The organism is Staphylococcus sp. aM, from assembly GCF_052975125.1.
In genome coordinates, this window is the sequence record NZ_CP121447.1 from 230,686 (window position 1) to 461,371 (window position 230,686).

Below are 230,686 nucleotides of genomic sequence, written 5' to 3' on the forward strand. Positions count from 1 at the left end.
TGAATCAGGTGTCAATGAAATAACAGTTTTGTCACTCTAATCATCAATCATGTAATAACACTTAATATTATCTAACAATGTAAGTACTTTTGATAAGGCTTTATATTATGTAGAATACATATAAAGAGGTGAGAACGATGGAAGTAGTATATGTAGCTGGCGGTTGTTTGTGGGGCGTTCAAGCTTTTTTTAAAACTATACCAGGTATCGTATCAACTGAAGCTGGAAGGGCTAATGGAACAACATCAAATTTGAGTGGTGAATACGATGGTTATGCCGAATGTGTAAAGCTAACATTTGATTCGGATAGTTTAACTATTCGTAATATTATGGCATATCTTTTTGAAGTGATTGATCCTTATAGTTTAAATCAACAAGGTCAAGATATAGGTAAGAAATATAGAACAGGATTATATAGTGAAAATACGCAACATTTGAAGGAAGCACAAACTTTTATTAATGAGCGTGAAGATAGTGATCATATTGTAGTGGAAGTCTTACCTCTGTCTAACTATGTAAAAAGTGCGCACGAACATCAAGATAGATTGGAAAATTATCCTGAAGATCATCATTTGTGTCATATACCCATGCATATGTTAAATAAATATAAATAAAAGAGGTCACTTAATGTGACCTCCGTGTTAATTATTTGCGTTTACCGTCAAAAGTATCGAATAAGCTTAATGTTGCTAAGCCTAATAAGTCTAATGCATGTTGAGCACCTTTTTTACCATGTCCAGCTTCGAAGTGTTTGTAAGCTGCTACACTTAGTACTGAAATTGTAGCTAATGAGCCTAAACGTGAAGCAGTTTTACTTAAGAAGCTTACTGCGAATAAGCCTGCAGCAGCTGCTTCAATCGTACCAGCTAATTTAACTGATTTTTCAGGCATACCGAAGACATTTGTGAATGTATCTGACATACCTTGGTCACCTTGTAATTTTGGTTTTGATGCATCGTAAAGTTCTTTAGCAAGTTTTAAATTTGTAGCATAACGTAAAATCATAAAAATATTTCCTCCTATTTATCTTCAAAATATTTATCTACTATAGGTTTAACCTTTTCCCCGAAAAGACGGATGGAATGCATTGTTTTTTCATGAGGCATTGATCCAACTGGTGTATGAATCATAAAACGATTAAGACCTAGAGTTTCTACAGTTTCAATAATTTTTTGTGCGACCGTTTCAGGGCTACCTAAGTATATCGCACCTTCACTTCCAATTTCTCTTTCAAAGGCTTGTTCATCGAAAGGTGGCCAACCACGTTCTCTACCAAGTACATCTTGATGGGCTTTTAATGAAGGGAAGAATTCGCGTTTAGCTTGCTCATCAGTGTCAGCAATATATCCCCAAGAATGTACAGATATTGGTAATTGAGATGGATCATGTCCATATGATTCAGCAACAGATTTGTAAATTTCTATATTACGTGCGAACCGTTTAGGATTACCACCAATAATAGCATAAGTGATTGGTAAACCAAATGCACCTGCTCGTAATGATGATTCAGGTGTACCACCTGTAGCGATAGAAATCGGTAATTCGCCATGTTCTATTCTAGGATAAACACCTGTGTTTTCAACGCTAGGACGTAATTTACCTTCCCAATTGATGATTTCATGCTTATTAATTTTTAATAGCATTTGAAGTTTTTCATTAAATAAATCTTCATAGTCATTTAAGTTGTAACCAAATAATGGGAAAGATTCAATAAATGATCCTCTACCTATCATTACTTCAGCTCGACCATTAGATACAGCATCTAATGTAGAGAAGCGCTCATATACTCTGACTGGGTCATCAGATGATAAAACAGTAACAGCTGATGATAGTTTGATATGTGAAGTACGTGCAGCTGCAGCAGCTAACACAGTTACTGGATCTGACACAGCGTAATCTTTACGATGATGTTCGCCTAAGCCATAGATATCTAAGCCTAGTTGATCAGCCAATTCTATTTCTTCTACGATATTTCTAATTCGTTGTGCATTTGAGATAGGAAGTTCTGATCCTTCCGGCATATGAATCGCACTATTATCGGCAAATGAAGTTAATCCTAATTCAATTTTCATTATTGCCACCTCCAATATATTTTTTATACTGGGTATATTATATATCGTTGGTTTTTGAAAGTCAATACTATTTATTCGTCTTATTATTGAGGCTATTTTCGGGGATAAAAAGCATATTTGTGATAGCAATTTAATTTTCGGTAAATTTAAAACTTTTTGAAAATTAAATAGGTTCTTTAGTTTTGTTGATGAAAGTGTAATAATAGTTAACGTTATTATTAATAGGAAGGGAGCATCGGTATCATTGGAGGAACAACGTCATTATAATCTTATCACTACGATTCTATTTTTCTCAGGAATTATCGTTATGGGTAGTTTATATACTGCACTTCCACTTACAGCAGCATTTGCACATTCCTTTCATATACCCCAATCGGTAGCCACATTAAATGGTGTCATTTTTTCAATTATGTATTCAATAAGTTGTTTGTTTTATGGAACGATTTCCGACAAATATGGAAGAATTAAAACCATTTTAATAGGTTTGAGTGGATTGACCATCATTTGTTTTATTATCGGATTTGTACAATCATTTTCACTATTACTCATTATGCGGGCATTACAAGGTATATTCGCCGCAACATTTTCTCCAGTAGCAATCACGTATACGACGGAAACATATCCAGCTAAAAAAAGAGTTACTGCAATTAGTTTTATTAGTACTAGTTTCATGTTATCGGGGGTATTAGGACAGAACTTAAGCGAACTCATTGTTCATCATCTTAACTGGCATTGGGTATATTTCACTTTAACTGTATTATATTTGTGCTTAATATTTGTTATTTACCGCTATGTACCAGAAAGCCCACGTCGAAATTCAGATGTACAACTAGTAAAATTCTTTGATAACTTTAAAGATTTCCGCGATAATCTAAAAGTTTTATATTGTTTATTCATCTCATTTACATTATTAATTATGTTTATCAGTATGTATGCCATTTTAAATTTATACATTTTATCAGATAAAGTAAATGGAGATATGTCTACAGCATCATTAGTGAAATTATTTGGTGTGATAGGAATGCTAGTATCGTTGTTAGGAGGCCGTTTAAGTGGCAGAATAGGTATTAAGCGTGTGATCTCACTTGCCTTACTTACAAGTACGTTATCACTTATATTGATGGGAATCACGACAAATATTATTTGTATCACATTATTTAGTGTTACATTTGTTGCTGGTATTGCATTTGCGATTCCATCAGTCATATCGAAGGTAGGTATGACTGTTAAACATAATCAAGGATTCTTTTTATCAGTCAATACTGTCATATTATTCATGGGAACAGCAATTGCACCCATTTTAATGATTTATATCGCTAAGTTACCGCAATATTTCTTAATGTTTGTTTCAATCGCATGTATTGGTTTTGTTTCATTTATTGTATCGTTATTAATGCCTAAAGATGAAAGTGTATATTAAATAAAAAGCAAAACGAATGATTTAGTTAATAGATATGATATATATTTAAACGATTTATTTATAGTGTATAGCTATAAGTAAATCGTTTTTTAGTATTAGAATTATGCAAATAGCTATTATATGATTGAAGAAATACAAATATTTAATAGGGGTGAGAAACGATGAATTATTCACCAAAGCAAGGCACTAAATCTCATGGATTGCCACATGATCCATTTAAAAGTAGTACAGTACCAAGACCTATCGGTTGGATATCTACAGTTTCGAAAGATGGTAAAGATAATCTAGCACCTTATAGCCAATACCAAAATTTAACTTGGGACCCACCTATGGTTATGTTTGCGGCGAATCAGTCAGTATTAGGTGATCACGAACGTAAAGATACTGTGAAAAATGCTGAAGAGACGGGTTGGTTTGTATGGAATATGGCGACATATGATTTAAGAGAAGCGGTTAATTTATCATCAAAAGCATTAGCACCCGACGAAGATGAATTTGACTACGCTGGGGTTACTAAAGAATCATGTATTGAAGCACCTGGCTACAGAGTGAAAGAGTCTCCAGTGCATTTCGAATGTGAGTATGTTCAAACAATTCGTATACCAACTGGTGATCCTGTATCTACAGTTGATATTGTGATTGGACGTGTTGCCCAAGTGCATATCGATGATAAAGTCATCACTGAAGATGGAAAATTAGATATTCCATCTATTCGTCCAATTGCACGTTTAGGATATTATGATTATACAGTTGTTGATCAAGTATTCGAAATGAAAGCACCTCATGCTTCTAAAGAAGAATTAGCAGGATTAGAAGGTAGAAATTTCGATAATAAAAATGATGACTAAGGTTTAAAACACTTTAGTCATCAACCATTTAATGTAGAATAATAGCCAGTTAAAGCGGTGTTAGAACCCCATTGACTGGCTATTTTAATTTTGATATTTAATATCGGATTTTGAAATCCTTATATCTATAGTAAATCTTTATTTACTTTTTGTAGTTCTGTATAGTCGCCATCAATGTTTACTTTTGGAGGTTGTACATCAACTTTTGGAAATAGTATTAAAGCGACTAAACCAATTAAACCATATATAATAAAGGTCATTGTATAACCTAAATCTTCTATAAATGGTCCTGCTACCATAGATCCTAGCACTTGCCCAACAGCTAACATTAAAAATGGTATTCCGATTCCTAATGAGGCGTTCTTCACAAATATCTTCACACCCCAAACGAGTAGTACACCTGTAATAAAAATATAACTCACACCAAAGATTAATGATGAAAGGAAAGGCACTATCCACACGATAGGTGTTAAGGCTAAGAGAATAGAAGCAACTGACATTAAGATAACGCCAAAAAAGTAGGCAAATTGAATACCATATTGATCAATGATATGGCCAGAAATCCCACCAAAAATACCAGCTACACCGATTAGAATCCAAAAAATAGATAAGGCGATTGGAGAATAATGGTCTGTTTGTTGAACATATGATTTTGAGAAAGTCCAAAATGGTGCAGTTGAAAAACCTAATATTGTGGAAGCCATAATGATTCTTTTACTTGCACTAATATCTAAAATATTTAAAGAACCTGGATAGATTTTTAAACTATGTTTTAAAGATGGAATAACGAAAAAATTCCAAACAGTAATGAGTATGGCGATCACACCATAGATTAAATATGTTGTTCGCCAATCAATAAATACTAACATCGCAGTGATACCAGTGAATACTAAGCCTAAACTCGTACCAGAATTAATCCAAGTATTGGCCTTACCTTGTTGTTCCCATTTAATCCATAAGGAAATGGCGTAACCATAAGGTGGAGAGATTAATCCAGAACTTGCGCCAGCGAGTAAGACACCTAATGACAGTGTTAAGGCATTAGGTGAAATGCTTATCATAAATAAACCTAATATGACTAACATACTAGCTAACATAATCATGTATTTTGGCCCTGTTTTAGCAGTTCTCAATGTTGCATAGACGATAGTAAAACAATATGACAAATAGAATAAAGATGAAATGAGTCCTGCACTAGAAGCACTAAGTTTTAAATCATTAGATATATCAGGAAGAAATAGCCCAAAGCTAAATCGACCTAATCCATAAATGGTGGCAATCATGGCAATGCCAGGAAAAACTAATTTATAGAAATTCATATAGTAACAACTCCTTTTTTATATAGAACGTTCATTCTATTTTAGTTTAAAAATGAGAGAGATTGATTTAATTATCAATCTCATCGTTGGATTAATTATATTTAGTTGCTTCATCGATAAATAGGTGGGCAACGTAGCGTGCATGTTTGGTTGCTTCATCGACACCTAAAAGGGTAGTCATAGAGGTTGTACCTTCCATTAGCAAGGTATATCTAATAGCTAAATCGCGTCCATTTTTAAAATTAGAACGGTTGGCTAAATTTTCAAGATAAGTTAATAATCGTTCTTTATGTCCACGTGCGATAGCTTCGATATTATTATCGGTATCGCTATAGTCTTCAATCGCACGAATAAACATATCACCAGTGTACGAATAATCTTTCAACCACTTACAGTGTGCATCTACTGCAGCAATGAATGGTTGTTGTGGGGATTGATGAACACCGTCTTCTAAGTATTGCCAGTAACGCATTTCTCGTTGTTGAAGCACGGCTTCGACTAGTTTTTCTTTAGAGTCAAAGTGGTTATAGAGTGTCATAGTAGCTACATTGGCTTCTTGAATAATTTGCTTTAATCCGACACCACGAAAGCCATGTTCGTAAAATAAGCGTTCTGCTACTTCTAATAAATCTTGCTTTTTCTTGGACATTATCATCACTCATTTAAAAATAGAATAGTCATTCTAGTTAAAATTAACAGTTTTACTACTAGCTGTCAAAGTGTTGATTTGCGATTGATGGCAATGGGTGTCGATTATCGCATTTCTAGATTTAGTTGGTAGAAATATGATCGACAGGGCGAGAAAAATCAAGTGTATCGTGTAATGCTGATAAAATTTCTTCTTCTGAGTAACTGTAATTATTCTCAACCCATCTTCTTATAATTTCAATGAGTCCACTACTATAAAAATCAGCAATTAATTGTGGATGATCGCTGTTCATAATTTTATGTGCTAATAAATCGTTATTACACTCAGCACCTTCTAATATTTTCTCACTACAGAATTGAGTCAAACTACGAAAGACATCGTCTTGTCTTGATGCGACAAGTAAATGTTTAAATACAGGTTTATGTGTATTGATGAATGAGATAAATGATTCTAATGCATCTGTTGAGCCGTGCTGATGTAAAGAATCTAAATCGAGTGCTTCCTTCATATATTCTGTTAATGAGTATAGTAAGTCATATTTATCTTGGAAATATCGATAAAATGTACTGCGATTAATTTCAGCAGCATCACATATTTTCTGTACAGTGATTTCATCAAAGTAATAGTCATTTAATAATTCAAAAACTGTTTGATTAATATGTTTTATCATACGTTTTTGTGTAGATGTCGTCATAAGCAGGACTCCCCGAATAGTCATTTTATTAAGATAATATTGATTGATAATTTATCATAGACGTTGTTATTTTACCAAATATAAATGCTTTTTACATGAAATACACATTACTGGATTGTGAAGACAACACAAAAAAGCAGGACTTGAGCTGTATATTCTCAAGTCCTGCATACATGATTGTTACTCGGAGTTATTAGATTTTACTAGAAGAATTAATGATCAATACCTTCTAACCATTCATCTACTTTATTATCGTTGTCATCAACATAGTCTTTGGCAACTTGTTCTGGATTTTTCTGGTCTTTGAAGATTTTCTTAGCTAATTGATCTTCATCTTTTTTGCTCCAGTCGTCTGACATACGTGTTGCAATTGTGTATGCTGCTGGATGATTAGCTTTGAATTCTTTATTAAATACTAAGTTAATATGTTGATCTTCTTTACCATAAATTTTGTCAGGATCTTTTAACATTTTAACGCCTAATTCTTTAGAGAACCAACTAGAATCCATTGCTGTAAATAGGATTGGTTGTTGTTGTTTATAAGCTTTTTGTACTGCTTTAAATTGATCTTGGTCAGAAGATTCTTTAAGGCTATAACCGTCTAGATTATCTTCATCAAGTTCACTTTTAGTTTGTTTCATGACACCATTTCTAGCGTCTGTACCTTGTATTTCTTTATCGAATTTCTTATTATCTTTTAAGTCTGCAATTGAGTCGATATTTTGTTCATATTTTGGTACGGCTAAGCCTACTTTAACATCATCGACAAGGTTCTTTTTGTCGTAAACGGATAATTTACTTTTGTATTTATTATAGTAACTTTTATCTGTAGATGGGAAAATACCTGACGCATGGAATGAATCTGGATTTTCAGATACAGATGCATATAATGGACCGCTTGCTTGTACAGGTGTAGTTGTAACGTCATAACCAGCTTTTTTAAGTACTTCAGCTATGACTAATGTACGTGGCGCTGAGTTATCACTAGCAATATATGGTAATTCGATTTCTTTATTGCCTAGGGAAGTATTGTCATCTTTTGATGAACTTCCGCCACCGTTACCACATGCACTTAGCACGATGGCTAAGGCAATAGTGGCAAACAGGCCTAACAGTTTGAAACCTCTTGTTTTAAACATTCAGCATATCCTCCTTTTTAAAATTAATATCTGTCATCGTCATGATTGAAATCGGTACGATGTTTGTTGTCAGTATGATTTGAATATTGATCGTATACATCTTTACTATTTTCTCTTGCATATAACATTAATGCATTAAATAGCATGTCTTGATCATTCGTTTGATTTGATAACTGTTTGAATAAATCAGTTGTACGTGCTTCGTTACTTTGTGGACGAGATTGAGAGCGACGTGCGTATGAATGACTACGCTCAGAATGGTCGTCTAATCTGTCGTCACGTCTTGGATAATTGTCGTGACCATTACCTTGTTTATTATATAAAGATTCATAATCTACATCGTCGTTTGGTTCATTGGATGCAAATCGTGATACGTGTGATTCGCTTGTGTAAGTTGAACGATGTGTATCATCTTGATAACGTCGTTCATCTTCATCGCGATGATATTGACGATCTAAACGTGAAGGGTGTTCACTTTCAAAGTCTCTGTCATCTCTTTCACGACGATCAGTAGCGTAAGCACCATGACGATCTTCATTGGTAGATGCATGAGATTCAGTTTGATGTGAATCTTGTTCTAATGCTTTACCTTCGATATCTAATTCTGGGAGGATACTGCCTAACCATTTAGGTAAGTACCATGATCCTTTACCAAATAATTTCGTTAATGCTGGAATTAATGTCATACGTACGACAAAGGCATCAAATAGTACACCAAATGCTAGAGAGATACCCATTGATTTGATTTGCATATCGTCTTGGAATACAAAGGCGATAAACACACTGAACATAATCAATGCAGCTGCTACAATAACAGGGCCACTTTCTTTAATACCTACTCTAATAGAGTGATCATTGTCACCAGTTTTACTATATTCTTCATGTACACGCGTCATTAAGAATAGTTCATAGTCAATAGCTAAACCGAATAGTAAACCGATTGTAATAACTGGTAAGAATGCTAATAGTGGACCAGTGTTTTCTACACCGAATAGACCACCAAGGAAGCCATCTTGCATGACTAAGGTTGTGAATCCGAGTGTAGCCATTAATGATAATACGAAACCGAGAACGGCTTTTAATGGAACAAGGATTGAACGGAATACAAATACTAATAATACAAATGCTAATAATACGATAACACCAGCAAATACTGGAATAGCATTATTTAATTTTTCAGCCATATCGATGTTGATTACGCTTTGGCCTGTTACTTCTGTATTAAAGTCGTATTTTTCTTTGGCTTGTTTATTGTAATCACGTAAATCATAAACTAAATTGCTTGTTGATTGCGCATTAGGTCCATCTTCAGGAATGATAGAGATTAATGCATAATGATTATTATCATTTAATTGAGGTTTTTCGACAGTATCGACATTATCCATATCTTTAAGATCTTTTCTCATACTATTTAAATCAGATTCAATGTCTTTTTTACTGCCACCATCTTTAGTATTTACAAGCATCGCAATTTGACCGTTATATCCGGCACCAAAGTTGTCAGTAACTAAATTATACGCTTTATGTGCGGATGAATCGTTAGGTTTTAAGCTATCATCTGGCATACCTAAACGCATTCCAGAAATGGGTATGATAGCTGCGATTAAAATAATTAAACTAATAATAATAGCTAGTACTGGCTTACCAACTACAAATTTAGCCCATGGATGATTTTTAGGGTCTTTACTTTTTTCTGGTTTGTCTTTGATTTTAATACGTTTATGGAAAACACTGATCAATGCAGGTAATAATGTTAAAGCGGCAAGTACCGCGAATAAAACACTAATTGCAGAAGCGAATCCCATAACGGCTAAGAAATCAATACCTACTAATGAAAGACCGCAAACAGCAATCATAACTGTTAAGCCGGCGAATATAACTGCGCTTCCTGCTGTACCAACAGCTAAGGCAATTGATTCAACAGGTGGGGTACCTTTTTTCCTAATTTCTTTATATCTAAATAAGATGAATAGAGAATAGTCGATACCAACTGCTAATCCAATCATTACGGCTAGTGTTAATGTGAAGTTTGGAATATCGAATACGTTTGTTAATAATGCAATGATACCAATACTTGAACCAAGTCCCATGAGGGCACTGACAATTGGCATACCTGCTGCAATTAATGAACCAAATGTAATTAATAAGATGATAAATGCAGTGACAATACCTACTAATTCTGAGTTGCCTCCTGGTTCAGAACCACCGCTACCACCTTGTGCTTGTTCGATTTGAACATTGTGGTTATCTTTCACATCTTTCATTTCACGATCGATAATTTTCTTAGAAGAATCTTTTAATGATGTTTGGTTAACTACATAATTGACTGTCGCAATTGCAGTATCTTTATCATCATTGACTTGATTTGTTTCATATGGATTACTTACGTTTTGTACGTAATCATCATCTTGTTTAATATTATCAAGTGCTTTTTCAATATCTTTCTTAGTGTCTTTATCTGTAATACCATCCTTTTTATCAGAATGTATTACAATTTTCATCGATGCCTTTTCACTATCTTGATGGAACTCTTTTGACATCTTGTCATTTGTATCTAATGATTTAAGACCATTCATTGTAATATTGCTATCAAATTTAGGTGCGCTAATTAATAATGGTGTAATGATAACGCCTAGAATCAAAAGCCACGCAATGATACTGACCCATTTGTGCTCAGCAATGAATTTGCCTAATTTGTATAAAAGTTTTGCCAAGACATTTCCTCCTATTTGTTTTTTATTCGTTAACTTGTGACGGAACTATGAAGTTGGACTCAATTTAATTGAGAAAAATCTATGGTGTTTTAAAGTTACAGTTATTAATTTAACAAGATTCAACTGCTTGAAACACCATTAATTTTATTGAGTCGTTGAAAAATGAAACAGATTGTAAGAATTGTTGGACATTTTATTGAAAAGATAGCTCAGAAGTGTGCTTTATGAGCAGTGATAGCAACTGTTAACTTGTGACAAAATGTCCAATGAGAATTAAAATACCTATCAATACTAAGCATAAACCGGGTAAATAAAATTTCTCTTTTAATTCATGGCGTTTTTCATCAGCATACATCACGATTTTGGAAATAATGATTAAAATAGCGCCTAATATTATAAGTATGATAGATAAAGCCATGTGGATGCCTCCTTACAGTTGTGGTACGGCTAAACTAAGATGAAAAGAAATAATTAAAAAATGCTTTATATAAGTTATATTCCCTTTATTCAGTTAAATATGAAACCGATGCGCAAGTTTAATAAAAAACATCAAAATAGGGATGACTATGGCATGAAGCCCCATTGATGTATCGATACATAAAAATTTATAAAAAAAGTGGGGAGAGTTAGATACTCACCACCACTTAGTAGGTATTTAGGAGTTGTTCATTAATCAAACGCGAGGGTTCAATAATTGAATTTCATTATTGAGCGTTGGCTTTTAAGTTAACGTCAATATTACCACGTGTTGCTTTAGAATATGGACAGAATTGATGCGCTTGTTCTACATACTGTTCAGCCTCTTCTTGAGATACATTTTCTAACGTAACGTCAATGTCTGCTGCTAATTTGAAACCATTATCGGTAGTATCTTTCACTAACTCAATAGTGATTTCAACTTCAGGGTTTGCGTCATTAACTTTATGTCGAGATAAAATTAATGATAATGCACTGTTGAAGCATGCACTATAACCTGCTGCAAATAATTGTTCAGGGTTAGTATCGTTACCACCTTGACCACCCATTTCTTTTGGTGTTGCTAAATTTTGAACAAACGTGTTATCTGGACTAAATACGCGACCATCACGGCCACCATTACTAATCATTGTAGTTGAATAAATTGATTCTGCCATTTTAAAAACTCCTTTTAATATAAAATTAAGTTAAATCATATTTCGAATTTAACTAATTTAACTTGATTGAATTATAAAGGTATATACATATAGTTACAAATTATTTGTTTATTTCATTTTACTGATAGATTAAATAGCTTCTATTTAAAATGCAAAGTGTAATTTTAAAGTGCTTTGTTATATAATGGAGATGAATTTTAAAACGGCAATTGATAAAAGGAGATTGAAAACATGAAAGATAAACAATTCGACAAAGTCAGCATGTGTTTGAAATTATCTTGTTCAGCGCTTTTAATCAGTGGATCAATGATAGGTTATGGTTCTGCTAGTGATATGACAGTACAAGCTAAAGAAACTTCAACTTCACATCATACATCTGAATCTAAAGATGAGTCATTGCAAGATAAAATCGATGACGCTAAAGATGATATTGATCAACTTACACATTTAAAAGAAGATTCAAGACAGGATTACCACAAACAACTAGATGATGTATCTGATAATGCAACATTGGATAAGATAATTGAAGATGCTAAAAAAGAAGATCGCAAATTGAAATCATTAGACAAAGAAACGCAGCATTCAACAGATTCAGCTAAAGAAACGTCTAGTGAAAAGAATGCTGAAAATGTGAAAGATAAAGATGATGTTACTAAAGACTTAGACAAAATTTTAGCTGATTTGGATTTATCTTCAGAAAATGTTGATAACCATCAACAAAAAGATGGTGAAACGAGTCAGGCACAGGAACAAGCTCAGCCACATGATAAGCAACAAACGTTAAATCATAAACAAACGTCAGTGTTGGATGATTTAGATAAAATAAAGCAAGATACATCATTAGATGAAGATGCCGATACGACACAAAAACAAAAGCGTTCCGATTCATCATCTAATCAACGTCAAGACGCACAACAAGATTCTAAAAATCAATCAAAAGCTGCTACTAGAGAACTGCCACAATCTAACGCCAAAGAACAACAAACATTAGATGATTTAAAACACATTGCTGACGAAGCAGATGTGAAACAATCAGATCAAAAACAAGATGGACACGTTGGAAAGATTACAAAAGAGTTAGAGGGTAGTGACAAAATAAATCAAGCGATTTCTAGTCAATTATCTTCTAATAACATGAACGGCAATCACTACATTAATGATAAAAGAGATACACTTAAGGCATTAGAACAGGATGTCAATCAACAAAGCGATTTTGACAATCAACGTAAACAAGCTTTAAAACAAGACATTCGTCAAACGGAACAACGTATGAATCAACAACATGATTTAATACTTAATCAGTTGCAACAATCCAAAGATAAAAATAAAGCGGCTCAATCCATTTTGGATACAGTGATGAGTCAACATGAAGCGAAACAAGCAATGAAACACGTAAAGACGAAAGGAAAGACAGATCAACAAATTGCCAATCAAATCGATAAACAGCTAGATGGTCTTACACATACTTCATCAGATAATATTTTAAAATCAATGTTAGATCAATCTGCAGATAAGCAACAATTAATTAAACAACTCCTTGCTACACGATTAGGGGATAAGGAAGCGCAACGTATTGCGAAACAATTAGCTAATGGACAATTATCAAACCAACAAATTGTAGAGCAACTCAAACGACACATTGATAAACAAGGACATGTGAGCGCGGATGACATTTTAAATGATGTATTAAATAATGCAAAAGATAAACGACAAGCGATTGAAACTATATTAGCAACGAGAATTGAACAAGGAAAAGCAAAAGTTCTAGCAGATATCATTAATCGTATGCAAAGTGATAAAGCAAGTGCTTTAGATTTAATCAAGTCTGCCATTAACGGTAAGGCTAATGATTTATTGCAATTGCAACATAAGATGGACAGTGCTAAGAAAGATTTAGACTATATTGTTTCTCCGATCAAAAATAGACCGAGCATTTTTGATAGAATTAATCAACAATCCAATCAAGGCTCTCGTTTATTAGATCAACTTAATTCTGGTGGTAGTCTATTGGATAGTATTCCTGATATTCCAACGCCAACACCTGAAAAAGGCCTAACGCTTGGTTCTAATGATGGATTCCTAGATGGATTGTTTAATGATGATGGTAATCTATCATTACCTGATGCAGGTCAGGCAGTTAAGCAACATTGGATGCCTATAGCATTAGTTATAGCCATTATCGGTGGTAGTATAATCTGGTATAATCAACGTAAAAGATCAAAATAAATTAAAACAAGCGAGACAAAGTTAACTTTGTCTCGCTCTTTTTAATGGTGTAATCCGAGTGATTTATTTACCCGTTATATAATCCAATTGTGATGCATCATCAGCATCAATCGTTCTATATGAGATAACGCCTAATCCTTTCACATTTGATTCTCAAATGATAATTGAACCATCAGCGTTAACTTTTTCTACGAATGCAACATGACCATATTGTGTATCCGCACCTAATTGACCAGCTTCAAAAACGACTGCTGTATGTTTTTTAGGTGTTGAAGATACTTGATAACCTTCCCGTGCTGCACGATTATTCCAATGATGTGCGTCGCCTAAATTACTATGAATATATTGACCAAATTGTTTCATACGCTGATCCACATACCATGTACATTGTCCTTGTGGATAGCTTGAACTTCCTTGGTTTTCTTCGAATGGTTTGAAACTTGATTGTGATTGATCATCGCTATGAATCGTATGATTATATTTATCCAAACTTGGCATTTCTTTCTTATCAAAATCAGTTAAATGATAATGTTTTATAATACTATTTAATTTCTTAGCATAATTAGGATCAGTCGCATAAGTACGTGATAAATGAGAAGTTGCTGACTGGTAAGTAGACGCTTCACTCTTCCATGTTGGACGGTAAATGTTAGGGTTACCATCTATACCTTTTTTAATTAAACGTGCGTAATCTTCGAGTGATGCTTTTGTATCAGGATATTTACGGAAACCAGCTGTAATATTAAACATGTTATTTGTACTATCAGCTTCTAAAGTATTAAATGAAACAGACTGTCCTTGATAAGTTCCTTTAATGCCAAATAGATTAAAATTAGGTTTTTGTGCTAAAGCGCTATTACCAGAATCAGATTCTAAAATAGCTTGTGCCATCATTACTGAGGCATAGAGGTCTTCTTTTTGACCTATTTGATGTGCATCTTTGGCAATCGATTTAATAAAATCTCTCGTGCTTTTACTATCAACGATATTGATATCGCCATCTGTTAAAGCACCATCTTCTATTTTAGGTAATTGTTGAAACAATCCAGTGGCACGTGTATTCGATTGTTTAAAATCACCTTCAAATGATTGTGCGGGCTTTGTTTTATGTTTTAATTCATCCGGTGTTGGAAGTTGAGGATTGACGTCTTGCTTTTTTGTATTGTTTTGCTTTGTATCTTGTTGTTTATCATCTTGAGTGTGTTTATCTTTAGATGTTTGATATTGCTTTTGCGTCTTCGTTGCATCCTCACTATACTCATCTAAAATGGAATCGATGGCTGAGTCGGAAATGCTTTGATTAGATGATGATTTGCCATTCTTGTTCGAACCATTCGATTGATTTGAAGAATGATCTTGTTGATTGTTGTCACTTTGTTGATGATCTTGAGTTTCATCACTTTGTGAATGATTGTCTTGGTTTGATAGGTCACTATTTTCCTTATCGTGACGATTAATAGATTGATCACCTTTATTAGTCTCGTCTTGTTGTGGATACTTTTCAGAATGACCACTATTGTCTGCATTTTGATCATTGTCAGTTATCTTATCATTATCATCAGACTGGTTATTTTTAGAGTTTGTATTTGTATCATCTTCTTCATGAGAAGGTTGTTCATAGTCTGAAATATCGGAGTCAAAATGAAATAGGTTTTGAATTAACGTCGTTAAACTAAAGCTATCATCATATTGGTCTGGAGACCATAATCGATTAAAGTCAGATTGATGCGTGGATAATCCATCATAAAATTGATTAATTAAATTAGTTGATTGATGTGACTGTTTATAATTATCATCTGTTACAGATGTTTGTGTTCCATGATGGTTTTGTTGGTGCGCTTTGTCTTGTTTTTCCTTTTTAGTGTTTTGGTGTGATGATTGCTTCGTTTTTTCATGTTTGTGTTCTGATGTGTTAATCTCATCATCTTCTTGCGTGATTTTAGTACTTTTATCATCACTGTTTGTTGAATCATTGTTATTTTGCGTATCACGCTGTTGTGATGAAGATGGTGTTGTTGAGTGGTCATCTGCAGCATTAGCTATGGGTGCTGTTGAGAAAGATGGCACAATTAATGTAGTTGTAAGTAAATATGTTAAGAATTTTTCTTTAGACATCTATGATTAGCTCCCTTAAAAATTTGAAAAATGATTGAGATATTTATTGGACATTTGTTATAATTTAACTTATGACATTTATAGTTGATACATATCAACGAATTGAATCAATCTAGTAAATTTAATTATACTAACCTTTATCAGAAAAATAAATTGTTTTTGAAAAATGTAATCTAACATTTGGTAAAATAGGTATAAATATGATGGCGATATAAATATAGATAGGAAAGTTAATCAATCGTTTTTAGGAGTGTGACAATGAAAAACGCACTAAAGCTGTTTAAAACAGATTTAAAGAAAATTGCTAAAACGCCAGCAGTTTGGATCATATTAGCGGGATTAGCCATATTACCCTCATTCTATGCATGGTTTAACTTATGGGCAATGTGGGATCCATATGGAAATACGGGCCATATTAAAGTAGCGATTGTCAATGAAGATAAAGGTGACAAAGTTAGAGGGAAAGAGATTAATGTAGGTAATAAGATGGTGCAAACCCTAAAGAAAAATGATAGCTTTGATTGGCAATTTGTTAGCCGTGAAAAAGCAGATCATGAAATTAAAATGGGGAAATATTATGCAGGCATATACATACCGAGCAAGTTTACACATCAAATTACAGGAACATTAAGGAAGCACCCTGAAAAGGCGGATGTCGATTTCAAAGTCAATCAGAAAATTAATGCTGTTGCTGCGAAATTAACGGATACAGGTTCTTCATTAGTGGTAGAAAAAGCTAACGAACAATTTAATCAAACCGTGACGAAAGCATTACTTTCAGAGGCGAATAAAGTAGGTCTGAAAATTGAAGATGAAGTGCCAACAATTAATAAAATCAAAAATGCGGTCTATGCAGCAAATAATTCTCTGCCAGAAATTAATAAGTTTAAAAATAAAATCATCTATTTAAATGAACACCAAGATGACCTTGATCGCTATGCGAATCAATTTAGAAATTTAGGTAATTATAAAGGTGATATTTTAGATGCACAAGAAAGATTAAATCAAGTTAATTCATCAATACCTGCATTAAATGAAAAGGCTAAATTAATAATTGCGCTGAATAATTATATGCCTAATATTGAAAGAGTACTAAATGTAGCAGCTAATGATGTACCGGCACAATTTCCTAAAATCAATAGAGGTGTCTCTATAGCGGGGCAAGGTATTGATGCTGCGAATGACCAACTCACAGATGCTAAAGGATTTTTAACACAAGTTCAAAATCGAGTTGGTGATTATCAAGATGCAGCAGGACGTGCCCAAAATGTAAATAATGATGTTAACCAAGATTTACGTCAACAATCAGGTACGAGTCAACAAAGTGCTCATAGTAAGAAACGTGATGAAGGACATAGTTATCAAACTGGGATTAAGACGCAATCTTTAAGTACTTCAGGTAATAAAGATAATAACCAGTCAAATGAGCTAGTAAGTTCAAATGATGTTAAATCAATGAATACAGCATTGACTGAATCATTATTATCGCTTTCAAATTTAAGTGATGTTCAGGCCAAGGCATCTCAAAAAGATATGGATGCATTGAAACATATCTCATACGGTATATTGGCATCAGACAAACCGACTGAGTTTAAAGAACCGTTAGAAAATGTATCATCTCGTTTAGAAAATGCTACGAAATATAATCAACAATTTATTGATATATTATCAGAGCTTGAAAAAAATGAAGATGTTGATTTATCAAAAGAAATTAAGCAAATAAAAGCAGCTAATAATCAACTCAATGGTCAGTTAAAAACAACCAACCAATTAATTGATGCTTTATCAAACGGTAGTTCTGGTAAATCAGAAGCGATTAACGTATTGAACAAAATCAATGACACGAATAAGACGTTAAGTCAATTCCGTACGTATGTTAAGAAAGAATTAAATCAAAGTTTATTAAACATTTCGAATGATATTACGTCGCAATTGGCATCAGGTCAACAAGCATTATCAACTGTTCAATCTAAATTAAATTCAATTAATCAAGTGATTCAGTCAGGACAAAGTATATTAGATAGTGGTAAAAAGCGTATTGATCGTATTCAAACAGCATTGCCAGGTATAGAACAAACGTATATGAATGCAATGAAAACAGCACAAGATTATTTCCCAACTGTGAAGAAAGATGTAGCCAAAGCGACAGATTTTGTGCGTAATGATTTACCTGGCTTAGAACAACGCCTAGCAAATGCTACTCAAGCAGTCAATGATAATTTACCATCGTTATTTAGTAAATATGATAATGCGGTGAATTTATTAGATGAGAACCAACCAAGAGCTAAAGAAGCCCTGTCTAATTTAGCGGATTTCTCAGAAAATAAATTACCAGGTGTTGAGAAAGATCTGAAGAAAGCCAATAAAATATTTAAACAATTAGATAAAGACGATGCCGTAGATAATTTAATCGATGTATTGAAAAATGATTTGAAAAAGCAAGCTGATGTCATCGCACATCCAATAAATAAAAAGACCACCGATGTGTTCCCAGTTAAAGATTATGGTTCTGGAATGACGCCGTTTTATACAGCCTTATCTATATGGGTCGGCGGATTGTTAATGGTTAGTTTATTATCCGTAGATAACAAACATCAGTCATTAAAACCAATTCTTAGTCCTAGAGAAATCTTCCTGGGTAAAGCAGGCTTCTTCTTCCTATTAGGTATAGTACAATCATTAATTGTATCAATTGGAGACTTAGTTATATTAAAGGCAGCCGTCGAGTCGCCAGTATTATTTGTGACGATAGCAGTATTCTGCTCACTAGTATTTAACTCAATTATTTATACTTGTGTATCATTATTAGGAAACCCTGGTAAAGCCATTGCGATTATTTTCTTAGTATTACAAATCGCAGGTGGTGGCGGTACTTTCCCAATTCAAACGACGCCTAAGTTTTTCCAAACGATATCGCCGTATTTACCATTTACGTATGCGATTGATGCTTTACGTGAAACGGTAGGGGGTATTGTTCCGGAAATATTAATTACGAAAGTGATTATCTTAGCATTATTTGGATTAGGATTTATCATAGTTGGTGTTATTTTGAAACCAATCACAGATCCATTGATGAGAAAAGTTTCATCTAAAGTTGATGAAAGTAATGTAACTGAATAAAGTGAATGAGTTTCTAGCACTTAGGGCATAACATGTATCCCTCAAGTGCTAGAATTTTTTATGTAAGGTACATTAAGACACGAGTTCTACACAAAAAATATATTCTTGAGTGATATTATAATAAGTGAATATATTTAAGGAGCGTGTGTAGAATGACACATCAAAATAAAGTGGCTATAGTAAAAGGAGCAGCACAAGGTATTGGTTTTGAAATAGCCAAACGATTATTTAATGATGGCTTTAATGTTGCATTAGTGGATTATAATGAACAAGGTGCGAAAGAAGCGGCTGCCACATTAAAGGGTAATGGCCAAGAAGCTATCGCATTTAAAGCTGATGTCGCTAATCGTGATGAAGTCTTTCACGTTTTTAGTCAAGTAGTTAAACACTTTGGAGAATTAAATGTAGTAGTGAATAATGCTGGGTTAGGCCCAATGACACCTATAGATACTGTAACAACTGAGCAATTCAATCAAGTTATTGGTGTAAATGTTGGTGGTGTATTTTGGGGTATTCAAGCAGCACTCGAACAATTTGAAGCGTTAGGTCACGGTGGAAAGATTATAAATGCAACGTCTCAAGCAGGTGTAGAAGGTAATAAAGGATTATCACTATACTGTAGTTCAAAATTTGCAGTTAGAGGTTTAACACAAGTAGCTGCACGTGATTTAGCTGATAAAGGTATAACAGTAAATGCATTTGCACCAGGTATTGTTGAAACGCCAATGATGGAAGGTATCGCTATTAAATTAGCTAAAGAAAATAATCAACCTGAAGAATGGGGTTGGAAACAATTTACAGATCAAATTACATTAAAACGTTTATCTAAACCAGAAGACGTTGCTAATGTTGTTAGTTTCTTAGCTGGTAGTGATTCAGATTATATTACAGGACAAACAATTATCGTTGATGGTGGTATGAGATTCCATTAGATTAGTGAAATAGTTTTAGAAGAAATTTGAAAAATTGATTCAAATCAGACTCATGAATCATTGAGTGTTAAATAAAAAAGACAGGATACGACATTCAGCTCAAGTGAGAGCCAATGAGAATGACTTAATCCTGTCTTTTTATTATTCTGATTTGTTTTGTTTATTTGAAGTGCTATTGTTCTGAGTTGAACGATTCGCATTATTATTGTTATTAGAGCTTTGACCACCTTGACCGCCTTGACCGCCTTGACCTTGTGATGATTCAGTACTTGCCTTTGGTTTATTGGCTGGTTCCGATTGTTGTGAACGCGCAGGTTGATTATTACTTTTTTGTGCTGGTTGGTTGGACGGTTTAGCTTGAGTTGATTGACTTGGTGATGTCTGATGAGTAGCTTGAGATGATTTTTGAGTTGGTTGTTGATTAGCTGAATGATTGGATTTGTTTACATTATTTTGTTGTGAATTCGTAGGTTCAGCTTGAACAGTTTCTTGATCTGTTGTATTATTTTTCGCTTTCTCTTTTGACGTTTTCTTTTTATCTTTTTCTTCAGTTTTGTGATGAGATGTTTTGTTTTGGTGTGTTAAAGCTGCAAAAACAGAAAATCCTAAAGCTAATACAAGTGCAAAAATAACAATACTTGCTAATAATTTCTTCAAAAGTGTGTCCTCCATTAACTACGATAATTATTAACTATATTATAATCAAATTTTTGAATAAGAACACAATATTTAATGATATTTTAAAATAATAGGAAAGTAAGTGAAATATATGGGTGTATTAACTAATGAACAAAAGGTAAAAATTTTATCAGAAATAGTGGCTATACCTTCAGTCAATGACAATGAATTAGCAGTAGCACAATATTTAGAGCAATGGCTTAATCGATATGATATTGACACACACATCGATTACATTTCAGGAGAACGTGCAAATCTAATTGCTACCATAGGGTCTGGTAAACCAGTCGTTGCAGTTTCAGGACATATGGATGTAGTAAATGAAGGGAACCATGATGATTGGACATCTCCTCCATTTGAATTGACTGAACGAAATGGTCATTTATATGGAAGAGGTGCTGCTGATATGAAATCGGGATTAGCTGCACTGGTGATTGCAATGATTGAAATTAAAGCGAGCGGACAGTTAAAACACGGTACCATTAGATTATTAGCAACCGCTGGAGAGGAAATGGAACAAGCAGGATCAGAACAATTATATCGTAAAGGTTATATGGCTGATGTTGACGCCCTAGTCATCGCAGAACCATCTTATCCAAGCATTGTATATGCTCACAAAGGATCAATGGATATTAAAATCACATCTCAGGGGCGTTCAAGTCACAGTTCTACACCTTTTATGGGAGAAAATGCAATTACACCACTTATTGAATTGGTTCAAAATATCAATCAAGCATATGAAGAAATAACGCAAAGAATAAAAGGAAAGGCTTTAGATTATGGCAATATGGTCAATCAAATGGCTGATCAATTGCCTAGTTTTGTTAGTAAAGATGAAGTTCAAACTAGAATTCAAGGACTTGTGATGACCAATAGTATGATTAATGGTGGTTCTCAAGTCAATTCTGTTCCTGATTACGCAACTGCAACGTTTAATGTTCGCACGATTCCAGAATATGATAATACAAAAGTTAAAGCACTATTTAATAAATATATCGATGAAGCGAATCAAAGAGGAGCACATTTGACTCATGACATATATTTAGATCTTGATCCAGTTGTCACAACGGGTGACAATCACTTATTTAAATTAGGCCATCAACTAGCTCAAACATATTTTGATCCTTCGGCATTGATAGATACACCAACAGTGGCCGTTACGGATGCATCTAATTTATTAAAAGGTAAAAGCGAAGACTTTCCATTCTTAATGATAGGGCCAGGTCAAGGACCTCATCAAGTTGATGAATGTGTTAATAAAAATCATTACTTAAAATTTATCGATTACTATATTGAATTATTGCTAACATATTTAAATGAAAAATGATAAGACGTGTAATATAAAATATTAAATTTAAGCATAAATTAGATATGACAAAACTGTAAGGGCTATTACTTTTAATTGTATGTCTTTAGTTGATGACGTATAATTTAGAAGACCTATTAAGCAAAGAAGCTATGGGTAAAGAAAGAGAGGATACGTTATGAATAAAAAGACAAAATCAATCATTGCGTCTACATTAGCTTTCGGTACATTATTAGGTGCATCAGCGAGTGTAGCGCCAGTAATCAATCATACGGCACATGCAGCAACAACCCAAGAACATCAATCTGCTTATTATACTTATAAAGGTAACGCAGGTTATGATGCGAAGTTTGTTTTAGATAAAAATTTCAAAAATGCAATCAAAGCTGGCAACGTTACATTTAATGGTATTAAAATTGCGCCAACTCAATCAACTCAAACAGTAATCAAATCAGATCAATTATTCCGTCAGTATGATAAAAAATCTAAAAAAGCTTCATTAGTCGATATTCCATTGAAAAAGCAATTGAAGCTAACAGATTTACAAAAATCTTATGGTAAAGATTTGAAAAAAGTAGATAATGGTAAAAATAATACAACAGGAATTTATTACTACCAACCTAAGAAAAATGGTGAAGCGGTTTGGTTCGATGCATCAAAAGGTAAAATCGACCGCGTTGTCATTGGTTATGAAAAAACTAAAGTAGCAATTCAAAAAGATAAAACATTAAATAAAATTAAATAAGTTAGAACGACATGAACAGACGTCCGTATAGAGGATGTCTGTTTTTTGATAGGTTCAATTATGAATAGTCTAATTGGAGATGAAATAACAGATAACGATATGATAGGTCTTTGTGGAAATTCAGGTAATTCGTCAAAGCCTCATGTTCATTTTCAAGTTAGTAATCAACCTAGTTTAATAGAAGGACAATCACTCAAAATAAATTTTAAAAATAATAGGATGCCCGTTAAAGGTGAAAAGATTTGTCGATAAAATAGTTTAATAAAATTTATATATTATATTATAATACACAACGTATATTTATTGAATTTTATGTAATTTTCATTTACTTTCTATAAAAATATAAATAGTATGAAGGGAGATTAAAATTTATACTTATACGGAGGATTAACATGAATCGATTGTCTAAAACTATCATTTCCGGTATTTCAGTAATAACTATAAGTAGTACATTTTATAGTGAAGAAGTGGATGCGAAGAATGATCATTCAGCAAATCAAAACAAATTAGAAGTTAAGGATAAGAATAAAGCATTTCAGGCATTAAAATTATTACCCAATGATAAAAATGCTAAAAAGCAATTTAAGCACTATAAAACAGTCGACGTCAATACAGATCAATTAGGCTACACGCACTATACACTACAACCAAAGTTTAAAAATGTATATGTTCCTGATAGAGAAGTTAAAATACATACTAATCCTCAAGGTAAGGTTGTTCTTATCAATGGTGACACAGGTGGTAGTGAAATAAAACCTAGTAATACTGTCCAAATCCATAAAAAAGAGGCCATCAATAAAGCTTTTGAAGCTATTTCAATGTCTTCAGATAAAGCTAAAAACTTTAAAAATGATGTCATTAAAAAGAATCAAATTCAAATTAGCGGCCAACATAACAAATATGTTTATCAGGTAGAAATTGTAACGACGTCTCCTAAAATATCGTATTGGAACATTCAAGTTGATGCTGAAACTGGGGAAGTCATTGATAAGATAAATAATATCCAACATGCGCATACTGAAGGTACGGGAAAAAGCGTATTAAACAAAACGAAAAAAATTAATATTAATAGTAAGGATAAAGGATATGAGTTGAAGGATGTGACGCATAAAGGTAATATTTCAGCTTATGACTATAATGATGAGGATGGCAGTTCGAAACTGATGACAGATAAAGATAAAGAATTTGTAGACAAGTCGCAACATGCTGCTGTTGATGCGAACGATTATGCTAAAGATGTGTATGATTATTATAAAAATAAATTTGGTCGAGAATCATACGATGATAAGGGAAGTCCTATCGATTCATTAACTCATGTGAATCAATTTGAAAATGAAGATAATCGTAACAATGCTGCTTGGATTGGTGACAAAATGATTTATGGAGATGGAGATAATGACAATTATTTACCATTCTCTGGTGCTAAAGATGTGGTAGCACATGAAATTACACATGGTATAACTCAGGAAACAGCCAATTTAGTATACGAAAATCAACCCGGTGCATTGAATGAAAGTTTCTCAGATGTCTTTGCCTATTTTATTGATAGTGATAATTTCTTAATTGGTGAGGATATATATACACCCAACGTTAAAGGTGATGCATTAAGAAGTATGTCTAATCCTGAAAAATATGATCAACCTGCACATATGAAACATTACTCTAAAACACAAGAGGATAATGGTGGTGTACATACCAATTCTGGTATCCCTAATAAAGCTGCCTATTTAACAATCAAACGTATTGGTAAAGATAAAGCTGAACAAATTTATTATAGAACGTTAACACATTATCTATCTTCTAATTCAGATTTCGAAGATGCTAAAAAATCATTACACCAAGCTGTGCTTGATTTATATGATAAATCTACAGCAGATCAAGTTAATCAATCATGGGAAGATGTTGGCGTTTAATCTATCTAGCCTTTCACTGAGATAAGCACAGTGAAAGGCTTGTTTTATGTGGGAACACTTAGGGTTGTCTAACGTTAGACAACGAGCAGGCTAATTTAAAAAAGTTAAGAGTGTACGATTTAAATTGACTCATCATATTTTATTTTGAAAAACAATAATTTACATAATTTTAAAATAAAATATATTGTTTTTGTGTGTGAATATAGTAATGTTGTATGTATATTGTATATAAGGAGATACAACATTGAAAAAGTATTATTTAATATCGATTTTGTCTTTTATTTTATTTTTGATAGTTAGCATGTTGGCATATCGGATGGATTTAAAGCAAGAGGCACAAGTTTTAGCAGTAGGCGATAATTTAATACACCCTAACATATATAGGGATGCACTTGAATCAGATGGTGATACATACAATTTTAATCCTATGTACCAAAATATAAAAAAAGATATTCAATCTGCAGATATTGCATTCATCAATCAAGAATCTCCAATAGGTGGTGATCATCGTCCTTATCATGGGTTTAAAAGATTTAACACACCTAGTGATATTTCAGATAGTTTAGTGCAAACCGGATTTAATTTTATTAATGGATCTAATAATCATGCATTAGATCAAGGTGATGAAGGACTTAAATATCATATTCAACAATGGAATAAATATAAAAATAAAGTGTTGTTTACAGGTACTTACGATTCGCAAAAGTCTCATGATCAAGTGGCAGTCAAAAAGATAAATGGTATCAATATAGCTATGTTGAGTTATACATTTGGTACGAATGGAATTAAACCTAAACATCAATACGAAATCAACTATTTTGATGACAAACAAATTAAGAAGGATATTCAACAAGCTAAAGAAGTGGCAGATGTCATATTTGTATCGGCACACTGGGGAAATGAAGGATCTCATCAACCTAATCCAATACAACGAAAATATGCAAAGTTATTTGCTGATGAAGGGGTGGATGTAGTATTAGGTACACATCCTCATGTTATACAACCAGTTGAATGGATTAAAGGTAAGGATCATCATCGTACCTTAGTCGCTTATTCCCTAGGAAATTTCTTGAATGGACAAGAAACTGGAAATGAAAGTAATGACCTACTCGGTAGAATAGAATTTAAAATAATGAAAACGCCTAAAGCAGTAAAAATCGAAAACGTTAAATGGCGAAGTATGGTTAATTATTATGAATTAAGTGATGTATATAATAAAAACAGTAAAGAAAACTTTAAAATTTATCCATTAAAGGATATGGATGAACGCTTAATTCGTAAACATGGCCGATATTATGACCCGAATTCTGATATGAGTCAATTACGATTAAAACAAATAACTAAAGAAGTCATTAACGAAACGTTTTTAGATGATGATAGTTTCTAAAATGATTAGAAGTTATATATGTTCTACTAGTATTCCCCAACATAATCATTAAATGTTTCATGAGAAACATCGTAAATGATATTTACCATTTTAAGAATGTATACAATACTGAATGATTTGTATCACTATGATGTCGATAAAACAAGTAAAAAATGCAGGAGAGTTATTTTATATAATGCATAAATAAACGATATATTGAATTTATATTTACTATGTTGTAAGATGTTATCAAGGAGTTGATGACATGAGCAAGTTTAACTTTGAAGGTAAATGTTTATTAAAGTCGACCGATTATTCTAAAGATGAATTGAATTACATCATAGATAAGGCACAACAATTAAAAGCAGAAAAGAAAAATAACCAATCACATCAATTATTAACAAATAAAAATATAGCTATTATATTTGAAAAACCATCTACACGTACACGAGCAGCATTTAGTGTTGCAGCACATGATTTAGGTGTTCAAGTAGATTACTTTGGACAGGGAGAAATTCATTTAGGTAAAAAAGAGAGCATCTATGACACGGCGAAAGTTCTAGGAAGTATGTATGATGGTATCGAATTTAGAGGACATGATCATAACGATGTTGAAACACTAGCACAACATGCTAATGTACCTGTCTGGAATGGTTTAACTAATGAATGGCACCCTACACAAATGTTAGCGGACTTTATGACACTCAAAGAAGAGTGGGGGACGTTAAAAGGTAAGACTTTAACATATATTGGAGACGCTCGAAATAATGTAGCGAATGACTTATTAGTTACAGGGGCGTTATTAGGCGTCAATATGAATATTGTGGCACCAGAATCTCGCTTGCCGGAATCGCATGTGGTAGCGATGGCTAAAGACTATGCGGAACAAACAGGCGCAACGATTCAAATCAGTAGTGATATTGAAAAGACTGTTTATCAAACGGATGCTATTTATACAGATGTTTGGTTTTCAATGGGAGAACCGACAGATGTTATAGAAGAAAGAGTTAAGGCATTACAACCTTATCAAATCAATATGTCATTAATTCAAAAGATACAAAATCCTGATGTGAAAGTACTGCATTGTTTACCAGCTTTCCATAATACACAAACGCAAGTAGGCAAAGATGTCTACGAAAAATATGGATTATCAGAAATGGAGATCACAGATGAGGTCTTTCATAGTCCTTATTCTATTGTTTTTAAACAAGCAGAAAATCGTTTACATTCTATTAAAGCCATAATGGCATTAACTTTAGGTGGCATAAAATAAGAGATTACAAATGAGGTGTTATGCATGATTATAGAAGTCTCTAAAGCATTAAAGTCATTTCTTTATGAAAACTATGAAATAGAAATAGGCGAAATAGCGAGTAAGCAAATTATTGATCATATCTATCCTATGATAGAAAATGAAATACACGAAGATATGAAGGCAGAGATTCAAAACCAAACGATTAATGATGTTATAGCAAAGTTAGAATCTGAAAAGATAATTAATCATAGATAAATGAAGAGGTCGAGACAAAAGAGTTTAGGATTTGAGCAGAACCGAACGATACACAAAATTGTTTTCCAATTTTAGTCTAATCGTGAGAGTCCCATGCCCAGCTTGCACTGCCGGTAGGTTTTCAAAATGAAAACCTCTCTGCTGGGGCCAGAAGAAGATAATCCTGTTTTGGGACGTTGTTAATCGGTTTCCCAGAGTACTAAAACTTTATGTCTTAACCTCTTTTTATGATTTATTATTTATTTTGTGAAGCAAATGCTTTAGCGATATCACTTAATTTAGCTGGTGCATCTTCAATTGCCATTTTTACTTCAACAAAGTGCATGCAATCACTATGTGCATTGATCTTTTCAAATGTTTCTTTAAGTTCATGTGATGTATTAACATCATGGACGACTACATTATCTCCGCCAAATACTGCAGGGAGCGTTTTGTAATCCCACATATGAATATCATTATACGGTTCTTTCATACCATGAATTAAACGTTCCACTGTATAACCATCGTTGTTAACTACAAATATAATCGGTTTCAATTGTTGTCTAATCATTGTTGATAACGATTGAACTGTCAGTTGGAGTGAACCGTCTCCGATAAGTAAGACATTACGTCTATGCGGTGCAGCGATTTGTGTACCTAATGTTGCAGGTAAAGTGTAACCGATAGACCCCCATAATGGCTGACCAATAAAGGTATTATCTTTATATAAAGCTAAATCATAAGCGCCAAAGAATGAAGAACCTTGTTCAGCGATTAAAATATCGTCTAGTTGTAAGAAATCTTGCATCATCTTGAAATACGTTGCTTGAGTTAATGGTTCATGATCAACTTGATAGTCATGTTCTTTTGGTCGTTGATACATTGGAAATTCTGATTTATTTTTATAAGAAATTGACATTAAACCTTTTATAAGATGAGGTAGTGCAACTTGTTCAGAGATGGTTTCATTCATTTTAAAATAGTTATGATTAATCATAACAACATCATCGATATCAAATTCAAATGAGAAACCAGCTGTCGCTGAGTCAGTTAACTTCGCACCAATATTTAAAATAGCATCACTTTGATTGACATAGTTTTTAACATTTTCTTCAGCGATACTACCATCAAAGATACCAAGATAATGTTCGTTTTCTTCATTAAAAGCTCCTTTACCAAGAGAAAGTTGAGCGACAGGTATATGCGTTTGATTTACAAATTGTTCTAATTCAGAATGAAGACCAAAACTATTAATTTCATGTCCAGTAATAATCACAGGTTGTTTAGCAGAATTTAATTTATCTTCAATCATTTGAATATAGTGAGATACATCTTGATCATCACGTGCTTCAGGTTGGAAAGATTTAGATACGTCGATTTCAGTCATTGCAACATCGATTGGCAAATGTAGATGAACTGGACGACGTTCGTTGATCGCTGCTTGTATAAGTCTAGGAATTTCAGTCGTTGCATTCTCTGGCGTAATATATCCTTGGGCGGTTGTTATAGGTTCAAACATTTTTCTATAATCATCAAATGTACCTTCACCTAAAGAATGATGAACATATTTTCCAGCTGACTCAACAGCACGAGTAGGTGCACCAGTAATCGCAATGACTGGTACACGTTCAGCATAAGAACCGGCAATGCCGTTAACAGCACTTAATTCTCCAACACCAAACGTAGTAACTAATGCACCTAATCCATTAATTCGAGCATAGCCATCAGCGGCATAGCTAGCATTTAATTCGTTAGTATTACCAATCCACTCTACTTGGTCATGAGAAATAATATCGTCTAAAAAGGCTAAATTGAAATCGCCAGGAACACCGAATATTTTATCTACCCCAGCAGCATTAACTGCATCCATTAAATATTGTCCTACACGTTGTTTCATTATGCATTCCACCTTTGTTTATGTATTTGCATTTTACAATTAAAAGATAACTTTTTGTAAAAAGAAAGTCAATTAACTTGACCTTTTAAAGAAAGTTTAACATGACGAAAAAAGGAAACTTTATTATAATGAACCTTAAATATTAGAAAAGGAAAGAAAGTACATGTCGACAAATAAAAACGATTATGAGCATATGCTATTTTACTTTGCATATAAAACCTTTGTAACGACAGCGGATGACATTATTGAGCAATACGGTATGAGTCGCCAACATCACCGTTTTTTATTTTTTATCAATAAATTACCTGGAATTACAATAAAAGAGTTACTTCAAACATTGGAAATATCAAAGCAAGGTTCTCATGCCACACTGAGAACGCTAAAAGAAAAAGAACTTATCATTGAGCAAACATCAGAAAAAGATAGACGTGTTAAGCAGTTATTTGCTACGGATAAAGGCAATGCGTTAATTAATGAGCTCAATTACGCACAAGATCACTTGTTACAAACGATTCAACAAAAAGTAGGAAACAATTGGTACGATATAATGGAAGCGTTAGCCAACCAAAGAGATGGCTTCAAACATATTGAACATTTAAAAGGACAAGAGTAACTAATACTTTTGAGAGGCCCTTGTTGCATATGATGTAACAGGGGATTTTTATGATATTAAAGAAGTAATGGTGAATGTTAAGTAATGATGTTAAAAATATTAAACTCCTACATAGTATTTTTAAAATTTTTGTTAATAATGTAATAAATAGATGATATATTAAATAAAAATATTGCTATTTCCAATGGATAAGTTAACATAGGATAAAAGTATTTTATTTTAAGGAGTTTATGAATGAAAAGATATGTAACTAAAAAAACTAAACCAATTGTTAAAATAACGTTAGGTTTAATCACTGCGTCAATTAGTTTAGGAACGATAAGTGTCGTGACTCAACAAGCCACTGCCCATGCCTCTACTGTACAAACGACTCACAACCACACGAGCACTCATAATCAAACACGAACACCATCGATAGCACCTCATATATCCCAAACGAAGACACCTGTGAAACATGTCACAACGACAGTTAAGGCTCCAACTACAGTGAAAACGACGACGAAAGTAGCAACTATTAAGCAACCAACTCAAACAGTGAAAACGGTATCTGTTTCAGCTCCTAAAACAAGTCGAACATCTACAATTAAGACAAGCACGAGTCATACACAAAAACCAACATCTGCTAAGGCACCTACATCTACACACCATAAAAGCAGTACAACAATGACTAAGACATCGACAAACCATACCACAACAACAAAAGCACCTATAACAAAAGCAACGGTATCTAAGACATCAACAACTAAACCAACGAATGCGACACAACATACGACTACAACACCATCAAAATCAACAACATCGACGAAAACATCTACAACGACGCGTCCACCGAGCCAGACATCGAAGACGGTATCCAAGACATCAACTAGTACTGCCAAAGCACCTTCGTCATCAACGTCACTGCCAAGTACTAAACCATCAACGACGACTGCTTCTTCAACGAAACCAGTAACACCGACAACTTCAACTACAACCCAAACGAGCGCAAGTTCGAAAGACACTAACCTACCATCAACAGGTGCTCATTCAGATGCTAAACCAATCATACCGGTTGAAAGTACGCATAAAGATTATTACACTTCAATGACCCAACTTGAACGAGAAACTAAAGAAGGCATAGATTGGAAGAAGGAAACTCGTGACCAAGGCAACCAAGTGCTGATCGTTGCGCCTCATGGAGGTAATATAGAACAAGGTACGTCTGAGTTAACAAAGTTACTTGCACAACAAGGCGGTTATGATTATTTTTCATTTGAAGCCACTAGACCATCTAACAATACACAATTGCATGTGACGTCTACACATTATGATGATCCAACTTTACATCAAATGATTGAAGGACGTGCGGCTACCATTTCTATTCATGGAGCTAAAGGAGACGACCAAATTGTATTCTTAGGCGGCGCTAAGTCTGACCTAAGAGATGCGATTCAATCACAATTGGAAAGTAGAGGCTTTGCTGTACAAGTGCCGCCTGAATATTTAGGCGGATTAAATGAGGATAATTTTATTAATAAAAATGAAAATAGCACTGGTGTGCAATTAGAGTTAACAACTGCATTACGAAAAGCATTATTTATTAATCAAGATATGAGTACAACATCACGAAAAAATGAAAATAATTGGTCTCCATTAATGTATCAATTTGTAGATGCATTGCATATAGCAATATCACAAACAACGGAGACATCAACACATTAAAATCGACGTGTTGTGTGTTATTGAAAAAAAGAATGTCGATGAAGTATATTAAAATTAATTTATGTTTTTTCAACACATTGATAATAAGGTTTTTAAAATTGTTGAAAAAAAGTGTATAATTATGTCATAAGAATTTCAAAGCGATAGTTGAAATGAATAATCGAAGAAGGAGTTTTTATGATGAAAAAATTCGCTATATTATTAACTTTAGTTGGTGCAGGTTACTATGCATTTAAAAAATATCAAAACCATGTAAACCAAGCGCCTAATATTGAATATTAATATGTATCATAAGTAATTAGATGAATACATTAAAATAATCCGGGATGAGTCACGCTCATCTCGGATTATTTAATATCAAAGTTTATTTTATGTCATTAGCAAAGAAATCAAAGATATTTTTTGCACTATCTGTATTTTCTTTATTTCCTTTGAATTGATTAGATCCAGGACCATATGCATACGTATTTACATCTTCACCAGTATGACCGTAAGTCGTCCAACCTGTATGTGACGCATCATTGATTGGTTTTTGAATTGCATCTTGAAGACGTGTAGTTTGTTCGACAACTTTTGGATCTTTTTCATCTTTGCCTGATTTTGTTAATTTCTTCAGCTTTTTAGCTTCTTTTTTAACTTTATCAAGTTGTTCTTTAGGGAAGTCAATACCATAACCATCGTTGATTACTTTTTCAGGGTCTTTACCAGCAGCAATTTCTTTTGTCATATACATGCCAGAATGTTTCATTTGATGGATTGATTGAGGATTCCATTTGTAATCTTTGCCTTTACCAATGGTCATACCACCTGTAGAATGATCTGCTGTTGCTACAACAAGTGTATCTTTATGTTGTTTAGCATAGTTAATCGCATTTGAGAAAGCTTTATCAAACCCTTGCATTTCAGACATTACACCCGTAACATCATTTGGATGTGCAGCTTTGTCAATAGACGCACCTTCTACCATTAAGAAGAAACCTTTATCATTCTTTTCAAGTTTACTTAAAGCACTGTTTTCCATATCTACTAATAATGGGTTGCTTTCTGGCGCATCAATTTGAAGTGGCATATCTTTCTCAGAGAATAAACCTAATACCTGATTGCTAGTCGATTGATTCAGTTCATTTTTATTAGAAACCACATCGTAACCATCTTTTTTGAATTTTTGATCTAAATTTCCATTATCTTTACCAAAATATTTAGAACCGCCACCTAAAATGACATCTACTTTATGTTTGCCGTTAATTTTATCATTATAAAACTGTTTCGCAATTTCATTTTTTTATCACGAGAATCGACATGTGAGGCATAGGCTGCTGGAGTTGCATCAGTGATTTCTGCTGTAGATACAAGACCCGTAGATTTACCTTTTTCTTTTGCACTTTCTAACACAGTTTTAACATTTTTCTTATTAGCATCGACACCAATGGCACCATTATACGTTTTATGACCTGAACTAAATGCTGTAGCGCCTGCCGCAGAATCTGTAATATTTTCCTTAGGATCATTAGGATAAGTACGGTTAGTACCCTTTAAATATTTATCAAATGTAGTGGGTTTCATCGATTTAGCTGAAGGATCATTTTGATAATAACGATAAGCAGTATTGAAAGAAGGACCCATTCCATCGCCAACTAAGAAAATGACATTTTTAGGGTTTTTAGTATTACCGAAAGCAATAGCTTCATCATTACTTGGTTTTTTGTTGTCCTCTGTATTTGTCCCAGAAGCTAAAGATACATTCGTACTACTTAATAATGTTGCAGCAATGATACTACCTGACAATAAGTATTTAGTATATTGATTAAATAATTTCATTTAAAATGGCCCCCTAATATATGTATAAATGCATTACAATTTAAGTATAAGCAAGGCATTTTGATTAGATGTGTGGTTCTTGTAAATAGATTGTAAACATGGATAAAAGGGGATTTTATGAACGGAGGATTCTTAACAAATGTACTTTCAATAATAAACATGTAAAATAGATATTAAATAGAGTATAGCAAGAGAGAAATTGGAAGCCATTTTGCCACCATGGAAACTCATGCTTAAAATAAACGAGGTGAAAAAAATGATATTTGTTATGTTATCTCCATTATTCATCATAGGTTTTATTGCATTAAGTATTTATGAAGAAAAAAGAAGAAAGAAAAATGAAGCTGCTAAAAAGGCATCAAATGACACTCAAACTGATGAAAATCAAGTCGAACATCAAGATAAATCAATGTAACGCAACGAAAGGTGTATCTCAATGAAGATTTTGATAGTAGAAGATGACTTAGTCATTGCAGAAAGTTTAGCGAATGAACTTAAGAAATGGAACTATGACGTTAAGATGGCAAAAAAGTTTTCACATGTTTTAGATGATTTCAAAGACTATCTACCTGACTTAGTACTACTAGATATTAATTTACCAACTTTAAATGGCTTCCATTGGTGCCAAGAAATGAGAAAAATCTCAAACGTACCTATTATATTTATTAGTTCAAGGACAGATAATATGGATCAAATAATGGCGATACAAATGGGTGGCGATGATTTTATTGAGAAACCATTTAATTTATCGTTAACAGTTGCTAAAGTACAAGCTTTATTACGACGAACTTATGATTTAGCTGTATCTAATAACGAATTAAATGTTAAAGGGTGTAAACTGATTGTTGATGAGGCTAAGTTAATGTTTCAAGATGATGTGACACAACTGTCTTTAACAGAACTTCAAATCGTTAAACTGTTGTTTCAAAATGAAGGTAAATTTGTAAATCGAACAGCTTTAATTGAAAAATGTTGGGAATCAGAGAATTATATTGATGATAATACTTTGGCTGTAAATATGACACGATTGCGAAAAAAATTAAGTCAAATTGGCTTAACAGATTTTATTGAAACGAAGAAAAATGTGGGATATAGGGTGTAAATAAGATGTTACTAACGTTTATTAAATCAATTAAAAATGAAATAGCGATTGTTACGTTTATATCCTTACTGTTTGTACTCATTTTCTTTGTGTTTTCACTCCCCCAAAGTGCGCTAATGCTTGGTGTAGCAATTATTTTATTTATTATGTGCATTTATTGGTGGATCAGTTATTTAGGTTTTCAAAAACAAGAAGAACTTAAAGAAAAAGTAGTATCACTCGAAGAAGAACTATTTGAAATGAAAAACAAACAAATTGAATATCGTAAAGATGTTGAAAGTTATTTCTTAACATGGGTACATCAAATCAAAACGCCAATCACTGCATCGCAACTATTGCTAGAACGTAATGAACCTAATGTTGCCAATCAAGTGAGACAAGAAATTGTACAAATTGATAACTATACTCGTTTAGCACTAAGTTACTTAAAATTACTTAATGAAGCCTCGGATATGACAATCACAGAGGTGAACATAGATGATTTAATTAAACCTTTAATTATGAAATATCGAATTCACTTTATTGAACAACATACTAAAATTCATTATCAATCTAATGATGATAGTATCTTAACAGATGCACAATGGACTTCAATATTGATAGAACAGATACTGAATAACGCATTAAAATATGCACGTGGAAAAGATATTTGGATTGACTTTGACTCAACGTCTCAACAATTATCTATTAAAGATAACGGGATTGGTATTAGTCAAGCAGACTTGCCGAAAATCTTTGACAAAGGATATTCTGGTTACAATGGTAGCCTTAATGAATCCTCAAGCGGCATTGGATTGTTTATCGTTAAACATATTGCGCAACATCTGAATTTAAATGTTGAAGTAACATCAGAATTGAATAAAGGTACACAATTTACAATTAGCTTTCCAACGCAAAGCTAACTTTCAAAATTGTAAGATGGCCAACAAGATTTGTAAGAAATTATAAATGTTGTTGGTCCTTTTTTAATATAAAATAGAGTTGGTATTAGAAAGGAGCGTCCATATGTTACTAGAAGTCAAACATGTCAAAAAGGTATTTGGAAAGGGTTTAAATAGAACTGAAGCCTTAAGCGATATGAATTTATTAGTTGATACTGGTGAGTTTGTAGCCATTATGGGTGAATCAGGATCTGGTAAATCTACATTATTACAACTGATTGCTACATTTGATCAATATACGGAAGGTACCATTCAATTGAATGGTCAATCCTTATCGTCATTGAAAAAAAGAGATATTGCTCAGTTTCGACGAGAACAACTAGGATTTGTCTTTCAAGAATTTAATATTTTAGAATCAATGACAAATAAAGATAATATTTTAATGCCACTTGTCTTAAGTAATCAATCTGTTCATACGATGCAAGAACGTCTAGACAAAGTGAGTCGACAACTTAATATTAGTGACATCTTAAATCAATTTCCAAATCAAATTTCTGGTGGACAAAAACAACGCGTTGCTATAGCACGTGCGCTTATTACGCATCCTCAACTATTATTAGCAGACGAACCAACGGGGGCGCTTGATTCAAAAAGTTCGAAACAGTTAATGCAATTATTTCAACACCTCAATCAACAACAACAAACGATTTTAATGGTTACGCACTCTACTATTGATGCTTCGTATGCTAATCGTGTTGTTTTTATTAAAGATGGTCGTTTATATCATGAGATATATCGTGGAGAAGAAAACCGGATAGCATATCAAAAGCGCATTGCTGATAGTTTAGCAATTATAAATGGAAGGGAGTAGTTAACGTGCCCCTAACAATGATTTGGACAATTGTTAAACGCCATTTTGTAACGCAACGGCATATCATCATACCATTTATTTTGTCTTCAAGTACGATATTTGCGATTGAATACATACTATTATCATTAACCACTAATACATATATTCAACAACATCATCAATTACTAGGTGTTTTTGCAATAATTGGAAATGTATTCATGTCATTATTAGCTATCATTTTTATCATTTATGCTAATCAATTTGTCTTAAAACAACAACAAAAGACCTATTCACTTTATATTATTTTAGGTATGGAAAAACGTCATCTTAGCATCATAATATTAATAGAATCCATAGTAAAATATTGTATTATCGCATTATTGAGTATCGTTGGAGGATATTTATTCGGTGCACTCTTATTTATGTTTATTCGTAAAGTAACGACAGGACGGGAAGGTTACCTAAGTGCCTATCCATTTGATTTTAAAGCCATGTGGATAACATTGCTATTATTATCAATCGTCATGATATTATTATTAATGATTAATGTATTTAAAATCACTATGCAAAATCCTATGCAATTAATGAATAAGAAAGCGTATCGTAATTATCGATTTCAAAAGGTATTCAATTATAGTTTGTTAATTATCGGGATGTTATGTGTTGGTAATGGTTATCGTATAGCTTTACAAAATAATACGCCAGCAGAGTCGATTTTGGCATTATTTGTTGCTATATTCTTTGTATTTATAGGTACATATTTATTATTTATATCATTGAGTGTTTTACTCATTGAAAGGTTACAAAAGTTGTCTAAGTTTTACTATCGACCTAAACGTTTCTTTTTGATATCAGGATTAAGAGCACGTATGAAATCGAATGCAGTAGGGTTAGCAAGTATCGCGATATTATGTACGTTCTTGATTGTTACTTTAGGGATGACCGTCACGACATACAGAAGTATGGGTGAGAATGTTCGCAATATGTGGAAAAATCAATATCTTACCAGTATTGAAGGTGATTTTCATCAGGATAAAAAGGTAGCTCAAAAGGTTAAAGCAGTAACCGAAGATATTAAACAAAATATACATTCAGATACACCGAAAATATATACCCAATCCATGTTTAATGTACTTTTAGACAATCGTTCAGATTATCGACGTTTACTCAAACCAAGTGATTCACCAAACGAGTTCAATATTGATCCTTGGAGTACTAAAAATGTATTTATTACGATTATGACATTGAATGATTATAACCAATTTAATCGCCCGCTACATTTAAAATCAAATGAAATCGGTGTGAACACGAGCATGCAAATGCTAGATTTGAATGACAGTTTAGTACTAAGAGGAAAATCCTTTAATATTAAACCTGTTGAAGAAACCAATGTGAATTCTATAAGATTCAGCGAAAACATTAATTTAATTGTTAAAAATGACAAAGAACGTGACCAAATCATCCAATATTATACTAAAAATTCATCCAAAGCTGACGATCAAGTCACACACACGATGATTGAATTTAATGCGTACGATTTAAAAGGGAAAGACACGCCCGATATTCATAAACTTGAACAAAAACATCATATCAATATTACTAGCTATGAATCATTTATTAAGATGTTTTATAACTTCAATGGCGGTTTAATATTTGTGGGAAGTTTAGTTTCTTTCGTTTTAGTGATTGGAATATTCTTGATCATTTACTATAAGCAAGTATCAGAGGCGCAAGAAGATGTTGATCATTATGTTACGATGGCACATCTAGGACTAGATAATGATGATATCAAACATATATTAGATCAACAGTTAATTTGGTTATTTAGCGTTCCGTTTATTGTGAGTATATTCCATACAGTGGTTGCCTCTAAAATAATATATAATGTACTCGGATTATTTGGAGAAGTTAGCAAAGGTATATTTATAACTAGTTTTATAAGTGTGATAATAATGGTAAGTGTTCTTTACCTCTTGACGTATAAAATGACGTCCTATTTATACTCAAAATATGTAAATCAATTAAAAAAATAAAACTAATAAACCACTGATATAATAGTAAAAATAAAATTATTACCAATTTAATTTTATAATTTAAGCATACATGGTATTTCAATTGGGTAATGATAAAGAAACAAAGAAAGAGGTGTCATTTAATGAAAAGGACAATTGAACGGATTCTTGCTTGGTTAGGGATCATTACTCAATTATTTATATTATTAGGTTTAGGCATTGGTGCCATGTTTGGTGGTACGAGTGAAGTACAAAAAGAAATTAAAAGACAAGCTAAAGAACAGGCTGCTTCAAATCCAGCCGTAGACTCATCATCACATATGTCTGAGTTATTACCATCTATTTTTAAAGTTGGACTTATTTATGGTTTAGTTATTTTAGTAATTGCACTAATTGCGACATTATTAATTAAGAAAAAGGCTAAATTAGCAGGTGTTTTACTCATCATTGCTGGTGTACTTTCATTAGTAATGAACTGGATTGCTGCTTTATTCTGGATTATTGCAGGTATTATGTTATTAGTTAGAAAAAATAAAGATAAGCATGATATCAAGGATAAAGACGGTGTCCATAACAAACATTCAAAGGATAAGCATCATGATAAAGCAGAACATTTAAATGATGACAATCGTAAACATCATCACGATGTAGAAGATAGACATGATCGTGATGTAGAAGGAAGAGACGCACGTAACGGATTCGATGCAGATCGCAGAGAAGACGACCGCCATAGAGCAGACCATCATGATGTAGACCATCGTGATGCCAATCACCAAGATACAGACCGTCGATTCGAAGATACAGAAAGCAGACATGATAATCGTAACGTAGAAGGAAGAGACGCACGTAACGGATTCGATGCAGATCGTAGAGAAGACGACCGCCACAGAGAAGATCATCATGATGTAGACCGTCATGAAGCTAATCGCCAAGACACAGATCGTCGATTTGAAGATACAGAAAGCAGACATGATGATCGTAACGTAGAAGGAAGAGACGCACGTAACGGATTCGATGTAGATCGCAGAGAAGACAACCGTCACAGAGAAGATCATCATGATGTAGACCGTCATGATACAGAACATTCTCAAAGCCAATTTGAAAATGAAACACATAACAAAGATAACTTTGTCGATAAAGTAACACGTCGATTCAAGAATGATGATAAGAAATAATAATATAAAATAGAATTGGTGTTTTACCTTGAAAGGAGCAATAATCCGTTCCTTTCAAGGTTTTTTATTTGAGGAATAAACCTATATACACAATTAATTATTTATAAAAAGTAATTATGGATACATGTTATTTGTCAAATATAATCAATATCGTTATTATGGATTGATATTGATTTTTTTATTGAAAAGGTTTGAAATTTCTCTATGAGTCTATAATATAATTTGCGTGCAAATTATTTTGAATATATCGAAGATAGATGACATGATGTGATCCATTGTAAAATTAGAACATTGTATTGCTATTTTAATTATATTAAAGAAAGGAGGTTTCACCGATGTATACAGTAGGATTAGTACCATCACCTGGCGTTGCACATGAACATGTGACGAAGATTATTCCCAAAATCAAGCAATTGCTGACACAAAGGATTAATGATGATAGTCAATGGAACTTTGAAGTTAAAGAGGATTTAATTATTGGTTCTGCCGAAGATGTACATGAGAGTGTTGATAAAGCAGAACAAATCAAAAATGAAAAACATTGGGATTTCGCAATATGTGTCACAGACCTTCCTAGTATTTCTGGCAAAAAGGTTGTCGTTAGTGATTTCAATAATGAAAAGCAAGTTGCAATGTTATCATTACCTTCCTTGGGTGCGATTGATTTAAAAAGAAAGTTAATTAGTAGTATTACTACGATGATTGAACAACTATATTATAACGAACCACTATCAAAGACCAGCACCCATCCATTCATCCATTTAAAATCGGTAGAACCTGAAGAAGACGAATCCCCCAAAAGACGATATATTAATCCATTTATGATTATAGGTTGGATTCAGTTAATTTGTGGTTTAACGCGTGCTAATAAACCATGGAAAAATATTTTTAACTTCAAAAAAATTATTTCTGTTGCCTTTGCTACAGGGACATATGTGTCTATTTTTTCTATGCCGTGGGAGCTTAGTGTCATTTACTCACCGATCAGATTTATTATATTAATGATTATTTCTATTGTTGGTATGGCATGTTGGTTATTATATGCACATAAATTAATCGAAAGAAAAACAGCCAAATCACAAAGAACGTATAGATGGATATACAATGCCACAACAATGTTGACACTGATAGTGATTACGCTAATCAATTATTTCATATTGTATCTATTATTAATTGTGAGTATTACATTGTTTGTGCCAGTAAGTTTATTTAATAGTTGGACCAGTGCACAAGCAGAATTTACGTTTATGAATTACGTCAAATTAATTTGGTTTGTATCATCACTAGGCTTATTAGCGGGAGCAATGGGATCTACAGTAGAAGATGAAGAGAAAATAAGAAAGATTACGTATTCATATCGTCAATACCATCGTTACAAGGAAGCACAAGAAGAAAAAGAAGAACAAGAACAACATGAGCCATCACAACAAGAGGTTGAAAGACAGTCTACTAGTGATGATAGTGATGACGATGAATATGAAGAGAAAAAACAAGATCATAGAGAGGAGGGTTATTAATGTCTGAAAGAAAAGTCATAGGATTAGTTGTAGCACCTGGTGTTACTGAAAAGTTAGCAGAGAATTTAATGGAAGATATACCTGACATTTTATCAGAACAACATGATAATCAAGTCGAATGGGAAATTGATTTAGTTGTTGACCCTCTAACTGGCTATGCGGAGAGAGTAGAAGAAATATTTACAAAGGTTCAAGAGTATCATGATGAACGTAAATGGGATTATGTATTAGCTATTACAGATTTACCGATATTTCACCATAGACGTGTGATGGCACTGGATATCAATATGAGAAATGGTGCAGCAATCTTTTCATACCCTGCGTTTGGTTGGAGACCGGTTAAAAAACGATTTAAAAACGCGATTGTGACAATCATTAATGAAGTTCATCATGCAGAGCAAGACCACCGTAATTATGATAATAATGATCATATCGAACAAAGTGTTAAACAACAGTTCCCACTTTCTAAAATAGACAAGACACATGTGTATTTAGATGACACAGAGTCAAAACATATACGCTATTTATCTAGTTCTAGATCAAGAGGCATGTTCAGATTAGTCAGTGGGATGACATTTGCCAACAATCCATTAAATATGATGGCGAGTTTAAGTAACATTGTTGCCATTGCTTTTACTACTGGTGCCTTTGGTTTAATATTTACAACCATGTGGCAAATGGCTAATAATTTCTCGATGTGGCGGTTATTTGGCATCTCTATTATAGCGATACTAGGTATGTTGCTATGGATTATGATGTCACATGATTTATGGGAGTCCACAAAGCAAAGTAGTAATAAAAGGATTACACTATTATATAATTTAACCACGGTGATGACGTTATTTATTGCAGTTATCATTTATTATATTATCCTGTACTTAATGTTTTTATTTGCAGAATTAGTGCTTTTACCAGCCGATTTCTTAGGCCAACAAATTAGTCTTAAAGGACCAGCCGGCCCTGATTTATATCTAAGTATTCCTTGGTTTGCAGCATCAATTTCAACTGTAGCAGGTGCCATTGGTGCAGGTTTACTTGATGAGGAACTAATCAAAGAAAGTACGTATGGATATCGACAGCGAATTCGATATGAAGATACACATCAAAATCAATAATCTTTAATGATATATCAACCTGGGACAATTGGTACGTCCTAGGTTATTTTTGTATTGAAAATAATAATCTAGTAATTCATAAGCAATTATTCCGAGCCAGTTCCTATTTATTTCCTTAAATATTAAAAAAATCAATTTTAGAAATTGTTTAGAAAAGATAGTCTTTTTATAAAAAGTAATTTAAAATATTGGTTAACAATATTTTTAGAATCTGAAAAATATGAAACAATCATTATGAAGGGAATGATGGAAAATGAAATATTGTCCCAATTGTGGCAATGAAGTAAGACCAGGACAAGCATTTTGTAACAAGTGTGGTAATACATTAAAAAAAGAAATCAAACAAGCGGAACCGTCATCACAAGGAAAACAAGAGACTCAAGCAACTCAATCAAAGCAAACATACCCAGATCGTAATCGATATACCCCTCAACCAAATAAAAAAGATAAGAAACCGATTTGGATTATAATACTTTCAATTATCTTTATTTTATTAATTGGTGCATTACTTTATGGTGCTTACTACTATTACAATAATGTAATTAAAGACAATGATAGTGATAACCAAACTACTGAAACACAAAAGAAATCTAAAGATGATAGTCAGTCAAAAGAGTCATCGTCTAGTGAGGCTAACTCATCAGAGAAAGCACCAACGATTGATGTGTTTAGTAGTAACTTTGATCAAGGGTATATGAAATCTGCATCAACTGAAGGCTATAAAGGCATTTATAAGGATATGACAAGAAAAGAAGTCGAAGCTAAATTTGGTAAATCCTCAGGCAAGGTTGATGGTGGTCAAACATATTATGAAAAATATGGTGATTTAGCGGTACTTTATTCTGGAGATAAAGTAGATCGTGTAGGTGTAGCACCTTCTAATGTGACTGAAGATGAATTTTTAGATCACTACTATGAACCTGACGAACGTAAAAGTGATGAGTTGATTTATGATAGCAACAAAGATAATGACTTCTCAGTTATAGCTCACAGTAAAAAAGGTAAGATTACTTTAATTGAAAATATAGACCAATTATAAAGAGAAGAAACGATCAGTTAATACTGGTCGTTTTTTTATTTAAAATATTAATTTTCTGACAACTTTTATAAAATGGGTTGACTTTAAAATTAAAAAAAGTTAATGTATTAACATATTATTCTGACAATTCAGATAGGTTTTAAAGAGAATGGATAAAAATTGATAGGGGGATGATAGAGATGTCAGTCAAAGCGATGACATACGATAATTTTACGGGCGACCCTTTTATACACTCCCTCAACATTGATAACGACACTAAGGGCGCATATCAAATATTAAAATGGGCATATGATCAATATGAAGATGAATTAGTTTATTCATGTAGTTTTGGTGCAGAAAGTATGGTGCTGATTGATTTAATTTATCAAATCAAACCGAATGCCAAAATTGTCTTTTTGGATACTGACTTGCATTTTCAAGAAACATATAACTTAATTGATGAAGTAAAAACAACATATCCTGAATTACGTATCGAAATGAAGAAACCTGATTTAACATTGGAAGAACAAGCTGATCAATATAATCCTGCGTTATGGAAAAATAATCCTAACCAATGTTGTTATATCAGAAAGATTAAACCACTAGAAGAGGTCTTATCTGGGGCGAAAGCTTGGGTATCAGGACTGAGACGTGCACAATCTCCAACAAGAGCGCATACTAACTTTATTAATAAAGATGAACGGTTTCATTCAATCAAAGTTTGCCCACTAATATACTGGTCAGAAGACGATGTATGGCAATATATCAAACAACATCAATTACCATATAACGAGTTACATGATCATCATTATCCTAGTATAGGTTGTATTCCTTGTACATCACCAGTATTAGACTCTGAAGATTCCAGAGCAGGACGTTGGTCAAATTTTGACAAAACTGAATGCGGATTACATGTTCCTGACAAACCTTAAATAGGGTTAAAATTTTTACGTATAAAACCTAGTATTCCGATAAGGATTGAACAGAGGCTAATGACATCATATTTCGTTTACTCATTTAACAGTTTGGTACATAATTAAAGTAATCGGATCTGGGTGCAAGCGTCATGAATGAAGCTAATAGAATATAAATAGCGCATCGTTAAAATGATGACTGGATTGAACAAGTATGATGAGGTCAAAATCTAGGATAGATGACAGCATACGATACCCAGACTTTCAAAATCTAGGATTGAAGACAAGAGGTGGAAATTAGTGAATATTAACATCACAAATAGTCCTTTCAATGAGGAACAAGCAAAACAACTTAATGAATTACTACCAACTTTAACACCTGAACAAAAGCTTTGGTTAAGTGGTTATTTAACAGCGAGTCAACAAGCTGAGACCAATGAATCAGTGACGTCGAATCAAATAGCACAACAAGACCAACAAACTGAAACAATGCTTGCTGATAAAGAACCTGAAGTTACACCAGAATCTCGTGCCATTACAATTTTATATGGTTCAGAGACAGGAAATGCCCAAAGTTTAGCAGAAATCTTTGAAGAACGTCTTGTAGATATGGGTAACAATGTGACCTTGAAATCTATGGAAGACATTAAACCTAAAGATATTAAAAAAGTTGAAGATTTATTTATAATCACATCGACACATGGCGAAGGTGATCCACCTGATAATGCTATTGAATTACATGAATACTTACATGGGCGTAAAGCACCGAAACTAGAAGGTGTGAGATTTTCAGTACTTGCTTTAGGTGATCAATCATACGAATATTTCTGTCAAGCTGGTAAAGATTTCGACTTTAAATTAGCCGAATTAGGCGCTGAGCGATTATATGACCGTGTAGATTGTGATATCGATTACGAAGAAGATGCCGAAAAATGGATGGCCAACGTCATTAATGCTATAGGCTCCAAACCCAAAGATACTGATAGTGAGCAAGTTGTAAGCGAATCGATTAAATCAGCAAAGGAGCGTAAATATTCTAAATCCAATCCATATGAAGCAGAAGTATTAGAAAACATTAATTTAAATGGTAGAGGATCTAATAAAGAAACAAGACATGTTGAATTACTATTAGATAATTTTGGAGAGGAATACGAACCAGGCGATTGTATTGTGGTATTACCACAAAATGATCCATCTATTGTTGAATTATTAATCAGCACATTAGGATGGGATTATGAAGAACAAGTGCTTATCAATGAAGATGGCGATACATTAAACCTTGAAGAGGCATTAACATCGCATTTTGAAATTACTAAACTAACGAAACCATTATTAGAGAATGCATCAGCACTATTTGATAACGATGAATTAAAAGGAAAAGTTCAAGATAAAGAATGGGTTCAAAATTATATTGAAGGACGAGACCTTATCGATTTATTAAACGATTTTAATACGACTGAACTTCAACCCGATAACCTATATCAACTATTGAGAAAGTTACCACCTAGAGAATATTCTATTTCAAGTAGTTATAAAGCAACGCCTGATGAAGTACATATTACAGTTGGTGCGGTAAGATACCATTCTCATGGTCGAGATCGAACAGGTGTCTGCTCAGTTCAATTTGCAGAACGTGTGCAACCCGGCGATACGGTACCGATTTATTTAAAACGTAATCCAAACTTTAAATTTCCACAAGAAAGCGAAGTACCTGTCATCATGATTGGACCTGGTACAGGCGTCGCACCTTTCAGAAGTTATATGCAGGAAAGAGAAGAATTAGGATTTAAAGGAAATACTTGGTTGTTCTTCGGTGAACAACATTTCACAACCGATTTTCTTTATCAAACAGATTGGCAAGAATGGTTAGACAATGGTTATTTATCGAAACTAGATGTTGCGTTTTCTAGAGATACTGAGCATAAAGTGTATGTGCAACACCGTATATTAGAAAATAGTAAACAGTTTAATGAATGGATACAAAATGGAGCAGCTATCTTCGTATGTGGGGACGAAAAGCAAATGGCTAAAGATGTACACCAAACGATTAAGGAAGTATTGATGAATGAACAAAGTTTATCCGAAGAAGATGCTGAAGCGTATCTTAAGCAGATGAAGAGAGAGAAAAGATATCAAAGAGACGTCTATTAACGGGAAAGGGTGTCAAACATGGTTAAATCAAATCAAAAACTGTCAGATGAATTAGATGATCATTTAGATCAAATGGAATATTTGAAGGCAGATAGCCAGTATTTGAGAGGTACCATCGAACAAGGATTAGCTAATCCTATCACTGGTGCGATTTCTCAAGATGATGCGAAGTTATTAAAGTTTCATGGTAGTTATATGCAAGATGATAGAGATTTAAGAGATGAACGACGTAAACAGAAATTAGAACCTGCTTATAGTTTTATGATTCGTGTACGTGTACCAGGTGGCAAAGCTACGCCAGAACAATGGATAGCCATGGATGATATTTCGAATCAATATGCTAACCAGACCATCAAATTGACAACGCGTCAAGCATTCCAATTTCATGGTATTTTAAAACGAAATTTAAAACAATCTATGAAAGATATTAATCAATCTGTACTTGATTCGATAGCAGCCTGTGGAGACGTTAACCGAAATACAATGTGTAACCCCAATCCATATCAATCTAAAGTACATGCCGAAGTAAATGATTATGCTACAGCTATCAGTAATCATTTACTTCCTAGTACTGGAGCATATCACGAAATATGGTTAGACGGTGAAAAAGTATTAGATTCAAGTGAAGAATCAGAACCCATTTATGGAAGTACCTATTTACCTCGTAAGTTTAAAATTGGTATTGCAGTACCACCGTCTAATGATATTGACGTTTATTCTCAAGACATTGGTTTGATTGCCATCATTGAGCAAGGTGAATTAATTGGCTTTAACATTACTATTGGTGGTGGTATGGGTATGACGCATGGTAATAAAGAGACATACCCGCAGTTAGGTCGATTAATTGGTTTCATTCCTAAAGACAAAGCAGTTGATGTGTGTGAAAAACTATTAACGATTCAACGAGATTATGGTAATAGAGAAAATCGTAAAAATGCACGTTTTAAATATACAGTTGATCGTTTAGGTGAAACTTGGGTGACTGAAGAGCTAAATCGACGCTTAGGTTGGGAGATTGAACCTGCAAAAGATTATGAGTTTGACCATAATGGCGATCGTCTTGGATGGATAGAGGGTGAGAATAACTGGAACTATACGCTATTTATTCAAAACGGACGTGTAAAAGATACTGAAGATTATCAACTTAAAACAGCACTTCGTGAAATTGCAGAGACACATACTGGAGATTTCAGGTTGTCACCTAATCAAAATTTGGTCATTGCTAACATTTCTCCAGAAAAGAAAAACGACATACAACAAATTATAGATAAATATCAACTTACAGATGGTACTTATTATACTGGATTAAGACGTAATTCAATGGCTTGTGTAGCATTTCCAACATGCGGTCTTGCTATGGCAGAATCAGAACGTTATTTACCTTCACTCATTTCAAAAATTGAAAATTTACTTGATGAAGCGGGGGTTCAAGAAGAAGACATTACGATTCGAATGACAGGATGCCCAAATGGGTGTGCTCGCCCAGCCTTAGCAGAAATCGCATTTATTGGTAAAGCGCCAGGAAAATACAATATGTATTTAGGTGGTGGATTTAAAGGAGAAAGACTCAATAAATTATATAAAGAAAATATTGATGAAAACGAAATTTTACAAACGTTAAGACCGCTACTCATACAGTACGGAAAAGAAAAATTACCGGATGAACATTTTGGTGATTTTATGATACGCACTGGGGTGGTAGCAAAAGTGAATGATGGAAGAGATTTCCATAATTAAAAGAAAAATGGCGTTAGGGGTTGAGTATCTATGGGCAAAGTTTATTTAGTAGGTGCAGGACCTGGAGATCCAGAATTATTAACGATCAAAGGGCTTAGAGCAATTAAAGAAGCAGATGTCATTTTGTATGACAGGTTAATTAATAAAGACATATTAGACTATGCTGAGCCAAACACTAAGTTTTTCTATTGTGGCAAGGACCCATACAGACATTCGTTACCTCAAGAAGAAACAAATCGTATGATGATACAGTTGGCTAAAAAAGGACATACAGTCACACGGTTAAAAGGTGGAGATCCATTTGTATTTGGTCGTGGCGGAGAAGAAGCGGAGCAATTGGCGACACATCATATTCCATTTGAAATTGTTCCGGGAATTACATCAGGGATAGCGGCACCAGCATATGCAGGTATCCCAGTAACACATCGAGATTATAGTTCATCTGTAGCGTTTATCACTGCTGTAAATAAACCTGGTATGGATAAGGAAGCGTATTGGCAACATTTAGCGCAAGGCCCTGAAACCTTATGTATTTATATGGGCGTCAAACGATTACCGGAGATTTGTGAATTACTAGTGAAATTTGGTAAGAATCCTCAAACACCAGTGGCACTTGTACATATGGGTACAGCTACATCACAACATACAGTAACGGGTACATTGCAAGATATCACAAATAAGGCAAAGGAAATTACTAATCCGGCGATGATTATAGTTGGAGACGTTGTGAATATGAGAGAAAAAATCAGTTGGTTTGAAGAACAAGCATTTAAAGAAAATGTCAACTTGGCTAAGTAAGATACACTTAATTATTAGAATATTAAAATAATTATTTTGGATAGGAAAGGTGACGAGGCACATGCAAATGCCAATCATGATTAATTTATCACAAATGAATGTTGTGGTTATCGGAGGTGGTCGAATAGCCACACGACGTGTCGAATTGCTACTTGAGTATGCTAGCCACATTCGCGTAGTAAGCCCTCATATAACAGAATATTTAAATGGGCTTATCCAACAACAACAGGTAACATGGCATCAAAAAGAATTTGACCCCTCAGATGTGGCAAATGCAGACTTAGTCATTGCTGCTACAAATAATGACCAAGTGAATGATGAGATTAAACATCACCTAGGGCCACATACATTATTTAATCATGTAGGTAATGCAAAAGAGGGTAATATCACATTTCCTAATCAACTTAGAAGAGGCAAACTCACAATAAGTGTATCAACAGATGGAGCAAGTCCTAAACTAGCTAAGCAAATCATACAAAATTTGGCACAAACTTATGATGAATCTTATGAAGACTACATTGACTTTTTATATGAATCTAGACAACTTATTAAAGAAAAGGCACTCACATCATCTGAAAAGCAAAGCTTACTTCAAGATATTTTAACTGAAAAATATAAACATCCCAACGCACAGCAGTCTTTTATAAACTGGTTGAAAACACTGGATTCATCCAGATAGGGGGCAAGGTGAAATATGCGGAAATTATTTATTTTTGCGCTAGCAGGCTTTTTAGCACAATTAGTAGATGGATCACTTGGAATGGGGTTTGGGGCGTCATCATCCTCCATTCTATTAACCTTTGGCGTGGCACCCGCTATTGTCTCAGCTACAGTTCATTTTTCAGAAATAGCGACTACCGCAGCATCAGGGACCTCACATTGGAAGTTTGAAAATGTCCATTATCCAACGATGTTGAAATTAGCTATTCCAGGTGCTATCAGTGCATTTTTAGGTGCAGCAGTATTAACAAGCATTAATGCTAATGCAATTAAGCCACTGATTGCTTTATTTCTATTGTCGATGGGCGTTTATATATTATATCAATTTATATTTAAGCATATGAACGATGAACATCATTATTCAGGTCAATTTGGCCGGATAAGAATGGTGACACAAGGTGCTATCGCAGGTTTTTTAGATGCTATAGGCGGTGGCGGATGGGGACCTGTTAATACACCGTTACTTTTATCTAGTAAAAAGATGGAACCACGATACGTGATTGGTACAGTCTCAGCAAGCGAGTTTTTCGTTACACTATCAGCGTCGTTAAGTTTTATCATTTTCTTAGGTATGACACATATCAATTGGTTAGCTGTAATAGCACTTAGTGCAGGTGGACTGATTGCAGCACCTATTTCCGCATATCTAGTTAAAATCTTACCGATTAATATTTTAGCAATATGTGTTGGGGGATTAATTATTTTTACTAATAGTAATGCATTGCTTAGTTACTTTGTTAAGGATGAGGTGCTATCTAACATTGTGAGAGTCATCATTATCGTTGTTGTTTTAAGTCTACTTGTTATCCAGGTCATTAGAAATAGAATGCTAAGTTTTTCTTACAAGAAAAACCGAGTAAACAAATATAATTAATTGGAAAAGGGGATTTAAATATGTCAGAGCATAAAACATTTACAAATGATACTATTCGCCCACATGGTGGAACATTGGTCAATCGTATTGTAGAAGGTACAGAAAGAGAACAACTGATTGAAAATGCGAAGTCTTTACATTCAATTATATTAAATCAATGGAGCTTATCGGATCTAGAATTAATAGGCATTGGTGGGTTCAGTCCATTAACTGGTTTTATGAATCAAGCTGATTATGAAAGTGTCGTAGAACATGTTCATCTAAAAAATGGTCATGTTTGGAGTGTGCCAATTACATTGCCAGTAAGTCAAACAGAGGCTAACAATTTAGAGATTGGCGAACAGGTAGCACTATATGGAGAAGATGGTACATTGTATGGTGTGTTAGATTTAGAAGAAAAATATACTTATGATAAAGAAAAGGAAGCACAACATGTTTATGGTACAACAGATAATGCACATCCAGGGGTGAAAAAGGTTTACGAAAAAGGTGAGTATTACTTAGCGGGGCCAATACAATTGATTAATCGTCCACAACATGATGCATTTGTAGATTACCATCTTGACCCATTAGAAACGAGACAGCTATTTAATAAAGTGAATTGGAAGACTGTTGTAGGATTTCAAACTAGAAACCCAGTTCATCGTGCCCATGAATATATTCAGAAATCAGCATTAGAAATTGTAGATGGATTACTATTAAATCCATTAGTAGGTGAAACTAAATCTGATGATATTCCAGCAGAGGTAAGAATGGAAAGTTATCAAGCCATACTTAAAAACTATTTCCCAGAAAATCGAGCACGTTTAGTCATTTATCCGGCTGCGATGAGATATGCAGGTCCAAGAGAAGCCATTTTACATGCGCTAGTAAGACAAAACTATGGTTGCACACACTTTATTGTTGGTAGAGACCATGCAGGTGTTGGTGACTATTATGGCACTTATGAAGCACAGGAATTTATTTCTCAATTTGAAAATGAATTAGATATACAAATTTTAAAATTTGAGCATGCCTTTTACTGTGAGGCATGTGGCAATATGGCTACAGCTAAAACTTGTCCACACGATGCTTCGAATCATTTACATTTAAGTGGTACAAAAGTAAGAGAAAAATTACGCAACGGAGAATCATTACCAGAAAAATTTTCAAGACCAGAAGTGGCAAATGTGCTGATCAAAGGATTAAAAGAGAAATGACAAAGGGTGATGTTAAATGAGTGAAACAAAACATATTACATGGCACGAATCTGAAGTCACAAAAGCACAACGACAAACGCGTAATGGTCATCAAAGTGTATTAATTTGGTTTACTGGTTTATCAGGATCAGGTAAATCTACGGTATCGGTTGCTTTAGAAAAGGCATTATTTGAAGATGGCAAACAAACGTATCGTTTAGATGGAGATAATGTCAGACACGGTTTAAATAAAAATTTGGGATTTTCTCCTGAAGATAGACAAGAGAATATTCGACGCATCGGTGAAGTAGGTAAGCTAATGGTAGATTCAGGTGCAATTACAGTTACAGCTTTTATATCACCGTACAAACAAGATAGGGATAATGTTAGACAATTATTTGAGGAACAAGAATTTATCGAAGTTTATACAGAATGCAGTATTGAGACTTGTGAGCAACGTGATCCTAAAGGCTTATATAAGAAGGCACGTACAGGTGAAATACCTGAATTCACAGGTATTAGTGCGCCATATGAACCACCAGAAGAACCAGAAATCATCATTAATACTGAAGATAATAGTGTTGAGTCATCGGTTAATCAAATATTAAGCTATTTAAAAGAACATCGTTATATTTAAAAATACGAGGTAAAGCGTGTAATGGAACTGATTCATTTTCATACACGCTTTATTTTTTGGAAATAAGATAGTTATCAATATGAATTAAAAATTAAATTAATGTTTGAACATCTACTGATTGTGAAATAATAAATAAGAAATAAGTAATTATACACATAAAATGAAGGTGATAACATGAGTGTCTTTTCTAAAGAGGATAAAATTCAAATATTGTCAGATATGGTTGAGATAAATACTGAAAATGATAATGAACTTGAAGTATGTAAATATCTTAAATCATTATTGAGCAAATATGATATAGACTCTAAGATTCAGGAAGTTGACGATAATCGAGCGAATTTAATTGCCGAAATTGGTGAAGGGTCACCGAAACTAGGTATCTCAGGGCATATGGATGTTGTTGATGCTGGGGATCATAATGAATGGAAGCATGATCCATTTAAATTAACAGAAGAAGATGGTAAATTGTACGGTCGAGGTACGACTGATATGAAGGGCGGTTTAGCAGCATTAGTTATTGCTATGATTGAAATTAAAGCGTCAGGTCATCTACAACAAGGTTCAATTAGATTAATGGCTACTACAGCAGAAGAAAGAGAAATGTCAGGGGCAGAGAAACTTAAAGAACAAGGCTATGTTGATGATTTAGATGGTTTAATTATTGCCGAACCGTCAGATGGCTTTGTATTTTACGCCTCAAAAGGCTCCATGGGATTAAAAGTAACATCTAAAGGCGTGCCCGCACATAGCTCATTACCATCACTGGGACATAATGCGATTAATACCCTCATTGAATTTATTCAAAAAATTAAAGAAAAGTATGATGACATCAAGAAAAACGAAGGTACATATGCACTTGATGTGCACCCATTTATTGATGAATTCTTTGGCGACCAAGTTGACGATAAGACGGAAGAAAAAGTTGAAGACGTAGCTGCAGGACTTGTTATTGTGAATTCGATTATACGAGGTGGAGAACAATTTAATACTGTTCCGGAAGAAGCGTATGCTGAATTTAATGTGAGAACCGTACCAGAATATGATAATCGAGCGATTGAAAAATTATTTAAAGATACGATAGAAGAAGTTGATAGTGACAGACTTTCTTTAGAAGTAACTGTCGATCATCAAACAGTATATTCTCAAAAAGATAGCACGTTAGTACAAAGCTTTTTAGATTATAATAATGAATTTAAAGTATCTGGTTTAGTTGGGGCGACTGATGCAGCAGAATTATTAGTAGATAAAGATGAAGACTTTGATTTAGCTATTATTGGCCCAGGTCATATGACTATGGCACACAAAACAGATGAATATGTTTATAAATCAAGATATTTAGACTATACAGATATGTATCAACAAGTAATGTTGAATTATTTAAACAAAACCAAATAAAACCAAATGAAATGGACTAAGATTATTGCGTGGATAATGCAATAATCTTAGTTTTTTTATGTAGAAAATTGTCAGATAAATTACATACATAGTAATAATTGTTATTAACAAAATGATTAAGTTGCGTAGCTATCCTTTTGAAAGCCATTACAACCGTAATCCAACAATTTTACAAAAAATGTTGGATTATTATGATTCATTTACAAAATCTTAACATCGCCCACAAAAGCTTGTTTGTTTGTTAGAGTGTGTCTTGTCGTTAATTAACGAAGAAGAAACTTATATGTTTATAGAAAATTGAAGGTAGCCACGAGATAGTAAACAAAAAAGCTTTATCATTCTTAGGAGGATATTTAAAATGAAAAAAATCGCTACAGCTACAATTGCAACAGCAGGTTTCGCAACATTTGGTTTAATGCAACATGATGCAGATGCAGCAGAAAACAATAACGGATATAATCCTAACGATCCTTATTCATATGAATACACATATACAATTGACCAACAAGGTAACTACCACTATGATTGGAAAGGTAATTGGAGTCCTAACCAACAACAAGGTAATAACAATAGTTATTCATATGGTAACCAAACTACTCAAAACTACAATTCAAATAATGCTACAAACAATAATCAAAATACACAATCTTATACTACTGATAATACAAATAATCAAGGTGGCGGATTAGGTGCTGATTATTCAACATCAGATAAAAATATCAAAGTGACTACACAAAACGCGCCATCTTCAAATAATTCAACTGCATTTTCTGGACAATCAAGCTCTGGTTCAAATGCGTATACTGCTGGTCAATGTACTTATTATGTATATGACAAAGTTGGCGGCAAAATCGGTTCTAATTGGGGTAACGCAAGTAACTGGGCAAACGCTGCAGCACAAGATGGTTATAATGTAAGTAATTCACCTAAACAAGGTGCAATTATGCAAACATCACAAGGTGCATTTGGTCACGTTGCATATGTTGAAAATGTAAATAGTGATGGTTCAATCAAAGTTTCAGAAATGAACTATAATGGTGGACCAGGTAACGTTTCAACACGTACTATTTCAGCTAGCCAAGCTGGTTCATACAACTACATTTCATAATGATTTATATTCAAATAAGAACTCGAAATAATATTAAATATTATTTTGAGTTCTTTTTTTGTTTTGGATTAAATTTTGAATGGGTGTGACATATTTGTCAGGGTTGTGATTAAATTCGTGCCTCCATGGGAGTTTATTATTATTTGACATCATTCAATTTTCAAAACAATGATTTCAAAAATTGAATGATTATTTTTATAGTTGTTCATGAATTAGTAATAAACTTATGACAGTTTAGTTAAGTCATCGATTATACATTGTAATACTATATATTGTGTTTTAAATTTTAAATAAACACTATATATAGAAAAGAGTGGTAAGATGAATCAACTAGAACAATCATTAACTGGTTTGATTGAGAAGGATCCAACTATCGTAAATGAGAATGCTAATAAAGATAGCAATACCTTTTCGACTATGCGTGATTTAACGGCAGGTATTGTTTCAAAATCATATGCTTTAAATTATTTATTGCCTAAACATATTGCTGAGGCGCATCAAAATGGTGATATTCACTTTCATGATTTAGATTATCACCCATTTCAACCATTAACAAATTGTTGTTTAATTGATGCAAAAAGCATGCTGAAAAATGGCTTTGAAATAGGTAATGCCAATGTTACATCTCCAAAATCAATTCAGACAGCATCAGCACAACTTGTACAAATTATTGCGAACGTCTCTAGTAGTCAATACGGTGGATGTACAGTGGATCGTGTAGATGAATTATTGAGTGAGTATGCACAATATAATGAGCGACATCATCGTGAAATAGCACAAGTTTATGTTAAAGATGAACAGATTGAAACATATGTAGAGCAACAAGTGACTAAAGATATTAATGACGCCATTGAAAGTTTGGAGTATGAGATTAATACACTGTATACCTCTAATGGTCAAACACCATTTGTCACATTAGGATTTGGCTTAGGAACAGATACATTAAGTCGTAAAATACAGCAGGCGATATTGAAAACGAGAATTAAAGGATTAGGTAAAGATCGTGTCACAGCCATTTTTCCTAAGTTAGTATTTTCTATTAAAGATGGTATTAATTTGAAAAAAGAAGATCCGAATTATGATATCAAGCAACTTGCATTAGAATGTTCAACAAAACGCATGTATCCTGATATATTAAATTACGATAAAATTGTAGAATTATTAGGCGATTTTAAAGCACCGATGGGATGTCGATCGTTTTTACCAAGTTGGCGTAATGAACAAGGTGAATTTGAGAATAATGGACGTTGTAATTTAGGTGTTGTAACTTTAAATTTACCAAGAATTGCGCTTGAATCAAAAGGTGACATGACAACGTTTTGGAAAATTTTTTATAACAAAATGTCGTTAATGCACGATGCTTTAGTATATAGAATAGAGCGATTAAAAGAAGCGACAGTAAATAATGCACCAATCTTATATAAAAGCGGTGCATTTAAAAATAAACTCGATGATCACGAAGATGTAATGGCGCTATTTAAGAATAAAAGAGCTACGATTTCCATGGGATACATCGGATTATATGAAACTGCTACAGTATTTTATGGACCTAATTGGGAACATAATGACGAAGCCAAAGCATTTACAATTGAAATATTAAAAGAAATGCAGCGTCTACAAAAACAATGGACAAATCAATATGACATTTGGTTTAGCATATACAGTACGCCTAGTGAATCATTGACCGATCGTTTTTGTCGGTTAGATCAAGAACGATTTGGAGATATTCAAGATATTACAAGTAAAGGCTATTACCAAAATTCATTTCATTATGATGTAAGAAAAGATATTACGCCGTTTGAAAAATTAGATTTTGAAAAAGATTATCCATATTATGCGAGTGGTGGTTTTATCCACTATTGTGAGTACCCTAAATTGAATCATAATATTAAAGCGCTAGAAGCGGTATGGGATTATGCTTATGATAAGGTAGGGTATTTAGGTACCAATATTCCAATAGATCATTGTTATGAATGTGGATTTGATGGAGATTTTAAATCAACACCACACGGCTATCAATGTCCACAATGTGGTAATGATAACCCTGAAACGGTTGATGTTGTTAAACGGACATGCGGTTATTTAGGTAATCCAGTTCAACGTCCAGTTATTGAAGGACGTCATAAAGAAATGTGTGCGCGTGTGAAGCATATGAAGGAATCTTGACAATGAATCCTATATTAGAAATAGAACATGGACAGGGATATATAGCTAAGATTGAAACACATAGCTTTGTAGATGGTGAGGGTGTACGATGTAGTGTGTATGTTTCAGGATGTCCATTCCAATGTCTGGATTGCTATAACAAAGCGGCGCAACATTTTAAGTATGGTGAACCATTTACAGAGAAAATATTACAAGAGATTATCTCATATTGTGAACAGAGTTATATTAGTGGTTTAAGTATTTTAGGAGGCGAGCCCTTTTGTAACTTAGACGTGACATTGAAACTTGTACAAGCATTTCGACAAAGATTTGGACAGACCAAAACAATATGGGTGTGGACTGGATTCCAATTTGAATATCTTTCACAAGATAAGGGATTACGTTTTGAATTATTAGAATCTGTGGATGTGTTAGTTGATGGTATGTTTATCACGCAGTTATATCGTCCTAATCTACCTTACAAAGGGTCATTAAATCAAAGAGTGATTGATGTATCCACATCTTTACAACGACAACAATTGAGTGAATACATTTGCAGTGGCCCATCAACGAGTAATAGCTTTTAATCATGTTATAACTCGTTATAAAAGGGAAATGTAATACTAAGAGCAAAGATTCAATATAGAGAAGGTGAGACAATATGTGGTTATTAATAGGTAAATGGATGATTGCCATTGGTCTTATCGTAGGATCCATTATTGAAGAAACGATTTATAAAAAACGACGCCAAACACGTAAAACACAACAATAATAGTAAGATAATGAATCGAATGAGCAATCACTACAACGTGTAGTGTTGCTCATTTATTTTTAATATTAATCTAATTTGTAATTGTTAACATTTGTTGACGATGTCTAAATACTAGATATATCAGCTTTAAACGCTCATTTATATTGATAAAATAATACATTTGATTTTGTAATCAAATATGAAAATATATACTTATCACATGTTTAAGTGATAAAATATCAATGTTACTAAAAATTAACATCACAAGAGAGTTAGGAGTCCCTAAATTGCTACTGTTTATAATAGAAATTATGATTATGATTTTAGCTGTGTTATTAGGATTAAGAACAGCCGGTGCACTTGGCTGCGGCATATTTGCTATTGTAGCGCAACTCATTATGATTTTTGGTTTTCAAATACCACCGGGTTCTGCACCTGTCACAGCAGTGTTAATTATTCTATCAATAGGAATCGCAGGTGGTACGTTGCAAGCTACTGGCGGTATAGACTACCTTGTATATATCGCATCTAAAATCATCGAGAGATTCCCAAAATCAATTATTTTTATTGCACCAATGATTGTGTTTGTATTTGTCTTTGGCATTGGTACTGCTAATATTGCTTTATCATTAGAACCTATTATTGCTAAGACAGCTCAAAAAGCAAACATACAACCTAAAAAAGCACTTACTGCATCAGTACTTACTGCGAATTTAGCACTTTTATGTAGTCCGGCTGCGTCAGCGACAGCTTATATCATATCGGTGTTAGCTGGTTACGATATTTCTATGGGAAAATATTTAAGTATTGTATTACCAACTGCGATGATGAGTATGCTTTTATTAAGTGTATTCTGCACATTTGTTGGAAAAAATAATCCCATACCATCACAAAAGTTAGTCGAACTACCAGAAGAGACATTACCTAGTGAATTTTCAAAAAATGTAAAATTCGGTGTATTAGCATTCTTAATATGTGTATTAGGCATATTAACATTTGGGATATTCCCTCATTTAATGCCATCATTTAATGTAAATGGCAAAACTGTCAATGTAGAAATGACAGATATTGTTCAATTCTTTATGTATTTAAGTGCTGCCATTAATCTATTATTATCAAAAATTAATACGTCAGATATTTTAACGTCACATATTTCTCAATCAGCATTTGGCGCATTGTTTGCAGTATTAGGTCCTGGTTGGTTAGGCGCTACTATTTTTAACGCACCTAATAATTTGAAAATATTAAAGAATGATATTGGCCAAGCTATTAGTAGTGTACCTTGGCTAGTGATCGTTCTCGTATCAGTAGTAGCGATGATTGTGATTTCTCAAACAGCGACTGCATCAATTATGGTGCCAATTGTTATGAGTCTAGGCATTCCGCCCATATATTTTGTCGCCATGGTTCAGACGCTTAACGTTAACTTTGTGATTCCAGCACAACCTACTTTATTATTTGCAGTTGAATTGGACGAAACAGGAAGAACAAGGCCTACGAGTTTTATTATTCCGGGATTCTTTGTCATAATCACCTCAGTTGTAATTGGTTTTACATTAAAATTATTATTAGGATACTAACAAGTAATGAAATCAACTATCTTTCACGAATTAAGTGGGAGATAGTTTTTTTGTTGTAATTAAGCAAAATTAATGAAAAAAAGTAAAATAAATAAAAATTCTGTTTCAATGCATAAAAATTCATATATTTAATGAAGTTAAGTTTGTTTAATTCGTTAAATCTAAATTTAATACTGTTGTCACAACAATCAATTGTGAAAGAATAATCGTCAGAAATTATATAATTATTCAATAATGGGTTTGTATTTCTTTGTATGTAATTTGCATTATTATTAAATGTTCGTTATTGTCAATTTTGTGAATCAATTATATTTGAACGTGGAACTTAAGAACATCAAGATTCATAAATCATTTAGTATTAGGGGGATCACGATTGAGAAAAGAAAAAGTTATGGACTGGACGACCTTTATAGGTGTAGTCATAGTGTTACTTTTAGCTGTTATACCTATGATGGTTTTCCCGAAAGCAAGTGAGACAATTATTACAGATATCAATAGTGCAATTTCTAACTCGATTGGTTCTGTTTATTTATTCTTAGGATTAGCTATTTTTTGTTTCGTTTTATACATAGCATTTGGTAAATACGGTAATGTTACTCTAGGTAGAGCGAGTGACAAGCCGGAATTTAACACATTTACTTGGGCAGCCATGTTATTCTGTGCAGGTATTGGTTCAGATATTCTATATTGGGGTGTAATTGAGTGGGCATTCTATTATCAAGTGCCACCTAATGGCGCTAAAAGTATGTCCGATGAAGCACTACAGTATGCGACGCAATACGGAATGTTCCACTGGGGTCCGATTGCATGGGCGATTTATGTATTGCCAGCATTACCAATTGGTTATTTAGTGTTCGTTAAAAAACAACCTATATATAAAATTAGCCAAGCGTGTAGGCCTATATTAAAAGGACAAACAGATAAGTTTGTAGGTAAACTTGTTGATATCTTATTTATCTTTGGATTATTAGGTGGTGCGGCAACATCACTTGCCTTAGGTGTACCTTTAATATCAGCAGGTATTGAAAGACTTACAGGTTTAAATGGTGAGAATATGGTTATGCGTTCAATCATTTTGTTAACTATCACAGTTATATTCGCCATTAGTTCATATACAGGATTGAAAAAAGGTATTCAAAAGTTGAGTGACGTCAATGTATGGTTATCATTCATCTTATTAGCCTTTGTCTTCATTATTGGACCAACTGTATTTATTATGGAAACTACAGTGACTGGTTTAGGGAACATGATGCGAGATTTCTTCCATATGGCAACTTGGGTTGAGCCATTTGGTGGTATAGGTCACCGTAAAGAGACACATTTCCCACAAGATTGGACGATATTCTATTGGTCATGGTGGCTAGTTTATGCACCATTTATCGGTTTATTTATTGCTCGAATTTCAAAAGGTAGAACTTTAAAAGAAGTCGTTCTTGGTACGATGATATATGGTACGTTAGGTTGTGCATTATTCTTTGGTATATTCGGTAACTATGCCGTTTATTTACAAATTTCTGGTCAATTTAATGTGGTTGATTTCTTAAATCATCACAGTACAGAGGCTACTATCATTGAGGTAATGCATCATTTACCATTCCCAACTATAACGATTGTCCTATTCTTAATTTCAGCATTCTTATTCTTAGCGACAACATTTGATTCTGGTTCTTATATTTTAGCGGCTGCTTCTCAAAAGAAAGTGATTGGGGAGCCATTAAGAGCGAACAGATTATTCTGGGCATTTGCGTTATGTTTACTACCATTCTCACTCATGTTAGTAGGTGGAGAACGAGCACTGGATGTACTTAAGACTGCATCGATACTTGCGAGTGTACCATTAATCGTCATATTCATATTTATGATGGTCTCATTCTTGATTACCTTAGGACGAGATCGAATCAAATTGGAAACACGTGCTGAGAAATTAAAAGAGGTTGAAAGACGTTCACTTCGAATTGTTCAAGTGAAAGAAGAAGAACAAGATGATAATTTATAACATATTAAAAAGGCTAAAGGATTGATATCCTTTAGCCTTTTACTTATCTTCGTGTTCTGGAATAGGGAAGTACTTAAAGATTTCTCCTGTTTCTAAAGCTTCGCTAAGTTGTGCTAACCATTCGTAATACACCTTTGAATGATCGAGTTGAGCTTTCACTTTATCAATATCTTGTCGTTCTTCATCAGTTAAATCATTGTTATTTAAGATAGGGTTAATAATAGCTTCAGCATCTTTGACTGCTTCCATATTTGTATCGATTTCTCGTTCCCATTTCTTAGTGAAAAAATTGCGGAAGAAAGTAAAGAAGTCTTTTTCAGCAATGAAATGTTGTTTTCTGCTACCTCTTGTAAATTGTTGTTTAACAATATCATATTCTTGTAGTTTCTTTACACCTGCACTCATGCTAGGTTTACTCATTTGCAGTTGTTGTCTCATTTCATCTAGTGTCATGCTTCCCTCAAACACCATGATGCCGTATAAGTTACCAACACTACGATTAATGCCATACAAATCCATTGTTTCGCCAATGGAATTAATTACCAAGTCTTTGGCTTCTTCGACTTGAGATGTGTAGTTTTCTGAACGTGTCATGACTGTACCTCCAAAAAGAATTATTTCATTTTACCACGTCTCAACATAAAGTTAACATGATTTCATCTTTTATATGCTAATCAATTATATAATTTTATTTAAAAAGATGAAAAGCAAGGTTTTAGAAAAATATTAGGTGAAAATATTTTGCTTTATCTCGTTGTACTAGAGACGTTCGAATCAGCTCAAAAGGAACACACTAGCTAAAGCTAGTGCGTAAGAATCACTAGCTTAATAAAATTAAGAGTGATTCTTTATTTTCCAGACCTTTTGACGGCTTCCGAAAAGCAGGATTTTCGGCTGAAATACTCACGATGCATAAAATTTGAAAAGCAATTTTATTTATCGTTCGAATCAGCTCAAATCCTAAGCGCTTTTCTTCAGACCTTTTGACATGTTTTCGTTTTATATGCTAACATATTTCTGTAAAATTCGTTAAATAAAAATTTAACAAACTTAACGGAGGTATTTTGATGGAACTTGTAAAGCGCTTGTCAAACCGTCAATTCATTGATGGTGAATGGGTAGATAGCTCAAATAAAAACACGAGAGATATAATCAATCCTTATAATCAAGAAGTTATTTTCACGGTAGCTGAAGGTACAAAAGAAGATGTAGAACGTGCTATTTTAGCGGCAAGACGATCATTTGAAGATGGTGAGTTGTCCTCAGAAACAAGTGAAGTCAGAGGTCAAAAAGTCAGAGCCATTGCAGATAAAATCAAAGAACATCGTGAAGAATTAGCAAAATTAGAAACATTAGATACAGGTAAAACATTAGAAGAATCTTATGCAGATATGGATGATATTCATAATGTATTTATGTATTTTGCAGGATTAGCTGATAAAGACGGTGGCGAAATAATTAATACACCAATTCCTAATTCAGAAAGTAAAGTCGTTAAAGAACCAGTCGGTGTGGTGACACAAATTACACCTTGGAACTATCCTTTATTACAAGCGTCTTGGAAAATCGCACCAGCATTAGCAACTGGATGTTCATTGGTTATGAAGCCTAGTGAAATTACACCACTAACAACAATTCGAGTATTCGAATTGATGGAAGAAGTTGGTTTCCCTAAAGGTACAATTAATTTAGTTTTAGGTGCCGGTTCAGAAATTGGTGATGTTATGTCAGGTCACGAAGAAGTGGATCTTGTTTCATTTACAGGTGGTATCAAGACTGGTAAACATATCATGAAACAAGCAGCAGATCATGTAACTAATGTGGCTTTAGAGCTTGGCGGTAAGAATCCAAACATCATTTTTGATGACGCAGATTTTGAATTAGCAGTTGACCAAGCATTGAATGGTGGTTACTTCCACGCTGGACAAGTATGCTCAGCAGGTTCAAGAATATTAGTGCATAACGATATTAAAGAAGACTTTGAAAAGGCACTTATCGACCGTGTTAGCAAAATTAAACTAGGTAATGGATTTGATGATGATACAGAAATGGGTCCAGTCATTTCACAAGAACATAGAGATAAAATTGAGAAATATATGGAAGTTGCCAAAGAAGAAGGCGCTACAATAGCTATTGGCGGTAAACGTCCTGAAAGAGAAGATTTACAAGCCGGTTTATTCTTCGAACCAACTGTTATTACGAATTGTGATACATCAATGCGTATTGTACAAGAAGAGGTATTTGGACCAGTTGTTACAGTAGAAGGATTTTCTGATGAAGCAGAAGCTATTCGCTTAGCTAACGATTCTATTTATGGATTAGCAGGTGCGGTATTTAGTAAAGATATCGGAAAAGCACAACGTGTTGCTAACAAATTAAAACTAGGTACTGTTTGGATTAATGATTTCCATCCATATTTCGCACAAGCACCATGGGGTGGATATAAACAATCAGGTATCGGTAGAGAACTCGGTAAAGAAGGATTAGAAGAGTATTTAACTTCAAAACACATCTTAACAAATACTAATCCAGAACCAGTTAACTTTTTCAGTAAATAAAACATAGTAATGAAACAGAGGTTCGAGTGACGCAAGTGACATGAGTTACTCAACCTCTTACATATTTCAGTACGATTCAAGATAACAATGAAAGAGATGCATACAAATAAAAATTGATTTCGGAGGTTATACGTGATGAGTAGAAAACATGATTCATACGATTACATCATTATTGGTGGCGGTAGCGCAGGATCAGTATTAGGTGCAAGACTAAGTGAAGATAAAGATAAAAATGTATTAGTATTAGAGGCAGGACGTAGTGACTATTTCTGGGATTTATTTATTCAAATGCCAGCTGCGTTAATGTTCCCATCTGGTAATCCATTATATGATTGGATTTATCAAACAGAAGAAGAACCACATATGGGACGTAAAGTAGACCACGCAAGAGGTAAAGTATTAGGTGGTTCAAGTTCAATTAACGGTATGATTTATCAAAGAGGTAACCCAATGGACTATGAAGGTTGGGCAGAACCTGAAGGTATGGAAACTTGGGACTTTGCACATTGTTTACCATACTTTAAAAAATTAGAAACAACTTATGGTTCAGCGCCATATGATAAATATAGAGGACATGATGGCCCAATCAAACTAAAACGTGGTCCAGCAACCAATCCATTATTCAAATCTTTCTTTGATGCCGGTGTTGAAGCAGGATATCATAAAACCCCTGACGTGAATGGTTTCCGTCAAGAAGGTTTCGGCCCATTCGATAGTCAAGTACACCATGGACGCCGTATGTCAGCATCAAGAGCTTATTTAAGACCAGCTATGAAACGTAAAAATTTAGATGTAGAAACAAGAGCATTTGTAACTAAAATTAATTTCGATGGTAGAAGAGCAACGGGTGTTACTTACAAGAAAAATGGTAAAGAAATAACAATTAATGCCAAAGAAGTTATTTTATCAGGTGGTGCTTTCAATACACCACAATTATTACAACTTTCTGGTATTGGTGATTCAGAATTCTTGAAATCTAAAGGTATCGAACCTCGTGTTCATTTACCTGGTGTTGGTGAAAACTTTGAAGACCACTTAGAAGTGTATATTCAACATGAATGTAAAGAGCCTGTGTCATTACAACCTAGTTTAGATGTTAAACGCATGCCATTTATCGGTTTACAATGGATTTTCGCACGTAAAGGTGCTGCAGCTTCTAACCACTTCGAGGGTGGCGGTTTCGTACGTTCAAATAATGAAGTAGATTATCCTAACTTAATGTTCCACTTCTTACCAATTGCAGTACGTTACGATGGTCAAAAAGCACCTGTCGCACATGGTTACCAAGTTCACGTTGGACCAATGTATTCTAATTCACGCGGTAGCTTAAAAATTAAATCTAAAGATCCATTTGAAAAACCAAGTATCGTCTTTAACTATTTATCAACCAAAGAAGATGAGCGTGAATGGGTAGAAGCTATTCGAGTTGCAAGAAACATTTTATCTCAAAAAGCAATGGACCCATTTAATGCTGGAGAAATTTCACCAGGACCATCTGTTCAAACAGATGAAGAAATTTTAGATTGGGTACGTAAAGACGGTGAAACAGCGTTACATCCATCATGCAGTGCGAAAATGGGACCTGCATCAGATCCAATGGCAGTTGTAGACCCACTTACAATGAAAGTTCATGGTATGGAAAATTTACGTGTTGTTGATGCCTCAGCAATGCCTAGAACAACAAACGGAAATATTCATGCACCAGTTCTAATGTTAGCAGAAAAAGCTGCTGATATTATTCGTGGTAGAAAGCCATTAGAACCTCAATATGTTGATTATTATAAACATGGTGTTCATGATGAAATGGCTGGCGCTAAAGAAAACGATCCATTTTATAAACATTAAATCTTTTCAATTAATCACTTCGGTATGACATATTCATATCGAAGTGATTTTTTATATTTTCATAACGATGTCTTTAACAATGTAAAGTGTGACACAACAATAAATGGGAATAACGTATTATAATATAGATAAAAGGAGAGGATTTTATGAGTAATACTTTAGTTGAACGTCTACGTGAAAAAGAAGATAGAATGATTGAGATTAGAAGATATCTTCACCAACATCCTGAATTGTCATTTAAAGAAGTAGAAACACCTAAATACATCGCTAACTTTTACAAAGATAAAGATTGTAAAGTAGAAACGAATGTAGGACAAAATGGTGTAAAAGTAACGATTGATAGTGGTAAACCTGGTAAAACACTTGCAATTCGTGCTGATTTTGATGCGTTGCCAATTAAAGAAGAAACTGGGTTACCATTCGCCTCTGAGAATGAAGGTGTTATGCATGCGTGTGGACACGATGCACATACTGCTTATATGTTAATTTTGGCTGAAACACTTATCGAAATGAAAGACCAATTTAAAGGTAAAGTTATTGTTATTCATCAGCCAGCTGAAGAAATGCCTCCTGGTGGTGCGCAAGGTATGATTAAAGACGGTGTCTTAGAAGGTGTTGATCATGTACTAGGCGCACACGTCATGAGTACGATGGAAGCTGGTAAAGTCTTTTATAAAGAAGGATTTGTTCAAACAGGACGTGCGTATTTCAAACTTACTGTTCATGGTAAAGGTGGTCATGGGTCATCACCCCACATGGCAAACGATGCGATCGTTGCGGGGGCTAACTTTGTGACAACAGCACAAACTGTAGTGTCTAGACGCTTAAGTCCATTTGAAACAGGTGTTGTAACTATTGGTTCATTTGACGGTAAAGGTCAATTTAATGTTATTAAAGATAGTATTGAAATTGAAGGTGACGTGCGCGCATTAACAGATGATACTAGAGATACAATTGAAAAAGAATTAACGCGTCTCGTAGAAGGATTAGAAAGTACATTCGGTGTGACATGTGATTTTGAATTTAATAAAGACTATCCTGCATTATACAATAACCCAGAATTTACATCTTACGTTGCTGACACAATTAAAAATGCAGGAGACAATGATATTAAAGGTGTTGAAGAATGTGAACCACAACCACCGTCTGAAGATTTTGCGTTTTATGCAGTAGAATTACCAAGTACATTTATTTACTCAGGTGCTGCACCTGAAGACGGTGAGATTTATCCGCATCATCACCCTAAATTTAATATTAGCGAATCTTCTATGTTAGTTGCAGCTGAAGCAGTGGGTACTGTTGTGCTAGATTACTTGAATTAAAGGAGATTAATACAACTATGAATCAACAACAAGAATTTAAAGGTAATAATAGATTATTAATTGGTATTGTTTTATCGGTGTTAACATTTTGGCTATTTGCGACGTCATTAGTTAACGTGATTCCAACATTGACGCAAGCATTTCATAGTCGTTTAGAGACAATCAGTATAGCCGTCAGTCTAACAGCACTCTTTTGTGGAATGTTTGTTGTAGGTGCTGGCGGTCTTGCTGATACATATGGGCGTGTCAAATTAACGAATATCGGTTTGTGGCTTAATATCATAGGATCATTACTTGTTATTGCTACATCTTTTGTGCCATTACTATTAATAGGAAGAGCAATTCAAGGTTTATCCGCAGCAGCCATTATGCCGGCGACTTTAGCAATAGTGAAAACATACTATCACGGTAAAGATAGACAACGTGCATTGAGTTTTTGGTCCATAGGCTCTTGGGGTGGCTCAGGTTTAGCATCTATATTTGGTGGTGTAATGACTACATTTTTAGGATGGAAATATATATTTATATTTTCTATTATCGCGTCGCTTATTGCGTTGTTGCTTATTAAGGGCACACCAGAAACAACTGCATACCTAGGCAAAGAAAAGAAACGCTTTGATGTTATAGGTGTAGGGTTGCTTGTTTTAATTATGCTCAGTATCAATATTGTTATTACGCAAGGGTCAAAGATGGGATGGCTTTCTATATTTATCATATGTTTGATATGTTTTTGTATTACGATGGCTATCATATTTTATTACTTTGAAAGAAAATCATCGTATCCCTTAATAGATTTTAATCTTTTTAATAATAGATTATATTCGGTTGCAACATTAGCTAACTTTTTACTAAATACAGTGGCAGGAACACTCATTGTTGCGAATACGTTTGTACAACAAGGTTTAGGATTTTCTGCTTTTAAAGCAGGTATGTTATCAATCACATATTTAGTTGCTGTGCTTTCTATGATAAGAGTTGGCGAAATGTTTTTAAGAAAAGTGGGACCCAGACAACCAATGTTACTTGGTACGTTTTCAACCATGTTAGGCGTGTTATTCATGTCGATGACTATGCTCTCGGTTACAAGTTACATTGTAGTTTGTGTATTAGGTTATTTGTTATTTGGATTGGGATTAGGTTTGTTTGCAACACCATCCACAGATACTGCCATTTCCAATTGTTCAGAATCAGAAGTAGGTGTGGCAGCAGGTATATATAAAATGGCCTCATCTTTAGGTGGTGCATTTGGTATTACTTTAGCCGGTACGATTTATAGTGTAATGGCAAGTACATCTTCTATTGCTACTGGTGCTATGATAAGCTTCTGGTTTAATGCTTTAATGGCATTAAGTTCATTTTTAGTAGTTTGTGTAGCTTTGCCTAAATTATCACGTCGCTCAAAATAATATCAATCATGTAAAACGACTTACATGTGAGTTGATATAATTTTGAAAATGAAAAAAGTTTAATGCTATTTGATTGATAGTGATGTTTTATTGCGCGTTTCGTGATAGTATAGTAGCAATAAGTAAGATGAGGTGATAGCGTGACGTTTTATGAATTTATACAAAGTTTTACGGGGGACCAGACACCTCTAGGCGAACTTGCGGCATGGGTAGATAAGGATATACAATTTCCAAAAGAAGAAAAACTAGCTGATAATATATTATTATATTTTAAGCAAGTGACTAATTTAGACGATGAAATATTAGAAATAGTTAAAAGATCACTCTCATTATACGAACAAGCTGTATAAAGAAAAGTAAAAATGAATTAGGATGAAGGAATAACATGTTATTGAATGATTACTATAAAACATATAAGATGAATGAATCAGACGATACATTTATGATCGAGAAAAATAATGATGCTCAGTATTATGACATCTTAGAATCGATTAATGAGCTATCAAATGATACATTTTGTGTGCTCAATCATTTATATGTCAATGAAGATAAAGAAACTCAATTTGAAGATAAATTTTTAGGACGTCAAAAGCATTTGCAAGATGTACCAGGATTTAAAGCGTTACGTTTTCTTAGACCTCAAACTAAACATAAACATTATATTATAGTGACTTTATGGCAATCGAGACAAGCCTTTTATGATTGGCAAAAGTCATCAGCATACGCACAAACACATCGCAAACGTGGAACAAAACGTGGCGTTGATAACCTAATTGTCAATCGTGATTTGTCATATAATATTAGAATAGAACTTGAAGATATGGCCAATCAGTTTCTAAATTATGAAGATATATTCTAATATATAAAGAAACGGTACAGAAATTATTTCTGTACCGTTTTTTGATGAATATGAAAGTCATATTAGTTTGGTCGTCTGTCAATAAAGAGTAAAATATATCAATGTGATAATACATTTGATAAAATTGAAAAGAATGACATGGAAAGGGAGTAAAAATATGCAAAAAACAGATTTACTTGCACCTGAAAAGTATAATATTACATCAGCAATAGAACAATATGCTACAGATGCAACTAAAAAAGCAATTATTTACAAAGATTCAGAACATGATCATATTGAAGTGACTTATCAAGAATTGATAAAAAATGCGAATAAAGTAGGTAATATTTTCAAAAAGCATGGCTTGAAACATGGAGACAAAGTATTAATTATGATGCCAAGAGCTATAGCTACATATGAATTATATATTGCAGCATTAAAATTAGGGATTGCCATCATTCCAAGTTCTGAAATGTTACGTACCAAAGACTTACAATATCGAGTAAGCCACGGTGAAATTGATGCGGTTATTTCATTTGGGAAATTTATTAAGGAATTTGAAGGGTTAAAAGAATATCAAAACCTTACTAAATTTATTGTTGGTGATACACATCCAGATTGGATTTCAATTGAAGAAGAGAAACCCAATGCAAGTGATGAACTAGAAGTGACTGATACTTCTCGAGAAGATGTTGCGATTTTATCATACACGTCTGGTACTACTGGTAATCCAAAAGCTGTTACTCATACACATGGTTGGGGTTATGCGCATTTACAAATGGCACCTAAACATTGGTTATGTATTAAAGAAGATGATCTTGTTTGGGCGACTGCAGCGCCAGGTTGGCAAAAATGGGTATGGAGTCCATTTTTATCAAGTTTAGGTTCAGGGGCAACAGCGTTTGTATATAACGGTCGTTTTAAACCAGAAACATATTTAGAATTATTACAAGAATATCAAATCAATGTATTATGTTGTACGCCGACAGAATATCGTATGATGGCTAAATTACAAAATTTAGATGATTATCATTTAGAACATCTGCATAGTGCAGTGTCAGCGGGTGAACCATTAAATAGGGAAGTCGTTGAACAATTTAAAAAGTATTTTAATATCACAGTGAGAGACGGCTATGGTCAAACAGAAAGTACATTATTAATTGGTTTCTTAAAAGATACAGCATCTCGTCCAGGTGCGATGGGTAAATCTATTCCAGGTAGTTATACAACTATTATTGATGACGATGGAAATGAAGTGGAACCTAACGTCAAAGGTAATATTGCTGTGCCGTTAGACTTACCAGCGCTATTTAAAGGGTATTTCAAAGAACCAGAACGAACTGCAGCTGCAAGATTAGGCGATTATTATGTGACTGGAGATTTAGCTCATCAAGACGAAGATGGTTATTTCTGGTTTGAAGGTCGTAAAGATGACATCATTATTAGTTCTGGTTATACGATTGGACCATTTGAAGTAGAAGATGCATTGACAAATCATCCTGCTGTTAAAGAATGTGCTGTCGTAGCAAGTCCACATGAATTAAGAGGTAATATTGTTAAAGCGTTTATAATTCTTCAAAATGGATACACAGGTGATGACGAGCTAATTAAAGAACTTCAAACCTTTACAAAAAATGAAGTTGCACCATATAAATATCCACGTGCAATAGAATTTGTAGAAGAATTACCAAAAACAAATTCAGGTAAAATTAGACGTGTAGAATTAAGAGATGCAGAAGTAGAAAAATATAACCAAGAACATGAATAAAATATAAAGTGAGAAAAACCTGAGCATTGGATCCATGCTCAGGTTTTTTATTAGTATGACACATTGTTTGTAAAAAGATGGCTGAAACAACTATAGATTTTTAGTACAAATATTAGATGAATTGTGACAATAATAAAAACTTTGCGTAATCGTTTTCATATCATGCTTGTATTTTTCTTTTTATTATGACATACTCAAAATTAATTAGTATGACATAATAAAAAGAGGTGCTTACTTATGACAAAATTGATTTATGCATTTGATGAAGGACAAAAATCTATGAAAGACTTATTGGGGGGAAAGGGTGCTAATTTATCGGAAATGAAACGATTGGGTTTACCTGTTCCAGACGGTTTTACGATTACGACAGAAGCTTGTATAGATTACTTAAAGCAAGGTGAACATTTATCAGACGAAGTAAAGTCACAATTACATGACCACTTAACTGCTTTTTCAAATAGAACAGGCAAATCTTTTTCATCTCAGGATCATTTATTACTTGTATCAGTACGAAGTGGTGCGAAAATATCTATGCCAGGTATGATGGATACCATATTAAATTTAGGATTAAATGATGAGAATGTAGAAAAACTTGCCACTAAAACAGATGATGCTCGATTTGCATATGATTGCTATCGACGTTTATTACAAATGTTTGGTGATGTTGTATATGGCGTACCAATGACTCATTTTGATACATATTTTGAACAATATAAAAAAGCGCATCAATATAACTCTGATGCTGATATTACTGCTGAAGGATTAAAAGAAATTTGTGAACAATATAAAGGGATTTATTTAGAACATGGTCATAAACCCTTCCCTCAAGATCCGCTTCAACAATTAGAAGAATCCATTGAAGCTGTATTTAAGTCTTGGGATAATGATCGTGCTCGTGTCTATAGAGATTTAAATGATATTCCACATGATATTGGTACAGCTGTGAACATTCAGGAAATGGTATTTGGTAATAGTGGTGAACGAAGTGGTACAGGCGTGGCATTTACTAGAAACCCTGTGACAGGAGAGAATCAATTATTTGGAGAATATCTATTAAATGCTCAAGGTGAAGATGTCGTAGCAGGTATTCGTACACCCAAGGATATTGATACATTGAAGGAACAAATGCCAGATGTGCATCAACAATTTGTCAATGTGACGAAACAATTAGAAACGCATTATAAAGATTTACAAGACATTGAATTTACGATTGAAAATGGAAGATTGTATTTATTACAAACGCGTAATGGTAAGCGTACGGCTCGAGCAGCTATTAAAGTGGCTGTTGATTTGGTTAATGAAGGGCTCATTACTAAAGAAGAAGCTGTGACACAAGTTGATGTAAAATCAATCGAGACATTATTACATCCTAATTTTAAAGAAGAAGCATTAAAACAAGCGACGGTTATTTCGAAAATGGGGCTACCTGCAAGTCCAGGTGCAGCGACAGGAAAAGTTGTATTTTCAGCTGAAGAAGCTAAAGTTCAAGCAGAGAATGGTGACAGTGTTATTTTAATGAGACCTGAAACATCTCCGGAAGATATCGAAGGTATGGTGGCGAGTGAAGCTATTGTAACTACACATGGAGGAATGACATCACATGCTGCAGTTGTCGCTAGAGGGATGGGGAAATGTTGTGTGACAGGTTGTTCTGATGTCGAAATTGATACAGTAAACAAAACAGTACATTACCCTAATGGTGATATGTTACATGAAGGAGATATCATTTCTGTCGATGGTAGCGCTGGAGATTTATATCTTGGAGAAATTGAAACAGTTAGCGCTGAACATAGTGATGAGTTCGAACAATTTATGCAATGGTCAGAAGAAATTGCACGATTACAGGTACGAATGAACGCAGAAACACCACAAGATATACAAGCAGGTTATCAGTTTAATGCTAAAGGTATTGGCTTAGTGCGTACAGAGCATATGTTTTTCGGTGCGGAACGCCTTGTGGAAATGCGTCGATTTATATTAGCTTCTAATTATGATGAACGTGTAGAAGCATTAAATAAAATCAAGACATATCAAATTGAAGACTTTGAAGCCATATTTAAATTGTCATCTGGGCGACCAACAATTGTCCGATTATTAGATCCACCGTTACATGAGTTCTTACCATCAACAGAAGAAGATATTGCTATGGTTGCAGACCAATTAAATGTTTCTACAGCACATCTAAAACGAAGAATCAATGATTTGAATGAGGTTAACCCAATGTTAGGACATAGAGGATGTCGCCTAGCTATTACTTACCCTGAACTTTATGAAATGCAAGTTGAGGCAATCATGACTAGCGTGTTTAACCTTAAAAAAGAAGGTATTACATCTCAACCAGAAATCATGATTCCACTTGTATCTACAGTTGAAGAATTTACAACATTAAAATCACAATTAGTATCAACGATTCAGGATTTAGAAAATGATATGAAAGATAAAGTACATTACTTGATTGGCACTATGATAGAAACGCCAAGAGCATGTTTGATTGCGGACCAATTGGCACAACAATGTGACTTCTTTAGCTTTGGAACGAACGATTTGACGCAATTAACATATGGGTTCTCAAGAGATGATGCAGGTAAATTTATAAATGTGTATACTGAAAGTAATATATTACAGCTTGACCCTTTCCAAACGTTAGATCATGATGGCGTAGGTCAACTGATAGAGATAGCGGTCACAAATGCTAAGCGCGTTAATTCGTCCATTAAAATAGGTGTTTGTGGAGAATTAGGTGGAGATGCAAAATCAATACGTAGATTTAACCAATTGGACATTGATTATGTTTCATGTTCACCATTCCGTGTACCTGGAGCAATCCTAGCTACAGCTCAGAGTCAAGCTGAAGAAAGTGAGAGATAATGTGAAAGAACAACAAGCACAACAATTAACGATTTACATCGTTTCTGACTCTATAGGGGAAACGGCACAACGGATGATACATGCGACACTGACCCAATTTCCAGATTTAACACAAATAGAAATTAAGAAGTTCCCATATATTAAGGATGAAAATGAATTTCTTAATGTATTAGAATTAGCGCATGAAAAAAACGCGATAGTGGTTACAACACTGGTTAGTGAATCTTTCAATGCACTTGGTCATCAATATGCACAGGAACACCAAATATCATATATAGATTATATGTCGGAATTAATCACGATGATTGAGCAACATACGCAATCTACACCACTGATGGAAAGTGGCGCATTACGAAAAATGAACACAGAATATTTCAAACGTATTGAAGCTATAGAATATTCGGTTAAATATGATGATGGTAAACACTTCACGGATATTGGAGAAGCGGACGCCCTAATTGTTGGCGTATCTCGAACGTCTAAAACACCATTGAGTATGTATTTAGCCAATAAAGGTTATAAAATAGCGAATATACCATTAGTGCCAGAAGTGACGATTCCTGAAAGTGTATTTCAACATAAAGGACTAAAGGTATTCGGTTTAACAGCAAGTCCCAATTATATCGCTAATATTAGAAAAAATCGTGCTGAGGCGTTAGGTATTTCAAAAACGTCAACATACAACAGTTTAGACAGAATTAAAAAAGAATTATCCTATGCCGAAGAAATATTCAATAAATTAAATGCAACCGTGATTAACACAGAATATAAATCTATAGAAGAATCAGCATTTTATATTGAAAAGTTTTTACAACAAAACGATTAAAACATAATCATATTAAATGTTATTTTATAGTGACTTAATGTGACATATATACAATTTCATGTATTTATGGATAAAATATAATCACCTTCTAAATCAATTTCTATTATTATAAAGAATAATAATTTACTTTTATCAATGGTTGATTTAACATAAGAATAGAAGACTAGTTTACGAGATGAAATGTTAGAAAAATTGTATTAAATCCTGATTTAGTCAATAAAATGCAATTTTAGTGGACTGGTGTAAGTATTTATTTTGGAGAGGTGAACAACATGGCAAAGTCTGACAAAAAAGACGTGATTTTAATTGGTGCCGGTGTACTTAGTACAACTTTCGGATCAATGTTAAAAGAAATTGCGCCAGACTGGAATATTCATTTGTATGAACGCTTAGACCGTCCTGGTATTGAAAGTTCTAATGAACGTAACAATGCAGGTACAGGTCATGCTGCGCTTTGTGAATTGAACTATACTGTTCAACAACCTGATGGTTCAATTGATATCGAAAAAGCGAAAGAAATCAACGAACAGTTTGAGATTTCTAAACAATTTTGGGGTCATTTAGTTAAATCAGGAAATATTGAAGACCCACGCGCATTTATTAATCCATTACCTCATATTAGTTTTGTAAGAGGTAAAAATAACGTTAAATTCTTAAAAGATCGTTATGAAAAAATGAAAGCTTTCCCAATGTTCGATAATATCGAATACACTGAAGATATCGAAGTAATGAGAAAGTGGATTCCATTAATGATGAAAGGTCGCCAAAATGATGGTGGCTACATGGCAGCAAGTAAAATTGATGAAGGTACAGATGTAAACTACGGTGAATTAACACGTAAGATGGCACAACACCTTCAAGAAACTGATAATGTAGAAGTAAAATACAATCATGAAGTGGTTGATTTTACACGTTTATCAAATGGTAAATGGTCAGTAAAAATTAAAAACCGTAACACAGGTGACGTGTTTGAACAAGAAACGGACTATGTATTTATTGGTGCTGGTGGTGGCGCAATTCCACTATTACAAAAAACAGGTATCCCTGAAAGTAAACATTTAGGTGGATTCCCAATCAGTGGACAATTCATTGCATGTACAAACCCAGAAGTCATCAAACAACACGATGCCAAAGTGTATGGTAAAGAACCACCTGGCACACCACCAATGACTGTACCTCATTTAGATACACGTTATATTGATGGTGAAAGAACATTATTATTCGGACCATTTGCGAACGTAGGTCCTAAATTCCTTAAGAATGGTTCAAACTTAGATTTATTCAAATCTGTAAAACCATACAATATTACAACTTTACTAGCATCTGCGGTTAAAAACTTACCATTAATTAAATATTCATTTGACCAAGTGATTATGACTAAAGAAGGTTGTATGAATCATTTACGTACGTTCTATCCAGAAGCACGTGATGAAGATTGGCAAGTTTATACAGCAGGTAAACGTGTACAAGTTATTAAAGATACAGAAGAACATGGTAAAGGTTATATTCAGTTCGGTACTGAAGTAGTGAATTCACAAGACCACTCAGTGATTGCATTATTAGGCGAATCACCAGGGGCTTCAACTTCAGTATCTGTAGCATTAGAAGTTCTTGAGAAAAACTTCGCTGAATATGCTGATGAATGGAAACCATTAATTAAGAAAATGATTCCATCATATGGAGAATCATTAATTGAAGATGAACAATTAATGAGAAAAATCCGTAAACAAACTTCAAAAGACCTTAAATTAGGTTTCTATGGAGAAAAATAATTAAAATTAACTCAACCAAAGCGTAAATGAGCCTTGGTTGAGTTTTTTTGTTTTGTTATAAAGTTTGAACTTTTAATTGATATAATGAATGTAACAGATAAAGAAATGAGGGGTTGTAGTATGTCTAAATTACCTAATGATTTTTTATGGGGTGGCGCATTAGCGGCTAACCAATTTGAAGGTGGCTATGATCAAGGTGGAAAAGGACTAAGTGTGATTGATGTGATGACAGCAGGTGAACATGGGAAAGCACGTGAAATCACTCAAGAAGTAGAAGCAGACAAGTATTATCCTAATCACGAAGGTATTGACTTCTATCATCGTTATAAAGAAGATGTGAAATTATTTAGTGAAATGGGATTAAAATGTCTCCGTACTTCTATTGCTTGGACACGTATTTTCCCTAATGGAGATGAAGAAGAACCTAATGAAGAAGGACTAAAATTTTATGATGACTTATTTGATGAATTATTAAAATATGGTATTCAACCGGTCATTACGTTATCACATTTTGAAATGCCATTACATCTTGCTAGAGAATATGGTGGGTTTAAAAATAGAAAAGTAGCAGATTTCTTTGCGCATTTTGCTGAAACAGTATTTCAACGTTATAAAGATAAAGTGAAATATTGGATGACATTCAATGAAATTAATAACCAGATGGATTTGAATAACCCTATCTTTTTATGGACAAACTCTGGTGTGTTATTATCCGAAGAAGATAATAAAGAAGAGGTTTTATATCAAGTCGCACATAATGAACTCATCGCAAGTGCCAAAGCTGTTAAAATTGGTAAAGACATTAATCCTGAATTTGAAATAGGCGCAATGATTTCACATGTACCTATTTATCCATATAGTTGTAATCCTAAAGATATGATGGAAGCGGAAATTGCAGGTAGAATGCGTTTCTTCTTCCCAGATGTGCAGGTTAGAGGGTATTACCCAGGTTATGCTACGAAAATGTTTGAAAGAGAAAATATTAACATAGGTTGGCTTGAAGGAGACGACCAAATTTTACAAGAAGGTACAGTCGATTACATTGGATTTAGCTATTATATGTCTACAGTAGTTAAACATGATAGTAATAGTAGTGTAGAAGATAACGTTGTGAACGGTGGCTTACCTAATTCAGTTGAAAATCCTTATATTCAAACTAGTGATTGGGGTTGGGCAATTGATCCGGTAGGTTTAAGATTCACATTGAATGTATTATATAATCGTTATCAAATTCCATTGTTTATAGTCGAAAATGGATTTGGTGCAGTTGATGAAATGGATGAAAAAGGAAATATACATGATGACTACCGTATTCAATATTTAAAAGAACATATTGAAGCCGCAATTGATGCAGTCGACCAGGATGGTGTTGACTTAATGGGTTATACACCTTGGGGTATTATAGATATTGTATCTTTCACTACTGGAGAAATGAAAAAACGATATGGTTTAATCCATGTTGATAGAGATAATAGAGGACAAGGTACACTCGAACGCACGAAAAAAGATTCTTTTGAATGGTATAGAAATGTGATTGAATCTAATGGAGAACGGTTATAAGAGTATCAAAAATGTATTAATAAAAAGGAGTATACTATGTCTTATTATTTAGTGAAATTTGTTCATACAGATATGAAAGGCTGGCAACAGCACATACGTGATCATGCTATTTATTTATATCAGCTCGTTGAATCTGGTGACTTATTAGTATCAGGCCCAGTCGAAAATGAGGATAAAAGTAAATTGGAGGCGTATTTAGTACTTAAAGCAAATAATGAAGACCAATTAATGTCATTACTCAAAGCTGATCCGTTTTGGAAAGAAGGATTAGTAGCGGATTATTCGATAGAACAATGGACACCTATGTTTGGTAAGCCAGAAAATATCGAGATAACTAGTCCTATAGAAGAAGATTAATCAATAAAAATGGTGCTATGAAAGGAAAAATCATAGTGCCATTTTTTTATTTTAAAATAATTAACGATATATCGTTGACAAGTTTCGATATATCGTTTAATATATCGATATATCGAAAAAAGAAAGGTGATTAACATGTTTAATAGAAATAATAATCGTATAAATAGAGGTATGAGACATTTTGAAGGATTTGATATGAACAGAGGCCAAGGTAGAGGGCCAGGTCAGTTTGGAGACTTTAGACAAATGAATGGTAGAGATAGATTCTTCAAAAAAGGAAATTTACAATTTGTAATTTTAGAAATGTTAAAAGAGGAACCAAGACATGGTTACCAAATTATTAAAGATTTAGAAGAAAAATTTAAAGGTTTTTATTCTCCAAGTCCAGGTTCAGTGTATCCTATTTTACAAATGTTAGAAGATAGAGACTTTGTCACAATCACTAAAGATGGCAATAAAAAAGTGTATTCAATTACAGAAGAAGGTCAACAATTTGTTGATGAAAACAAAGAAAATAGTGATTTTTCAGAACGCATGGCGCAATTTGAAAATGTAGACTTTGAAGAAATGAAACAATCACGCGAAAAGTTACACGATTTATTCCATTTATTTATGAAAGCATCAAAAGAATCTATGCAAGACAATGATAAAAAAGAACAGTTAGATAAGATTATAAAAGAAACAAAAGAGAAATTAGAACAATTATCTAAATAGAGATGTAGTTGTCGTGTAGGAGGTCTTTTCAATGAAAAAACAAAGAATTGGAATTATAGGTGCAGGTCCAGGAGGATTAATGTTAGGTTTGCTACTTCAACAACAAGGACATGACGTTTCAATATATGAAAAAGCGAGTCCAGATTCAAATCAAAAAAGAGGGGGCTCTCTTGATATACATGAAGAAAGTGGCCAATTAGCATTGAAAGAAGCGGATATATTCGAACGATTCCAAGCATTAGCCCGTGTAGAAGGGGAAGATACACGTGTGCTAGGTAAAGATGGCACTGTTTATTTTGAAGAAATTGGTCAAGGAACAGGCGATCGTCCTGAAATTGATCGAGGTAAACTATGTGACATTATTATTGAAAAGCTTAAAGAAGATACGATTCAATATGGCTATACGTATCAATCTTTAACAGAATTAGATAATGGTAAAGTAACTTTACAATTTTTAGAAGATGAAGTGCAACAGTTCGACATGGTTGTCGGTGCTGACGGCGCGTTCTCGAAAGTTAGAAATGATGTTGCACATGTAGATGTAACTTATAATGATATTTCAATGATTGAATTGAATATTGACGATGTTGTCAATAAACATCCAGACTTAGCTCAAATCAATAGTAATGGTAGCTTAGTCGCATTAGGAGATTATAAAGGTATATTAGGCCAGTTTACTGGTAATGGCCGTATTAAAGTATATGTTGCATTCCGCATGCCAAGTGAAAAGCTTGATGATTACAAAGCGTTATCAGTAGGTGAGTTGAAAGAACAATTACTTGAAGATTTCTCTGATTGGGATGAAGATCTTAAAAAATATATCAAATATGCTAGCGATGACGTGATGTGTAGAAGAATTTATAAATTGCCTATTGGTTTCAAATGGGACAATCATCCACATATTACTTTAATTGGTGATGCAGCGCATGTCATGAGCCCATTTGCGGGTGAAGGTGTTAATATGGCGCTATATGATGCTTATTTACTAGCTAAATCTATAGAACGCAATGAAGATTTACAAACGGCATTGAAACAGTATGAAGAAGCAATGTATGAAAGTTCGGCACCAAGAGCACAAGAGTCACAAGATAACTTAGAATTAATGTTTAGTCAAAATAGTGCACAAAAATTTGGTGATTTTTTCAACCAAGCTTTTGATGAAGCATAAAAAATAAAAATGACATAAAGAAAGGTCGTGCAGGAAAACTGCACGACCTTTTTTTAATGTGGAAATTAGTTTTTATTAACTGATGCATCGTAGATTGAATCTACAGCGTCACCTAATGCTTTATCGAATTCTTCTTGAGATTGGCTAGCTCTTAAGTCACTAGCTAATGCACGTGAGAAGCTTGCGATAAGTTCATCGTTATCTTTTAATAATTTGTTAGCTTCATCTCTGCTGTAACCACCAGAAAGTACTACAACACGTACAACATTTGGATGTTGAGCTAATTCTTTATATAAGTTAGGTTGAGTTGGGATAGTTAATTTAAGCATTACTAATTGATCACTGTCTAAACTATCTAAACCTTTTTTAAGTTCATCTTTTAAGACATTTTCAATTTCAGCTTTATCTTTAGCATTGATATTTACTTCAGGTTCAATAATTGGTACTAAACCTTTTGCAATAATTTTTTTAGCGAATTCAAATTGTTGTTCAACAACATCTTTGATACCTTGTTCGTTTAATTCTAAAATGTTTGAACGCATTTTAGTACCAAAAATATGACGTTCATTAGCACGATCTAATGTCTCGTCTAAATCGTCAATTGGTTTCATTAATTGAACACCGTTTTGTTCTTCAGCTAAACCTTTATCAACTTTTAAGAAAGGAACAACACCTTTATCAGCTAAATAGTCTCCAGTATATTTACCTTCAACTTCACGGTCCATTGTTTGTTCGAAAAGAATTGCACCTAGGATTTTATCAGCTGAGAATGATGGTGAAGTTACCACGCGAGTACGCATGTCATGCACAAGTTTGAACATTTCATCGTCATTGCTATATTCATCTTCGTTAACACCATATTCTTTAAGTGCTTTAGGGGTACTACCGCCACTTTGGTCTAATGCAGCGATAAATCCTTTACCATTCTTCATTTTTTCTAATTGTTCTTTATTCATACTTTCCACTCCTTAACTTAACTTTCATCTACAGTATGATAAAAAATATTGTTATTCTCAAGCGATTCAACTTATAATTACCTAGAAAATTACACTATAATAGTATAAAGTCAAAAAATCGCCTTATAATGTGATGATTTGAAGGAGGATAACAATGTATAACAAAGTTCTAGTTATAGGTAGTCCAGGGAGCGGTAAATCTGCGTTAAGTACTCATTTGTCTAAATATATGAGCTTGCCTCTTTATCATTTGGATCAAATCAATTGGAAAGATGATAATCAGACCATAGAACAAGATGAATTGATTAACGAAATCAAAGATATCTTGATACAACAATATTGGATTATTGATGGTAATTATATAGACACATTAGAACTGAGAGTAAGTCATGCTGAAGTTGTTATTTGGTTACAAGAAAAAAGAGTGACTTGTATATGGAGAGTACTAAAACGATATTTCCTACATGTCATTTGTAAGCAAACGATTGGAAAGAATCCTAAAACAATGAGTCTAGCGTTTTTAAAATTTATTTGGGATTTTCCAAAGATTAATAATGAACAAATAAAGAAGTTACAACATAAGTACCCAGAGAAATTATGGATTATCAAATAAAGAGATTAAATATATGTAATGTACATGCTATGTATGAAATATGATAATATATAATATAAGAAAAGATTAATGATTTTTAAAATTTTGTACCACTACATAAATTGTCTGTAAAAATCATTTTCAATACATAAAAGGGGATTAAGGATGAAGCAAAAGAAAATTTGGATTACATTAGCAGCAAGTGCATTAATAATTACTGGTTGTAGTTCCGGTCATGAGAATGATAAATCAAAAGATAATAAAGCAGAACAAACGGCTAATCAAAGAAATAAAGTCGCTTATCCTAAAGATGGTGTGAAAGGCATCTACGTTACAAGTAATTCAACACAAGGAGATAAAATTGACCAATTAATTAAATACGTGAAAGATGCCAAATTAAATGCAATGGTTATCGATGTCAAAGATGACGAAGGTAATGTCACTATGAAATTTAATACTGGAAATAAATTAATCGATAAAAATACTATGGATATTGCAGATGCTAAACCATTATTGAAAAAGTTAAAAGATAATGACATTTATCCTATCGCAAGAATCGTTACATTTAAAGATACTAAACTAGCTAAAGAACATCCAGAATGGTCATATAAAGAGAAAGATGGTTCTGTTTGGCAAAATGGTAAAGGGGATAGTTTTGTAAACCCATTTGTTAAAGATGTTTGGAAATATAATGTAAGTATTTCTAAAGAAGCAGCCAAAGCTGGTTTCCAAGATATTCAGTATGACTATGTTAGATTCCCAGAAGGATTTGAAAATGAAGCTGATCAATTAGATTACGATAAAGGTGATTATAAAAATAGTAAATTAAGTAAAGGCGATCAGCGTGTAGATGCTGTTACAAGTTATTTAGAATATGCACGTAAAGAATTAAAACCATACAATGTGAAAATATCAGCAGCTGTCTTTGGGTATTCCGCATTAGTGAAAAATGCACCAGGTATTGGTCAAAGCTTCCCTAAAATCTCTAAAAACGTAGATGCTATTTCTTCTATGATTTATCCATCACATTGGAGTCCAGGAGATTTTGGATTAGAAGCACCTGATACTGAACCATATAAAACGGTTAATAGATATATCCAAAAAGAAAATAATATATTAGATTCATTAGGTAAACAAAAACCGATTTCTCGTCCATGGATTCAAGACTTTACTGCTTCATATCTTGGAGAAGGTAACTATAAAGAATATGATGCAAAAGCATTATCTGATCAAGTACAGGCTTTAAAAGATAATGGCGTTAACGAATTCTTATTATGGAATGCTGGCAATGACTATACTAAAGGTGCCAACTTCAATCCTGAAAAAGGAAAGAATCAAGATAAAGATTACCAAAAAGAGAAAAAAGATAAATAGTTAATTAAAAACACCTCTAATGCATACGATGCACTAGAGGTGTTTCTTTCAAAGTAATTTAAAATAGCATTTGATCACTACCAAATGTGTCATTTAATGCTTGCTGAGCAAGTACGTTTAAGTAATTCCAAGGTCTGTCGTAGTCAGGTTGGAAGAAGAAGTCTTGTACTGCGAGTTGTTCTAAAGTATAACCAGCTGAAATGGCAATGGACATGGTGTTGATTGATTCAGTAATATTATCTTTAGACATAAGTTGTGCGCCTAAAATTTTATGACTATCTTCATCATAGATAATTTTCATGTGTACAGGGATTTCATCTTGCATGAATTTTGGACGAATAAGTTCTTTGACATATTTTTGTCCTAAGTTTCCATCATAATGATCTTGTTCTGTACCATGAACACCTGTTTGACCAAATTTATAATCAAACAATTGTAAACCAGATGTACCAGAAACGCGTGGCATTGTCATATCATGGCCTAACATATTTTTAGCTGCTGTTACACCTTGTCGACGTGAATTGGTTGCTAAAGCAATATATCGATCTTCTTCAACTGGTGCAAATGGAACAAGTGTTGCATCGCCACCAGCATAGACATCTTTAGCAGATGTTTGTTGTTGATGATTAATATTAATGACGCCTTTTTTGCCTAAATCTATTTTACCTTCTAACCAATCTGTTGCTGGTTGAACACCTACGGCAAATAGTACTGTATCTGCTTCGTACTCGTTTTTATCTGTGATGACTTTAGTTACATTTCCTTGTTCATCACCGTTTAAGGATTGAACTGTTTCGCCACCTATAAATTCTAATCCGTGTTCTTTAGCGTTATCCTCAAGAATATCAGTAAATTCTTGGTCTAAATACGTACTTAAAATACGATCCGCGACATCAATAACTTTCGTTTGAATACCAGCTTTAGCGAAGGCTTCTGCTGCTTCGATACCGATATAGCCACCACCAACGACAACTGCTTTTTTGGCGTTTGACATACGTGATTTTACTTGATTAGCCCAATCTCTGCCACGCATGAATAAAACATGATTGTATTGATCGATACCTTCAACTGGAGGTGTGACCGGTTTTCCTCCTGGACTTAAGAAGAGTTTGTCGTAATTTACTTGCTCAGTATTACCATTTTGATCAACTGTAATGACTTTTTGTTCAGTATCTATATCAGTAACGGTGCTATTAACATGAATATTAACACCTTGATCTTTATATGATTGTTCATTCGCATAGTGTAATGAATCTAGAGATGGTGATACATCTTCTAAGTAACTTTGTATACCACAAGATAGGAAAGAAGGTTTGTCACCACTTTCATATACGTGTATATCAGCGTCTTTGTCTTCTTTAAGTAGTGTTTGGATGACCTCATATCCAGCATGAGATGTACCAACGATAATGTATTTCATTCTATTACCTCCTATTAGAATGGTTTATAATCATGAAAATAATTTTATTTCGTCTACAAATTATGTTTACCACTATATTTATTTTTTATTCACATAATCGGCAATTAGAGGCAATGTTCAAAAATTTGTCATGATTAACGGTTTTGAAAACATAAAAAAGAGGTCAGGACAAAAGTGTTTAGGATTTGAACAGAACCGAACGATGATAAAGAACTACTTCCTTATTCATAGGTTAGTAGTTCTTACAAACTCAATAGTTGAGTTTGTTCATTTGAATTGTTTTCCAAATTTTGTCGAATCGTGAGCGTTTGCCCAACTTGCATTGTTTGCAGAAATTGGAATACCAATTTCTCTATGTTGGGTCCCTTCTGCCGATAATCCTGCTTTCGGGATGCCGTTAATCGGTTTCCTAGAGCACAAAAACTTTATATCTCAACCTCTTTTTTGAATATATGAATTATGAAATTTTTCTTAATGGTCTTTGGCTAATGAAAGCTGTGCCTGCTACTAGGGACAGCACTGCTAATGCATCAGTAGATCTTGTGTCATCCTTACCTGACTCTGGTAATTCGTTAGATTTCACTTTACCAACATAATACGCATTTAACTCTTTAGTGCTATCTACTGAGGCATTCTCTTGTTGGCTTTCATTATTTTCTTCATAGCTTTTGGCACTGATACCTTGGCCTGTATAGTTATCTGATGAATTTAAAGAACTATAATCTCCGAAATTACCACTTTTATATTGAACTTCTCCATTTTTGTAAACTTTATATGCACCAACGCCGGCACCAGACTTATTATTAATATTAATGATAAAATAAGATCCTTTATCTTTGACGTTGTTGAAATTTTGTAAGTCGGGATTACCGCCGCTATTTTTCATAGCTTGTTGTGCAACATTGATGGCATTGTCTGCAGTGACTTCTTCAGCTTTGGCCTCACTTACGAAAGATGCTGAAAATAAAACAGTGCTAGCTAAAACAGTTGTTGCTATTATAGAGCGTTTCTTCACAATGAAAACCCCATTTCCAATTAGAGAATGATTTAATTCCTTTTACATTAATAGTGTACCACCATTTTTTTCTGAATAAGCCTTTTTAAATGAATCAATACTCAAACTTAAAGCTAATTTAAAGAACTTAATAAATGATTTAGAAATGGATATTAAATGTTATAGATAAACCCAATAGATTAGAAGATAAACAAATTACTTATTTACAATTATTGTGTAATTAGATATATGTTTTTGAAATAAGATAGTTTATAATAAATTTATAATGTAATGTATATACAAAATATAAATAAAGGGGATTCTTTAATGAAAAAATTAGCTGGCACATTACTAACAGCATCTATAGTATTAGCAGGTTGTGGGTTAGGGAATAATGACAATGATAAAGGAAGTTCTAAAGTATCTGATGATTCAACAAGTAAGAGTCATCAAAGCAGTGATAATAAAGATAATCACTCATCACAATCGAATCAAAGTTCAAGTCAATCATCTTCAAAGAGTTCAAAAGCACAACAAGAAAATACCAATACTCAAGATTATTATGCTAAAGTTTGGCTTACAGTATTTAAAGACTACCGTGGAAGTGGTGAAGTAGAGAATCATATATCAGCTATGTCTCATACTGATGTTAGTGGTGAAGCAATTAACCCATACAATAAAGAGGCATCAGAAAAATATCCAGATGGCGTTCAAATTATAAGTGGTACACCAACAGCTGCTGGCCATGTTATATATAAAAATAATGGGGATGGTACAATAACGACTTATGGCACGCCATCTCATTTCCAAGACCGTCGTTGGATGGAAGATGATTATACAAAATCTGAAACAAAACGTATTTTAGATAATGCTAATACGATTAAGTTATATGATGCGAGTCAAGATGAAATTGATAAAGTTAAAGGTTACTTTAATGAATCAGATTCAGTGCCCGCGACTGATGATGATGTATCAAACGATTCATCTGACGATTCAGATGATGACACGTCTTCAGATTCTAGTGATACAACAGTGACTCGTGATAATGTTATTGATATAGTTGAAGACTATGAAGGTCATAAATTGGATACATCAACATATACGTATAAAGAACCTGAGAAAAATAGCGATGGAGAATGGGGATTTTCATTCACAGATAAAGACGGTAACTTAGCAGGCTCTTATATTATTGATGAAGATGGAAATGTAACGAAATACGATGAAAATGGTGACGAAGAATAATCATCATTCAATTAGCGATAGGCTAGGATATAAATATATATTTCAAGTTACATTCATATTTAGGTCGTAGTTGACTGTAAAGTCATTCTTTTTCTTTAGAAAGTAGTATTTCTTATGCATGAGTTTCACTCATGTATTTCTAAATTTAAAGTACACATTAGCTGTGGCTAATGCGTAAGAACCACTACATAATCAATGATTAGTGGTTCTTTATTGTTTTTGTCCCACTCCATTGTTTTATAAATGTAATTTTGAAATAGCAAAGATACAGAAATACATGAATACTACAAAGATCATATGTGCAATGAGCCACCAAATCCATTCTGTCGCATTAAATACAAAGAATGATCTTTGAGCGATGGCAATGAGGAAAGGATACATACCGATAAATATCACTAGTAAAGGTAGATAGGCTAAGTGATAGAGTAGTTTTGATATATTGTAAAGTACCATGAAGATGAGATAAATCATCAAACCTATAGACAGATGTATGATGACTTCCATCCATGTTGGTACAAGTTTAGGGTTAACTAGAAAATCTATATTTAATAATAGCTGTGTTAGATGAGTATGCTGTATGAGAACATCTAAAATCATAGTACTGAGTAATAATACAAAGGATGAAGCAACAGCACTTAAAAAGTGGTAAGTCAGTCTTAGAATAATACCCCTCCTAGTCCACGTTTGATGTATATTTTATTCCCTAATACGGATAACATATACATACAAAAAAGATATCTATTTTATTTAGTTAGAATTTTCGGAAAATATTTACAAATCTGAAAATTATTAGTATATTGAGTACTATCATCAAATCGAAATCATTTTATAACTGAAGCATATGAATCATCTTTTTAATCGTCAGTAATGAAGTGAAGTTTAATTAAGAAAGGATGATTTGATCATGAGTAAAGCACAAGACTTAATAAAAGAAGATGAGCAATATTTTGCTAAATCTGGAAGAATCAAATATTATCCTTTAGCCATTGATCATGGCTACGGTGCAACGCTAGTAGATGTTGATGGAAAAGAGTACATCGACTTATTAGCCAGTGCAAGTTCACAAAACGTGGGTCATGCGCCTAAAAAAGTAACCGAAGCGATTAAAAAGCAAGTTGACAAGTTTGTCCACTATACGCCAGCGTATATGTATCACGAGCCATTAATTCGCTTATCTAAAAAGTTATGTGATATTTCACCCGGTGACTATGAAAAAAGAGTGACATATGGGTTGAGTGGTTCAGATGCCAATGATGGTATTATTAAGTTTGCTCGTGCATATACAGGACGACCTTATATCATCAGTTTTACAAATGCGTATCATGGTTCAACATTTGGTTCACTTTCTATGTCCGCAATAAGTTTGAATATGAGGAAAAAATACGGTCCGCTTTTGAACGGCTTTTATCATATACCGTTTCCTGACAATTATAGAGGTCTATTTGAACAACCTAATGCGAATACGGTAGATGAATATTTAGCACCGCTTAAAGAAATGTTTGACAAATATGTTCCGGCTGACGAGGTAGCATGTATTGTATTAGAAACGATACAAGGGGATGGTGGTCTATTAGAACCTGTACCAGGATACTTTGAAGCTTTAGAAGGTATTTGTAGAGAACATGGCATTTTAATTGCGGTTGATGATATTCAACAAGGATTAGGACGTACTGGAAAATGGAGTTCAGTAGAGCACTTCAACTTTACACCAGATTTAATTACGTTTGGTAAGTCGCTTGCCGGGGGATTGCCTATGTCAGCTATCGTCGGACGTAAAGAAATCATGGAGACGTTAGAAGCACCAGCACATCTATTTACTACTGGTGCGAATCCAGTTAGTTGTGAAGCGGCTTTAGCTACACTTGAGATGATCGAAGAAGAACAGTTACTCGAAGCAAGTCTAGAAAAAGGTAAGTATGTACGTCAAACGATGGATAGATGGGTCACTGATTATGAATGTATTGGTGATGTCCGTGGTAAAGGATTATCAATTGGTATCGATGTAGTATCTGATCCAATTCAAAAGACTCGTGATCCTGAAGCAGCATTAAAAATATGTAACTATTGCTTTGATAAAGGCGTTGTTATCATAGCAGTAGCAGGGAATGTGTTAAGATTTCAACCCCCACTAGTCATTTCCTATGAACAGTTAGATTATGCATTGTCGACGCTTGAGGATGCGATTCGAGCGTTAAATCGAGGGGAATTAGATCAATATGAAATAGAAGGTCAAGGCTGGTAAATAGATTGTAGAATATAAATAAAAGAGCCGTTCCACAAACGATAATCATTGTGGAACGACTCTATTTATATTTTTATTAAGGTTTTTTTGGAGATTTGTAGGCATCATCACGATCTTTTTTAGAATGTCTCATGCCGTAAAGTAAATAGATAAATATACCTACAATGAACCAAATGAGTGTATATAATTTGGCTTCAAAACTTAAACCCCAGAATACTAATAGAACTAGTATAAAAGTGACTGCGGGTAATACTGGGTATAATGGCAGTTTGAAAGATGGGATAGGTAAGTCTTTACCTTCACGTTTTCTAAGTTGATACATTGCTAATGAAACAAACATAAATGCTACTAATGTTCCTGCTGAAATTAATTGAGCTAAGAAAGCAAATGGGAACATTGATCCGATTAAGACACCAATTATTGTTAAAATAACTAATGCTCTATTAGGTAAATGTTTGTTATTTAATTTACCTAACCATGATGGTAATAAACCGTCACGACCAAATGAGTATAACAGTCTTGATCCAGCAAGCATCATACCAATTAAGGCAGTAAACATACCGATAACTGAGATAGCTTGCACAACTGCTGCAACAATACCGTGACCACTTTCGCGTAATGCCCAACCTACTGGTTCAGCGTTGTCAGCATATTGACTGTAATGGAACATACCTACTAATACTAAAGCAACTGCAACAAATAATACTATAGCGACTAATAATGATCCTAAAATTCCTCTTGGCATTGTTTTTTGAGGATTAATTGCTTCAGCAGAGTTGGCAGCGATAGAGTCAAATCCGATATATGCTAAGAAAATCATAGAAACACCAGCATAAATACCTTGCCAGCCACCAAAGTCACCTGCATCAGTTACCTTGTGTTCTGGAATAAATGGTACATAGTTACTAAAGTTGATAGCTGTTAGTCCTACAATGACGAATAAGATAATTGCTAATACTTTTAAAATAACTAAAATATTTTCCATACGTGCAGCTTCACTCATACCACGTGATAATAGTAAAGCAGTTAAGATAATAACAATGGCTGCTACAATATCAATGACGCCACCATCACTACCAAATGGATTGGATAATGCTTTTGGTAATTCAATGCCTAAGGGTTTAACTAATCCTCGTAAGTTAGCGGAAAAACCAGAGGCCACAAAGGCGACGGCAATAAAGTATTCAGCTAATAGCGCCCAACCGGCAACCCAACCAAAAAATTCACCAAATAGTACGTTAATCCAAGAATAAGCAGAACCTGCAAATGGCATAGTGGAAGCCATTTCAGCATATGTAAAGGCAACTAATCCTGCTACAATGGCTGCAAGTAAGAATGATAATGCAACCGCTGGTCCAGCATGCTCAGCTGCTACAACACCAGGTAAAGTAAATATAGACGTAGAAACAATAGTACCTACACCTAAAGCAAGAAAATCTCGAACACGTAAAGTTCTTTTTAAATGACCATCTTTACTTTGATAGATGGATGGATCTTCTTTTTGTGTTAATCGTTTAAAAAAACTAGACATAATAAACCTCCGTATATCAATGAGTTATATTTAACTGTCATTTTAATAATTTATATCATAGCATAAAAAACGCATGTTTTGTCTAAAAATTCTGAAAAATCAAAACTTTCTTGTTCAATTCTGTTATACGTGACATAAATTAGCATTATGTAATATGTCTACAAAATGGCAGTAGCTATCCAAATTGTATATACTTTGAAATAAAGTATTACAATTAGAGCTATCCTTGCCGAGGTGACTCTAAGAAATAAAGTTAGCAGTTATTTCTGTTTCACGCTCAAATTTAAAAGGATAAACTTGATTATAACAGAAAATATCGGGATAAGAAGTATTTTTTTATAAATGTGAACGATATTTTAGCTTTTTACAACATATTCTATACAATGAAGGTATATAAACATACCAATGGACTATATGTTCCATATTACTATAATAAAAAAACGTTGAGGCGATAACGATGGCTTTAGAAAAATTTATGCGAAGAAATATATATCAGAGTAAGGAAATGGCTATACTCTTAACCTTTGTTGGTGGATATATTGATGCTTATACCTTTTTAAGTCGAGGAGGCACACTAGCAGCAGGTCAAACAGGAAATATTATATTTCTTGCTTCAGAGGTATCACATAGAGATTTAACTGGTGGTATATTGAAGATTGCTTCAGTTGTATCCTTTATGATTGGCGTAATGTTTGTGTCTTTAATTCATCATCAAATGGCAACACGGTATTGGAGATTAGTCTCATTATTGCCTATTACAATAAGTTGTCTTGTTGTAGGATTTTTACCAATGAGTATACCTAATTTGTATATTTTACCACCGCTAGCATTTGGTATGGCAATGCTTACAACCTCATTCAGTAAAATAGAAGGGGAAGGTTATAACAATACCTTTTCAACGGGGAACATTAAAAATGGTGTGATAGCACTGAGTGAATATATATTAAATGGCGATACTGCCCAATTGAGAAAGGCTAAACTTTACATTAAAATAGTATTAAGTTTTATTATTGGAGCTATTATTTCAGCAGAAGTTCAAAAATATATAGGCACTTATGCCATATTAGTTGCAGCAATGATTCTAATAGTGATATTTATCTTTTATAGTATTTTAATTTATAGAAGAGAGCATACGGTGGAATAACTTTCAAAATTCAAAATAAGAGGTTAGCGCTATGGAAATAAAACAGATCAAATATTTTGTTGAAACTGTTCGACGTGGTGGTATGACGCAGGCATCAGAACATTTATATATTGCACAGTCAACCATCAGTAAAGCAATCAAAAGTATAGAAAACGAATATGATATTACATTATTTGACCGTTCACAAAAGCAAATTAAACTGACAGACATCGGTCAGACATTTTATGATAACAGCTTAGAATTTTTAGCATTGTTCGAGAAACTATCACTAGAAATGAACGATGTGATGAATGTACAAAAAGGTCATATTAGAATAGCCCTATCGCCCATGATGAATGTTCAATTATTTACAGACAGTTTAAATCAATTTCATCAACTCTATCCGAAAGTCACGTATGAGGTAATGGAGGGTGGAGGTAAAATAGTAGAAAACCTCACAGAAACAGATGAAGTAGATATAGGTATCACGACGTTACCTGTTGATGCAACTTTATTTCATTCGGTACCATTGTATAATGAAGAGCTATTACTTGTTGTGAGTAAAGGCCATGCTTTGGCACAACAAGAAAAAGTAGATTTAGCTGAACTAAAAGAAGAAGAGTTTGTGCTATTTCATGATGATTATTACTTAAAAGATCAAATTATCGAGAACTGTAAACGATTAGGATTTTATCCAAAAACTGTAGCGAATATATCTCAGATTAGTTTTATCGCGAATATGATTAGTCAAGGCATTGGTATTAGTGTCGTACCAGAAAGTTTAGTACATTTAATGGGAGATAATGTGAAAGCATTGAAACTAGAAAATGCAGAGTTATCATGGCATTTAGGTTTAATCTGGAGAAGAGATGCATACCTTAACTTTGTAACGCGCGAATGGATACAATTTATAAGGGATTTAAGAGAGAAGTAGTCATCCTTAAATATCAAAAGGAATGCTTAAATTTAAAAATACTTTGATGTCAAAGCGCATCAAAGTATTTTTTATTACTTTTTTCTATATATAATGTATTCCTTTTAGGAATGTAATTAATCGAAAATATGTATTTTATTAATACTTCGAGAGAGGCTATAATGAATGATGTAAGGCACATAAAACCGACAAATTGGTGACGTTAACATCATTCACCCCCTTGTATGTTTACACATAAAATTTAATAAAGTATATTTAAAATGAAGTCGGATTTAATTGTAATTTATTATAAATGAATGAGATAAAAACGTAAACTTTAATCTTTATCTCTTCAAAGTGAAGGAGTTTTTCAATATGAAAAAATTTGGTAAAAAAGTTGTTTTAGTTGGGGATGGCTCTGTAGGCTCTAGTTATGCTTTTGCAATGGTCACACAAGGTATTGCAGATGAATTTGTAATTATTGATATTGCTAAAGATAAAGTGAATGCAGACGTTCAAGATTTAAACCACGGTGCACTTCACAGTGATTCACCAGTTGTTATTAAAGCTGGAGAATATAGCGATTGTAAAGATGCTGATTTAGTAGTTATTACTGCTGGAGCACCACAAAAACCAGGTGAAACACGTTTACAATTAGTAGAGAAAAACACAAAAATTATGCATAGCATTGTGACAAGTATTATGGATAGTGGTTTTGATGGTTACTTCCTAATTGCGGCAAATCCAGTAGATATCTTAACTCGTTATGTTAAAGAATTAACTGGTTTACCAGCTGAACGTGTTATCGGTTCAGGTACAGTATTAGACTCTGCAAGACTTAGATATTTAATCAGTAATGAGTTAAATGTAGCTCCTGCAAGTGTGCATGCTGCAATCATTGGTGAACACGGTGACTCAGAATTAGCAGTATGGTCTAAAGCAAATATCGCTGGTATTTCAGTATTCGATACGCTTAAAGAGCAAACAGGTAGTGAAGCTAAAGCACAAGAAATTTATGAAAAAACTAGAGACGCTGCTTATGAAATTATTCAAGCTAAAGGTTCAACATACTACGGTATTGCATTAGCCTTATTAAGAATTTCAAAAGCTTTATTAAACAACGAAAACACAATTTTAACAGTTTCTTCACAATTAAATGGAGAATATGGATTTAAAGATGTATACATTGGTGTACCAACATTAATTAACGAAAATGGTGCAAGTAAAATTTATGAAACACCATTAAGCGATCACGAAAAAGAATTGTTTAAACAATCTGTTGAGGCATTAGAAGCTTCATATGATTCAGTGAAACATCTTTTAGACCAATAGAACATGAATAATAATCTTTAATGTATAAATGAGCAACGGGGAATTGTTTTCACACTGATGTTATCGTCAAGATAAAATAAAATGTGAGCATTGGAAGGAAATGAATATAATGGCAGACAAAAAATATACTGCAGCCGATATGGTCATAGACACGTTAAAAAATAATGGTGTAGAGTACGTATTTGGTATTCCAGGTGCAAAAATTGACTATTTATTTAACGCACTTGAAGACGATGGACCTGAACTTATTGTTACGCGTCACGAGCAAAACGCAGCAATGATGGCCCAAGGTATAGGACGACTAACTGGTAAACCTGGTGTCGCACTTGTAACGAGTGGTCCAGGTGTAAGTAACTTAACGACTGGACTATTAACAGCAACATCTGAAGGAGATCCCGTATTAGCTTTAGGAGGACAAGTTAAGCGTAATGATTTATTACGTTTAACACATCAAAGTATAGACAACGCGGCTTTATTAAAATACTCAACAAAATACAGTGAAGAAGTACAAGATCCTGAATCTTTATCAGAAGTCATGACTAATGCTATGAGAATAGCAACATCAGGTAAAAATGGTGCAAGCTTTATAAGTATTCCACAAGATGTGATTTCAGCACCAGTAGAATCAAAAGCAATAGCACTATGTCAAAAGCCTAATTTAGGTGTTCCTAGTGAGCAAGATATTAATGATGTGATTGATGCAATTAAAAATGCAGCATTCCCTGTTTTACTTGCTGGTATGAGAAGTTCAAGTGCAAATGAAACAAATGCTATCCGTAAATTAGTTGAAAGAACAAACTTACCAGTAGTAGAAACATTCCAAGGTGCTGGTGTCATTAGTCGCGAATTAGAAAATCACTTCTTTGGCCGTGTAGGATTGTTCCGTAACCAAGTAGGTGACGAATTACTTCGTAAAAGTGATTTAGTTGTTACAATTGGTTATGATCCAATTGAGTATGAAGCAAGCAATTGGAATAAGGAATTAGACACGAAAGTGATCAATATTGACGAAGTTCCAGCAGAAATTACAAATTATATGCAACCTACTAAAGAATTAATTGGTAATATTGCAGGAACTATTGAAATGATATCTGACAAAGTAGATGAACCATTTATTAACCAACAACATTTAGATGAATTAGAGCAGTTAAGAGCACATATCATTGAAGAAACAGGTATTAAAGCAACTCATGAAGAGGGTGTATTACATCCAATCGAGATTATCGAATCTATGCAGAAGATGTTAACTGACGACACAACAGTTACTGTTGATGTTGGAAGTCATTATATTTGGATGGCGCGTAAATTCAGAAGTTATAATCCAAGACATTTATTATTTAGTAATGGTATGCAAACGTTAGGTGTTGCATTACCATGGGCGATTTCTGCAGCACTTGTACGTCCAAATACACAAGTTGTCTCAGTGGCTGGTGATGGAGGATTCCTATTTTCAGCACAGGATTTAGAAACAGCTGTTCGAAAGAATCTAAATATCATACAATTAATTTGGAATGATGGTAAGTATAATATGGTTGAGTTCCAAGAAGAAATGAAATATGAACGTTCATCAGGTGTAGATTTTGGTTCAGTTGATTATGTGAAATATGCAGAAGCTTTTGGAGCAAAAGGTATGCGTGTCACAAATCAAGAAGAATTAGAAAATGCGATTAAAAAAGGTTATGAAATTCAAGGACCTGTAGTCATTGATATACCTGTAAATTATAAAGATAATGTAAAACTTTCAACCAATATGTTGCCTGATGCATTTAATTAATAATCAAATAGTAATTGAGGAGTGAAGCTTTTATGACTAATATCTTATATCAACACGGTACATTAGGAACATTGATGGCAGGACTATTAAAGGGTACTACCTCAATTAATGAAATATTAAAACATGGAGATTTAGGTATTGCGACTTTAACGGGATCGAATGGAGAAGTGATATTTGTGGATGGTAAGGCTTATCATGCCAACGAACATAAAGAATTCGTTGAACTCAAAGGTGATGAATTAACACCTTATGCGACAGTGACGAAATTCAAGGCAGATACAACATACCAAACTAAAGATAAATCATCTGAAGACGTTTTTGACGAAGTTAAAGAAAACATGTTGAGTGAAAACTTATTTTCAGCTGTTAAAATTTCTGGAGTATTCAAAAAAATGCACGTTCGCATGATGCCTGGACAAGAGCCGCCATATACACGATTAATTGATTCGGCACGCAGACAACCTGAACAAACTGAAACGTATATTAAAGGAACTGTTGTTGGTTTCTTCACGCCCGAACTATTCCATGGTGTAGGTTCAGCAGGATTCCATGTGCACTTTGCTAATGATGATCGCAACTTTGGTGGCCATGTATTAGATTTTGAAGTTGAAGATGTTAAAGTTGAGATTCAGAACTTTGAAACTTTCGAACAACATTTTCCAGCTCATGATGAAACATTTAATAATGCTACTATTGATTATAAAGATATTGCGGAAGAAATAAGAGAAGCCGAATAATTATAAATGAAGCCTGAGGTAAGTCATGTCTTGCCTCAGGCTTTGTTAAATTATTAGAAAAGTTATTAAAATTGAGATTGATAGGCTGATAAAAATGCATAAACCGTATTAAGGTAAGGTGTCGTTATATGATATTCTTGAGCCTTCCTATAAATGTATCCTTGGATAGTCTCCATTTCTAAAGGTCTTCCAGATGTGATATCATAGTACATACTTGTTCCCATTTGATCAGGGTACCCCTCATATATAGTCATAATAGAGTCGAGTGTATTCACATCGAAATTGAGTCCTTCAGCACGTGCTACGGCAATTCCCTCTAAAATGATTCCACGACAAATGTCCCGAATATGTGATGAATGTAATAATTTAGCAGTATCTCGACCCAACGCAGTAATTGAATTGATACCTAAATTAACTAATAGTTTATACCATATTATTTCTTCTATATTCTCTTCGAGTATGATTTCAATATTCGTTTGGTCAGTTAACTTTTGTAATTTTCGAGTCCTTGGTGTATCTTTCAAGTGAAGGCGATAGTCTCTAAAATGAGTGACATCATTGTTGTTTTTCTGACCACTAATATAGACAACAGCTTGATATGAATTTGGATAAGGTATATGTTCTAATTGTCCATAGCCATTTTGAGCGAGAATGATTATAGTCTCTTCATGAATAATAGGCGATAATTGAGTAATAACTGATTCTAATTGATATGTTTTAACCGCAATAAATACAATATCAAGGGGTTGTGTTATATCTTGATAAGGCGTTACAGAGATTGTTTTAGATTGATGTCCATTTTCTGGGAAATAATTTAATGTGTTTTTTTGTTTTCCAATAAGTAAAGTGTCAGGATATGCTTGCTGTAGTTCAATAGCAATCGTTGTTCCAACGGCACCTGGACCAATAACACCAATTGTCATAATATTATTCTTTCCTTTCTGGGATAGATTCATTATACTATTGCTTAATAATATAGGAAATTGAGGATGAATTGAATTGAAAACTATAGCTCAGTTAGTAGAAATGAAAGAACAAAGCAATAAAATTTCAATGGTTACTGCTTATGATTTTCCTAGTGCAAAGCAAGCACAACAAGCAGATATAGATATGATTTTAGTAGGAGATTCCTTAGGAATGACTGTGTTAGGTTATGAAAGTACAGTTCAAGTTACAATAGAAGATATGATTCATCATGGTAAAGCAGTTCGACGTGGTGCGCCCGATACATTTGTAGTCGTAGATATGCCTATCGGTGCGGTGGGCATCAGTGATGAATTAGATTTGAAAAATGCATTAACGTTATATCAACAAACAGAAGCAAACGCTATTAAAGCAGAAGGTGCACATTTAACTTCATTTATTCGTAAAGCCACTCAAATAGGCATTCCTGTTGTTGCACACTTAGGGTTAACACCACAAAGTGTTGGCGTTATGGGATATAAATTGCAGGGTAGTACAAAAGAAGCTGCATTACAGTTAATTAAAGATGCGCATCATGTAGAAGAAGCTGGTGCAATTGCACTTGTACTCGAAGCGATTCCTAGTGATCTGGCGCAAGAGATTAGTCAACAGCTATCAATTCCAGTGATAGGTATTGGCGCAGGGAAAGATACTGACGGACAAGTATTGGTTTATCATGACATGTTAAATTATGGTGTCGATCGTCATGCCAAATTTGTTAAGCAATATAGTGATTTTTCAATAGGTATTAATGGTTTAAAACAATATAATGAAGAAGTAAAATCAGGCGCATTTCCATCCGAAGCACACACGTATAAGAAAAAAATTATGAGCGAGGTAAATAAAAATGACTAAAGTGATTACAACGGTAAGTGAAATGCAAAGTATTGCTAAAGAATACAAGAGACATGGTCAAACGATTGGTTTTGTACCAACTATGGGTGCATTACATGAAGGGCATTTAAAAATGATGGAATTATCGTCAGAATTTAACGATATAACTGTAGTAAGTATATTTGTTAATCCTTTACAATTCGGTCCAAATGAAGACTTCGATGCGTATCCACGTCAAATTAATAAAGATGTTGAAATGATGGAAGAAATTGATGTGGATTATGTCTTTTATCCAAGTGTAGAAGAAATGTACCCTGATGAATTAGGCGTAACTTTGAAGGTGGGTAAATTAGCCCATGTATTAGAAGGTGCTCAACGACCAGGACATTTTGAAGGTGTCGTAACTGTAGTAAATAAATTGTTTAATATTATTAGTCCAGACTATGCTTACTTCGGTAAAAAAGATGCACAACAATTGGCTATCGTTGAAAAAATGGTTAAAGACTTCAATCATCCAATTGAAATCATTGGAGTTGATATTGTTCGTGAAAAAGATGGACTAGCTAAAAGTTCACGAAATGTATATTTAACAGAAGAGGAACGTCAGGAAGCCGTTCATTTAAGTAAAAGTTTGAAATTAGCACGTGATTTATATAATAATGGTGAACGCAATAGTTCTGTTATAATAGATGAAATTACACAGTATTTATTAGATTATACAAGTGGTCAAGTTGATGAAGTAGCCATTTATAGTTACCCAGAATTAGAAGAGCAATCTAAAATTCAAGGCCAAATCTTTATTTCATTAGCGGTTAAATTTTCTAAAGCACGTTTGATAGATAATATAATAATTGGAGCTGAATAAGTTGATTAGAACAATGATGAATTCTAAAATTCATAGAGCAAGAGTGACGGAATCCAACTTGAATTATGTTGGAAGCATCACGATTGATTCTGATATTTTAGAAGCCGTTGATATACTACCTAATGAGAAGGTAGCAATCGTTAACAACAATAATGGTGCACGTTTTGAAACATACGTCATCGCGGGCGAAAGAGGTAGTGGCAAAATTTGTTTGAATGGTGCCGCCGCAAGATTAGTAGAAGTAGACGATATAGTCATAATTATGACCTATGCACAATTAAATGAAGAAGAATTAAAGTATCATGCACCTAAAGTTGCAGTGATGAATGAACATAATGAAATCATTGAGATGATACATGAAAAAGAAAATACGGTTGTTTTATAAGTCGTATAACTCAATATGAAAATAAAGTCCTAGTAAATCGCAAGATGCGTTTTATTAGGACTTTTAAATTTTAATGAATAAAATAAAAATAATATAGAATAGGATGGTCAAATGGGATATAATTTAGCTAAGTAAGTATAGCGGAGGAATTGAATAGACATGAAATGTCCAAATTGTGGTCAGAATTATCAACAAGAAGATCAATGTTGTAGTCATTGCGGTTACCAATTAACACGTCAAAATGACCATACAACAACTAGTACAACAGCATCTACAATGAAAGAGACTCAACATTATTCTACGAAAACTAACGGTAAAAATACGGGAAGTAGAAGGGATAAAGAAAACTTCAAACAAGACACAACATCAAATCGCACAAAGAGAAAGTTATCTACGCTAGGTGAAAACGATGCGCATTTTGAAGAAATTATGAAAGACAAAACGGCATCTTTTGAACATAAAATGAAGGATTTAAAAGACGAAAGTAAACAGTTTTTTAACCATGTATTTAAATTATCGGATCAAAACGATGTGATATATAGTTATCGATTATTAGTGACGTTAATGTGCGCTGGATTATTTTTAAGTACGTTATTAGTTATTATTTTATCATCTGATATATTTTTATTATTTCCAGAAAGTTCACCATTCAAAGCTATTTTTTACATGATAGTTATCATTCTAGGTAGTTTGGCTTTATCAGTGAGTATTTTATATTGTATTGTGAAATATACTTTAACCACAGCGATAGAATTTCATAAAGTATTTTCAGATTATATCGTAATTAATACATTTTCAGTATTAGCATTATTGATGGGTCTAGTCTTAGGTATTTTATCTATCTTTAAATTAGCATTGATTATCATACTATTAGCATTTGTTCTATTATATATGATTTCCCCAACGTATATATTAGTAAAATATAGCGGTGTCTATCCTACAAAAATTGCGAGTATATATGGCATTATCATTTACCAATTTGTCATGATGGTAATGGTTTATTTATTAGGGCATATGATTATACAACAAATCATTAATGATTACCTGATGAAGTTGTTTGGTAGTGGTTTTAGTGGTTTATTGTAATAGATGCGATATGCCTATCAATTATAATCTAATTCAAAATTGTTCATTGTATCATTCAAAAGCGTCGAACAAAAAATATAATAATAATCATTTGCATCAAATACATGCTGCACGTAAATCGCATAGATACCGTTTTCGCAAGCCACGAAAACCATTGTTCCTGATTGTCTTTTTAGTGATGATCATGGTCGTTGCATTAGTAAGTTGGGTATACTATTTTAGATATGAAAATTCAGCTGATAAAAGAATTCAAGCATTTTCAGATACAATGAAATATAAGGATAAAGATCAATTAACCACATTAGTTACCTCAAATCATCAATCATTGACAGATGATGAAGCGTCAGCATATTTTTCTTTAATTCAAACAATGGGTGGCTCGGATAGATATATGAAACAAATCAGATCTGCCATCCGCCATCTAGATCAGAGTGAAGCTACATCGCAAGATATCAACATTGATGGTGTGACAATTTTAACAATTAAAAAGAAAACGCAATTATATGGTTATATCAAAGAATTTCAATTTGAAATACCACAATTTCGTTTTATATTAGATGCTAAAGATAATGGTAAATTGACATATCAATTAAATGACAAAAAGCATGAAATACGTTTAGTGAAAGGTCATATAGTGAGTCTTGAAGCAGTACCATTAGGTGAATATAAATTAAAAGCAACTAAAAAAGTGGGTAATCGTACCTATGATGGCGAAATCATATTAAATTTAAAGCAGTACGGCACAATGGCTAAAGAAGATTTTAGTGAAAAGCGATTTAAAGTAACAACTAAAAATAGTTATATGTTTAAAAAAGTAGAGTTAGTATTAAACGATAAGCAAATGGGTAGAGTTAAAGATTACATCACATATGGACCGTATAGTGGAGAAGAAGATTTACTTGTATATGGATTAGGTTATATAGGGAATCAATCATTCAAATCCAATGAAGTGAATGTACCTTCAATTAATAGCGATGAAAGTCCAGTTAATGTTGTACTTAAATTTAATGAGTCGGAAGTCTTTAATCAGACTCGAAATAAAGATAACCATGGTATGACAAAAAATTAAATCATATTGATATAAAAGAGAAGGCGATAAGCACTTCTCTTTTTTTATTGATTTGATAACGATAGAAGGTTTTTGATAGATATTAAAATAAAATAATTTTAGTAAAAATATCTATAAAGGTATTTGGTCTATCTAAAAATATAACTAACTTTAATAAAGATTTTTATAAATATTTCAAAAATCCATAGAAAACAACATAAATATAATGTTATACTTTGCAAAGATTAAAAATAGAAATTGGGGGTAACATTATGAAATGTCCAAATTGTGGTCATCAAGTCGAACAAGATGACGTTTTTTGTGGAGAATGTGGTACTAAATTAGACCGTCAATCTAAAGCAGTCACAGCCGCTGAAAATGATATTCAAAAAGCAGACTCTAATACACAGTCTCATCATTCAACACAACCATCTAGTCACCACACGATCAATTCAACTAGCAATGCCTCACATGAACAATCACAATCTATGAACCAAGATGCTTCATTTAATTCTATGAATCAACATACTGGATCTACAGAAAGTAGTTCAAACTCAAACTTCAATCATAGTCAACAGCAACAAGCGTCAAACAATACTCATCAACAGCAATTCCAAAACCAGCAATATCAGCAACAACATCAACAATTCCAAAACCAGCAATATCAACAACAACCACATGGTTATCAAAAGCAACCTAACCAATTTAGTGAACAAGCTAAAGAGGTTACAGCTGAAAGTAAAGGGTTTTTCAAAAGTGCCTTTGTAGATCCAGACAGAGAAATTAAAAGTATACATACATTTAGTTTCAAATTATTAGGGTCACTTTTAGCAATTGGATTAATTTTAATAGCGATTATTTTATTCTTAGCTATTCCAGAAGAAGTATCTTTATTTACTTCAGAATCTAAAATTGTTTTTTCTATCATTTTTAGCTTAATTATTTTATTAGCTGCAATTGTAGGTGCAACGTTTGCTATTACTAGATTAGTTGTAGTCCAAGCGATACCATTTAAAAAAGTACTTTCAGATTTTGTATTTATTAACAGTGTAACAGTAGCGACATTTTTACTATCAATTATTTTATTAATAATGGAAGCATATACGTTTGGTACAGTCGTTCTCATTTTATCTTTCGTTATACTTGTTACGTCAGGTGTTTATCTTATTGCTAAATATAGTGGTATTAATCACACTAGATTTTCTAGCTTTTACGGTATTATTATTTATTTAATTGTTATTTTCATTTTAATGAGAATATTTGGTGAAGTAACATTCTCAAGTATCTTAGAATCATTCAATGAAACAAAAGATTCATTATTTGACAGCTTATTTGGTGGGGGTAGTACGTTTTAATGAAATATTGTAGTAATTGCGGTAATCCTTTACGCCCAGACGTAAAGATATGTACAAATTGTGGTGCACCAGTTAATGGATCATCAAGTACATCACAATCAACTCAAAGTCAAGGAAATGCACAACGACAACAAGGTTATAATAATGCGAATACACATCAACAGTATGAACCACAACCTAAGAAAAGTAAGAAAAAGGTTATCTTAATTATTTTGATTATTGCAGTGGTATTGGCTATGTTAATTGCCATTTTTGCAATCTTGAAACATCAATTTTCACCTGAAAGTCAAGCGGACAATATCGCACATGCAGTGAAAAAAGATGATGCTAAAGGTCTAGCAAAACAAGTAACGTCAGATAATCATAAATTGAGTGAAGAAGAAGCAAGAGCATATTTAAATTACATTAAAGCTGAAGACGATTTAACTAACGTTGCCAATCAAATTAAAAATAATACTAAAGAAATCAAGCAAGGTAAGTATAAAAGTTTATCAGTCAATGCGAATGATAATAATGTCTTGAATATTGAGAAGAATGGTAAAAAATATTTATTCTTCGATAAGTATAACTTTAATATTCCGCAACAAACGGTATCCATTTATCCTAATGATAGTGGTGACATTACTTATACTTTTAATGGAGAGAAACACCATATTTCTGTTGAGAAAGAAGAAGAAAAAACGTTAGGCGCGTTCCCAATAGGCGACTATAATCTAAAAGCATCTAAGAAGATGGATGGCAAAACGTTTAATGGTGCGCTTGACATTAGTATGAGTGAAGATAAAGCTACTGCCAAGGAATCATTTAAACAAAAGCGTTTCACTGTGACAACTGAAGGCGGCTCAATGTTAGATGATATTAAAATCTATGTGAACGATAAAAATTCAGGAGATGAATCAAAAACGTATGGTCCATATGATCCTGATGAAGAGGTAATTGTTTATGCACAAGGTACATTAGATGGTCAGTCATTTAAATCAAGTTCAGTGAATGTCTCAAGTGCAAGTAATGAAGATGATGGCGTATCTGAAGTTACATTGAAATTTGATGAAGACGCGATTGATGACGCATATGATAAAAAAATGGATGAAGACGATGACAGTGACAGTAGCGACTCAGGTGAAGTGACAAGAAGTAATGTTATCGACAAAGTAGAATCATATGAAGGTCATAAATTAGATACAGATACGTATACGTATAAAGAACCTGAAAAAACGGATGACGGCAAATGGGGCTTCTCATTTGAAGATAAAGATGGAGACTTAGCCGGGTCATATACAGTTGACACAGATGATGGCTATGTAACAGAATATGATGAAGACGGCGAAAAAGTCGGTTCAGGTTACTAAGATTACCATGCTTTAAAGTTATCATTTTAATATTCTAGTTAAACAAAAGAAAGGGCCACTCTGATGAGTGGTCCTTTCTTAAATATATATAACATTATTTTGTAACTGGAACGATAAGTTGAGAATCATATTGTCCACCTGTATGAATATGATGAAGACCTTTGTTAACGCGTTCTTCATGTTCATAGCGTGTTTTCATACCAGGCGTACTATTACCTTTAACTACTTCACTACCTTTGACAACAACGACTAATGTTTCACCTTGTTTGAAACGTGTGCCAGATGGTAATAATTCGATTTCAACAGGAACAATGTCTCCTTTATTAAGTTTGAGCTCTTGTTCATGTTTATGCCAAGGTTGAGCGATAGTTGATTTGTCTTGGTCTAACTCACGATGAGATGCACGTAACCAACCTGTAGCTACTTGACCTTGTTCAATATGGTTGAAGTCTGGGAAGTGCACTTCGTTACCACGACGATCTAGTTTCTTAATACCTGCGAATAAGTCCATATCGTCTGCATCATCTGTACTTACCCAAAGTTTTAAGTTCATATTTCCTACTAATTCTGTGTCATGATCGAATGTATAGCTAAAGCGCACATCATCTTGTTCATTTTCAGAATCGTATTGAGTTGAACTTTCTTCATTGACAGCATTTTGATTTAAAGTTAAGTCTTTAGCATTTAGATATAAAGGTGTGTAGTTTGTATTTGGTAATGGGAATGCTGTTGCTGTTTTGAATTCACCTTTATAGAATTGATCCCTTACTTCATAAGTAACAGTTGGTGTTTCTTTCCAATCATTATCTTCTTCTTTAAGGTAATAATCGAAGAAGGCTTTTTGGCGTTCAAGGTTTTCTCGAGCATAATAGCTTTCCCATTCTTTACGACCATGGATATATAACCATTTGTCTTCTGAACTTGCTTGTTTAAAGCCTTCAAAAGAACCACGATTGTGTAAACCTTGTGTTGACCAACTTGCGCAAGCTAGTAATGGTGTTTTAATTTGATGCAACGGTGCTTGACGTTGTTTCCAATAATCATCGAATAATGGATGGTCTTTTTGAGCTTGAACTAAATCTTCAATATTTGGATTATCAGTCCATCTTGCAAAAATACCTTGAACCCAGAAACGGAAGAAACCTGTATCAGGAATACCGCCATGGAAGGCTACTTCACGATACATATCATTGAGTCCTTCCCAAGGAATCATAGCTTTTAAATGAGGAGGATTTAATGAAGCAACCCACCACTGAGTAACAGCTAGATAAGATACACCATTGGTACCCACATTACCATTACTCCATTCTTGTTTTGCAGCCCATTCGATGACTTCATAGTAGTCTTCAGCTTCACGTTTTGACCAAGGTGATAGAACACCATTTGATTTAGAACTACCTCTTAAAGCAAGTTTAACTACGACATAATCTTGAGGTACCCAGAATCCTGGATCTGGTGATTCTTCTGGTGTGAAACTAGAAGTTGGAATAGGACCTAATGTAGGCCATTGTGCGCCCATGTTAGTGATTTTAGGTTTATTATCTTTACCATAAGTGTCGGCTGACATGACAACAGGAAATTGACCTTCTTTATTCGGACGGAAAATATTGACGTATAATTTTTCGCCATCTTTCATTTCTACAGCCACATCTTTTTCCATAATCATTTCTTGATTACCAAATTGTACACTATCTACAACGATATGATTAAGACCTTCTTTAACATCGTTAACATCTGTGACAGTTAATTGAGGATTACCTAATAAATTTCTTATCATTTGAATCACCCTTTTTGGTTTATTTTCTTTACACTTTTATCGTAAAGGGTTATGTGGTTAATTCCAATCATCAATGTAGATGATTTGTATGTTAACCAACAAACACCTTATAATTGTTGGAAAGAAAGCTATAAGGAAGTGACATAATGCCACAAGACCGACGTGTTAGAAAATCACAAGCAGCAATTAGACATGCTTTTATCGATTTACTCCATAAATATGTCTTAGAACAAATCACGGTTCAGCAAATATCAGATTTGGCAGATGTGAATCGTAGTACTTTTTATACTCATTACATAGATAAATATGATTTATTAGAAAAGATGGAAGATGAACAAGTAGAAATAATAAGAACGTTTATTGAAGAGGGAGATGTATATAAAAATCAAACATTCTCTGCTGAAAGTATCCGCACGATTATGGAATTTTTAATAGGAAATATAGAAAAGAATATGGAATTTTATCAATTAATGTTTACGATGGGGAAAGATTCGAATTTACATGAAAAGTTATATGAATTAATCACAGGTCATTTAAATCATTTTAAAAATGAAAACAATAAAATAGATGATATACCGTTTTCTTATTTTATGAGTTATGTATCAGGTGCTGGATTATCATTTATCCGACATTGGGTCGAGGATCCCAATCGCATTGCTAAAGATGATTTGATACAGCATTTTTACGATATAGTTAACAATGGACCAGCTACGATAATTAGAAGAGGAGAATAAAAGCAAAAGGTTGGGACACAAACTTTATGTCTCAACCTTATTATATAAATTATGACTGTGGCATTGCGTTGTAATCTTGACCGTGTAACATCCATCTTACGCCGTATTTATCTGTAAATACGCCCATTTTACCGCCCCAGAATTGCTCTGATAATGGTAATTCAACGTCGATAGAATCATGGTCTTTAATTTTATCATAGAAAGCTTCGACTCTTTCTACATCAGCTTGATCATTAATATCAAAATCAATTAATAATGAAATGCCGTTATTGATAGGTTGGATTCGGCTGAATGAATCCGCGCCTAAGATTTTCACCCCAACAATTTCAAATTCAGAATGCATTGTTGCCTCTTTGGCTTGCTCTTTAGTCATACCAAAATGTTCAGCTTGATCTTCGCCAACCTCTAAACGTTTAATATTTGTAGCGCCAAAAACCTCTTCATAATATTTAAGTGCTTCTTTTGTATTTGGAAAAGCTAAATATGGTGATAATTGAGTCATAAAATACCCCTTGTTATTTTTATTTTATTGCTAACCACATCATACAATGTTTTATGTAAAAAGAATAGAATTATGTATGATTAGTTTATTAATAATGGAAATAAGACTTAGTTTTCAATTGTATCGTTTATATGGATATATTAGGAAACTAGAAATATACTTTTTATGTATCGTTTATTGTATAATATTCATAAATTATATTATGCATTAAAAGGGAGGGGTTTCTTTTGATTGAAGCGGGCGAAATTTTAAAGAAAATGAAGAACCAAAAAATCAATTATGACAAAGTTTTAAGGAAAATGATTCAACAATGGGAACAAAACGGGGAGCGACCTAAAATTTTATTACATAGTTGTTGTGCACCTTGTAGTACCTATACTTTAGAATTTTTAGCACAATATGCTGATATCGCGATATATTTTGCCAATCCCAATATTCACCCTAGGAGTGAATATTTAAGACGCGCTAAAGTTCAAGAAATGTTTGTCAATGATTTTAATGAACAGACAGGAGCTAATGTAAAATATATTGAAGCAGCTTATCAACCACATGAATTTATGAAAATGGCTAAATCAAGAGGACTTACTGAAGAAAAAGAAGGTGGTCTTCGATGTACAGCTTGTTTTGAAATGAGGCTTGAGATGGTTGCCGAAGCAGCTGTTAAATATGGTTATGATTACTTTGGTAGTGCAATCACGTTATCGCCAAAGAAGAATGCGCAATTAATTAATCAACTTGGTATGGATGTTCAACAAATTTATAATATTAAATATTTACCAAGTGATTTCAAGAAAAATAGGGGATATGAGCGTTCCATTGAAATGTGTAAAGATTATCATATTTTTAGACAGTGTTACTGTGGGTGTGTGTTTGCCGCAATGAAACAAGGGATTGACTTTAAAGAAATTAATAAAGAAGCCAATGAATTTTTAAAGCAATTTTAAAAATGACCCAGAGCGAAGATGTTATATCTTTTACTCTGGATCATCATATTAATTAAATCATTCTATGAATGAAACGTACGATAGCCATAATAGCTATGACGAGCATTGCTGCAAAAGAAAAGAATTTAAATCGTTTATTTTCTTTTTTAATTTCTTTGTCTTCATTTTGCATCATTTCTTGTAATTCACGTTCGATTTCTAAATCGAGATCTGTTTTTCGATAGCCATTTAGGCCTTTTCTTTCATCTTCATCATTTGAAGGATGTGATTTACTGTTTTCTGTTGTGTCTTGTTGTGTGGACTGATTCATTTCTTTATCTTTGATATCTTCTCGCATTGTATAATGCCTCCTATATTCATGACACATACTTTTAATGATTATACTTGATGTAAAGTCATTGATTCATCGTTAACTTGCTTTTTAATTATTTTACATCTAATCCGATGATATCGCTAATATGATGATAATCGTTTTGGTTTAAATATTGAACAATATCTTTATTTATTTTTTTAGTTAATCCTGGACCTTCCATAACTAATGAAGAGTATATTTGTAATAAAGAGGCTCCATTACGTAACATTTGGATAGCATCCTCAGCATTAAAGATGCCGCCTGTACCAATAATTAAGAGTTCTCCCTTAGTTTCTTGATAGGCTAATTTAACAAGTTTTAAATTACGTTCAAATAATGGACGTCCGCTTAACCCCCCATCTTCAACACGGTTAGCTGATTTTAAGCCATCACGTTTACGTGTCGTATTTGCAAGGATGACACCATCGAAGTGTGTCTGAATAGTTGGTAATAGAGATTTCAAACCTTCTTCATCCATATCAGAGGTCAATTTTAAGAAAATAGGTACATTGATTTCATTGCTTGCTTTAAACGTTTCTAACGCATTGCATAACATTGAAAATTCATCTTTATCGTGAAAATTTTGTAAGTTTTCAGTATTAGGTGAACTTATATTGACAGTGAAGAAATTAACATCATTTTTGAATGTATCAATGACTTTAATATAATCTTGATATCGCTCGTCATAAGAAGTCATTTTATTAACACCTACGTTTAGACCTATAGGTGTATGGTAAGCGTAGCGGCGCAAATGACTAAGTGCTTTGTTCATACCGATATTATTAAAGCCCATGCGATTAATTAAGGCATCATCTTCTAATAAGCGATACATACGAGGTTGTGGATTACCTGGTTGTGGTTTTGGTGTGATACCACCAAGTTCTAATGCGCCGAAACCAAGATTTTCTAAAGCTTTAGGTACTTCACAAGATTTATCATAACCAGCTGCAAGGCCGATTGGATTTTCAAATGTAATACCGTGAATATCTTGAGATAACATTGGATTTTGGTAATCGAATAATTTTTTCATAATCGGTAATACATAGGATTGCTTTTGTGCAATTTTTAATGCGTCGATAGTTAATCCGTGTGCTTTTTCAGGTTCAATTTTAAATAAAAGGGGTTTAATTAATTTATACATGTTAACGCTCCTAGTTCATTATATTTGAGGCTTACTATCCTCAACTTAATATATTTGAAACTTTTCCTTTTAATAGACTAGCATTTTCATTTGCAATTTCCTAGTTAAATTATAAAAATTAAAAAAATAGACGAACTTTTATAAAGTAGGACTACATATTGATACCGTCTTTAACGATTAAGCGATTGGAAATGAGGTAATATAAATAGTATTCAGTAATATAGGGAAGGTGACATCATGGCTATAGATTGGAAAGAACATTTACCGCTAGATTACATTAAAGAGATTACGCCAGTCAGTGGTGGAGATGTGAATGAAGCATTTAAAGTAACCACGCAGCAAGATGATACGTTCTTCTTATTAGTACAACGTAATCGAGATGAATCATTTTATGCTGCAGAAATAGCAGGACTAAATGAATTCGAAAATGCAGGTATTACTGCTCCTAAAGTCATTGCAAGTGGTGAGATAAATGGTGATGCTTATTTAATTTTAAGCTATCTTGAGGAAGGACCAACTGGCAGTCAAAAAGACTTGGGACAATTAGTTGCTAAAATGCATAGTCAACAACAAGAAGATGGTCAATTTGGATTCAGATTGCCACATGAAGGTGGCGATATTTCATTTGATAATTCATGGACGGACAATTGGAAAGACATTTTTATTTATCGCCGTATGGATCATATTCGAGATGAATTATTACGTAAACAACTATGGAATGAAGAAGATAATAAAGTATATGAACAGGTGAGAGCGGTGATGCTAGATGCATTAGACCAACACCAAAGTAAGCCATCGTTATTGCATGGTGACTTATGGGGTGGTAATTATATGTTTTTAACAGATGGTCGTCCAGCTTTATTTGATCCAGCACCGTTGTACGGTGATCGTGAATTTGATTTAGGTATTACAACCGTATTTGGTGGTTTTACTCAAGAATTTTATGATGAATATGAAAAGCATTACCCGTTGGCTAAGGGTGCGTATGAACGGTTAGAATTTTATAGATTATATTTATTGATGATACATTTATTAAAATTCGGTGGAATGTATGCGAGTAGTGTTAATCGTTCAATGGAAACAATATTAGGGTAAAGAAAAGCACGCGTTGAATTATTTTTCAACGCGTGCTTTTTTAATCAACTTATTGATGCCACATTTTTAATAATACTTCGGCAAAGCCTTCAGGTTTTTGTACATAACCTAAATGACCGCCAGGAATATCAAAGATTGGTAAACCGATTTGTTCATTAATATAGAAGTTAACATCTTGTGGAAATGATCCTTTAGAATCAGTACCATTTAGTAATGTGATTTGATCTTCATGCTTTTTAAAGTCCTCTAAAGTAATATCTGAATGTGTATATTGGCGAATTTCGTATTCAGACCAGAACATTACACGTTGATATTGTTCTTTTTGAGCTTCTTCTGTTTCTGCAGGCTGAGACATCATTTTAGCATCTATCGGTGCAATATTAAGTGTTTCAGCAAATGTTTTCATACCTTTTTCTAAACCTTCTGTAAGGATTTGGTTTACAATTTCATCATTTTTATCTTTCCAGTATTTACTATCTGGTAAGAATGTATTGATTGGTGGTTCGTGGAAAGCAATTTGTTTAACCACTTCAGGGTGTTCTTTGAGTACATGCATAGCAACGATTGAACCAGAACTTGAACCTAAAATATAGACAGGTTCATCACTAAGTGATTGTGCTAATTCTGCAATATCTTTTGCGTCACGTTTTACACGGTAATCATCGTCTGGATTTGCTGCTGATTCTGGTAGTGGTTCTGTTAACTCACTTTCACCATAGTCACGACGATCCACTGCAACTACAGTGAAGTGATCTTTTAACTGTTGTGCTAATGGCATAAAGATGTCGCCAGTCCCATTGGCACCTGGGATGAATATTAATACCGGACCTTGTCCAATTTGATGATAACGTAATTTAGCACCTTTTAATTCTATTGTATTCATATGAAATACCTCCATTGAGTTAAAGCATGATTTATAAATAATATTATTCTAAGCCAAGTAATTTAGCGCCATTTCTATAACTTACTTTCTCTTTTTCTTCATCAGTTAAACCAAGTTCATCTAAAAATACGCCTAAACGTTCTGGTTCGATATAAGGATAGTCTGCCGCATATAAAATTCGGTCAATTCCCATTTCTTTTTTAACTAAATCAAATTGTGGTTTAGTTAACATACCACTTGGTGTCATATAGAAATTATTTTTAAAGTAATAACTAACAGGGTGTTTTAAATGATCAGCAAATAAAGTTTCATCCATACGTTCTAAGAAGAATGGAATGAATTCACCCCAGTGTCCGATAATCATATTTAGATTAGGGTAACGATCAAAGATACCTGATAGTACCAAATGGATTGCATGAATACCAACATCGATGTGCCAGCCATAACCGAAACAAGCGAATGTAGCAGCAGTGATTTCTGGATAATTTCCTTTATAGTAAGATTGGTATACATCACTATTTACGGGTGCGGGATGTAAATAAATAGGTACATTTAATTCTTCAGCAGTTGCAAAAATACCGTCGAATTGATCTTGATCTAAGAAACCATCTTTTGTACGACCCATAATGAGTGCGCCTTTAAACCCTAACTCGTTGACACAACGTTTGAATTCTTCAACAGCCGCTTCAGGTTCGTTAATTGGTAATGTAGCAAATCCTACAAAACGATCTGGATTTTGTTTGATATAGTCAGCTAATTGATCATTAGCTTTTTTACATAAATCGATGGCTTTTTGACCTTCAAGATTTGAGGGTGCACCATTACCGTATGATAATACTTGCATTTGTACATTTTGTTCATCCATGAATTTAATTCGTTTATCATGATGAGAGATTTCATCAGCGTCAGTAAAACCTGATTTTTTCTCTAATCCTTCTAACATGACTTTCATGGGTACGCCATTAGGGTCAGCAGAAACTTGACTCATTGTTTCTTTTTGAATGTCATCTATCACATAATGTTCTTCGAAAGTAATACTTTTCATTTTAAATCCTCCATCATAGTGCGTTTTTATTTATATAGTGGGAATACTACTCATTAATTATTGGAAATTACCAAGGCATTTTGCCGTCACCATTAATGAACGTACCTGTTGGTCCATCAGCATCAATTGTTGCTAATTCTACAATAGGTTTGATGCCTTCAGTTGCTGGTTTAGAATTATTGCTAAAGTCACCAACTAAGTCTGTATTTGTAGAACCTGGATCTGCAGCATTGATTTGCATTTGAGGTAAACCTTTAGCGTATTGAACTGTTAGCATAGTGACAGCTGATTTAGAAGAACAATAAGCTAATGAATTAACATGAAATTCTTCTGACTCAGGATTTGTTACCATACCAAATGAACCTAAACCACTTGTTACATTAACAACGACAGGTTGTTCTGATTGTTCTAGTAATGGAATGAATGTGTTCATCATTCTTACAATACCGTATACGTTTGTTTGATAGACTTTATCCATGTCTTCAACAGTAATATCTGCAGGTTTTGCAAATTGTCCTGAGATACCAGCATTGTTAACAAGTACATCTAAGCGACCTTCTTGATCTTTAATGTAGTTGAAAGCATGTTGTACAGATGTCTCATCAGTAACGTCTAATTGTACACTTTGTGCACCAATTTCTTTAGCTGCTTCTTGTCCACGTGATTCATTTCTAGAACCAATGTAGACTTTATGTCCTTCGTTGATAAGTGCTTTGGCAGTTTCGAAGCCTAAGCCTTTATTGCCACCTGTAATTAATGTAATTTTAGTCATGATATTACTCCTCTTTATCAAAATATAGTTTGATTATATAATCTCTGATTGTTTCATTTGATAGTCCGCGTTCGTCTTTTTGTAATTCGAAAGATTTAGTAGATAATGATTTCAAGAACATATCTACTTTGAAAGTTGTCCATGTTGTACTTTTATTATTGCCAAGAATTTCACTATAAAACTTAAATAACTGTAAATAAATATCACTATGGTAAAAGTCATTTTTATCTGTTGTTTCTTCAATACAGTGAAGTAAGTCACTGTTGGTGGTTTTGAAATCTAAAAAGATATCAAGCGACTTTGCCATGACTACTTTAGTATCGTGATGTTTTTCTTTCACTTCGTACATTTGGTTGATAATGTCAGTAAAGTCATGTTCGATAATCGTCGCACACAAGGCACTCTTATCATTAAAATGACGATACAAAGTTCCCATTCCAATATTTAATTCTTTTGCGATGCGATTCATACTCACTTGTTGAACACCATATTGGTTAAAGAGTTCAATCGCTTTATTCTCAATGCGCTGCCGGTTCTCGAGGGCGTCTCGTCGCAAATACATCACCTTCTTAAAATAAGTTTGTTGACAAACGGACAACTATCCGTTTATTATAAAGCCTATCATACAAAAAGACAAATAGAGTGATATAGATGTTTAAATAAGAAGGATGAGTGATATAAGTGTCATTAAATAAAGAGCAAAGACAAATCACAGCTAAAGAACTACAAGAGCATTTTGACGAAACAACGTTAAGTTTAAAAAATATAGCAGACGAATTGAACATTTCAATCAATGATGTGTCACATGTATTACAAATGAAAGCGCCAAATAAATTATTTGGAAATCATTTGCAACAATTTATACATTTAGTTTGGGACGTTCGAGACCTAATGAATGAAAATATCTGGCATACGGGTAAATCACCAAAAGAATATACATATTTAAAAGGTGAAAAGGATGATTATTGGTTTTTACAACAGTAATGAAGGAGAGAATATCAATGAAAAGCATTTTAGTAATCGGTTCTACAGGTAAACAAGGTAATGCCGTAGTTAAGCAACTTTTATCAGATGGATGGCATGTACGTGCACTAACACGTAATAAGAATAATGAAAAGTTAACGTCTATTGATAGTGACAAACTTGAAATTGTAGAAGGTGACTTAAGCGATCAACAAAGTTTAGAACAAGCAATGCAAGGACAATACGGATTGTACAGTGTTCAACCTATTGTTAAAGATGATATTGCTGAAGAATTAAGACAAGGAAAAATGATTATTCAACTTGCTGAAAAGCAAAACATTGAATTTGTGGTTTATAGTACAGCTGGTGGTGTAAATAGAGATAGAAAAGGACCACACTTTGAAGCCTTAGCAGATATTGAAAATACACTTAAAGCGTCATCATTGAATTTTTCAATTATCAAACCTTCATTCTTTATGGATAACTTCCTTAGAATAGCTAAAAAAGAAAATCAACAAATTGTAATACCTGAATTTATTAGTCCAGATGTTAAATTTGCGATGATTTCTTCAATTGATATTGCTAGAATTGCTGCAAATTTATTTAAAGACCCTGAACAATATAATCATCAAGCGATTGAAATTGCTTCAGATGAGTTAACACTTAATGAAGTCGTTAAAACGTTTGCTACTGTTACTGGCATGCCAACAGAAATTAAAGGTAAATTTGTTAGTGGTACAGCCGAAAGAAGTTGGCTAGAAGAAAAAGGTTATGTTGTCGATTTTGATTTAATGAATCAAATTAATCCAGATAAACTATCATTAGCCCAATGGATTGAGAAAGTACAATTTTAGTAATGGTCTATGTTAATAAGGAGAGATAGTTATGATTCAGTCGATGTGGTTTAATTTACATGTTAAAGATTTAAAAAGAAGTGAGCAGTTTTACCAATCTTTAGGATTTGAAATTAATCATAATCCTGACAGGCTTGACAAAATGGTAGGAATTAAAATAGGATCGACCATTGTCATCTTAATTGAAAATAAACATTTTGAAGCGGTCACTCAGGATAAAGTTCATGCAAATGCTAATGAAACGATTATTTCTCTAGGTGTAAAGACGAATGAAGAAGTTGATCAACTTGTTAAACAAGTTGAAGCGTCAGGCGGTCATATTTTAGAACAACCGACAGTTAAACAAGGCTATTATGGTGCTATGTTTGCTGATCCAGATGGACATAAATTTAACTTTTTAGTTTGTTAAATACAATAAGGCACTCAGTTTCCAAGTTTGGATGCTGAGTGCCTTTTAATTTGGATTTAAGATCAACTTAAATATTTCCATATTCTTTTCTCAAATCATAAACTTTTTCTGGTGTAACATCTTGGCCAAGTGGATCAACAACTTTCATAGTAGAAAATGTATGAAGTACTTGTCCTCGTATCATTTTTAAATAGTCTTGTCTGAGTGCTTGTTGTTCTTGTTTTTCTTCTACACTCAATGTTTGTACTTTTTCTTTATTTGCTAATTCGTTAATTCTGTCTAAAATTTGCATCATCGCAACCTCCAATTCATTTTTCCAACAAATATTTACTAAGCAACACTTGTTGTATAAACATAATATACTCGCATATGCATGATATAGCAATAGACATGCTCAATTCATATGTTGTCTATGCAACATATTGATCAGTTTGTTGTATAAATAAAAAATATGACCCTATGCATCATTATTTTATTAATGTACATAGGGTCATCATTTGTTTTAGATAATAAAATGTTGAAATCTTTATAGGTGCGCGATGTGATGAATTAAGAATGGAAGATTTTTGTCTATAAAGTTTTCAGCTGTATCATGACTTGTAGAAAGCCAATGATTACACAGACCACTCATACCTGCCGCAAGAAAACTAGCACTACTTACCAAGATGTCTCTATCAATATCTGAATAACTATTTTCTAACATGATAGAAAAGATATCCTCTAATTCGTTATTAATTCTCTTGTGCGCTTGTTCACAAAATACATCTTGGTTCATTTCACAAGATGCTTGTACTTGTTCCATATATTGAGTCATTGTGATGAATATATTTTTTAAGACGATTTCATTGATAATATTTGAAATGTTGAGTGTGTCATTTAAATCTTTAAGAATAGTGACATCTAAAGAATAATCGAGTATGTCGTATTTATCTGTGAAATGTGCATAGAACGTAGCTCTATTAACAGTTGCTTCATCAGTAATATTCTTGACTGTTAATTGGCTTAACTTCTTTTCTTTTGATACTTTTTGAAATGCGTCAACAAGTAGTTGTTTTGTTCGTGTGACACGGGGATCAATTTTGTCAGTCAATTATGTTTGCACCTACCTAACAAATGTTGTTTATCTTAATATAAATTATCTTGCTAAATGTCATATATGTCAAAAATAGTGTCTATGAACTAATTTAATAGTGATTGTAAATTTAAATTATGGGTAAATATAGTTTTATAGAAAGTGAATTTACTTTCAAACAAAGTTTGTAATCTTTTTAGGGGAGAAACTGTTAAAGAAACAGAACGGGGAGACGGATATGGCAGATAAACTGCAACGTGAATTAAGCAATAGACACATACAATTAATTGCTATTGGTGGTGCTATTGGTACAGGATTGTTTTTAGGCGCAGGTGAATCAATTCATCTGGCAGGACCATCGATATTGTTGACTTATATTATAGTAGGTTTTGTATTATTTATGTTTATGAGAGCAATGGGGGAAATGTTGTTATCTAACCTTGGATTCAAATCATTTGCAGATATCGCTCATAAACATATAGGGCCATTAGCAGGCTTTGTGGTTGGATGGACTTATTGGTTAACGTGGATTATTTCAGGAATGGCAGAAATTACGGCAGTTGCTAAATACATAGAATATTGGTATCCAGCAATGCCTAATTGGTTAACAGCTTTATTTACATTGTTAGTATTAATGACACTCAATTTATTTAGTGCAAAGTTATTTGGAGAATTAGAATTTTGGTTTGCGATTATAAAGGTATTAACAATACTAGCTTTAATAATTGTAGGTATTATTATGATTGTCTTTGCAATGAAGACACCTTATGGCACTGCTAGCGTATCTCAAATATGGAGTCATGGTGGTATATTCCCGCATGGTGCTTCAGGATTTTTCATGTCCTTCCAAATGGCCATTTTTTCATTTATAGGAATTGAATTAATTGGTATTACTGCAGGAGAAACTAAAAATCCTCATAAAACGATACCTCAAGCGATTAATAATGTACCATATCGCATTTTGATATTTTACATTGGATCACTTGCAGTCATTATGGCGGCGGTGCCATGGAATCAATTAAATCCTTCAGATAGTCCTTATGTGAAATTGTTTGGTTTAATTGGTATTCCATTTGCAGCAGGTTTAATCAACTTTGTAGTATTAACAGCTGCGGCATCTGCGTGTAACAGTGGTGTGTTTGCGAATAGTAGAACGATGTTTGGTTTATCTCAACGTAAACAAGCACCACCTATTCTTGGTAAAACTAATCGCAATGGCGTTCCATATTATGCGATATTAGTGACATGTGCACTATTAAGTATTTCTGTGATACTAAATGCCATCTTTAAAGATGCGACTCAAGTGTTTGTATATATTACGACAGTATCAACAGTTTTAAATATAGTGATTTGGTCAATCATCATGATTGCTTATTTAGGATATTTAAAACATAATCCAGAACTTCATAAAGCGAGTCAATATAAAATGCCAGGTGGCAAATGGATGGCATATGCTATTGTACTATTCTTTATATTTATCTTTGTGGTATTACTGATTAATCCAAGTACGAGACTTGCAGTAATCATTGCACCATTCTGGATGGGGATTTTAGGATTAATGTATTTAAGATATAAAAAAGAATCTAGAAAAGCAGAGATTCCAGATGAATAAATGAATGTGCATCGCCAACAAGAAAGCTTTGTTGGCGGTGCTTTTTAAATAGCAGTCGTGTTAAAAGAAAATTTGTAAAATTAATGACTTTACAAATATATTTATCTGAAAATTCTAATAATGTGATATACTATTCTCCATAGTCTTAATTGGCCCAACTTTACACAACAAATGATTGCATCAACGAATTACCAACACACCTTAGATTTCATCATGTGTATAGTTAGTTCAATTAAGGCTATTTATTTATGTTTGATTTATCGTATTTAGATATTGGAGGCGCTAGAAATGACAACATTGAGTAAAATTGGACCGAAAGAATTTATTTTTAGAGTGCTATCTGGTGTAGCAGTTGGTATTGTCGCAGGATTAGTACCCAATGCGATATTAGGGGAGATATTTAAATATTTAATGCAGTTTCATCCCATTTTTAAAACATTACTAGGTGTTGTTCAAGCAATTCAATTTACGGTTCCGGCACTTGTTGGTGCTTTGATAGCATTGAAATTTAATCTGACACCTTTAGCGATGGCAGTAGTTGCAAGTGCTTCGTATGTTGGTAGTGGTGCTGCACAATTTAAAAATGGCACATGGGTTATAGCTGGAATTGGGGATTTAATTAATACAATGATTACAGCATCGATTGCCGTATTATTGATTTTATTAATAGAACATCGCGTAGGAAGTATGGCTTTAATTGTATATCCAACTATTGTAGGTGGTATTTCAGCGACTATAGGTGTGTTGATACTTCCATACGTACATATGATTACTACTGGTATTGGTAATATGATCAATAGTTTTACAGAGTTACAACCTGTTTTAATGAGTATGCTTATTTCGATGGTATTTAGCTTTATTATCATATCGCCACTATCAACTGTTGCCATTGCGATTGCAATTGGTATTTCCGGTATTGCAGCTGGTTCAGCTTCAATCGGTATAGCAGCTACAGAAGCGGTGTTGTTAATTGGTACGAGCCAAGTTAATAGAGCAGGTGTACCAATCTCAATCTTCTTTGGTGGAGTTAAAATGATGATGCCTAATATGGTTCGCTATCCTATTATCATGATGCCTATATTGATTACAGCTGCAGTTTCAGGCATTGCATCCGGCATTGTCGGTATCGCAGGTACAAAAGAATCTGCAGGATTTGGTTTTATAGGAATGGTAGGACCAATTAATGCATTTAAATTTATGGGTATTGACTCAGCTTGGTTGAGTTTATTATTGATTATCATCGCATTCTTCATTGTGCCTTTCTTCGTTGCATGGATTTTAGATATTCTTCTAAGAAAGGTCTTTAAAATATATACGAACGATATTTTTAAATTTTTAGCGTAAAGCTAAATAGAATATAGACGTCTTACATATAAGTGAGGCGTCTATATTTTATTATGCTATACTTTATTAAAATCGCTATCTATAAAGGGTGGGTAAGATGAATAAAAAGATAGAACAATTAAAACTAAAAGCGGCAAGTTTAACACGACAAACACATGATTTAGGTATACCGGTCATGATCGTGTTTGAAGGTGTACCTGCCTCAGGTAAGACGCGCTTGTCCAATGAACTATTACTTACGTTTGATGCGAAATACACACAATTTATATCAACAAAAACACCGGATGCCGAAGACTTAAGATATCAATTTTTACAAAAATATTGGAATACACTGCCTCAAAAAGGAAATATCAATATCTATTTTAGAAGTTGGTATTCTCACTTTTTGGATTATAAACAAAATAATATTAAGCAAGATTATTATAAAAACGATGATAAACTCGTGAATCAAATCAAACATTTTGAAGAGATGCTTCAGAATGATAGTTATGAGCTAATTAAATTCTATATTGAAGTCAGTGAAGAAAAACGACAAGAGCATATTCAACAAACCAAAGATAATCCATTAATGAGTTGGAAAGTACAAGAGTATGAACAAATCATACCTAAAGATATCTATTTGAAAGAAATGAGAAAGTTCACGCATTCTGATAAACAATGGGAAGTTATTGACTATACACAACGAGAAGTTGCATTTGAAAAGATGTATAAACATATTATAGAAAGATTAGAACAAGCTATCCAAAAATCAAATCAATCAAAAGGTAATAAAGACGGGGCATTTACTAAAGATTTTTCAACTACTAAATTTGATGTAACATTAGATGAAGTATCTAAAAAAGAATATAAAGAACTGATAGAACCTTTACAAAAACGGATGAGGGAAATTCAATTTGCATTATATGAACGAAAAATTCCGCTTATCTTAACATTTGAAGGCATGGATGCAGCGGGTAAAGGTGGTAATATCAAACGTATTCGTGAGAAATTAGATCCAACCGGTTATGAAGTGAATGGTATAAGTGCGCCGACAGACGTTGAACTGGCACATCACTACCTTTGGCGTTTTGCGAAAGAAATGCCAAAAAGCGGGCACATTGAAATATTTGATCGTAGTTGGTATGGCAGAGTGTTAGTAGAAAGAGTAGAAGGATTTGCAAATAAAGATGAGTGGGAACGTGCTTATGAGGAAATCAATCATTTTGAAAAAATGTGGACAGATGAAGGAGCAATATTATTAAAATTCTTCTTATGTTTAGACAAAGAAGAACAACTTAAACGATTTAAAGATAGAGAACAAGATATAAATAAGCAATGGAAAATTACAGATGAAGATTGGCGCAATCGTGAAAAATGGGACTTATACTTAGAAGCAAGTCACGATATGATAGAAAAAACAGATACAATACATGCACCTTGGCTTATAGTTCCAGCCGATCATAAAAAGACAGCAAGGATTGAAGTTTTAAAATATATCATTAGACAGTGTGAGAAGGTATTATGGGGTGTCAAAGATTATTAGCATCTTGAATATATCTTAAATAGTAAAAATTAAAGGTGGTTATATATCAAATTATTGTCAAAAATTTGAATATATCCATCTTTTTTTGTGTATTTAGATCTTTTTAAAATTTTTAGAACTATTACAATTATGTAACTACATTGCAATCTGTAATATTACGATGGATGTAAAAGTTGAGTAAAACTTAAAGGAATTCAATGTAATATAAGGCTTTATGATGAAAAATTAAACCAAATCATGCAAAAATTAATGTTACAAGGACGTCAGTAATATTTCAAAGTTACAAAACTTGATTTTGTTTGTAATGTTTTGTAAGGAACGTGTAATATACAAAGCGGATTTTTGTGGTATAGTGAATACCGTCGAAAGTTAAACAAAAACATTTTCAATATTGCACAACGAAATTTAATACTTTAAAACATATAAAAAACAAAAAACTTTTTGGAGGATTTTTCAATTATGAAGAAGACATTTATCGCATCAACTTTAGCATTAACATTAGGCGCAGCAGGTTACGCAGTATCAGGACACGAAGCACACGCTTCAGAAACTACTAACGTAGATCAAGCACACTTAGTAGACTTAGCTCATAACCACCCAGAACAATTAAACGCTGCACCAGTTCAAGAAGGCGCTTATGACATTCACTTTGTAAGTGGTGGATTCGAATATAACTTTACTTCAGATGGTACTAACTTCTCTTGGAACTACCAAGAAGCTGGTTCTACTTCAGCTCAAACATCAAACACTGCTGTTCAATCAGCTGACTACACAACTTCTTACAATCAAGAAGCTGGTACTCAATCAGTAAGCTCTAACCAACAATCAAGCAACACTAATGTAGAAGCTGTTTCAGCTCCAACTACATCAAACAATGGTTCAAACCACAACTACAGCACTAAAACAACTTCATACTCAGCACCATCAACTTCAAGTGCTTCAACAGGTGGATCAACTAAAGCACAATTCTTAGCTAATGGTGGTACTGAAGAAGCTTGGAACGCTATCGTTATGCCAGAATCAGGTGGTAACCCTAACGCAGTAAACCCAGCTGGTTACAGAGGTTTAGGACAAACTATGGAATCATGGGGAACTGGTTCAGTAGCTAGCCAAACTAAAGGTATGCTTAACTATGCTAATAGCCGTTACGGTTCATTAAGCAATGCAATTGCTTTCCGTCAAAGCCACGGTTGGTGGTAGGATTTAATTTATAACTGGAAAGCCCTTCGAGTTATAAATGATTAAGAGGATGACAATGTCATCCTCTTTTTTTTATGCGTAAAAATGAACGATTAGAATATATTTATATTTCGTGTAAAGTGTTTGATTACCATTAAATACGGGAATTTAACAAAAACTATATATAGCATATCATTCAGTTTTTTAATCAATTGAATTGGGTGACGAAACATTCAATTCAAATGATATAGATATAGGCTAAGTACGGTAGAAAGTTCTATATATTCATTACATAAATATCATTCTATACGTCTAGAATTGATATTAACGTATAAAAGGTTATGTGTAACAGGAGGTCCATGAATGACAACGGTCAATGAGAGTTATAAATATTGTCATCAAATAATGAAAAAGCATTCTAAAAGTTTTTCTTATGCGTTTGACTTATTACCAGAAAGTGAGAGGCGTGCTGTTTGGGCAGTATACGCGGTTTGTAGAATTATAGATGATAGTATTGATGAAGAACAAAATCCTCAAAAATTACAAGCTATTAAAGAAGATATTCAACTGATTGAGTCACAGCAAGTTGATTCTACGGTTCAATTCAAGAGTAATCAACGTATTATGTTAGCTTTTTACGATACATCTCAAAATTACAAAATGGAGTATCAATCTTTCTATAATTTGATAGAATCTGTATTTGAAGATGAACATTTTGAAATGTTCGTTAAAGACGAGGAATTAATGAGATATTGTTATGGTGTAGCTGGGACAGTTGGAGAAGTACTATCACCTATTTTGACTGAACAGCCAAGTCATGAAACATATGAAGTGGCTCGAGAATTAGGAGAAGCATTGCAATTAACTAATATCTTACGCGATGTAGGCGAAGACTTTGAAAAAGGTCGTATTTATTTTAGTCGAGAGATGTTAAATCAATATGATGTAAATATTGAAGACGTTTATCAACAGCAGTTAACTGATAATTATATTAATTTATGGGAACATTATGCTCAAATTGCAGAAAAGGATTATCAATTTGCATTAGATCATTTAAATGTTTTTAAACCTGAAGCAAGATTAATTATCGAACTAGCGGCACGTATTTATAAAGGTATTATAGATGAAGTTCGTGTACATGGTTATCCATTACATCGAAGAGTATATGTCTCAAGGTTGGATAAGTTAAACATATACAGACAAGTTAAAGCTAAATATAATAAATAGGTGGAATGTCAATTGAATATTGCTGTAATAGGTGCGGGTGTGACAGGTTTAGCTTCTGCAGCTAGGCTTGCTGCACATGGTCATCAAGTAACATTATATGAAAAGAATGAACAGATTGGTGGACGTATGAACCAATTTACGAAAGATGGCTTTACCTTTGATATGGGACCTACAATAGTTATGGTGCCTGAAGTTTATAAAGACGTGTTTGAAGAATGTGGTGAACGCTTTGAAGATTACGTAGAAATGAAACAATTACCATATATCTATGATGTCTATTTTAATAAAGATGATAAAGTGAGAGTGCCTACCGATTTAGCTGAGTTACATGACGCTTTAGAACAAATTGAACCTGGAACGACACATGGATTTATGAAATTTTTAGCAGATGTATATGGAAGATATGAGATTGCTAGAAAATATTTTTTAGAACGAACATATAGAAAACCATCAGACTTTTATAATTTAACATCACTGATTCAAGGTTATAAATTAAAAACACTAAATCATGCGGATAACTTAATTGGTCAATATGTCCAAAATGAAAAAGTTCAAAAAATGTTAGCATTTCAAATGTTGTATATAGGCATTGATCCTAAACAAGGCCCTTCATTATACTCAATTATTCCAATGATTGAAATGATGTTTGGTGTTCATTTTATTAAAGGTGGTATGTATGGCATGGTGAAAGGTTTAGAACAACTAAACCTTAAGCTAGGTGTGGATATACAATGTAATGCTAATATAGAAGAAATTATTATTGATCCTAAGTATAAGCAAGCAGACGGCGTAAGAGTGAATGGCCTAGTTAAACGATTTGATAAGGTACTTTGTACGGCAGACTTTCCATATGCTGCGCAACAATTAATGCCACAACATGCACCCGTTAAAAAATATCCTCCTCAAAAAATAGACCAATTAGATTATTCATGTTCAGCTTTTATGATGTATATAGGGATTGATAAAGATATTACGGAAGATGTATTGTTGCATAATGTCTTATTTTCAAATCATTTCAGACAAAATATAGATGAAATATTTAATGGGGATATTTCCGAAGATCCATCGTTGTATTTATATGTACCTAAAGTAGGAGATGCCACGTTAGCGCCTGAGGGACAGACAGGATTATATGTTTTAATGCCAACACCAGAGCTTAAAACAGGCCCTTTAGAATGGGAAAATCCACAGTTTATAAAAAGTGTTAAAGAACATATTTATCGTAAATTAGCTACTATACCTGCACTTGAACATGTTCAAGATTATGTTATTTCCGAAACGATTTTTACACCTAAAGATTTTGAACAAACGTTTAATGCTAAGTTTGGTACAGCATTTGGGTTAATGCCCACGCTAGCACAAAGTAATTATTATAGACCTCCGAACGTATCTAGAGATTACAAAGATTTATACTTTGCTGGTGCGAGTACACATCCAGGTGCAGGTGTACCTATTGTTTTAACAAGTGCTAAAATCACCGTTGATGAAATCATCAAAGATATTAACAATCATATATAATTCGTTAGCGTAGAGCGTGAGATAGAATTGCTATGACTTTCATATCAATACGAATTCTCACGTTTTATTTATATTAGATACTAAACACTAAGATTAAAAATCAGAATATTGTTAATATTGACAATATTAATCCGCTTGATAGAATGATAATATCTAAACATGACATAGAACATTGGAGATTAAGGAGGCATGAGACGTGAAAATGTCAGAGAGATTGGCGGCAATTCCTGAAAGTTATTTTGGCAAAACTATGGGAAGAAAAATAGAATATGGGCCTCTTCCTTTAATTAATATGGCTGTTGGTATTCCGGATGGTGAAACACCACATGGTATTATTAATCATTTTGCTAAAAGATTGAACGTACCTGAGAATCAAAAATATGGTGCTTTTCATGGTAAAGCATCATTTAAACAAGCCATCGTTGATTTTTATCAGAGACATTATGATGTTGAATTAGATGCAGAAGATGAAGTTTGTATATTATACGGTACGAAAAATGGACTTGTTGCACTTCCAACTTGTCTCGTTAATCCTGGGGAAAATGTGCTATTACCGGATCCAGGTTATACAGATTATTTAGCGGGGGTCATGCTTGCGGATGCTCGCCCTGTCTCATTAAATTTAGAACCACCGCACTATCTGCCAGATTGGGATAAAGTAGATAAAAATATATTAAATAATACAAAGCTAGTTTATTTAACATATCCAAATAATCCAACAGGCTCTACTGCTACCAAAGCAGTGTTTGATGAAGCGATTCAAAGATTTAAAGATACTAATACTAAAATTATTCATGATTTCGCTTATAGTGCATTCGGTTTTGATGCTAAAAATCCAAGTATTTTATCATCAGAGAATGGAAAAGATGTAGCTGTTGAAATATTCTCGTTATCAAAGGGATACAATATGTCAGGATTTAGGGTAGGCTTTGCAGTAGGAAATCGTGACATGATTCAGGCCTTGAAAAAGTATCAAACACATACGAATGCAGGTATGTTTGGTGCCTTACAAGACGCAGCAACCTATGCGTTAAATCATTATGACGAATTTTTAGAACAACAAAATGATACATTCAAGCGAAGACGAGATATGTTTGAGCGTATATTAAGTGAAGCAGGGTTGCCATTTGTACATTCTAAAGGTGGTATTTATTGTTGGTTAAAGACACCACCCGGATATGAGAGTGAATCATTTGAACAGTTCTTATTAAAAGAATATTCCATTTTAGTGGCACCTGGTATCCCGTTCGGTGAAAATGGTAGAAACTATGTAAGGCTATCTTTAGCACTACCAGATGAACAACTTGAAACAGCAGCAGAACGATTAGCAACTTTAGCAAATTTATATGGAAAATAGTACATAGGGGATGAAGTTATTATGACTAAAATTAAAATAATGAGTGTGCGTGACGAGGATATTGTATATATTGAATCATGGGCTAAGGAAAACAATGTGGAATATGAGTTAACTAAGTCACCATTGACAGAGGATAATGTCGATGAGGTTAAAGGATTTGATGGGTTATCATTATCACAACAACTACCTATTTCAGAAGCGGTGTTTGCTAAATTAAAATCATTCGGTATTAAACAAATTGCTCAAAGAAGTGCGGGATTTGATACATACGATTTAGAGTTAGCATCAAAATATGACATTATCGTCTCTAATGTGCCTTCGTACTCACCAAGTTCAATTGCAGAATTTGCAGTAACACAAGCTATTAATGTTGTCAGACATTTTAATGCTATTCAAACTAAAATGAAATTACATGATTTTAGATGGGAACCATCAATACTGTCACAATCAATCAGTGATTTGAAAGTGGCAGTCATAGGTACTGGAAGAATAGGAAGTATTGTAGCTAAAATTTTTGCTAATGGTTATGGATGCGAGGTAGTCGCATACGATCCTTTTCCTGATGCGCATATTAAAGATATAGTGTCATATCAAACCACTTTACAAGAAGCTATTGAAGGTGCAGATATTGTTACTTTGCATGTCCCAGCAACTAAATATAACCATCATTTATTTGATCAATATACATTTAATCATTTTAAAAAAGGTTCAGTATTTGTCAATTGTGCACGAGGCACTTTAGTCGATACACATGCGTTACTATCATGTATAGATAGTGGTCAAATTAAAGGTGCTGCTCTGGACACCTATGAATTTGAACGTGGCTTATTCCCTAGTGATCAACGAGATAAAAAGATGAATGATACGTTACTTCAACAACTGATTGATAGAGAAGATATCATCATAACACCACATATTGCATTTTATACAGAAGCAGCAGTGGAAAATTTAATCGTTGATGCGTTAGATGCAACAATGGAGGTTATTCAAACAGGAACAACTCATTTGCGAGTAAATTAAAAAACGGGAGCGATACCCATTAAGGTCGCTCCCGTTTTAATTTTTATTTAACATCATAGCCTTGATCTTCAATCGCATCTTTCATGTCAGAAAGTTGAACTTTATCTTCGTTATAATCCACACGTACTTGTCCTTTTTCTAAATCAACTTCTGCAGCTGAAACACCGTTTATTTTAGCTAAAGCAGATTCAACAGCATTTTTACAATGATCACAACTCATGCCTTCTACATTAATAATTTCTTGTCCCATTTTAATTCACCTCATTTTATTTAATATCTTATCTTCATTTTATAACTAAGTTGTATGACTTAAAAGTAATTGATACAACTTAATTGGATTGTTTTATTTAATGATTCGTTTCAATCTTAATGCATTGGTTACAACGCTAACAGAACTTAATGTCATCGCAGCGCCTGCAATCCATGGTGCAAGTAGACCTAAAGCGGCGATAGGTATACCTGCGATATTATAGCCAAAAGCCCAAATGAGATTTTGACGGATATTGCGCATTGTTAGTTGGCTGATATTGATTGTTTGAGATAGTAATGATAAATCACCACCTAATATTGTAATATCGGCTGCTTCAATCGCAACTTCGGTACCAGTACCCATGGCAATACCGATATCTGCAGTAACAAGTGCAGGGGCATCATTGACACCATCACCAACCATAGCTACTTGTCGACCTTCTTTTTGTAGACGTGTGATGTTGTCGGACTTTTCGTCTGGAAGTACATTGGCAATGACATGATCAATACCGACTTGTTGTGCTATCGCTCGGGCGGTATTGTTATTATCACCGGTCAACATCACGACATCGATATTCATTTTGTGTAGTTTCTGTATTGATTCAATAGCATTATCTTTAATAGTGTCTGCCACAGCGATCATACCTTGATATATATCATCGATGGCAATTAGCATGACCGTTTTACCATCGAGTTCCCACTGAGTCATTTTTTCATCTATATGAGAATTCAAAGGAATTTGATGTTTTGTCATTAATTGACGATTACCAACTAAAATCGTTGAATGGTCAACAGTTGCGGATATACCATGTCCTGGCATAGCATTAAATTCATCCGTATCCACTAATTCGAGATTTTTTCCTTTAGCATAGTCTACAATGGCTTTTGCTAATGGATGTTCGGAAGCGTTCTCTGCACTAGCGAGTAATTGTAGTGAACGTGTATCACCGTCAAAATCAGTTACTACAGGCTTCCCATTAGTAATGGTACCCGTTTTATCCAAAACAATAGTATCAATGTGTTGTGTTTCTTCAACGTACTGACCACCCTTAAATAAAATACCTTTTTCAGCAGCGCGTCCTGTTCCCACCATGATAGATGTAGGTGTAGCTAAGCCTAATGAACATGGACAAGCGATTACAAGTACTGAAATAGCTGCCATAAGCGCGGGTTCGAATTCTCCGACATGAACCACTGTAATCCATATCATAAACGTAAGTAATGCAATACCGACAACGGTTGGCACAAAATAACCAGATATTTGGTCAGCTAATCGTTGAATAGGTGCTTTGGAACCTTGTGCTTGTTCGACAACCTTAATGATATTAGCTAATGCTGTATCATTACCGACTTGTGTTGCTTCCATAATGATTGAGCCATTTTGATTAATCGTTGCGCCAATAACTTTGTCATCCGCATTTTTATCTACTGGGATAGATTCCCCAGTTAACATAGATTCGTCTATAGACGTTATACCTTTAATAATGACACCATCAACTGGGATTTTTTCACCAGGTTTAATAATAATATGGTCGCCAACTAGAACATCTTTAATGGGAACCATTTTTTCTATACCATCTTTAACAATGCGCGCTTCCTTAGCTTGTAAACTTAATAATTCACCTAGGGCATTGGTCGTTTGTGTTTTAGCTTTTGCTTCCAAATATTTACCAAATAAAATAAGCGTAATTAATACAGCACTCGTTTCAAAATAAAGGTGTGGCATATGCGTTGAATGATTGAGCCATTTAAACATTTCATAAATGCTATAAAAATAAGCTGCGCTTGTACCTAAAGCGACTAATACATCCATGTTGGCAGAGCCATTTTTTAGATTTTTATAAGCACCTTTATAAAACTGCCAACCAATTATAAATTGTACTGGTGTAGCCAATATGAATTGGAACCAGGGATTCATCAATAGGGAGGGCAAAGGTAAATGGAATAAATGAACCAACATTGTCATCAGTAGTGGTACTGATAATACGATAGAAAAGATTAATTTATGGAACTGTTTCTTCAGTTGTTTATCTTTATTTGAATATTGTTGTTGTCCTTCTTTAACTTCAGCGTCATAACCTAAATTCTGGATTTTAGAAATAAAATCATCACTATTAACGACGCCACGATAATATGTCACAGTTGCTTGTTCTGTAGTCAAGTTAACCGTCGCTTGAACGACACCATCCATTTTATTAAGGACTTTCTCTATACGATTTGAACATGCTGCACATGTCATACCAGAAATAGTTAAGTCAATACTGTCTTTTACTACATCGTATCCCAAATGCTGGATTTCGTTGACATAGTCATTAGTTCGGTATTGTCCTTTAAAATCATCAATAGTGGCTTGCTCAGTTGTAATGTTAACTTGAGCTTTAACATCATCCAGTTTGTTTAATTTCTTTTCAATTCTATTGGAACACGCAGCGCATGTCATGCCAGTGATGTCTAAAGTTGTTCTTTTGTTTTTATCCATGCGAAAGCCTCCATTTCTATTCACTTTTAATATACCCCCTATAGGTATTTAAGTCAATCGTATGAACTGAGGTATTGTCAGTAAATAGGTAAGAATAACAAAAAGTACAATTCAACCATGCGTAAGACATGAGAATTGTACTTTAATCATCTATATTAACAGCTGATTCGCTGGTATTGTCATTTATATGAGTCATTGGTTTATTAAGTATCTAGAAGAAATCTGATGGAGAGAATTGTTTGATATCAATATCTTTAAGTTGGTTAATATCATAATTGGAAAAGTTCTCTAAAAGTTGTCCATTTTTCATTTGTTGATAGTATTGGTCGGCTTCGTTAATGACATCATGTGTTTGAACTGTTTTAACGACACCTAAGAGGATTAGGACTGCAATAACAGTTTTTAATATCCTTTTCATTATTATCGGCTCCTTTTGGTTTTGATACTATTTATTATAGAAAATAAAGTACTTGAATACATGGGGCTATGGTATTGATGTTACCTCGTACTTCAGTATGATGTTTAAAAATAGGCATGGAAAAAGTATTTAAATCGTTTTGAAAGCAGCTTTATAGGGAAGTTGAATATTGATTAGGAAAGGGGACATGTTATGAATTTATTAGAATTTCATCAACAAATTAAAGGTTATACGCAAAGTAATCAACCAGGTATTGAAGCGGAAATGAAACCTAAGCCAATAGCTGAGTTAAACACATATCAAGCTGCAGGAAAATTAAAAGACAAAGTTGCACTAATAACTGGTGGTGATTCAGGCATTGGACGTGCAGTTGCGATATTATTTGCTAAAGAAGGTGCCAATGTAGCCATTGGTTACTATAATGAGCATCAAGACGCTAAAGAGACAGTTCGTCGTTTAGAAGAATTAGGTGTTAAGGCTAAAGCATATGCACATGATTTAAAAGACGAGACACAATCGCAGCAACTTGTGAAAGATGTTGTCGATGATTTTGGTGGACTTAATATCCTAGTTAATAATGGTGGCGTGCAATTTCCTCGAGATCATTTTGAAGAGATTACACCAGAACAAGTAAAAGAGACATTCCAGACAAATATTTTCGGAATGATATTTTTATCTCAAGCAGCAGTACCGTATTTAAATGATGGAGATTCAATTATTAATACGACAAGTGTGACAGCATATAGAGGTTCAGGTCACTTGATTGATTATTCAGCGACAAAAGGTGCTATCGTATCATTTACACGTTCATTAGCTACTACATTAATGGAGAAAAATATTCGTGTGAATGCAGTAGCACCAGGCCCCATTTATACACCGTTGATTCCTGCAACATTTGATGAAGAGAAAGTTGAAAATCAAGGCGGTGGTACACCAATGGGGCGTCGTGGTCAACCAGCTGAACTAGCACCATCATATGTATTTTTAGCAACACCTGCAGATAGCTCATATATCACTGGACAGGTGATTCATGTTAATGGTGGAGACTTCATGACCACTTAACAAATAGTTAAACGAATTAAATGATAGGATGACGTAATAAATGACAGAAAAAGAAAAAATGTTAGCGCATCAATGGTATGATGCCAATTTCGATTCGGAATTAATCAATGATAGGAAAAAAGCTAAAGATTTATGCTTTGACTATAATCATACAAAACCAAGTCATGAAGACGAAAGAAATGAAATATTAAAGTCACTGTTCCAATCAAATCCTGAAAATATAGATATTGCCATACCATTTGATACTGATTACGGATGGAATGTGACCTTTGGTGAAAATGTATTTCTTAATACAAATTGTTATTTAATGGATGGTGGAGGTATTACATTTGGTGATAATGTATTTGTAGGTCCTAATTGTGGCTTTTATACAGCGACACATCCATTGAAGTATGAAGATAGAAATAAGGGATTAGAATTAGCTGAGCCTATTAGTGTTGGTAGTAATACGTGGTTTGGTGGTAATGTAGTGGTATTACCAGGTGTTACTATCGGCGAAGGTAGTGTGATAGGTGCAGGTAGTGTTGTAACGAAAGATATCCCGCCTAATAGTTTAGCAGTAGGAAATCCATGTAAAGTCATACGTCAAATTGATAATTAATCACATAGTTGTCCATAAGAAGTAAAAGTGGTTCAATGCATTTGCTTCTTGTGGACTTATTTTATTTCGAGTTGAGGTTGGCGATTTAACTGTCAGAATCAAAAAATATTAAGGTTTGATTAATCCGCATATTAAATTTTTGAAATATTAAGATTTTTAAATGAAAGCGATTGCAAAAGTGTAACAGTACATAGTAGAATGTAAGAAAGGTTGAGATAAAATGACACTGAAAGACAGTAACATCAATAGGCATTTATCTAGACCTCAATATCATTAAACAAAGGGTTTGAAGAACTCACTTTAATATTTCATAGGGGGTACGCAATAATGGTAGTAGATTTTAAAAATGAACCAGGTATTGATTTTACGGTTCAAGAGAATGTAGATAAATTTAAAGAGACTTTAAAAAAGGTTGAAGGACAACTTGGTCAAGATATTCCATTAGTGATTGATGGTAAAAAAATTAGCAAAAAAGATCAATTTGAATCTATCAATCCAGCCAAAACATCTCAAACTATTGCTAAAGTCTCAAAAGCAACAAAAGAAGATGTAGAAAAAGCATTTCAATCTGCTAACGAAGCATACCAAACATGGAAAAAATGGTCTCATAAAGATCGTGCTGAATTAATGTTACGTGTTGCTGCAATTATTCGTCGTCGTAAAGAAGAGATTTCTGCAGTAATGGTTTACGAAGCGGGTAAACCTTGGGATGAAGCAGTTGGCGATGCAGCTGAAGGTATTGACTTTATTGAATATTATGCACGTTCAATGATGGATTTAGCTGATGGTAAACCAGTATTAGATAGAGAAGGAGAACATAACAAATACTTCTATAAATCAATTGGTACAGGTGTTACAATTCCACCTTGGAACTTCCCATTCGCAATTATGGCTGGTACAACATTAGCGCCAGTAGTAGCAGGGAATACAGTATTATTAAAACCAGCAGAAGATACACCATTAACAGCATATAAATTAATGGAAATTTTAGAAGAAGCAGGATTACCTAAAGGTGTAGTTAACTTTGTACCGGGCGATCCAAAAGAAATTGGTGACTACTTAGTTGATCATAAAGATACGCATTTTGTGACATTCACTGGATCAAGAGCGACAGGTACGCGAATCTATGAAAGAAGTGCAGTAGTTCAAGAAGGACAAACATTCTTAAAACGTGTTATTGCTGAAATGGGTGGTAAAGATGCGATTGTTGCCGATGAAAATATCGATACGGATTTAGCAGCAGAAGCCATTGTTACCTCAGCATTTGGTTTCTCAGGACAGAAATGTTCAGCTTGTTCTAGAGCTATTGTTCATAAAGATGTGTACGATGAAGTTTTAGAAAAAGCAGTTAAATTAACGAAAGCATTATCATTAGGTGATACAACTGGCAACACGTTCATGGGACCAGTGATTAACCAAAAACAATTTGATAAAATTAAAAATTACATTGAAATTGGTAAAGAAGAAGGTAAATTAGAACAAGGTGGCGGCACTGATGATTCTACTGGATATTTCATTGAACCTACTATTTTCTCTGGATTAAAATCTTCAGATCGTATCATGCAAGAAGAAATCTTCGGACCAGTTGTTGGATTTGTTAAAGTGAAAGACTTTGATGAAGCTATCGATGTTGCTAATGATACTGAATATGGTCTAACAGGTGCAGTGATTACAAATAACCGTGAACATTGGATTAAAGCTGTTAATGAATACGATGTAGGTAACCTATATTTAAATCGTGGTTGTACAGCTGCAGTCGTTGGTTATCACCCATTCGGTGGATTCAAAATGTCAGGTACAGATGCCAAAACAGGTAGCCCAGATTACTTATTAAACTTCTTAGAACAAAAAGTCGTTTCTGAAATGTTCTAATTCATATAGTAATTAAAAGATAAGAAACGTTGTTTGAGTCGCTTTATGACTTAAACAACGTTTTTGTTTTTCGTAAAAATTGAGTGAGAAATTAAGTTGTCATAAATTGTTAATAATATTGGATTAAATGATATTGAATATCAAAGGATATAAGTATACGCTTACTTTAATTAATAATGATTATCAATATTATTTGGGGAAGCGTGAGGTAAATGTTAAATATTAAATCAGCACTAAAAAATAAAAAATATAAGATTAAACAAATTGATATCAATAATAAGGACATGATTTATAGATTGAATGCATTTGGTATTCGAGTAGGTTCAGATATTAAAGTGAAACAACGTTGTATGTTCAATGGACCATGTGTGATTGAGATTAGCGGACAACAAGTGAGCATTAGACATTGCGATGCTTGTCAGATAGCTTTGGAGGAATAGGATCATGAGTCAAAGTTATTGTATTTTAGGTAATCCCAATGTCGGTAAGACCTCCCTCTTTAATAATTTAACAGGTTCTTATGAGTATGTAGGTAACTGGAGCGGTGTCACTGTTGAAAAGAAAGTTGGAAAATTAAAGCAAGAATTAGGAACCCTCGTTGATTTACCAGGGACGTATGATTTATCTCCAATATCTAAAGACGAAACAGTTGTGACAAAGTATTTATTGCAAAATGATTATACAGGAATGATTAATATTGTTGATGCGAGCCAACTCAAACGGAATTTGCAGCTAACAATTCAATTATTAGAACTGAATGTGCCAGTGATGATTGGTTTAAATATGATCGATGTATCTGCCAAACGAGGTATTATGATTGATCATGATAAACTGATGCGTCGTTTAAGAGTACCAGTATTACCAGTCATTGCACGTAATGGTAAGGGTACAGCGCATATGCTTGAAGAGTTACAATATTTAGATCAAGCTCAAGTGCCACACTTCAAATTAAACTATGGAACAGAAATAGAAAAAGCTATCAAAGATATTTGTGCATGTTTAAAAGACGGTACTCATTATACGTCGCAGCAAATGCGTTTTATCGCAATTCAATATTTGTTAGATAATGCGCAAATTTGTCAAACGTTAAATCAGACATTGATTCAACAATTAGAACCAATTAAATCAGCACTTTCACAACAACTCACATTATCTATCCGTGATGATATAGAACAAAAACGTAATCAATATATAGAACAAATACTAACAGACGTCGTGACATATCCAGATGAAGAAAAGCAATTCTTCTCATCAAAATTAGATAAAATACTAATTAATAAATATATAGGTATGCCTATTTTCCTAGGTATTATGTGGTTGATATTTCAAATTACTTTTACCTGGATTGGTACACCACTATCTGATCAATTAGATGATTTTATCGGAGGTACTTTAACCGATTGGGTTAAAGCGGGAATGCATCAAATAGGCGTCGTACCATTTTTGCAAGATTTAATTACAGATGGAATCATTGCAGGCGTAGGTTCAGTACTTGTATTTGTACCACAAATTATCGTATTGTTCTTCTTTATTTCATTGCTTGAAGATTCAGGGTATATGGCTAGAATCGCCGTATTAATGGATAAATTAATGGAACATTTTGGCTTAAGTGGTAAAGCATTTATACCAATGATCATTGGTTTTGGATGTAATGTGCCCAGTATTATGGCTGCACGTAGTATAGAAAATGAGAAAGAAAGATTATCGACAATATTAATTGCGCCATTTATGTCATGCTCAGCAAGACTACCCGTCTATGCTTTGTTTGTAGGGGTATTCTTTAAAGAACATCAATCTTTAGTGGTACTCAGTCTATATGTGTTAGGTATTGTCATTGCTCTTATTGCAAGTACTATTTTAACTAAGACCGTCCTTAAAAATAAGCATTCATTATTTATTATCGAGTTACCTACGTATCGAATTCCATCAATTAAAACATTATGGAGAAGTACATGGGAAAAGGCAAAAGGCTTTGTTAAAAAAGCAGGTACATTTATTTTTGGTGGGTCAGTCGTGATTTGGCTTCTAAGTTATGCAGGTCCAGGTGGATTTAATGTCAGTATCGATCAAAGCTTCTTACACATTGTGGGTTCAATCGTAGCAACTGTCTTACATCCATTAGGATTTGGTACTTGGCAAGCAGGTGCAACACTCGTTCCAGGGTTTTTAGCTAAAGAAGTCATTGTTAGTTCAATGGCAATCATTTATTCATCAAGTGAAGGTGGTCTCGTACATGTTTTACAACAACAATTCACACCTTTATCAGCGTATGCCTTTATGATTTTTATATTATTATATATTCCATGCCTATCAACAGTAGCGACGATTCGTAAAGAAACATATTCAATTAAATGGACATTATTTTCAATGGTTTATCCATTAGCAACAGCTTATATTTTAGCACTAGCATTTTATCAAATTGCTAGATTAATCGTTTAAGGAAGTGGCGTAATGACAATTATCATTAATATTTTGATATTTTTAGCAATATTCGGCTATACAGCATATGTATTAATTAAACACTTCAAACAATCCAAGTCTGGACAATGCGGCTCATGTAGTTCTAAATGTCATTGTGATGATCAAATTAAAAGCACCCAAAGTAAAATTTTTAAATGAAAAAGTTCAATATCTGATTTTTAATATATTAAGAAATGATTGATTAAATATTAATTTACTAGAAAAATGATTAAAACTTTTAAATAGTGATATATAGTCAATAAGCAGAAAAATAAAAAACTATTGGGGGATTTTAATCATGAAAGGTAGTAAGAAATTAAATCAGTTATTAGAAGACAATGAGAAGAAGTTAAAGAAATTATTTAAATATGATAAGAAAGAGGCATTGTCATTCACGAAAGAAGATAGAGAAAAAGTCGAGGATCAGTTTGGTGTATATGTGATATTCGATGGCAAAAAACCTGTCTTTGTAGGCCAAACTGGTGGTTATTCAACTGGATATAAACCGATTCAAAAGGATTTAAATAGCAAATTAGCGCAATATAATTCTAAATCTGATAGTGGCACAACCAAATTTAGACGAGAACTTGCGAAAAGTAAGAAAAAAGATACATCAGATTTAAAAGGTGTAACTGCAGAAGAATACGGATTAACTTTCCAATATATTAAAGTCAAAGATGAACCAGCATTTATTAATATTTTAGAAATTTTAGCTTTAGAATATGCGAAACAAGAAAATATGAAGTTATACAATTTTCAATAATTAGTAGAATTCAGAATATCAAGCGATTGAATGAATAAAGACTAAAGGTGACAGAACCTTTAGTCTTTATTGTTAGTATTTTGATTCAAGTCTTTTAAATATTGTTTATGATAAAAGTTGGCGAGTTTCAAATCATGGACGAAAGAGATGACAGGTCTTATCGTCATTTGTATACTACCGATAACAAAGAGAACTGTTCCAATTGTTACGGTTTTATCGCTAAAGAATAAGAAACTACCAACTAAAAAGACAAGTCCTAATACGATATCATTAACTTGATAAATTGCTTTATAAAAGTTAGTGATTTGATTCGCATGTGCTTCAGTGGCTTTGCTATTAAGTTGGTTATTTGTATTGAAATGTAAATCAACATCATTAGGATGCTTTTTCACAATCATCACCCCCAATTGATTATATAATGGTAGTCATTTTCAAACAACTTGAAATAGAAATAGACGAAATTTGGAGTGATCATAATGGAATATAATTGCTTTTATCAATCCCCAGTTGGCCAATTAGAATTGGTCAGTGATGGTCAAAATTTAACTCAATTATTATTTAGTAATCAACAACAACCAACTGAAAGAGTAAACAAAGCATCGTTACCAATATTTAAACAAGCAAGATCCTGGCTAGATACGTATTTTAAGGGAGAACGTCCACAAGAAACTGTTCCTGTTCAACCATCAGGAACAGCATTCCAACAATATGTGTGGGAAGAATTAAACCAAATAGAATATGGTGAATTAACGACGTATGGTGATATAGCTCAACGTATTGCTAAGAAAATGAATAAAGATAAGATGTCAGCACAAGCAGTAGGTGGTGCTGTAGGTAGTAATCCGATATCAATTATTATCCCATGTCATCGCGTAGTTGGAAAAAATGGTAGCTTGACAGGGTATGGTGGGACGTTGCCTAATAAAATCAAATTATTAGAAATAGAAAATATAGACATGACGCATTTATTTACACCGAAACACACAACAAAGCCATAATAAAAAGCCTAGATGTGGACATCAATGATGATGGTCCGATACATCTAGGCTTATTTATATTAAAAAATGATGTGATATTTCTGATAAAGTTTATTCTGGAACGTGATATTCACGAATATTGTCATTGATTGCTTTTAAATAGAAGATCGATTGATCATTTTCAACTTTATCTTGTTGTTCATCAAATTCTAATTCATCAAAACGTTTAAAGAATGTTTCGTAGTCTTCAACTGACACTTCATTGCGTTGTTTTAACGCAGATTGATGACCTTCTATATCTAAGTGATTTTGATAACCATCTACTACATTAGCGCTAAAGAATTCACCTACTGAACCTGAACCGTAACTAAATAGTCCAATCGTTTGTCCACTTGAAAGCTTATGATTTTCTAATAATGAAATAAGACTTAAATATAATGAACCAGTGTAAATATTACCTACATAGCGATTGTAATAAACCGCATCTTCATAACCTGCTCTTAAACGTTCTTGAGTTGTTTCATCAGCGTCATCAATAATTGATTCTAATGCTTTTTTACCCATTTTTGTAAATGGTACATGGAAACATAATGATTCGAAATCAGCTAATGATGTATTTTCGCGTTTAGCATATTCGTTCCAACTATGTTGGAATGAGCGTATATAAGCATCTTTAGATAATGCGCCATCAACTAATGGATAAGCATGGCCTGTTGGTCTCCAGAAGTCATAGACGTCTTCTGTATAAGCGACAGCATCGTCATTAAGTTGTAAGATGCTAGGATTGTGTGAAATCATCATGGCTACGGCACCAGCGCCTTGTGTAGGCTCTCCACCAGATTGTAAGCCATAAAGTGCAGTATCACTTGCAATAACTAATACCTTTTCTTCTGGACGATTTGCAAGATAATCTTTAGCTAATTGAATGGCAGGTGTAGCAGCATAACAAGCTTCTTTCATCTCAAAGCAACGTGCAAAAGGTTGAATACCTAGTAAATGATGCACTTGAACGGCTGCAGCTTTAGCTGAATCAATTGCAGATTCAGTTGCAACAATAACCATACCGATTTTCTTTTTATCTTCGTCTGTTATAATATCTTTAGCAGCATTTGCTCCCATTGATACGATGTCTTGATTGACTGGACTTACAGCCATTTCCGTTTGGCCAATGCCAATTAAAAATTTATTTGGGTCAACTTGGCGTGCTTCTGCAAGCTTTGCCATGTCTACATAAAATTTGGGTACATAAAAGTTAATTTTATCTATACCTATGTTCATAAGGCGTACATCCTTTCAGTTTTAAAAGTAGCATTAGTATCATACCAAAATAATTTAGTGATATACAATGAATATAACAGATTTTCATCTCAATGTATAACAGTTATGTAAGCGTTTTAATAATTGCTTTAAATAGCTTATTGAATCAAGTAGAAATTAAAAAACATAGTGAGCAATGTTGTTATAATTTAAAAATTTTAGAATGTTTTATAAGATTGAGGAAACATATAGACAGTATCATCTAAAAACGCTGACGCCTTTATGGATCATATATTTCAAGTTTTTAGATGAATGTAAACACGTTTGAATGCGAGTAGCGATGATAACTAAAAATGTTAAATAAAGGAGAAGCACAAATGAAAAAGTTAGACAAAGGGTTCCGACATCTTTCACGAGAAGATAAATTAGAACAATTAGAGTCATATGGTTGGTTATCTAGTGACAATCATGACATTCTTTTAAATCATCCACTGATAGATGAAGATATTGCAAATAGTTTAATAGAAAATGTAATTGGACAAGGTACTTTACCGGTGGGATTATTACCCGAAATTATAGTTGATGATCAACCTTATGTGGTACCAATGATGGTAGAAGAACCATCCGTAGTAGCAGCTGCAAGTTACGGGGCTAAATTAGTAAACAATACTGGTGGATTTAAAACTGTTTCAAGTCAACGATTAATGATTGGACAAATTGTATTTGATGGCGTGACAGATACGGAAAGTCTATCACAAGCCATTCAAGATAAAGAAGCACAAATCCATCAAATAGCAGATGAAGCATACCCATCTATTAAAGCTAGAGGTGGCGGTTATCAAAAGATTGAAATAGATTCATTCCCAAAACAGCAATTGCTATCACTTAAAGTATATGTTGATACTAAAGATGCGATGGGTGCTAATATGTTAAATACAATTTTAGAAGCGATTACAGCACACCTAAAAAATGAATTCCCAGATAAAGATGTATTAATGAGCATATTATCAAATCATGCTACTGCGTCAGTAGTTAAGGTGCAAGGTGAAATAGACATCAAAGATCTTAATAAAGGTGGACGTGATGGTGAAGCGGTCGCTCGTAGAATGGAACGCGCTTCAGTATTAGCACAAGTAGATATCCACAGAGCGGCAACACATAATAAAGGTGTAATGAATGGTATACATGCAGTCGTTTTAGCAACAGGTAATGATACACGTGGTGCAGAAGCCAGTGCACATGCATATGCAAGTCGAGATGGTCAATATAGAGGCATTGCGACTTGGAAATATGATCAAGAACGTCAACGTCTTATAGGTACAATTGAAGTACCAATGACACTTGCAATAGTGGGCGGCGGTACGAAAGTATTACCAATTGCTAAAGCATCACTTGATTTATTGAATGTTAAATCTGCACAAGAATTAGGTCATGTTGTGGCAGCAGTTGGTTTGGCACAAAACTTCTCAGCATGCAGAGCCCTTGTATCAGAAGGGATACAACAAGGTCATATGAGTTTGCAGTATAAATCATTAGCTATTATCGTAGGTGCAAAAGGTGATGAAATTGCACAAGTAGCAGATGCACTTAAACAAGAAGACAAAGCCAATTCAGCAAAAGCAAAAGCCATTTTAGAACAAATAAGACAAGATCAATAAATATAAATAAAAGGACATTGTTTGCAAACTCAATTGCAGTACCAATGTCCTTTTTATATCTTTAATAAATGTAGTTATAATTACGAGCAGATGCTTTACTTATAATTCGTGTCCCATACCCATACGGACGATTATAATTGTATTCTGATATTTTGATATTGCCGTTATTATATATTCTTTCTACTACGGCAACATGTCCGTAATAACCTGCTGTTGATTGCATAACAGCATATCGTCTTGGTGTATGACCAGTAGCATACCCAGAACGTCTTGCGTTGTAATACCAATTTTTCGCATTTCCCCATCGATTAGAAACAGGTTTACCTAATTGTGCACGACGTTGATAAGCCCACCATGTACATTGACCTTTGTTGTAATAATTTTTATATGAAGCTGCTTCTGACACGTGTGTCTGTTCAGCTGTTTGATAAGCAATAGTTCCAGTTAACAAGATTCCAGTAGCGATTATGACACGAGATAATAATTGTTTTAGTTTCATTGTTTTCTCCCAAAAATCGTTTTTTTATTTAGTAACCGTATTCATAATAGATGTAAAAAAGATAGAATACAACATTAGAAACGAATTATACAAGTAACTGTAACGCTACTGAAATAAAAATAGGGTATTTGTAATAATATTTATATTTGTATGCAATTTTCATCATTTTACATTAGATTTATAAGTATAAAAAACTGCCAATAAAGTACGAAACTTTATTAGCAGCGTTCGACGTCATTTAAGACGTTTTCGAGATGATAGACTCCATGTATTCATTATGTTAGATGAATGCTAAATAACAATTAACATAGATCATACATTAGTGAATTGGTTGAAGACTGACAATGCTCTTTTAACAATCGTCATTGATAAGTCTTCAGGACACGGATTAGTTCGAAAATATGACAATATTTCACTTTGGCTCTTCACTTGTCTAGGAAAATTGTTATCTTGATTAATCCAATCAACCAATTCGCCTAATGGTGTGTCATCACCAAGAAAATTTTGCATAAATTCGTAAAAGCTCAATTCCTCACCTCGAATAATCAATTTGAGCCAGATTAAATTATAACATAGTTAACAGAGTGACATGCGATAAATGGCTAAATAAAAATACAGTAATGTGTATACTAATGTTTCATACATATAAAAATAAGTGATATTGTATAATAAAAGAAACAGTTTTTGAATGGGTGAGTTGCGTGGATATTAAACATATGAAATATTTTGTTGAAGTTGTGAGGCAAGGCGGAATGACTAATGCATCGAAGTCTTTATTCATAGCTCAACCTACTATTAGTAAGGCAATTAAAGATATTGAAGGTGAGATGGCAGTACCGTTGTTTGATAGAGAGAAGAGGCAACTTGTATTAACAGATGCAGGCCAGATCTTCTTTAATAAATGTAAGGAAATCATTGCACTTTATGAAAACTTGCCATCTGAAATCAATAGTTTATATGGATTGGAAACAGGTCATATGGATATAGGGCTTTCAGCAGTCATGAACATGCAGACTTTAATTGATATGATTGGTGATTTTCATCAACATTTTCCCAATGTAACATTTAACTTTGTGGAGAACGGTGGAAAATACATTGAACAGCAACTATTAAATGATGAATTGGATTTTGGTATTACAACATTACCTGTTGATCAACAACGATTTGAAGCCATTGCTTTAAATAAAGAATCGTTATGTGTAGTTATCCATCATGAACATCCTTTAGCACAACACCAATCTGTGAAAATGAAAGAATTAATTCAAGAGGACTTCATATTATTTAACGATGATTTCTATTTAAATGATAAAATTATGGAAATAGCTAAAAATGCAGGTTTTATACCCAATATGGTCTCTCAAATTTCGCAATGGAACGTCATTGAAAATTTAATCAGTAATCAACTTGGCATCGCTATATTACCTTATTCTATTACGCAACTCATGAATGAAAATGTACGTGTGCTTAATATTGAAGATGCGCATGTAGACTGGGAGTTAGGTATTGTTTGGAAGAAAGGGAAACGATTAAGTTATGCAGCGAATAAGTGGATTGATTATTTAAGAGAACGCTTAGGGTAAGAGCGTAATAAAGTTCCAATGATATCAATTTTATGAAAGTTGAAATACAAAGATAGCGTAGAGTTCTCCCGTTAATGCGGGGGGACTTTTTACATTACTATAAAGATAGCGCTTCCATAGATTTAAGGAATGTTTAATATTCGAAAAATGTATTTTAATAATAGAAAGATGGAGACTATAATTACAAGTATCACTAAAAAATTGTTGTAACAATTTGGACAAATTTTTTAGAAGGGATAGATCGCATGCATAAGGTGAGAGATTTACTACAACTTTTTGTACAAATCATTCTTATATTACTTATTTCATACATCGGTACCGAAGTGCAGCGCTTATTACACATTCCTTTAGCAGGTAGTATTGTTGGCCTACTCATGTTTTATCTATTGTTACAGTTTAAAATCATTCCTGTATCATGGGTAGACGAAGGTGCAAACTTCCTATTAAAAACAATGGTGTTTTTCTTTATCCCGTCTGTAGTTGGCGTGATGAATGTAGCATCAGATATTACACTAAACTACATATTGTTCTTCTTAATTATTATTTTAGGAACATGTTTAGTGGCATTATCTTCAGGCTATATTGCTGAAACGCTAGTGAAAAGAGATGATGTTGGAAAAGGAACGGATGAGTTATGACGAATATATTACAAGCTACTATCATGATTCTGCTGACGATTGTGGTATATATCATAGCTAGAAGACTACAAGATCGATACAACAATCCTTTTCTGAACCCTGCATTAATTTCATCGATACTCATTATAGCGATTCTGCTTATGTTTGGCGTTAGTTATAAAGGTTACATGAAAGGTGGGGAATGGATAAACCATATTTTAAACGCAACAGTCGTTTGTTTGGCTTATCCCCTCTATCAAAATAGACAGAAGATAAAGAAATATCTATTTGTGATTTTCACGAGCGTGTTAACTGGTGTAGTACTTAATTTTATGTTAGTATACGTAACGTTGAAAATCTTTGGCTATTCCAAAGAAACCATTGTAACAATGCTACCAAGGTCTATTACGGCAGCCGTAGGGATAGAAGTATCCAATGAACTTGGTGGTACAGATACGATTACAGTGCTCTTTATAATAGCTACAGGGTTAATAGGCAGCATTCTAGGTTCAATGCTATTGCGTATGGGAGGCTTTCAGTCATCTATCGCGAGAGGCTTAACATATGGTAACGCTTCTCATGCTTTCGGTACGGCAAAAGCACTAGAATTAGATATAGAATCAGGCGCATTTAGTTCTATTGGTATGATATTAACTGCAGTAATCAGTTCGATTTTAATACCAATTCTTATTTTATTGTTCTATTAAAGGGAAGAAACTCATATAAATAGAAAGGGAGGCTATTTGAAAAAATGGCAAAAATCAAAGCAAATGAAGCATTAGTTAAAGCATTACAAGCATGGGACATCGATCACTTATACGGAATCCCAGGAGATTCAATCGACGCAGTAGTAGACTCTTTACGTACAGTTAGAGATCAATTCAAATTCTATCACGTACGTCACGAAGAAGTAGCAAGTTTAGCTGCTGGTAGTTATACAAAAATCACAGGTAAAATTGGGGTAGCATTAAGTATTGGTGGTCCTGGTTTAGTTCACTTATTAAATGGTATGTATGACGCTAAAATGGATAGCGTTCCTCAATTGATTATTTCTGGTCAAACAAACGATAGTCTTTTAGGTACAGGTGCGTTCCAAGAAACTAACTTATCTAAGTTATGTGAAGATGTAGCGGTTTACAATCACCAAATTCAAAAAGGCGACAATGTATTTGAGGTTGTTAACGAAGCAATCCGTACTGCTTATGAGAAAAAAGGTGTAGCTGTTGTTATTTGCCCTAACGATCTTTTAACTCAAAACATTAAAGATACAACTGATAAACCAGTTAACACAACTAAACCAAAAGCAATTGCACCTAAATTCAAAAACATCAAAAAAGCTGCTAAATTAATCAATAAAAGTAAAAAACCAGTTGTACTTTTCGGTGTTGGTGCACAACATGCGAAAGATGAATTACGTGAATTTGTAGAAATGGCTAAAATCCCAGTTATTCACACATTACCAGCAAAAGCAATTATTGCTGATGATCACCCATATAACTTAGGTAACCTAGGTCAAATTGGTACTAAAGCATCTTATCAAACAATTCAAGATGCAGATTTATTAATCATGATTGGTACTAACTTCCCATTCGTTAAATATTTACCTAAGAAAAATATTAAAGCGATCCAAATCGATACTAAAGAAGAAAACATCAGTCACCGTTTCGACATCAATGTTGGTATCTTAGGCGACAGTAAAATTGCGTTACAACAATTAACTGAAAATATTAAACATGTTGCTAAACGTCCATTCTTAGACAAAGCATTAGATCGTAAAGCTGTTTGGGATAAATGGATGGAACAAGACTTAAACAACAATAACTCACCATTACGTCCAGAACGTTTAATGAAAGCAATCAATGATAACTTAAAAGAAGATGCAATTGTATCTGCAGATGTTGGTACATCAACTGTATGGTCAACACGTTACCTAAACTTAGGTGTTAATAATAAATTCATCATCTCAAGTTGGTTAGGTACAATGGGTTGTGCACTTCCAGGTGCTATGGCATCTAAAATTGCATACCCAAATCGTCAAGCTGTAGCTATTGCTGGTGACGGTGCATTCCAAATGGTTATGCAAGACTTTGCAACAGCAGTTCAATACGATTTACCATTAACAATTTTCGTATTAAACAATAAACAATTAGCGTTCATTAAATATGAACAACAAGCTGCTGGTGAATTAGAATATGCCATTGATTTCTCTGATATGGATCACGCTAAATTCGCTGAAGCTGCAGGCGGTAAAGGTTATACAGTTAGAGACGTTAGTCGTTTAGATGATATTGTAGAAGAAGCTATGTCACAAGACGTACCAACTATCGTTGACGTACATGTAGACCCTAACGCTGCACCATTACCAGGTAAAATTGTTAATGCAGAAGCACTTGGTTATGGTAAATGGGCATACAGATCTATCACTGAAGATAAACACTTAGACTTAGATCAAATCCCACCAATCTCAGTAGCAACTAAACGTTTCTTATAATATAAATAGAAGCAAAGTTCATAAACTCAGCCAAAATAACTTGGCTGAGTTTTTTTGGAATTCCTATTGTAAACGCTTAAACAAATGTGTATACTATATTTAAATTTAATAAAACATTTGCGTGTTACTGGTTAAGCAGGCATGAGCAAACAGGTGATCATTTAATATGGTCTTGTTTGTTCATGCCATTTTTTATGTGCATGCGAGTGATTACAATATGAGAGGAATGTTTTTACATGTTTAAAAAGCTCTTTGGGCAATTGCAACGTATAGGTAAAGCATTAATGCTACCTGTCGCAATTTTACCGGCAGCTGGGATTTTACTTGCATTTGGGAATGCAATGCATAATGAACAGTTAGTCAAAATTGCACCATGGTTAACAAACCATGTATTTGTCATGATTTCTTCTATCATGGAAGCAGCAGGGCAAGTTATCTTTGATAATTTACCATTATTATTTGCAGTCGGAACAGCACTTGGATTAGCTGGAGGAGATGGCGTAGCAGCGTTAGCAGCGCTAGTTGGATATTTAATTATGAACGCGACAATGGGTAAATATTTAAATATTACAATTGATGATATCTTCTCTTATGCAAAAGGCGCTAAAGAATTAAGTCAAGCAGCAAAACAACCTGAATATGCACTTGTGTTAGGTATTCCAACCTTACAAACGGGTGTGTTTGGCGGTATTATCATGGGGGCAGTAGCCGCATGGTGTTATAACAAGTATTATAATATTACATTGCCAGCATTTTTAGGATTCTTTGCAGGTAAACGTTTCGTACCAATCGCAACATCAGTAGCTGCAATTATTGTAGGTATTGTATTAAGTTGGATATGGCCACCTATTCAAACGGGATTAAATGACTTATCTAACTTCTTACTAACGAAGAACTTAGTATTAACAACATTTATTTTTGGAGTTATAGAACGTTCATTAATTCCATTTGGTTTGCATCATATTTTCTATGCACCATTCTGGTTCGAGTTTGGCCATTATACAAACCATGCTGGAGAACTTGTACGTGGTGACCAACGTATTTGGATGGCGCAATTAAAAGATGGCGTACCATTTACTGCAGGAACATTTACAACTGGTAAATATCCATTCATGATGTTTGGTCTACCAGCTGCAGCATTTGCAATTTATAAAAATGCACGTCCAGAACGTAAAAAAATCGTTGGTGGTTTAATGCTATCAGCAGGTTTAACAGCATTCTTAACAGGGATTACAGAACCACTTGAGTTCTCATTCTTATTTGTAGCACCATTATTATATGCGATTCATGTCGTATTAGCAGGATCTTCATTCTTAATCATGCATTTATTAGACGTAAAAATCGGTATGACATTCTCAGGTGGATTTATCGACTATGTATTATTCGGTTTATTAAACTGGGACAGAACGCATGCATTACTTGTGATTCCAGTTGGTATCGTGTACGCGGTCGTGTATTACTTCTTATTCGACTTTGCTATCCGTAAATTTAACTTAAAAACACCGGGTAGAGAAGATAAAGAACAAGAGGTCAGAGATTCAAGTGTCGCTAAATTACCATTTGATGTGTTAGACGCAATGGGTGGTAAAGATAATATCAAACATTTAGACGCATGTATTACACGTTTAAGAGTTGAAGTAAATGATAAAGCTAAAGTAGATGTTCCAGGATTAAAAGCTTTAGGTGCTTCTGGTGTACTTGAAGTTGGTAATAACATGCAAGCGATTTTTGGTCCAAAATCAGACCAAATTAAACATGATATGGCGAAAATTATGAATGGTGAAATCACTAAACCAAGTGAAACGACTGTGACAGAGGAAGACTCTGAAGAGCCAGTTCATGTAGAAGATATTAAAGAAACAGAAATTTACGCACCAGGTGTTGGTCAAATTGTTCCATTATCTGACGTACCTGATAAAGTATTTTCAGAAAAAATGATGGGCGACGGTGTTGGATTTATTCCTGAAAAAGGAGAAATTGTAGCACCATTCGATGGTACTGTTAAAACAATCTTCCCAACAAAACATGCAATTGGTTTAGAATCAGATACAGGTATTGAATTATTGATTCATATCGGTATTGATACAGTTAAACTAGATGGAGAAGGTTTCGAAAGTTTAGTTAAAGCAGATGAGAAAGTAACACAAGGACAACCGTTAATGAAAGTGAACTTAGCATATCTTAAAGAACATGCACCAAGTGTTGTAACACCATTAGTAATTACTAATTTAGGTGATCAAACATTAACAGTTGAAAAGACAAGCAGTGTTGAACCAAGCCAACGCATTATGAAAGTTAAATAAATATAAGTGCACATTTTAAATTTCTAAAATGTGCACTTTTTAATAGGGTTGACATGTGTAATAATGACTAGCAGTATAAAATTGTATATTACATTAATACGTTTAAAACTGTTGGAGGTCTAAAGTATGATAGATTCCAAAATGAAAAAGAAAGATGATGTAAGACATAATGGGAATAAAATTATTAATATTCTTATTATCATTGTTTTGACAATCATGATACAAATTCCTGCAGCTATGTCTATTATTGCACTGCCATTTTCATTGAAAATCAACGATTGGTATACTATCGCATTAAGTATGCTTATTCTTGGTTTAGCATTATTTATTGTTTGGGCTATAAGGTCGTATTACTTATATCGTACATATGAAAACCAATGTCATAAAATGAGTATGAAAGATGTTTTTAAAAATATTGGATTCTTTTTTCTAGCTATTATCTGTAGCATCACTAGTAATGCTTTAATGTTCATTTTTATAGGTGATTCAGACACCAAAAATGAAAAAGTGATTGATGAAAGTCTCGATTCACTTATGGATAAAAGTCATTTACCTCATCTTTCTATTGTACTAGTAACAATAATATGTCTATGTTTCATAGGTCCTTATCTTGAAGAACTCGTTTTTAGAGGGATTTTTAAAGAAACATTATTTATGAAAAGCCGATTTTGGTTACCTTTAATTATCTCGTCTGTAACGTTTAGCTCGCTACATTTATCAACAAATATATTCTCATTTGGTTTATATTTTTTAATGGGATGTGTTCTATATGTTGCTTATGATAGAAGACGAAATATTAAAGATAGTATGATGGTACATATGTTAAACAATTCTATTACGACAATTCCTTTGTTTTTAGCATACTTATATATTTACTTTAAATAATAGCAAATCATCTCTTCTAATAGATTAAAAAGTATTTTACTTTAATTTAAAAGGGTCATATTATCGATTAAATGTGTAATCAATAATATGACCCTTTATTTTTCAATATCTAAGATAAAAAGAATAATTAAGCTTCTGTGATATCATTTTCGATTAATAATTTAATCGCTTTATGATCTGTAGCATTTCTAAATAAATCATATGCATTTTCAATATCGCTTAATTTACTATAATGTGTCACTAATTGTTCTGGTTGGATGATTTTACTTTTAAGTGCTTCTAAAAGTTCTTCTGTAGTATTACCAGAAACTAATCCAGTTGAAACGTTGATGTTTTTAATCCATAATTTGTCGATATCAAATTGAACAGGTAAACCATGAACACCTACATTAGCGATTGTACCGTCAACGCCAATGAGTTTTTGACATAAATCAAATGTTTGTGGAATACCAACAGCTTCGATTGCTACATCAACACCACGATGATTAAGTTTGTATACTTCTTGAATCGCTTGTTCAACGTTACTTGAATTAATCGTATGTGTAGCACCTAATGATTTAGCAGTTTCTAAACGGTTGTCATCTAAATCAATCATAATAATTTTAGAAGGTGAATAGAATTGAGCAGTTAATAATGTCGCTAATCCGACTGGTCCAGCACCCACAATGGCCACTGTACTACCAGGTTTTACTTTTCCTTTTAACACACCAATTTCGTATCCAGTAGGTAAAATATCTGAAAGCATTACAAGTGCTTCATCAGGTAATGATTGAGGCGCGTGATATAAAGAGTTATCAGCAAATGGTACTTTGACATATTCAGCTTGTGTACCATCAATTAAGTGGCCTAAAATCCATCCACCATCGTTCTCACAATGCGCATAAATGCCTTTTTTACAATAGTAGCATTTACCACAAGAAGAAACGGCAGAAACAATAACCTTATCGCCAACTTTAAAATTGTTCACATTAGATCCTACTGATTCTACAATACCAATACCTTCATGACCAAGTGTAGTATTTTCAGGTACTTCAGGTGTATCTCCTTTAATAATGTGTAAGTCAGTACCGCAAATTGTCGTTTTAACCATACGAATAATGGCGTCAGTACTTTCTGTAATAACAGGTTTTTCCTTATCGATTAATTGTGCCACACCAGGCTTTGCATAGTTATAGGCTTTCATATAAATCCCTCCAATGATATTGTGAATTATTTCACAAATATTATACCACAAAATAAAGAATAATAATTTAATATCAAAAAATATAGAAGGAAAATTATAAAACCCTTTACCTATAAATGTACAATTATTTATAAACTTCAAAGTTTTTAAACAATGAAAATATTGATTAAATAGCGTAAAATAGAATTGAACATAGATATAAAGGAGTTATGAGTAATGGATACAAATGAAGGGAAATTAGTGGTAGATACTGAAATAGAAGTCAATGGCTACGATATTGATGCAATGGGGATTGTGAGCAATATCGTTTTTATTAAATGGTTTGAAGACTTACGTACGATTTTTATCAATCAATATATGAATTATTCTGAAATGATGACACAAGGCATCTCGCCTATATTAATGAAAACAGAAGTAGATTATAAAGTACCTGTGACGATACATGATCGTCCAAGAGCGCGTTGTTGGATGATCAAAGCGAGTAAAATGAAATGGATTTTTAAATTTGAAATCGCAACTAACGAAAAAGTTCACTGTATTGGCTATCAAACGGGTGGCTTTTATGATTTAGAAAAACAAAAGATAACAAAATTGCCACAAGTTTTCCAAGATATCTTAAAATAGAGTGGAAGTTGATTGACGAGAGTGAACTGCATACCTTATGATATATACCAATTTTAAGGTAAGAGGGTGTATGGTATGGTTGAATCAATTCGTGATGTAGCCCAATTTAAAACATTAATTAATACAAAACCTTTAGTAGTGATACATGTAATGAGAGAACATTGTAGTGTTTGTCATGCTGTTTTACCACAATTGAAGGATATATTAGACACGTCATATCCAAAAGTGACATTGGCAATTATAAACCAAAGTGAAGTACCCGAGATTGCAGGAGAGCTAACTATTTTTACAGTACCTGTTGATTTAATATTTATGAATGGCAAAGAAATGCATAGACAAGGTAGATTTATTGATATGCAGTCATTCGAAAGACAATTAGCTACAATGTATGAACAAATAGATGATTAAATAAGAAAATGATGAAGGTGCCTCAAATTGATGACTCAATTTGGGGCTCTTTTTTATGGAAAACCAATATGAATTTAGCCCGAGTTGTTGGGGCATAGATATGATAAATGTTATGATAAAAAACGTGTGAAAATTTTAGATAGTATTATGATATGGCGTTATTAATCATTATTTAACATGTTTAAAGCTAACATTTAATAAAAGAAAAACAGTCGTGATTAAACAGTTTATGGCACCTATGTATACTTTTCAGCACCTATTAATATGCTTTTAAATATTTTTTGTGTAATAAGGAGGCTCAAATGGAAAAACATTCTCGTAGTTATCATATTAAAAATACTATTTTTTGTTTATTAGGTACATTGTTAATTGCACTTGGAGTTAACTGTTTTGTTATTCCAGGGAATTTAGGTGAAGGTGGCGCTATCGGTATGTCTTTAGTGCTGAAGTATACACTTGGTTTATCACCGGCACTTACATCTTTCGTCATCAATGCCTTTTTAATAGTTATTGGTTGGAAATATTTAAGTAAAACAACAGCCATATATACAGTCATTACTATTACTGCAAGTTCCATTTTCTTGGATTTAACAAAGTCTTTAAGTTTAGGAATCGATGAAAACTTTATTAATGCGGTATTTGCAGGTGTATTTATTGGCGTAGGTTCAGGACTAGTCATCGCTTCTAGAAGTACGCTAGGTGGTACATCGGTTATTGCACGAATTATTAGTAAATATTCCGAAGTAAAAACATCGCAAGCGTTATTTATTCTAGATGCACTTGTCGTATTATCATTCTTAATCGTATTACCAGTGACTAATGTGCTGTATACGATTGTGATGTTGTTCATTGTCGAGAAAGCAATGGCATTTGTCGTTGAAGGTTTCAATCCTAAAAAAGCGGTGACCGTTATTTCTGATCACAATAAAGAGATTAGTTCTGAAATATACCAAGCGACTGGCAGAGGTTCAACATTATTAGATGGTAAAGGCGCTTATCAACTTGATAATACCGATATATTATACGCGGTAGTATCTCAAACACAAATAGCGACAGTTAAAAAGATTGTCAATCGTTATGATGACCAAGCCTTTTTAGTTATCCATGATGTTAGAGATGTTTTAGGTAATGGCTTTATGAATATCAAATAATAGGACGTGATGAGCGTTATTAAGACTAATCACGAGAAATTGTTATATGATAGTAGTAAAGAATATAGGAGGTGCATGTCATTGTTTAAAAGAGCACTTGCTGTAATTAGCTCAACTGTTTTAGGAAGTATATTATTTGCTAAAGTTAAAGAAAAAAGAAGTTACCGTAGTTTTGTGCAGGAGAAAATGATGCGATTGAATGGTATGAAAAAGTCATTCGATAATGTTGAAGGTGCGAAAAAAGCACTTGAACGAACTAAAGAAGAAACGGCTGGTAAATACGGTGGTACACCGTATGAATTTAAACATCATGTGAAGATAAGAGATTATTTTGGTTCACTTGTTTATATTGTTAATGATCAAAGCGACCGTAAGCAAGAAACGGTATTGTATATACACGGAGGTGCTTGGTTCCAAGATCCATTGCCATATCACTTCGAATTTATCGATTTACTTGCGGAAACGTTAAATGCCAAAGTGGTAATGCCTGTCTATCCGAAAGTGCCACATAGAGACTATGTGACAACAGATGTATTGTTGCATCATTTATACCAAAACTTACTTCAAAAAGTTGAAGATGCTGAACAAATAGTGATAATGGGAGATTCTGCAGGCGGTCAAATTGCTTTATCATTTGCACAGTCTTTAAAAGAAAAACAATTACCTCAACCAGGACACATTGTTCTTTTATCACCAGTACTAGATGCTACATTTAGTAATCCAGAAGCCAAGAAGTATGAACAGGAAGACCCTATGTTAGGTATAGAAGGTAGTAAATATTTAGCTACATTATGGGCAGGCGATACGCCTTTAGAGGATTATAGAATCTCGCCTATTAATGGGGAGATAGAAGGACTCGGTCATATTACGATTGTGATAGGTACAAAAGAAACGTTGTATCCTGATGCACTCAAACTCTCTCATATGCTCAACGACAAAGGCATTGCACATGACTTTATACAAGGTTATAATCTGTTTCATATTTATCCTATATTTCCGCTACCAGAACGCGAGCGTTTCTTAAAGCAACTTCAAGAAATCATAAAAAAATAACCCTATGCCAAATTATTTTTGCTAGGGTTTGTTTGGAATATAACAGCGAATTCATTTATCAGTATGTTTGATAATTTGAATTCGCTGTTTTGTTATCTATATGTTCATTTTGATGCTTACTATTGTCATTTGTATCTACATTTTTATAATTTGTTGCTGTATATGAATGAGATTTTGATGAAGCTTCTTCATTTTTTAGAGAAGTGTTGACGGCTTCATCGCTATTACGAGTTTTATTGTTTATCTTCGTATGATCTGTATCTAATACAGAATTAGTCATGTCTTTCCCTTGTAAACTCCCAATTAGAATGAATGATAAGTATAAAGTTGTCACAATTAAGATAATCGCCAAATAAATACCGATAGCGAATTTAACTGACTTTTGCATTCTTCTCCTCCTAAGGTCTGAGTAACTACACTCTTAATGTAACACTTAATTTTTAAGATAGTGTAAATTCCTAGTAAAAAATATATAACTTAAGCAAATGTTGGCACAAACACGTGCATCTATTGATATTGCTAATAATGTAAGCTTATCTGTTAAATCACGAACTATACCTTTACATTCCTTTACATATTTTTAATCTTTGATTAATAGAATTAAAACTGAGTCAATAACCAAATGATAGGCTACTACTAGTAAGTAGTAGATTAAGCATTTTCGACAAAGAATTTTAAGCTAATATTTAAAATATATTGACTTTTAATTAATAACTTTTATAGACTTTATAGTGATGGAAACGTTTGAATAATTTGTATTTATCTTATTTTATTTAAATGTAAATCTACATGTATTGTTCCATTTATAATTCAATATACATAGAAAAGAGAGGGATTACAGCGTGATTCTCATAATAGTATGTGTCGTGTTGATTCTATGGCTAGGCATTAAGGAGAAAAACCGCCATGCGAATCGACTTAAGAAAATCCCTATACGTATCAACATTAATGGTATTCGAGGTAAATCAACAATAACTCGAATGGCGTATAGTGTGCTTAGAGAAGACCACTATAGAGTCATAGGGAAGACAACAGGAACTGACGCAAGAATGATGTACTGGTTTACCCAAAAAGAGTACCCAGTGATTAGAAAACCTCAAGGCGCCAATATTGGTGAGCAACGTGATATCATTCGTAAAGTTGTTAAACAAAAGGCGAATGCACTTGTTAACGAATGTATGGCTGTTAATCCAGATTATCAAATTACTTTCCAAAAGGATTTAGTAAAAGCGAATATTGGCGTTATTGTCAATGTTATGGAAGACCACATGGATGTGTTAGGTCCAACATTACAAGATGTTGCTCAATCATTCACGGCAACTATTCCATATAAAGGTAAATTAGTAGTAATGAAAGATGAATTTACAGAATTTTTCGCTAAAGAAGCCAAAAAGCGTAAAACAGAATTAATCGTTGTGGACAAAGAACAAATACCAGAGTCTTACTTAAGAAAGTTTGATTATTTAGTTTTTCCAGATAATGTAGCTATCGTATTAGGTATTGCTCAAGCAGTTGGCATTGACAGTGAGACAGCCTTAGAAGGTATGTTAAATGCGCCAGCAGATCCAGGTGCTGTAAGAATTAAATACTTCCATGCCAATAACACTAAAAATGTATTTGTTAATGCGTTTGCTGCCAACGAACCACAATCCACTAAAGCTATTTTAAATAAGGTGGAATCATACAATTATCCTTATACGAAAAAAGTGGTCATTTTAAATTGTCGATCTGACAGAATCGATAGAACACAACTATTTGTTGATAATTTCTTAGAAGATATTGATTACGATACGTTGATTTGTACCGGAAAAAGTACACAGATGGTATCAGATTTAATGCATCGTTTACCAGACAAAAGATATTTGAACTTTGAAGGACAAGATTTTACAGAAATTGAAAAAGCTATTATGAAAGAATCGGACAATGCACTTGTCTTTTGTGTAGGTAATATCCACGGCCCAGGTGGAAGAATAGCGGAATTCATAGAAGGGATAGAATAAAATGATAGGTTCAGAATTATATTTCTCCTTATTTGTAGGTGTCGTTCTCAGTCTTATTTTTGCTGAGAAATTTGGTATTAACCCTGCAGGACTGGTTGTACCAGGTTATTTAGCTTTAATTTTTGATCAACCCATCATGCTGTTATCAGTACTTATTATTAGTTGTTTAACATTCTTCATTGTAAATAATGGTATTAGTAAATGGGTTATTTTATATGGTAGAAGAAAGTTCGCAGCCATGATTCTAACAGGTATGGTATTGAAGTTTATATTTGATTTGATTTATCCATTGACCCCATTTGAAATGGTCGAAGTGTCCGGTATTGGGGTAGTAATTCCTGGTATCATCGCTAACACAATTCAAAAACAAGGTGTTGTAATAACATTATCATCTACTATGTTATTAACATGTATTACATATGTCATCTTGTTCTTATACAGTTTTATTAATTAATCAAGAACAAGGAGCGCGTAATAACAATGAAAAAGAAAAAACGATTAACGCCAAGCGAATGGTTGCTCAAACAATCTAAACGACATAAGCGTAGAAATACGTTGTATACAGCCATCGTCCTACTTATCGCTTTAGTATTAATAGTCTTCGCTATTCGCGCGGTCAAAGTAGTACCAGTTAAGAGTGATGCGAAAGATCCTAGTAGTATCCGAATGACATATTTAGGTAACATTACATTAAATAAACATATTCGCCAAAATAATCTCAATAGCGTCTTTTCTGGTTTGCAAGATCCGTTGAAAAATAGTGATTTCTCAACAGCATCGCTATTAGTTAATGACTTTTCAAATGATCCTAAGAAAGAAATTGAAAAGAATTTAGAAAATATCATGTTCTTAAAGAAACAAAATATTAAAAGTGTCAATTTAATTAACCAAACAGCCGACAATGTTACAGCTAGAGACTTAATGGAAAAAGTAGAATCGCAAGCAGGATACAACTTCTTAACGGGTAATGGTTCAAACCCAATCAACAGTAAAACAATTCAACAAAATATTAAAGGTAAGAAAATTGCGAATGTATCTTTTACAGATGTTGAATCCAATTATGCAGAGCCGCTAAAAAATACGACGTCTATTAGTTTAGATCCTGATATTTTTTATCCATTAATCAAAAAGTTAAAAGAAAATAATGATTACGTCGTTGTTAATGTCGATTGGGGCATTCCTAATGAAAGAAATGTTACAGATCGTCAAAGAGAATATGCACATGCGTTATCAAAAGCAGGTGCTGATGTCATTATCGGTCATAATTCAGTTATTCAAAAAGTTGAAAAATATAAAAACACACCTATTTTTTATAGCCTAGGAAATACGACTTCAGATGATTTCCTATCTAAAAACCAAAAAGGTATGGTTGTTCAAGATGATTGGAAAGGTAAAAAACATAAGTTCCATCTTACACCAATACAATCTAAAGACGGTAAAATCTCACAAGATGATATGAATAAGATGGATCATAAACGTTTTCATAATAATATTAAAGATCAGTCAATCAATCTTAAAAAAGCTGACGATGGAGGTTATACATTTGAATATTAAAAAACATTGGCTACCCATTACTGTCGTTATTATAGTCGTCATCATTTTCCTACTCGTCATATTTGCAAGAGCGAATGAAGGTTTAGATAGTTATGAACAACAAGAACTGAAAAATGGAGAACAGCAATATCTTTCAAAAGGGGCCAGTTAGGAATGAACATATATAATAAAGCAACCTTGACTGTCATTTTAATTATTACCATTATTATTTCGTTTGTCTTTTATTACTTCACCTCAGATGAAAAGGTAGATAAAGATAAGCTATATGAAAATAAAATAGCTAATCATAAAAAGCCAGGAACTAAAAATTATGGTGTTGCATCCAATAATGCAATTGCTACAAAAATAGGTGAAAAAGTAATAGAAGATGGCGGTAATGCAACAGACGCAGCATTTGCAGTGTCATATGCATTAGCAGTGACTGAGCCACATTCATCTGGATTAGGTGGCGGTGGCGCAACGCTAACGTACGATGGTAAAGATGGCCAAGTACCAAACTTATACGAATATAAAACGTATTCTTCTTATAACTTTAAACAAGGTGATAAAATCGGTACCCCTGGGTTTGTAAGAGGGATGCATGATATGCATGAAAAAGAAGGTAAGATGGATGAGAAGAAACTCTTTGATTACGTTATTCCACTTGCTAAAGATGGATTTGAAGTCGATTCAGAGTTAGAGCGTAGCTTGAAAATATATGGTTCTAAAATTGATCGAAATTCACCATTCTTTAAAGGTAAACAAACAGTGCGTGAAGGCGATGTTGTAAAACAGGAAAAACTAGCAGATACGTTAACTAAAATACGTGACAAAGGTCCCGATTACTTCTACAAAGATGTAGGTAAAAGCGTTTCTAAACAACTAGATAATAAACTAACTGAAAAAGACTTTACGACATTTAAGACTGAAAAGAAAGAACCAGTAAGTACAGATTATTTAGGTAACAAAGTTTATTCAGCATCTAATCCACTAGGTGGGACATTAACACTACAAGGTCTGAAAATTGATGAAAAGGAAAATCAAGATACCGCTGATCGAAATAGCTATATTAAAGGTATCTTGGAATCCCGAGATATCATGTATAGTAACCGTGATGTTGTTAATGGCGCAGAGCCAAGTAGTGAAGAACATTTATCTGATGACTACTTATTAGGTGAACTTAATAAAGTCAATGTTGGTACAGCAGGCGAAGGTGGTAGTGATTTCAATCCTATCCAAACAGATAACACCAGTACAACACACTTTGTTGTGATTGATAAACAAGGTAAAGTTGCAAGTACAACAAACACGTTATCAAGTTACTTTGGTTCTGGTGACTTTATGAAAGAAGGCTTCTATATGAATAACTCATTAGGCGACTTCTCTAAATCACCATCAAGTCCAAACTATGGTGAAAAGCATAAAGCACCACGTTCATTTATTTCACCATCTATCATCGTTGGTACAGATTTCTATATGGGTATCGGTACACCAGGTGGTAACAAGATTCCAACGATGTTAAATGAAGTCATAGTCGATTATTTAAGAGGTGACGGTACGTTACAAGAAGCAGTAGATAAACCACGTTTCTATAATGATGGTGGCACGATTTACTATGAAAATGCGATTGATGATAAAGATTTAGACATCTTCAAGAGTATGGGATATGCTGTGAAAGAAAAGCGTAACGATCCAAACTTTGGTAGTGTTCAAGGCGCTGTGTATGATAAGAAAAACAAAAAGGTAGATGTCGGATCTGACGTTGGTAACAGATAAGGCAATACTATTAAAAAAGACGTGAGGCAAAGGCCCACGTCTTTTTTCAATATTAACTATTTTCTCCATTACGGACACGGTCAATAATATTTTGAATTTGTTGTTGCTTTTCCTCTTCATTTTCAACAAAATAAGCAAATGGACCTTCTTTAATAGAAACCCAAGGTACGAGCACATCAAAGTCTAACGTTTTAATCAATTCAAGGCTTTGAATCGAGCGTTCTCTATCACTAGAGCCTAATATAACAGTACGCCATGAGTCACCTTCGAAACATAAGAAGTCGCCAGTAAATAAATAACGATGCTCACCGTTATCCCATAGAAACATCGTCGTACCAGGTGTATGTCCTGGTGTAGGAATCACTTCTAAATCATCATATAACATTTGGCGTTCATTGAAATAATCTTGAATTGCTATTGAGCGCGTGAGTGCCTTGGCATCATCTTGGTGTATGATATACGGTATATCAAGTTGATTAGGGCCGCCTAAAGATTCATGATCATGATTCATTAAAACTTTAGCAGCGCCTCCCAATTGTTGAATGTCTGGTTGAACGTCTTTTAAATGACCAGAGTGATAAATGACTATATTGTCACCTTCACGTTCTAAAATAAATGATTTAAATTCAAAACGAGGATCAAAAGGTAATTGAGTTGTTGGCGTTGCATAAAGTCCTTGAGCAATTTGGTGTAATTGATTATATGGTTGTGATTGATTATCTTTATATTGATTGGTCATTATAATTCATCCCTTTAATTATTTAATAATTACAAAATTACCCCTTTATATAAAGAATTAATCATAAAAAAGCTAAAATAGACAGTATGAAAGGTGTATATTAAGATAGTGATGAGTACTGGAATAAGGTAGTTATAAGACTGACATATGTTGATGAATATCATAATGGACAAATGATTATAGATAAAGGAAGTGTGCCATTTGAAAGAAGTTGTATTAGGTATCGATTTAGGAACAAGTTCAATCAAAGTAATAGCTGTTAATCAACAAGGGGACGTCATTGAGTCTGAGAATGCGCCATTATCATTAATCCAAGAGCAAAGTGGATATAGTGAGCAAGATCCTGAAGCTTGGTTCCAAGCAACTAAAAAAGCGATTTTAGCATTAATGTCATCATCTAAAATGGAAGGTTATGTTGTCAAAGGAATGTCATTTTCAGGTCAAATGCATGGTTTAGTCATTGTTGATAAAGAGGGACACGTCTTGCGTAATGCAATTCTGTGGAATGACACTAGAAACTCTGAACAATGTCGACAAATCATCGATAAATTCGGTCATAGAGTTAATGAAAATCCAGTTTTAGAAGGATTTACTTTACCTAAAATGCTTTGGGTACAACAACAAGAGCCTGAAATTTGGAAAAATGTAGATTACTTTATGTTACCGAAAGATTATTTACGTTTTCGTCTCACAGGTAACATACACATGGAATATAGTGATGCTGCAAGTACATTATTATTGAGTCCAAAGACGAATCAATGGACTAAAGATTTAGGAGATACTTTTGAAATTGGTGATATATATCCTCCACTTGTTGATTCACATGCATTTACAGGTAACGTTTTACCTACAATTGCTGAGGAGCTTGGTTTAAATGAAGATGTAGCTACATTTGCAGGTGGTGGTGATAATGCATGTGGAGCCATAGGTGCTGGTGTGATACATGATAAAGAGACCTTATGTAGTATTGGGACATCCGGTGTGATTTTAAATGTCGAACATCAAAGCGTAACAGAATATGATAATAATCTACATTTCTTTAATCATGCGATACCGCAAACTTACTATGCAATGGGTGTAACTTTAGCTGCTGGATATAGCTTTAATTGGTTAAAACATACCTTTTTTGAAGAAGAAAGTTTTGATCAACTAATACAGTTGGCAAGTCAATCTACGATAGGCGCGAACGGCTTACTATTTGCACCATACTTAGCAGGTGAACGTACACCTCATGGTGATGCAACGATTCGCGGTAGTTTCATAGGCATAAGTGGTCAACATACTAAGGCAGATTTCGTTAGAGCAGTGATTGAAGGTATCACGTATTCATTATATGACTCTATACAACTTATTCGACAAGCAGGCAATGAAATTAATACCGTCATCTCTATTGGAGGCGGCGCGAAAAGTGATTTTTGGTTACAATTACAAGCAGATGTGTTTAATACATCAGTTAAGAAGCTAAAACATGAAGAAGGGCCTAGCATGGGGGCAGCCATCATAGCGGCATATGGTCTAGGTTGGTATCAAACATTTGAAGAGTGCGTTAATGATTTCATTCAGGTAGAGAATGTATTTAAACCTAATACGGATAAGCATCAACAATACGAGTATTACCATAATATTTATAAAGATATGTACAAGCATACTAAAGATATGACGGCTAAACTTATCAAATAATACGAGGTAGATTGGAACAAATAGACGGCTTCCAATCTACTATTTTTTTATACTAAAGAAGCGTGTTGTGTAATTATTAGAAAAATCTGAAATTTTATATTGACAAAATTAATTTAAAATCGTTTAATATACATATAAAAATACTTCGTTTTATTTTAAAACTACATTATTCCTCGAAAATCGTATCAATCAACTTAAATAGACTCCTTTTTATCACTTACAACTTCAGTATTAGAATTGCTTTACACCACTCATTTTTAATACAGTAACAATTTTCTATCCACATTTAAAAACTTATCCTTTCTACTCAAGCTATCTAATAGACATTCACATCTTTAAATTTAAATTTGAAATTTTTAAATACTATTCCAACAACCACTATCCTTAATCTTCTACAAAAGGATCCTTAATTTGCCAGAGAGGAGCATCCGAATATGACGTATGATATAAAAAGGGGAAGAGGGCCACCAGTTAATGACAATCTTGACATAGTTAAGGGATTACAGTAATTGAATAAACTCAAAAACATCAAGTGTAATTGATGTAAAACCTCACTCAAATTTATAACATTCATATTTATGGGTTTCTTACACAAATTTATGGTAAGAAACCCTAAAAAATTGTGAGCGATTTGTTACAAAATAAGTGTATAAGCGTTAGAATAGAAAGGTCGTCGAAATAATTGAGAGAATATAGTTGAAAAGAGTAAGTTTACATCGCCGGGATTTTTCATGTAGAATGCAACATACAAGGGAAATTACTGATAAAGTGTATATTTGCATTTTAAATATGAATTATACAATTAATTCGTGAAACATTTCACAATTTAGTCTTATTTAAATCTTTTTAATTATTGAAATCGCTTTCTTAAGGGTGTACGATAACTATGGCCTAAAAATAAAAAAGTGAGGTTTTGGGGAAATGAATATTATCTTAGGAGTGGGTACACTTGTACTAGTACTTATCATCATGACGCTATTCTTAAAATTTGCACCTTACGGTAAACAAGGATTGCAAGCTTTATCGGGGGCTGCATGTGCAACGTTTTTACCTCAAGCGTTTTTAAGTTATGCAATTGGTGGCGTATTCCACATCAAATTTTTACAAGAAATCGGTGATTTAGCAGGAAGTTTAAGTGGTATAGCAGTAGGGATACTTACTTGTTTAAACTTAGGCGTATCTCCAGTGTTCGCAGTTATCGTTGGTTTAGTGTTACATGATTTTAAACTATTACCAGCATTTATTGCAGCGTATATTGTAGCTTTTGGAATTAAATTAATAGAGAAAAAAGTTCCAGAAGGACTAGATTTAATTGTTGTTATTTTATTGGCTCCAGCAATTACATTTGGTTTAGCAAGCGTGATCACACCAGGAGTTATGGCAACACTTAAACAAATTGGTAGTGCGGTTACTTCAGTTGGCGACAATAACCCTTATGCACTAGCAATCATTTTAGGACTAGTTATACCGGTTACAGGTATGACACCATTAAGTTCAATGGTATTAACAAGCTTATTAGGTTTAACAGGAGTACCAATGGCAATCGGTGCAATGACATGTATGGGAAGTTCATTCGTCAATTATGTCTTATTTAGTCGATTACACATTGGTGGTAAATCTAAAGCATTTGCAGTAGGTATCGAACCATTAACACAAATTGATTTAATTGCTCAATATCCAGTACAACTATATGGAACGAATGCATTAATTGGAATGGTAAATGCTTGTATCGTAACATTTATGGGCGTAGTGATCGGCGTAAAAGGTATGGCCACACCAATTGCCGGCGCGATTGTCTTATTTGGATTTAATGAACCAATGAAAGCAATTATTACAATTGTCATTGTTGCAATCGTAAGTATCATATTGGCATTAATCATGAGTACAATTATCAAGAAATTTAACTTAATGAATTTAAGTTTAAATGTACCGAGCAGAAAGAACCAAGTTAAGGAGAGTGTTTAATGATGGCTAAAAGCTATGATTATCAAAGTGCATTCGATATTATTGGTCCAGTTATGATGGGACCGTCAAGTTCTCATACAGCCGGAGCAGTAAAAATCGGTAACTCAGCAAGAGCTGTTTTAGGTGATGTGCCTAAAAGCTTAGAAATTCGTTATTATGAATCTTTTGCTAAAACACATCAAGGACACGGAACAGACGTAGCTGTAGTTGGCGGTGCAATGGGCTACAGTACATTTGATAACAGAATTAAATCAGCATTAGACATCGCTAAAGACGAAGGCATCGCTGTTGAAATTATTGAAGATGAAGGTGAAAGTATTGGACAACATCCAAACTGTGCCTACATTAAAGCTGATGATGCAAATGGACGTCATATCGAAGTCATTGGTATTTCAATTGGTGGCGGAACAATCAAGCTTAAAGGTATCCATGTGAATGGACTAGAAGTAGAAATGAACCACGGGTTACCTATTTTAGAAGTTGATGGTCCTGCTGATAAAGCACAAATTAATCATTTGATTAATGACTTAAACGATATGGAAATTGAATACAAAGATGAATTAACACAAGTTAATGATGATAAAAGTTTAGTGGTTCTGCCATTGAATAAATCAATCAAAGAATCAACATTAGACACAATTAGAGAAAAATACAGTGATTTTAACGTTTCCTATATTAATTAAGGGGGATTCAAGATGTTTGATTCAATTAGAGAAACAATAGATTATGCAGTAGAAAAAGATATGGCATTTGCAGATATCATGATCCAAGAAGAAATGGAACTTAAAGGTCTTACTCGTGATGAAGTGCGTGCCAACATGAAACAAAACTTAGATGTTATGAGAGATGCTGTTGTTAAAGGTACTACGGGCGAAGGTGTAGAAAGTGTAACTGGCTACACAGGACATGACGCAGCAAAACTTCGTGACTATAATGAAAATAATCATGCACTATCGGGACATGAAATGATTGAAGCGGTTAAAGGTGCAGTTGCTACAAATGAAGTTAACGCAGCAATGGGTATTATTTGTGCGACACCTACAGCTGGTTCCTCGGGTACTATCCCAGGTGTATTATTTAAATTAGAAAAAACACATGATATTACAGAAGATCAAATGATTGATTTCTTATTCACAGCTGCATTATTCGGAAGAGTCGTAGCTAATAATGCAAGTGTGGCAGGAGCAACAGGTGGTTGCCAAGCAGAAGTTGGTTCAGCATCTGCAATGGCCGCAGCTGCAGCAGTATCAATTTTCGGTGGTTCACCGGAAGCTTCAGGCCATGCTATGGCTTTAGCAATTAGTAATTTACTTGGTCTAGTATGTGACCCAGTTGCAGGTTTAGTTGAAATCCCATGTGTGATGCGTAATGCCATTGGTTCAGGCAATGCATTGATTTCAGCAGACCTTGCATTAGCAGGAGTAGAAAGTAGAATTCCAGTTGATGAAGTTATCAGTGCTATGGATAAAATTGGTAGAAACTTACCAGCATCATTACGTGAAACTGGTTTAGGTGGTCTAGCAGGTACGCCAACTGGTGAAGAAATTAAACGTAAAATCTTTGGCGAAGCTGAAGATATGGTGAAAAACAAATAATATTTTGTATCATTAAGCACTTAAGAGTACATAAGCTCTTGAGTGCTTTTTTCATATAATAGAGTTAATGAGCAGGAAAGTAATAAATTTATTTTTCTAAAAATTAAAAAAATTCATTACAAAAGTTCAGCCCTATCACTAAAATAATTTAAAAGGGGCTGATGCAATGCTACGATTAACATTAATTTTTATAGCATTCATCATTAACACAACGATAACGTATTTGTGGACGACAGAGGGAACTTGGGTGAATTTATTATTCAAATCATTATCGCTAAGTATGATCATTGTGTTCATGTTTTACTATATTCGTTTTGTTATTGAAAACAGAGGTAATCAATGAGATTAAGTCATGGAAGTCAATTCCTACTTAATCTCTTTTTACGTTGTACAAATCAAGTTGGTAAAATGCAAGGTCGAGCCATTGGTCAAATTTATACCCAGCATGTTTAATTGTGCCAGAGTGAATGAAGCCAAATTTATCATGCAATTTAATACTACCTTTATTAGAGGAATCAATACCTGCTACTAGTATGCGGTAATCATTGTCTTTAGCTTCATCAATCAGTTTTGATAACAATTGTGATGCAATACCATGATGTCTATATTCTGGATGAATGTAAATAGAATGTTCGATGGTATATAAATAAGCAGGCCAATTTCTAAAAGGGCCATAAGTTGCAAAACCTTGTACGATACCCTCTTTTTCAAATACAAAAATAGGATCACCGTTTTGTTGTTTATGTTTAAACCATGCCTGTCTTTCCTCTATAGTAGTTGGATGATACGTGTATACTGCAGTCGTATTGATAATAGCGTCATTATAAATATCTAGTATTGAAGTTAAATCCGATTGTTGTGCTTGTCTTATCATGTTCGTCACCTCAATAACTATTAGATACTAATTTAAAACTAAAAACAAGACATACGTAATGACATCCTTATAAGAATATTTAATGGATTTTACATCATTCAATGAATTGAATACTTTATTCAAAGATTATGTAATATGAATATTTAATGATATACTGATATCAAAATATAGAAATAGCTAAATCTGAAATGATTTTCATTGTATTTAACTAAAGGAGTAACATATATGAAGAAATGGACCAATCGATTACTGACTATAGTTGGTGTTGTATTAATATTAGTAGCAATTTACTTATTTGCTAAACCTCATATCGATAATTATCTACATGAAAAGGATAATAACGATAAAATCGAAAATTATGATAAAAAAGAAAGTAACGATAGTAGTCAATCTAAGGATAAAGCACCCGAAATCCCTAAAGATAAATCAAAGATGGCAGGTTATATTAAAGTGCCAGATGCAGAAATTGAGGAACCTGTTTACCCAGGACCTGCTACACCTGAACAATTAAATCGTGGTGTAAGTTTTGCTGAAGGTAACGAATCATTAACAGATCAAAACATTTCTATTGCAGGACATACATTTACCGATCGCCCACATTATCAGTTTACAAATTTAAAAGCAGCTAAAAAAGGCAGCAAAGTGTATTTCAAAGTAGGAAATGAGACTCGAAAATATAAAATGACAAGTATCCGTGATGTTGATCCATCTGATGTTAAAGTCTTAGACGAACATAAAGGCGAGAAAAATCAATTAACATTAATTACTTGTGATAATTACAACAAAAATACAGGCGTTTGGGAAAAACGTAAAATATTTGTAGCTAAACAGATTAATTAATCCAATTAGTATAGACTGGGATATCAACAAATGGTGTCTCAGTTTTTATATTTTTTCTGTCTTGAAAGAAATTTCAAAGTCTGAATATAGTTTCAGGATGTACCGTGAATCTTCATCACTTTTGAATTGTTGTCTATAATGAACGTAAAGATTGGATGAGGGGGACTACACGTGATTAAGGCAATTGCAGTTGATATGGATGGGACATTTTTAGACTCAAATAAACAATATGATCATGAAAGATTCGAACGTGTATTTAAAGCGTTGAAGGAACAAGGCATTGAATTTATAGCAGCGAGTGGAAACCAATATGCTAAATTGAAGTCAATATTTGGTGAAAGGGATATGTTCTTTATCTCAGAAAATGGTGCTGTTATTTATAAAGGCAATGCATTATATCAATATCGCAGTTTTAATCATCAAGATTACCAAGATGTGATTGATTATCTACATAAAGATAGACAGATTGATCAAATGGTAATATGTGGATTAGAAAGTGCTTATATTTTAGAAGATACACCGGAAGCATTTAAAGAAGATACACGATTCTACTATCATCAATTAAATGAAATTACGCAATTAGAAGATTTACCTGAAGATGAATTTGTAAAAATCGCGTTAAATATTAATAGGCAGACACATCCACATTTAGATGAAGAACTAAAAGTACGTTTTCCAAATACAATTAAGTTAGTATCGAGTGGGCATGATAGTATCGATATCATTATGCCCAATATGACGAAAGGACAAGCATTGGCCAGACTATTGGACGTTTGGGAAATGCAACCTTCAGAATTGATGGCATTTGGTGATGCGAATAATGACAAGGATATGTTAGAGTTAGCTCAATATAGTTATGTGATGAAAAATAGTCAGGATAAAACGTTGTTTGATATAGCTTATGACGTCGCGCCAAGTAATGATGACCAAGGGGTATTAACTACAATTGAAAATGTAGTACTTAATCTTAAATAATCAAAGACGCGTTGTGTTGATCATCGGTTTAGATCACTACAACGCGTCTTTGATATGTGATTTTAGTTTAAACGTGTCTCACAAGTACCTGTGTTAATTACAGATAGTGATGCATTTAAACCGCCCTCAACAAGGTTTTGTACAGCTTCATCAGAGAAAAATGCAATATGCGGTGTAACTAAAATATTTTCATTATCGATGAGTTCTAATAATGTGTCATCTTCAATTTCTTTATTTGTCCAATCAAATGTGAAATAAGGTGCTTCAAATTCATAAGTATCAATAGCCGCACCATATAATGGACCGTGATTAACAGCATCAATCAAATCTGGTGTGTTGATCACAGCACCACGAGCGGCGTTTACTAGTACTGCACCTTCTTTGACTTTAGAAAACATCGCTTTGTCGAACAAGTGATAACTTTCTTTATTAGCAGGTACATGTAATGAAATGATATCAGCACCATTAATAGCTTCTTCAACAGATGATTGATATTCAATGAAATCTAATGATTCATTTGGATATGCATCATAACCCACAACTTTAGCTCCAAAGCCAGCATAAATTTTAGCTGTTGCAGCGCCGATTCTACCAGTCCCTATAATGGCTACAGTCATATTTTTAACTGGACGTGACATAATAGGCGCAGCCCAAGTGAAATTATGATCTTGTACACGTTTTTCAATTGCAGGGAATTTACGTACTAATTGTAATGCGATAGATACAGCATATTCCGCAATAGTTTCAGGTGAATAGCTAGGCACGTTTGAAATAATAATATTGTGCTTTTTAGCCAATTCTAAATCGTACATATCAAAGCCAGCAGTTCGTTGTGCAATTTGTTTAATGCCATATTCCTCTAGTTTAGGATAAACTTCCTCTTCAAGTTTACCGAATTGCATTGTAGTAACACCGTCATAATCTTTAAGTTGATCAACGGTTTCTTTACTTAATAACTCAGGTGACGTAGTAACTTCAATATTATTCTTTTTACCCCAGTTTAACGCCATATCCTTTTCATATTCTCTTGTACCGAAAAACATAATTCTTGTCATCATTGTTTACCTCATTTCTCAAATATAAGAAAACTAAAAATAACTAATAATATAAAATATATAAGTAAGACTGAAACTTACAATCACATTATATTGTGAAACTTTTCACAAATCAAGAGAAATATTAATTTTTCTTTTAAATAAGATAAATTAAGGATTAAGATGTTACATTTTTTTAATTAATCAATTATTAAGACACATGGGTTCAGTTCAAATATTTTTTCAGAAAGGTCAACTAAGCTATAATTTATAGTATAAAGAAATGAATAGGAGGCAATATAAATGAGCGATATGAATCAAACAATCATTGATGCGTTTCATTTTAGACATGCAACAAAACAATTTGATGCATCTAAAACTATTTCAAACGAAGATTTTGAAACAATACTAGAAGCAGGTAGATTATCTCCAAGTTCACTAGGTTTAGAACCTTGGAAATTTGTAGTAGTTCAAAGTAAAACGCTTCGAGATAAGTTAAAACCATATAGTTGGGGTGCTCAAAAACAATTAGATTCCGCTAGTCATTTCATGCTTATTTTTGCACGTAAAAATGTGACATCCCAATCACCATATGTACAAAATTTAGTGAAAAATGTTAAAGGATATGAAGAGAGTACAATCCCTGCAGTGTATAAAAAGTATGATGACTTCCAAACAGAATTCCATATCAATGATAACGAACGTACATTATATGACTGGGCTTGTAAACAAACATATATTGCCTTGGGTAATATGATGACAAGTGCAGCTTTATTAGGTATAGATTCATGTCCAATTGAAGGGTTTGATGTAGATACAGTGACTCAAATCTTATCAGATGAAGGTATTTTAGATACTGAAAACTTCGGCATTTCAGTTATGGCAGCATTTGGTTATCGTGCAGGTGAACCGCCTCATGGTAAAGTTCGTCAAACACAAGATGATGTAGTTAAATGGATTAACTAAAAATACACATGGCTTCTTAAACTATGATTTATATAGTATAAGAAGTCTTTTTTGATTCAAATTTTGAAACAATGAGCATCTTGTTTTATTTTCATAATTGAAGTCGTTACAATGTTAATAAGAAAAAGTAAACGTTTACATTTCCGAAAGTATTTCAAATAAAATTAAAAAGGAAGGGATACTATGGCAAATATTAAAGTAAGAGATTATATCGATGAACGATACGGATTATTTATTAACAATGAATTCCAACAAAGTGAAACTGGAGAAACACTGACAGTGACTAACCCAGCGAATGGTGAAGAATTAGCGGAAGTCGCAAAAGCAAGTCAAAAAGACGTGGATAAAGCAGTTGAAGCGGCTACAAACGCGTTTGATAGTTGGAGTAAAATTTCAAAAGAAGAACGTGCAGACTATTTACTAGAAATTAGCCGTAAAATTCATGAGAATGCAGAACGATTCGCGACAATTGAATCATTACAAAATGGTAAACCATATAGAGAAACATCTACAATTGATGTACCAATGGCAGCAAATCAATTTAAATATTTTGCAAGTGTGTTAACAACTGATGAAGGTTCAGTAAATGAAATTGATCACAATACGATGAGTTTAGTTGTACATGAACCTGTAGGTGTTGTAGGTGCTGTTGTGGCATGGAACTTCCCAATTTTATTAGCTTCTTGGAAGTTAGGTCCTGCACTTGCAGCAGGTAATACTGTTGTGATTCAACCATCATCATCAACACCATTAACACTAATTGAATTAGCTAAAATCTTCCAAGAAGTATTACCAAAAGGTGTTGTTAATGTATTAACTGGTAAAGGTTCTGAATCAGGAGACGCGATTTTCAATCATGAAGGTGTCGATAAATTGTCATTCACTGGTTCTACAGATGTAGGTTATGGTGTAGCAAAAGCAGGTGCGGAACGCATTGTTCCTACAACATTAGAACTTGGTGGTAAGAGTGCCAATATTATCTTTGACGATGCAAATATTGATCAAGTGATTGAAGGTGTGCAATTAGGTATTTTATTCAACCAAGGTGAGGTATGTAGTGCCGGTTCTAGATTGCTCGTTCAATCATCAGTTTATGACAAATTACTCCCAAAATTAAAAGAAGCTTTTGAAAACATTAAAGTTGGCGATCCATTTGCAGATGATATTAAAATGGGAAGTCAAACTGGTGGAGAACAAATGGAAAAAATTCAAAGCTATGTAAAATTAGCTGAAGATGATCCAAATGCAACAATTCTTACAGGTGGTCACAGACTTACTGATAATGGTCGAGATAAAGGCTTCTTCTTCGAGCCAACGATTATTGAATTAAATGACAATAGCCATCAGCTAGCACAAGAAGAAATTTTTGGACCAGTTGTTGTTGTTGAGAAATTTGAAGACGAACAAGAGGCTATTCAAATTGCCAATGATTCTGAATATGGATTAGCAGGTAGTATCTTTACAACGAATCTAAACCGCGCATTAAATGTTGCTAAAGCGATTCGAACAGGACGTATCTGGATTAATACGTACAACCAAATTCCAGCAGGCGCGCCATTTGGTGGATATAAAAAATCTGGTATTGGTCGTGAAGTGTACAAAGATGCCATTAAAAACTATCAACAAGTTAAAAATATCTATATTGATACTTCAAACGAAACAAAAGGTCTTTATTAATAGGACATAGTATCAATCATGCGATAACCCTTTCATCAAAGTAGATGAAAGGGTTATTTATATTTTTAAAATGATAATAACAACGAATATTAAATTTTTGAGAAAGGCACATATTTAATTAATAATAATCTATAATGCAATTAATATATTTATATATTAATATGAATTATGGAGTAAAGTGAAAATGAAAAAAATGATTATATTAGTATTAATGTTTATGTCGTTAATGCTAATACTGATTGGTTGTAGTCATTCTAAACAACAAACGCAAAAGAAAGATTATAAACCAGAAGTGTTAAACGTAGAATTTGTTCCATCTCAACATAGCGAGACACTCAATGCAAAAGTGAAACCATTACAAAAATTACTCTCTAAAGAATTAGGTATTCCAGTAAAAGTACATATTTCAACGAACTATAATACCATGGTTGAAGCATTAAAATCGAAAAAAGTTGATGTCGCCTTTATATCACCTGTGTCTTATACTATTGCACATGATCAAGGTGCTGCCGATGTACTTTTAAAATCAAAGGGTTACTTGGTAGACAAAGAAGGTAATAAAACGAAAAAGCTTGTTGACTACTATCGCTCACAAATTGTAGTAAAGAAAGATAGTGATATTAAGGATTTAAAAGATTTAAAACATAAAAAGGTAGGTCTACAGGATGTTGAATCAACATCGGGCTATATTTATCCTTTGGCAAGCTTAAAAGATAAAGGCATCTCACTTAATGATATTCACACGAAACAAATTAAAGGTTACGATCAAGCTTTAATTGCTTTATTAAATAATGATGTGGATGCAGTTGCTACATACCAAGATGCGCGTGCAGACTTGAAAAAAGATTATCCTCAAATATATCAAGATACCAAAGTCATTTATCGTAGTGATAAAATTCCTAATGATACTATTTCTACTAGAAGTGACATGAGCCCATCTTGGAAAGACAAAATTAGTAATGCGTTTATGCATATTAGTGAAACCCATAAAGGTAAAAAAGTAATAAGTGAAATTTATGGACATGAAGGCTATGAAAAAGCACATGATAAAGACTTTGATAAAGTGAGAGAATATAGACAGAAAATAGATAGTAATTAAATTTTAGCAAAAGGACATTACATGACCACTGCATTGATTAAACTGTAAGCGTATTAAACAAATGGAGGTCATGGATGATGAAAAAAGGATTAATTGCAACAACACTAGCAGGAACAGTTTTAGCGACAGGTGTGTTAACTGGACAAGCACATGCTGCAGAACAAAAACAACCGATTTATGTATTTACGGAAAAGCAATTTAATGAACATAGAACAGGTGAAACTGAAGGATTTGGTGGGGGACCAGGTTCAGATGTAGGCGTGGTAATGGGTAATGAAACGTACCAACAGTATTTACAACGTGTTAAAGAAGGTCAATATAATGCCGAACATTCTGGATTACCAATTAAATATGTGTATCCTAAAGACGCTGAACAAAACAACATACAACAACCTAATCAAAATAATACAAACATGAATCATCAATCATCAACACCACAAACTGTAGCTAATGCTCAGCAACAGCCGGAGCAATCAAGCCAAGCAACTGTATTACCTGAAACTGGACAACAAACTTCAAATAGCGGTGTTATATTAAGTAGTATTTTAGGCGTCATCGGTAGTGCCGTGTTATTGATTAGCCGCAAATTTAAGCAACAAGCATAAGTATTATCGCTTCAATCATTGAAATATTTGAAATGATGTAGAGGAATGGTCGCAATACTTTGTTCTTAAAGAATCAAGTATCACGACTTTCCTCTCATTTTTATATCATTTTTTAGAAATAAAGAACAAACAGACAATATGTGTCCATGGCATTTCTTATAATTTTACTAGGAGTTGATTGTTTTGGATAAAGCGACCCGAGTACTCAATTTATTTACTCGATTAATAAATGAAAATGTTGTGCTTACCTCAGATTTAACAGACTTAACAGATGTGAGTTCAAAATCCATTCAAAGAGATATAAATACGATCAATTTATTTTTTTATGAAAGTGATTTTTGGAGATTTCAACAAACAAAAGTGATTTATAATCGACGTCTTAATGGATATCAGTTAATTAATGACGCATATAATCAAAAAAGCTTACGACTCATAAGTTTATTGATTAAGATTAAAAGTTTAACACCAACACTACACAAGGAAATTTTTAACTTATTCGAGAGGGAAATTAATAGCCAAAATGTAGAAAATCAGAAAGTGTTGAAGTCAGTGTTAAATCATTTTAATTTAAGGGAAGAATCATTGCCAGGATATCAATTAATGACTTTACAAAGGGCGATTACACAACAACGCAATGTTAGATTTCAAATCGAGGGTCAAAACGACAAAATTGTAATCAAACCTTTATCTCTAATGTACATGCATTATGACTATTGGTTAACGTACGAATATAAGAAGGAAGTATCAACAATTTCTGTACGTTCGATAAGCGATATCAATGTATTAGAATCACATTTTAATCATGTTCATACGAAGACACCTATTACATTTGAAATTAATAAACAAATTTGGGAACAATTTAAGCAACAATTTTCAATTCAAAACATGATTGAAGAACGTGAAGATACATTAATCGTAGAAGTGAATTGTACCGATTTAGATGCATTTTACATATCCTATCAATTAGCTCCGCTAGCAAGAATGTTAGGACCACAACAATTAATCGATCAATTTGTGAATCGTTTAGAAGTAATTAAAAGGCAATATACTAATTAATGGGAGATTACATTTATGAATTTAGAAGAAAAAAATTATATCGAGAATCAAGTGACCAATCGGTCTAAGCAAATGAGTGTAGCGTATATTTTATGGTTTTTCTTAGGTGGATTAGGGGGACATCGTTTTTATCTAGGTAAGACTGGCTCAGCAGTAGGATTATTAATTTTAACATTAACGACAGCATGGTTTACATTTGGTATTCCAACCATTATCTGGCTCATTATTGATGCTTGTCTTATTCCGGGGATGATTGAGGAAAATAAGGAAAAGGTTAGACGACATGCGACAGAAGAAGTATCAATGATGAATCACAATTAAAATCACAACTATAATCCATACCAAGACCAATATGCACAACAAGGTCAATTTAATCAAGCGCAACCGCAAAACGGACAACAGCACTTTAATCAAGGGGCAAATGAAGAAGTAACAGAACAACAATTTAATCAAAATCAATAAAGCATAACAAAAAAGGTAGGACAAAGTGTCCTACCTTTTTATTATGCTTGAGGTACTTTAGTTTGATCTGAGTGCAAGTGTACAGTCAAGCCCTCTGGTGAAGTTAAAGTCTCTTCAGTTTGATTTGGTTTATAAATATCAAAGCCAGTTAAACCGTAACTATTTTCATTATCTTCGCGTTTTTTACTTGATTGCCAAGTGTTAGTTGCTAAATGATGATGATATTGATTTGTAGACATAAACAAAGCTTGAGGTAATTTAGATACATGTTGGAAACCAATTTGGTTAATATAAAAATCTTTAGCTTCTTCAATATTATGTGTTTTTAAGTGAAGATGACCAATTTTAGCATTATCAGGCGCACCGTCCCAACCATCTTCAGTTCTTTCTAATAATAATTTAGGACCGTCAACTTCAAGTGTATCCATTTTAACGAAGCCATCATTCCAAGTCCAACCGTCACTTGGGCGGTCGCTATATACTTCAATACCATTACCTTCTGGGTCATTGAAATAAAAGGCTTGGCTCACTAGATGATCACCAGCACCGATGCGCATACCTTTATTTGCTACGAAGTATAAGAAATTTGCTAAATCTGTATCTGTTGGTAATAAATAAGCAATATGGAATAAACCAGCTTCTGAAGCGGCAGGTTGTCTACCATCTTTAAGTACATTCATCGTAAGTGTATGGCCACTGTTGCCAATACCTAGAATTGCTTTATCTTCTGTTTGTGATAATACTGTAAATCCAAGAATATTTGTATAGTAAGTGATCATTGTATCTAAGTCTTTAACGTTTAAATTGATATTTGTAATTTGTGTTGCAGTAGTGTCATGAAATGCCATTTTAAATCCCCGCTTTTCTCTTTTGTAATATATTTATTATAACAGGTATAAAAAGTATATTCAAGTAAAACTTTCAAAAAAAGATGTGGAATAATGTAAATGGTGCTATTATCCCACATCTATTTGAGTATTCTTTAAAATTAACCTAAATATACATCTTGTACTTGCTCATCTTTTTCAAGAACTGCTTTAGCAAATGGGCAAGATGCAATGATTTTTAAATTATTTTCACGTGCGTAATCTACAACTTTATATACTAATTTTTTACCTAAGCCTTGACCACCAAGTTCATCGGCAACACCAGTATGATCAATATCAATTTCGTTATTATCTACAGATTTAAAAGTAATAACTGCTTGTGCATTGTTTTCATCTTCACCAACATAAAATCGTTGATTGCCTTGTTTAATTTCTTCAGCCATGAGGCATCGCTCCTTTTTGAATATATAGTATATATTTATCACTAAATGGAAAAGATAAACATATTACAATACGGTTTAGGACATAAAGCACAATTGTTGATCATTTACATCATTAAATAAAATTGCTAATCTAAATTTAATTAAATGACTAAGGTGGGGATGTTATGACACAGTTAAAATATATGCAAGTGGATGTATTTGCGAATGAATTTTATAAAGGAAATCCTGTAGCAGTTGTATTTGGAGCGGATCATTTAACGGATCAACAAATGAAAGATATTGCACGATGGACGAATTTATCTGAAACGACATTTGTGTGTCAGCCAGACAATGAATTGGCAGATTATCGTTTGCGTATTTTTACGCCTAATAATGAACTACCATTTGCAGGACATCCCACAGTAGGGGCATCATTTGCGGTATTACAAAATGGTACGATACCTAAAAATGAGCATTATTTAATCCAAGAGAGTGGCGTTGGTTTAGTGAAAATAGATATAGATCAAGATAAAACATTCTTTAGTCTTCCTGAACCAAAAGTTTCCCAAATAGAAGTGAAACAATTAGACGGTATTATTAAAAGTTTAGACCTTACAAAACAAGATATTGAAAGAGCTGCAAAAGTGAATATCGGTGCTGAATGGTTAACTTTTCAGTTGAAAGATGCACAAAGTGTAAGGGATTTACAGCCTAATTTTGAATTAATGAGTAAGTTTATTTACCCTGGTACGACAGGTGTTACAGTTTTTGGTTCATATGACTCTGAAGACGACGTTCAATTTGAAGTTCGTTCTTTTGCACCTAATGAAGGAGTGAATGAAGATCCAGTATGTGGCAGTGGGAATGGTTGTGTCGCAGTGATGGTTGAACGATATGATTTAGTAAAAGACGATGAATATACCAATACTCAAGGTTGTTGTATCGTTAGAAATGGAAAAATTAATGTAAAACAAGAACAACCATTAAAAATAGGGGGACACTCGAATATAATTATAGAAGGTTATATCACTGTAAAAGAAGATAAATAATAAAAGGGTGAATTGAAACAGGCATGAAACAGTTTGTTTGAATTCACCCTTTTTATTATATTTTAAAGTAGCTTTCATGTTTGATTAAATAGTTTTCAATAAACTTGAAAAAGGCTTCGTTTGCCGGATTGAGGGTCGTATCTTTTAAAGTTGAAAGATAAATAGGTTGATTGAAAATAAACTCTTCATCTTCGATATAAGGCAAGTTGAGGTCTCTACATGATGAAATAGGTAGAAAGGAAAAGTTATTTCGTTTTGATAATACTGAGGATATGAAGTGGTCATCTACATAATTTTCATTATCAACGGTTATATGTTTATAAGATAAGATTTCTTTAAACATACGATTAAATTCTGTATTTTGAGAAGAAAATAAAAATGATTTATACAAATTAGAATCTCGTAAATCAATGTATTGACCATCTAAATATTTAGGATATGTGAGTACAATATCTTCAGTAATAATTTGTTTACAATGAATTTGAGGATGTGTCAGCGCCATAGTATTTAATGTAAAGTGAATGTGTTGAAATAATAATTTTTGAATCATTTCACTGTTACTAATAATATCAATGTTAAAGTTATTATCTGGATATTGATCGATAAATTGGTCAAATATAGTCATCATAAAACGACTACTAGATGTTGCAAAACGAACGGTATGTAGACGCATTGATTCATTCTCATTAATGACATCAGTGACTTGGCTTAATTCATTAAAAATAGTATGTGCCGACTCAAGTAGAAGTTGACCACTTTCTGTTAATTGAATGCTACGTCCTTTTTTAATAAATAATTGCGTATTTAATTCATTTTCTAATTTTTTAATGGTCATACTAAGTGCTGGTTGGCTAATGTATAACTTTTGTGCTGCTACAGTATAGTTTAAATATTCGGCAACATAAGTAAAATATTTTAAATGTAATAACTCCATGTAGGACCTCCTTTTAGATGGATTGAAAATGTTAAGATTCGTTTTAAATAAGCCTCTCTCAATATATTATTTGAGAGAGACAGGTAATTGATTTATAGATCATTTGTTTGATTTATTTGTTGTGATAATTAATATAATTTCATTATACCTTTATTTTAAATCTTATTACAGGTATTAGACCTATGCAAATTGCAAAGGATAAAGTTATGTAAATGTATATTAAGCAATAAAAAAAGAGCACATATTGATGTGCTCATGAACTATTATTGATATCTAATATAAGACACTGTCGTGTTGTAATATTCCTCGAAACCATGAATACCATCGGCACCACCAAGGCCAGATTCTCTCCAACCGGCATGATAGCCATTCACGACTTCTTCTGCTTCACAATTGGCATATACTTCACCAAATTTGAGTCGTTCCGTAGCTGTCATGACTTCTGACAAATCATTAGAAAAGATATATGAAGATAGTCCTGCATTAGTGTCATTAGCATCATCAATGACTTGCTCAAAGTTTTGATAAGTTGTGATAGCTAAAACAGGTCCGAATATTTCTTCTTTAAAGACAGCGTCTGTTTGTTTAACATGATCAAGTACTGTTGGTGCATAGAAGTAACCAGGACGATCTAGTATATGACCACCTAATACAAGTTCAGCACCATTTTGTACTGCTGCTTGTACTTTATCATCAATACTATTTAATTGGGTTTTATTGATAATCGCACCGAAGTCAGTTTTATCGTCTAATGGATCTCCGACTGTAAGAGATTTCATTTTTTCTGTGACTTTATCTACAAATGTATCATGGATATCTTCATGCACAAAAATGCGTTCCGGGCATGTACATACTTGACCTGCATTTTTAATACGTGCAGTGACAATATAATCTACGGCTTTATCTATATTAGCATTAGGTGTAACAATCACTGGTGCATTGCCACCAAGTTCTAAATTGACTTTTTTAACTGTACTTGCTGCATTTTCGAATACTGCTTTACCAGCACGCATACTACCAGTTAATGAAATAAGTTGGATATCTTTATGTTGTGCTAATTGCGTACCTACTGTTTCGCCTGTGCCTGGTACAATTTGAACGAGTCCTGCAGGAATGGTAGATGCCTTGAATAGTTGAGCTAGACGTAATGTGAGTAACGTTGTTTCTTCGCTTGGTTTAATAACTACAGAACAGCCTGTTACGATAGCAGGAATCACCTTACGTAATAATACTAAAATAGGTGCATTCCAAGGTACAATGCCAGCTGTGACACCAATAGGCTTTTTAGTGAGTTGAATTGTTTCATTCTCTACACTATTTTGTAATACTTCTCCCTTATTACTCATACTTAAACTAGTCATATAATCAATAAATTGTATGGATTTATCGATTTCGCCTTGAGCTTCAGCTAATGTTTTACCCTGTTCTTTAACGTATAATTGAGCTAGTTCATCTTTATTTTGTTCAAATAGAGGAATAAGCAATTTAACATGTTCGGCACGGGTAGGTTGTGGGATTTTTTCCCATTCTAATTGTGCTTGTTTCGATTTTTCGATAGCTTGATTGACTTCATCCTTTGTCGCGAATGTGATAGTATCTATCTTTTCTCCAGTAGCTGGATTAATCACATCCATAGTTTCATTCGAGTTACTTTCAATAAATTCGTTATTAATAAATAATTGATTCGTCATCTCAAACACCTCCATAATTTATATTCCCTAAACTAACGATGATTAAATATAAAAAAGGTCGGCATGGAAATATGCCAACCTGTCATTTCTGAATTTAATGTTTTTTAAATCCTTTATAAAATATAGGAACCAATAGAATAAAACCAAATAATCCCATGATAGGGAAGACTTTACCAATAAGTGAAATGAAACCTACAAAGGTACATATGAAAGTCACGATAGCCATCGAAATAATCAATATAAAGTATCTCTTTGAAAAAGGCGTACTAAATCGAGCAGCAAAAGCATACATAAGACCAACAACGGTATTGTATATCACTAAAATCATGATAACTGACATGATAAGGCCAATCGAAGGTGAAATATTTTTAGCTAATAATAAAGAAGGGAGTGCGACATCCTTAATTTGATCAAATTCTGTAACTAAACCTAAATTAATCATTAATAGTAAAAATGTAATGATTAAACCGCCTATTAAACCACCGTACGTGGCAGATTGACGATATTTTAATCTGCCCCCCATCACTGAGAAGAAACTAAATGCAGCAGCTATTTGTAAGCTAGCATAATTGATACCATCAAACCACCAACCTGGTGACATGGATGGATGATGATGTGCATAATGATTAGCTGCTTCAAAGTTAAGGTGTCCTGATGCAAAGTAATAAATTGCAATCATTGTCACGACTGCAACGAGAAATGGTGTGACACCACCTAGGACTGCAATTAAGCGATCAAATTTTAAAAATAATGTTAATAGTATTAATATGACAAGTAACAGTGAACTTAGCCAATAGGGCAGTCCAAAGCTTTCATGTATCGTGGACGCACCGCCTGCTGTCATAATAATCGCTAAAGAAAATAAAAAAACGGTTAATATTAAGTCAAATACTTTAGCAATTGTTGGATGTAGGTAGTAATGGACGGATTCAGAATGATTACCTGATTGTAACCGATATCCTGTTTTTAAGACTAAAATACCGCCAACTGTGATGATAGCGCCTGTGATGGCAATACCACCAAGACTATATATGCCATGACTCGTAAAGAATTGAAAGATTTCCTGACCAGTCGCAAATCCTGCACCTACGACGACGCCTACAAATGCAAACGCCACGATGATGGATTCTTTAAAAATATTCATTGTCGTTCTTATCCCTTCATGTCGAAATTGATTTTATTATAATTTTAAATTTTTTTATCATGAAAATGCGTATCTTTTTATTTTAGACGAATTAACATAAAAAATAAACACCTCAGTACATCTTATATGGACGATTGTATGAACATGGTGTACTAATATTGTGACAAAGATTATAAAACTAAAGCGAAGCGGTAGCAAAGATAAATGATAAACTATAGAATTTTAAATAAGGGTAATGCATTCGTACAAATACTTTGATAGTATTATCAAATATTGAATTTTTGAAAGTGAAGTAAGTGTAATAATTGAAGAAGGTGTAGTTATGATTTTTGATTTACCTTTAATGTTAATGATTGTTGTATTTTTAGCGTTAGGTATTTTTAGTCAATGGTTAGCCAATAAAATTAAATGGCCATCGATTGTCGTGATGGCTATAGTAGGACTATTAGTAGGTCCAGTGCTAGGCATTGCAAATCCGAAAGAAGCGATGGGATCAGATGTCTTTAGTCCTATCGTATCGCTCGCTGTAGCGATTATTTTATTTGAAGGAAGTAGTAACTTAGACTTTAGGGAACTTAGAGGCATCTCTAAAGCGGTTATTAGAATGGTTACAGTAGGAGCAGCAATTGCATGGGTTCTAGGTGCAGTTGCCTTACATTACATCTTAGACTTCCCACTATCAGTATCTTTAGTAATGGGTGGTTTATTTTTAATTACAGGTCCAACTGTCATTCAACCACTATTAAAACAAGCTAAAGTGAAGAAGAATGTTGATTCGATATTACGGTGGGAGAGTATTATTTTAGATCCGATAGGGCCAATGTTGGCATTAACTGTCTTTTATGTGTTCCAAATTATCGATGATGGTATTAGTTTTTTAGTGATTGTACAATTCTTCTTGAAAATTGTATGTGTCATTGTTATTGGATTTGGCGCATCTTTCCTATTCAATTGGTTAATAAAACATGATTTAATTCCACAAAGTTTAATGCCACCGATTCAACTCGTATTTATTTTATTAATTTTTAGTATTTGTGATGAAATCTTAGCGGAATCTGGATTACTTTCAGTCACTATTTTTGGACTGATGATGGCTCGAAATAAACGTCATGACTTAATGTTTAAAGAATCAGATCATTTCATTGAGAATGCATCAACTATACTAGTATCAACTGTATTTATTCTTATTACATCATCCTTAACGAAAGATGTTTTATTAAATGTACTTTCATGGCAACTTGTGGTGTTTAGTATTGTGATGATTTTACTTGTAAGACCGATATCCGTCATTGTCTCTACATTTAGAACCGAAATATCAAAACGGGAGCGTGCAAGTGTAGCGTTAATGGCACCAAGAGGGATTGTTGTTTTAACAGTAGCACAATTCTTCTCAAGTTTATTCATGGATGATGGCGTTAAAATGGCGCAATATATCACGCCAGTAACATTTGGACTCGTATTTATTACCGTTGTGATTTATGGATTTAGCTTTACACCATTAAGTAAATTATTAGGTGTTGCCAGTAATGAACCACCTGGTGTGATTATCGTTGGAGAAAGTGAATTTTCATTCCACATAGGTAGTATGCTTAAAGAACATGGTATCCCAGTTATGATATTTAACTTATTTGAGAATACATCTGACAAAGCCCATCAAGAGGGATTTGAAGTCTTTAAAGGCAACTTATTATCCAGTAATGATCGAATTTATTCAGATTTGTTGAGATATAACAAATGTATCTTAATGACTAAATCTTTTATTTTTAATAGTTTAGCATTCAATGAGCTTGTACCAGAGTTTGGTTTGAATAACGTTGATATGATGCCTGTGTCATTCAATGATGAACAAGCCCGCAATAATATGAATGGTCCAATTCGAAACCATATATTATTTGATGAGAACCATACACCAAGATGGTTTGACCAATATATAACACAACATAATATAATTGAAGTGCCAGCAGAAAGATATGATGAAATTACGCATAAAGATATGTTGATTTATTATATTAGTGATAGTAAAAAAGTGACATTTAAACGCAGTCAACGCACATTACCAAAAGAAGATCACGGTGTTTATGGTATCTTGAAAAATGTATATGATAAATAAAAATGCTAATTTATGATTAGGATTATCTCGAATATCAACAACACCCCCTCACTAGAACTCGTAGTAAGGGGGGTGTTTATGTGTAATCATTTGTGTTGTTTTTATTTTAAATAGCGGTCATGCATTAATATTTTGAGAATATCTATTTGTGATTGTAACTCCTGACCAACATTCGTATCTTTGATTTTTTTACGTGTGAGTTCTTCATCTACAACACGTTTGACTGATAATTCATCAGTACCATCTGATAGTACTTTTTCTTTTGTATTGAATTCTTGGTGCGCTACCAATTGCATACCAAAGGAATTATATAATAATGTATAGCCTGCTATGCCAGTGGTTGATTGATATGCTTTTGAAAAACCACCGTCAATAACTAACATTTTACCATCCGCCTTGATTGGGTCTTCACCATCAATTTCTTTTACTGGCGTATGTCCATTAATGATACGGCCTTCGTCTGGATTCAAACCAAAGTCACTTAACATTTTACGAATCATATCTACATCTTCACGAAGATAGTAGTATGGATTTTTTACTTCTTTGTGAGATGCTTTATCTTCAATAAAGTAACGTTCAAATGTTGTCATAGCTCGTTTACCAAATAATGAAGAATATTTACCCGTCCATAGATACCACACTAAATCTGTTGATAAATCATCAGTGACTTCTTTGTCATCGAAAGCTTTTCTTACATGATATTCAAAGACATCTAATAGCTCACGTCCACTATGCATTTCCCCGTCAATTTCAAATGATTCCATTTCACCATTTTCATCTACAGGGATACAACCATGTATAAGTAAATTGCCATTGTATGGTAAATATAATTTACCTTCTCGCATTAAGAATGACATGTGACGACGTAATTTCTCAGATTGTTGGAATGATAATAGTAATTTGTCGATGACTTCTTGTTCTTCTTCCAGTAAGACTTCAGGATGTTGGCGATCAATCGTTTGGAAACATGTATCTTTCAATGGATACGTTTTACCGTAAACAGTGATTTCATTGTTGTCAAAATCGATTTTTTCTAGCACCAAACGTTCTTCCATTTCAAATGACGGGCGACGTTTAATGATTGGCATTTCAAGTTTGAATTGGATCATCGCAATGGCTTGATGGATCTTAGTAATTTGATGTTCTTCACGTTGTGTCAAACTTGCTTCTTTATCTGGACGCTTCTTAGGTTTGAAAGCAGGGTTATCGCCACTATAATATTTCTCAGCTAAAGTGAGTAACGGTCTTAAGTTGATGCCATATGCATCTTCAATAATATCTAAGTTGTCGTAACGCGCACAGATTCTAAGTAAATTAGCAAGGCATACTTTAGAGCCAGCATAAGCACCAATCCATAGCACATCATGGTTTCCCCATTGAATATCTACAGAGTGATAATTGATTAATGTATCCATGATTTTATCGGGTTTAGGACCACGATCATAAATATCACCAACAACATGTAAATGATCGACAACGAGGCGTTGTACTGTGTAAGAGAGACCAATGATTAAATCGTCTGATTGTTCTAACTCGATGACTTGATTGACTAATGTTTCATAATACGTCTTTTTATTTTGATATTCATTATTTTTATAAAGTAATTCTTCAATAATATAGACGAATTGTTCTGGTAAAGCTTTGCGAAGTTTAGAACGTGTATATTTAGAAGAACAATATTTGATTAATTCAACTAAACGTTCGATGGTTGTAATATACCAAACGTTAAGTTGCCCTTTGGCATTGAATTGGTTTTTAACAAGTTTTAGTTTATCTTCTGGATAGTAGACAAGGGCGGCTAAATCATTAATTTCTTTTTCGCTAAGTGTTTCGCCAAATATATCATTAATTTTAGCTCTTACATTACCAGAGCCATTTCTTAAAACGTGTTGGAATGATTCGTATTCACCGTGTAAATCACTTACAAAGTGTTCAGTACCTTTTGGAAGTTCTAGGATTGACTCTAAATTAATGATTTCAGTTGCTAACTTTTCAGCACTATCAAATCGTTGAGATAGTAAGTCTAAGTATTTTTTCTTTAGTTCATTTTCAGTAATATGTGTCATGTCTTGTCACTCCTATTTTTTAATTCCGTTCAAAGCCAGTTATTGCAATTATTAATGCGCTTACATTTGATTATCAATAAAAATTTAACAATTTTCAATAGCAAAGCATTAATTGAAAAGATATTTTTAAATTTAGAAATATCGTTATCATTTCAAACAATGAGAAATAGCAATAACACTCATTTCTAATAGATGTGATTAAACTTGTAAAAAATAAGCTTTGTGAATTAGAAGGAGGAGAACACAAAAAAGCCAACAAAGTGAGTGCACAATGTTGGCTTGGGATAGCTTTAATTCATTAATTTACGCGTTTACGTTTGACAAAGTATCTGATGACGAAGTAAATAACGGCAATGATGATAATGACATACATAATTCTAGAATACGTATGGATACCATTCATTAAGGCGCCAAAGCTATCACTTAAAAGACGACCTAGTAAAATTAATGCGAAGTTCCAAATTGTTGTACCAAGAAGTGAAAGTGATGTGAACTTCACAATATTCATACGGTTAATACCTGCAGGGATAGTAATTAATACACGTAATACCGGTATGAAGCGGCAAAGTAAGACTGCCCATGCACCGTAGCGTTTAAACCAGTCATTAGCACGTTTTAAATCGCTACTTTTTAATTTCATCCATTTACCATGACGATCGACAAAACGATATAGCTTTTCTTCTGAAATAAGACGGCAAATATAATATAGAATTAATAATCCGATAAATGACGCAATCGTCGCAATGATTAATAATGTCCAAATGGATAAATGAGATTTAACTGACAGTAAACCTGCAAAGGTTAAAATAATTTCGGAAGGGACTACAGGTAATACATTCTCTAACAAGATGAGAATGAAGATAGCCGTGTATCCCCACTGACTAATAAAATTCGTAATAATTTGTTCCATTTATATGAATAGACTCCTTTATGCGTTGAAGCATATTACTTAAGTAATATAGTTTGGTAAAACCATTATAATAAAAATAATAAGTAAATGCTTGTAAAAGGGGGGTCAGTTTATCATTTTATTGCTTTTAAGAGTTGATGATAAAGTGCATGAACATCTGTCTCTTCTGTAATACCGTGTACATTCATACCGCCATCTTTGAATAGTGTGAATGCCAAATCCTTGTGTTGGATTAATTTAGCAAATGGTGTGGATTTAATCATATGTCCTGGGAAATCTGATGCATAATCGAAACTGTGGGCAGGCAATCTAAATCTGACTGTATCTCCACACAATGGTTCGATTGTATGATTCTGTTTATCATTTAATACGTCATATTTTTGAAAATGACATACTGGACATTGATCATCCTTTAATTGACGTATATTTAATGATTGATGTTGAATGTTAAATGCATCTAATGTGATTAATTGTTGGGAAAACCCATATCCACTAATATAACGTATAGCTTCAGCCACTTCGTAACTCGCTACAATCGAAACGATAGGTGGCAAGACGCCATTGATAGCACAACTTTCACCAGTTTGAGGAATTTGCTGTAATAAACATTTAAGGCATGGTCCAGTAAAATCAATACCATAAACGGTGCCTTTGCTACCGACAGCTGCACCATAAATCCAAGGAATATTTAATTTATGACATACTTCATTAATCAAATAACGTATTTTAAAATGGTCCATACCATCTAAAATAATGTCTGGATGAAAGTCTTTAATGATGTCTTCGATATTTGTAGATAACAACTCTTGATAATAGGTCTTTAAATGTACTTGTTGATTAATAGTATGGACTTTCTGTTTAAGTGCCTCAACTTTAGATGTCATAAGTTGTGCATCTTGCTCATCATACAAAGTTTGTCGATGTAAATTGGATAATTCTACAATATCCATATCAACGATGGCTAAATGATGGGCGCCCATGCGTGCTAATTGGTCTATTATATGACTGCCTAATGCACCAGCACCAAGTACCATGATTTTTGTTTGTTCTAATTGAGCCTGTCCTGTTTCGCCAAAAGGTTGAAAGCGTGTTTGTCTTTCATAACGTGACATTATAAGAAGCCTAAGCCTTCTGTAGGACTTGATGCTTGTGCTGTATATTTTACGGGAATACGACCAGCTTCATATGACAATCTTCCGGCTTGAATACCTAACTTCATTGCTTCGGCCATTTTGACAGGATCTTTAGCTGCAGAGATAGCAGTATTTAATAATATTGCATCAGCACCCAATTCCATTGCTTGACAGGCATCTTTAGGAGAACCAATACCGGCATCTACAATGACAGGGACGTTAGCATTTTGAATAATATAACTTAAATTAAGTGGATTATTAATACCCCTACCTGTACCAATAGGTGATGCTAATGGCATTACCGCATGGACACCTAGGGCTTCTAACTTTTTAGCTAATACAAGATCATTAGAGATATAAGGACAGACGATATACCCTTTTTCTAATAGCACTTTACAAGCTTCATACGTTTCAAACGGGTCAGGTAATAAGGTTTCATCATCACCAATGACTTCAACTTTAATCATGTCGCATACACCAGCGTGATTTGCAATTTCTGCGATACGGATGGCTTCATCAGCAGTTTTAGCACCTGCAGTGTTAGGAAATGTAATGAAATCTTTTAAGTTCACATTAGCTAGTGGGTTTGGAAGATTTTTATCATATAAATTCATACGTCTTACTGCAAATGTTAATACGTTTGTTTCAGCTGCTTTAATTGCTTCGGATTGAGTTTGTTCATCCTCGAATTTACCAGTACCTAATAATAAACGAGATTTCAATTCTAATTGACCTATTTTTAACATTTTATCCGCCTCCTACAAATTCTAATAATTCTAAACGATCATCTTCTCTGACTATTTGATTGTCAAAATCATCTTGCTTAATTAAAGATTGGTTATGCTCAACTACGACACGTTGTGGGTCTAATTCTAATGATTCTAATATGCTTGTAATCGAATCTTCTTGTTCAAAGGTAAATAAATCTCCGTTAATGATGCACTTCATTTTGCTCACTCCTTGATAAACTAAATGCTGAATAGCTTACTGGTTTAATTCCGTATAATAGCCAGTTGGCAATATCTTGACCGATCTTAGGCGATAACAGTATACCGTTACGATAATGACCAGTGATGATAAACAAGCCGTCATCGATTTGATCCATGATAGGTAATTCATGTTCTGTGTAAGGTCTTATGCCTGACCATTGTTTTAGAATATGGCCATTCGATAGTCCAGGTATACGTTGTTGAGCATGATTGAGTAGCCATGAAATACCTAGGTCACTATTACCGACACTGTAATTATTGAATTCACTTGTCGCTCCAATTAAGTAGCGATGTTTTTCCTTTGGAACGATATAGCAACCATTCGTCATGAACACAGTATGATTTAATTTAAGTGAAGGTTGTTCAACTAATAATACCTCACCTTTAACACCAATCACTTGTCTTGGTATAGCGTAATCTTTTAATAGCTGAGTAGACCAAGCACCACCTGCCACAATTACTTTTTTAGCGTAGATATTAGCATTATTTGTTGTAACTGTGTAAAAACCATTATTGTGATGAATGTGTTTTACTTCTGTTTGATAATAACGATGAACATCGCGCTGAATTATTGATTGTAATAAAGCTTTAGTATAGTGATTGGCATTGATTTGACCGTCCTTTGGAATATATATGGCTAAGTCAGTTGGTTCGACATGACCATTTGACAGGTTAAATAGTTCATCATCTGAGAGTAACTCAACGCTTGGGTCTTTTGATTTAAGAAAGGCATATTGTTGAGTTAACCACTTTACGTCTTTGGTTGATGATGCCATTTTAATTAATCCAGACTGTTGAAATTCAATATCAATACCAGTTTCATGATAGAGGGCATCACTTAATTCTGGGAATAATGACCTAGACGCTACTGCTAATTGAAATAATTCACTATCAGTTGTGAACTCATTTTGAGCGCCTAACATGCCACCGGCTTTATAAGAGGCATGCATACCTGGTATATCTCGGTCTACAATAGCAATATCTAAATGTGATTGATTAAGTTGTCGAGCTATCGACATACCTATCACACCAGAACCGATAATAAGAACATCATGCATGAGCGTGCCACTTCCTTTTTAAAGAGTTAATTTCGCTAACGGTAGAGGTCATGAAAAATGAAATTGAACATAGACCATCAAATGCTGTAGGTAATTGAGAAATGGTGGACGGGGAAATTCCGCCTATAGCATAAATAGGAATATCAATCTCGAGTACGTCATGAATCTCTTGAATTGTTCGTGGATGTTCATCTGGGTGCGACGATGTAGGGAATATGTGACCGAAAAAGACATAATCTAATTGCCACTCATGACATTGCTTAACCATTTCAATATTATGCGTTGACATACCGACAACTAACTCAGGATGTTGTTGTTTGATTAAAAATGCTTCTTCGTCATTTTCTTTAAAATGAATACATTGTAAATTTAAAGCTTTAAGTAATTTAAAATGACTATGAATGATTATTTTATCTTTGGGAAATCCAGCTTCAATGAGCTGTACAATAAAACCTTGTAACTCAAAAGCAGACATAGGTGTTCTAAAGAGTAAGCCATCAATGGCCGGCTCTATAGTCAAAAAATGCCTTAAATCTTGCTGTGACAATTCTTTATAAAAAGTTATCGCAATAAATATATACATCACCTCAACAAAAAACGCTATTTCCACATAGTAGGGAAATAGCGTTAAATTGCTAATGAGTACTTTAAATTCATAGCTATGCCACTTCCCTACGCCAGTACAAACTGGATCAGGTTCTAGGAATTATAAAGTCACATCTTTACTCTCAGCCTTAAACAAAGGCACTTCCAGTGGGTTTATTATTAAATTGTATGAATGGAATAGCGCTTTCAATTTACATACAGTTTACTATTTTTTATTGACGGTATCAAACATGACAACTATCTTTATTTAGCTTTTTTTGGAATAAAGGCAAGAAAGAAACAACCAATTTAGACGAAAACGCAAATGAACATGAATAGCTTATTTAAATATTGAAAATTAAATGTAAGTATTGTTAATTTTTATTGAATAAATTGTGAATATTTTCTAAATTTTATATTGTAACCGTTTCCATTTCGTGCTATTATAATAAAAATTGTAGTGCTACAAGAAATGAAAAGATGTGTGATTAGAAGTTAAACAGTCATCATTAGGAATTTCTGAAACTTAACGACAACACATAGAAACAACATATCATTATGGGAAGTAGGAAAAGAAATGAATAAAAAAAGAAGTAACGTTCGTTGGTTTTTTGCGATTGCATTCTTTCTTATTGGTGTTATAGCTTATATGGATAGATCTAATATTTCATATATTGCTGTACCAATGATGGAAGACTTACATTTAACAAAAACACAATTTGGTTTATTAGCGTCATTTTTCTCATTAGGTTACGCTTTAATGCAAGTACCGTCAGGGATGTTAGCAGAGAAATTTGGACCACGTAAAATGATTACAATAGCTTTAGTATGGTGGAGTGCTTTTACAATTCTCACAGGTATGATTAAGCATCATGGTTTATTATATTTTGTTAGATTTTTATTTGGTGTGGGAGAGGCGCCTATGTATCCATCTAATGCAGTGTTCAATTCATTTTGGTTTGCTAAAAATGAAAAAGGAAGAGCATCAAGTGCGTTATTAGCAGGTTCATATTTCGGCCCTGTGTTAGCACCGATTGTAACCATCGCGATTGTTAACGCATTTAATTGGCAAGCAGTCTTTTATATTTTTGGTGCGGTTGGTATTGTGATGGCAGTTCTATGGGCAATTATCGCTAAAGACTTGCCGGAACAACATAAAATGGTCAATGAAGCTGAAAAGCAATTTATTACTGTGCATAGAGACATTGTTGAAACTGATAAATCACTACCACCTTGGAAACGTTTTTTAACTCACTTTAGTTTTTATGCGATTGCGATTCAGTACTTTGTAGTACAATTTGTCATTACATTATTCTTAATTTGGTTACCAACATATTTAACAGAACAATACCATGTTGATTTCAAAGATATGTCAATTAGTTCATTACCATGGTTATTAATGTTCTTCTTGATTTTATCTGGTGGTGCTATTTCAGATAAGATTTTAAATACTGGTAAATCTCGTTTCGTCGCACGTGGCGTCATTGCGATTTTAGGATTTGTCGTCTTCTCAATATCAATCTTTTTTGCAGTACATACTGAAAACTTATATGTCACTATATTCTGGTTATCTCTTGGCTTAGGTGGCGTTGGTATGTCTATGGGTATGAGTTGGGCCGCAGCGACAGACTTAGGTCGTAACTTCTCTGGAACAGTATCTGGTTGGATGAACTTATGGGGGAATATTGGTGCCTTAACGAGTCCATTCTTAGCTGGTGCCTTTGTTGAACAACTTGGTTGGAGTATGACGTTCCAATTATTAATTATTCCAGCAGTATTAGCGATTATCATGTGGTTCTTTGTTAAACCTGATCAACCATTAGTGATAGATGAACATCAATCAGTTAAATAATTTGTAAATATCAAATACGAGCAATAAATGAGGATAGACAGGTCGTTAAGATCATGCTTCAAACTCATTTATTGCTTTTTTAATTTTACTAGGTGCATAATTATATTATAGAAAGGTGTGATTCGAATGATGATAATCAATGCTAAAATTAAAATATCAGAAGAAAAACGTGATGAATATTTAAAACTTATGAAACATTTAGTTTCTGAATCAAGAAAAGAAGAGGGCGTACTATTCTATAGCCATTATGAAGATGTGCAAGATAGAAATACGTTTATCGTAGTGGAGAACTACGTAGATGAAGCGGCTATTAAATCACATAATGAGTCTGAACATTTACAAATGTTCAAAAATGAAATTGGTAACTTTGTCGTAGAAGCACCAGTGATTGAAGTGGCTCAACAAGTCAAATAAATATTTATATCGGTATAAAGGGAATTAGTCATCAAACAAAAAGAAAAGTGTTATAATAGTTTTTGTGTTTTGATGAATTGCAAGCAATACATCCGATAAATTGACGCTATAGAGAGCGGGATAAAGCTGATTTCAAAAGTGAAATGAGAACCATTCCGTTCTCTTATTTATGTTCAAATAAAAAAGAAAGGAGAGCATATTTTGAAGAGTTTCTTAAAGACAGTATTTTATTTTAATCGATCTAAGATTGATATGTTCAAAGGTATCAGACAAGGCTTGCTTATGATAATACCTGCATTATTAGGTTATTACTTCGGCTTTTTCTCATTTGGTTTACTTATTGCCACTGGTACTTTGGCACATATTTATGTTTTTAAAGGTTCACCACAATCTATGATTAGAACGGTGGTGCTTTGTTCGTTAGCTTTCGCAGTTTGTATGATGTTAGGGACATTGACAGCTGCACAACCGCTCATCTTTGGTATTTTACTTCTAGTTGTAACGGTGGTGTCATTTTATATATTCACAGATTTAAAAATTGCGGGTCCATCATCAACTTTCTTTATAGTGACATTTTGTTTACCAATGAACTTACCAATTGCACCTGATCAAGCATTAGTGAGAGGACTTGGTATTCTTATTGGTGGTGCATTTGCGACACTAGTTGTACTTATCACTATCTATATGAAGAAAGAAAAAACAGAGGATAGTGCCATTAATTCTGACTTCAAAGTGATTCAAGATTTAATGAAAAATTATAATGATCCAGAATCATTTAAGAAAGTGGCAACATCTGCAGTGTCTTCTTTTAAAGCATCAGATAAATTATTGATCACATCATCATCTAGTAATGGTAAATTAAGTACGAGATTCCAAAAATTACTATTAATACATACGTCAGCACAAGGTATTTACTCAGAATTACTTGAATTAAATGAAAAGGGTGTGCGTCCATTACCAAATGAACTGCTTGAAATGCTAGACTTTATCATTGATAAAATAAGTCATCCATCTTCAAATGGTAAAACATGGAGAAAAGAAGTAGATGTGAGCCCAGAATTCGAAAACTTAATTAGTCATATATTAAAAATTGACGAAATTGCTCATGCAAACTCTGAACATCTTGAACATGAGGCAAACATTCGAAAACCATTATACAGTAAACGTATTTTACAAAACTTAACATTAGATTCGCTCGTATTTAGAAATACATTACGATATACAGTCATTATTGCAGTAGCAATCTTTGTTGCTTTATTCTTTGGATTTGATAAAGCTTATTGGATTCCACTTTCCGCACATACATTATTATTAGGTACATCAACGATTCACACATTAGAACGAGGAATGGCCAGAAGCTTAGGTACGTTACTCGGTGTAGTGGTACTTTCAGGAATTTTAGCATTTACAGTACCAGCCCCATTAGCAGTTGTATTAATGGGCTTCGGTGCGATGATGACAGAAGCATTTGTTGGTGTTAACTATACTTTTGCAGTTATCTTTATTACGATACAAGTTATCTTATTAAATGGATTGGCATCACAGAATTTATCCATCTCAATTGCTTTCCCACGTATTGTCGATGTGGCCATGGGGGTTGCCATTGCATTACTCGGTTTATTTATACTAGGACAACGTACAGCGTCTGCGTTATTGCCTAACACTATTGCAGATGTTGTTAGACAAGAAGCGAAATTTTTCCATTATTTATTCTCCAACAATGAATACAAAAATGAAGAACAAGAAAAACATTTAAGTCTAAGCTTGTCAGTAAGATTAAACAATATGACGCAAATGTACAACGCAGCAAATGGTGAATTATTTAGTAATAAGTCAGTTATTCAATATTACTATCCAAGTATATTTGCCTTAGAAGAAATTAGTTTTATGTTGAGTAGAGCTTTAAACGATAAAAATCGAACTAGAATTGACGATCAACAAATGGGTGAATACTTAGCTATCTTTGAAAATATTGCTAAGCACTTTGAACTCCACTCTCATTTAGAAGTTAAAGACTTAACAGATTTACCGCAATATAATTATATTAAGTCAGGTTTAATGAAGATTCAGAATAATAGTCAAAAAGAACGTAAAGATGCAAGTGAAACACTAGCATTTGCTTAAGTTTGCGAATGATTAGGCAGTCTGAGGGTTGTCTAACTTCAGAGTCCGGTCATGGTGATTGAATAGTTGAAAAGAGTGGTAAAGAAAAGTATCACACTCATTAACTAGGAGATGAAATGCAATGCCTTGGACTATGGAAGATTATCCTCAAAGCCTAAAGAATTTAGACAAATTAGAACGAAAAAAAGCAATTGATATTGCTAATGCTATGCTAAAAGATGGTTATAAGGAGTCAGATGTGATTCCAATAGCAACACAACAAGCTGAAAAATGGTATAAACAAGCATCTGAAGAAGAACTAGAAGAACTCAAAAATAAACACATCACACAGCATCTACAAGATAAGTCAGCGCAACCAGAATTAAATGAAAAGCCAGTTCATATATATTTCGAAGATAATGAATGGAAAGTGAAAACAGAAGATGCAAAACAAGCATCTGATACATTCACATATAAAAAAGATGCTATAAAGCGTGCCAAACATATTGCAGACAATAAAGACACTAAAGTAGTTGAACATCAAAAAGATGAATAGAATGACTAGAGGTTGAGACATAACGTTTTTGTGCTCTGGGAAACCGATTAACGGCGTCCTAAAAGCAGGATTATCGGCAGAAACTCTCACGATTCGACAAAATTTGGAAAACAATTTTGCTCATCGTTCGGTTCTGCTCAAATCCTAAACGCTTTTGTCCCGACCTCTTATTGTTTACGACTAAAGTAGGTAATGCAATTATTTCTTATTCTCATTGAACTTCGATATAATGAAGGGGATAAAAGAGATGGAGGAAATCATATGTATGTAGAGAGAAAACCATCATTATACCTTGAAGACTTGAGATACGAATTTAAAAATAGTTTAAGTGCTATTCAAAATGGTGATGAGGCATTTGATATTTTAGTAGGATTTGTTGAACTCGATCATATTTATTCATCCGCACTTAAAGAAATAAGTACTAAGTTAAGCATTTTAGATGATAATTTCAATCATAGATATAAACATAATCCCATACACCATATGGAACGACGTGTTAAAGAGATGGGGAGTTTAGTTAAGAAGCTTAAACGGAAAGGTTTAGACATTAGTGCACAAAGTGCTAGAGATCATATTATGGATATCGCTGGTATTAGAGTGATATGTAATTATATGGATGATATTTATGTTATTGAAGAGATGTTATTAAAACAGGAAGACGTCAAATTAATTAAACGCAAAGATTATATTGAACATCCTAAAGAAAATGGTTATCGCAGCTTACATATTGTGGTATCGATTCCAGTATTCTTAGCAGATTCTGTAGAAATTATTCCAGTAGAAATTCAAATTAGAACCATTGGTATGGATATGTGGGCGAGTCTAGAACATAAAATCCGTTATAAAAATAATGCAGATACTGAAAAATATAAAGGTTTATTAGAACAATGTGCTACAGAGATTACCGATGTAGAAAGTAAGATGCAACAGATTCATACTGAAATATCTAAGGATGATTAACGTCACCCTTAAAGAAAGATGAATAAGGTAGTAGGTCGCCAATTTACTAAAGCATGACGACTTACTACTTATTTTTATGTAAAAAGGATTTTAATTAAAGTAATATGATAAAATATTTAATATATATAATATGATTTTTGAGAATTAGAGGGTTAAGATGAATAAGCAAAATTTTAAAACACAACTATACCAATTAAATAATTATGAAAATGAACAAAGTGAAGTGATATATGCAGGTAATCCCAATTCTAAAGAGGCCATTGTCTTTATTCATGGTGCATTACTTACGTATAAGATTATGACCATGTTTGAACCATACATGAGAGAATACAAACTGATATTTATCAACTGTCCTAGTAGAGGTAAGAGTTCTGAAATTGAAAGGGATAATCACACATTAGATGACTATTCAGAACGTGTTTATGATGTATTAAGTCAGATTGTGAGCGAGCAACAATTGTCAGAAATAAAAGTAGTTGGTTATTCTATGGGAGGTATGATTGCTACACGTTTATTGAAATTTAATACACTGCCCATTTCTCATTTGATTTACCTAAACAGTGCTGCAAAAATCACACCAGATGGTAGTATGTTAGCACGCTTATTTACGTCAGATAGTAAGCGAGATATTTTAAAGGATGAAATTAATGCAGTGAAAAATTTACCACAATACATACTCGATAAAACCATTTTTGCGCAAAAAGAAAATGCGATTGAACTATTTCAATTCGTCGCACCAATCAAGACAATTATCACAGATATTTTGTATACGATTAATGCTGATTACCTACCAGATATTGAAGAAATAGAAACATTTCCGAAGATACTATTCATGTCTGGTAAAGAGGATCAAATTATTCCATATACAGATTCATTAGCTACGTTAGAACAATTCAAAGCTTATGGTGGCACAACAAAAGAAATCGTATATGAAGGAATAGGGCATCTTGATTTTCCAAGTGTATTAGAAACAAAGTCAGAACAAGAATTAGGTGTTGTAGATCATATCAAACAATGGATTCAAGAATAATTACGTATGTTATTTGTAAAATGTATTCCAAATTGTCACAAAATTAATTATTGTATTGAAACACCTGCTCAATCTTCATAATTTCGTAAGGATTTTAAAGCTTCGATGACTAAAATAATCGAGGCTTTTTATTATTTTAGTTAAAGTAAGCGTTTGCAAAAATGTGCATCATGTTTTAATATACTTGTATACAAGTATAGAACGACGAATGAAAGTGCGGTGTGAGCTATGACATATGGCTATCCAGAACAATGGAAACGACATTTAACTACAGGTGAGGCGATAGCTGCAGAAATTAGATTAGGCATTATTAAAGGTGATATTCAAGCAGAAACACTACTGACTGAAAATCAAATTGCTAAACAATTCAATGTGAGTCGCTCTCCTGTTAGAGATGCATTCAAGCTATTACAAACAGATCAACTTATTCATTTAGAACGAATGGGGGCGCAAGTCTTACGTTTTGGTGAACAAGAAAAAAGAGAACTTTATGACTTACGCTTAATGTTAGAGTCTTTTGCCTTTTCTAGATTGAGATCACAAGATACACAACCGATAGCTAAAGAAATGAAAAAGCAACTCGAAATGATGAAAGTAGCAGTACAATTTGAAGATGCTGAATCGTTTACGAAACATGATTTTGAATTTCATGAAGCCATGATTTTAGCTTCAGACCACCAATACCTCAGAACATTTTGGAATCATTTGAAACCTGTGATGGAGTCACTAATTCTCCTATCGATGAGACGCAGAATGTTAGAAGATCCTAATGATTTTGAACGTATACATCGAAATCACAATGTCTTTGTAGATGCAGTTGAAAATAAAAATGCTGAAACGTTAAGACAAGCCTTTCATTTAAACTTTGATGATGTAGGTAAAGATATAGAAGGATTTTGGTTACGCTAATTTTTTAGAAAGGAAGGGATAAGATATGAAATATATGATTGGTGTCGATATTGGTACCACAAGCACCAAATCAGTACTTTATGATGAAAATGGACAATTCATTATGAAGCATAACATTGGGTACGAATTGCATACACCTAATGTCGATGTGTCTGAAGAGAATCCAGATGAATTATTTGATGCAGTATTGATGACCGTCAAATATGTCATCAGAGAAGCCAATATCGCTAAAGAAGATATTAAATTAATCTCATTTAGTGCCCAAATGCATAGTTTAGTTGCGATGGATGAACAACATCATCGCTTAACAGAGAATATTACTTGGGCTGATAATCGAGCAAGTAAATATGCAGACCAAATTAATCAACAACATGATGGTTTTAATATTTATAGAAGAACAGGTACACCCATTCATCCAATGTCACCATTATCGAAGATATTTTGGATGAAACATGAGCAACCAGATATTTTCAATCATACTGCCATGTTTGCTGATATTAAGACATATATTTTATATCAACTATATGAGACATATGTTATCGACCACTCCATGGCTTCAGCTACAGGTATGTTCAATCTGGAACAACTTGATTGGGATGACGACGTATTAAATTTATTAGGTATCACACGTCAGCAGCTACCAGAATTAGTGCCCACAACACATATTTTAAAAGGAATGAAAAAGCGCTACGCCACATTAATGGGTGTCGATGAGAATACGCCTGTAGTAATTGGCGCGAGTGATGGTGTGTTATCTAATCTGGGCGTGAACAGTTACCGAAAAGGTGAAGTTGCCGTTACTATTGGGACATCTGGTGCTATTAGAACCGTCATTGATAAACCAAGAACGGATGATAAAGGTCGAATTTTCTGTTATGTCCTAACAGATGAACATTACGTAATTGGTGGACCAGTTAATAATGGTGGCGTCATCTTAAGATGGCTTCGAGATGAGATATTAGCAAGTGAAGTCGAAACAGCCAAACGCTTAGGTGTTGATCCTTATGACGTATTAACTCAAATCGCCAGTCGTGTTAAACCAGGCGCAGATGGCTTAATCTTCCATCCTTATCTTGCTGGAGAACGTGCACCATTATGGAATGCCGATGCACGTGGGTCATTCTTCGGCTTAACACTATCTCATAAGAAAGAACATATGATACGTGCTGCCTTAGAAGGCGTTTTATACAATCTATACACAGTTTATCTAGCTTTAATAGAAGTGATGAATGAAACACCAAGTACAATCAAAGCGACAGGTGGATTTGCTAAAAGTGAAATTTGGCGCCAAATGATGGCAGATATCTTTGACACGCATTTAAGTGTGCCAGAAAGTTACGAAAGTTCATGCTTAGGTGCATGCGTGTTAGGTATGAAAGCACTTGGTGAAATTGATGACTTCTCAGTAATTGAACAAATGGTAGGTACGACAAATGAACATCAACCTGATTCAGAAACAGTCGATATTTATCAACAACTTGTAAGTATCTTTATCAATATTAGTCGCTCTTTAACCGACACGTATAGTGAGATTGCCGCATTTCAACGACAGCATATGAATTGATTTTAAGCAGTGCCAGACAAATGTAGTATTGCATAGTTAAGTCACAACGTCACTTTGCCACTTTCGAATTCGAGCAACTTTGTAAATGAGAACAGACATATTATAGGAAGAAGGGGAATGCCATGTTTGCAGAAATTTGGCCATTAATTAGCGTTGTTTTAGGAATTGTGATCTTATTAAGTTTAATTATCTTTTTAAAACTGAATACATTTATCTCTTTAATCATTACATCAATTGTTACTGCTTTGTTATTAGGTATGCCACTGGATAAAATTATGGAAACTGTAGAAAAAGGTATGGGTGGTACATTAGGCCATATTGCACTTATCTTTGGACTAGGCGCCATATTAGGGAAGTTACTTTCTGATGGAGGTGGCGCAACACGTATTGCCGATACATTAATCGCCAAATTTGGCCAAAAACATGTACAGTGGGCGATGCTCGTTGCTGCATTTATCGTCGGTATCGCTTTATTCTTTGAAGTGGGATTAGTGTTATTAATTCCATTAGTATTCACAGTAGCCAAACGTGCGAATGTATCTACACTTAAACTTGGATTACCAATGGTTACAGCATTATCAGTGACACATGGTTTCTTACCGCCACATCCAGGACCAGTTGTTATAGCTAAAGAATTAAAAGCGAATATTGGTCATGTACTCCTTTACGGTATTATTATTTCAATTCCTGTTACTTTAATCGCAGGTCCATTATTTAATAAAATCGCACAAAAAATCATTCCATCTGCATATGGTAGAGAGGGAGATATTTCAGCATTAGGTGCTCAAAAGGAATTTACTGAGGAAGAAATGCCAGGATTTGGAATTAGTATTTTAACAGCGATATTACCAGTCATCTTAATGCTTGTTTCAACATTAGTACAACTTATCACAGGACATGATTCTCCTAAAAATGCATTCGAATCAATTATTTATTTAATTGGGAATGCTGGTACAGCCATGTTAATTGCAGTTATCTTCGCTATATTTACAATGGGTGTATTAAGACATAGAAAAATGGAAAATATCATGGAATCAGTTACTCAAGCAATTTATCCAATAGGCATGATGTTATTAATCATTGGTGGTGGCGGTACATTCAAGCAAGTACTTATTGATGGTGGCGTAGGTGATACGATCGCCAAAATGTTCGAAGGTACACACATGTCACCAATTCTACTTGCATGGATTGTTGCTGCAGTACTAAGAATTGCACTAGGTTCTGCAACTGTGGCCGCCATATCTACGACAGGTATTGTGATGCCATTATTACAAGCTTCAGATGCCAATGTCGCACTTGTTGTGCTAGCAATTGGTGCAGGAAGTGTGATTTTATCTCATGTGAACGATGCAGGATTCTGGATGTTCAAAGAATATTTCGGACTAACAGTTAAAGAAACATTTTTAACATGGTCATTACTCGAAACAATCATTTCAGTTTCAGGCATCATCTTTATCTTATTTATTAGTTTATTTGTATAACATTGGGGATGTAACTACCGGCTGGAAACAGTCGGTAGTTTTCTTTACACATTATTGTGTATATACCACTAGTAATGACTATTACATGTATTGTTATGTTGTTTATCAAGCACATTCGAGCGAAAAAATAAACCCGTCTTACTGTGAATAAGACGAGTTTAAAAGCTGTTTGTGTAAAACATATGAATTGAGTTAACGCTCAAAATATGTTGCTTAGTTTTTCCAACTAGTGACTAGTCGAATGGTTGCTAGGTGTATTTTTATGCTTCAATTATACTAAGCCATCGATTTGATTGCAATAAACAGATAATGAAATAAAACCAATGATAAGTTTTAGACAATTAAAATTAAATATTAAAATAGATGATTATTCATAATATGGCTAAAACTAGGCACAATGTTTATTTAATGATAAGATAAGGTAAATATAATTAAGCTTCATACTTTAATTTAAAGGAGTAGTAGAGACTTTGAAACAAATAAAAAAAGCAATTATTCCAGCAGCTGGTTTGGGGACAAGATTTTTACCAGCAACGAAAGCAATGCCAAAAGAAATGTTACCTATCTTAGATAAACCAACAATTCAATATATTGTTGAAGAAGCATCAAGAGCAGGGATCGAAGATATCATTATCGTTACAGGTAAACATAAACGTGCGATTGAAGATCATTTCGATAACCAAAAAGAATTAGAAATGGTATTACAAGAAAAAGGGAAAAATGACCTATTAGAAAAGGTTCAATACTCAACAGATTTAGCTAACATCTTCTATGTTCGTCAAAAAGAGCAAAAAGGTTTAGGCCATGCCATTCATACAGCACGTCAATTCATTGGAAATGAACCATTCGCTGTATTATTAGGTGATGACATTGTGGAATCAGACACACCAGCAATTAAACAATTGATGGATGTTTACGATGAAACAGGTAAATCCGTAATTGGTGTTCAAGAAGTAGCTGAAGAAGACACACATCGTTACGGTATTATCGATCCATTAGAAAAATCGGGTTTACGTTATGAAGTTAAGAAATTCGTAGAAAAACCAAAACAAGGTACAGCACCATCTAATTTAGCGATTATGGGACGTTATGTACTAACACCTGAAATCTTTGATTATCTTGAAACACAAGAAGAAGGTGCAGGTAACGAAATTCAATTAACAGATGCAATTGAACGTATGAACGCCGAAAGCCAAGTATACGCATACGATTTCGAAGGTGATCGTTATGATGTCGGTGAAAAACTAGGCTTCGTTAAAACAACGATTGAATACGCATTAAAAGACGAAGATATGAAAGATGACTTAAAAGCATTTATTAAGCAATTAGACTTATAAAATCAAAAAGCACTAACCATAGCAATCTTATGGTTGGTGCTTTTGCTTTATTTTACTACTTTAACGAAACTCTGATTAGCAGTGACGTAAAGTCCATCCGATGTTTTTAATCTAGGTGTTAACTTACTCGTAAATTCAATATCTATAATATCTAATTTTGTACCTAATTCTAATGATTTAATAGGATCTTTTTTAAATCCGACATCCTCATATAACTTACACTTTTTAACAATTTCAATCGCTTTAGGTGCATGAGTAATATAGCCTTGGATACTATCAAGATTAATAGGTGCAACGAAATCTTCATTAGCGGTAATATAGTAACCCTCTTTAGCTACCAATCTAGGCGTTCCTTTGTCACTCTTTTCCATACTACTTACTTCTATGCATTGTCCTTTATTGATGACAGCTATGTCTTTAGTGAAATTGGCATCTTCATACTTTTTAATCTTTTTTAATACGACAATATGTTGAGGTGTTTCTGTAAGATATTGTTTCATGTTTGTCTAGTCATCTCCGTTTTTAATAAGAATAAAAATCTCATGAAAATATAAGTGTGGTAGTAAGTTATTCTATATAAGTGAAACGCTTTCAAAATAACTTAACATCATTATACGTTAAGACAGACATAAAGTCATTATGTTTAAAGTGAATGTTGTTTTGAAATGACTGTAACTGACTCGGTTGCTTGCCTACATAATTACTGAATTTAGAGATTTAAGCATAGAAAAACACTTTCCCAAGGATCATCATAATTGAGCCATAAGAAAGTGTTTTAAATATATATCGATAAAGTTATGAGGTTTGTTTAACTTTTATATCCAAGGTTACCATTAACCGTTTCATAAAGATTAAATTGGTCATTCGTTTTAACTACAGTAGAATTTAAGTCTGCATCTAATACAGTAATTGCTAATTTTCCTTTTGGAAGGTGACTAGTATCAAACTTAACAGAGTATTCACCTGGTTTTAAATTGTTCTTTTTAATCTTTAAAATTTGATACTGTTCAGGATTTTTTCTGCTTTTAAGTTCCATAAATTCTATATGAGAATTTTTAGAATATAGTTTTAATGTAATACTATTATTTTTTCGAATAATATTTTGTAAAGTCACGTGCATATGCTTTAGGAAAAGTTCATTGTTGTATGAATAATACGCTTTATTTCTTTTGAACTGTAATTGTTCATCGTCTTTATCTGAGTACCATTTAATAAAGGCAATGATTTCCGCTTTGTCACCTTTTTTAATTAATTCTATTGCTTTTTTGTTTAGTTCGTCATCTACATACTTGTTTACGTCAAAATCTTTTTCGATTGTATTGATAGCATCTTGTAATAGTGGTAACATAACGTCTATTTCTCTAATGAATGTTTTCTTATAAAATTTACCATTTAATATATCTTTGTTGATAAGACGGATAAGTAAATTTCTAAATACTTTTAAATTTTTATATTTCTTAGATAGATATTTATATGCGTCCATCTGAAGTTTCATTCTATTTGGCATCGTAGATTCTTTAGATTTTACTAAAGATACATTATCTTGATATCTATTTGTGAAATAAACAACATCTTCTGTAGTGCTAATTTTGTCTACATGGAAAAAGACTTCAGCAAAGAATTGTAAATCTTCAGCGAAAATCATTTCAGGGAAGCGAATATTATTATTTTTAATGATACTTGCTTTAACCATTCTGCCATGAGGAGCTAAATGATAAAATGATTTACTATTTTGATTCAAATCTAATTTTGAATGTGCGATTTTAGATAAAGCGACACCAGCACGAGCTACTTTATCATTAAATACATAATTTGTTAGACCGGTAGCGTAATCTGTTTTGTTCTTTTTCAAAAGATTATATAAGGTTTCAACAGCATTTTCAGGTAACCAATCATCACCATCAATAAACATCAGATATTTCCCTCTGCTTAGATCAATAGATAGGTTACGAGGCTGAGCAGGTGTCCCTGAATTTTGATCTAATTGGACTAATTTATAGTTGTAGAAATTAGTTAAATTTGAAGCAACGACTTCTAAAGTATCATCAGTAGAACAATCATCTACAACAATGACTTCTAGCTTTTTTAAATCGAACGTTTGATTTAAAATGCTATCTAATGTTTTTTTAATAAATTTCCCTTTATTATACGTGCTTATTAAAATACTAACTTTGACATTGTTAGACTTTTTGTTTTCTGTAATTATTTTCATTATTATCCCCTTAATTTGTAAAATGATAGCAATCTAAAATTAAACAATAGATATCTATAATTATAAGTATTTTAATTGCCAACATTATTTACCATTTTTATTTTTAAAATCATTTATTTATATTACACAATCAAATAGTAACACATTTCATTTGGGTATAGTAGTATATATAATAAATAGAAAAGTCACTTTATTAGCTTTTTGTAAAACAAAATATACTTCAACTATAGATGATTGGTGAACATTAAATGTCTATATGTAATTACATTTTAAATATTCCTGAATTACCATTGTTTAAACCCGAAAACTTCAAATATATTTCACAAAAAAAGTGCATCCTTTAAAGAAAGATTATCTTCTGGGATGCACTTCATTTCTGTACGTTCATTTTTATTTAACGTTTTAATAATCTGTTTTTTATATTGGAAAATTTATTGTTACTTTTACTATTCTCATTTACCTTGTCAGCAGTAGTTTGTTTAGACTGTTCATTAATAAATGATTCAAGGTTAACAGGTGTAACGATATCAGTATTTGCTGAGATATAATAGCCATCTCTAGTGATTAATCTTGGTGTCTTATTTACTGTTTCTTCAATTGAAACTATTTCTACTATATTTCCTTTAGCCACAGATTTCACTTGATTAGTAAAGTTAACGTCATGGTATAAATTAGCTTTTTTAATTGTAACGATATAAGAAGGTGGAGTAGTTAAATAACTTGGTTTTTTAGGCGCCTTTTTAGCTTTATTGATTGATTCAAGGTCTAATTTAGCACTTTTATTTTTGAATTTACTATTTTTATTATCAATAGGGTGTGAAGCATAAACAGTTGAGTGTTCAAAGTCATTAAATTTAATCACAATATTAAAATCATAATTATCTAGATGTAAATCATCTGTTTTTAAATAAATTTGATTATCGTGAATTTCATATTTTAATGTCTTACGAGTGCTTTCATCATTGATTTTTACTAATTCTACTCCTTCAATAGTAGTGTTTGGCTTTTTATATACATGAAGTACTTCATAAAATGTTTCATTCATATAATGCGTACCATCATGAACTGCTACACATTTCGAAGTTAATGTTGGTAAGTAATTAAATTTATCCGGGTAGTTGAAATGCACAACATTGTTTTTAATGTATTTATGAGCATGTGCATTATAAAGCATAAATTTGATATATTCTTCAAAATGTTCTTTACTATGCTGATACGCATGGAAAGCATTTGTATATCTTTCATTTTCTAAAAAGTCTTCTATGTCATATCCATGTTCTTTAATGATATTTTGAACTTCTTCGAACATATTGTAGTAAACATCTTTGTTATTTGATTTGAGAAATGATTTTTTAATAAACACTCTAGAAATAAAATCCATTTCAACAATTCGACTAATGATTTGCTTCTTAGCATATTCAGGTAAATCCATTTTAATTAAATCTTTAAGTACTTCAATATTAAAATTGGCTTTTTCAATATCATCTGTTTCTTTTACTAAAGAAATATTATCTGAATATCTATTTACATGATATACGTGCTCATCTGTCATAGAAGCACTTTTTGATTTACTTATTAATTCTGCATAGAATAATTTATCTTCAGCGAATTTTAAATTTCTAAATTTAATGTTATGGTCAATAGTTGTGGAACGCTTGAATATCTTGCCCCATGGTCCCATACCTCTAAAGATTTTGTAGATTTCATATGGGACTAGACCATTCGCTTTTTTATATGAAGCAAAGTTGGCTACCTTGACAATATCCTTGTTTCTGTTTTTAAAAGCTTGTCCAAATCCAATATCAGAGCCATGTTCTTCCATTTGATTAATTAGATTTGGATAGCCATTAGGTTCTAACCAATCATCTGCATCAACAATTGTAATATATTTACCCTTAGATTCTTGTATACCTAAATTTCTGGGATCGGCAGGACCACCAGAATTTTCTTCTAGCTGAATGCAACGAATAAAATCATATTCATCTGCATATTTTTTTAAAATATTATAAGAATTATCAGTCGACACATCGTCTACAAATATGGCTTCTAACTGTGATTTATCCATATTTAAATCAATAATAGATTGAATACACTTATCTAAAAATTTTTCTTTATTATAAACTGATACCACAATTGAAATTAATTTATTAATGGTAAGACCTCCCAAATTAATGCATTGATTAAAATATTACCCAATTATAAAGCATTATAAATATTGTGTACATTAATTTGGGTTTAATAAATAATAATATACTTTTGATATTTAAAGCATTATTTTAAATTAAATATTTCTTCATTAATTTGTTGTGCTACATCATCGAAATGATCAATCGTTAATGAGACATATAATTTAATTTTAGGTTCAGTACCAGATGGTCTTAGGGCAATAAAACCTTCTTTGAAATATATTTTAAGAACGTTTGCTTTTGGAAGCGTGATTGGTGTTGTTTCATTAGTTTGGAAATCAACTTTTTCACCAGTTTCATAATCTTCAATAGCAACAACATCTAATCCATTGATTGTACGTGGTGGGTTGTTTCTATAAGATTTCATAATGTCATCAATAATGGCTTTACCTTTAGCGCCTTCAAATGTATGTGAGAATAATTGGTCATTATGACGTCCAACTTGTTGATAAATGTCTTCTAAATCATCTTTTAACATTCTGCCTTCATTTTTAAGTTCAGATGCATATTTGATGATAAGTGGAACGATTTGAATGGCATCTTTATCTCTAACGAAAGGTCCTGCTAAGAAACCATAACTTTCTTCATAGCCTAATAAATAATTTTGGTCTTCAGGCATATTTCTGATTGCTTCAGCAATATATTTAAACCCAGTTAAAACTTCTTTGTATGCGACACCATGATGGCGTGCCACAGATTTAGCTAATTCACTACTTACAATGGATTGAATCATCAATCTATTATTTAAATGTGAAGTTGCTTTGATTTGATAATTTAATAAAAGAGCGCCGATTTGGTTACCATTATAATAATAGATATTGCCTTCTTGATCGCGTTCAGCTATACCTAGTCGGTCTGCATCAGGGTCCGTACTGATTAATAAATCTGCATTGACTTGATTTGCAAGCGCGATAGATTGATCAAATGCTTTGTGATCTTCTGGGTTAGCACTAGCGACAGAACTGAAATTAGGATCTGGTTTACATTGTGCTTCGACTAAATTAAATTGATTGAAGTTTAATTGAGATAATATTTCAGGGACTACAGGTACACTTGTGCCATGTAAACTTGTGAATACCACTTGTAAATCAGATTGTGGTATGTCACCAACTAATGATTGAATTTCCTTAAAATAAGATGCTCTTACTTCATCTGGTACAGATAAAATCAATGATTGTTGTTCATTCGATAATTGAGGTAATTCAATCGTAAGTGGATCACCTAAAGCATTGATGTAATCACTTAATACATTAGAAGGCTCTGTAGATAGTTGTGCACCATCTTCACCATAAACTTTGATACCATTATAGTCTTTAGGATTGTGACTTGCAGTAATCATGACACCAGCATGTGCTTCTAAAAATCTTACAGCATATGATAAGTCAGGTGTTGTACGATACGTATCTGATAAATAAACTTTGATATCGTGACTTGCTAAAATCGTCGCAATGATTTGAGCAAACTCAGGTGATAAATGTCTTGTATCATAGTGAATCACTGCTACAGGTGAGTCATGTTTTGATTTTAAAAATTGCGCTAAACCAAGAGCAACTTTAGAAACTGTGAATCGATTTAAACGTCCTTCACCAAGACCTAATTTACCTCTGATACCTGCTGTACCAAAAGCAAGCGTTGTTTCAAATCCTTCTTGTTGTTCCTCTGAAGATTGTTGATTATAAAAGTCTTTAACTAAACTGTCGTCTATGACATTAATCCAATTATCTTTCATAAATATAAATTCCCCTTTAAAAAATAATGATGCGACATATAAAATTGAATGCTTAATTTAAAATTAAATATACCATGTAACGTGTATAAACATTGTAATGTACGCATGTAAGTTAACTTTATTATATAGTACATTTATTGCAAGTTACATTAAAAAGTTAAGAAAAAATGATAGATTGGTAATAATTGAAAAATAACAAACAGAAACCTAGATAAGACAATCTGTCCAGTTTTTTATGATTAAATATAGTATTGATCTTAAATTTTCATTAGATAAATTACTATATTCAATTTATTTGATAGAATGAATATATATAAACAAATTTAAAAGGTGATAGTTATGAAAAAAGTAATAAATGTAGTTGGCGCAGTAATATATTCAGATAACAAAATTTTATGTGCACAAAGAAGTGAAAATATGAGTCTCCCGTTATTATGGGAATTTCCTGGTGGGAAGATTGAAAAAGGGGAAACAGAAGAAGAAGCGTTAATTAGAGAAATTAAAGAAGAAATGAAGTGTGATATCTCAGTCAAAGAAAAATTGACAACTACAGAACATGAATATGATTTTGGTATTGTTAATTTAACAACTTTTAAATGTCATTTAAATCAACAATTACCTACTTTAACAGAACATAAGGAGATAAAGTGGTTACTAATTAATCAACTTGATTCAATAGAATGGGCTCCAGCTGATGTTCCAGCAGTTAAATTATTAATAGAAGGGGAATAGCTATGAATAGGCTAATCGAAGATTTTACACAATCGCTATATAAAGGTTTTATCGATAAAGATGTATCGCATCAGGGTAACTTTACGCCTAAGCTATTAATTAATAATAAAAAAGAAAATGTTTTATCAACAATAGTACAAGAATTAAAAAAGTGCTCATCTTTTAGTATATCAGTGGCTTTTATTACTGAAAGTGGTTTAGCTAGTTTAAAATCTTATTTATATGATTTAAACCAAAAAGGAATAAAAGGAAAAATACTTACTTCAAATTATTTGGGATTTAATAGTCCTAAAATGTATTATGAGCTACTTAAATTAGAAAATGTTGAGGTAAGATTAACAGATGTAGAAGGATTTCACGCCAAAGGTTATATTTTTGATCATGACAATTATTCTTCGATGATCATTGGTAGCTCAAATTTAACTTCCAATGCATTGAAAATTAACTATGAGCACAATATTCTTTTATCAACGCATAGAAATGGTGAATTAGTTCATAATGTGAAATCACAATTTAATGATCTGTGGGACGAAAGTATACCACTGACACCAAGTTGGGTTGAAGAATATCAAGAAACGTTTGAGTATAAGTCAATAAAGAAAGTATTAGAAATACAAAAGGAACAATTGATATCTACAGAAAATTATAAAAATGCTATAGATATTCAGCCTAATAAAATGCAGAAAGAAGCATTAAAATGTTTAGAGGCTCTTAGAAAAGAAGGGAAAGAAAAAAGCTTAATTATTTCGGCTACAGGAACTGGTAAAACAATATTATGTGCCTTAGATGTTAGGGCATTCAATCCAAATAGGTTCTTGTTTATAGTACATAATGAAGGTATTTTAAATAGAGCTAAAGAAGAGTTTAGAAAAGTAATGCCTCATATTGATGAAAAAGAATTTGGACTATTAACTGGGAAACATAAAGATATCAAAGCGAGATATTTATTTGCTACTATTCAAACATTATCTAATAATGAAAATTATAAAGAATTTGCAAAGGATCATTTTGATTATATTGTTTTTGATGAAGCACATAGATCGGCTGCAGCCAGTTATCAGAAAGTATTTAAATACTTCACACCTAAGTTTATGTTAGGTATGACAGCAACTCCAGAAAGAACAGATGATTTAAATATATATGAATTATTTGATTATAATGTGGCTTTTGAAATTAGATTACAAGAGGCTTTAGAAAGTGAAATTTTATGCCCATTCCATTATTTTGGGGTCACGGATTATTCACTTAACGGAGAAATAAATGAGGATGTTACTGATTTAAAGAACTTAACATCTGATGAAAGATTAAATAACATTTTAGAAAAAACAGATTACTATGGTTATTCTGGAGAAGAATTAAAGGGTCTGATTTTTGTTAGTCGGAGAGATGAAGCATATGAGTTAGCAGAAAAACTAACTAACTACGGCATCCCTTCTGTTGGTTTGACTGGTAAAGATAATATCAATGTACGAAGTACTACAATTGATCGCTTGAAAAATGGGGGAATCAACTATATTATTACTGTCGACTTATTTAATGAAGGTATCGATATACCGGAAGTGAATCAAGTTGTAATGCTACGACCTACAGAATCAAGCATCATTTTTATTCAACAATTAGGTAGAGGATTAAGAAAAAGTTCTAATAAGGATTATGTTACAGTAATTGATTTTATAGGAAACTATAAAACAAATTACTTAATACCGGTTGCTTTATCAGGTGATCAATCTCAAAATAAGGATAATTATAAAAGATTCTTAACAACTAATAGCGAACTGAATGGTGTTTCTACAATTAACTTTGAAGAAATAGCTAAAAAAAGAATTTATGATTCTTTAGATGCTGTTAAACTTAATCAACCAAAATTATTAAGAGAAGCATATGAAACGGTTAAGAAAAGAATAGGTAAGCAACCTATGTTAATGGATTTCATTAGACAAAATTCAGTGGACCCAAGTGTTATTTTTTCTAAATACAAAAATTATCATGAATTTTTAACTAAAAATAAATATATTGAAGATACATTAAGTATTAATGAATTTAAGAATTTAACATTTTTATCTAGACAGTTAACACCAGGATTAAAAAAGGTGGATATTGATGTATTAGAAACTTTAGTCGAAGGCGAAACTTCAATTGATAATTTAATTGAAAGTATGAGATATCAAAATGATGATATAACTGAAAAAGATGTGATGACATCATTAAAAGTCTTAGATTTTACATTATTTAAAGCAACAATTGGAGATACTTATGGAAGTCCCCTTATAGCTATTAATGATAAAAACGTAGAGCTAACAAATGATTTTTCTAGTGCCTTAAAGAAACCATTATTTAAGAAATACTTTTTAGATTTGATCGATCTATCTAAATACAATAATATGCGATATCAAGATAGTGGAAATAAAATGATTATTTACAACAAATATTCTAGAGAAGATTTCGTGAAATTGTTAAATTGGGATAGTGATGAGTCAGGTACAATTAATGGATATAAAATGAAACATCAGACATTACCTATATTTATAACTTATGACAAACATGAAGATATAAGTGATAATACAAAATATGAAGATGAATTTTTGAGTCAGGATGAATTGAAATGGTATACGCGCTCTCCAAGAAAGATTACCTCTCCTGAAGTACAAAATATACTGAAACATGCGGAAGATAATGTAACGATGTATATTTTTGTTAAGAAAAAAGATGATGATGGCAAGTATTTCTATTATTTAGGTACAGCAAATTATATTGAAGGTACGGAAGAAGAAGATATAATGCCTAATGGTAATTCCGTGGTAACAATGAAAATTTCTATGCATCAAGCAGTTAAAGACGATATTTATAGATATATAACTGAAAATTAATAGTTTTATCATTCCAAGTAAGGTGAACGAATTGTTCATCTTACTTTTTTATTTTCCTAAATAATATTTATTTTATTATTCTCATTTGCTCAAATATCCTTTTAGTTGTAATATGTAATTAAAGGAATAAGAAAACGCTTACACAATCTATAATATTTTCTTTGCTTTTTATTTTCTTGTTTCTTTTGGGTTTTCTTTTCATTATTAAATGGCTTTTATGAATATGATATGGAAGGGGGATGTGATATGGCAAGTAACTATGATCTTGTAGTGATTGGTGCGGGACCTGGTGGTTATGTGGCTGCAATTAGAGCGGCACAACTTGGTAAATCAGTCGCAATCGTTGAAAAGCAACATGTTGGGGGAACGTGTTTGAATGTGGGTTGTATTCCTTCTAAAACGTTACTTGAGTTTGGGTCTCAAGTACATCAAATCCATGCTGCTAATGATTTAGGTATCACAACGGATCATTTGAATATTGATTATTCATGTTTATTTGAACATAAGAACAATATCGTTCATACATTAACCGGTGGCGTAACACAATTGCTTAAGAAGAATAACGTTGAACTGATTCAAGGAGAAGCTGTGGTTAAAGATGGACTAACAATTGAAGTGAATCAACAATCACTGAAGGCGAAAGACATCATATTAGCAACAGGCAGTCAACCATTTGTTCCGCCTATTAAAGGTATCGAAGATGTAAATTATCTAACGACAGATACCTTCTTTAATCTACAGTCATTACCGAAACGTTTAGCCGTTATTGGTGGTGGTGTGATTGCTACTGAATTAGCATCATCCATGGCTGATTTAGGCGTAGACGTGACGATCATTGAAGTAGCTGATGATATCTTATTGACTGAAATTGAAGAAGTACGTGAATATTTGAAAGCACATCTAGAAGAACAAGGTGCTCATATCATTACACAAGCGCAAATTAAACAAGTAACATCTTCTGCTATTCAACTTGAAACCGGTGACGCAGTTGAATTCGATCAATTATTAATTGCGACAGGTAGAAAGCCAAATACACAAGTCGTAAACGCACTTAATATCGATATGGATGGTTCGTTCATTCAAGTGAATGCGTTTAATCAGACAAGTAACGACCATATCTATGCTATTGGAGACTTAGTCAAAGGTTACCAATTGGCGCATACTGCAAGTGCACAGGGCGTGGTAGTAGCCGAAAAGTTAGCTGGTTTAAATCCAAAACCTGTTAATCCGAATGAAATTACAAGATGTATTTATACAAGAATTGAAGCGGCATCCGTTGGGCTTTCAGAACAACAGGCGAAAGACGCAGGATATGATGTAGCAGTTACTGAATCAAGTTTTCAAGGTAATGCGAAAGCAATGATTAAAGGCGAGCCTCAAGGATTTATTAAAATAGTGTCAGACATGCAATACAATGAAATCTTGGGCGCATTTATAGTGGGACCGCATGCGACAGATCTCATTGGTGAGGTTTTAGGTGTCAAAGCTTCAGAAGGTACAATGAATGAACTATCTCAAATTATCCAACCTCATCCATCTTTATTAGAAGCAATAGGTGAAGGTGCAGATGCATTATTTAAAAAAGCTATACACATGTAATTTACATTTAAATTTCTGAATTTTGTGACAAAAATGTGATGTTTTGAATCGGTTAAAGGGGAGGAAATGACTATGGAAAAGGAACAAGCACGTTGGATTTATAAAACAATGAATGAAATTCGATACTTTGAAGAAAAAGTGCATAAAATTTTTAGTGATGGTCAAATTCCAGGATTCGTTCACTTGTATGTGGGTGAAGAAGCAGTTGCTACGGGTGTCATGTCATTGTTAGAAGATGATGATTATATTACAAGTACACACCGTGGACATGGTCATGCAATTGCTAAAGGTTGTGATTTAAACGGCATGATGGCTGAAATTATGGGTAAGAAAGATGGACTTGGCCATGGTAAAGGTGGCTCTATGCACGTAGCCGAAATCGACAAAGGTATGTTAGGTGCCAATGGAATTGTAAGTGGTGGCTTTGGCCTTGCGACGGGTGCAGGTATATCCATTAGAAATCAGAAAAAAGAAAATGTTGCCGTATGTTTCTTTGGTGATGGTGCAGCTAATGAAGGTAATTTCCATGAAGGATTAAACTTTGCATCTATTTTAAATTTACCAGTGATATTTGTTTGTGAAAATAACCAATTCGCTGAAGGTACAACACATGATTATGCTAGTGCGTCTGAAACCATTGCAGAACGTGCTAAAGCGTATAACATGCCTGGTGTTAGAGTGGACGGCATGGATGTGATTGAAGTGAGAAATGCTGCTAAAGAAGCGGTTGAACGAGCTAAAAATGGAGAAGGACCAACACTGATCGAATGTGATACGTATCGAAAATATGGTCACTTTGAAGGTGATGAACAAAAGGTTAAATCACCTAATGATCGTAATGCAGATAAAAATGCTACAGAAGAGTTTAGAAAAGTAGCAATCAACGAAGGTTGGTTAACGGAAGAGGAAGCAACGAAAATTGAACAAGCTGCAGAACAAGCAGTTGAAGATTCAGTTGTATACGCAGAACAAAGTGAGTTACCAGATGTCGAATCACTATATAAAGATGTATTTGCATAAGCAAAGGGGGATATCATTATGAGTGAAAATCGTAAGTTAACATTTATGGGAGCAATCAACGAAGCAATCGATCAATCAATGGAAAAGGATGACAATGTCATTTTAATTGGTACAGATGTATCTGGTGGTGCCAATGTGGAACATATCAAAGATGATGATACATTTGGTGGTGTATTTGGTGTAACCAAAGGTTTGGCTAAAAAGTATAGTCGTGATCGTGTTATTGACACACCGATAGCAGAACATATTACCTTAAGTACAGCAGTTGGTGCGGCAGCTACTGGTTTACGACCAATCGCAGAGTTAATGTTCAATGACTTTATTGGATTTGGTCTGGATCCTATTTTGAACCAAGGGGCAAAAATGCGCTATATGTTTGGTGGGAAAGCTAAAATTCCATTAGTTGTTAGAACTGTACATGGTGCAGGCGCAGGTGCAGCGGCACAACATTCACAATCACTATATAATATGTTTGCTGCAATTCCAGGTGTTAAGGTCGTTGTGCCATCTAATCCATACGACGCTAAAGGATTATTAAATGCTGCCATTGAGGATGACAATTTAGTCGTATTCTCTGAAGATAAAACACTATTAGGTCAAAAAGGCGAGGTGCCAGAAGAACATTATAAGGTAGAAATTGGTAAAGCCAATGTTGTTCGAGAAGGTAGCGATTTATCCATTGTAGCTATAGGTAAAATGGTAGCTGTCGCTTTAGAAACGGCAGACCAATTGGCTGAAAGCAATGTATCTGTTGAAGTGATTGATTTACGCTCAGTATCACCTTGGGATAAAGATACAGTATTAGATTCAGTTAAGAAAACAGGGCGACTTATCGTCATCGATGAATCTAACCCACAATGTAATGTAGCTGGTGATGTGGCATCAGTGATTGGTGATATTGGATTTGATTATTTAGATGGTCCAATTAAAAAGGTCACTGCACCAGACACACCAGTACCATTTGCAGCTAACTTAGAGGAAGCTTATATACCAAATACAGATAAAGTTTTAGATGTCGCATCAGAATTAATCGATGATTTGAAACAAGCTAAATCATAAGTATGGGGGGTGTGAAGCATGAGTGAAAATATTATAATGCCGAAATTAGGAATGACAATGAAAGAAGGAACTGTTGAAGAATGGTTTAAATCAGAAGGTGATACAGTCAATGAAGGAGACAGTATTGTCACAATTAGTTCTGAAAAGTTAACACAAGACGTAGAAGCACCAGCATCAGGTACATTATTAAAAATCAATGTACAAGCAGGAGAAGAAGCAAAAGTTAAAGCAGTGCTTGGTGTTATTGGAGAAGAAGGCGAATCAACGCAGCAACAATCTGAAGAAAATAATTCTAAAGATGAAACTAATGATGAAGCAAAAGAAAGTGATGCAGATAACGGAAATGCAAATCAAGAAGTCAAAGTTCAGCAGCCTAGTCAAGAAGACGCATCTCAAGAACAACGTCTATTTATTTCTCCATTAGCACGTAAAATGGCTGACAAAGAAGACCTAGATATTACACGTATTAATGGTACAGGTGGTAATCAACGTATAACTAAATTAGATATCCAACGTGTACTTGAAAATGGTTATGATCAAGCAGATCATAAGTCTAGCGAATCGCAACAAGATACATCTGAAACTGCAAACTTAGCAGCAGGAAATGTCGGTGAAGGCTTAAGTCCAATGCGTAAAAATATTGCTCAAAATATGAGACAAAGTCTTCAAAATACTGCTCAGTTGACGTTACATCGTAAAGTAGATGCTGATCACCTATTAGAATTTAAAGATAAATTAAAAGGTGAGCTACAAAACGCAGGGCAAGATGTTAAATTAACTGTCACAACATTACTTGCTAAAGCAGTGGTCTTAGCCCTTAAAGATTATGGCGCTATTAATGCACGTTATGAAAATGGCACATTAACGGAATATGATGACGTCCACTTAGGTATAGCAACATCACTTGAAGATGGATTAATGGTACCCGTTATCACACAAGCAGATACTAAAAGTGTTGGTGCACTTGCCAATGAAATTAAACAGTCTTCTGAAGCGGTGCGTGAAGGTAGAACAAATGATATACAATTACAAGGCGCTACGTTTACGATTACGAATATGGGGGCAAGTGAAATTGAATACTTCACACCAATATTAAATGTTGGTGAAACAGGTATTTTAGGTATAGGCGCATTAGCACAAGAAGTTGTTATGGATAACGGCAATGTTAAACAAGTGTCTCGAATTCCACTAAGTTTAACATTCGACCATCAAATATTAGACGGTGCAGGCGCAGCAGAATTCCTAAAAGTATTAGCTAAATATATCGAAAATCCATATTTACTCATTTTATAAAATTAGAAAACTTGATATTAAAATAAGGAAATGTCTTGATGTTATCTATTATAGAAACCTCAAGACATTTCTTTTTGTACTTTAAAATATATAAGAAGGTAAAATTTTTGCATTTAGGTAAATATGAATTTAAACTCCAATTATAAGTATATTTTTTATACTTATTGCAAAATAATGAAAATCAAGATAAATCGAGAGGTATTTAAAATGAATGAATTTAAATTTGACATAAATAATGAAGTGTCAATGATGACGATTAAGCCAATTTCTATTCCTACCCCATCTAATCGTGGAGAGGAATTACAGGTTAAGGTGAGTATGCCATCTGAAGGTAAGCATTTACCTATTATTTTATTTGCGCATGGATTTGGTTCATCTATGCATGCATATGAACCACTTACTGATTTTTGGGCATCACATGGATTTGTCGTAATTCAAGGGACACATTTAGATTCTAGAACAATAGGTTTAGCTCAGGATGATTCTAGACAACCAGATATTTGGCGTCATAGAGTCGAAGATTTAAAATCAATTTTAGACCATCTATCATATATTGAAGCGCAAGTTCCAGGTTTAAGTGGAAGGTTAGATAAGAATAGAATAGCTACAATTGGTCATTCATTCGGTGGACAAACGGCTGGAAACTTACTAGGTTTACAAGTCATGTACCCTGATACTAAAGAGACGACGGACTTATCAGATGATAGAGTAAAATGAGGGATTTTATTAGCGACAGCTGGAGAAGGTGGCGACAATTTAACTCAATTTGCAAAAGACCATATGCCGTTTTTAAATCCAACATTTCAATATATGACGAAACCAGCACTTGTTGTGGTCGGTGATAAAGATCAATCGCCATTAACTCATTTAGGACCTGAATGGATGGAAGATCCTTATTACCTAAGTCCAGGGAAGAAAAGTTTATTAAAATTATATGATGCAGAACATTCACTTGGTGGTATTGCTGGATATGAGGCAAAGGAAACTACTGACGAAAACCCACAAAGAATTGATTTACTACAACATACGACATGGGCATATTTGAGACATATCCTTGATATCGAACATGATAGTTGGGAAACAGCTCAAAATATAATTAAAAATGATACAAATATAGCCGATGTTTTTTCAAAAGAAGAGTAAAGATACTTTCAGAGCAAGGAGGATTAAGCTATCTATTGAGCTTAGTTCTCCTTTTTAATATTAAATATAAAAATTTGTATTTAATACTTGCACTTTACAAATAAAAGGAATAGAATGACAACATCCAATAAATAGTTAGATATCTAACTAAATAAACAAACAAAGATAAGCAATCAACGAGCAATATTAAATATAGTCAAAAATGCTAAGGAGTGTTGAATATGAAAGAGTTAAAACGTATTGGAATTATGGGTGGCGGACCTGGAGGATTAATGCTTGGTCTATTATTACAACAACAAGGGCACGAAGTTGCTATTTATGAAAAAGCAGATCCTAATGTAAACAAAGATCGTGGTGGTTCACTTGATATTCATGATGATAGTGGTCAACTTGCTTTGAAGGAAGCGAATATTTATCAAGCATTTAAAGATTTAGCACGTTATGAAGGTGAAGACACACGCGTCGTATCCAAAGATGGTACTATCTTATTTGAAGAAGATGCTGAAGGTGAAGGCTCACGTCCTGAAATCGATCGTGGAGAACTTTGTGATATTATCATGAATCAATTGGCACCTTCTACGGTACAATATGGCTATACATTTAGTCATTTAAATCAACTTGATAATGGTCAAGTAGAAGTAACGTTTAAAGAAGGACAATCACAAACATTTGACTTAGTTATAGGTGCAGATGGTGCCTTTTCTAAAGTTCGAAACCATATTACAGATGTAGATGTAGAATATAATGATATATCAATGGTTGAATTAAATATTAATAATGTTAAAGAAGACCATCCAGATTTAGCTCAATTCAATAAAAATGGAAAAATGATGGCATTTGGTGATCATAAGGCAATATTAGGACAATTGAATGGTGACGGACGTATTAAAGCTTATGTATCATATTTAATGGATGTGAATCAATTGGATCAATATAAAGCGATGTCTTCTGATGAAATTAAACAACAATTATTACAACAAGACTTTGCAGATTGGTCACCAGAATTAAAACATTATATCGAATATGCTAGTGATGATATGCTATTACGACGCATTTATAAATTGCCAATAGGATTTACTTGGGAAAGTATTGGTAACGTCACACTGATTGGTGATGCAGCCCATTTAATGAGTCCATTTGCAGGTGAAGGTGTCAATATGGCTTTATATGATGCCTATTTATTAGCCAATGCAATCAAAGAATCTCAAGATTTAGATACTGCAGTTGCACAATATGAACAAGAGATGTATGCTGTTTCCAAAGAAAGTGCTCAAGAATCTCAAGATAATTTAGAAGTGATGTTTAGTAAAGACGCTGCAGAACAAATGACAGCTTTTTTCACTTCAGTTATGGAATAGACTTTAAATAATGAGGATTGAATAAAAAATAAAGAGATAGTAGTTAGTAAAAAATAGAAATGAATCATTCAAATCACGATTGATCTTGCAACGGTAGAGGTTATATGAAAGTTGACATTATTTTTACAATCTTTAAAAAGTGATATTTTTGTGAAAACAATCACAAACACCTTTTATTTTCTGAAAAATGGTGTAGTATATGAATTGTAAGGAATAAGACATGTTGGAGTGATAAAAGTGAGAAAAGTAATTGAAGAGCTTGTTTTCTCTGATGTAAGTAGCTATGAAATCTATGTCAATACCGGTGTGAACCAAGGTATTATTGGCGACATTAAAGATGGCTATTTAACTATCGATTCAATCCCCTATATCGATGCTGAAAGACTATACTACTATGGCTTAGAACGAAAAACATTAGTGACAAACTAATTCATTTTGACTCCTAATCGTAAATTAACACCTTGCCTTCATTGGTGAGCAATTGAAGGCATCATTATTATACCCCCCGTATAATTCTGGAAATGTTTATAAAGACCGTATCTCAAATGAGGTACGGTCTTTTTTGAATTATTTTGAATGTTGTTGGTCTTCTACGACTTTAAAGTTCTTTTTGATACCGTTATAGGCATAGATAAGATTGAACATTTTGTTTTTTGCTTTATCTGCACTAGCGAATGGCATTCTGACATCACTCATTTGATTAATGTCACGTTGGAATTGCTTTTCTGCAGATTTTTGATCAGCGATAGACATATCTAACCATTCTTCTTTACTAAATAAGTCTTCGAAACGAAATTCAAATGCTGTGCGGTGATTGTGTTCTCTTAATTTTAATATACGATCATGAAAAGTCATTATTTGCCCCCTATAATTCCAAAACATGTATGATAGTTACATATTAACTTTATAACTTATAAATGATTTTTACAATCATGATTTTCAAATGTTTGAAACATGCTAAGTAATGATAAGAATTCACAAACGTTTAACTTAGTAGTGTCATTGGTAATTATAAAATAATGATAAATAAAAAGGAGTTTTGAAGATGAATCAATTAAAAGATAAAGTTGCAGTCGTTACAGGTGCAGGAAGCGGTATTGGTGAAGCAATCGCAACTGCTCTAGGAAATCAAGGTGTTAAAGTTGTTTTAGCTGGAAGAAATACAGATAAACTCAATGCAGTTGCTACAAAATTTGATAGCAATCAAGTTAAAGTGGTAGCTACAGATGTAACTAATCAACGTGAAGTAGAATCATTAATTGATACTGCTAAAACAAGCTTTGGTGGATTAGACATCGTTGTAAATAGCGCAGGTCAAATGAAATCCTCTAAAATCACAGATTATAAAGTAGAAGATTGGGATTCAATGATTGATGTGAATATTAAAGGTACGTTATATACAGTACAAGCGGCATTACCAACATTATTAGAACAATCAAGTGGTCATATTATCAATATCGCATCTATTTCAGGATTTGAAGTAACGAAAGGTAGTGCGATATACAGTGCTACGAAAGCGGCAGTGCATACAATCACTCAAGGATTAGAAAAAGAATTAGCTAAAACAGGTGTCAAAGTCACTAGCATTTCACCAGGTATGGTTGAAACACCATTAACAGAGCATTACGACTTTAATGGTCGTAAAAAGTTAGAAGCGCAAAATATTGCTGATGCTGCCATTTATGCATTAACACAACCTAGTCATGTGAATGTTAACGAAGTAACTGTACGACCTGTATAATATTTAATTCAAATCCTAACCATGATAGACTTAAATTGTAAACGTTTTTATAAAATCATTTTACATGAAGGACGGGATGTAAATTGAATCAACGTCAATTTGAGTTATTAGAATGGTTAGTCAGTTATCATACGGAAAGTCCACCAGGTCGGAACACAGATCCATTACAAGATGATATCGTACAATTGTTAAAACAACTTGACTTTACCATACAACGTGAAGCAATGTATGAGCATGATAGTGTGGTCATTGGCACGCTTAAAGGCACAGATGCCCAAGCACCTAAATTAATTTTAAACGGTCATATCGATGTTGCCTCTGTAGAAGATGATCAATACTGGACGTATCCACCATTCCAACTTACGGAGCACCAAGATTGGTTATATGGTAGAGGTGTCAGTGATATGAAAGGTGGCATGTCATCTTTATTTTATGTTTTAGAACGATTACATCAAGAAGGACATCGACCTAAAGGTGACATTATTGTTCAGTCAGTGGTTGGTGAAGAAGTAGGTGAAGCAGGTACTAAACGTGCGTGTGAAGTAGGACCTAAAGGTGATCTAGCGCTTGTATTAGATACTAGTGAGAATCAAGTGCTAGGACAGGGTGGTGTCATTACAGGTTGGATTACAGTTAAAAGTAAAAATACAATACATGATGGTGCCCGTCATCAAACGATTCACGCAGGTGGTGGATTATTTGGTGCGAGTGCCATTGAAAAAATGACTAAAATCATCCAAGCATTGAATGAACTCGAACGACATTGGGCTGTAATGAAGCATTATCCAGATATGCCAGCAGGGGCCAATACCATTAACCCTGCTGTGATTGAAGGTGGCAGACACCCAGCATTTATTGCTGATGAATGTCGATTATGGATTACAGTACATTATTTACCAAATGAGTCATACGAAGATGTAGTAACTGAGATCGAAGATTATTTAAATCGTGTGGCGCAAGCTGATGTGTGGCTAAAGGACAATCCACTTGAGTTTGAGTGGGGCGGTACATCTATGATTGAAGATAAGGGAGAAATATTCCCTAGCTTTACCGTCCCAGTAGATCACCCTGGTTTTCATCAATTACAACAAGCACACCAAACAGTACATCAAGCACCATTAAGACATGGTATGAGTACGACAGTGACTGATGGTGGTTGGATTGCACATTTTGATATTCCAACCATCTTATATGGACCGGGCAGTCTAGAAGAAGCGCATAGCGTTAATGAAAAAATACAAAATGAAGAACTTAAAAAATATAGTGAAGTACTATATCAATTTTTAAAACATTGGTATGAATATCCTGAAAAATAAGTAAAAGGGCTGGAACGACGACGTTCCAACCCTTAATTTATATATCATATTAACGTTTGAGCGTATCACGTAAACGACTGACCCAACTGTCACCACGTTTAGAACGCACGGCACGACCAGATGGTTGCGCGCTTTGACGTTTTAATTCTTGTCCATATTTAAGTGCAATTTGCATCAAGTAGGCTTGAGAATTTAATGGTGACGAATTATTTTCGATATAATGATAATTACCATATTGATCTTGATAACGACCTTTTTGGTTATCTGATAACTGTAAGTTCATAAAGTCTAATAAACGTGCGGCAATGTTTTTATCTTCAACAGGGAATAAGATTTCTACACGTTTGATCATATTACGTGTCATTACATCGGCTGATGATAGGTAGATACGTTCGTCTCCATTATTATGGAAGTAATAAATTCGAGAATGTTCAAGTAATCTACCAACGATACTTACAACTTCAATATTTTCACTGATGCCAGGGATGCCTGGTTTTAAACAACAAATACCACGAATAATTAATTGGATTTTCACACCAGCTTGTGATGCTTCAAATAATTTTTCAATAATCGCTTTATCTGTTAATGAGTTCATCTTCATCATGATTTTCCCATTACCATGTTCTAAATGACTACTAATCTCTTTATCAATGCGATCAATAAAGACATCTCGTATATCAAATGGTGCCACAATCAACTTGTTATATTGTGGTTTAACCGAATAGCCACTTAAGTAATTAAAGAAGTTAATCGCATCTTCTGCAATTTCGTTGTTCGTCGTAATAATACCCATATCAGTATATAATTTTGCAGTTTTGTCATTATAGTTTCCTGTACCAAGATGTACAAATGATGTTAATTCACCAGCAATTTTCTTCACGACTAATGCGATTTTACTATGTGTTTTCAGATGAGTCATACCATAAATCACATGGCAACCCGCATCTTCTAACATACGTGCCCAATGAACGTTATTTTCTTCGTCGAAACGTGCTTTTAATTCTACAAGTACCGTTACTTGTTTACCTTTTTCGGCAGCTTCTTTCAAGCTCTTGATAATAGGGGAATCTTTACTTACACGATATAACGTTTGTTTAATCGCAATGGTATTAGGATCTTCGGCAGCTTCTCTAATAAAATCGACAATAGGTTCAAATGATTCATAAGGATGATGGAAGAAAATGTCACGTTCCAAAGCTAATTGATAAATGTTGTTATAGCCAAGTGAACGAGGCACTTGCGGTGTGTATTTATCGTAAGTTAAATAACTTAACTTGTGAGATAAGTGATCAACTAAACCAAATAAGAAAGTTAAATCTAAAGGACCGTCTACAAAATAGACGTCGTCATCTTTAACTTCGAGTTGATCCATAATCCAACCAATATCTTCACGTACAGCAGTACGACCATCCACTTCTAAACGCACGGCCGAACCACTTTTACGTTCTTTTAAGAAGCGTTCTATTTCAATTAATAAGTCTTCTGCACCGTCTTCGTGAATTGTTAAATCTGCATTTCTTGTGATACGGAAAGCAAATGTGTTTAATACTTCGTAACCAACGAACAGTTGATTAATAAAGAATGTAACAACATCTTCAACCATTAACACATATTGCTTATACCCCTCGTTTAAAGTTAAAAATCTAGGTATTAATGATGGAATCTGAACAATTGCTGAATTAATTGCATCTTCCGTATCGATATCTACAAAGATATTTAAACTTTTATTATTCAATTTTGGAAATGGATGATAGGCATCTATACCTAATGGCGTTAATGTAGGTAGAATTTTCGTTTTAAATTCATTCTCTAGTCTAGTTAAAAGAGATTCTGATAAGTCCTCAGGTTGAGCCATTTCAATTTCATAGTTACGCAACTCTTCAATTAATTCATTGTAGCGATTGTATTGAATGTTAACATACTCTGTATTTTTCTTTTTAATAGCTTCTAATTGCTCTTGAGGTGTCATTTGTGCTTTGTTTTCAGGTTTATCATAGCCCATTTTGACCTGATCTTTGAGTCCTGCAACACGCACCATGAAAAATTCATCTAAATTTGAACTAAAAATTGATACGAAATTTAATTTCTCGAGTAGTGGATTACTAAAATCATAGGCTTCTTCTAAAACTCTATAGTTAAAGTCTAACCAACTTAACTCCCGGTTGTTATAGTATTGTGGTAAATTAATATCCTTTTCTCCCAATTGAGTTTGCATACGCTTAAAACACCTCATCGTTTTTTATATACTCATATAGTTTAAAAATATCATACAATTATTAAGATTTTGTAAAGACGATCGTTACTTTACCTTTTAATATCTTTTCAATATGCTTTTTCTGACGATTTGCTTGATATTCTTCGGCGATGGGTTCCCCTTTGTAGAACACGTGAAGCTCATATTTATCGTCTTTCTTCGCTTTGAGTTCAACTTCTTCAACAAAGCTTGTATGAGAAATATTGAGTGCATTCACAAATTTGATAATACCACCTAAGGATTGAATCGTTTCGGTCTCTTTACTACCGAACCAATGTGTTTCTTTGCAGTAGAACTTAAGTAGTGATTTATTTTTAAAACTTGCAAGTAATGCTAACTTCACACGATCTTTATGTGAAAAGCCGTTGATCATTGAGTTAGCAATTAGATAGTAGGTATGTGGTGAACTTGAATCAGAATCGATAAAGCTACCTAGATAATAAAGATACGCACCTTCAACGAAGAGCTCTTTATCTTTGTCGCTTAATTTAAGATCTGAACGTTTTAATAGTTGTGATAATAGTGATTCTGCTAGTTTAAGACGACGATTAGCACTGCTTTCTTCAATGTGATATTCGTTTGCTAAATGGCGTAAAGCATCTTGTCTTACATTATCTTTTGAAAATTCTTCTGGATAACGTTGGAGAATGAGATTCATTACATAACCTTCGCGAATACCTTTTCTAGAGAATGTAAATTGTGTCGCATCCACTTTCTTGTATAGTGTTTTAAAGACTGAAACGGCAGGTAAGATAATATCTACACGGTCGCGACTTAATCCGTCTAGATTTGTTAAGTCGTCTCTTGAGCTTTTTCGAATTAAATCATAGACTTCCTCGATATCTCTATCGGACATCGTGTAGTTATGAACGCCACCGATAGGGTAAGAATGTTCTGATTGATGAATTCGAGCTACATTTCGTGCTGAGCCACCTACGCCAACGAGTGCGACATCTTGATCATTAAGCCAGTCAAGTTGACCGAATTGCTCTGATAAGAATTTCTCCATACTTTTAATCGCTGATTTATCATTATGATCTTTATCACCAAAGAATTGACGTTTGAGTGAGACAACACCAAATGGAAAGCTATGTGCAGCCTTTAATTTTTTATCTTTAAATAAAGTGACCTCTGTAGATCCGCCCCCGATATCGACGGAGACACCATTTTCAATATCAGTTGTATGCGAAATGGCATAATAACCGTAAAACGCTTCATCTTCTTCAGGGACAATTTTAATCTCTACCCCTGTGTCTTTTTTAACTTTTTTGATAATATCTTGTTGATTATTTGATTGACGAATCGCTGCTGTTGCAATTGGATGTAATTCGTCTACTTTGAATTTCGTTGCTACTTTATTAAAGCTACTTAACGCGTCTGTAAGTACTTGAATCCCTTCATCGTTCATGTCGTTATCTTTAGTTAAATACTGACTTAGACGTGCGGGTGTCTTAATATTCAGTATTTCATTCAAGCCTGTGTCTTTATCAAATCCAAAAATAACAAGACGAATGGTATTTGAACCAATATCTATTAAACCAATACGTTCTTCCATCACTGCCTCCTATGTTTTATGGGAACAATTGTCATACCCCTGTTTAATTTTATTTTACATGAGTTATATAAAATGAAAAGAATTTTAAGGTATTTTTCTAAGAAAATTTCATCTTTTTGTAAATCAAAAAAGATTGTCTAAGTTCAACATGTTTTCTTTATTAATTGTACTTGAAAATAAGCCACTTCCATGTCTGTTGGAAGTGGCTTTAAGATGATGCATTCTATTTATTTTACATGTAGTGGTCCACCAGGTCCGACTGGAATACCTAGTAAGAACCAAATGAGTGTGAATAGTGTCCATACAATCGTTAAGGCGATTGAATATGGCATTAGACTTGAAAGTAGGGTGCCGAGTTTCATGTTTTTATCATACTTTTGAGCATAAGATAACAACAACGGTAGGTAAGGCATCATTGGTGTGATTGGATTGGTAATGGAATCACCTACTCGGTATATAGCTTGTGTAAAGGCAGGGTGGAAGCCGACTAAAATGAGCATTGGCACAAAGATAGGTGCTAAGATACCCCATTTAGCAGAGGCGCTACCCACTAGCATATTGACGAGTGCACTTAGGAAGATGACACCAATAATCAGTACAATACCATTTTGATGTTGTAGTAATTTGGCACCCTTGACTGCTGTAATCACACCAAGGTTACTCCATTCTAGGAATGCGAGTAGTTGTGCTGCAAAGAATACAATGACAATGAATGAACCCATAGATGACATTGAATCAGTAATCATTTGTCCTAAATCCTTAGTATTTTTAATTTCATGACTTAAGACGCCGTATATCACGCCCGGTACTAAGAAGATGACTAAGATAATGAGGCCGACACCATTAATTAAAGGTGCATCATCAAGTAGACTACCTGTTTTAGCATTTCTTAAAAAACTATGTTCTGGGATAGCGCAAATGATGAGTAATACAAGTAAGACGATAAAACTCATATTTGCCCAAAATAATGCCTTTTTCTCTATAGGTGTGATGTGAGAAGACGTCTCTTCCATGTCATCGTGTGCATCTGAATCATCATATTTACCAAGCCTAGGAATAATTAACTTTGTTGTCACTAAGTGGATGGTAGGTAATAACACAACTACACTGGCCGCAATGAAATACCAGTTCATAGCCACATTGGTTTTAATATGATCTGAGACGATTCTTGTGGCAGGTTCAGTAAATGAATAGACTAACGCATCTTGCATACCTACGACTAAATTGGCAGCAAATCCGCCCACAGCTGATGCATATGCCATTGCTAGACCTGCGATAGGGTGATAACCAATCTTGATAAATAGCATAGCCGCTAAAGGTGGTAAGATAATCGTTGCTGCATCACCAGCTGTACTTCCGACAATACCAATTAAAATGATGGTAGGAACGATTAACTTCTTTGGTGCTCTGTTTACTACTGAAATCATGAGTTTATCGAAATACCCAGATTTTTCAGCGGCACCAATACCAATCATGACACCTAATACGAGGCCAAGTGCAGGGAATTCAGAAAAGTTCTTAATAGCATCATTCATAATCATGGCAAAGCCATCATGACTGAGAATACTTTTGATATGAATAGTTTCACCGTTACCTGGATGTTTAACGGAAACATTAAATAAAGAGACGAACCATGTAATAATAGCAAGGCCGACACACATTAAGAAGAAGAGTACCGTCGGATCAGGCAATTTATTACCTACCCATTCGACCCCATTTAAAAATTTACTAACGATTGATGGTTTTTGTTTTGAGTTTGTTGCCATTCATGAACCACTCCTTAGTTAAATTATCTAAAAGTATAGCAAATATTACATATAATGATAAGAATTTTCTGAAATTTAAAAAGAAGTATATATGATTCGTTAGTAAATGTAAATTCGATGTGTATGTGCGAGATATGAAATATTCATTTTGAATTAAAACGCTATCATTGTCATAACGGCGTTTAGTCCTATTATGAAAGTGGAACAACAATAGTAAGATTTCATTTTAGCAAAATATTGAGGAGAGTGACGTTATATGAAACGTTTAGAGAATAAAGTCGCAGTTGTGACAGGTGCAAGTACAGGTATTGGTCAAGCTTCTGCCAATGTATTAGCCCAAGAAGGTGCACACGTCTTGGCTTTAGACATTTCTGATCAATTAGATCAAACAGTTGAAGATATTAAACAACAAGGTGGACAAGCGACTGCATTTCAAGTAGATATTTCTGATGAACAACAAGTTCAAGCGTTTGCTAATCAGATTAAATCAGAATTCGGGCATGTAGATGTACTATTTAATAATGCGGGTGTTGATAATGGTGCAGGACGTATTCATGAATACCCAGTTGAAGTATTTGATAAAATTATGGGTGTAGATATGAGAGGTACATTCTTAGTAACGAAATTCCTTTTACCGTTAATGATGGATAATGGTGGTTCAATCATTAATACAGCTTCATTCTCTGGGCAAGCAGCAGATCTTTATCGTTCTGGTTATAATGCTGCTAAAGGTGCAGTGATTAACTTTACGAAATCCATTGCTATTGAATATGGTCGTGACAATATCCGTGCTAATGCGATTGCACCGGGCACAATAGAAACACCATTAGTAGATAATTTAGCTGGTACGGCTCAAGATGAAGCGGGTCAAACATTCCGTGAAAATCAAAAATGGGTGACACCATTAGGACGATTAGGTACACCAGATGAAGTAGGTAAATTAGTAACATTCTTAGCATCTGATGATAGTTCATTTATTACAGGTGAAACGATTCGTATTGACGGTGGCGTGATGGCGTACACATGGCCAGGTGAAATGTTAAGTGATGATAGTTGGAAAAAATCAATCAAATAATAAAGCAAAATTATTAAAAATAATAAGCCAAGATGTCCCAGGAAATAGCAGACATCTTGGCTTAAATACTATTTAAGTTGTTTCGCACATGCTTCACATAACTTATATTGTTGGTCGGCCCAACCGCTTAAGTGAGTATATCCATGAAGATCATTACCTTTAACTTTAATATAGATAGGCTCATCTTCTTTAAGTTCACGTTGACAATGAGAACATTTTAAAGCGCCAAATAGTCTCATAAAGTCACCTCCCAAAGGATTACCTTACCATTTGATATTGTTATAAGTATGATCATTTAATGATCGTACAATTTCAGCAACTAGACGTACCGAACGATCATAATCATCTTTATGAATCACTGATACATTAGAGTGCATATAACGCAGGGCGATGCCCAGTGTTATAGTAGGTATACCTTCATTCGCAACATGGATACTACCTGCATCTGTACCACCACCTGGCGTTGTATCCCATTGAACGTCGATATGATGTTGTTTGGCGACATCTTTGACATGTTGACGCAATCCTTCGTGCGCAATGCTTGAAGCATCCATCATAATGACAACAGGGCCACCACCTAAATAACTATCACTTGTTTGACCAGACATGCCTGGTGTATCAAATGCGACTGCCACGTCTACTGCAATGGCTAAGTCAGGTTGAATAGTTTGTGCAGCCACTTTCGCACCACGTAATCCAACTTCTTCTTGTACTGTGGCACCCGAATATAAGTTAATATCTATAGCTTCATCTTTTAATTCATTGAGAACATCGATAGCTAATGCACAACCATATCGATTATCAAATGCCTTAGCAGTCATATATTTATCATTCGCTAGTGTTTCAAATTCACTGTATGGTGTGACCATATTGCCAACAGACACACCGGCTTGTTCAGCTTCTTCCTTACTATTCACACCAATATCGATATACATATTTTTAATATCTACGGTTTTCTTACGTTCTTCAGGTGAAAGAATATGTGGTGGCTTAGAACCAATAATACCTCTTAATGCTTTACCATCATCTGTTGTAACAGTGACTTTTTGAGAAAGCATCACTTGGTTCCACCAACCACCAATTGGATTAAAAGATAAAAAGCCATCTTTATCAATTTTGGTTACTAAGAAACCCACTTCATCCATATGTCCTGATATTAAAATAGATTTAGAACCATTTGTTGCAGTCTTT

The 230,686-nt window shown here is 33.5% G+C and carries 202 protein-coding genes, 6 pseudogenes and 1 riboswitch (1 of these 209 cut by a window edge); of the genes and pseudogenes, 144 read left to right on the forward strand and 64 right to left on the reverse strand.

What is annotated here, in order from left to right:
* The first annotated feature begins 137 nt into the window (after window positions 1-137).
* Window positions 138-614 (forward strand): peptide-methionine (S)-S-oxide reductase, encoded by a 477-nt coding sequence (locus P7F85_RS01035; RefSeq protein WP_002467433.1) that lies wholly within the window; start codon window positions 138-140, stop codon window positions 612-614.
* Window positions 615-645: 31 nt separating this feature from the next.
* Here P7F85_RS01035 and P7F85_RS01040 read toward each other — a convergent pair whose 3' ends face one another.
* Window positions 646-1,005 (reverse strand): hypothetical protein, encoded by a 360-nt coding sequence (locus tag P7F85_RS01040; protein WP_002452034.1) that lies wholly within the window; start codon window positions 1,003-1,005, stop codon window positions 646-648.
* Between the two features lie 14 nt (window positions 1,006-1,019).
* Window positions 1,020-2,072, reverse strand: a complete 1,053-nt coding sequence (locus P7F85_RS01045; protein ID WP_031464095.1) for an LLM class flavin-dependent oxidoreductase — start codon at window positions 2,070-2,072, stop codon at window positions 1,020-1,022.
* 244 nt (window positions 2,073-2,316) lie between these two features.
* Here P7F85_RS01045 and P7F85_RS01050 point away from each other — a divergent pair, with 244 nt between their 5' ends.
* Complete coding sequence (locus P7F85_RS01050; RefSeq protein WP_002467427.1) at window positions 2,317-3,492, forward strand: MFS transporter; 1,176 nt, start codon at window positions 2,317-2,319, stop codon at window positions 3,490-3,492.
* 161 nt (window positions 3,493-3,653) lie between these two features.
* Window positions 3,654-4,340, forward strand: coding sequence for a flavin reductase family protein (locus P7F85_RS01055; protein ID WP_002452037.1), 687 nt, complete (start codon window positions 3,654-3,656; stop codon window positions 4,338-4,340).
* A 125-nt stretch (window positions 4,341-4,465) separates the two neighbouring features.
* On the opposite strand, the gene P7F85_RS01060 is transcribed toward P7F85_RS01055, so the two are convergent.
* From P7F85_RS01060 to P7F85_RS01090, 7 genes and pseudogenes are all read right to left on the reverse strand, one after another.
* Complete coding sequence (locus tag P7F85_RS01060; protein ID WP_002467435.1) at window positions 4,466-5,659, reverse strand: MFS transporter; 1,194 nt, start codon at window positions 5,657-5,659, stop codon at window positions 4,466-4,468.
* Window positions 5,660-5,750: 91 nt separating this feature from the next.
* Window positions 5,751-6,308 carry a TetR/AcrR family transcriptional regulator gene (locus P7F85_RS01065; protein ID WP_002467434.1) on the reverse strand — a complete coding sequence of 186 codons (558 nt, stop codon included), beginning with the start codon at window positions 6,306-6,308 and terminating at the stop codon, window positions 5,751-5,753.
* A gap of 121 nt (window positions 6,309-6,429) precedes the next feature.
* A complete protein-coding gene (locus P7F85_RS01070) occupies window positions 6,430-7,002 on the reverse strand; it encodes a TetR/AcrR family transcriptional regulator (protein ID WP_046464458.1) in 573 nt (190 codons plus the stop codon).
* 212 nt (window positions 7,003-7,214) lie between these two features.
* Window positions 7,215-8,141, reverse strand: coding sequence for a glycine betaine ABC transporter substrate-binding protein (locus P7F85_RS01075; protein WP_046464457.1), 927 nt, complete (start codon window positions 8,139-8,141; stop codon window positions 7,215-7,217).
* Window positions 8,142-8,691: 550 nt separating this feature from the next.
* A pseudogene (locus tag P7F85_RS01080) lies at window positions 8,692-10,855 on the reverse strand (MMPL family transporter); the annotation flags it as partial.
* Window positions 10,856-11,099: 244 nt separating this feature from the next.
* Window positions 11,100-11,273 (reverse strand): hypothetical protein, encoded by a 174-nt coding sequence (locus tag P7F85_RS01085; protein WP_002467428.1) that lies wholly within the window; start codon window positions 11,271-11,273, stop codon window positions 11,100-11,102.
* A 286-nt stretch (window positions 11,274-11,559) separates the two neighbouring features.
* Window positions 11,560-11,988: an organic hydroperoxide resistance protein gene (locus P7F85_RS01090; protein WP_002467353.1), complete on the reverse strand. Its 429-nt coding sequence runs from the start codon at window positions 11,986-11,988 to the stop codon at window positions 11,560-11,562.
* 231 nt (window positions 11,989-12,219) lie between these two features.
* Here P7F85_RS01090 and P7F85_RS01095 point away from each other — a divergent pair, with 231 nt between their 5' ends.
* Window positions 12,220-14,214, forward strand: a complete 1,995-nt coding sequence (locus P7F85_RS01095; RefSeq protein WP_002467355.1) for a hypothetical protein — start codon at window positions 12,220-12,222, stop codon at window positions 14,212-14,214.
* A 63-nt stretch (window positions 14,215-14,277) separates the two neighbouring features.
* On the opposite strand, the pseudogene P7F85_RS01100 reads toward P7F85_RS01095, so the two are convergent.
* Window positions 14,278-16,329, reverse strand: a pseudogene (locus tag P7F85_RS01100) (amidase domain-containing protein).
* Window positions 16,330-16,587: 258 nt separating this feature from the next.
* Here P7F85_RS01100 and P7F85_RS01105 point away from each other — a divergent pair.
* Together P7F85_RS01105 and P7F85_RS01110 are read left to right on the forward strand one after the other, a co-directional pair.
* A complete protein-coding gene (locus tag P7F85_RS01105; protein ID WP_002467349.1) occupies window positions 16,588-19,449 on the forward strand; it encodes a YhgE/Pip domain-containing protein in 2,862 nt (953 codons plus the stop codon).
* Between the two features lie 152 nt (window positions 19,450-19,601).
* Window positions 19,602-20,381 (forward strand): (S)-acetoin forming diacetyl reductase, encoded by a 780-nt coding sequence (locus P7F85_RS01110; RefSeq protein ID WP_002467356.1) that lies wholly within the window; start codon window positions 19,602-19,604, stop codon window positions 20,379-20,381.
* Window positions 20,382-20,522: 141 nt separating this feature from the next.
* On the opposite strand, the gene P7F85_RS01115 is transcribed toward P7F85_RS01110, so the two are convergent.
* Complete coding sequence (locus P7F85_RS01115) at window positions 20,523-21,038, reverse strand: hypothetical protein (protein ID WP_002467348.1); 516 nt, start codon at window positions 21,036-21,038, stop codon at window positions 20,523-20,525.
* A 112-nt stretch (window positions 21,039-21,150) separates the two neighbouring features.
* On the opposite strand from P7F85_RS01115, the gene P7F85_RS01120 reads away from it, so the two are divergent.
* From P7F85_RS01120 to P7F85_RS01145, 6 genes are all read left to right on the forward strand, one after another.
* Window positions 21,151-22,386: an ArgE/DapE family deacylase gene (locus tag P7F85_RS01120; RefSeq protein ID WP_015364639.1), complete on the forward strand. Its 1,236-nt coding sequence runs from the start codon at window positions 21,151-21,153 to the stop codon at window positions 22,384-22,386.
* Between the two features lie 157 nt (window positions 22,387-22,543).
* Window positions 22,544-23,110, forward strand: a complete 567-nt coding sequence (isaB, locus tag P7F85_RS01125; RefSeq protein ID WP_002467367.1) for an immunodominant staphylococcal antigen IsaB family protein — start codon at window positions 22,544-22,546, stop codon at window positions 23,108-23,110.
* Window positions 23,111-23,502: 392 nt separating this feature from the next.
* Entirely contained in the window at window positions 23,503-25,023 is a 1,521-nt protein-coding gene (locus tag P7F85_RS01130; RefSeq protein ID WP_447158554.1) for a M4 family metallopeptidase, read from the forward strand.
* A gap of 301 nt (window positions 25,024-25,324) precedes the next feature.
* Window positions 25,325-26,410: a CapA family protein gene (locus tag P7F85_RS01135; RefSeq protein WP_058714252.1), complete on the forward strand. Its 1,086-nt coding sequence runs from the start codon at window positions 25,325-25,327 to the stop codon at window positions 26,408-26,410.
* Between the two features lie 244 nt (window positions 26,411-26,654).
* The gene (argF, locus tag P7F85_RS01140; RefSeq protein ID WP_019236105.1) at window positions 26,655-27,662 is read left to right on the forward strand and encodes an ornithine carbamoyltransferase; all 1,008 of its coding nucleotides are present in this window, start codon (window positions 26,655-26,657) and stop codon (window positions 27,660-27,662) included.
* A 24-nt stretch (window positions 27,663-27,686) separates the two neighbouring features.
* Window positions 27,687-27,899, forward strand: a complete 213-nt coding sequence (locus P7F85_RS01145; protein ID WP_002467362.1) for a hypothetical protein — start codon at window positions 27,687-27,689, stop codon at window positions 27,897-27,899.
* A gap of 235 nt (window positions 27,900-28,134) precedes the next feature.
* Here the strand turns inward: P7F85_RS01145 and P7F85_RS01150 are convergent, their stop codons facing one another.
* On the reverse strand, window positions 28,135-29,775 hold the full coding sequence (locus P7F85_RS01150; RefSeq protein ID WP_002467358.1) for an alpha-keto acid decarboxylase family protein: 1,641 nt from the start codon (window positions 29,773-29,775) through the stop codon (window positions 28,135-28,137).
* Window positions 29,776-29,938: 163 nt separating this feature from the next.
* Here P7F85_RS01150 and P7F85_RS01155 point away from each other — a divergent pair, with 163 nt between their 5' ends.
* The 3 genes from P7F85_RS01155 (at window position 29,939) to P7F85_RS01165 (ending at window position 32,371) form a co-directional block, all read left to right on the forward strand.
* Window positions 29,939-30,388 (forward strand): MarR family winged helix-turn-helix transcriptional regulator, encoded by a 450-nt coding sequence (locus P7F85_RS01155; RefSeq protein WP_002467363.1) that lies wholly within the window; start codon window positions 29,939-29,941, stop codon window positions 30,386-30,388.
* 234 nt (window positions 30,389-30,622) lie between these two features.
* On the forward strand, window positions 30,623-32,089 hold the full coding sequence (locus P7F85_RS01160; protein WP_002467351.1) for a poly-gamma-glutamate hydrolase family protein: 1,467 nt from the start codon (window positions 30,623-30,625) through the stop codon (window positions 32,087-32,089).
* A 180-nt stretch (window positions 32,090-32,269) separates the two neighbouring features.
* The gene (locus P7F85_RS01165) at window positions 32,270-32,371 is read left to right on the forward strand and encodes an SE2200 family small protein (RefSeq protein WP_015364644.1); all 102 of its coding nucleotides are present in this window, start codon (window positions 32,270-32,272) and stop codon (window positions 32,369-32,371) included.
* An 82-nt stretch (window positions 32,372-32,453) separates the two neighbouring features.
* On the opposite strand, the pseudogene P7F85_RS01170 reads toward P7F85_RS01165, so the two are convergent.
* Window positions 32,454-33,907: pseudogene (locus P7F85_RS01170) on the reverse strand (alkaline phosphatase).
* A gap of 256 nt (window positions 33,908-34,163) precedes the next feature.
* On the opposite strand from P7F85_RS01170, the gene P7F85_RS01175 reads away from it, so the two are divergent.
* The 23 genes from P7F85_RS01175 to P7F85_RS01285 all read left to right on the forward strand — a co-directional run bounded on the left by P7F85_RS01175 (window position 34,164) and on the right by P7F85_RS01285 (window position 61,561).
* Entirely contained in the window at window positions 34,164-34,322 is a 159-nt protein-coding gene (locus P7F85_RS01175) for a hypothetical protein (RefSeq protein WP_002467360.1), read from the forward strand.
* 21 nt (window positions 34,323-34,343) lie between these two features.
* Window positions 34,344-35,009 carry a response regulator transcription factor gene (locus P7F85_RS01180; protein ID WP_046464456.1) on the forward strand — a complete coding sequence of 222 codons (666 nt, stop codon included), beginning with the start codon at window positions 34,344-34,346 and terminating at the stop codon, window positions 35,007-35,009.
* Window positions 35,010-35,014: 5 nt separating this feature from the next.
* A complete protein-coding gene (locus tag P7F85_RS01185; RefSeq protein ID WP_002467359.1) occupies window positions 35,015-35,911 on the forward strand; it encodes a sensor histidine kinase in 897 nt (298 codons plus the stop codon).
* Window positions 35,912-36,014: 103 nt separating this feature from the next.
* A complete protein-coding gene (locus P7F85_RS01190) occupies window positions 36,015-36,761 on the forward strand; it encodes an ABC transporter ATP-binding protein (protein WP_447158555.1) in 747 nt (248 codons plus the stop codon).
* A gap of 17 nt (window positions 36,762-36,778) precedes the next feature.
* The gene (locus P7F85_RS01195; RefSeq protein WP_015364645.1) at window positions 36,779-38,773 is read left to right on the forward strand and encodes an ABC transporter permease; all 1,995 of its coding nucleotides are present in this window, start codon (window positions 36,779-36,781) and stop codon (window positions 38,771-38,773) included.
* 122 nt (window positions 38,774-38,895) lie between these two features.
* Window positions 38,896-39,927 (forward strand): DUF4064 domain-containing protein, encoded by a 1,032-nt coding sequence (locus P7F85_RS01200; protein WP_015364646.1) that lies wholly within the window; start codon window positions 38,896-38,898, stop codon window positions 39,925-39,927.
* A 335-nt stretch (window positions 39,928-40,262) separates the two neighbouring features.
* Entirely contained in the window at window positions 40,263-41,444 is a 1,182-nt protein-coding gene (locus P7F85_RS01205) for a hypothetical protein (RefSeq protein WP_002465390.1), read from the forward strand.
* Window positions 41,444-42,559, forward strand: coding sequence for a hypothetical protein (locus tag P7F85_RS01210; protein WP_002465373.1), 1,116 nt, complete (start codon window positions 41,444-41,446; stop codon window positions 42,557-42,559). Before P7F85_RS01205 ends, P7F85_RS01210 begins: the two co-directional genes overlap by 1 nt.
* A 253-nt stretch (window positions 42,560-42,812) precedes the next feature.
* Complete coding sequence (locus P7F85_RS01215; RefSeq protein WP_002465379.1) at window positions 42,813-43,598, forward strand: zinc ribbon domain-containing protein; 786 nt, start codon at window positions 42,813-42,815, stop codon at window positions 43,596-43,598.
* A 179-nt stretch (window positions 43,599-43,777) separates the two neighbouring features.
* Window positions 43,778-44,509, forward strand: coding sequence for a phosphoadenylyl-sulfate reductase (locus tag P7F85_RS01220; RefSeq protein WP_015364648.1), 732 nt, complete (start codon window positions 43,778-43,780; stop codon window positions 44,507-44,509).
* Between the two features lie 282 nt (window positions 44,510-44,791).
* Window positions 44,792-46,642: an assimilatory sulfite reductase (NADPH) flavoprotein subunit gene (locus tag P7F85_RS01225; protein WP_002465368.1), complete on the forward strand. Its 1,851-nt coding sequence runs from the start codon at window positions 44,792-44,794 to the stop codon at window positions 46,640-46,642.
* Window positions 46,643-46,660: 18 nt separating this feature from the next.
* Window positions 46,661-48,379, forward strand: a complete 1,719-nt coding sequence (locus P7F85_RS01230; RefSeq protein WP_046464455.1) for an NADPH-dependent assimilatory sulfite reductase hemoprotein subunit — start codon at window positions 46,661-46,663, stop codon at window positions 48,377-48,379.
* A 30-nt stretch (window positions 48,380-48,409) separates the two neighbouring features.
* Window positions 48,410-49,177 carry a uroporphyrinogen-III C-methyltransferase gene (gene cobA / locus P7F85_RS01235; RefSeq protein WP_002465384.1) on the forward strand — a complete coding sequence of 256 codons (768 nt, stop codon included), beginning with the start codon at window positions 48,410-48,412 and terminating at the stop codon, window positions 49,175-49,177.
* A gap of 61 nt (window positions 49,178-49,238) precedes the next feature.
* Window positions 49,239-49,856 (forward strand): NAD(P)-binding protein, encoded by a 618-nt coding sequence (locus P7F85_RS01240; protein WP_002465385.1) that lies wholly within the window; start codon window positions 49,239-49,241, stop codon window positions 49,854-49,856.
* Between the two features lie 15 nt (window positions 49,857-49,871).
* Window positions 49,872-50,771, forward strand: coding sequence for a sulfite exporter TauE/SafE family protein (locus P7F85_RS01245; RefSeq protein WP_002465389.1), 900 nt, complete (start codon window positions 49,872-49,874; stop codon window positions 50,769-50,771).
* 20 nt (window positions 50,772-50,791) lie between these two features.
* Window positions 50,792-51,970 carry a sulfate adenylyltransferase gene (gene sat / locus P7F85_RS01250; RefSeq protein ID WP_002465386.1) on the forward strand — a complete coding sequence of 393 codons (1,179 nt, stop codon included), beginning with the start codon at window positions 50,792-50,794 and terminating at the stop codon, window positions 51,968-51,970.
* Window positions 51,971-51,986: 16 nt separating this feature from the next.
* Complete coding sequence (cysC, locus tag P7F85_RS01255) at window positions 51,987-52,586, forward strand: adenylyl-sulfate kinase (protein ID WP_002465370.1); 600 nt, start codon at window positions 51,987-51,989, stop codon at window positions 52,584-52,586.
* Window positions 52,587-52,760: 174 nt separating this feature from the next.
* On the forward strand, window positions 52,761-53,981 hold the full coding sequence (locus P7F85_RS01260) for an ArgE/DapE family deacylase (RefSeq protein WP_002465376.1): 1,221 nt from the start codon (window positions 52,761-52,763) through the stop codon (window positions 53,979-53,981).
* A 358-nt stretch (window positions 53,982-54,339) separates the two neighbouring features.
* Complete coding sequence (locus P7F85_RS01265; RefSeq protein ID WP_002465388.1) at window positions 54,340-55,089, forward strand: CHAP domain-containing protein; 750 nt, start codon at window positions 54,340-54,342, stop codon at window positions 55,087-55,089.
* 321 nt (window positions 55,090-55,410) lie between these two features.
* Window positions 55,411-57,255, forward strand: coding sequence for an anaerobic ribonucleoside-triphosphate reductase (nrdD, locus tag P7F85_RS01270; protein ID WP_002465392.1), 1,845 nt, complete (start codon window positions 55,411-55,413; stop codon window positions 57,253-57,255).
* A gap of 2 nt (window positions 57,256-57,257) precedes the next feature.
* Window positions 57,258-57,821 (forward strand): anaerobic ribonucleoside-triphosphate reductase activating protein, encoded by a 564-nt coding sequence (gene nrdG, locus P7F85_RS01275; RefSeq protein WP_002465380.1) that lies wholly within the window; start codon window positions 57,258-57,260, stop codon window positions 57,819-57,821.
* A gap of 451 nt (window positions 57,822-58,272) precedes the next feature.
* Window positions 58,273-59,565 (forward strand): anaerobic C4-dicarboxylate transporter family protein, encoded by a 1,293-nt coding sequence (locus tag P7F85_RS01280; RefSeq protein ID WP_002465371.1) that lies wholly within the window; start codon window positions 58,273-58,275, stop codon window positions 59,563-59,565.
* Between the two features lie 373 nt (window positions 59,566-59,938).
* Window positions 59,939-61,561, forward strand: a complete 1,623-nt coding sequence (locus tag P7F85_RS01285; RefSeq protein ID WP_002465378.1) for a BCCT family transporter — start codon at window positions 59,939-59,941, stop codon at window positions 61,559-61,561.
* A 39-nt stretch (window positions 61,562-61,600) separates the two neighbouring features.
* Here the strand turns inward: P7F85_RS01285 and cudC are convergent, their stop codons facing one another.
* Window positions 61,601-62,155 carry a choline uptake/conversion transcriptional regulator CudC gene (gene cudC, locus P7F85_RS01290; RefSeq protein ID WP_002465374.1) on the reverse strand — a complete coding sequence of 185 codons (555 nt, stop codon included), beginning with the start codon at window positions 62,153-62,155 and terminating at the stop codon, window positions 61,601-61,603.
* Window positions 62,156-62,628: 473 nt separating this feature from the next.
* Between cudC and betB the strand changes: the two genes are divergently transcribed.
* From betB to P7F85_RS01360, 14 genes are all read left to right on the forward strand, one after another.
* Entirely contained in the window at window positions 62,629-64,119 is a 1,491-nt protein-coding gene (gene betB / locus P7F85_RS01295; RefSeq protein WP_002465377.1) for a betaine-aldehyde dehydrogenase, read from the forward strand.
* Between the two features lie 135 nt (window positions 64,120-64,254).
* Window positions 64,255-65,964, forward strand: coding sequence for a choline dehydrogenase (gene betA, locus P7F85_RS01300; protein WP_002465372.1), 1,710 nt, complete (start codon window positions 64,255-64,257; stop codon window positions 65,962-65,964).
* Between the two features lie 146 nt (window positions 65,965-66,110).
* Window positions 66,111-67,286: a M20 family metallopeptidase gene (locus tag P7F85_RS01305; RefSeq protein ID WP_002465369.1), complete on the forward strand. Its 1,176-nt coding sequence runs from the start codon at window positions 66,111-66,113 to the stop codon at window positions 67,284-67,286.
* A gap of 17 nt (window positions 67,287-67,303) precedes the next feature.
* Window positions 67,304-68,692 carry an MFS transporter gene (locus P7F85_RS01310; RefSeq protein WP_002465391.1) on the forward strand — a complete coding sequence of 463 codons (1,389 nt, stop codon included), beginning with the start codon at window positions 67,304-67,306 and terminating at the stop codon, window positions 68,690-68,692.
* A 140-nt stretch (window positions 68,693-68,832) separates the two neighbouring features.
* Complete coding sequence (locus P7F85_RS01315) at window positions 68,833-69,042, forward strand: sterile alpha motif-like domain-containing protein (RefSeq protein ID WP_002465387.1); 210 nt, start codon at window positions 68,833-68,835, stop codon at window positions 69,040-69,042.
* Between the two features lie 35 nt (window positions 69,043-69,077).
* The gene (locus P7F85_RS01320; protein ID WP_002465381.1) at window positions 69,078-69,551 is read left to right on the forward strand and encodes an antibiotic biosynthesis monooxygenase family protein; all 474 of its coding nucleotides are present in this window, start codon (window positions 69,078-69,080) and stop codon (window positions 69,549-69,551) included.
* A 157-nt stretch (window positions 69,552-69,708) separates the two neighbouring features.
* Entirely contained in the window at window positions 69,709-71,298 is a 1,590-nt protein-coding gene (gene mbcS / locus P7F85_RS01325; protein WP_002465382.1) for an acyl-CoA synthetase MbcS, read from the forward strand.
* A 237-nt stretch (window positions 71,299-71,535) separates the two neighbouring features.
* Window positions 71,536-74,166, forward strand: a complete 2,631-nt coding sequence (ppdK, locus tag P7F85_RS01330; RefSeq protein ID WP_002466525.1) for a pyruvate, phosphate dikinase — start codon at window positions 71,536-71,538, stop codon at window positions 74,164-74,166.
* Between the two features lies 1 nt (window position 74,167).
* The gene (locus P7F85_RS01335) at window positions 74,168-74,992 is read left to right on the forward strand and encodes a pyruvate, water dikinase regulatory protein (RefSeq protein WP_015364657.1); all 825 of its coding nucleotides are present in this window, start codon (window positions 74,168-74,170) and stop codon (window positions 74,990-74,992) included.
* Window positions 74,993-75,264: 272 nt separating this feature from the next.
* Window positions 75,265-76,764: an L-lactate dehydrogenase (quinone) gene (lqo, locus tag P7F85_RS01340; protein WP_015364658.1), complete on the forward strand. Its 1,500-nt coding sequence runs from the start codon at window positions 75,265-75,267 to the stop codon at window positions 76,762-76,764.
* Window positions 76,765-76,884: 120 nt separating this feature from the next.
* On the forward strand, window positions 76,885-78,324 hold the full coding sequence (locus tag P7F85_RS01345; protein ID WP_002465927.1) for a 6-phospho-beta-glucosidase: 1,440 nt from the start codon (window positions 76,885-76,887) through the stop codon (window positions 78,322-78,324).
* 36 nt (window positions 78,325-78,360) lie between these two features.
* The gene (locus P7F85_RS01350; protein ID WP_002465921.1) at window positions 78,361-78,681 is read left to right on the forward strand and encodes a YciI family protein; all 321 of its coding nucleotides are present in this window, start codon (window positions 78,361-78,363) and stop codon (window positions 78,679-78,681) included.
* Between the two features lie 135 nt (window positions 78,682-78,816).
* Window positions 78,817-79,395 carry a PadR family transcriptional regulator gene (locus P7F85_RS01355; RefSeq protein ID WP_002465926.1) on the forward strand — a complete coding sequence of 193 codons (579 nt, stop codon included), beginning with the start codon at window positions 78,817-78,819 and terminating at the stop codon, window positions 79,393-79,395.
* Between the two features lie 31 nt (window positions 79,396-79,426).
* Window positions 79,427-80,563, forward strand: coding sequence for an FAD-dependent oxidoreductase (locus P7F85_RS01360; RefSeq protein WP_002465922.1), 1,137 nt, complete (start codon window positions 79,427-79,429; stop codon window positions 80,561-80,563).
* A 65-nt stretch (window positions 80,564-80,628) separates the two neighbouring features.
* On the opposite strand, the gene P7F85_RS01365 is transcribed toward P7F85_RS01360, so the two are convergent.
* Window positions 80,629-81,519, reverse strand: coding sequence for a fructose bisphosphate aldolase (locus P7F85_RS01365; RefSeq protein ID WP_002451238.1), 891 nt, complete (start codon window positions 81,517-81,519; stop codon window positions 80,629-80,631).
* 154 nt (window positions 81,520-81,673) lie between these two features.
* Between P7F85_RS01365 and P7F85_RS01370 the strand changes: the two genes are divergently transcribed.
* Both P7F85_RS01370 and P7F85_RS01375 read left to right on the forward strand, forming a co-directional pair.
* Window positions 81,674-82,132, forward strand: coding sequence for a hypothetical protein (locus tag P7F85_RS01370; RefSeq protein ID WP_002465925.1), 459 nt, complete (start codon window positions 81,674-81,676; stop codon window positions 82,130-82,132).
* A 144-nt stretch (window positions 82,133-82,276) separates the two neighbouring features.
* Window positions 82,277-83,485: a putative glycoside hydrolase gene (locus tag P7F85_RS01375; RefSeq protein ID WP_046464454.1), complete on the forward strand. Its 1,209-nt coding sequence runs from the start codon at window positions 82,277-82,279 to the stop codon at window positions 83,483-83,485.
* A 58-nt stretch (window positions 83,486-83,543) separates the two neighbouring features.
* Here P7F85_RS01375 and P7F85_RS01380 read toward each other — a convergent pair whose 3' ends face one another.
* Window positions 83,544-84,905 carry an FAD-dependent oxidoreductase gene (locus tag P7F85_RS01380; protein ID WP_002465924.1) on the reverse strand — a complete coding sequence of 454 codons (1,362 nt, stop codon included), beginning with the start codon at window positions 84,903-84,905 and terminating at the stop codon, window positions 83,544-83,546.
* Window positions 84,906-85,362: 457 nt separating this feature from the next.
* Window positions 85,363-85,920, reverse strand: a complete 558-nt coding sequence (locus P7F85_RS01385; protein ID WP_002467255.1) for a hypothetical protein — start codon at window positions 85,918-85,920, stop codon at window positions 85,363-85,365.
* Between the two features lie 306 nt (window positions 85,921-86,226).
* Here P7F85_RS01385 and P7F85_RS01390 point away from each other — a divergent pair, with 306 nt between their 5' ends.
* On the forward strand, window positions 86,227-87,141 hold the full coding sequence (locus P7F85_RS01390) for a hypothetical protein (protein ID WP_015364661.1): 915 nt from the start codon (window positions 86,227-86,229) through the stop codon (window positions 87,139-87,141).
* Window positions 87,142-87,378: 237 nt separating this feature from the next.
* Here P7F85_RS01390 and P7F85_RS01395 read toward each other — a convergent pair whose 3' ends face one another.
* A complete protein-coding gene (locus P7F85_RS01395) occupies window positions 87,379-87,807 on the reverse strand; it encodes a hypothetical protein (RefSeq protein ID WP_026088942.1) in 429 nt (142 codons plus the stop codon).
* Window positions 87,808-88,045: 238 nt separating this feature from the next.
* Here P7F85_RS01395 and P7F85_RS01400 point away from each other — a divergent pair, with 238 nt between their 5' ends.
* Window positions 88,046-89,383 carry an aspartate aminotransferase family protein gene (locus P7F85_RS01400; protein ID WP_002465930.1) on the forward strand — a complete coding sequence of 446 codons (1,338 nt, stop codon included), beginning with the start codon at window positions 88,046-88,048 and terminating at the stop codon, window positions 89,381-89,383.
* Between the two features lie 76 nt (window positions 89,384-89,459).
* On the opposite strand, the gene P7F85_RS01405 is transcribed toward P7F85_RS01400, so the two are convergent.
* Window positions 89,460-90,914 (reverse strand): APC family permease, encoded by a 1,455-nt coding sequence (locus P7F85_RS01405; protein WP_002465929.1) that lies wholly within the window; start codon window positions 90,912-90,914, stop codon window positions 89,460-89,462.
* Between the two features lie 457 nt (window positions 90,915-91,371).
* Between P7F85_RS01405 and P7F85_RS01410 the strand changes: the two genes are divergently transcribed.
* The 5 genes from P7F85_RS01410 to budA all read left to right on the forward strand — a co-directional run bounded on the left by P7F85_RS01410 (window position 91,372) and on the right by budA (window position 96,793).
* Window positions 91,372-92,058 carry a YoaK family protein gene (locus P7F85_RS01410; protein ID WP_270251643.1) on the forward strand — a complete coding sequence of 229 codons (687 nt, stop codon included), beginning with the start codon at window positions 91,372-91,374 and terminating at the stop codon, window positions 92,056-92,058.
* A 31-nt stretch (window positions 92,059-92,089) separates the two neighbouring features.
* Window positions 92,090-92,971, forward strand: a complete 882-nt coding sequence (gene cidR / locus P7F85_RS01415) for a cidABC operon transcriptional activator CidR (protein WP_002465928.1) — start codon at window positions 92,090-92,092, stop codon at window positions 92,969-92,971.
* 354 nt (window positions 92,972-93,325) lie between these two features.
* Window positions 93,326-94,282: an L-lactate dehydrogenase gene (locus P7F85_RS01420; RefSeq protein WP_046464453.1), complete on the forward strand. Its 957-nt coding sequence runs from the start codon at window positions 93,326-93,328 to the stop codon at window positions 94,280-94,282.
* A gap of 109 nt (window positions 94,283-94,391) precedes the next feature.
* The gene (alsS, locus tag P7F85_RS01425) at window positions 94,392-96,056 is read left to right on the forward strand and encodes an acetolactate synthase AlsS (protein ID WP_210225394.1); all 1,665 of its coding nucleotides are present in this window, start codon (window positions 94,392-94,394) and stop codon (window positions 96,054-96,056) included.
* A 32-nt stretch (window positions 96,057-96,088) separates the two neighbouring features.
* Entirely contained in the window at window positions 96,089-96,793 is a 705-nt protein-coding gene (budA, locus tag P7F85_RS01430) for an acetolactate decarboxylase (protein WP_031464083.1), read from the forward strand.
* Window positions 96,794-96,858: 65 nt separating this feature from the next.
* Here the strand turns inward: budA and P7F85_RS01435 are convergent, their stop codons facing one another.
* Window positions 96,859-97,716, reverse strand: a complete 858-nt coding sequence (locus P7F85_RS01435; RefSeq protein ID WP_002467241.1) for an oxidoreductase — start codon at window positions 97,714-97,716, stop codon at window positions 96,859-96,861.
* Between the two features lie 76 nt (window positions 97,717-97,792).
* On the opposite strand from P7F85_RS01435, the gene panB reads away from it, so the two are divergent.
* From panB to P7F85_RS01470, 7 genes are all read left to right on the forward strand, one after another.
* Window positions 97,793-98,611 carry a 3-methyl-2-oxobutanoate hydroxymethyltransferase gene (gene panB, locus P7F85_RS01440; protein ID WP_002467254.1) on the forward strand — a complete coding sequence of 273 codons (819 nt, stop codon included), beginning with the start codon at window positions 97,793-97,795 and terminating at the stop codon, window positions 98,609-98,611.
* On the forward strand, window positions 98,604-99,455 hold the full coding sequence (gene panC / locus P7F85_RS01445) for a pantoate--beta-alanine ligase (protein WP_002450179.1): 852 nt from the start codon (window positions 98,604-98,606) through the stop codon (window positions 99,453-99,455). The genes panB and panC overlap by 8 nt, the downstream gene beginning before the upstream one ends.
* Window position 99,456: 1 nt before the next feature.
* Window positions 99,457-99,840, forward strand: a complete 384-nt coding sequence (gene panD, locus P7F85_RS01450) for an aspartate 1-decarboxylase (protein ID WP_015364666.1) — start codon at window positions 99,457-99,459, stop codon at window positions 99,838-99,840.
* Window positions 99,841-99,999: 159 nt separating this feature from the next.
* Window positions 100,000-100,926, forward strand: coding sequence for a zinc ribbon domain-containing protein (locus P7F85_RS01455; protein WP_002467248.1), 927 nt, complete (start codon window positions 100,000-100,002; stop codon window positions 100,924-100,926).
* Between the two features lie 184 nt (window positions 100,927-101,110).
* Window positions 101,111-101,995: a TcaA second domain-containing protein gene (locus tag P7F85_RS01460; RefSeq protein WP_019236092.1), complete on the forward strand. Its 885-nt coding sequence runs from the start codon at window positions 101,111-101,113 to the stop codon at window positions 101,993-101,995.
* A gap of 251 nt (window positions 101,996-102,246) precedes the next feature.
* Window positions 102,247-103,329, forward strand: a complete 1,083-nt coding sequence (locus tag P7F85_RS01465) for a zinc ribbon domain-containing protein (RefSeq protein WP_046464452.1) — start codon at window positions 102,247-102,249, stop codon at window positions 103,327-103,329.
* Complete coding sequence (locus P7F85_RS01470) at window positions 103,329-104,678, forward strand: zinc ribbon domain-containing protein (protein WP_002467250.1); 1,350 nt, start codon at window positions 103,329-103,331, stop codon at window positions 104,676-104,678. The genes P7F85_RS01465 and P7F85_RS01470 overlap by 1 nt, the downstream gene beginning before the upstream one ends.
* A 94-nt stretch (window positions 104,679-104,772) precedes the next feature.
* Here P7F85_RS01470 and P7F85_RS01475 read toward each other — a convergent pair whose 3' ends face one another.
* Window positions 104,773-106,455, reverse strand: a complete 1,683-nt coding sequence (locus P7F85_RS01475) for a CocE/NonD family hydrolase (protein ID WP_046464451.1) — start codon at window positions 106,453-106,455, stop codon at window positions 104,773-104,775.
* A 146-nt stretch (window positions 106,456-106,601) separates the two neighbouring features.
* Between P7F85_RS01475 and P7F85_RS01480 the strand changes: the two genes are divergently transcribed.
* Window positions 106,602-107,189 (forward strand): TetR/AcrR family transcriptional regulator, encoded by a 588-nt coding sequence (locus P7F85_RS01480; protein ID WP_046464450.1) that lies wholly within the window; start codon window positions 106,602-106,604, stop codon window positions 107,187-107,189.
* A gap of 49 nt (window positions 107,190-107,238) precedes the next feature.
* Here P7F85_RS01480 and P7F85_RS01485 read toward each other — a convergent pair whose 3' ends face one another.
* Window positions 107,239-107,691 carry a VOC family protein gene (locus P7F85_RS01485; RefSeq protein ID WP_002467249.1) on the reverse strand — a complete coding sequence of 151 codons (453 nt, stop codon included), beginning with the start codon at window positions 107,689-107,691 and terminating at the stop codon, window positions 107,239-107,241.
* A gap of 257 nt (window positions 107,692-107,948) precedes the next feature.
* On the opposite strand from P7F85_RS01485, the gene P7F85_RS01490 reads away from it, so the two are divergent.
* Window positions 107,949-108,635: an epoxyqueuosine reductase QueH gene (locus P7F85_RS01490; RefSeq protein WP_370657654.1), complete on the forward strand. Its 687-nt coding sequence runs from the start codon at window positions 107,949-107,951 to the stop codon at window positions 108,633-108,635.
* Window positions 108,636-108,687: 52 nt separating this feature from the next.
* On the opposite strand, the gene P7F85_RS01495 is transcribed toward P7F85_RS01490, so the two are convergent.
* Together P7F85_RS01495 and P7F85_RS01500 are read right to left on the reverse strand one after the other, a co-directional pair.
* Complete coding sequence (locus P7F85_RS01495; RefSeq protein WP_002467247.1) at window positions 108,688-108,972, reverse strand: hypothetical protein; 285 nt, start codon at window positions 108,970-108,972, stop codon at window positions 108,688-108,690.
* Between the two features lie 88 nt (window positions 108,973-109,060).
* Entirely contained in the window at window positions 109,061-110,128 is a 1,068-nt protein-coding gene (locus tag P7F85_RS01500) for a quinone-dependent dihydroorotate dehydrogenase (RefSeq protein WP_046464449.1), read from the reverse strand.
* 237 nt (window positions 110,129-110,365) lie between these two features.
* Here P7F85_RS01500 and P7F85_RS01505 point away from each other — a divergent pair, with 237 nt between their 5' ends.
* Window positions 110,366-111,223 (forward strand): fructosamine kinase family protein, encoded by an 858-nt coding sequence (locus P7F85_RS01505; protein ID WP_002467251.1) that lies wholly within the window; start codon window positions 110,366-110,368, stop codon window positions 111,221-111,223.
* A gap of 49 nt (window positions 111,224-111,272) precedes the next feature.
* Here P7F85_RS01505 and P7F85_RS01510 read toward each other — a convergent pair whose 3' ends face one another.
* The 4 genes from P7F85_RS01510 to P7F85_RS01525 form a co-directional block, all read right to left on the reverse strand.
* A complete protein-coding gene (locus P7F85_RS01510) occupies window positions 111,273-112,106 on the reverse strand; it encodes an alpha/beta fold hydrolase (protein WP_002467242.1) in 834 nt (277 codons plus the stop codon).
* Window positions 112,107-112,149: 43 nt separating this feature from the next.
* Complete coding sequence (locus P7F85_RS01515; protein WP_015364671.1) at window positions 112,150-113,151, reverse strand: amidohydrolase family protein; 1,002 nt, start codon at window positions 113,149-113,151, stop codon at window positions 112,150-112,152.
* Between the two features lie 67 nt (window positions 113,152-113,218).
* The gene (locus tag P7F85_RS01520) at window positions 113,219-113,923 is read right to left on the reverse strand and encodes an SDR family NAD(P)-dependent oxidoreductase (RefSeq protein WP_002467059.1); all 705 of its coding nucleotides are present in this window, start codon (window positions 113,921-113,923) and stop codon (window positions 113,219-113,221) included.
* Between the two features lie 4 nt (window positions 113,924-113,927).
* Window positions 113,928-114,479 (reverse strand): TetR/AcrR family transcriptional regulator, encoded by a 552-nt coding sequence (locus tag P7F85_RS01525; RefSeq protein WP_002467049.1) that lies wholly within the window; start codon window positions 114,477-114,479, stop codon window positions 113,928-113,930.
* Between the two features lie 125 nt (window positions 114,480-114,604).
* On the opposite strand from P7F85_RS01525, the gene P7F85_RS01530 reads away from it, so the two are divergent.
* Genes P7F85_RS01530 through P7F85_RS01540 form a run of 3 tightly spaced genes read left to right on the forward strand, consistent with a single transcriptional unit; the run spans window position 114,605 to window position 116,149 of the window.
* The gene (locus P7F85_RS01530) at window positions 114,605-114,907 is read left to right on the forward strand and encodes a DUF2316 family protein (RefSeq protein ID WP_002467052.1); all 303 of its coding nucleotides are present in this window, start codon (window positions 114,605-114,607) and stop codon (window positions 114,905-114,907) included.
* 17 nt (window positions 114,908-114,924) lie between these two features.
* The gene (locus tag P7F85_RS01535) at window positions 114,925-115,740 is read left to right on the forward strand and encodes an NmrA/HSCARG family protein (protein WP_002467054.1); all 816 of its coding nucleotides are present in this window, start codon (window positions 114,925-114,927) and stop codon (window positions 115,738-115,740) included.
* 31 nt (window positions 115,741-115,771) lie between these two features.
* Window positions 115,772-116,149, forward strand: a complete 378-nt coding sequence (locus P7F85_RS01540; protein WP_002467057.1) for a VOC family protein — start codon at window positions 115,772-115,774, stop codon at window positions 116,147-116,149.
* 67 nt (window positions 116,150-116,216) lie between these two features.
* Here P7F85_RS01540 and P7F85_RS01545 read toward each other — a convergent pair whose 3' ends face one another.
* On the reverse strand, window positions 116,217-116,441 hold the full coding sequence (locus P7F85_RS01545) for a DUF896 domain-containing protein (protein WP_002467048.1): 225 nt from the start codon (window positions 116,439-116,441) through the stop codon (window positions 116,217-116,219).
* Between the two features lie 234 nt (window positions 116,442-116,675).
* Window positions 116,676-117,239 (reverse strand): TetR/AcrR family transcriptional regulator, encoded by a 564-nt coding sequence (locus P7F85_RS01550; protein ID WP_002467060.1) that lies wholly within the window; start codon window positions 117,237-117,239, stop codon window positions 116,676-116,678.
* Window positions 117,240-117,459: 220 nt separating this feature from the next.
* Here P7F85_RS01550 and P7F85_RS01555 point away from each other — a divergent pair, with 220 nt between their 5' ends.
* The 8 genes from P7F85_RS01555 to P7F85_RS01590 all read left to right on the forward strand — a co-directional run bounded on the left by P7F85_RS01555 (window position 117,460) and on the right by P7F85_RS01590 (window position 128,000).
* A complete protein-coding gene (locus tag P7F85_RS01555) occupies window positions 117,460-118,833 on the forward strand; it encodes an amino acid permease (protein ID WP_002450156.1) in 1,374 nt (457 codons plus the stop codon).
* 288 nt (window positions 118,834-119,121) lie between these two features.
* Window positions 119,122-120,177, forward strand: coding sequence for a PTS transporter subunit IIC (locus tag P7F85_RS01560; RefSeq protein WP_002467050.1), 1,056 nt, complete (start codon window positions 119,122-119,124; stop codon window positions 120,175-120,177).
* Window positions 120,178-120,274: 97 nt separating this feature from the next.
* Entirely contained in the window at window positions 120,275-121,699 is a 1,425-nt protein-coding gene (locus P7F85_RS01565) for a polyphosphate--AMP phosphotransferase (RefSeq protein WP_002467058.1), read from the forward strand.
* A gap of 459 nt (window positions 121,700-122,158) precedes the next feature.
* Window positions 122,159-122,899 (forward strand): aggregation-promoting factor C-terminal-like domain-containing protein, encoded by a 741-nt coding sequence (locus tag P7F85_RS01570; RefSeq protein ID WP_015364674.1) that lies wholly within the window; start codon window positions 122,159-122,161, stop codon window positions 122,897-122,899.
* A gap of 342 nt (window positions 122,900-123,241) precedes the next feature.
* Window positions 123,242-124,105, forward strand: a complete 864-nt coding sequence (locus P7F85_RS01575; RefSeq protein ID WP_002467051.1) for a phytoene/squalene synthase family protein — start codon at window positions 123,242-123,244, stop codon at window positions 124,103-124,105.
* 12 nt (window positions 124,106-124,117) lie between these two features.
* A complete protein-coding gene (locus P7F85_RS01580) occupies window positions 124,118-125,623 on the forward strand; it encodes a phytoene desaturase family protein (RefSeq protein WP_117725925.1) in 1,506 nt (501 codons plus the stop codon).
* 202 nt (window positions 125,624-125,825) lie between these two features.
* A complete protein-coding gene (locus tag P7F85_RS01585; protein ID WP_171001925.1) occupies window positions 125,826-126,980 on the forward strand; it encodes an aminotransferase class I/II-fold pyridoxal phosphate-dependent enzyme in 1,155 nt (384 codons plus the stop codon).
* Between the two features lie 21 nt (window positions 126,981-127,001).
* Complete coding sequence (locus tag P7F85_RS01590; RefSeq protein ID WP_002466927.1) at window positions 127,002-128,000, forward strand: D-lactate dehydrogenase; 999 nt, start codon at window positions 127,002-127,004, stop codon at window positions 127,998-128,000.
* 43 nt (window positions 128,001-128,043) lie between these two features.
* Here the strand turns inward: P7F85_RS01590 and copZ are convergent, their stop codons facing one another.
* From copZ to P7F85_RS01605, 3 genes are all read right to left on the reverse strand, one after another.
* Window positions 128,044-128,250, reverse strand: a complete 207-nt coding sequence (gene copZ / locus P7F85_RS01595) for a copper chaperone CopZ (protein WP_002466956.1) — start codon at window positions 128,248-128,250, stop codon at window positions 128,044-128,046.
* Window positions 128,251-128,343: 93 nt separating this feature from the next.
* On the reverse strand, window positions 128,344-130,728 hold the full coding sequence (locus tag P7F85_RS01600; protein WP_002466933.1) for a heavy metal translocating P-type ATPase: 2,385 nt from the start codon (window positions 130,726-130,728) through the stop codon (window positions 128,344-128,346).
* A gap of 211 nt (window positions 130,729-130,939) precedes the next feature.
* Window positions 130,940-131,146: a hypothetical protein gene (locus P7F85_RS01605; protein WP_002466979.1), complete on the reverse strand. Its 207-nt coding sequence runs from the start codon at window positions 131,144-131,146 to the stop codon at window positions 130,940-130,942.
* Between the two features lie 192 nt (window positions 131,147-131,338).
* Between P7F85_RS01605 and P7F85_RS01610 the strand changes: the two genes are divergently transcribed.
* The 7 genes from P7F85_RS01610 to P7F85_RS01640 all read left to right on the forward strand — a co-directional run bounded on the left by P7F85_RS01610 (window position 131,339) and on the right by P7F85_RS01640 (window position 137,904).
* Window positions 131,339-132,208 carry an SDR family oxidoreductase gene (locus P7F85_RS01610; RefSeq protein ID WP_002466929.1) on the forward strand — a complete coding sequence of 290 codons (870 nt, stop codon included), beginning with the start codon at window positions 131,339-131,341 and terminating at the stop codon, window positions 132,206-132,208.
* A gap of 40 nt (window positions 132,209-132,248) precedes the next feature.
* The gene (locus P7F85_RS01615; RefSeq protein ID WP_002466946.1) at window positions 132,249-132,809 is read left to right on the forward strand and encodes a sugar O-acetyltransferase; all 561 of its coding nucleotides are present in this window, start codon (window positions 132,249-132,251) and stop codon (window positions 132,807-132,809) included.
* 327 nt (window positions 132,810-133,136) lie between these two features.
* Complete coding sequence (pruA, locus tag P7F85_RS01620) at window positions 133,137-134,681, forward strand: L-glutamate gamma-semialdehyde dehydrogenase (protein ID WP_447158556.1); 1,545 nt, start codon at window positions 133,137-133,139, stop codon at window positions 134,679-134,681.
* Between the two features lie 212 nt (window positions 134,682-134,893).
* Window positions 134,894-135,121 carry a FeoA family protein gene (locus tag P7F85_RS01625; protein ID WP_002466951.1) on the forward strand — a complete coding sequence of 76 codons (228 nt, stop codon included), beginning with the start codon at window positions 134,894-134,896 and terminating at the stop codon, window positions 135,119-135,121.
* Window positions 135,122-135,125: 4 nt separating this feature from the next.
* The gene (gene feoB, locus P7F85_RS01630; protein ID WP_002466986.1) at window positions 135,126-137,120 is read left to right on the forward strand and encodes a ferrous iron transport protein B; all 1,995 of its coding nucleotides are present in this window, start codon (window positions 135,126-135,128) and stop codon (window positions 137,118-137,120) included.
* 12 nt (window positions 137,121-137,132) lie between these two features.
* The gene (locus P7F85_RS01635) at window positions 137,133-137,300 is read left to right on the forward strand and encodes a FeoB-associated Cys-rich membrane protein (protein WP_019236086.1); all 168 of its coding nucleotides are present in this window, start codon (window positions 137,133-137,135) and stop codon (window positions 137,298-137,300) included.
* A gap of 139 nt (window positions 137,301-137,439) precedes the next feature.
* The gene (locus P7F85_RS01640) at window positions 137,440-137,904 is read left to right on the forward strand and encodes a hypothetical protein (protein WP_002466977.1); all 465 of its coding nucleotides are present in this window, start codon (window positions 137,440-137,442) and stop codon (window positions 137,902-137,904) included.
* Window positions 137,905-137,963: 59 nt separating this feature from the next.
* On the opposite strand, the gene P7F85_RS01645 is transcribed toward P7F85_RS01640, so the two are convergent.
* Entirely contained in the window at window positions 137,964-138,302 is a 339-nt protein-coding gene (locus tag P7F85_RS01645) for a YrhK family protein (protein ID WP_002450138.1), read from the reverse strand.
* A 78-nt stretch (window positions 138,303-138,380) separates the two neighbouring features.
* Between P7F85_RS01645 and P7F85_RS01650 the strand changes: the two genes are divergently transcribed.
* Window positions 138,381-138,902 carry a methylated-DNA--[protein]-cysteine S-methyltransferase gene (locus tag P7F85_RS01650; RefSeq protein WP_002466938.1) on the forward strand — a complete coding sequence of 174 codons (522 nt, stop codon included), beginning with the start codon at window positions 138,381-138,383 and terminating at the stop codon, window positions 138,900-138,902.
* A gap of 90 nt (window positions 138,903-138,992) precedes the next feature.
* Here P7F85_RS01650 and P7F85_RS01655 read toward each other — a convergent pair whose 3' ends face one another.
* Window positions 138,993-140,159 carry a hydroxymethylglutaryl-CoA synthase gene (locus P7F85_RS01655; protein ID WP_002466972.1) on the reverse strand — a complete coding sequence of 389 codons (1,167 nt, stop codon included), beginning with the start codon at window positions 140,157-140,159 and terminating at the stop codon, window positions 138,993-138,995.
* 356 nt (window positions 140,160-140,515) lie between these two features.
* Between P7F85_RS01655 and P7F85_RS01660 the strand changes: the two genes are divergently transcribed.
* Window positions 140,516-141,796, forward strand: a complete 1,281-nt coding sequence (locus P7F85_RS01660; protein ID WP_031464073.1) for a hydroxymethylglutaryl-CoA reductase, degradative — start codon at window positions 140,516-140,518, stop codon at window positions 141,794-141,796.
* A gap of 61 nt (window positions 141,797-141,857) precedes the next feature.
* Here P7F85_RS01660 and P7F85_RS01665 read toward each other — a convergent pair whose 3' ends face one another.
* Together P7F85_RS01665 and P7F85_RS01670 are read right to left on the reverse strand one after the other, a co-directional pair.
* Window positions 141,858-142,295 (reverse strand): CHAP domain-containing protein, encoded by a 438-nt coding sequence (locus tag P7F85_RS01665; RefSeq protein ID WP_002450134.1) that lies wholly within the window; start codon window positions 142,293-142,295, stop codon window positions 141,858-141,860.
* 312 nt (window positions 142,296-142,607) lie between these two features.
* Window positions 142,608-142,823, reverse strand: a complete 216-nt coding sequence (locus P7F85_RS01670) for a sterile alpha motif-like domain-containing protein (RefSeq protein WP_002450133.1) — start codon at window positions 142,821-142,823, stop codon at window positions 142,608-142,610.
* A gap of 173 nt (window positions 142,824-142,996) precedes the next feature.
* Between P7F85_RS01670 and cidR (P7F85_RS01675) the strand changes: the two genes are divergently transcribed.
* The 6 genes from cidR (P7F85_RS01675) (at window position 142,997) to P7F85_RS01700 (ending at window position 150,171) form a co-directional block, all read left to right on the forward strand.
* Complete coding sequence (gene cidR, locus P7F85_RS01675; protein ID WP_002466936.1) at window positions 142,997-143,875, forward strand: cidABC operon transcriptional activator CidR; 879 nt, start codon at window positions 142,997-142,999, stop codon at window positions 143,873-143,875.
* A 245-nt stretch (window positions 143,876-144,120) separates the two neighbouring features.
* On the forward strand, window positions 144,121-144,513 hold the full coding sequence (locus P7F85_RS01680; RefSeq protein ID WP_002466955.1) for a CidA/LrgA family protein: 393 nt from the start codon (window positions 144,121-144,123) through the stop codon (window positions 144,511-144,513).
* The gene (locus tag P7F85_RS01685) at window positions 144,510-145,199 is read left to right on the forward strand and encodes an LrgB family protein (protein ID WP_002466957.1); all 690 of its coding nucleotides are present in this window, start codon (window positions 144,510-144,512) and stop codon (window positions 145,197-145,199) included. Before P7F85_RS01680 ends, P7F85_RS01685 begins: the two co-directional genes overlap by 4 nt.
* Window positions 145,200-145,243: 44 nt before the next feature.
* Complete coding sequence (locus P7F85_RS01690) at window positions 145,244-146,983, forward strand: pyruvate oxidase (RefSeq protein WP_002466921.1); 1,740 nt, start codon at window positions 145,244-145,246, stop codon at window positions 146,981-146,983.
* Window positions 146,984-147,219: 236 nt separating this feature from the next.
* Complete coding sequence (ptsG, locus tag P7F85_RS01695; protein WP_002466947.1) at window positions 147,220-149,286, forward strand: glucose-specific PTS transporter subunit IIBC; 2,067 nt, start codon at window positions 147,220-147,222, stop codon at window positions 149,284-149,286.
* A 126-nt stretch (window positions 149,287-149,412) separates the two neighbouring features.
* Window positions 149,413-150,171 carry a CPBP family intramembrane glutamic endopeptidase gene (locus P7F85_RS01700; RefSeq protein ID WP_002466941.1) on the forward strand — a complete coding sequence of 253 codons (759 nt, stop codon included), beginning with the start codon at window positions 149,413-149,415 and terminating at the stop codon, window positions 150,169-150,171.
* A gap of 127 nt (window positions 150,172-150,298) precedes the next feature.
* Here P7F85_RS01700 and P7F85_RS01705 read toward each other — a convergent pair whose 3' ends face one another.
* Window positions 150,299-151,354 carry a zinc-dependent alcohol dehydrogenase family protein gene (locus P7F85_RS01705; protein WP_002466924.1) on the reverse strand — a complete coding sequence of 352 codons (1,056 nt, stop codon included), beginning with the start codon at window positions 151,352-151,354 and terminating at the stop codon, window positions 150,299-150,301.
* Between the two features lie 216 nt (window positions 151,355-151,570).
* Here P7F85_RS01705 and P7F85_RS01710 point away from each other — a divergent pair, with 216 nt between their 5' ends.
* The 4 genes from P7F85_RS01710 (at window position 151,571) to P7F85_RS01725 (ending at window position 154,590) form a co-directional block, all read left to right on the forward strand.
* Window positions 151,571-151,978, forward strand: a complete 408-nt coding sequence (locus tag P7F85_RS01710) for an acyl-CoA thioesterase (RefSeq protein WP_002466974.1) — start codon at window positions 151,571-151,573, stop codon at window positions 151,976-151,978.
* 75 nt (window positions 151,979-152,053) lie between these two features.
* Window positions 152,054-152,386, forward strand: coding sequence for a thioredoxin family protein (locus P7F85_RS01715; RefSeq protein ID WP_015364684.1), 333 nt, complete (start codon window positions 152,054-152,056; stop codon window positions 152,384-152,386).
* Between the two features lie 302 nt (window positions 152,387-152,688).
* Entirely contained in the window at window positions 152,689-153,537 is an 849-nt protein-coding gene (locus P7F85_RS01720; protein ID WP_002466962.1) for a YitT family protein, read from the forward strand.
* Window positions 153,538-153,618: 81 nt separating this feature from the next.
* Complete coding sequence (locus tag P7F85_RS01725) at window positions 153,619-154,590, forward strand: alpha/beta hydrolase fold domain-containing protein (protein WP_015364685.1); 972 nt, start codon at window positions 153,619-153,621, stop codon at window positions 154,588-154,590.
* Between the two features lie 58 nt (window positions 154,591-154,648).
* On the opposite strand, the gene P7F85_RS01730 is transcribed toward P7F85_RS01725, so the two are convergent.
* Entirely contained in the window at window positions 154,649-154,978 is a 330-nt protein-coding gene (locus P7F85_RS01730) for a hypothetical protein (RefSeq protein WP_002466964.1), read from the reverse strand.
* A gap of 454 nt (window positions 154,979-155,432) precedes the next feature.
* Between P7F85_RS01730 and pgsB the strand changes: the two genes are divergently transcribed.
* The 5 genes from pgsB to P7F85_RS01755 are packed head-to-tail and all read left to right on the forward strand — an operon-like array spanning window position 155,433 to window position 159,899.
* Window positions 155,433-156,590, forward strand: coding sequence for a poly-gamma-glutamate synthase PgsB (gene pgsB, locus P7F85_RS01735; RefSeq protein WP_002466961.1), 1,158 nt, complete (start codon window positions 155,433-155,435; stop codon window positions 156,588-156,590).
* A gap of 1 nt (window position 156,591) precedes the next feature.
* A complete protein-coding gene (gene pgsC / locus P7F85_RS01740; protein ID WP_002450119.1) occupies window positions 156,592-157,044 on the forward strand; it encodes a poly-gamma-glutamate biosynthesis protein PgsC in 453 nt (150 codons plus the stop codon).
* Between the two features lie 26 nt (window positions 157,045-157,070).
* A complete protein-coding gene (locus P7F85_RS01745; RefSeq protein WP_015364687.1) occupies window positions 157,071-158,144 on the forward strand; it encodes a CapA family protein in 1,074 nt (357 codons plus the stop codon).
* Complete coding sequence (locus P7F85_RS01750; RefSeq protein WP_002466942.1) at window positions 158,134-158,295, forward strand: hypothetical protein; 162 nt, start codon at window positions 158,134-158,136, stop codon at window positions 158,293-158,295. The genes P7F85_RS01745 and P7F85_RS01750 overlap by 11 nt, the downstream gene beginning before the upstream one ends.
* A gap of 2 nt (window positions 158,296-158,297) precedes the next feature.
* Window positions 158,298-159,899 (forward strand): gamma-glutamyltransferase, encoded by a 1,602-nt coding sequence (locus P7F85_RS01755; protein ID WP_002466934.1) that lies wholly within the window; start codon window positions 158,298-158,300, stop codon window positions 159,897-159,899.
* 52 nt (window positions 159,900-159,951) lie between these two features.
* Here P7F85_RS01755 and P7F85_RS01760 read toward each other — a convergent pair whose 3' ends face one another.
* A complete protein-coding gene (locus P7F85_RS01760) occupies window positions 159,952-160,638 on the reverse strand; it encodes an MBL fold metallo-hydrolase (RefSeq protein ID WP_002466948.1) in 687 nt (228 codons plus the stop codon).
* Between the two features lie 201 nt (window positions 160,639-160,839).
* Between P7F85_RS01760 and xylB the strand changes: the two genes are divergently transcribed.
* The 5 genes from xylB (at window position 160,840) to P7F85_RS01785 (ending at window position 166,221) form a co-directional block, all read left to right on the forward strand.
* The gene (gene xylB / locus P7F85_RS01765; RefSeq protein WP_002466925.1) at window positions 160,840-162,318 is read left to right on the forward strand and encodes a xylulokinase; all 1,479 of its coding nucleotides are present in this window, start codon (window positions 160,840-160,842) and stop codon (window positions 162,316-162,318) included.
* A gap of 921 nt (window positions 162,319-163,239) precedes the next feature.
* On the forward strand, window positions 163,240-164,283 hold the full coding sequence (locus P7F85_RS01770) for a PTS sugar transporter subunit IIC (protein ID WP_002466981.1): 1,044 nt from the start codon (window positions 163,240-163,242) through the stop codon (window positions 164,281-164,283).
* A 2-nt stretch (window positions 164,284-164,285) separates the two neighbouring features.
* Complete coding sequence (sdaAB, locus tag P7F85_RS01775; RefSeq protein ID WP_015364688.1) at window positions 164,286-164,966, forward strand: L-serine ammonia-lyase, iron-sulfur-dependent subunit beta; 681 nt, start codon at window positions 164,286-164,288, stop codon at window positions 164,964-164,966.
* 12 nt (window positions 164,967-164,978) lie between these two features.
* On the forward strand, window positions 164,979-165,878 hold the full coding sequence (gene sdaAA, locus P7F85_RS01780) for an L-serine ammonia-lyase, iron-sulfur-dependent, subunit alpha (protein ID WP_002450110.1): 900 nt from the start codon (window positions 164,979-164,981) through the stop codon (window positions 165,876-165,878).
* 166 nt (window positions 165,879-166,044) lie between these two features.
* Complete coding sequence (locus P7F85_RS01785; protein WP_002466971.1) at window positions 166,045-166,221, forward strand: hypothetical protein; 177 nt, start codon at window positions 166,045-166,047, stop codon at window positions 166,219-166,221.
* A gap of 27 nt (window positions 166,222-166,248) precedes the next feature.
* Here the strand turns inward: P7F85_RS01785 and P7F85_RS01790 are convergent, their stop codons facing one another.
* Window positions 166,249-166,752 (reverse strand): GNAT family N-acetyltransferase, encoded by a 504-nt coding sequence (locus tag P7F85_RS01790; RefSeq protein WP_002466984.1) that lies wholly within the window; start codon window positions 166,750-166,752, stop codon window positions 166,249-166,251.
* Between the two features lie 225 nt (window positions 166,753-166,977).
* Between P7F85_RS01790 and srtA the strand changes: the two genes are divergently transcribed.
* Window positions 166,978-167,592, forward strand: coding sequence for a class A sortase SrtA (srtA, locus tag P7F85_RS01795; RefSeq protein ID WP_002466975.1), 615 nt, complete (start codon window positions 166,978-166,980; stop codon window positions 167,590-167,592).
* 171 nt (window positions 167,593-167,763) lie between these two features.
* The gene (locus P7F85_RS01800; protein WP_002466940.1) at window positions 167,764-168,567 is read left to right on the forward strand and encodes a Cof-type HAD-IIB family hydrolase; all 804 of its coding nucleotides are present in this window, start codon (window positions 167,764-167,766) and stop codon (window positions 168,565-168,567) included.
* A gap of 62 nt (window positions 168,568-168,629) precedes the next feature.
* Here the strand turns inward: P7F85_RS01800 and P7F85_RS01805 are convergent, their stop codons facing one another.
* Entirely contained in the window at window positions 168,630-169,622 is a 993-nt protein-coding gene (locus P7F85_RS01805; protein ID WP_015364690.1) for a D-lactate dehydrogenase, read from the reverse strand.
* Window positions 169,623-169,904: 282 nt separating this feature from the next.
* Here P7F85_RS01805 and P7F85_RS01810 point away from each other — a divergent pair, with 282 nt between their 5' ends.
* The 6 genes from P7F85_RS01810 (at window position 169,905) to P7F85_RS01835 (ending at window position 175,325) form a co-directional block, all read left to right on the forward strand.
* Window positions 169,905-170,567, forward strand: a complete 663-nt coding sequence (locus P7F85_RS01810) for an NAD(P)H-dependent oxidoreductase (RefSeq protein WP_002466985.1) — start codon at window positions 169,905-169,907, stop codon at window positions 170,565-170,567.
* 183 nt (window positions 170,568-170,750) lie between these two features.
* A complete protein-coding gene (locus P7F85_RS01815; RefSeq protein WP_117725927.1) occupies window positions 170,751-172,244 on the forward strand; it encodes an aldehyde dehydrogenase family protein in 1,494 nt (497 codons plus the stop codon).
* Window positions 172,245-172,428: 184 nt separating this feature from the next.
* Window positions 172,429-173,343: a phosphate/phosphite/phosphonate ABC transporter substrate-binding protein gene (locus tag P7F85_RS01820; protein WP_002466945.1), complete on the forward strand. Its 915-nt coding sequence runs from the start codon at window positions 172,429-172,431 to the stop codon at window positions 173,341-173,343.
* A 77-nt stretch (window positions 173,344-173,420) separates the two neighbouring features.
* Window positions 173,421-173,948 carry an LPXTG cell wall anchor domain-containing protein gene (locus tag P7F85_RS01825; protein WP_015364693.1) on the forward strand — a complete coding sequence of 176 codons (528 nt, stop codon included), beginning with the start codon at window positions 173,421-173,423 and terminating at the stop codon, window positions 173,946-173,948.
* Between the two features lie 183 nt (window positions 173,949-174,131).
* The gene (locus P7F85_RS01830) at window positions 174,132-175,004 is read left to right on the forward strand and encodes a helix-turn-helix transcriptional regulator (protein ID WP_002466959.1); all 873 of its coding nucleotides are present in this window, start codon (window positions 174,132-174,134) and stop codon (window positions 175,002-175,004) included.
* Between the two features lie 15 nt (window positions 175,005-175,019).
* Window positions 175,020-175,325, forward strand: a complete 306-nt coding sequence (locus P7F85_RS01835; protein WP_046464445.1) for a TM2 domain-containing protein — start codon at window positions 175,020-175,022, stop codon at window positions 175,323-175,325.
* A 182-nt stretch (window positions 175,326-175,507) separates the two neighbouring features.
* Here P7F85_RS01835 and P7F85_RS01840 read toward each other — a convergent pair whose 3' ends face one another.
* Together P7F85_RS01840 and P7F85_RS01845 are read right to left on the reverse strand one after the other, a co-directional pair.
* Window positions 175,508-176,314 (reverse strand): VOC family protein, encoded by an 807-nt coding sequence (locus P7F85_RS01840; protein WP_002466978.1) that lies wholly within the window; start codon window positions 176,312-176,314, stop codon window positions 175,508-175,510.
* Window positions 176,315-176,454: 140 nt separating this feature from the next.
* Window positions 176,455-176,760 (reverse strand): GNAT family N-acetyltransferase, encoded by a 306-nt coding sequence (locus P7F85_RS01845; RefSeq protein ID WP_323680459.1) that lies wholly within the window; start codon window positions 176,758-176,760, stop codon window positions 176,455-176,457.
* A gap of 140 nt (window positions 176,761-176,900) precedes the next feature.
* Between P7F85_RS01845 and P7F85_RS01850 the strand changes: the two genes are divergently transcribed.
* A complete protein-coding gene (locus P7F85_RS01850; protein ID WP_002466950.1) occupies window positions 176,901-177,764 on the forward strand; it encodes a PhzF family phenazine biosynthesis protein in 864 nt (287 codons plus the stop codon).
* Between the two features lie 55 nt (window positions 177,765-177,819).
* Here P7F85_RS01850 and P7F85_RS01855 read toward each other — a convergent pair whose 3' ends face one another.
* The 3 genes from P7F85_RS01855 to P7F85_RS01865 form a co-directional block, all read right to left on the reverse strand.
* Window positions 177,820-178,698 carry a LysR family transcriptional regulator gene (locus tag P7F85_RS01855; RefSeq protein ID WP_019236078.1) on the reverse strand — a complete coding sequence of 293 codons (879 nt, stop codon included), beginning with the start codon at window positions 178,696-178,698 and terminating at the stop codon, window positions 177,820-177,822.
* Window positions 178,699-178,961: 263 nt separating this feature from the next.
* On the reverse strand, window positions 178,962-180,389 hold the full coding sequence (gene aldA, locus P7F85_RS01860; protein WP_002466973.1) for an aldehyde dehydrogenase: 1,428 nt from the start codon (window positions 180,387-180,389) through the stop codon (window positions 178,962-178,964).
* Window positions 180,390-180,483: 94 nt separating this feature from the next.
* Complete coding sequence (locus tag P7F85_RS01865) at window positions 180,484-181,533, reverse strand: YkvI family membrane protein (protein ID WP_002466953.1); 1,050 nt, start codon at window positions 181,531-181,533, stop codon at window positions 180,484-180,486.
* 322 nt (window positions 181,534-181,855) lie between these two features.
* On the opposite strand from P7F85_RS01865, the gene P7F85_RS01870 reads away from it, so the two are divergent.
* Window positions 181,856-183,643: a cation:proton antiporter gene (locus P7F85_RS01870; protein WP_002466960.1), complete on the forward strand. Its 1,788-nt coding sequence runs from the start codon at window positions 181,856-181,858 to the stop codon at window positions 183,641-183,643.
* A gap of 101 nt (window positions 183,644-183,744) precedes the next feature.
* Here the strand turns inward: P7F85_RS01870 and P7F85_RS01875 are convergent, their stop codons facing one another.
* The 7 genes from P7F85_RS01875 to P7F85_RS01905 form a co-directional block, all read right to left on the reverse strand.
* On the reverse strand, window positions 183,745-185,709 hold the full coding sequence (locus tag P7F85_RS01875; RefSeq protein ID WP_002466970.1) for a fructose-1,6-bisphosphatase: 1,965 nt from the start codon (window positions 185,707-185,709) through the stop codon (window positions 183,745-183,747).
* Between the two features lie 298 nt (window positions 185,710-186,007).
* Window positions 186,008-186,619: a DedA family protein gene (locus tag P7F85_RS01880; protein ID WP_046464444.1), complete on the reverse strand. Its 612-nt coding sequence runs from the start codon at window positions 186,617-186,619 to the stop codon at window positions 186,008-186,010.
* Window positions 186,620-186,732: 113 nt separating this feature from the next.
* The gene (locus P7F85_RS01885) at window positions 186,733-187,731 is read right to left on the reverse strand and encodes a HesA/MoeB/ThiF family protein (RefSeq protein WP_447158557.1); all 999 of its coding nucleotides are present in this window, start codon (window positions 187,729-187,731) and stop codon (window positions 186,733-186,735) included.
* Complete coding sequence (locus P7F85_RS01890) at window positions 187,731-188,498, reverse strand: thiazole synthase (RefSeq protein ID WP_002466967.1); 768 nt, start codon at window positions 188,496-188,498, stop codon at window positions 187,731-187,733. Before P7F85_RS01890 ends, P7F85_RS01885 begins: the two co-directional genes overlap by 1 nt.
* 1 nt (window position 188,499) lies before the next feature.
* The gene (thiS, locus tag P7F85_RS01895; protein ID WP_002466949.1) at window positions 188,500-188,700 is read right to left on the reverse strand and encodes a sulfur carrier protein ThiS; all 201 of its coding nucleotides are present in this window, start codon (window positions 188,698-188,700) and stop codon (window positions 188,500-188,502) included.
* Entirely contained in the window at window positions 188,684-189,799 is a 1,116-nt protein-coding gene (gene thiO / locus P7F85_RS01900) for a glycine oxidase ThiO (RefSeq protein ID WP_046464443.1), read from the reverse strand. The genes thiS and thiO overlap by 17 nt, the downstream gene beginning before the upstream one ends.
* A complete protein-coding gene (locus P7F85_RS01905; RefSeq protein ID WP_002466982.1) occupies window positions 189,792-190,382 on the reverse strand; it encodes a thiamine phosphate synthase in 591 nt (196 codons plus the stop codon). Before P7F85_RS01905 ends, thiO begins: the two co-directional genes overlap by 8 nt.
* Before the next feature lie 69 nt (window positions 190,383-190,451).
* A riboswitch (TPP riboswitch) is annotated at window positions 190,452-190,561 on the reverse strand.
* A gap of 400 nt (window positions 190,562-190,961) precedes the next feature.
* On the opposite strand from P7F85_RS01905, the gene P7F85_RS01910 reads away from it, so the two are divergent.
* The 10 genes from P7F85_RS01910 to galU all read left to right on the forward strand — a co-directional run bounded on the left by P7F85_RS01910 (window position 190,962) and on the right by galU (window position 202,590).
* Window positions 190,962-192,236, forward strand: coding sequence for an MFS transporter (locus P7F85_RS01910; RefSeq protein WP_002466980.1), 1,275 nt, complete (start codon window positions 190,962-190,964; stop codon window positions 192,234-192,236).
* 126 nt (window positions 192,237-192,362) lie between these two features.
* Window positions 192,363-192,650, forward strand: a complete 288-nt coding sequence (locus P7F85_RS01915; protein ID WP_002466987.1) for a putative quinol monooxygenase — start codon at window positions 192,363-192,365, stop codon at window positions 192,648-192,650.
* Between the two features lie 201 nt (window positions 192,651-192,851).
* Complete coding sequence (locus P7F85_RS01920) at window positions 192,852-194,774, forward strand: FUSC family protein (RefSeq protein ID WP_046464442.1); 1,923 nt, start codon at window positions 192,852-192,854, stop codon at window positions 194,772-194,774.
* Window positions 194,775-194,895: 121 nt separating this feature from the next.
* Complete coding sequence (locus tag P7F85_RS01925) at window positions 194,896-195,309, forward strand: DUF2188 domain-containing protein (protein WP_002466976.1); 414 nt, start codon at window positions 194,896-194,898, stop codon at window positions 195,307-195,309.
* Between the two features lie 261 nt (window positions 195,310-195,570).
* Window positions 195,571-196,269 (forward strand): GTP pyrophosphokinase, encoded by a 699-nt coding sequence (locus P7F85_RS01930; protein ID WP_002466937.1) that lies wholly within the window; start codon window positions 195,571-195,573, stop codon window positions 196,267-196,269.
* 157 nt (window positions 196,270-196,426) lie between these two features.
* Window positions 196,427-197,299, forward strand: coding sequence for an alpha/beta fold hydrolase (locus tag P7F85_RS01935; RefSeq protein ID WP_002466958.1), 873 nt, complete (start codon window positions 196,427-196,429; stop codon window positions 197,297-197,299).
* A 228-nt stretch (window positions 197,300-197,527) separates the two neighbouring features.
* The gene (locus P7F85_RS01940; RefSeq protein WP_002466930.1) at window positions 197,528-198,208 is read left to right on the forward strand and encodes a GntR family transcriptional regulator; all 681 of its coding nucleotides are present in this window, start codon (window positions 197,528-197,530) and stop codon (window positions 198,206-198,208) included.
* A 25-nt stretch (window positions 198,209-198,233) separates the two neighbouring features.
* Entirely contained in the window at window positions 198,234-199,772 is a 1,539-nt protein-coding gene (gntK, locus tag P7F85_RS01945; protein ID WP_002466952.1) for a gluconokinase, read from the forward strand.
* A 122-nt stretch (window positions 199,773-199,894) separates the two neighbouring features.
* Entirely contained in the window at window positions 199,895-201,253 is a 1,359-nt protein-coding gene (locus P7F85_RS01950; RefSeq protein WP_002466931.1) for a gluconate:H+ symporter, read from the forward strand.
* Between the two features lie 470 nt (window positions 201,254-201,723).
* Complete coding sequence (galU, locus tag P7F85_RS01955; RefSeq protein ID WP_015364703.1) at window positions 201,724-202,590, forward strand: UTP--glucose-1-phosphate uridylyltransferase GalU; 867 nt, start codon at window positions 201,724-201,726, stop codon at window positions 202,588-202,590.
* 47 nt (window positions 202,591-202,637) lie between these two features.
* Here galU and P7F85_RS01960 read toward each other — a convergent pair whose 3' ends face one another.
* From P7F85_RS01960 to P7F85_RS01975, 4 genes are all read right to left on the reverse strand, one after another.
* Complete coding sequence (locus tag P7F85_RS01960) at window positions 202,638-203,090, reverse strand: DUF5776 domain-containing protein (RefSeq protein ID WP_002467081.1); 453 nt, start codon at window positions 203,088-203,090, stop codon at window positions 202,638-202,640.
* A 308-nt stretch (window positions 203,091-203,398) separates the two neighbouring features.
* On the reverse strand, window positions 203,399-204,802 hold the full coding sequence (locus P7F85_RS01965) for a glycosyltransferase family 2 protein (protein WP_002467080.1): 1,404 nt from the start codon (window positions 204,800-204,802) through the stop codon (window positions 203,399-203,401).
* Between the two features lie 394 nt (window positions 204,803-205,196).
* Window positions 205,197-206,933: a glycosyltransferase gene (locus P7F85_RS01970; RefSeq protein ID WP_019236076.1), complete on the reverse strand. Its 1,737-nt coding sequence runs from the start codon at window positions 206,931-206,933 to the stop codon at window positions 205,197-205,199.
* A gap of 140 nt (window positions 206,934-207,073) precedes the next feature.
* Window positions 207,074-208,717: a phospho-sugar mutase gene (locus P7F85_RS01975; RefSeq protein ID WP_002467096.1), complete on the reverse strand. Its 1,644-nt coding sequence runs from the start codon at window positions 208,715-208,717 to the stop codon at window positions 207,074-207,076.
* Between the two features lie 339 nt (window positions 208,718-209,056).
* On the opposite strand from P7F85_RS01975, the gene P7F85_RS01980 reads away from it, so the two are divergent.
* From P7F85_RS01980 to P7F85_RS02025, 10 genes and pseudogenes are all read left to right on the forward strand, one after another.
* Window positions 209,057-209,449 (forward strand): (deoxy)nucleoside triphosphate pyrophosphohydrolase, encoded by a 393-nt coding sequence (locus P7F85_RS01980; RefSeq protein ID WP_002467079.1) that lies wholly within the window; start codon window positions 209,057-209,059, stop codon window positions 209,447-209,449.
* A 2-nt stretch (window positions 209,450-209,451) separates the two neighbouring features.
* Entirely contained in the window at window positions 209,452-212,316 is a 2,865-nt protein-coding gene (locus P7F85_RS01985) for a DUF3427 domain-containing protein (RefSeq protein WP_002467099.1), read from the forward strand.
* A gap of 246 nt (window positions 212,317-212,562) precedes the next feature.
* The gene (lpdA, locus tag P7F85_RS01990; RefSeq protein WP_002467093.1) at window positions 212,563-213,915 is read left to right on the forward strand and encodes a dihydrolipoyl dehydrogenase; all 1,353 of its coding nucleotides are present in this window, start codon (window positions 212,563-212,565) and stop codon (window positions 213,913-213,915) included.
* 66 nt (window positions 213,916-213,981) lie between these two features.
* On the forward strand, window positions 213,982-214,935 hold the full coding sequence (locus tag P7F85_RS01995) for a thiamine pyrophosphate-dependent dehydrogenase E1 component subunit alpha (protein ID WP_002467083.1): 954 nt from the start codon (window positions 213,982-213,984) through the stop codon (window positions 214,933-214,935).
* A gap of 18 nt (window positions 214,936-214,953) precedes the next feature.
* Window positions 214,954-215,994: an alpha-ketoacid dehydrogenase subunit beta gene (locus P7F85_RS02000; protein ID WP_002467071.1), complete on the forward strand. Its 1,041-nt coding sequence runs from the start codon at window positions 214,954-214,956 to the stop codon at window positions 215,992-215,994.
* A 57-nt stretch (window positions 215,995-216,051) separates the two neighbouring features.
* Window positions 216,052-216,180, forward strand: a pseudogene (locus tag P7F85_RS02005) (biotin/lipoyl-containing protein); the annotation flags it as partial.
* A 216-nt stretch (window positions 216,181-216,396) separates the two neighbouring features.
* A pseudogene (locus P7F85_RS02010) lies at window positions 216,397-217,287 on the forward strand (dihydrolipoamide acetyltransferase family protein); the annotation flags it as partial.
* A gap of 207 nt (window positions 217,288-217,494) precedes the next feature.
* Window positions 217,495-218,430, forward strand: a pseudogene (locus P7F85_RS02015) (alpha/beta hydrolase family protein).
* A 221-nt stretch (window positions 218,431-218,651) separates the two neighbouring features.
* Complete coding sequence (locus P7F85_RS02020) at window positions 218,652-219,788, forward strand: FAD-dependent oxidoreductase (RefSeq protein WP_002467089.1); 1,137 nt, start codon at window positions 218,652-218,654, stop codon at window positions 219,786-219,788.
* Between the two features lie 237 nt (window positions 219,789-220,025).
* Window positions 220,026-220,217 carry a hypothetical protein gene (locus tag P7F85_RS02025; RefSeq protein ID WP_002450408.1) on the forward strand — a complete coding sequence of 64 codons (192 nt, stop codon included), beginning with the start codon at window positions 220,026-220,028 and terminating at the stop codon, window positions 220,215-220,217.
* 138 nt (window positions 220,218-220,355) lie between these two features.
* Here P7F85_RS02025 and P7F85_RS02030 read toward each other — a convergent pair whose 3' ends face one another.
* The gene (locus tag P7F85_RS02030) at window positions 220,356-220,643 is read right to left on the reverse strand and encodes a DUF1413 domain-containing protein (RefSeq protein WP_002467066.1); all 288 of its coding nucleotides are present in this window, start codon (window positions 220,641-220,643) and stop codon (window positions 220,356-220,358) included.
* 190 nt (window positions 220,644-220,833) lie between these two features.
* Between P7F85_RS02030 and P7F85_RS02035 the strand changes: the two genes are divergently transcribed.
* Together P7F85_RS02035 and P7F85_RS02040 are read left to right on the forward strand one after the other, a co-directional pair.
* Entirely contained in the window at window positions 220,834-221,529 is a 696-nt protein-coding gene (locus tag P7F85_RS02035) for an SDR family oxidoreductase (protein WP_002467073.1), read from the forward strand.
* Between the two features lie 83 nt (window positions 221,530-221,612).
* Window positions 221,613-222,845: an acetylornithine deacetylase gene (locus P7F85_RS02040; RefSeq protein WP_002467097.1), complete on the forward strand. Its 1,233-nt coding sequence runs from the start codon at window positions 221,613-221,615 to the stop codon at window positions 222,843-222,845.
* A 49-nt stretch (window positions 222,846-222,894) separates the two neighbouring features.
* Here P7F85_RS02040 and P7F85_RS02045 read toward each other — a convergent pair whose 3' ends face one another.
* The 3 genes from P7F85_RS02045 to P7F85_RS02055 form a co-directional block, all read right to left on the reverse strand.
* Complete coding sequence (locus P7F85_RS02045) at window positions 222,895-225,060, reverse strand: RNA degradosome polyphosphate kinase (RefSeq protein WP_046464441.1); 2,166 nt, start codon at window positions 225,058-225,060, stop codon at window positions 222,895-222,897.
* Between the two features lie 61 nt (window positions 225,061-225,121).
* Window positions 225,122-226,654, reverse strand: coding sequence for an exopolyphosphatase (gene ppx / locus P7F85_RS02050; protein ID WP_002467095.1), 1,533 nt, complete (start codon window positions 226,652-226,654; stop codon window positions 225,122-225,124).
* 227 nt (window positions 226,655-226,881) lie between these two features.
* Window positions 226,882-228,420: an AbgT family transporter gene (locus tag P7F85_RS02055; protein ID WP_002467085.1), complete on the reverse strand. Its 1,539-nt coding sequence runs from the start codon at window positions 228,418-228,420 to the stop codon at window positions 226,882-226,884.
* 256 nt (window positions 228,421-228,676) lie between these two features.
* Here P7F85_RS02055 and P7F85_RS02060 point away from each other — a divergent pair, with 256 nt between their 5' ends.
* Window positions 228,677-229,495 (forward strand): SDR family oxidoreductase, encoded by an 819-nt coding sequence (locus P7F85_RS02060; protein WP_002467067.1) that lies wholly within the window; start codon window positions 228,677-228,679, stop codon window positions 229,493-229,495.
* A 68-nt stretch (window positions 229,496-229,563) separates the two neighbouring features.
* Here the strand turns inward: P7F85_RS02060 and P7F85_RS02065 are convergent, their stop codons facing one another.
* Together P7F85_RS02065 and P7F85_RS02070 are read right to left on the reverse strand one after the other, a co-directional pair.
* Window positions 229,564-229,734 carry a hypothetical protein gene (locus P7F85_RS02065; protein ID WP_002467070.1) on the reverse strand — a complete coding sequence of 57 codons (171 nt, stop codon included), beginning with the start codon at window positions 229,732-229,734 and terminating at the stop codon, window positions 229,564-229,566.
* 24 nt (window positions 229,735-229,758) lie between these two features.
* Window positions 229,759-230,686 carry the 3' portion of a M42 family metallopeptidase gene (locus P7F85_RS02070; RefSeq protein ID WP_002467092.1) on the reverse strand. The gene runs 149 nt beyond the window's last position, so the window shows 928 of its 1,077 coding nt (coding positions 150-1,077); the start codon falls outside the window, past its right edge; it ends in the stop codon at window positions 229,759-229,761.

Coding starts and splice junctions, on each gene's coding strand:
- P7F85_RS01035 (WP_002467433.1), top strand. CDS start 138: ATGGAAGTAGTATATGTAGCTGGCGGTTGTTTGTGGGGCGTTCAAGCT.
- P7F85_RS01040 (WP_002452034.1), bottom strand. CDS start 1,005: ATGATTTTACGTTATGCTACAAATTTAAAACTTGCTAAAGAACTTTAC.
- P7F85_RS01045 (WP_031464095.1), bottom strand. CDS start 2,072: ATGAAAATTGAATTAGGATTAACTTCATTTGCCGATAATAGTGCGATT.
- P7F85_RS01055 (WP_002452037.1), top strand. CDS start 3,654: ATGAATTATTCACCAAAGCAAGGCACTAAATCTCATGGATTGCCACAT.
- P7F85_RS01060 (WP_002467435.1), bottom strand. CDS start 5,659: ATGAATTTCTATAAATTAGTTTTTCCTGGCATTGCCATGATTGCCACC.
- P7F85_RS01065 (WP_002467434.1), bottom strand. CDS start 6,308: ATGTCCAAGAAAAAGCAAGATTTATTAGAAGTAGCAGAACGCTTATTT.
- P7F85_RS01070 (WP_046464458.1), bottom strand. CDS start 7,002: ATGACGACATCTACACAAAAACGTATGATAAAACATATTAATCAAACA.
- P7F85_RS01075 (WP_046464457.1), bottom strand. CDS start 8,141: ATGTTTAAAACAAGAGGTTTCAAACTGTTAGGCCTGTTTGCCACTATT.
- P7F85_RS01085 (WP_002467428.1), bottom strand. CDS start 11,273: ATGGCTTTATCTATCATACTTATAATATTAGGCGCTATTTTAATCATT.
- P7F85_RS01090 (WP_002467353.1), bottom strand. CDS start 11,988: ATGGCAGAATCAATTTATTCAACTACAATGATTAGTAATGGTGGCCGT.
- P7F85_RS01095 (WP_002467355.1), top strand. CDS start 12,220: ATGAAAGATAAACAATTCGACAAAGTCAGCATGTGTTTGAAATTATCT.
- P7F85_RS01105 (WP_002467349.1), top strand. CDS start 16,588: ATGAAAAACGCACTAAAGCTGTTTAAAACAGATTTAAAGAAAATTGCT.
- P7F85_RS01110 (WP_002467356.1), top strand. CDS start 19,602: ATGACACATCAAAATAAAGTGGCTATAGTAAAAGGAGCAGCACAAGGT.
- P7F85_RS01120 (WP_015364639.1), top strand. CDS start 21,151: ATGGGTGTATTAACTAATGAACAAAAGGTAAAAATTTTATCAGAAATA.
- isaB (WP_002467367.1), top strand. CDS start 22,544: ATGAATAAAAAGACAAAATCAATCATTGCGTCTACATTAGCTTTCGGT.
- P7F85_RS01130 (WP_447158554.1), top strand. CDS start 23,503: ATGAATCGATTGTCTAAAACTATCATTTCCGGTATTTCAGTAATAACT.
- P7F85_RS01135 (WP_058714252.1), top strand. CDS start 25,325: ATGTTGGCATATCGGATGGATTTAAAGCAAGAGGCACAAGTTTTAGCA.
- argF (WP_019236105.1), top strand. CDS start 26,655: ATGAGCAAGTTTAACTTTGAAGGTAAATGTTTATTAAAGTCGACCGAT.
- P7F85_RS01145 (WP_002467362.1), top strand. CDS start 27,687: ATGATTATAGAAGTCTCTAAAGCATTAAAGTCATTTCTTTATGAAAAC.
- P7F85_RS01150 (WP_002467358.1), bottom strand. CDS start 29,775: ATGAAACAACGTGTAGGACAATATTTAATGGATGCAGTTAATGCTGCT.
- P7F85_RS01155 (WP_002467363.1), top strand. CDS start 29,939: ATGTCGACAAATAAAAACGATTATGAGCATATGCTATTTTACTTTGCA.
- P7F85_RS01160 (WP_002467351.1), top strand. CDS start 30,623: ATGAAAAGATATGTAACTAAAAAAACTAAACCAATTGTTAAAATAACG.
- P7F85_RS01165 (WP_015364644.1), top strand. CDS start 32,270: ATGAAAAAATTCGCTATATTATTAACTTTAGTTGGTGCAGGTTACTAT.
- P7F85_RS01175 (WP_002467360.1), top strand. CDS start 34,164: ATGATATTTGTTATGTTATCTCCATTATTCATCATAGGTTTTATTGCA.
- P7F85_RS01180 (WP_046464456.1), top strand. CDS start 34,344: ATGAAGATTTTGATAGTAGAAGATGACTTAGTCATTGCAGAAAGTTTA.
- P7F85_RS01185 (WP_002467359.1), top strand. CDS start 35,015: ATGTTACTAACGTTTATTAAATCAATTAAAAATGAAATAGCGATTGTT.
- P7F85_RS01190 (WP_447158555.1), top strand. CDS start 36,015: ATGTTACTAGAAGTCAAACATGTCAAAAAGGTATTTGGAAAGGGTTTA.
- P7F85_RS01195 (WP_015364645.1), top strand. CDS start 36,779: ATGATTTGGACAATTGTTAAACGCCATTTTGTAACGCAACGGCATATC.
- P7F85_RS01200 (WP_015364646.1), top strand. CDS start 38,896: ATGAAAAGGACAATTGAACGGATTCTTGCTTGGTTAGGGATCATTACT.
- P7F85_RS01205 (WP_002465390.1), top strand. CDS start 40,263: ATGTATACAGTAGGATTAGTACCATCACCTGGCGTTGCACATGAACAT.
- P7F85_RS01210 (WP_002465373.1), top strand. CDS start 41,444: ATGTCTGAAAGAAAAGTCATAGGATTAGTTGTAGCACCTGGTGTTACT.
- P7F85_RS01215 (WP_002465379.1), top strand. CDS start 42,813: ATGAAATATTGTCCCAATTGTGGCAATGAAGTAAGACCAGGACAAGCA.
- P7F85_RS01220 (WP_015364648.1), top strand. CDS start 43,778: ATGTCAGTCAAAGCGATGACATACGATAATTTTACGGGCGACCCTTTT.
- P7F85_RS01230 (WP_046464455.1), top strand. CDS start 46,661: ATGGTTAAATCAAATCAAAAACTGTCAGATGAATTAGATGATCATTTA.
- cobA (WP_002465384.1), top strand. CDS start 48,410: ATGGGCAAAGTTTATTTAGTAGGTGCAGGACCTGGAGATCCAGAATTA.
- P7F85_RS01240 (WP_002465385.1), top strand. CDS start 49,239: ATGCAAATGCCAATCATGATTAATTTATCACAAATGAATGTTGTGGTT.
- P7F85_RS01245 (WP_002465389.1), top strand. CDS start 49,872: ATGCGGAAATTATTTATTTTTGCGCTAGCAGGCTTTTTAGCACAATTA.
- sat (WP_002465386.1), top strand. CDS start 50,792: ATGTCAGAGCATAAAACATTTACAAATGATACTATTCGCCCACATGGT.
- cysC (WP_002465370.1), top strand. CDS start 51,987: ATGAGTGAAACAAAACATATTACATGGCACGAATCTGAAGTCACAAAA.
- P7F85_RS01260 (WP_002465376.1), top strand. CDS start 52,761: ATGAGTGTCTTTTCTAAAGAGGATAAAATTCAAATATTGTCAGATATG.
- P7F85_RS01265 (WP_002465388.1), top strand. CDS start 54,340: ATGAAAAAAATCGCTACAGCTACAATTGCAACAGCAGGTTTCGCAACA.
- nrdD (WP_002465392.1), top strand. CDS start 55,411: ATGAATCAACTAGAACAATCATTAACTGGTTTGATTGAGAAGGATCCA.
- nrdG (WP_002465380.1), top strand. CDS start 57,258: ATGAATCCTATATTAGAAATAGAACATGGACAGGGATATATAGCTAAG.
- cudC (WP_002465374.1), bottom strand. CDS start 62,155: ATGACACGTTCAGAAAACTACACATCTCAAGTCGAAGAAGCCAAAGAC.
- betB (WP_002465377.1), top strand. CDS start 62,629: ATGGAACTTGTAAAGCGCTTGTCAAACCGTCAATTCATTGATGGTGAA.
- betA (WP_002465372.1), top strand. CDS start 64,255: ATGAGTAGAAAACATGATTCATACGATTACATCATTATTGGTGGCGGT.
- P7F85_RS01305 (WP_002465369.1), top strand. CDS start 66,111: ATGAGTAATACTTTAGTTGAACGTCTACGTGAAAAAGAAGATAGAATG.
- P7F85_RS01310 (WP_002465391.1), top strand. CDS start 67,304: ATGAATCAACAACAAGAATTTAAAGGTAATAATAGATTATTAATTGGT.
- P7F85_RS01320 (WP_002465381.1), top strand. CDS start 69,078: ATGTTATTGAATGATTACTATAAAACATATAAGATGAATGAATCAGAC.
- mbcS (WP_002465382.1), top strand. CDS start 69,709: ATGCAAAAAACAGATTTACTTGCACCTGAAAAGTATAATATTACATCA.
- ppdK (WP_002466525.1), top strand. CDS start 71,536: ATGACAAAATTGATTTATGCATTTGATGAAGGACAAAAATCTATGAAA.
- lqo (WP_015364658.1), top strand. CDS start 75,265: ATGGCAAAGTCTGACAAAAAAGACGTGATTTTAATTGGTGCCGGTGTA.
- P7F85_RS01345 (WP_002465927.1), top strand. CDS start 76,885: ATGTCTAAATTACCTAATGATTTTTTATGGGGTGGCGCATTAGCGGCT.
- P7F85_RS01350 (WP_002465921.1), top strand. CDS start 78,361: ATGTCTTATTATTTAGTGAAATTTGTTCATACAGATATGAAAGGCTGG.
- P7F85_RS01355 (WP_002465926.1), top strand. CDS start 78,817: ATGTTTAATAGAAATAATAATCGTATAAATAGAGGTATGAGACATTTT.
- P7F85_RS01360 (WP_002465922.1), top strand. CDS start 79,427: ATGAAAAAACAAAGAATTGGAATTATAGGTGCAGGTCCAGGAGGATTA.
- P7F85_RS01365 (WP_002451238.1), bottom strand. CDS start 81,519: ATGAATAAAGAACAATTAGAAAAAATGAAGAATGGTAAAGGATTTATC.
- P7F85_RS01370 (WP_002465925.1), top strand. CDS start 81,674: ATGTATAACAAAGTTCTAGTTATAGGTAGTCCAGGGAGCGGTAAATCT.
- P7F85_RS01375 (WP_046464454.1), top strand. CDS start 82,277: ATGAAGCAAAAGAAAATTTGGATTACATTAGCAGCAAGTGCATTAATA.
- P7F85_RS01380 (WP_002465924.1), bottom strand. CDS start 84,905: ATGAAATACATTATCGTTGGTACATCTCATGCTGGATATGAGGTCATC.
- P7F85_RS01390 (WP_015364661.1), top strand. CDS start 86,227: ATGAAAAAATTAGCTGGCACATTACTAACAGCATCTATAGTATTAGCA.
- P7F85_RS01400 (WP_002465930.1), top strand. CDS start 88,046: ATGAGTAAAGCACAAGACTTAATAAAAGAAGATGAGCAATATTTTGCT.
- P7F85_RS01405 (WP_002465929.1), bottom strand. CDS start 90,914: ATGTCTAGTTTTTTTAAACGATTAACACAAAAAGAAGATCCATCCATC.
- P7F85_RS01410 (WP_270251643.1), top strand. CDS start 91,372: ATGGCTTTAGAAAAATTTATGCGAAGAAATATATATCAGAGTAAGGAA.
- cidR (WP_002465928.1), top strand. CDS start 92,090: ATGGAAATAAAACAGATCAAATATTTTGTTGAAACTGTTCGACGTGGT.
- P7F85_RS01420 (WP_046464453.1), top strand. CDS start 93,326: ATGAAAAAATTTGGTAAAAAAGTTGTTTTAGTTGGGGATGGCTCTGTA.
- alsS (WP_210225394.1), top strand. CDS start 94,392: ATGGCAGACAAAAAATATACTGCAGCCGATATGGTCATAGACACGTTA.
- budA (WP_031464083.1), top strand. CDS start 96,089: ATGACTAATATCTTATATCAACACGGTACATTAGGAACATTGATGGCA.
- P7F85_RS01435 (WP_002467241.1), bottom strand. CDS start 97,716: ATGACAATTGGTGTTATTGGTCCAGGTGCCGTTGGAACAACGATTGCT.
- panC (WP_002450179.1), top strand. CDS start 98,604: ATGACTAAAGTGATTACAACGGTAAGTGAAATGCAAAGTATTGCTAAA.
- P7F85_RS01455 (WP_002467248.1), top strand. CDS start 100,000: ATGAAATGTCCAAATTGTGGTCAGAATTATCAACAAGAAGATCAATGT.
- P7F85_RS01460 (WP_019236092.1), top strand. CDS start 101,111: ATGGTCGTTGCATTAGTAAGTTGGGTATACTATTTTAGATATGAAAAT.
- P7F85_RS01465 (WP_046464452.1), top strand. CDS start 102,247: ATGAAATGTCCAAATTGTGGTCATCAAGTCGAACAAGATGACGTTTTT.
- P7F85_RS01470 (WP_002467250.1), top strand. CDS start 103,329: ATGAAATATTGTAGTAATTGCGGTAATCCTTTACGCCCAGACGTAAAG.
- P7F85_RS01475 (WP_046464451.1), bottom strand. CDS start 106,455: ATGATAAGAAATTTATTAGGTAATCCTCAATTAACTGTCACAGATGTT.
- P7F85_RS01480 (WP_046464450.1), top strand. CDS start 106,602: ATGCCACAAGACCGACGTGTTAGAAAATCACAAGCAGCAATTAGACAT.
- P7F85_RS01485 (WP_002467249.1), bottom strand. CDS start 107,691: ATGACTCAATTATCACCATATTTAGCTTTTCCAAATACAAAAGAAGCA.
- P7F85_RS01490 (WP_370657654.1), top strand. CDS start 107,949: ATGAAGAACCAAAAAATCAATTATGACAAAGTTTTAAGGAAAATGATT.
- P7F85_RS01495 (WP_002467247.1), bottom strand. CDS start 108,972: ATGCGAGAAGATATCAAAGATAAAGAAATGAATCAGTCCACACAACAA.
- P7F85_RS01500 (WP_046464449.1), bottom strand. CDS start 110,128: ATGTATAAATTAATTAAACCCCTTTTATTTAAAATTGAACCTGAAAAA.
- P7F85_RS01505 (WP_002467251.1), top strand. CDS start 110,366: ATGGCTATAGATTGGAAAGAACATTTACCGCTAGATTACATTAAAGAG.
- P7F85_RS01510 (WP_002467242.1), bottom strand. CDS start 112,106: ATGAATACAATAGAATTAAAAGGTGCTAAATTACGTTATCATCAAATT.
- P7F85_RS01515 (WP_015364671.1), bottom strand. CDS start 113,151: ATGAAAAGTATTACTTTCGAAGAACATTATGTGATAGATGACATTCAA.
- P7F85_RS01520 (WP_002467059.1), bottom strand. CDS start 113,923: ATGACTAAAATTACATTAATTACAGGTGGCAATAAAGGCTTAGGCTTC.
- P7F85_RS01535 (WP_002467054.1), top strand. CDS start 114,925: ATGAAAAGCATTTTAGTAATCGGTTCTACAGGTAAACAAGGTAATGCC.
- P7F85_RS01540 (WP_002467057.1), top strand. CDS start 115,772: ATGATTCAGTCGATGTGGTTTAATTTACATGTTAAAGATTTAAAAAGA.
- P7F85_RS01545 (WP_002467048.1), bottom strand. CDS start 116,441: ATGCAAATTTTAGACAGAATTAACGAATTAGCAAATAAAGAAAAAGTA.
- P7F85_RS01555 (WP_002450156.1), top strand. CDS start 117,460: ATGGCAGATAAACTGCAACGTGAATTAAGCAATAGACACATACAATTA.
- P7F85_RS01560 (WP_002467050.1), top strand. CDS start 119,122: ATGACAACATTGAGTAAAATTGGACCGAAAGAATTTATTTTTAGAGTG.
- P7F85_RS01565 (WP_002467058.1), top strand. CDS start 120,275: ATGAATAAAAAGATAGAACAATTAAAACTAAAAGCGGCAAGTTTAACA.
- P7F85_RS01570 (WP_015364674.1), top strand. CDS start 122,159: ATGAAGAAGACATTTATCGCATCAACTTTAGCATTAACATTAGGCGCA.
- P7F85_RS01575 (WP_002467051.1), top strand. CDS start 123,242: ATGACAACGGTCAATGAGAGTTATAAATATTGTCATCAAATAATGAAA.
- P7F85_RS01585 (WP_171001925.1), top strand. CDS start 125,826: ATGTCAGAGAGATTGGCGGCAATTCCTGAAAGTTATTTTGGCAAAACT.
- P7F85_RS01590 (WP_002466927.1), top strand. CDS start 127,002: ATGACTAAAATTAAAATAATGAGTGTGCGTGACGAGGATATTGTATAT.
- copZ (WP_002466956.1), bottom strand. CDS start 128,250: ATGGGACAAGAAATTATTAATGTAGAAGGCATGAGTTGTGATCATTGT.
- P7F85_RS01600 (WP_002466933.1), bottom strand. CDS start 130,728: ATGGATAAAAACAAAAGAACAACTTTAGACATCACTGGCATGACATGC.
- P7F85_RS01605 (WP_002466979.1), bottom strand. CDS start 131,146: ATGAAAAGGATATTAAAAACTGTTATTGCAGTCCTAATCCTCTTAGGT.
- P7F85_RS01610 (WP_002466929.1), top strand. CDS start 131,339: ATGAATTTATTAGAATTTCATCAACAAATTAAAGGTTATACGCAAAGT.
- P7F85_RS01615 (WP_002466946.1), top strand. CDS start 132,249: ATGACAGAAAAAGAAAAAATGTTAGCGCATCAATGGTATGATGCCAAT.
- pruA (WP_447158556.1), top strand. CDS start 133,137: ATGGTAGTAGATTTTAAAAATGAACCAGGTATTGATTTTACGGTTCAA.
- P7F85_RS01625 (WP_002466951.1), top strand. CDS start 134,894: ATGTTAAATATTAAATCAGCACTAAAAAATAAAAAATATAAGATTAAA.
- feoB (WP_002466986.1), top strand. CDS start 135,126: ATGAGTCAAAGTTATTGTATTTTAGGTAATCCCAATGTCGGTAAGACC.
- P7F85_RS01635 (WP_019236086.1), top strand. CDS start 137,133: ATGACAATTATCATTAATATTTTGATATTTTTAGCAATATTCGGCTAT.
- P7F85_RS01640 (WP_002466977.1), top strand. CDS start 137,440: ATGAAAGGTAGTAAGAAATTAAATCAGTTATTAGAAGACAATGAGAAG.
- P7F85_RS01645 (WP_002450138.1), bottom strand. CDS start 138,302: ATGATTGTGAAAAAGCATCCTAATGATGTTGATTTACATTTCAATACA.
- P7F85_RS01650 (WP_002466938.1), top strand. CDS start 138,381: ATGGAATATAATTGCTTTTATCAATCCCCAGTTGGCCAATTAGAATTG.
- P7F85_RS01655 (WP_002466972.1), bottom strand. CDS start 140,159: ATGAACATAGGTATAGATAAAATTAACTTTTATGTACCCAAATTTTAT.
- P7F85_RS01660 (WP_031464073.1), top strand. CDS start 140,516: ATGAAAAAGTTAGACAAAGGGTTCCGACATCTTTCACGAGAAGATAAA.
- P7F85_RS01665 (WP_002450134.1), bottom strand. CDS start 142,295: ATGAAACTAAAACAATTATTATCTCGTGTCATAATCGCTACTGGAATC.
- P7F85_RS01680 (WP_002466955.1), top strand. CDS start 144,121: ATGCATAAGGTGAGAGATTTACTACAACTTTTTGTACAAATCATTCTT.
- P7F85_RS01685 (WP_002466957.1), top strand. CDS start 144,510: ATGACGAATATATTACAAGCTACTATCATGATTCTGCTGACGATTGTG.
- P7F85_RS01690 (WP_002466921.1), top strand. CDS start 145,244: ATGGCAAAAATCAAAGCAAATGAAGCATTAGTTAAAGCATTACAAGCA.
- ptsG (WP_002466947.1), top strand. CDS start 147,220: ATGTTTAAAAAGCTCTTTGGGCAATTGCAACGTATAGGTAAAGCATTA.
- P7F85_RS01700 (WP_002466941.1), top strand. CDS start 149,413: ATGATAGATTCCAAAATGAAAAAGAAAGATGATGTAAGACATAATGGG.
- P7F85_RS01705 (WP_002466924.1), bottom strand. CDS start 151,354: ATGAAAGCCTATAACTATGCAAAGCCTGGTGTGGCACAATTAATCGAT.
- P7F85_RS01710 (WP_002466974.1), top strand. CDS start 151,571: ATGGATACAAATGAAGGGAAATTAGTGGTAGATACTGAAATAGAAGTC.
- P7F85_RS01715 (WP_015364684.1), top strand. CDS start 152,054: ATGGTTGAATCAATTCGTGATGTAGCCCAATTTAAAACATTAATTAAT.
- P7F85_RS01720 (WP_002466962.1), top strand. CDS start 152,689: ATGGAAAAACATTCTCGTAGTTATCATATTAAAAATACTATTTTTTGT.
- P7F85_RS01730 (WP_002466964.1), bottom strand. CDS start 154,978: ATGCAAAAGTCAGTTAAATTCGCTATCGGTATTTATTTGGCGATTATC.
- pgsC (WP_002450119.1), top strand. CDS start 156,592: ATGATAGGTTCAGAATTATATTTCTCCTTATTTGTAGGTGTCGTTCTC.
- P7F85_RS01745 (WP_015364687.1), top strand. CDS start 157,071: ATGAAAAAGAAAAAACGATTAACGCCAAGCGAATGGTTGCTCAAACAA.
- P7F85_RS01755 (WP_002466934.1), top strand. CDS start 158,298: ATGAACATATATAATAAAGCAACCTTGACTGTCATTTTAATTATTACC.
- P7F85_RS01760 (WP_002466948.1), bottom strand. CDS start 160,638: ATGACCAATCAATATAAAGATAATCAATCACAACCATATAATCAATTA.
- P7F85_RS01770 (WP_002466981.1), top strand. CDS start 163,240: ATGAATATTATCTTAGGAGTGGGTACACTTGTACTAGTACTTATCATC.
- sdaAB (WP_015364688.1), top strand. CDS start 164,286: ATGGCTAAAAGCTATGATTATCAAAGTGCATTCGATATTATTGGTCCA.
- sdaAA (WP_002450110.1), top strand. CDS start 164,979: ATGTTTGATTCAATTAGAGAAACAATAGATTATGCAGTAGAAAAAGAT.
- P7F85_RS01785 (WP_002466971.1), top strand. CDS start 166,045: ATGCTACGATTAACATTAATTTTTATAGCATTCATCATTAACACAACG.
- P7F85_RS01790 (WP_002466984.1), bottom strand. CDS start 166,752: ATGATAAGACAAGCACAACAATCGGATTTAACTTCAATACTAGATATT.
- srtA (WP_002466975.1), top strand. CDS start 166,978: ATGAAGAAATGGACCAATCGATTACTGACTATAGTTGGTGTTGTATTA.
- P7F85_RS01805 (WP_015364690.1), bottom strand. CDS start 169,622: ATGACAAGAATTATGTTTTTCGGTACAAGAGAATATGAAAAGGATATG.
- P7F85_RS01810 (WP_002466985.1), top strand. CDS start 169,905: ATGAGCGATATGAATCAAACAATCATTGATGCGTTTCATTTTAGACAT.
- P7F85_RS01815 (WP_117725927.1), top strand. CDS start 170,751: ATGGCAAATATTAAAGTAAGAGATTATATCGATGAACGATACGGATTA.
- P7F85_RS01820 (WP_002466945.1), top strand. CDS start 172,429: ATGAAAAAAATGATTATATTAGTATTAATGTTTATGTCGTTAATGCTA.
- P7F85_RS01825 (WP_015364693.1), top strand. CDS start 173,421: ATGAAAAAAGGATTAATTGCAACAACACTAGCAGGAACAGTTTTAGCG.
- P7F85_RS01835 (WP_046464445.1), top strand. CDS start 175,020: ATGAATTTAGAAGAAAAAAATTATATCGAGAATCAAGTGACCAATCGG.
- P7F85_RS01840 (WP_002466978.1), bottom strand. CDS start 176,314: ATGGCATTTCATGACACTACTGCAACACAAATTACAAATATCAATTTA.
- P7F85_RS01850 (WP_002466950.1), top strand. CDS start 176,901: ATGACACAGTTAAAATATATGCAAGTGGATGTATTTGCGAATGAATTT.
- P7F85_RS01855 (WP_019236078.1), bottom strand. CDS start 178,698: ATGGAGTTATTACATTTAAAATATTTTACTTATGTTGCCGAATATTTA.
- aldA (WP_002466973.1), bottom strand. CDS start 180,389: ATGACGAATCAATTATTTATTAATAACGAATTTATTGAAAGTAACTCG.
- P7F85_RS01865 (WP_002466953.1), bottom strand. CDS start 181,533: ATGAATATTTTTAAAGAATCCATCATCGTGGCGTTTGCATTTGTAGGC.
- P7F85_RS01870 (WP_002466960.1), top strand. CDS start 181,856: ATGATTTTTGATTTACCTTTAATGTTAATGATTGTTGTATTTTTAGCG.
- P7F85_RS01875 (WP_002466970.1), bottom strand. CDS start 185,709: ATGACACATATTACTGAAAATGAACTAAAGAAAAAATACTTAGACTTA.
- P7F85_RS01880 (WP_046464444.1), bottom strand. CDS start 186,619: ATGGAACAAATTATTACGAATTTTATTAGTCAGTGGGGATACACGGCT.
- P7F85_RS01885 (WP_447158557.1), bottom strand. CDS start 187,731: ATGTCACGTTATGAAAGACAAACACGCTTTCAACCTTTTGGCGAAACA.
- P7F85_RS01890 (WP_002466967.1), bottom strand. CDS start 188,498: ATGTTAAAAATAGGTCAATTAGAATTGAAATCTCGTTTATTATTAGGT.
- thiS (WP_002466949.1), bottom strand. CDS start 188,700: ATGAAGTGCATCATTAACGGAGATTTATTTACCTTTGAACAAGAAGAT.
- thiO (WP_046464443.1), bottom strand. CDS start 189,799: ATGCATGATGTTCTTATTATCGGTTCTGGTGTGATAGGTATGTCGATA.
- P7F85_RS01905 (WP_002466982.1), bottom strand. CDS start 190,382: ATGTATATATTTATTGCGATAACTTTTTATAAAGAATTGTCACAGCAA.
- P7F85_RS01910 (WP_002466980.1), top strand. CDS start 190,962: ATGAATAAAAAAAGAAGTAACGTTCGTTGGTTTTTTGCGATTGCATTC.
- P7F85_RS01915 (WP_002466987.1), top strand. CDS start 192,363: ATGATGATAATCAATGCTAAAATTAAAATATCAGAAGAAAAACGTGAT.
- P7F85_RS01925 (WP_002466976.1), top strand. CDS start 194,896: ATGCCTTGGACTATGGAAGATTATCCTCAAAGCCTAAAGAATTTAGAC.
- P7F85_RS01930 (WP_002466937.1), top strand. CDS start 195,571: ATGTATGTAGAGAGAAAACCATCATTATACCTTGAAGACTTGAGATAC.
- P7F85_RS01935 (WP_002466958.1), top strand. CDS start 196,427: ATGAATAAGCAAAATTTTAAAACACAACTATACCAATTAAATAATTAT.
- P7F85_RS01940 (WP_002466930.1), top strand. CDS start 197,528: ATGACATATGGCTATCCAGAACAATGGAAACGACATTTAACTACAGGT.
- gntK (WP_002466952.1), top strand. CDS start 198,234: ATGAAATATATGATTGGTGTCGATATTGGTACCACAAGCACCAAATCA.
- P7F85_RS01950 (WP_002466931.1), top strand. CDS start 199,895: ATGTTTGCAGAAATTTGGCCATTAATTAGCGTTGTTTTAGGAATTGTG.
- P7F85_RS01960 (WP_002467081.1), bottom strand. CDS start 203,090: ATGAAACAATATCTTACAGAAACACCTCAACATATTGTCGTATTAAAA.
- P7F85_RS01965 (WP_002467080.1), bottom strand. CDS start 204,802: ATGAAAATAATTACAGAAAACAAAAAGTCTAACAATGTCAAAGTTAGT.
- P7F85_RS01975 (WP_002467096.1), bottom strand. CDS start 208,717: ATGAAAGATAATTGGATTAATGTCATAGACGACAGTTTAGTTAAAGAC.
- P7F85_RS01980 (WP_002467079.1), top strand. CDS start 209,057: ATGAAAAAAGTAATAAATGTAGTTGGCGCAGTAATATATTCAGATAAC.
- P7F85_RS01985 (WP_002467099.1), top strand. CDS start 209,452: ATGAATAGGCTAATCGAAGATTTTACACAATCGCTATATAAAGGTTTT.
- lpdA (WP_002467093.1), top strand. CDS start 212,563: ATGGCAAGTAACTATGATCTTGTAGTGATTGGTGCGGGACCTGGTGGT.
- P7F85_RS01995 (WP_002467083.1), top strand. CDS start 213,982: ATGACTATGGAAAAGGAACAAGCACGTTGGATTTATAAAACAATGAAT.
- P7F85_RS02000 (WP_002467071.1), top strand. CDS start 214,954: ATGAGTGAAAATCGTAAGTTAACATTTATGGGAGCAATCAACGAAGCA.
- P7F85_RS02020 (WP_002467089.1), top strand. CDS start 218,652: ATGAAAGAGTTAAAACGTATTGGAATTATGGGTGGCGGACCTGGAGGA.
- P7F85_RS02030 (WP_002467066.1), bottom strand. CDS start 220,643: ATGACTTTTCATGATCGTATATTAAAATTAAGAGAACACAATCACCGC.
- P7F85_RS02035 (WP_002467073.1), top strand. CDS start 220,834: ATGAATCAATTAAAAGATAAAGTTGCAGTCGTTACAGGTGCAGGAAGC.
- P7F85_RS02045 (WP_046464441.1), bottom strand. CDS start 225,060: ATGCAAACTCAATTGGGAGAAAAGGATATTAATTTACCACAATACTAT.
- ppx (WP_002467095.1), bottom strand. CDS start 226,654: ATGGAAGAACGTATTGGTTTAATAGATATTGGTTCAAATACCATTCGT.
- P7F85_RS02055 (WP_002467085.1), bottom strand. CDS start 228,420: ATGGCAACAAACTCAAAACAAAAACCATCAATCGTTAGTAAATTTTTA.
- P7F85_RS02060 (WP_002467067.1), top strand. CDS start 228,677: ATGAAACGTTTAGAGAATAAAGTCGCAGTTGTGACAGGTGCAAGTACA.
- P7F85_RS02065 (WP_002467070.1), bottom strand. CDS start 229,734: ATGAGACTATTTGGCGCTTTAAAATGTTCTCATTGTCAACGTGAACTT.